Annotated in this window: 200 protein-coding genes, 2 tRNA genes and 1 pseudogene; 91 read left to right on the forward strand and 112 right to left on the reverse strand. The window is 62.1% G+C overall.

The window, feature by feature from the left end; genetic code table 11:
* Window positions 1–16: 16 nt before the first annotated feature.
* Window positions 17–1,192 (forward strand): porin, encoded by a 1,176-nt coding sequence (locus tag AC1D08_RS04760; protein WP_477226233.1) that lies wholly within the window; start codon window positions 17–19, stop codon window positions 1,190–1,192.
* A gap of 190 nt (window positions 1,193–1,382) precedes the next feature.
* Here AC1D08_RS04760 and AC1D08_RS04765 read toward each other — a convergent pair whose 3' ends face one another.
* Window positions 1,383–3,050 carry a tetratricopeptide repeat-containing sulfotransferase family protein gene (locus AC1D08_RS04765; protein WP_477416322.1) on the reverse strand — a complete coding sequence of 556 codons (1,668 nt, stop codon included), beginning with the start codon at window positions 3,048–3,050 and terminating at the stop codon, window positions 1,383–1,385.
* A gap of 120 nt (window positions 3,051–3,170) precedes the next feature.
* On the opposite strand from AC1D08_RS04765, the pseudogene AC1D08_RS04770 reads away from it, so the two are divergent.
* Window positions 3,171–4,284 (forward strand): annotated as a pseudogene (locus tag AC1D08_RS04770) (pyridoxal phosphate-dependent aminotransferase).
* 109 nt (window positions 4,285–4,393) lie between these two features.
* Here the strand turns inward: AC1D08_RS04770 and AC1D08_RS04775 are convergent.
* Entirely contained in the window at window positions 4,394–5,389 is a 996-nt protein-coding gene (locus AC1D08_RS04775; protein ID WP_457153683.1) for a bifunctional helix-turn-helix transcriptional regulator/GNAT family N-acetyltransferase, read from the reverse strand.
* Window positions 5,390–5,546: 157 nt separating this feature from the next.
* On the opposite strand from AC1D08_RS04775, the gene AC1D08_RS04780 reads away from it, so the two are divergent.
* The 8 genes from AC1D08_RS04780 to AC1D08_RS04815 all read left to right on the forward strand — a co-directional run bounded on the left by AC1D08_RS04780 (window position 5,547) and on the right by AC1D08_RS04815 (window position 13,534).
* Entirely contained in the window at window positions 5,547–5,831 is a 285-nt protein-coding gene (locus tag AC1D08_RS04780) for an acylphosphatase (protein ID WP_457153682.1), read from the forward strand.
* 74 nt (window positions 5,832–5,905) lie between these two features.
* Window positions 5,906–6,565: a TetR/AcrR family transcriptional regulator gene (locus AC1D08_RS04785; RefSeq protein ID WP_457153681.1), complete on the forward strand. Its 660-nt coding sequence runs from the start codon at window positions 5,906–5,908 to the stop codon at window positions 6,563–6,565.
* A gap of 63 nt (window positions 6,566–6,628) precedes the next feature.
* Entirely contained in the window at window positions 6,629–7,792 is a 1,164-nt protein-coding gene (locus AC1D08_RS04790; protein ID WP_477226228.1) for an isovaleryl-CoA dehydrogenase, read from the forward strand.
* 157 nt (window positions 7,793–7,949) lie between these two features.
* Complete coding sequence (locus AC1D08_RS04795; RefSeq protein ID WP_477422652.1) at window positions 7,950–8,777, forward strand: DUF1444 family protein; 828 nt, start codon at window positions 7,950–7,952, stop codon at window positions 8,775–8,777.
* Between the two features lie 9 nt (window positions 8,778–8,786).
* The gene (locus tag AC1D08_RS04800) at window positions 8,787–10,394 is read left to right on the forward strand and encodes a carboxyl transferase domain-containing protein (protein ID WP_477422653.1); all 1,608 of its coding nucleotides are present in this window, start codon (window positions 8,787–8,789) and stop codon (window positions 10,392–10,394) included.
* A gap of 1 nt (window position 10,395) precedes the next feature.
* The gene (locus AC1D08_RS04805; RefSeq protein ID WP_457153857.1) at window positions 10,396–10,923 is read left to right on the forward strand and encodes an O-acetyl-ADP-ribose deacetylase; all 528 of its coding nucleotides are present in this window, start codon (window positions 10,396–10,398) and stop codon (window positions 10,921–10,923) included.
* A 120-nt stretch (window positions 10,924–11,043) separates the two neighbouring features.
* Window positions 11,044–11,415: a hypothetical protein gene (locus AC1D08_RS04810; RefSeq protein ID WP_477397204.1), complete on the forward strand. Its 372-nt coding sequence runs from the start codon at window positions 11,044–11,046 to the stop codon at window positions 11,413–11,415.
* 136 nt (window positions 11,416–11,551) lie between these two features.
* A complete protein-coding gene (locus AC1D08_RS04815; RefSeq protein ID WP_477422655.1) occupies window positions 11,552–13,534 on the forward strand; it encodes an acetyl/propionyl/methylcrotonyl-CoA carboxylase subunit alpha in 1,983 nt (660 codons plus the stop codon).
* A gap of 86 nt (window positions 13,535–13,620) precedes the next feature.
* Here AC1D08_RS04815 and AC1D08_RS04820 read toward each other — a convergent pair whose 3' ends face one another.
* Together AC1D08_RS04820 and AC1D08_RS04825 are read right to left on the reverse strand one after the other, a co-directional pair.
* Window positions 13,621–14,742: an ABC transporter substrate-binding protein gene (locus AC1D08_RS04820; RefSeq protein WP_457153860.1), complete on the reverse strand. Its 1,122-nt coding sequence runs from the start codon at window positions 14,740–14,742 to the stop codon at window positions 13,621–13,623.
* A 422-nt stretch (window positions 14,743–15,164) separates the two neighbouring features.
* Window positions 15,165–15,431, reverse strand: a complete 267-nt coding sequence (locus tag AC1D08_RS04825; protein ID WP_010915070.1) for an SEL1-like repeat protein — start codon at window positions 15,429–15,431, stop codon at window positions 15,165–15,167.
* 448 nt (window positions 15,432–15,879) lie between these two features.
* On the opposite strand from AC1D08_RS04825, the gene AC1D08_RS04830 reads away from it, so the two are divergent.
* The 6 genes from AC1D08_RS04830 to AC1D08_RS04855 all read left to right on the forward strand — a co-directional run bounded on the left by AC1D08_RS04830 (window position 15,880) and on the right by AC1D08_RS04855 (window position 20,380).
* Window positions 15,880–16,221, forward strand: a complete 342-nt coding sequence (locus AC1D08_RS04830) for a DUF2147 domain-containing protein (RefSeq protein WP_095081730.1) — start codon at window positions 15,880–15,882, stop codon at window positions 16,219–16,221.
* Between the two features lie 227 nt (window positions 16,222–16,448).
* A complete protein-coding gene (locus AC1D08_RS04835; RefSeq protein WP_457154343.1) occupies window positions 16,449–16,607 on the forward strand; it encodes a hypothetical protein in 159 nt (52 codons plus the stop codon).
* 39 nt (window positions 16,608–16,646) lie between these two features.
* Window positions 16,647–16,841 (forward strand): hypothetical protein, encoded by a 195-nt coding sequence (locus AC1D08_RS04840; RefSeq protein WP_095081732.1) that lies wholly within the window; start codon window positions 16,647–16,649, stop codon window positions 16,839–16,841.
* Window positions 16,842–16,957: 116 nt separating this feature from the next.
* Window positions 16,958–18,421 (forward strand): AMP nucleosidase, encoded by a 1,464-nt coding sequence (locus AC1D08_RS04845; protein ID WP_477422900.1) that lies wholly within the window; start codon window positions 16,958–16,960, stop codon window positions 18,419–18,421.
* Between the two features lie 280 nt (window positions 18,422–18,701).
* Window positions 18,702–19,724, forward strand: coding sequence for an endonuclease/exonuclease/phosphatase family protein (locus AC1D08_RS04850; RefSeq protein ID WP_457154344.1), 1,023 nt, complete (start codon window positions 18,702–18,704; stop codon window positions 19,722–19,724).
* A gap of 149 nt (window positions 19,725–19,873) precedes the next feature.
* Window positions 19,874–20,380 carry a GNAT family N-acetyltransferase gene (locus tag AC1D08_RS04855; protein WP_457154345.1) on the forward strand — a complete coding sequence of 169 codons (507 nt, stop codon included), beginning with the start codon at window positions 19,874–19,876 and terminating at the stop codon, window positions 20,378–20,380.
* 66 nt (window positions 20,381–20,446) lie between these two features.
* Here the strand turns inward: AC1D08_RS04855 and AC1D08_RS04860 are convergent, their stop codons facing one another.
* Complete coding sequence (locus tag AC1D08_RS04860; protein ID WP_477422658.1) at window positions 20,447–21,046, reverse strand: DUF922 domain-containing protein; 600 nt, start codon at window positions 21,044–21,046, stop codon at window positions 20,447–20,449.
* A 63-nt stretch (window positions 21,047–21,109) separates the two neighbouring features.
* On the reverse strand, window positions 21,110–22,789 hold the full coding sequence (locus AC1D08_RS04865; RefSeq protein ID WP_457154691.1) for an electron transfer flavoprotein-ubiquinone oxidoreductase: 1,680 nt from the start codon (window positions 22,787–22,789) through the stop codon (window positions 21,110–21,112).
* A gap of 220 nt (window positions 22,790–23,009) precedes the next feature.
* On the opposite strand from AC1D08_RS04865, the gene AC1D08_RS04870 reads away from it, so the two are divergent.
* The 3 genes from AC1D08_RS04870 to AC1D08_RS04880 all read left to right on the forward strand — a co-directional run bounded on the left by AC1D08_RS04870 (window position 23,010) and on the right by AC1D08_RS04880 (window position 25,489).
* A complete protein-coding gene (locus AC1D08_RS04870) occupies window positions 23,010–23,654 on the forward strand; it encodes a hypothetical protein (RefSeq protein WP_095081741.1) in 645 nt (214 codons plus the stop codon).
* A 50-nt stretch (window positions 23,655–23,704) separates the two neighbouring features.
* Window positions 23,705–24,577, forward strand: a complete 873-nt coding sequence (locus tag AC1D08_RS04875; protein ID WP_477422660.1) for a uracil-DNA glycosylase — start codon at window positions 23,705–23,707, stop codon at window positions 24,575–24,577.
* A 99-nt stretch (window positions 24,578–24,676) separates the two neighbouring features.
* Window positions 24,677–25,489, forward strand: a complete 813-nt coding sequence (locus AC1D08_RS04880) for a helix-turn-helix domain-containing protein (protein ID WP_457151965.1) — start codon at window positions 24,677–24,679, stop codon at window positions 25,487–25,489.
* 97 nt (window positions 25,490–25,586) lie between these two features.
* On the opposite strand, the gene AC1D08_RS04885 is transcribed toward AC1D08_RS04880, so the two are convergent.
* Both AC1D08_RS04885 and AC1D08_RS04890 read right to left on the reverse strand, forming a co-directional pair.
* Entirely contained in the window at window positions 25,587–26,561 is a 975-nt protein-coding gene (locus AC1D08_RS04885; RefSeq protein ID WP_457151966.1) for a DMT family transporter, read from the reverse strand.
* Between the two features lie 91 nt (window positions 26,562–26,652).
* Window positions 26,653–28,959, reverse strand: a complete 2,307-nt coding sequence (locus AC1D08_RS04890; RefSeq protein WP_457151967.1) for a xanthine dehydrogenase family protein molybdopterin-binding subunit — start codon at window positions 28,957–28,959, stop codon at window positions 26,653–26,655.
* A gap of 157 nt (window positions 28,960–29,116) precedes the next feature.
* Here AC1D08_RS04890 and pepN point away from each other — a divergent pair, with 157 nt between their 5' ends.
* Together pepN and AC1D08_RS04900 are read left to right on the forward strand one after the other, a co-directional pair.
* The gene (gene pepN / locus AC1D08_RS04895) at window positions 29,117–31,762 is read left to right on the forward strand and encodes an aminopeptidase N (protein ID WP_457151968.1); all 2,646 of its coding nucleotides are present in this window, start codon (window positions 29,117–29,119) and stop codon (window positions 31,760–31,762) included.
* Between the two features lie 171 nt (window positions 31,763–31,933).
* The gene (locus AC1D08_RS04900; protein WP_477422663.1) at window positions 31,934–34,255 is read left to right on the forward strand and encodes a PAS domain-containing sensor histidine kinase; all 2,322 of its coding nucleotides are present in this window, start codon (window positions 31,934–31,936) and stop codon (window positions 34,253–34,255) included.
* 48 nt (window positions 34,256–34,303) lie between these two features.
* Here AC1D08_RS04900 and AC1D08_RS04905 read toward each other — a convergent pair whose 3' ends face one another.
* The 19 genes from AC1D08_RS04905 to AC1D08_RS04995 all read right to left on the reverse strand — a co-directional run bounded on the left by AC1D08_RS04905 (window position 34,304) and on the right by AC1D08_RS04995 (window position 54,990).
* Entirely contained in the window at window positions 34,304–34,783 is a 480-nt protein-coding gene (locus AC1D08_RS04905) for an EF-hand domain-containing protein (RefSeq protein ID WP_457151970.1), read from the reverse strand.
* A gap of 49 nt (window positions 34,784–34,832) precedes the next feature.
* Window positions 34,833–37,835, reverse strand: coding sequence for a bifunctional [glutamine synthetase] adenylyltransferase/[glutamine synthetase]-adenylyl-L-tyrosine phosphorylase (locus AC1D08_RS04910; RefSeq protein ID WP_477422665.1), 3,003 nt, complete (start codon window positions 37,833–37,835; stop codon window positions 34,833–34,835).
* Window positions 37,835–39,310 (reverse strand): sensor histidine kinase, encoded by a 1,476-nt coding sequence (locus tag AC1D08_RS04915; protein ID WP_477226209.1) that lies wholly within the window; start codon window positions 39,308–39,310, stop codon window positions 37,835–37,837. Before AC1D08_RS04915 ends, AC1D08_RS04910 begins: the two co-directional genes overlap by 1 nt.
* Window positions 39,311–39,317: 7 nt before the next feature.
* Entirely contained in the window at window positions 39,318–39,992 is a 675-nt protein-coding gene (locus tag AC1D08_RS04920; protein ID WP_167392270.1) for a response regulator transcription factor, read from the reverse strand.
* A gap of 360 nt (window positions 39,993–40,352) precedes the next feature.
* Window positions 40,353–41,906: a Do family serine endopeptidase gene (locus tag AC1D08_RS04925; RefSeq protein ID WP_457150981.1), complete on the reverse strand. Its 1,554-nt coding sequence runs from the start codon at window positions 41,904–41,906 to the stop codon at window positions 40,353–40,355.
* Between the two features lie 131 nt (window positions 41,907–42,037).
* On the reverse strand, window positions 42,038–42,505 hold the full coding sequence (locus AC1D08_RS04930; protein ID WP_457150982.1) for a cytochrome c-type biogenesis protein: 468 nt from the start codon (window positions 42,503–42,505) through the stop codon (window positions 42,038–42,040).
* Window positions 42,502–44,493 (reverse strand): heme lyase CcmF/NrfE family subunit, encoded by a 1,992-nt coding sequence (locus AC1D08_RS04935; RefSeq protein WP_477226208.1) that lies wholly within the window; start codon window positions 44,491–44,493, stop codon window positions 42,502–42,504. Before AC1D08_RS04935 ends, AC1D08_RS04930 begins: the two co-directional genes overlap by 4 nt.
* A 71-nt stretch (window positions 44,494–44,564) precedes the next feature.
* Window positions 44,565–45,008: a cytochrome c maturation protein CcmE gene (gene ccmE, locus AC1D08_RS04940; RefSeq protein ID WP_095089931.1), complete on the reverse strand. Its 444-nt coding sequence runs from the start codon at window positions 45,006–45,008 to the stop codon at window positions 44,565–44,567.
* Between the two features lie 7 nt (window positions 45,009–45,015).
* Window positions 45,016–46,155: a c-type cytochrome biogenesis protein CcmI gene (ccmI, locus tag AC1D08_RS04945; protein WP_457150985.1), complete on the reverse strand. Its 1,140-nt coding sequence runs from the start codon at window positions 46,153–46,155 to the stop codon at window positions 45,016–45,018.
* Between the two features lie 127 nt (window positions 46,156–46,282).
* Entirely contained in the window at window positions 46,283–46,720 is a 438-nt protein-coding gene (locus AC1D08_RS04950) for a hypothetical protein (protein WP_457150986.1), read from the reverse strand.
* A gap of 176 nt (window positions 46,721–46,896) precedes the next feature.
* A complete protein-coding gene (locus tag AC1D08_RS04955) occupies window positions 46,897–48,330 on the reverse strand; it encodes an ATP-binding protein (protein ID WP_457150987.1) in 1,434 nt (477 codons plus the stop codon).
* Window positions 48,314–48,979 (reverse strand): response regulator transcription factor, encoded by a 666-nt coding sequence (locus AC1D08_RS04960; RefSeq protein ID WP_023812809.1) that lies wholly within the window; start codon window positions 48,977–48,979, stop codon window positions 48,314–48,316. The genes AC1D08_RS04955 and AC1D08_RS04960 overlap by 17 nt, the downstream gene beginning before the upstream one ends.
* A 90-nt stretch (window positions 48,980–49,069) precedes the next feature.
* Entirely contained in the window at window positions 49,070–49,369 is a 300-nt protein-coding gene (locus AC1D08_RS04965; protein WP_457150988.1) for a hypothetical protein, read from the reverse strand.
* A 168-nt stretch (window positions 49,370–49,537) separates the two neighbouring features.
* Complete coding sequence (locus tag AC1D08_RS04970; protein ID WP_095089923.1) at window positions 49,538–49,945, reverse strand: DUF3168 domain-containing protein; 408 nt, start codon at window positions 49,943–49,945, stop codon at window positions 49,538–49,540.
* A gap of 81 nt (window positions 49,946–50,026) precedes the next feature.
* Window positions 50,027–50,833 carry an ABC transporter permease gene (locus tag AC1D08_RS04975; protein ID WP_477226205.1) on the reverse strand — a complete coding sequence of 269 codons (807 nt, stop codon included), beginning with the start codon at window positions 50,831–50,833 and terminating at the stop codon, window positions 50,027–50,029.
* Window positions 50,833–51,666, reverse strand: coding sequence for an ABC transporter permease (locus AC1D08_RS04980; protein WP_095089919.1), 834 nt, complete (start codon window positions 51,664–51,666; stop codon window positions 50,833–50,835). The genes AC1D08_RS04975 and AC1D08_RS04980 overlap by 1 nt, the downstream gene beginning before the upstream one ends.
* A gap of 25 nt (window positions 51,667–51,691) precedes the next feature.
* On the reverse strand, window positions 51,692–52,807 hold the full coding sequence (locus AC1D08_RS04985; protein WP_457150990.1) for an ABC transporter substrate-binding protein: 1,116 nt from the start codon (window positions 52,805–52,807) through the stop codon (window positions 51,692–51,694).
* A 69-nt stretch (window positions 52,808–52,876) separates the two neighbouring features.
* Window positions 52,877–53,971, reverse strand: coding sequence for an ABC transporter ATP-binding protein (locus AC1D08_RS04990; RefSeq protein WP_457150991.1), 1,095 nt, complete (start codon window positions 53,969–53,971; stop codon window positions 52,877–52,879).
* A gap of 92 nt (window positions 53,972–54,063) precedes the next feature.
* Window positions 54,064–54,990, reverse strand: coding sequence for a LysR substrate-binding domain-containing protein (locus AC1D08_RS04995; protein WP_095089913.1), 927 nt, complete (start codon window positions 54,988–54,990; stop codon window positions 54,064–54,066).
* Between the two features lie 84 nt (window positions 54,991–55,074).
* Between AC1D08_RS04995 and AC1D08_RS05000 the strand changes: the two genes are divergently transcribed.
* From AC1D08_RS05000 to AC1D08_RS05015, 4 genes are all read left to right on the forward strand, one after another.
* Entirely contained in the window at window positions 55,075–56,679 is a 1,605-nt protein-coding gene (locus AC1D08_RS05000) for a zinc-binding metallopeptidase family protein (protein WP_457150992.1), read from the forward strand.
* 20 nt (window positions 56,680–56,699) lie between these two features.
* The gene (locus AC1D08_RS05005; protein ID WP_457150993.1) at window positions 56,700–57,632 is read left to right on the forward strand and encodes a dimethylarginine dimethylaminohydrolase family protein; all 933 of its coding nucleotides are present in this window, start codon (window positions 56,700–56,702) and stop codon (window positions 57,630–57,632) included.
* A 275-nt stretch (window positions 57,633–57,907) separates the two neighbouring features.
* The gene (locus tag AC1D08_RS05010) at window positions 57,908–59,347 is read left to right on the forward strand and encodes an FAD-binding oxidoreductase (RefSeq protein WP_477422668.1); all 1,440 of its coding nucleotides are present in this window, start codon (window positions 57,908–57,910) and stop codon (window positions 59,345–59,347) included.
* A 21-nt stretch (window positions 59,348–59,368) separates the two neighbouring features.
* Entirely contained in the window at window positions 59,369–59,506 is a 138-nt protein-coding gene (locus AC1D08_RS05015) for a hypothetical protein (protein ID WP_245331241.1), read from the forward strand.
* A 62-nt stretch (window positions 59,507–59,568) separates the two neighbouring features.
* Here AC1D08_RS05015 and AC1D08_RS05020 read toward each other — a convergent pair whose 3' ends face one another.
* A complete protein-coding gene (locus AC1D08_RS05020; RefSeq protein ID WP_477422670.1) occupies window positions 59,569–60,024 on the reverse strand; it encodes a hypothetical protein in 456 nt (151 codons plus the stop codon).
* Between the two features lie 155 nt (window positions 60,025–60,179).
* Here AC1D08_RS05020 and AC1D08_RS05025 point away from each other — a divergent pair, with 155 nt between their 5' ends.
* The 3 genes from AC1D08_RS05025 to AC1D08_RS05035 all read left to right on the forward strand — a co-directional run bounded on the left by AC1D08_RS05025 (window position 60,180) and on the right by AC1D08_RS05035 (window position 63,601).
* Window positions 60,180–62,333: a transglycosylase domain-containing protein gene (locus tag AC1D08_RS05025; protein ID WP_095089906.1), complete on the forward strand. Its 2,154-nt coding sequence runs from the start codon at window positions 60,180–60,182 to the stop codon at window positions 62,331–62,333.
* Window positions 62,334–62,454: 121 nt separating this feature from the next.
* The gene (locus tag AC1D08_RS05030) at window positions 62,455–63,039 is read left to right on the forward strand and encodes a DUF1214 domain-containing protein (protein WP_095089905.1); all 585 of its coding nucleotides are present in this window, start codon (window positions 62,455–62,457) and stop codon (window positions 63,037–63,039) included.
* Entirely contained in the window at window positions 63,032–63,601 is a 570-nt protein-coding gene (locus AC1D08_RS05035) for a DUF1254 domain-containing protein (RefSeq protein ID WP_457152626.1), read from the forward strand. Before AC1D08_RS05030 ends, AC1D08_RS05035 begins: the two co-directional genes overlap by 8 nt.
* On the opposite strand, the gene AC1D08_RS05040 is transcribed toward AC1D08_RS05035, so the two are convergent.
* Window positions 63,598–63,786 (reverse strand): hypothetical protein, encoded by a 189-nt coding sequence (locus AC1D08_RS05040; RefSeq protein WP_246461176.1) that lies wholly within the window; start codon window positions 63,784–63,786, stop codon window positions 63,598–63,600. The two genes, AC1D08_RS05035 and AC1D08_RS05040, sit on opposite strands and share 4 nt — an antisense overlap.
* A gap of 210 nt (window positions 63,787–63,996) precedes the next feature.
* Here AC1D08_RS05040 and AC1D08_RS05045 point away from each other — a divergent pair, with 210 nt between their 5' ends.
* Window positions 63,997–65,058 carry a hypothetical protein gene (locus AC1D08_RS05045; RefSeq protein WP_457152627.1) on the forward strand — a complete coding sequence of 354 codons (1,062 nt, stop codon included), beginning with the start codon at window positions 63,997–63,999 and terminating at the stop codon, window positions 65,056–65,058.
* On the opposite strand, the gene AC1D08_RS05050 is transcribed toward AC1D08_RS05045, so the two are convergent.
* From AC1D08_RS05050 to AC1D08_RS05060, 3 genes are all read right to left on the reverse strand, one after another.
* A complete protein-coding gene (locus tag AC1D08_RS05050; RefSeq protein ID WP_457152628.1) occupies window positions 65,036–65,383 on the reverse strand; it encodes a DUF1491 family protein in 348 nt (115 codons plus the stop codon). The genes AC1D08_RS05045 and AC1D08_RS05050 overlap by 23 nt on opposite strands.
* Before the next feature lie 71 nt (window positions 65,384–65,454).
* A complete protein-coding gene (locus AC1D08_RS05055) occupies window positions 65,455–66,267 on the reverse strand; it encodes a peptidoglycan-binding domain-containing protein (RefSeq protein ID WP_477226199.1) in 813 nt (270 codons plus the stop codon).
* Complete coding sequence (locus AC1D08_RS05060; protein ID WP_457152630.1) at window positions 66,242–67,975, reverse strand: sensor histidine kinase; 1,734 nt, start codon at window positions 67,973–67,975, stop codon at window positions 66,242–66,244. Before AC1D08_RS05060 ends, AC1D08_RS05055 begins: the two co-directional genes overlap by 26 nt.
* 535 nt (window positions 67,976–68,510) lie before the next feature.
* Here AC1D08_RS05060 and AC1D08_RS05065 point away from each other — a divergent pair.
* Together AC1D08_RS05065 and AC1D08_RS05070 are read left to right on the forward strand one after the other, a co-directional pair.
* Window positions 68,511–68,876, forward strand: a complete 366-nt coding sequence (locus AC1D08_RS05065) for a DUF5330 domain-containing protein (protein ID WP_457152631.1) — start codon at window positions 68,511–68,513, stop codon at window positions 68,874–68,876.
* Window positions 68,877–68,976: 100 nt separating this feature from the next.
* Window positions 68,977–69,405, forward strand: coding sequence for a SufE family protein (locus AC1D08_RS05070; protein WP_457152632.1), 429 nt, complete (start codon window positions 68,977–68,979; stop codon window positions 69,403–69,405).
* A gap of 145 nt (window positions 69,406–69,550) precedes the next feature.
* Here AC1D08_RS05070 and AC1D08_RS05075 read toward each other — a convergent pair whose 3' ends face one another.
* Entirely contained in the window at window positions 69,551–69,976 is a 426-nt protein-coding gene (locus AC1D08_RS05075; RefSeq protein WP_095089970.1) for a Ros/MucR family transcriptional regulator, read from the reverse strand.
* Window positions 69,977–70,425: 449 nt separating this feature from the next.
* A complete protein-coding gene (locus tag AC1D08_RS05080) occupies window positions 70,426–70,794 on the reverse strand; it encodes an SH3 domain-containing protein (RefSeq protein ID WP_477422672.1) in 369 nt (122 codons plus the stop codon).
* 148 nt (window positions 70,795–70,942) lie between these two features.
* On the opposite strand from AC1D08_RS05080, the gene AC1D08_RS05085 reads away from it, so the two are divergent.
* The 3 genes from AC1D08_RS05085 to AC1D08_RS05095 all read left to right on the forward strand — a co-directional run bounded on the left by AC1D08_RS05085 (window position 70,943) and on the right by AC1D08_RS05095 (window position 74,242).
* On the forward strand, window positions 70,943–73,066 hold the full coding sequence (locus AC1D08_RS05085) for a S9 family peptidase (protein WP_457154055.1): 2,124 nt from the start codon (window positions 70,943–70,945) through the stop codon (window positions 73,064–73,066).
* Window positions 73,063–73,689: a LysE family translocator gene (locus AC1D08_RS05090; RefSeq protein ID WP_095089879.1), complete on the forward strand. Its 627-nt coding sequence runs from the start codon at window positions 73,063–73,065 to the stop codon at window positions 73,687–73,689. Before AC1D08_RS05085 ends, AC1D08_RS05090 begins: the two co-directional genes overlap by 4 nt.
* Window positions 73,690–73,840: 151 nt before the next feature.
* Complete coding sequence (locus tag AC1D08_RS05095; protein ID WP_457154057.1) at window positions 73,841–74,242, forward strand: SET domain-containing protein; 402 nt, start codon at window positions 73,841–73,843, stop codon at window positions 74,240–74,242.
* Window positions 74,243–74,330: 88 nt separating this feature from the next.
* On the opposite strand, the gene AC1D08_RS05100 is transcribed toward AC1D08_RS05095, so the two are convergent.
* The 4 genes from AC1D08_RS05100 to AC1D08_RS05115 form a co-directional block, all read right to left on the reverse strand.
* Window positions 74,331–75,281 (reverse strand): cytochrome c, encoded by a 951-nt coding sequence (locus AC1D08_RS05100; protein ID WP_457154058.1) that lies wholly within the window; start codon window positions 75,279–75,281, stop codon window positions 74,331–74,333.
* 9 nt (window positions 75,282–75,290) lie between these two features.
* Window positions 75,291–75,728, reverse strand: a complete 438-nt coding sequence (locus AC1D08_RS05105) for a c-type cytochrome (protein WP_457154059.1) — start codon at window positions 75,726–75,728, stop codon at window positions 75,291–75,293.
* 270 nt (window positions 75,729–75,998) lie between these two features.
* The gene (locus AC1D08_RS05110) at window positions 75,999–76,595 is read right to left on the reverse strand and encodes a superoxide dismutase (RefSeq protein ID WP_095089869.1); all 597 of its coding nucleotides are present in this window, start codon (window positions 76,593–76,595) and stop codon (window positions 75,999–76,001) included.
* Window positions 76,596–76,771: 176 nt separating this feature from the next.
* Window positions 76,772–77,650, reverse strand: coding sequence for a branched-chain amino acid aminotransferase (locus AC1D08_RS05115; RefSeq protein WP_457152417.1), 879 nt, complete (start codon window positions 77,648–77,650; stop codon window positions 76,772–76,774).
* Window positions 77,651–77,806: 156 nt separating this feature from the next.
* On the opposite strand from AC1D08_RS05115, the gene AC1D08_RS05120 reads away from it, so the two are divergent.
* Both AC1D08_RS05120 and AC1D08_RS05125 read left to right on the forward strand, forming a co-directional pair.
* A complete protein-coding gene (locus AC1D08_RS05120; protein WP_095089865.1) occupies window positions 77,807–78,469 on the forward strand; it encodes a haloacid dehalogenase type II in 663 nt (220 codons plus the stop codon).
* Window positions 78,470–78,642: 173 nt separating this feature from the next.
* Entirely contained in the window at window positions 78,643–79,470 is an 828-nt protein-coding gene (locus tag AC1D08_RS05125; RefSeq protein WP_457152418.1) for a L,D-transpeptidase, read from the forward strand.
* 75 nt (window positions 79,471–79,545) lie between these two features.
* On the opposite strand, the gene AC1D08_RS05130 is transcribed toward AC1D08_RS05125, so the two are convergent.
* Entirely contained in the window at window positions 79,546–80,088 is a 543-nt protein-coding gene (locus tag AC1D08_RS05130) for a class I SAM-dependent methyltransferase (RefSeq protein ID WP_457152419.1), read from the reverse strand.
* Window positions 80,089–80,190: 102 nt separating this feature from the next.
* A complete protein-coding gene (locus AC1D08_RS05135) occupies window positions 80,191–80,997 on the reverse strand; it encodes an alpha/beta fold hydrolase (protein WP_457152420.1) in 807 nt (268 codons plus the stop codon).
* Window positions 80,998–81,104: 107 nt separating this feature from the next.
* Between AC1D08_RS05135 and AC1D08_RS05140 the strand changes: the two genes are divergently transcribed.
* Window positions 81,105–82,649, forward strand: a complete 1,545-nt coding sequence (locus AC1D08_RS05140) for a bifunctional AfsR/SARP family transcriptional regulator/alpha/beta hydrolase (protein WP_477422675.1) — start codon at window positions 81,105–81,107, stop codon at window positions 82,647–82,649.
* Between the two features lie 105 nt (window positions 82,650–82,754).
* Here AC1D08_RS05140 and AC1D08_RS05145 read toward each other — a convergent pair whose 3' ends face one another.
* Window positions 82,755–85,610, reverse strand: coding sequence for an ATP-binding protein (locus AC1D08_RS05145; RefSeq protein ID WP_457152422.1), 2,856 nt, complete (start codon window positions 85,608–85,610; stop codon window positions 82,755–82,757).
* 224 nt (window positions 85,611–85,834) lie between these two features.
* Between AC1D08_RS05145 and AC1D08_RS05150 the strand changes: the two genes are divergently transcribed.
* From AC1D08_RS05150 to AC1D08_RS05180, 7 genes are all read left to right on the forward strand, one after another.
* Complete coding sequence (locus AC1D08_RS05150; RefSeq protein ID WP_457152423.1) at window positions 85,835–87,196, forward strand: epoxide hydrolase family protein; 1,362 nt, start codon at window positions 85,835–85,837, stop codon at window positions 87,194–87,196.
* Between the two features lie 88 nt (window positions 87,197–87,284).
* A complete protein-coding gene (locus AC1D08_RS05155; protein WP_477422677.1) occupies window positions 87,285–88,601 on the forward strand; it encodes an epoxide hydrolase family protein in 1,317 nt (438 codons plus the stop codon).
* Between the two features lie 54 nt (window positions 88,602–88,655).
* Window positions 88,656–89,303 (forward strand): VOC family protein, encoded by a 648-nt coding sequence (locus AC1D08_RS05160; protein WP_457155182.1) that lies wholly within the window; start codon window positions 88,656–88,658, stop codon window positions 89,301–89,303.
* Between the two features lie 121 nt (window positions 89,304–89,424).
* Complete coding sequence (locus tag AC1D08_RS05165; protein WP_477422679.1) at window positions 89,425–90,084, forward strand: VOC family protein; 660 nt, start codon at window positions 89,425–89,427, stop codon at window positions 90,082–90,084.
* 72 nt (window positions 90,085–90,156) lie between these two features.
* Window positions 90,157–91,275, forward strand: a complete 1,119-nt coding sequence (locus AC1D08_RS05170) for a redoxin domain-containing protein (protein WP_477422681.1) — start codon at window positions 90,157–90,159, stop codon at window positions 91,273–91,275.
* A gap of 28 nt (window positions 91,276–91,303) precedes the next feature.
* Window positions 91,304–92,341: an alpha/beta fold hydrolase gene (locus AC1D08_RS05175; RefSeq protein ID WP_457154302.1), complete on the forward strand. Its 1,038-nt coding sequence runs from the start codon at window positions 91,304–91,306 to the stop codon at window positions 92,339–92,341.
* Window positions 92,342–92,396: 55 nt separating this feature from the next.
* The gene (locus AC1D08_RS05180; protein WP_457154303.1) at window positions 92,397–92,816 is read left to right on the forward strand and encodes an Ohr family peroxiredoxin; all 420 of its coding nucleotides are present in this window, start codon (window positions 92,397–92,399) and stop codon (window positions 92,814–92,816) included.
* A gap of 299 nt (window positions 92,817–93,115) precedes the next feature.
* On the opposite strand, the gene AC1D08_RS05185 is transcribed toward AC1D08_RS05180, so the two are convergent.
* Window positions 93,116–94,366 (reverse strand): flavin-containing monooxygenase, encoded by a 1,251-nt coding sequence (locus AC1D08_RS05185; RefSeq protein ID WP_457154304.1) that lies wholly within the window; start codon window positions 94,364–94,366, stop codon window positions 93,116–93,118.
* A 179-nt stretch (window positions 94,367–94,545) separates the two neighbouring features.
* Between AC1D08_RS05185 and AC1D08_RS05190 the strand changes: the two genes are divergently transcribed.
* Window positions 94,546–96,111, forward strand: a complete 1,566-nt coding sequence (locus AC1D08_RS05190) for a winged helix-turn-helix domain-containing protein (RefSeq protein ID WP_477422902.1) — start codon at window positions 94,546–94,548, stop codon at window positions 96,109–96,111.
* A 229-nt stretch (window positions 96,112–96,340) separates the two neighbouring features.
* Here AC1D08_RS05190 and AC1D08_RS05195 read toward each other — a convergent pair whose 3' ends face one another.
* Window positions 96,341–97,888 carry a helicase HerA-like C-terminal domain-containing protein gene (locus AC1D08_RS05195; protein ID WP_457153383.1) on the reverse strand — a complete coding sequence of 516 codons (1,548 nt, stop codon included), beginning with the start codon at window positions 97,886–97,888 and terminating at the stop codon, window positions 96,341–96,343.
* 317 nt (window positions 97,889–98,205) lie between these two features.
* Between AC1D08_RS05195 and AC1D08_RS05200 the strand changes: the two genes are divergently transcribed.
* The 4 genes from AC1D08_RS05200 to AC1D08_RS05215 all read left to right on the forward strand — a co-directional run bounded on the left by AC1D08_RS05200 (window position 98,206) and on the right by AC1D08_RS05215 (window position 102,447).
* Window positions 98,206–99,648 (forward strand): methylmalonyl-CoA mutase subunit beta, encoded by a 1,443-nt coding sequence (locus AC1D08_RS05200; protein ID WP_457153382.1) that lies wholly within the window; start codon window positions 98,206–98,208, stop codon window positions 99,646–99,648.
* Window positions 99,645–101,765: a methylmalonyl-CoA mutase gene (gene scpA / locus AC1D08_RS05205; RefSeq protein WP_457153381.1), complete on the forward strand. Its 2,121-nt coding sequence runs from the start codon at window positions 99,645–99,647 to the stop codon at window positions 101,763–101,765. The genes AC1D08_RS05200 and scpA overlap by 4 nt, the downstream gene beginning before the upstream one ends.
* Before the next feature lie 74 nt (window positions 101,766–101,839).
* A complete protein-coding gene (locus AC1D08_RS05210; protein WP_457153380.1) occupies window positions 101,840–102,061 on the forward strand; it encodes an AbrB/MazE/SpoVT family DNA-binding domain-containing protein in 222 nt (73 codons plus the stop codon).
* Entirely contained in the window at window positions 102,058–102,447 is a 390-nt protein-coding gene (locus AC1D08_RS05215) for a type II toxin-antitoxin system death-on-curing family toxin (protein WP_477304695.1), read from the forward strand. The genes AC1D08_RS05210 and AC1D08_RS05215 overlap by 4 nt, the downstream gene beginning before the upstream one ends.
* Here AC1D08_RS05215 and greA read toward each other — a convergent pair.
* Window positions 102,444–102,917, reverse strand: coding sequence for a transcription elongation factor GreA (gene greA, locus AC1D08_RS05220; RefSeq protein WP_095089824.1), 474 nt, complete (start codon window positions 102,915–102,917; stop codon window positions 102,444–102,446). The two genes, AC1D08_RS05215 and greA, sit on opposite strands and share 4 nt — an antisense overlap.
* 121 nt (window positions 102,918–103,038) lie before the next feature.
* Between greA and AC1D08_RS05225 the strand changes: the two genes are divergently transcribed.
* Complete coding sequence (locus tag AC1D08_RS05225; RefSeq protein ID WP_457153104.1) at window positions 103,039–104,415, forward strand: TIGR03808 family TAT-translocated repetitive protein; 1,377 nt, start codon at window positions 103,039–103,041, stop codon at window positions 104,413–104,415.
* Between the two features lie 11 nt (window positions 104,416–104,426).
* On the opposite strand, the gene AC1D08_RS05230 is transcribed toward AC1D08_RS05225, so the two are convergent.
* Both AC1D08_RS05230 and AC1D08_RS05235 read right to left on the reverse strand, forming a co-directional pair.
* Window positions 104,427–105,431: an asparaginase gene (locus AC1D08_RS05230; protein ID WP_457153105.1), complete on the reverse strand. Its 1,005-nt coding sequence runs from the start codon at window positions 105,429–105,431 to the stop codon at window positions 104,427–104,429.
* Window positions 105,432–105,555: 124 nt separating this feature from the next.
* Window positions 105,556–106,722: an acetyl-CoA acetyltransferase gene (locus tag AC1D08_RS05235; RefSeq protein WP_457153106.1), complete on the reverse strand. Its 1,167-nt coding sequence runs from the start codon at window positions 106,720–106,722 to the stop codon at window positions 105,556–105,558.
* Between the two features lie 199 nt (window positions 106,723–106,921).
* Between AC1D08_RS05235 and betI the strand changes: the two genes are divergently transcribed.
* From betI to betB, 5 genes are read left to right on the forward strand one after another with little or no spacing between them, the layout of a single operon-like run.
* Entirely contained in the window at window positions 106,922–107,512 is a 591-nt protein-coding gene (gene betI / locus AC1D08_RS05240; RefSeq protein ID WP_457153107.1) for a choline-binding transcriptional repressor BetI, read from the forward strand.
* Window positions 107,509–109,038 (forward strand): choline-sulfatase, encoded by a 1,530-nt coding sequence (betC, locus tag AC1D08_RS05245; protein ID WP_457153108.1) that lies wholly within the window; start codon window positions 107,509–107,511, stop codon window positions 109,036–109,038. The genes betI and betC overlap by 4 nt, the downstream gene beginning before the upstream one ends.
* Window positions 109,035–110,045, forward strand: coding sequence for a threonine/serine dehydratase (locus tag AC1D08_RS05250; RefSeq protein WP_457153109.1), 1,011 nt, complete (start codon window positions 109,035–109,037; stop codon window positions 110,043–110,045). The genes betC and AC1D08_RS05250 overlap by 4 nt, the downstream gene beginning before the upstream one ends.
* Before the next feature lie 3 nt (window positions 110,046–110,048).
* Complete coding sequence (betA, locus tag AC1D08_RS05255; RefSeq protein WP_477422685.1) at window positions 110,049–111,701, forward strand: choline dehydrogenase; 1,653 nt, start codon at window positions 110,049–110,051, stop codon at window positions 111,699–111,701.
* A gap of 51 nt (window positions 111,702–111,752) precedes the next feature.
* A complete protein-coding gene (betB, locus tag AC1D08_RS05260) occupies window positions 111,753–113,216 on the forward strand; it encodes a betaine-aldehyde dehydrogenase (RefSeq protein WP_457152584.1) in 1,464 nt (487 codons plus the stop codon).
* Between the two features lie 7 nt (window positions 113,217–113,223).
* Here betB and AC1D08_RS05265 read toward each other — a convergent pair whose 3' ends face one another.
* On the reverse strand, window positions 113,224–115,464 hold the full coding sequence (locus tag AC1D08_RS05265) for a mannose-1-phosphate guanylyltransferase/mannose-6-phosphate isomerase (RefSeq protein WP_457152583.1): 2,241 nt from the start codon (window positions 115,462–115,464) through the stop codon (window positions 113,224–113,226).
* A gap of 50 nt (window positions 115,465–115,514) precedes the next feature.
* The gene (locus AC1D08_RS05270; RefSeq protein WP_457152586.1) at window positions 115,515–116,414 is read right to left on the reverse strand and encodes a LysR family transcriptional regulator; all 900 of its coding nucleotides are present in this window, start codon (window positions 116,412–116,414) and stop codon (window positions 115,515–115,517) included.
* A gap of 100 nt (window positions 116,415–116,514) precedes the next feature.
* Here AC1D08_RS05270 and AC1D08_RS05275 point away from each other — a divergent pair, with 100 nt between their 5' ends.
* On the forward strand, window positions 116,515–117,402 hold the full coding sequence (locus tag AC1D08_RS05275; RefSeq protein ID WP_457152582.1) for an NmrA/HSCARG family protein: 888 nt from the start codon (window positions 116,515–116,517) through the stop codon (window positions 117,400–117,402).
* Between the two features lie 43 nt (window positions 117,403–117,445).
* On the opposite strand, the gene AC1D08_RS05280 is transcribed toward AC1D08_RS05275, so the two are convergent.
* Window positions 117,446–118,966 carry a phosphomannomutase/phosphoglucomutase gene (locus AC1D08_RS05280; RefSeq protein WP_457152581.1) on the reverse strand — a complete coding sequence of 507 codons (1,521 nt, stop codon included), beginning with the start codon at window positions 118,964–118,966 and terminating at the stop codon, window positions 117,446–117,448.
* A gap of 199 nt (window positions 118,967–119,165) precedes the next feature.
* Between AC1D08_RS05280 and AC1D08_RS05285 the strand changes: the two genes are divergently transcribed.
* The 3 genes from AC1D08_RS05285 to AC1D08_RS05295 all read left to right on the forward strand — a co-directional run bounded on the left by AC1D08_RS05285 (window position 119,166) and on the right by AC1D08_RS05295 (window position 121,387).
* Window positions 119,166–119,242 (forward strand) — tRNA-Pro (locus AC1D08_RS05285).
* A gap of 319 nt (window positions 119,243–119,561) precedes the next feature.
* Window positions 119,562–120,119, forward strand: a complete 558-nt coding sequence (locus AC1D08_RS05290; RefSeq protein ID WP_095089778.1) for an OsmC family protein — start codon at window positions 119,562–119,564, stop codon at window positions 120,117–120,119.
* Window positions 120,120–120,172: 53 nt separating this feature from the next.
* Entirely contained in the window at window positions 120,173–121,387 is a 1,215-nt protein-coding gene (locus AC1D08_RS05295) for an NAD(P)-binding domain-containing protein (RefSeq protein ID WP_457152580.1), read from the forward strand.
* Between the two features lie 65 nt (window positions 121,388–121,452).
* Here the strand turns inward: AC1D08_RS05295 and AC1D08_RS05300 are convergent, their stop codons facing one another.
* From AC1D08_RS05300 to AC1D08_RS05310, 3 genes are read right to left on the reverse strand one after another with little or no spacing between them, the layout of a single operon-like run.
* Window positions 121,453–121,902: a CoA-binding protein gene (locus AC1D08_RS05300; RefSeq protein WP_206073782.1), complete on the reverse strand. Its 450-nt coding sequence runs from the start codon at window positions 121,900–121,902 to the stop codon at window positions 121,453–121,455.
* A 5-nt stretch (window positions 121,903–121,907) separates the two neighbouring features.
* Complete coding sequence (locus tag AC1D08_RS05305; RefSeq protein ID WP_095089772.1) at window positions 121,908–122,279, reverse strand: 2Fe-2S iron-sulfur cluster-binding protein; 372 nt, start codon at window positions 122,277–122,279, stop codon at window positions 121,908–121,910.
* Window positions 122,276–123,631 (reverse strand): selenium-binding family protein, encoded by a 1,356-nt coding sequence (locus tag AC1D08_RS05310; RefSeq protein WP_477422688.1) that lies wholly within the window; start codon window positions 123,629–123,631, stop codon window positions 122,276–122,278. The genes AC1D08_RS05305 and AC1D08_RS05310 overlap by 4 nt, the downstream gene beginning before the upstream one ends.
* A gap of 422 nt (window positions 123,632–124,053) precedes the next feature.
* Here AC1D08_RS05310 and AC1D08_RS05315 point away from each other — a divergent pair, with 422 nt between their 5' ends.
* Window positions 124,054–124,476, forward strand: coding sequence for a hypothetical protein (locus AC1D08_RS05315; RefSeq protein WP_457155117.1), 423 nt, complete (start codon window positions 124,054–124,056; stop codon window positions 124,474–124,476).
* Between the two features lie 104 nt (window positions 124,477–124,580).
* Here the strand turns inward: AC1D08_RS05315 and AC1D08_RS05320 are convergent, their stop codons facing one another.
* Window positions 124,581–124,784 (reverse strand): hypothetical protein, encoded by a 204-nt coding sequence (locus tag AC1D08_RS05320; protein ID WP_477422690.1) that lies wholly within the window; start codon window positions 124,782–124,784, stop codon window positions 124,581–124,583.
* A 429-nt stretch (window positions 124,785–125,213) separates the two neighbouring features.
* On the opposite strand from AC1D08_RS05320, the gene AC1D08_RS05325 reads away from it, so the two are divergent.
* On the forward strand, window positions 125,214–125,558 hold the full coding sequence (locus tag AC1D08_RS05325) for a hypothetical protein (RefSeq protein ID WP_457155000.1): 345 nt from the start codon (window positions 125,214–125,216) through the stop codon (window positions 125,556–125,558).
* Window positions 125,559–125,585: 27 nt separating this feature from the next.
* Here the strand turns inward: AC1D08_RS05325 and AC1D08_RS05330 are convergent, their stop codons facing one another.
* The 4 genes from AC1D08_RS05330 to AC1D08_RS05345 all read right to left on the reverse strand — a co-directional run bounded on the left by AC1D08_RS05330 (window position 125,586) and on the right by AC1D08_RS05345 (window position 131,001).
* Window positions 125,586–127,205 carry an ABC transporter ATP-binding protein gene (locus tag AC1D08_RS05330; RefSeq protein WP_477422692.1) on the reverse strand — a complete coding sequence of 540 codons (1,620 nt, stop codon included), beginning with the start codon at window positions 127,203–127,205 and terminating at the stop codon, window positions 125,586–125,588.
* 1 nt (window position 127,206) lies between these two features.
* Window positions 127,207–128,328 carry an ABC transporter permease gene (locus tag AC1D08_RS05335; protein WP_477226160.1) on the reverse strand — a complete coding sequence of 374 codons (1,122 nt, stop codon included), beginning with the start codon at window positions 128,326–128,328 and terminating at the stop codon, window positions 127,207–127,209.
* Complete coding sequence (locus tag AC1D08_RS05340; protein ID WP_477226159.1) at window positions 128,321–129,244, reverse strand: ABC transporter permease subunit; 924 nt, start codon at window positions 129,242–129,244, stop codon at window positions 128,321–128,323. The genes AC1D08_RS05335 and AC1D08_RS05340 overlap by 8 nt, the downstream gene beginning before the upstream one ends.
* Window positions 129,245–129,408: 164 nt before the next feature.
* Complete coding sequence (locus AC1D08_RS05345; RefSeq protein WP_477226158.1) at window positions 129,409–131,001, reverse strand: peptide ABC transporter substrate-binding protein; 1,593 nt, start codon at window positions 130,999–131,001, stop codon at window positions 129,409–129,411.
* Window positions 131,002–131,370: 369 nt separating this feature from the next.
* Between AC1D08_RS05345 and AC1D08_RS05350 the strand changes: the two genes are divergently transcribed.
* Window positions 131,371–131,826, forward strand: coding sequence for a TadE/TadG family type IV pilus assembly protein (locus AC1D08_RS05350; RefSeq protein ID WP_477226157.1), 456 nt, complete (start codon window positions 131,371–131,373; stop codon window positions 131,824–131,826).
* The gene (locus tag AC1D08_RS05355; protein WP_477422694.1) at window positions 131,827–133,593 is read left to right on the forward strand and encodes a hypothetical protein; all 1,767 of its coding nucleotides are present in this window, start codon (window positions 131,827–131,829) and stop codon (window positions 133,591–133,593) included.
* Window positions 133,594–133,650: 57 nt separating this feature from the next.
* Here AC1D08_RS05355 and bglA read toward each other — a convergent pair whose 3' ends face one another.
* The 10 genes from bglA to AC1D08_RS05405 form a co-directional block, all read right to left on the reverse strand.
* Window positions 133,651–135,276 carry a beta-galactosidase BglA gene (gene bglA, locus AC1D08_RS05360; RefSeq protein WP_477422696.1) on the reverse strand — a complete coding sequence of 542 codons (1,626 nt, stop codon included), beginning with the start codon at window positions 135,274–135,276 and terminating at the stop codon, window positions 133,651–133,653.
* Entirely contained in the window at window positions 135,263–137,299 is a 2,037-nt protein-coding gene (glgX, locus tag AC1D08_RS05365; RefSeq protein ID WP_477307657.1) for a glycogen debranching protein GlgX, read from the reverse strand. The genes bglA and glgX overlap by 14 nt, the downstream gene beginning before the upstream one ends.
* An 11-nt stretch (window positions 137,300–137,310) precedes the next feature.
* Complete coding sequence (locus AC1D08_RS05370; protein ID WP_457153597.1) at window positions 137,311–138,939, reverse strand: alpha-D-glucose phosphate-specific phosphoglucomutase; 1,629 nt, start codon at window positions 138,937–138,939, stop codon at window positions 137,311–137,313.
* A gap of 3 nt (window positions 138,940–138,942) precedes the next feature.
* Window positions 138,943–140,388, reverse strand: a complete 1,446-nt coding sequence (gene glgA, locus AC1D08_RS05375; RefSeq protein WP_457153596.1) for a glycogen synthase GlgA — start codon at window positions 140,386–140,388, stop codon at window positions 138,943–138,945.
* Window positions 140,389–140,479: 91 nt separating this feature from the next.
* Window positions 140,480–141,745: a glucose-1-phosphate adenylyltransferase gene (gene glgC / locus AC1D08_RS05380; RefSeq protein WP_477226152.1), complete on the reverse strand. Its 1,266-nt coding sequence runs from the start codon at window positions 141,743–141,745 to the stop codon at window positions 140,480–140,482.
* Window positions 141,746–141,795: 50 nt separating this feature from the next.
* Window positions 141,796–144,009: a 1,4-alpha-glucan branching protein GlgB gene (gene glgB, locus AC1D08_RS05385; protein WP_477226151.1), complete on the reverse strand. Its 2,214-nt coding sequence runs from the start codon at window positions 144,007–144,009 to the stop codon at window positions 141,796–141,798.
* 182 nt (window positions 144,010–144,191) lie between these two features.
* Complete coding sequence (locus AC1D08_RS05390) at window positions 144,192–146,660, reverse strand: glycogen/starch/alpha-glucan phosphorylase (protein WP_457151329.1); 2,469 nt, start codon at window positions 146,658–146,660, stop codon at window positions 144,192–144,194.
* Window positions 146,661–146,792: 132 nt separating this feature from the next.
* Window positions 146,793–147,596: an ATP-binding cassette domain-containing protein gene (locus AC1D08_RS05395; RefSeq protein WP_457151330.1), complete on the reverse strand. Its 804-nt coding sequence runs from the start codon at window positions 147,594–147,596 to the stop codon at window positions 146,793–146,795.
* Entirely contained in the window at window positions 147,572–148,690 is a 1,119-nt protein-coding gene (locus AC1D08_RS05400) for an ABC transporter permease (protein WP_457151331.1), read from the reverse strand. The genes AC1D08_RS05395 and AC1D08_RS05400 overlap by 25 nt, the downstream gene beginning before the upstream one ends.
* Before the next feature lie 97 nt (window positions 148,691–148,787).
* On the reverse strand, window positions 148,788–149,804 hold the full coding sequence (locus AC1D08_RS05405) for a substrate-binding domain-containing protein (protein WP_457151332.1): 1,017 nt from the start codon (window positions 149,802–149,804) through the stop codon (window positions 148,788–148,790).
* A 210-nt stretch (window positions 149,805–150,014) separates the two neighbouring features.
* Between AC1D08_RS05405 and AC1D08_RS05410 the strand changes: the two genes are divergently transcribed.
* From AC1D08_RS05410 to AC1D08_RS05425, 4 genes are all read left to right on the forward strand, one after another.
* The gene (locus AC1D08_RS05410) at window positions 150,015–151,241 is read left to right on the forward strand and encodes an ROK family transcriptional regulator (RefSeq protein WP_457151333.1); all 1,227 of its coding nucleotides are present in this window, start codon (window positions 150,015–150,017) and stop codon (window positions 151,239–151,241) included.
* Entirely contained in the window at window positions 151,241–151,687 is a 447-nt protein-coding gene (locus tag AC1D08_RS05415) for an RbsD/FucU family protein (protein WP_095089731.1), read from the forward strand. The genes AC1D08_RS05410 and AC1D08_RS05415 overlap by 1 nt, the downstream gene beginning before the upstream one ends.
* Window positions 151,684–152,607, forward strand: a complete 924-nt coding sequence (locus AC1D08_RS05420) for a carbohydrate kinase family protein (RefSeq protein ID WP_457151334.1) — start codon at window positions 151,684–151,686, stop codon at window positions 152,605–152,607. The genes AC1D08_RS05415 and AC1D08_RS05420 overlap by 4 nt, the downstream gene beginning before the upstream one ends.
* Before the next feature lie 257 nt (window positions 152,608–152,864).
* Entirely contained in the window at window positions 152,865–154,007 is a 1,143-nt protein-coding gene (locus tag AC1D08_RS05425; protein WP_457151335.1) for a DegT/DnrJ/EryC1/StrS family aminotransferase, read from the forward strand.
* A 14-nt stretch (window positions 154,008–154,021) separates the two neighbouring features.
* Here the strand turns inward: AC1D08_RS05425 and cysQ are convergent, their stop codons facing one another.
* From cysQ to cysD, 3 genes are read right to left on the reverse strand one after another with little or no spacing between them, the layout of a single operon-like run.
* Window positions 154,022–154,834: a 3'(2'),5'-bisphosphate nucleotidase CysQ gene (gene cysQ, locus AC1D08_RS05430; RefSeq protein ID WP_457151342.1), complete on the reverse strand. Its 813-nt coding sequence runs from the start codon at window positions 154,832–154,834 to the stop codon at window positions 154,022–154,024.
* A 10-nt stretch (window positions 154,835–154,844) separates the two neighbouring features.
* The gene (cysN, locus tag AC1D08_RS05435; RefSeq protein ID WP_457151336.1) at window positions 154,845–156,782 is read right to left on the reverse strand and encodes a sulfate adenylyltransferase subunit CysN; all 1,938 of its coding nucleotides are present in this window, start codon (window positions 156,780–156,782) and stop codon (window positions 154,845–154,847) included.
* A gap of 2 nt (window positions 156,783–156,784) precedes the next feature.
* Complete coding sequence (gene cysD, locus AC1D08_RS05440) at window positions 156,785–157,690, reverse strand: sulfate adenylyltransferase subunit CysD (RefSeq protein WP_095089719.1); 906 nt, start codon at window positions 157,688–157,690, stop codon at window positions 156,785–156,787.
* 138 nt (window positions 157,691–157,828) lie between these two features.
* On the opposite strand from cysD, the gene AC1D08_RS05445 reads away from it, so the two are divergent.
* The 3 genes from AC1D08_RS05445 to AC1D08_RS05455 all read left to right on the forward strand — a co-directional run bounded on the left by AC1D08_RS05445 (window position 157,829) and on the right by AC1D08_RS05455 (window position 160,441).
* Window positions 157,829–157,972: a hypothetical protein gene (locus AC1D08_RS05445; protein ID WP_457151337.1), complete on the forward strand. Its 144-nt coding sequence runs from the start codon at window positions 157,829–157,831 to the stop codon at window positions 157,970–157,972.
* Between the two features lie 199 nt (window positions 157,973–158,171).
* Window positions 158,172–159,497, forward strand: a complete 1,326-nt coding sequence (locus AC1D08_RS05450; protein WP_457151338.1) for an O-antigen ligase family protein — start codon at window positions 158,172–158,174, stop codon at window positions 159,495–159,497.
* Complete coding sequence (locus AC1D08_RS05455; RefSeq protein ID WP_457151339.1) at window positions 159,494–160,441, forward strand: NAD-dependent epimerase/dehydratase family protein; 948 nt, start codon at window positions 159,494–159,496, stop codon at window positions 160,439–160,441. The genes AC1D08_RS05450 and AC1D08_RS05455 overlap by 4 nt, the downstream gene beginning before the upstream one ends.
* Before the next feature lie 49 nt (window positions 160,442–160,490).
* Here AC1D08_RS05455 and AC1D08_RS05460 read toward each other — a convergent pair whose 3' ends face one another.
* The 3 genes from AC1D08_RS05460 to AC1D08_RS05470 all read right to left on the reverse strand — a co-directional run bounded on the left by AC1D08_RS05460 (window position 160,491) and on the right by AC1D08_RS05470 (window position 164,316).
* Complete coding sequence (locus AC1D08_RS05460) at window positions 160,491–161,030, reverse strand: sugar transferase (RefSeq protein WP_457151340.1); 540 nt, start codon at window positions 161,028–161,030, stop codon at window positions 160,491–160,493.
* A 121-nt stretch (window positions 161,031–161,151) separates the two neighbouring features.
* Window positions 161,152–162,084, reverse strand: a complete 933-nt coding sequence (locus AC1D08_RS05465) for a glycosyltransferase family 2 protein (protein WP_477422700.1) — start codon at window positions 162,082–162,084, stop codon at window positions 161,152–161,154.
* Between the two features lie 243 nt (window positions 162,085–162,327).
* Entirely contained in the window at window positions 162,328–164,316 is a 1,989-nt protein-coding gene (locus AC1D08_RS05470) for an SDR family NAD(P)-dependent oxidoreductase (protein WP_477422702.1), read from the reverse strand.
* Window positions 164,317–164,657: 341 nt separating this feature from the next.
* Here AC1D08_RS05470 and AC1D08_RS05475 point away from each other — a divergent pair, with 341 nt between their 5' ends.
* Both AC1D08_RS05475 and AC1D08_RS05480 read left to right on the forward strand, forming a co-directional pair.
* Window positions 164,658–165,449 carry an ABC transporter permease gene (locus tag AC1D08_RS05475; protein WP_477226140.1) on the forward strand — a complete coding sequence of 264 codons (792 nt, stop codon included), beginning with the start codon at window positions 164,658–164,660 and terminating at the stop codon, window positions 165,447–165,449.
* A gap of 5 nt (window positions 165,450–165,454) precedes the next feature.
* Entirely contained in the window at window positions 165,455–166,156 is a 702-nt protein-coding gene (locus tag AC1D08_RS05480) for an ABC transporter ATP-binding protein (RefSeq protein ID WP_095089705.1), read from the forward strand.
* 124 nt (window positions 166,157–166,280) lie between these two features.
* On the opposite strand, the gene AC1D08_RS05485 is transcribed toward AC1D08_RS05480, so the two are convergent.
* The 15 genes from AC1D08_RS05485 to AC1D08_RS05555 form a co-directional block, all read right to left on the reverse strand.
* Window positions 166,281–168,122, reverse strand: a complete 1,842-nt coding sequence (locus tag AC1D08_RS05485; protein ID WP_477226138.1) for a rhamnan synthesis F family protein — start codon at window positions 168,120–168,122, stop codon at window positions 166,281–166,283.
* 323 nt (window positions 168,123–168,445) lie between these two features.
* Complete coding sequence (locus AC1D08_RS05490) at window positions 168,446–169,543, reverse strand: acyltransferase family protein (RefSeq protein WP_477422704.1); 1,098 nt, start codon at window positions 169,541–169,543, stop codon at window positions 168,446–168,448.
* Between the two features lie 413 nt (window positions 169,544–169,956).
* A complete protein-coding gene (locus AC1D08_RS05495; RefSeq protein WP_477307686.1) occupies window positions 169,957–171,930 on the reverse strand; it encodes a rhamnan synthesis F family protein in 1,974 nt (657 codons plus the stop codon).
* 51 nt (window positions 171,931–171,981) lie between these two features.
* Window positions 171,982–173,040 (reverse strand): NAD-dependent epimerase/dehydratase family protein, encoded by a 1,059-nt coding sequence (locus AC1D08_RS05500; RefSeq protein ID WP_477422706.1) that lies wholly within the window; start codon window positions 173,038–173,040, stop codon window positions 171,982–171,984.
* Window positions 173,041–173,176: 136 nt separating this feature from the next.
* Window positions 173,177–174,091 carry a lysylphosphatidylglycerol synthase domain-containing protein gene (locus AC1D08_RS05505; RefSeq protein WP_477422708.1) on the reverse strand — a complete coding sequence of 305 codons (915 nt, stop codon included), beginning with the start codon at window positions 174,089–174,091 and terminating at the stop codon, window positions 173,177–173,179.
* On the reverse strand, window positions 174,078–175,058 hold the full coding sequence (locus tag AC1D08_RS05510; RefSeq protein ID WP_477422710.1) for a glycosyltransferase family 2 protein: 981 nt from the start codon (window positions 175,056–175,058) through the stop codon (window positions 174,078–174,080). Before AC1D08_RS05510 ends, AC1D08_RS05505 begins: the two co-directional genes overlap by 14 nt.
* 1 nt (window position 175,059) lies before the next feature.
* Window positions 175,060–175,758 (reverse strand): O-methyltransferase, encoded by a 699-nt coding sequence (locus AC1D08_RS05515; RefSeq protein ID WP_477422712.1) that lies wholly within the window; start codon window positions 175,756–175,758, stop codon window positions 175,060–175,062.
* On the reverse strand, window positions 175,755–177,488 hold the full coding sequence (locus AC1D08_RS05520) for a hypothetical protein (RefSeq protein WP_477422713.1): 1,734 nt from the start codon (window positions 177,486–177,488) through the stop codon (window positions 175,755–175,757). Before AC1D08_RS05520 ends, AC1D08_RS05515 begins: the two co-directional genes overlap by 4 nt.
* 279 nt (window positions 177,489–177,767) lie before the next feature.
* Window positions 177,768–179,087, reverse strand: coding sequence for a class I SAM-dependent methyltransferase (locus tag AC1D08_RS05525; protein WP_477422715.1), 1,320 nt, complete (start codon window positions 179,085–179,087; stop codon window positions 177,768–177,770).
* Window positions 179,088–179,108: 21 nt separating this feature from the next.
* Window positions 179,109–179,990 carry a dTDP-4-dehydrorhamnose reductase gene (gene rfbD / locus AC1D08_RS05530; protein WP_457154261.1) on the reverse strand — a complete coding sequence of 294 codons (882 nt, stop codon included), beginning with the start codon at window positions 179,988–179,990 and terminating at the stop codon, window positions 179,109–179,111.
* A complete protein-coding gene (rfbB, locus tag AC1D08_RS05535) occupies window positions 179,987–181,057 on the reverse strand; it encodes a dTDP-glucose 4,6-dehydratase (RefSeq protein WP_477226129.1) in 1,071 nt (356 codons plus the stop codon). The genes rfbD and rfbB overlap by 4 nt, the downstream gene beginning before the upstream one ends.
* Window positions 181,058–181,079: 22 nt before the next feature.
* On the reverse strand, window positions 181,080–181,634 hold the full coding sequence (gene rfbC, locus AC1D08_RS05540) for a dTDP-4-dehydrorhamnose 3,5-epimerase (protein WP_095091969.1): 555 nt from the start codon (window positions 181,632–181,634) through the stop codon (window positions 181,080–181,082).
* Entirely contained in the window at window positions 181,635–182,516 is an 882-nt protein-coding gene (rfbA, locus tag AC1D08_RS05545; RefSeq protein ID WP_457154263.1) for a glucose-1-phosphate thymidylyltransferase RfbA, read from the reverse strand.
* Window positions 182,517–182,649: 133 nt separating this feature from the next.
* A complete protein-coding gene (locus AC1D08_RS05550; RefSeq protein ID WP_477416531.1) occupies window positions 182,650–183,675 on the reverse strand; it encodes an NAD-dependent epimerase in 1,026 nt (341 codons plus the stop codon).
* Between the two features lie 37 nt (window positions 183,676–183,712).
* Window positions 183,713–184,303: a biotin transporter BioY gene (locus tag AC1D08_RS05555; protein WP_477422717.1), complete on the reverse strand. Its 591-nt coding sequence runs from the start codon at window positions 184,301–184,303 to the stop codon at window positions 183,713–183,715.
* Window positions 184,304–184,427: 124 nt separating this feature from the next.
* Between AC1D08_RS05555 and AC1D08_RS05560 the strand changes: the two genes are divergently transcribed.
* The gene (locus tag AC1D08_RS05560) at window positions 184,428–185,336 is read left to right on the forward strand and encodes an MBL fold metallo-hydrolase (protein ID WP_457154823.1); all 909 of its coding nucleotides are present in this window, start codon (window positions 184,428–184,430) and stop codon (window positions 185,334–185,336) included.
* Window positions 185,337–185,346: 10 nt separating this feature from the next.
* Here the strand turns inward: AC1D08_RS05560 and AC1D08_RS05565 are convergent, their stop codons facing one another.
* Together AC1D08_RS05565 and AC1D08_RS05570 are read right to left on the reverse strand one after the other, a co-directional pair.
* Window positions 185,347–186,132 (reverse strand): DUF1499 domain-containing protein, encoded by a 786-nt coding sequence (locus AC1D08_RS05565; protein ID WP_457154824.1) that lies wholly within the window; start codon window positions 186,130–186,132, stop codon window positions 185,347–185,349.
* A gap of 156 nt (window positions 186,133–186,288) precedes the next feature.
* Window positions 186,289–187,917, reverse strand: coding sequence for a fatty-acid--CoA ligase (locus AC1D08_RS05570; protein ID WP_477307708.1), 1,629 nt, complete (start codon window positions 187,915–187,917; stop codon window positions 186,289–186,291).
* 190 nt (window positions 187,918–188,107) lie between these two features.
* Here AC1D08_RS05570 and AC1D08_RS05575 point away from each other — a divergent pair, with 190 nt between their 5' ends.
* Window positions 188,108–188,464, forward strand: coding sequence for a hypothetical protein (locus tag AC1D08_RS05575; RefSeq protein ID WP_457154218.1), 357 nt, complete (start codon window positions 188,108–188,110; stop codon window positions 188,462–188,464).
* Between the two features lie 139 nt (window positions 188,465–188,603).
* Window positions 188,604–188,993 carry a DUF427 domain-containing protein gene (locus tag AC1D08_RS05580; RefSeq protein ID WP_457154219.1) on the forward strand — a complete coding sequence of 130 codons (390 nt, stop codon included), beginning with the start codon at window positions 188,604–188,606 and terminating at the stop codon, window positions 188,991–188,993.
* A 69-nt stretch (window positions 188,994–189,062) separates the two neighbouring features.
* Here AC1D08_RS05580 and AC1D08_RS05585 read toward each other — a convergent pair whose 3' ends face one another.
* The 3 genes from AC1D08_RS05585 to ppdK form a co-directional block, all read right to left on the reverse strand.
* Window positions 189,063–189,803, reverse strand: a complete 741-nt coding sequence (locus AC1D08_RS05585) for a polysaccharide deacetylase family protein (protein ID WP_457154220.1) — start codon at window positions 189,801–189,803, stop codon at window positions 189,063–189,065.
* A gap of 171 nt (window positions 189,804–189,974) precedes the next feature.
* Window positions 189,975–191,078, reverse strand: a complete 1,104-nt coding sequence (locus AC1D08_RS05590) for a glycosyltransferase family 9 protein (protein ID WP_477422720.1) — start codon at window positions 191,076–191,078, stop codon at window positions 189,975–189,977.
* 261 nt (window positions 191,079–191,339) lie between these two features.
* Window positions 191,340–194,024: a pyruvate, phosphate dikinase gene (gene ppdK / locus AC1D08_RS05595; RefSeq protein ID WP_477226122.1), complete on the reverse strand. Its 2,685-nt coding sequence runs from the start codon at window positions 194,022–194,024 to the stop codon at window positions 191,340–191,342.
* Between the two features lie 223 nt (window positions 194,025–194,247).
* On the opposite strand from ppdK, the gene AC1D08_RS05600 reads away from it, so the two are divergent.
* From AC1D08_RS05600 to AC1D08_RS05615, 4 genes are all read left to right on the forward strand, one after another.
* On the forward strand, window positions 194,248–194,592 hold the full coding sequence (locus AC1D08_RS05600) for a VOC family protein (protein ID WP_477226121.1): 345 nt from the start codon (window positions 194,248–194,250) through the stop codon (window positions 194,590–194,592).
* Between the two features lie 127 nt (window positions 194,593–194,719).
* A tRNA-Gln gene (locus tag AC1D08_RS05605) sits at window positions 194,720–194,794 on the forward strand.
* A 193-nt stretch (window positions 194,795–194,987) separates the two neighbouring features.
* A complete protein-coding gene (locus AC1D08_RS05610) occupies window positions 194,988–195,668 on the forward strand; it encodes a Crp/Fnr family transcriptional regulator (RefSeq protein ID WP_477422722.1) in 681 nt (226 codons plus the stop codon).
* A 581-nt stretch (window positions 195,669–196,249) separates the two neighbouring features.
* Entirely contained in the window at window positions 196,250–198,340 is a 2,091-nt protein-coding gene (locus AC1D08_RS05615; RefSeq protein ID WP_477422723.1) for an O-antigen ligase family protein, read from the forward strand.
* A 110-nt stretch (window positions 198,341–198,450) separates the two neighbouring features.
* On the opposite strand, the gene smc is transcribed toward AC1D08_RS05615, so the two are convergent.
* From smc to AC1D08_RS05630, 3 genes are all read right to left on the reverse strand, one after another.
* Window positions 198,451–201,909, reverse strand: a complete 3,459-nt coding sequence (smc, locus tag AC1D08_RS05620) for a chromosome segregation protein SMC (RefSeq protein WP_457154268.1) — start codon at window positions 201,907–201,909, stop codon at window positions 198,451–198,453.
* Between the two features lie 105 nt (window positions 201,910–202,014).
* Window positions 202,015–202,758, reverse strand: coding sequence for a DsbA family protein (locus tag AC1D08_RS05625; protein ID WP_095091955.1), 744 nt, complete (start codon window positions 202,756–202,758; stop codon window positions 202,015–202,017).
* 142 nt (window positions 202,759–202,900) lie between these two features.
* Entirely contained in the window at window positions 202,901–203,401 is a 501-nt protein-coding gene (locus AC1D08_RS05630) for a DUF721 domain-containing protein (RefSeq protein ID WP_477226037.1), read from the reverse strand.
* Window positions 203,402–203,449: 48 nt separating this feature from the next.
* Here AC1D08_RS05630 and mutY point away from each other — a divergent pair, with 48 nt between their 5' ends.
* Window positions 203,450–204,583, forward strand: coding sequence for an A/G-specific adenine glycosylase (mutY, locus tag AC1D08_RS05635; RefSeq protein ID WP_457154783.1), 1,134 nt, complete (start codon window positions 203,450–203,452; stop codon window positions 204,581–204,583).
* Window positions 204,576–205,187 carry an HAD family hydrolase gene (locus AC1D08_RS05640; protein ID WP_457154782.1) on the forward strand — a complete coding sequence of 204 codons (612 nt, stop codon included), beginning with the start codon at window positions 204,576–204,578 and terminating at the stop codon, window positions 205,185–205,187. Before mutY ends, AC1D08_RS05640 begins: the two co-directional genes overlap by 8 nt.
* A gap of 66 nt (window positions 205,188–205,253) precedes the next feature.
* Here AC1D08_RS05640 and AC1D08_RS05645 read toward each other — a convergent pair whose 3' ends face one another.
* Window positions 205,254–206,387 carry a DNA methyltransferase gene (locus AC1D08_RS05645; protein WP_477422725.1) on the reverse strand — a complete coding sequence of 378 codons (1,134 nt, stop codon included), beginning with the start codon at window positions 206,385–206,387 and terminating at the stop codon, window positions 205,254–205,256.
* 174 nt (window positions 206,388–206,561) lie between these two features.
* Here AC1D08_RS05645 and AC1D08_RS05650 point away from each other — a divergent pair, with 174 nt between their 5' ends.
* Window positions 206,562–207,251: an HAD family hydrolase gene (locus AC1D08_RS05650; protein ID WP_457154649.1), complete on the forward strand. Its 690-nt coding sequence runs from the start codon at window positions 206,562–206,564 to the stop codon at window positions 207,249–207,251.
* 23 nt (window positions 207,252–207,274) lie between these two features.
* Here the strand turns inward: AC1D08_RS05650 and AC1D08_RS05655 are convergent, their stop codons facing one another.
* The gene (locus AC1D08_RS05655; protein WP_477226035.1) at window positions 207,275–208,015 is read right to left on the reverse strand and encodes a hypothetical protein; all 741 of its coding nucleotides are present in this window, start codon (window positions 208,013–208,015) and stop codon (window positions 207,275–207,277) included.
* 127 nt (window positions 208,016–208,142) lie between these two features.
* On the opposite strand from AC1D08_RS05655, the gene thrC reads away from it, so the two are divergent.
* The 4 genes from thrC to AC1D08_RS05675 are packed head-to-tail and all read left to right on the forward strand — an operon-like array spanning window position 208,143 to window position 214,350.
* Window positions 208,143–209,540, forward strand: a complete 1,398-nt coding sequence (thrC, locus tag AC1D08_RS05660) for a threonine synthase (protein WP_477226034.1) — start codon at window positions 208,143–208,145, stop codon at window positions 209,538–209,540.
* Window positions 209,541–209,554: 14 nt separating this feature from the next.
* A complete protein-coding gene (locus AC1D08_RS05665) occupies window positions 209,555–210,847 on the forward strand; it encodes a M16 family metallopeptidase (protein WP_095091948.1) in 1,293 nt (430 codons plus the stop codon).
* Between the two features lie 15 nt (window positions 210,848–210,862).
* Window positions 210,863–211,459 carry a GNAT family N-acetyltransferase gene (locus AC1D08_RS05670; protein ID WP_457155230.1) on the forward strand — a complete coding sequence of 199 codons (597 nt, stop codon included), beginning with the start codon at window positions 210,863–210,865 and terminating at the stop codon, window positions 211,457–211,459.
* Between the two features lie 2 nt (window positions 211,460–211,461).
* A complete protein-coding gene (locus AC1D08_RS05675) occupies window positions 211,462–214,350 on the forward strand; it encodes an EAL domain-containing protein (RefSeq protein ID WP_095091946.1) in 2,889 nt (962 codons plus the stop codon).
* A 17-nt stretch (window positions 214,351–214,367) separates the two neighbouring features.
* Here the strand turns inward: AC1D08_RS05675 and AC1D08_RS05680 are convergent, their stop codons facing one another.
* Window positions 214,368–214,976, reverse strand: a complete 609-nt coding sequence (locus AC1D08_RS05680) for a YqgE/AlgH family protein (RefSeq protein WP_091576862.1) — start codon at window positions 214,974–214,976, stop codon at window positions 214,368–214,370.
* 169 nt (window positions 214,977–215,145) lie between these two features.
* On the opposite strand from AC1D08_RS05680, the gene AC1D08_RS05685 reads away from it, so the two are divergent.
* The 3 genes from AC1D08_RS05685 (at window position 215,146) to AC1D08_RS05695 (ending at window position 217,171) form a co-directional block, all read left to right on the forward strand.
* Window positions 215,146–215,952, forward strand: coding sequence for a protein-disulfide reductase DsbD domain-containing protein (locus AC1D08_RS05685; protein WP_457153622.1), 807 nt, complete (start codon window positions 215,146–215,148; stop codon window positions 215,950–215,952).
* Window positions 215,953–216,135: 183 nt separating this feature from the next.
* Window positions 216,136–216,618, forward strand: coding sequence for a peroxiredoxin (locus tag AC1D08_RS05690; RefSeq protein WP_457153621.1), 483 nt, complete (start codon window positions 216,136–216,138; stop codon window positions 216,616–216,618).
* Window positions 216,619–216,691: 73 nt separating this feature from the next.
* Window positions 216,692–217,171, forward strand: a complete 480-nt coding sequence (locus tag AC1D08_RS05695) for a DUF2938 domain-containing protein (RefSeq protein ID WP_457153620.1) — start codon at window positions 216,692–216,694, stop codon at window positions 217,169–217,171.
* A gap of 7 nt (window positions 217,172–217,178) precedes the next feature.
* Here AC1D08_RS05695 and AC1D08_RS05700 read toward each other — a convergent pair whose 3' ends face one another.
* The 13 genes from AC1D08_RS05700 to coxB form a co-directional block, all read right to left on the reverse strand.
* Window positions 217,179–217,772: a histidine phosphatase family protein gene (locus tag AC1D08_RS05700; protein WP_457153619.1), complete on the reverse strand. Its 594-nt coding sequence runs from the start codon at window positions 217,770–217,772 to the stop codon at window positions 217,179–217,181.
* 42 nt (window positions 217,773–217,814) lie between these two features.
* Window positions 217,815–218,345 (reverse strand): ribonuclease HI, encoded by a 531-nt coding sequence (gene rnhA / locus AC1D08_RS05705; protein ID WP_477226033.1) that lies wholly within the window; start codon window positions 218,343–218,345, stop codon window positions 217,815–217,817.
* An 11-nt stretch (window positions 218,346–218,356) separates the two neighbouring features.
* The gene (locus tag AC1D08_RS05710; RefSeq protein ID WP_457154416.1) at window positions 218,357–219,319 is read right to left on the reverse strand and encodes a homoserine kinase; all 963 of its coding nucleotides are present in this window, start codon (window positions 219,317–219,319) and stop codon (window positions 218,357–218,359) included.
* 5 nt (window positions 219,320–219,324) lie between these two features.
* Window positions 219,325–220,335 carry a 4-hydroxy-3-methylbut-2-enyl diphosphate reductase gene (gene ispH / locus AC1D08_RS05715; protein WP_457154415.1) on the reverse strand — a complete coding sequence of 337 codons (1,011 nt, stop codon included), beginning with the start codon at window positions 220,333–220,335 and terminating at the stop codon, window positions 219,325–219,327.
* Window positions 220,336–220,414: 79 nt separating this feature from the next.
* Complete coding sequence (locus tag AC1D08_RS05720) at window positions 220,415–221,170, reverse strand: SURF1 family protein (RefSeq protein WP_457154414.1); 756 nt, start codon at window positions 221,168–221,170, stop codon at window positions 220,415–220,417.
* On the reverse strand, window positions 221,167–221,553 hold the full coding sequence (locus AC1D08_RS05725) for a DUF983 domain-containing protein (RefSeq protein ID WP_095091936.1): 387 nt from the start codon (window positions 221,551–221,553) through the stop codon (window positions 221,167–221,169). Before AC1D08_RS05725 ends, AC1D08_RS05720 begins: the two co-directional genes overlap by 4 nt.
* 3 nt (window positions 221,554–221,556) lie before the next feature.
* On the reverse strand, window positions 221,557–222,048 hold the full coding sequence (locus AC1D08_RS05730; protein ID WP_457154413.1) for a L,D-transpeptidase family protein: 492 nt from the start codon (window positions 222,046–222,048) through the stop codon (window positions 221,557–221,559).
* A 134-nt stretch (window positions 222,049–222,182) separates the two neighbouring features.
* Complete coding sequence (locus AC1D08_RS05735) at window positions 222,183–223,064, reverse strand: cytochrome c oxidase subunit 3 (RefSeq protein WP_477422727.1); 882 nt, start codon at window positions 223,062–223,064, stop codon at window positions 222,183–222,185.
* Between the two features lies 1 nt (window position 223,065).
* Window positions 223,066–223,689: a cytochrome c oxidase assembly protein gene (locus AC1D08_RS05740; RefSeq protein ID WP_095091934.1), complete on the reverse strand. Its 624-nt coding sequence runs from the start codon at window positions 223,687–223,689 to the stop codon at window positions 223,066–223,068.
* Window positions 223,690–223,696: 7 nt separating this feature from the next.
* A complete protein-coding gene (locus AC1D08_RS05745; RefSeq protein WP_095091991.1) occupies window positions 223,697–223,855 on the reverse strand; it encodes a hypothetical protein in 159 nt (52 codons plus the stop codon).
* Window positions 223,856–223,857: 2 nt separating this feature from the next.
* On the reverse strand, window positions 223,858–224,802 hold the full coding sequence (locus AC1D08_RS05750; protein WP_457154103.1) for a heme o synthase: 945 nt from the start codon (window positions 224,800–224,802) through the stop codon (window positions 223,858–223,860).
* A 77-nt stretch (window positions 224,803–224,879) separates the two neighbouring features.
* Window positions 224,880–226,532 carry a cytochrome c oxidase subunit I gene (gene ctaD / locus AC1D08_RS05755; protein ID WP_095091932.1) on the reverse strand — a complete coding sequence of 551 codons (1,653 nt, stop codon included), beginning with the start codon at window positions 226,530–226,532 and terminating at the stop codon, window positions 224,880–224,882.
* Window positions 226,533–226,570: 38 nt separating this feature from the next.
* On the reverse strand, window positions 226,571–227,437 hold the full coding sequence (gene coxB, locus AC1D08_RS05760) for a cytochrome c oxidase subunit II (protein WP_477422729.1): 867 nt from the start codon (window positions 227,435–227,437) through the stop codon (window positions 226,571–226,573).
* A 375-nt stretch (window positions 227,438–227,812) separates the two neighbouring features.
* On the opposite strand from coxB, the gene AC1D08_RS05765 reads away from it, so the two are divergent.
* Window positions 227,813–228,400, forward strand: coding sequence for an invasion associated locus B family protein (locus AC1D08_RS05765; protein ID WP_457153670.1), 588 nt, complete (start codon window positions 227,813–227,815; stop codon window positions 228,398–228,400).
* Window positions 228,401–228,658: 258 nt separating this feature from the next.
* Entirely contained in the window at window positions 228,659–230,071 is a 1,413-nt protein-coding gene (gene tldD / locus AC1D08_RS05770) for a metalloprotease TldD (RefSeq protein WP_457153669.1), read from the forward strand.
* The last annotated feature ends 99 nt before the right edge of the window (window positions 230,072–230,170 follow it).

A 230,170-nucleotide genomic window follows, 5' to 3' on the forward strand; every position in this document is an offset into this window, starting at 1 on the left:
GACTGGAGGTCAGAAAATGAACATCAAGAGCCTTCTCCTCGGCTCCGCTGCGGCTCTGCTCGCAGTTTCCGGTGCGCGCGCCGCCGACGCCGTCGTCGTCGCCGAGCCGGAGCCCGCTGAATACGTCAAGATCTGCGACGTCTACGGCGCTGGCTACTTCTACATCCCCGGCACCGAAACCTGCCTGCGCATCGGCGGCTATGTCCGTTACGACATCGGCGGCGGCGACGTCGGCTCGTTCGATGGCGCGCGTGCCGAAAACCAGCTTGGCGATCCCAAGCTGCAGGACACGTGGGCAAAGAACACCCGCTTCACGCTGAAGACCTGGACCGGCCAGGAAACCGAGCTGGGCACGTTGAAGACCTACACCGAAACCCGCATCCAATTCGGCAACTCCAACGGCTATGGCGACGCATACGGCAATGATGCCCACAACAAGGGCATCACGCTGAACTTCGCCTGGATCCAGCTCGGTGGTCTCCGCGTCGGTAAGGACGAATCGGCCTTCAATACGTTCATCGGCTACGCCGGCGAAGTCATCCAGGATACGATCGTCCCCTATGGCGGCTTCGACACCAACGTCGTCCAGTACTATTTCGACGGGGGCAACGGCTTCTCGGCCGTCGTCTCACTCGAAGAAGGCTCCAGTGATGCTGGCGCTGCCACCTTCGACGGGGCCGGCAACTATCTCTTCAACGCGAATTCCGGCAACGACACCATCGACAGCTACGTTCCGGACGTCGTCGGCGGCGTGAAGTACACGCAGGGCTGGGGTGCCATCACCGGCGTGGCATCCTACGACAGCACCTGGGAAGAGTGGACCGGCAAGGTTCGCCTGGACGTGAAAGCGTCTGACGCTCTGACGCTGTGGATCATGGGCGGTTATGGTTCGGACGATCACATCGACCGCAACTTCTACAAGCAGTGGGGCGGCAACTGGGCAGTGTGGGGCGGTGGCACCTACAAGTTCAACGAGAAGACCTCGTTCAACGCTCAGGTGTCGGCTGATGACGACAAGAACGTCGGCGTCGCGGCCAACATTGCCTACGACATCGTCCCCGGCTTCACGGTCACCGGCGAAGTCGACTACAACCACGATGGCAAGTTTGGCGATGCCGACAATCGCAACTGGGTCAACGCCGACAAGAAGAACAGCGTCGGCGGTATCCTCCGCTTCCAGCGCTCGTTCTAACAAGGTTTCGGCTTGTCGAAATCGAAAACCCGGCGGGCAACCGCCGGGTTTTTTCAGGACTTTGCGCGACCATTGCATGCGGTGCTGCAGTTCGCGGTCTTAACTTTGGTTCGGCCTCGATAGCGCAGGTCTCAGCCGCATCGCGCGCTTCAGTACCCACAAAGCTCGTTCGCAAGTTTCGGAATTGGGACTATTTGTCCGCCAGGTCGCCCAATGCATCAATCAGCGGCTGAATTTCATTTTCATAATTCTTCCAGCGTTTGACGGACGACCTGTAAATCGGTTGACGGACCTGCCAGCGGCTTGGCGTGTTGACCGAACCATCCCTGTCGAAAAAGCGCAGGCAGGCGTCGTCCCAAGGCAACCCAAGATAATCTATAAGCCGACGTGACTGTGCTTCCTGATCCTCGACCAACGTTTCGTACTGATTCTCGAAGATCAGGCCCGGGAAAACCTCATTCCAATGCCGCATGAGGCGGTCATATTCGCGATAGTACAGGCCGAGTGCCTTCAGGTCGGCGTTGTAACTGTGCCCCTCGCCGAATCTCTGGACAAAACAAGAGACGCAATTGTCGATGGCGTCACGACGGCAATGAATGATGCGCGCGTTGGGAAAGAGAACGGCGATAAGACCGATCAGTTCGAAATTATGAGGCATCTTATCCACGATCCGAAGCGCGGAAGGTGCCCGCTCTCTCAGATAGGTCAGATGCTCTTCGGCCAACGTTCTGGATAGGTCTTTTGTGATCGACGCGATCACCTGGTCTAAACGTCCGGCCGATGACTTTTTGAGGTCGATCGCATTCGCGACTCTTCTGATTTTGCTCAGTTCCCCTGCGCCATGGACATCGGGATGACTGGCGCAAATCTGTTCCGTAAGCGTCGTTCCCGAGCGAGGCATGCCGACCACGAAAACAGGAACGTCCGAAGGACTCCCGTAACCGGACCTGGCAGCCAGCATCTCAGGCGTGAAGGTCTCGATCAGAGAGTCCGTCCAGCGACGGTATTGGTCGATGTCGAAGATGCGGCCTGAGGCCTGCTTGGCCTTCTTGAAATGGTCGAACGCATCCTTATAGCGCTTGAGGTCGTTCAGCACCTTGCCGGCCGCCAGGTGGAGCCTCTCTAAACCGTCCGGATCAAGCTTGGCATTGCCGAGTTCACGAATGATGGATTGGAGTTCCTTTGGCTCTTCGGTGAACTTTTGCGTCTGCACAAGATCGTTGTAGGCAGTCGGCACTGCGATGCCACGTTCGATTGTTTCCTTAAGATAGACGGCGGCCTCGTCCATGCGCCCCAGGCTGCTGAGCGCGCGAGCCAGTCCTGTCCGCACCTTGGGATGATCGCGGTTGGTCTTCAGCGCCTTTTCATAGAGCGGCAGAGCCATCTCGGGCTTATCAAACTGGATATAGGCATCCCCCAATGCGCAAAGTGCTTCGACGAGGTTCGGCTGCAACTCCAAGGCATACTGCATATGTTCGATTGCTGGTGAAAACTCACTGACCTTCACGTAGCCCGAGGCCAGGCCAAGGTGGTAGTAGGGGTTCTTTGGCTCCTCGTTGAGTGCGCGTGCGAAATACCGCAAGGCCGCCTCATCGTCGTAGCCTATGCACACGGTCCCCAAAATATACAGGGCGAGTGGATGGTTGGGCGTACGCGCCAGCACCCGAAGGCACAGGTCCTGAGCCTCGTTAAGCCGCTTGGCCTGTTGAAACTGGTACGCCTGCTCCAGCAGCGCGTCGTCTGCCTGTGTACGCGAAAGCGGATTTGCTTGCGGCAGATTTTGCTGCGGGAACTTGGGTTTCGGCCCGGTTTGGGCCTTCAGGTGCTTGGACCAGGCTGGCGGCAGACGGTTGTTCATTGTGTCTCGCTAGCAAAAAGAGACGAAGGAATCCAGCATTACGGTTGCAGGCCGCGGCAACTTGCACCGACCATGCGGGCAGGCTAGCAAGAAGGCCCTTTTTCCAAGCGAGCTTCCACCATGCGCCCACACCCTCCCCTAACGCCGCTCGTCGCAGCGCTTCCCTCGACGGTGCCTTTTGTTGGCCCCGAGGCGCAGGAGCGCGAGCGTGGCCGCGCTTTTCGCGCTCGCATCGGCGCCAATGAGAGCAGTTTTGGTCCTTCGCCGCGCGTCATAGAGCGCATGGCTGGAATTGCCCGCGACATGTGGATGTATTGCGATCCCGACAATCACGACCTGAAGGTGGCGGCTGCCGCGCATCACGGCGTCAAGGTCGAAAACGTCGTGGTCGGCGAAGGCATAGACGGGCTGCTCAGCCTGGTGGCACGCATGTACGTGGCGCCCGGCGATGCCGTGGTCACCTCGCTCGGCGCCTATCCGACCTTCAACTTCCATGTCGCCGGTGTCGGCGGGCGGCTGGTCACCGTCCCCTATGAGAACGACAGGGAAAGCCTGGACGGCCTGCTCGCGGCTGTTCGCAAGGACAAGGCGCCGCTGGTCTACCTGTCCAATCCGGACAATCCGATGGGCAGTTGGTGGGAGGCCGACGAGCTCATCCGCTTCATCGAGGCGCTGCCGGAAACCACCATGCTGGTGCTCGACGAGGCCTATGGCGAACTCGGACCAGCCTCGGCACTGCCGCCGATCGATATCTCGCGGCCGAACATCATCCGCATGCGCACCTTCTCGAAGGCCTATGGGCTCGCCGGAATACGCTGCGGCTATGCCGTGGCCGAGGCCAAGGTGATCCGCGATTTCGAGAAGATCCGCAACCATTACGGCGTCAGCCGCATGGCGCAGATCGCCGGCGTCGAGGCACTTGCCGATCAGGACTATCTGCGGAACGTGGTGGCGCGGGGTCGCGGCCGGCCGCCGACGCATCGCCGGCATAGCCGAACAGAACGGGCTGAAGTCGCTGGCCTCGGCAACCAATTTCGTCACCATCGACTGTGGTGGCGACGGCGTCTTCGCGCTGAAAGTGCTGCAGGGCCTGCTGTCACGCGACGTCTTCATCCGCAAGCCGATGGTACCAGTGCTCGACCGCTGCATCCGCGTCAGCGTAGGACTGGATCACGAACTGGACATTTTCGCCGAGGAACTGCCCGGCGCGCTGGCGGCGGCACGAGGGAATTAGAGCTGTTCCATCCCGATGGAATCGGGATGGGCGCCGTTTTTCTTTGAGCATGAGCTTTACCGAAAACCGGCACGCTCTTTTTCGGGATCATGCAAGGCCGGGTCGCGCTTTACAAATCCAGCTCCCAGGTCTGGCCGGTCAAGTCCTTGCCAAAGCTGTGGTGGCGCTCCTCCGAGACCAGCCTGAAACCGGCGCGCTCATAGATCGCGCGCGCCGCGACGAGGATGTCGTTGGTCCACAGCACCAATCGCTTGTAGCCGCACGCGCGGGCCTGGCTCACGCATTCCGCGACCAAGCGCTTGCCGATGCCCAGGCCGCGTGCCGCCGCCTCGACATGCAGCATCCTCAGCTTGGCCACCTCGTCGTCCAGATGAACCAGGAACACAGCGCCAACCGGCTCCCCGTTGCCACGTTCGGCAATCCAGCAGAAATCGCGGCCGGGCACGAAATTGCGAATGAAGTCGGCGCCGATTTCGGCAAGCATGGCTTCGAACTCGATGCTCCAGCCATATTCATCGGCGTAGAGCCGGGCCTGCCGCTGCACGACCCAGCCGACGTCGCCGACGCGGTGCGGCCGCAAGGTCGCCTCGCCGTTTTCGCTGGCGGGATCACCCAGCAACTCCCCGGCCTTGCGCAAGGCGCCGCCCAGTTCGTGCAGCCTGTCGTCGGGGATGCTTTCGATCAGCCGCGCCGTGTCCCGATCAGCCGCCGCCTGAAGCCTCGCAAGAGCGGCCTCGCCCCTGGAGGTCAGCGAGAGAACCCTTCGGCGCCGGTCGGCCGGATCCGTCCGGGCCTCGGTCAGCCCCTCACCGGCGAACTTGCGCAAGATTCGCGTCAGATAGGCGGGGTCGACACGCAATTGGCTGGCGATTTCGGAGGCCGCCGGGCCGTTCTCCAGCCGAAATGCTCCGGCCAGGAAACCGCGTTCGCCGGCGATCTCGGCCGAAGCCGGGCGGCTGTGGCGGCCGAGTTCGAACAGCACCCGCGCCTCGGTCAAGGTGAACGCGCTCTGGGTCAAGGTCTCGTCGAGAAGGCCGACGGTGCGGGTGTAGAACCGGTTGAAGTGGCGGATCTGCGCCACCAATGCGCTGCGTTCGTCCAACATCTGCGTCCAACCCCGATATGGCAGCTCCATTTTCCCAAATTAATGGACTGAGTCAACTAAATTTCAAAACCCGAAGAGCCCGACGTCGTGCGCGCAATTCAGGTTGCATTCCCTACGCCATGCGCCAGATTCCACGGAGACAGGCTAGGAGAGATTCATGGCTGGTCATCGCAGGGAAATACGGGCGCGCGTCTACGGCAATGTGCAAGGCGTCGGCTTCAGGATCTGGGTTCGGGGCGAGGCCACGAGCCTTGGCCTTGCGGGCTGGGTTCGCAATGAAGCGGACGGATCAGTAACGACCCAGATTGCAGGCCTCGATGAAGCAGTCTCGACAATGATCGGGCGACTGTGGAAAGGGCCGTCCGAGGCGTCGGTTTCCAGGGTCGACGTCGAGGAGTTGGCAGCCGGAAACGCTTCTGTTGGGTTCAGGATTGTCGTATGACGACGGATTTGGCTCGAGCACCCTTGAATTAATTGAACGTTCGTTTTATTATTGTCCCGCAAAAAGGGGCTGACATGGCGCGCACCACCGGATCCGACGGCGAAAAGACCGAAGCGACCATCCGCGAGGCGGCCGTCAATCTGATCGCGCGGTTTGGCTACGAGGCGATGTCGATGCGCCAGCTCGCCGCTGAAGTCGGCGTGCAGGCAGCGGCGCTCTACCGCTATTTTCCGACCAAGGAAGGGCTTCTGTTCACGCTGATGCGCGAGCATATGGAAGGCCTGACCGACGCATGGGAAGCAGCCCGCCCAACCAGCACGGATCCCGTGCAGCGGCTCGCCGCCTATGTCGAAAACCACATCGCTTTTCACATCGAACGTCGGCATGCCACGCATGTGTCGAACATGGAATTGCGCAGCTTGTCGCCCGAAAGGCTGACGCAGATCCTGCGCCTGCGCACGGCCTACGAAAAGGAGCTGCGCGCCATCCTGCGCGATGGCGCCGAGGCCGGCGTCTTCAACATCGATGACACCGGGCTGACGGCCATGGCGCTGATCCAGATGATGACCGGCGTCATCGTCTGGTTTCGGCCGGGCGAGCGGCTGTCGATCACTGAAGTGACGGCGACATATCTTTCAATGACAATGCGCCTGGTTGGAGCAGAAACCGCCGGCGAGACGACCCATGGCAGCGCGCGCGCCCTCGGACGCGCGAGAGACACCGCGGCACTTTGATTTCGCGTATGCTCCTTCGAAGATCGAGAGGGATCTTCGGGGTCATGCGGGCAGGAGGAAGGCATGTACACGAACACGCTCAGCTTCGGGCATGACGAGGATATCGAGGCGCTGCGCGATATGGTGCGGCGCTTCGCCCAGGACAGGATCGCGCCGGTCGCCGCCGATATCGACCGCTCGAACGAATTCCCGGCGCATCTGTGGGGCGAACTTGGCGCGCTCGGGCTGCTCGGCATCACCGCCGACCCCGATTTCGGCGGCAGCGGCATGGGCTATCTTGCGCATGTTATCGCTGTCGAGGAGATCTCCCGCGCGTCGGCTTCCGTCGGCCTTTCCTACGGCGCCCATTCCAATCTCTGCGTCAACCAGATCAATCGCTGGGCGACGCCGGCGCAGAAGGAGAAATTTCTCCCTGCCCTGTGTTCCGGCGAGCGCGTCGGTGCGCTGGCGATGTCGGAATCCGGTGCCGGCTCGGACGTCGTCTCGCTCAAGCTGCACGCCGAAAAGCGCAATGACCGCTATGTGCTCAACGGGACGAAGATGTGGATCACCAACGGGCCGGATGCCGGGACGCTGGTCGTCTATGCCAAGACCGATCCGGATCGGAAATCGCGTGGCATCACCGCCTTCATCGTCGAGAAAGCGATGGCCGGGTTCTCCGTGGCGCAGAAACTCGACAAGCTCGGCATGCGTGGCTCCAACACCGGCGAGTTGGTGTTCGAGAACGTCGAAGTGCCGTTCGATAATGTGCTGCATGAGGAAGGCCGCGGCGTCGAGGTGCTGATGTCGGGCCTCGACTACGAGCGCACCGTGCTCGCCGGCGGGCCGATCGGCCTGATGGCGGCGTGCCTGGACGTGGCGATCCCCTATGTGCATGAGCGCAAGCAGTTCGGCCAGGCGATCGGCGAATTCCAGCTGGTTCAGGGCAAGCTCGCCGATATGTACACGACGATGAACGCCGCGCGCGCCTACGTCTATGCCGTCGCCGCCGCTTGCGATCGCGGCCAGACGACGCGCAAGGACGCCGCCGGCTGCGTGCTGTTTGCCGCGGAAAAGGCAACGCAGATGGCGCTCGATGCTCTCCAGCTGCTGGGCGGCAATGGCTACACCAACGACTATCCCACCGGCCGGTTGTTGCGCGACGCCAAGCTCTACGAAATCGGCGCCGGCACCAGCGAGATCCGCCGCTGGCTGATCGGGCGGGAAATCATGGCGGAGGGGGTGTGATGTCGCCGCGCAAAGACTTGAACCGCGTCCGTGACAATGTGGATTGCTCGCCACGGCAAATAGCTGTCTCTTCAACCACTGCGGCATACGGAGATAGGCGAGGCGCAAGATGGTTCCGCGACCAGTGCATCCCGTGAACAGGCGCAGGCTATTGTCGATGATTCTTTCCACGCTCTTTGCCAGCCTGCCGCGGCGAGCCAAGGCACAGAAGCAGCGCTTTCCCGACATAGCGGAATTCAGAGGCCTTGTGATTGCCGCCATCAGGCGGCAACCGGGTGTAGACAGTGTGGCTGCGGATCCATCTGATCCGGCGAGGATCAATTCGAAGATCGACGATGTCGAGTTAGGGTCGGATGTCACGAACCTGTTTGGCTACTTGAATTCGTACCCCGATGAAGACGCCGACGCCGCCATAGAGCGGTTTGCCCGAGCTTTGGCGGAAGCTCAACTCTCCAAGATCGGAGAGAACAATCTCGTCGCCGTGATCCGAACCCAACAGTATATCGATCAACTCAAAACGATGGGTATGGATCTGCTGTATGAGCCGTTGGTTGGCGAACTTGCGGTCGTATACATGGCCGACCTTCCCGACTCGCTATCACCCGTTGCGCCAAAGGATTTCCCCGCACGGGCGCTGTCTGATTTGCGCGTTATAGCGCTGAACAACGTCAAAAAATGGCTGCCCAAAATCGTCTCCGACGGCGGGTCCGATATCCTTCATCTGTACTACGTCGACGGCAATACGATGCTTTCAACGAGCCTCGTTCTGCTCGATGAATTCTGGCTTTCGATCAGTGCGAAATTCCCCGGCGACGTCTTGTTCGCGGTGCCGCGTCGTGACCAATTGTTCGTCTTTGACGCAAGCAATCCGAAGGCGCAAAACGCGGCCAGGCAGACAATAGACGTTACATTCAAGGATGGCTTCAATCTGCTGTCCGACAAGATTTTCGAGCGCCGTAACGGCAAGCTCCTGGCTCAAGCGTAGAGTTTGGCAATGGCGGTATTGCAAACCCAGATCTCCCCGTCCTCCGACACCTTTCGCGCCAATGCCGAGCGCATGCAGGCGCTGGTCGCCGACATTGCGGACAAGGCTGCAAGCGTCGAGCGCGGTGGCTCGGAGGAGGCACGTGAGCGCCACGTCTCGCGTGGCAAGCTGTTGCCGCGCGAGCGCCTTGCGCAGTTGCTGGACATCGGCTCGCCCTTCCTCGAGATTGGCCAGTTCGCCGCATGGTCGATGTATGGCGAGGAGATTTCCGCGGCCGGCATGATCGCCGGCATCGGTCGCGTCGAAGGCACCGAGGTCATGGTCGTCGTCAACGACGCGACGGTGAAGGGCGGCACCTATTATCCGCTGACGGTGAAAAAGCATCTGCGGGCGCAGGAGATCGCGCTGCAGAACAATTTGCCTTGCATCTATCTGGTCGACAGCGGCGGCGCCAATCTGCCCAACCAGGACGAGGTGTTTCCCGATCGCGAGCATTTCGGCCGCATCTTCTACAACCAGGCCAACATGTCGGCGGCCGGAATCCCGCAGATCGCCTGCGTCATGGGTTCCTGCACGGCGGGCGGCGCCTATGTGCCGGCGATGTCCGACGAGACGATCATGGTGCGCAACCAGGCGACCATCTTCCTCGGCGGCCCGCCGCTGGTGAAAGCGGCCACTGGTGAAGACGTCAGCGCGGAAGACCTCGGTGGCGCGGACGTGCACACGCGGCTTTCCGGCGTTGCCGACCACTATGCGCTGGATGACGACCATGCGCTTGCCATCTGCCGCCGTATCGTCAAAAACCTGAATCGGAACAAGACTGTACAGCTGCACTTACAGAAATCGATTCCGCCGCTTCACGCAGCCGATGAGCTCTACGGCATCGTGCCGACGGACCTGCGCCAGCCCTATGACGTGCGCGAAGTGATCGCGCGGATCGTCGATGGCTCCGAATTCGACGAGTTCAAGCAGAACTACGGCACTACGCTGATCACCGGCTTTGCCCATCTCCATGGCATGCCGGTCGGCATCATCGCCAACAATGGCGTGCTGTTCTCCGAGAGCGCGCTGAAGGGCGCGCACTTCATCGAATTGTGCTGCCAGCGCAAGATCCCGCTGGTCTTCCTGCAGAACATCACCGGCTTCATGGTCGGTCGGAAATACGAAGCGGGCGGCATCGCCAAGGACGGCGCCAAGCTGGTGATGGCGGTGGCCACCGCCAGGGTGCCGAAGGTGACTGTCATCATCGGCGGTTCGTTCGGCGCCGGCAATTACGGCATGTGCGGCCGCGCCTATTCACCGCGCTTCCTGTGGATGTGGCCGAACGCCCGCATCTCGGTGATGGGCGGCGAGCAGGCAGCGACGGTGCTCGCCATGGTCAAGCGCGAAGGCATCGAGCGCAAGGGCGGCGAATGGGGCGCCGAGGAGGAGGCAAAATTCAAGAAGCCGATCCTGATGAAATACGAGCATGAGGGCCATCCGCTCTACTCGTCCGCCCGCCTTTGGGACGACGGCATCATCGACCCGGCGAAGACGCGCGACGTGCTGGCGCTCAGCCTGTCCGCCGCGCTCAACGCCGAGATCGAAGAGACGCGCTTCGGCGTGTTCAGGATGTGACATGAACGACCATCTGCGGATCCAGGTTCATGCCGGCGACATCACCAAACTGGTAGTCGACGCCATCGTCAACGCCGCCAACACCTCGCTTCTCGGTGGTGGCGGGGTCGATGGCGCTATTCATCGCGCGGCCGGCCGTGAGCTCGAGTTCGAATGCCGCATGCTGAACGGATGCAAGGTCGGCGAAGCCAAGATCACCAAGGGCTACAAACTTCCGGCGCGGCACATCATCCACACGGTCGGGCCGGTCTGGCAAGGCGGCGGCAAGGGCGAAGCCGAACTGCTGGCCTCCTGCTATTTCAGCTCGCTCGAACTCGCCACGGCCAATGATTGCCGCACGGTGGCGTTTCCGGCGATCTCGACGGGTGTCTATCGCTACCCGAAAGATGAGGCGACGCAGATCGCCGTCGACACGGTCAGCACGTTCATCGAGAAACGAACAATGCCGGAAACCGTCACTTTTTGCTGCTTCGACGACCAAACGGCTGAACTATACCGGCAGGCCGTTGCTGCCCTGCGAAAGAGCTGAACTGCATGGACCAACCGATTCACCAGCATAGGCAAACTCGAATCTCCGCTGGCGAGCTGGCGGGGCGGCAAAATATTCGCTATCGCTCATCCTGCACAGTGCAATGGGGACAGGGCGGAAATGAAACTGAAATATTGCCAGAGGATGGCGACTTCGATACTTGCAGGCTTTCTTATATTCGAGATGACGGGCGCCGGAATGGCCGGCTCGCTGGCAGGAAGCAAGGGCGATACCCGCTATCCTGTTTACTTCCCCGTCGGCACAATGGGCGGCTGTGGGAAGGGTTACAATGCCTATGTCGCGGCCAGCGGTCATTCAGCTTATGCTTTGACCCCGATCGCCCGGATGACAGAGTTCTTCATCTGCGGCGTCCACCTGAATGCCAAGACCCAGAAGGCAGCGGAAGACCTGGCGCTGAGATCATGCCAGGGAGGTCTCAAGAAATACAAATTCCAGACCAGCGGCGCCTGCAGTATCGCGGCGTCCAAGTAGACAGAACTGGGCACTGCGGAGAGCACCTCGCTGGCAAGGGAGTGCTCTCCAGTGTTGAGCAAATGCTTGCCCGAACAGACGGGGGCGCAAAGGAACGCCTGCTTCGCGTGAAGCAAACTCTGGCTACGGAGGCGCCATGTTCGCCAAGATCCTGATCGCCAATCGCGGCGAGATCGCTTGTCGTGTGATCCGCACGGCGCGCAAGCTGGGCGTGCACACCGTTGCCGTCTATTCGGATGCCGATGCGAAATCCCTGCATGTCGAGTTGGCCGATGAAGCCGTGCGCATCGGCCCCTCGCCCATCGGCGAAAGCTATCTGCGTGGCGACAGGATTGTCGCCGCAGCCCTGGCGACGGGCGCGCAAGCCATCCATCCCGGCTACGGCTTTCTGTCGGAAAACCCCGATTTCGTCGACCAGGTGGTGGCGGCGGGGTTGGTTTTCATCGGTCCGTCGGCGGCCTCGATTCGGGCCATGGGGCTGAAGGATGCCGCCAAGCGGCTGATGGAAAAGGCCGGCGTGCCGGTGGTGCCGGGCTACCATGGCGAGGCGCAGGAGATCGTGCTGCTGGCCTCCAAGGCGCGCGAGATCGGCTATCCCGTGCTGATCAAGGCGCGTGCCGGCGGCGGCGGCAAGGGCATGCGCCGGGTCGAGCATCCCGATGAGTTTTCCGAGGCGCTGTCCAGTGCGCGCCGCGAGGCAAAGGCCGCTTTCGGTGATGACCGCGTGCTGGTCGAGAAATATGTCGACAAGCCGCGCCATATCGAGGTGCAGGTGTTCGGCGACAACTTCGGCAATGCCGTACATCTCTATGAGCGCGACTGCTCGGCGCAGCGCCGCCACCAGAAGGTGATCGAGGAAGCCCCCGCACCCGGCATGACCCCGGCGCTGCGCAAGGCGATGACGGATGCGGCGGTTAAAGCCGCCAAGGCGATCAATTATTCCGGCGCCGGCACCATCGAGTTCATCGTCGATGCCTCGCAAGGCCTGAAGGCCGACCGCTTCTGGTTCATGGAAATGAACACCCGCCTGCAGGTCGAACACCCGGTCACCGAAATGGTCACCGGCACCGACCTGGTCGAGTGGCAATTGCGGGTCGCCAGCGGCGAAAAGCTGCCGAAGATGCAGAACGAGATCGCGCTTACCGGCCATGCCTTCGAGGCGCGCATCTATGCCGAGGATGCGACAAAGGGGTTCCTGCCGGCGACCGGCACCTTGCATCATCTGAAGTATCCGGACGCGGCCCCTGAAGGCGCCACGATGCGCATCGAGACCGGCGTGCGGGCCGGTGATGCCATCTCGCCCTATTACGACCCGATGATCGCCAAGCTGGTCGTCCACGCAAAGGACAGGCAGGCGGCCCTGGAAGCGCTCGGCGCGGCGCTGTCGCAAACCGAGATCGCCGGCTCGACCGTCAACACCGCCTTTCTTGTCGCTCTGGCCGCCGATCCGGACTTTGCCGCTGGCGATGTCGACACCAGCTTGATCGCCCGGCATCAACCGGCACTGACCGAGGTCGCGCCGCCGAGCGATGAAACCGTTGCGGCAGCCGCGCTTGCGGCTTCGGGTGCCGGCGCATTGCCGGCGTCGAGCGACCCCTGGTCGTCGCTTGCCGGCTACGCGCATTTCCACAGCGTGGCCCGCCGCACACGGCTGAAGTTCGGCGAAATCGATATCGCGGCAAGGGTTTCGATGCGACCGGACGGGCGGTTCCGGGTGGCGCTGGACGAGCCCTACGACAACGCCAACGCGCATGATTTTCGCGCCACGCCACGCCTCGCCCGCTGGCCCGGCCATATCACGGTGTTCGAAGGCGCCGTTGGCTATACCTTCACTGTGCCGGACCCGCTGGCGCGGGCGGATGAGGCGGCGGCAGGCGCCGGCAGCCTGCGCGCGCCGATGCCGGGGCTGGTCAAGCTGGTGCGCGCGGCCAAAGGCGATGCGGTGATCAAGGGCCAGCCGCTGCTGATCCTTGAAGCGATGAAGATGGAGCACACCATCGCCGCGCCGCATGACGGGGTGATCGCCGAGATTGCCACCGAAGGCGCGCAGGTCACCGATGGGACGGTGCTAGTGCGGTTCGTCGAGGACCAGAGCGCCTCGACCGCAGCCGCAAGCTGACAGTCGAAAGCGGACGACTAATTACAAAGAAAAATGGCCGGGACGAACCGGCCATTTCCTTATGCTATGTGGTCGCCAGGCGACGACTACTGCGCAATCGGCGCGTACTTGCCGTCATGCCACTGGTTGATGTCATAGCTGGCGTTCTTGAGGTCGCCCTTCTCGTCGAAGGTGACGTTGCCGACAACGGTGCTGATCGGCGTGCCGTTCTTCAACGCTTCGGCAACCTTGCCCGGATCGTCGCTGCCGGCGCGCTTGACGCCTTCGGCGAAAGCCTGGACCACCGCGTAGGAGAACAGCGTGAAGCCTTCCGGCACGAAGCCGCCGGCCTTAATCTTCTCGACGGCTGCCTTGGCTTCAGGCTTTGCCTGTGGATCCGACGGGAAGACGAACATGGTGCCCTCGCCGGCCGGGCCGGCAACCTGCCAGAATTCCGGCGAAGCGATGGAGTCCGGCATGATCAGCTGGAACTTCAGGTTCTGTTCCGCCGACTGGCGCAGGATCAGACCGGCTTCAGGATGATAACCGCCGAAATAGACGACGTCCGCCTTCAGATCCTTGAGCTTGGTGACGAGAGCCGAATAGTCCTTCTCGCCGGCATTGATGCCGTCATAATACACCTCTTTGAGGCCACCGGCATTCATGGTTGCCCTGACGGCGTCAGCCACGCCCTGTCCGTAGGCGCTCTTGTCGTGCAGGACGACGACGTTCTTGCCGGCAAACTTCTTGGCGATCCATGGACCTATGAAGGCACCCTGCGCATCGTCACGCGTATAAAGGCGCATGATCGTCGGCCAGCCGGCCTTGGCCGCCGCGTCGGTCAGCACCGGGTTTGACGAGGCCGGGCTCATCATCAGGGCGCCGGCTTCGGCATAGACGGCAGAGGCCGGGATGCTCGAACCCGAACAGGCATGGCCATCGACGAACTTGACGCCATCGGCGACGATGCGGTTGGCGACCGACACGGCCTGCTTGGGATCGCACTGGTCGTCCTGGATACTCAGCTTGATCTGGCGACCGTCGACACCACCCGCCGCATTGATCGCGTCAGCAGCGGCCTGTGCGCCCTGCTTGAACTGATCGCCGATGGTGGCGAGTTGTCCGGTCATCGGACCGACCACCGCAAAGGTGAGGTCGTCGGCGAATGCGACCGGCGCACTCATCATCAGGCCAAAAACGGCCGCGCTCAAAATACTCATTTTTTTCATGGTGATAGAACTCCTCCACTCACGCGCGGCCGCCCGGCCGCGCTTCTTCCAGAGAGGCGGGACAATTTCATCCTTCACCGGGCCTGTCTAGGCGCATCGGCAGCACTCGATTGGGCCTGCAAGACGTCATCCACGCAAAAAAGCCACGCCAGCCTTGTTTCGGCCGGTCGTGGCTTTTTGCTCGTCAAGCGGCCCCAAGCGCCCCCGCGCCCCGAAATCCCGCTCGCCTTCCCCGCATCGCGCGACTGAGCCTCGCCGGCCTGCCGCGTTCTTCTTATCTCTTGTTTGAGCCTGGTTCCGAAACCATGCTCCAGGTCGTCGACCGTCTTGCGCGGCCTTCCATTCCGCCGGGTCTGGCCGTCTGTGCGGTCTTGATCCCGGGCTTCCCTGTCTTGGATAGGTCTATCCGCGGTCGGCGGATATCAGTGCATGGTCATCCATTCGCGGGCTTCGCGAAGCGCCTTGGCGATCTCGACCTTCGACATCGCCGCCGACAGTTCGGAGCGCAGTTCCGCAGCGCGGGCCGAACCCTTGATCGCGGCGATGTTGAACCATTTGTGGGCGGCAACGACATCGGTCTCGCAATCGCGGCCGGTCGCATACATCATGCCCAGTTCGAAAAGAATGTCGGCCTGGGCAGTTGCCCCCATGGCGCCGAAGCCTGCTTCAAGCATTTCAAAACGTGCCATTTCAATCCCCTGTTCTTGGCCCTGTCTGGCTCCCGAGAGCTGCCTTCGTTTGTCCTTGCGGGCTGCTCTTCCGATGCTTTCGAGAATGCCGTGGAGGCTTGAATCCGTCGTTAAATGGCGTGCTTAATTTGAGGAAAACAAAGCTAAAACAAGAGGTAAACGCGGAAATTCATTAAGGATACAAAGCCAGCAATCGGGCCGGTTTTCTTCAAATTCGACGAAAATTTTTGTGGCCGGGATCAACACTCCGCTAACCACGGGAAACAAACACGATCCGCGGATGCTTTCCTTTCTTGCCCGTGCGGCCCGCGTGGCCGCCTTCAGAATCCCGGAATCTTACGCGGCGGCACCACTTTTGTTTTGCCGGGAGCTGGATTAGCTTACGTTTGCGTAAGCGGCAGACCGGCGAGGGCGGAGCGTCGGCCGGATATCCAAAGGGAGGAAGACCATGTTTCGAAAAGTGAGCCTGGCCCTGGCGGCCACATTGATCATGGCGGGTGCGGCGTGCGCCGATCCTATCGAAGGCAATTGGAAGACACAGGCGGGAGATACCGCAGCCATCGCGGGCAGCGACACGTTTTCCATCACGCTCAAGTCCGGCAAATTTGCCGGCAAGACCATCGGCTCGCTCAAGGCCGCCGGCGACAACAAATATGCCGGCAACATCACCGATCCGGCAAACGACAAGACCTATTCAGGCAAGGCGACATTGTCGGGCACCTCGCTCAAGATGAGCGGCTGCGTGCTTGGCGGACTGATCTGCAAGAGCCAGACCTGGCACAAGCTCTGATCGACCGCATCCTCACGACATGAAAACGGGGCCTCGATAGGCCCCGTTTTTATTTGTCCAGGCGCGAGGTGCCCATGCCTGGTTCGCCTCGCACCGCACCCGCCGGAACTAACGCCGGCACCGTCAGAAACCCCATCAACCAATTTGAACCGCAGATGAACGCCGGCATCAGAGCCGGTTCAGTCGCGCTCGGGCATTCTCCTGCGTGTTGAAGGAGACACGACCCAATGCTTGCTCGCCGCTTCACCATCGTCTGCCTGCTGATGAGCCTGTTTGGAATGTTCTTCGCCATCCTCGTCGCCGAAACGGGCCGTCCCGCCCGCGCCTGGGACGAAGCCAGTTCCAGGACCTGCCACCTCGCCTGCCCCACCCATCTTCGCAACTGAACAAAGAAACCAAGACCTCGAAAAGAAAAGCAGAACACCATGAACCGCATCGCCGCCAACACTCTCAAGACCCTTCGGCTTCTGCCGCGGGCGGCGCTTATCCTGATGGTTCTGGCTGCTCCGGTTCTAGCCGTGCCGATGATGCGCGCCGATACCGGTTCGACGATCGAAGCGCCCGCTTTGAGGAAGTCCGGTGTCGGCTTCGTGCTCCTGGTCAGCCTGCAGCGCGGTTGAAGAAAAAGGACGCTTTGGCCGCCTTCGGTCGCGACACCCCTCCCAAGAGCCGATCCAAGTCTCTATATTGAGCCATGGAAAAGCGAATCTACCCACAAGCCATCGAATCGGTCGTCATGCCGGAGCCTTTTGGCCGGCAAAGCTTTGATAGCCCCAAAAAGGCCGTCGCCGCACTGCAGGCGTTGTACGACCGCAACACCAAGTTCCTGCGCGATTCCTTCGCGGCACTGGCGACAGCGGGCGGCGACAACAGCAAGCGCTACCGCGCCTTCTACCCCGAGATCGGTGTCACCACCAATTCGTTCACCCAGATCGACTCGCGCCAGGCCTACGGCCATATGCCGACGCCGGGACATTTTTCGACCACCGTCACCCAGCCGGGCCTGTTCGAGAGCTACCTGGTCGAGCAGTTGCGCCTGATCATGCGCAATCATGGTGTCGCGGTCACCGTGTCGGAATCGACCACCCCCATCCCGCTGCACTTCGCCTTTCTCGAAGGCACCCACGTCGACGGCTCGGCCGCCGAGCGCATCAGGCGGCCGATCCGCGACCTGTTCGACGTGCCGGACCTCGACGGCACCGACGACCAGATCGCCAACGGCACTTTCGAAGTGGCCTTCGGCGACACACGGCCATTGGCGCCCTTCACGGCGCAGCGCATCGACTATTCGCTGCACCGCCTGTCGCACTATACGGCGACCACGCCGCAGCATTTCCAGAACTTCGTGCTGTTCACCAATTACCAGTTCTACATCGACGAGTTCGTCGCCCGGGCGCGCGACCTGATGGCCGGCGGCGGCGGCGGATATAGCGAATTCGTCGAGCCGGGCAATGTCATCACCAAGGGCGGGCAAAGCGCGCCCAGCGAAGGGGTTGCGCCGCCACGCCTGCCACAGATGCCTGCCTATCATCTGAAGAAGCCGAACCATGGCGGCATCACCATGGTCAATATCGGCGTCGGGCCTTCCAACGCCAAGACCATCACCGACCATATCGCGGTACTGAGGCCGCATGCCTGGGTGATGCTTGGCCACTGCGCCGGGCTGCGCAACACCCAGGCGCTCGGCGACTATGTGCTGGCGCATGCCTACGTGCGCGAGGATCACGTGCTTGACGACGATCTTCCGGTCTGGGTGCCGATCCCGCCGCTGGCCGAGATCCAGGTGGCGCTGCAGGAGGCGGTTGCCGAGGTCACCGGCCTATCCGGCTATGACCTCAAGCGCATCATGCGCACCGGCACCGTCGCCACCATTGACAACCGCAACTGGGAGCTGCGCGACCAGCGCGGACCGGTGCAGCGTCTGTCACAGTCGCGCGCCATTGCGCTCGATATGGAATCGGCGACCATCGCGGCCAACGGCTTCCGCTTCCGCGTGCCCTACGGCACGCTGCTGTGCGTTTCGGACAAACCCCTGCATGGCGAACTGAAGCTGCCCGGCATGGCGACCGAGTTCTACAAGCGGCAGGTGGCGCAGCACCTGACCATCGGCATCCGGGCGATGGAGAAACTCGCGGAAATGCCTATGGAGCGGCTGCATTCGCGCAAGCTGAGAAGTTTTTCGGAGACGGCGTTCCAATAGGCCGATCGCGCATCGCCTAGAGCGTGTCTCGTTGAAACCGCTGCGCACTTTTGGGCGACATGCATTTGTTTTATGCATGTCGCTGCCCCAAAACCGCTGGGCACTTTTGGGCGACATGCATTTGTTTTATGCATGTCGCTGCCCCAAAACCGCTGGGCACTTTTGGGTGACATGCATTGGGCATCCAGTCATCTTGATTGGGCCGCATTTTTGCCGATAACCGTGCAGCACCACAGTTGGCAACCCGTGCAGACCTGAGCCGATGAGACGCAGTCGAGACATGGCAGCTTCACTGGCATTCATCGCGATGATGATGTTCTCGGTTGCTCTGGTCGCCGGGTTCTTCGGCGCCTTGCACCCGGCCTTCGATTCCTTCTCGCATTTCCGCGTTCACCTTGCCGTGCTGATGGCGCTTTGCGCGCTGCCGCTGCTGGCCACGACATTTCGCCTGCAAGCCGCCGCTGCGTTGCTCTTTGCCGTGGCAGCCTTTGCCACGACAATCAGCGCGCTGCCGCAGCTGTGGCCGGTGGAAGCGGTCGCCAAGCCGGCTGGCCAGATGGTCTACAAGCTGCTGCAGATGAACCTGCGATACGACAATCCAACGCCGAAGAAGGTGCTGTCGCTGATCGGCCGGACCAATCCCGACGTGATCACCCTCGACGAGGTGTCGGCGATGTGGACGACCGAGCTTGGCTATATCAGCAGCGCCTATCCATACCGGATCCTCTGCCCCTACCCCAACGGCATATTCGGCGTGGCGTTGCTCTCGCGGCGGCCCTTTGCCGCCGGCACCGAACCGCATTGCGAACGGCGCGGCGCCATGGCGACAGCGACCGTCGACTTCGGCGGCATTGGCGTCGATGTCGCGGCGATCCATCTCAGCTGGCCTTGGCCACGCGAGCAGCACTGGCAGATCGGTGAGCTTACCGAATCGCTCTCATCGCTCGGCGAGACAGCCATCATGGCGGGCGACTGCAACGCCGTGCCATGGAGCGCCGCAGTGCGCCGCGTCGCCGCGCTCGGCGGGCTGACCGTCATGCCATCAGCCGGACCGACCTGGACATACATCAAGTTGCCGGACTTCCTGCGGCGTTTCGCCGGCCTGCCGATCGACCAGGTTTTCAGCAAGGGCGGGGTGACCATTCATTCTGCGACACGTTTGGAAGAAACCGGCTCGGACCATCTGCCGGTGCTGGTCGAGTTCACGCTCAGGCTGAACGAGCAAAAGCCGACCGACGAACACGAGACCGCGACTGTGTCGCTGATATCGGCCGGAAATTCGCGAAACGGATATCGGGGTTAGAGGCCGTTTGAAGATGGTCCTTCCGACAACCGGATTCCACTTTTTGGGATCATGCCCTACGGTCAGAGTTTGGACCCTTGGCGTGTTCGATTTGACATGGCTCGCTGGTCCGCCGAAGGTCGGCCAGCTCAACATACGGGGTGCTGTACATGTCCCCCAGCTTTATCGTCAGACCCGCCACGCCAGAGGACGAGCCTGGGGTAAGCGAGTTGCTTCTCGCTTCCTATCCCGGCCTGATGCGCACGGCATACGATCAGACCACTCTTGAAGCTGCGCTGCCTTTGATCACTCGCGCAAACCCTGCGTTGCTTTCGGCTGGCACCTACTATCTCGCGGTCAATGAAGATGGCTTTGCCGCCGGCTGCGGCGGTTGGTCCCGGGAACGTCCGGGAAGCTCCGAGGTGAAGCCCGAACTCGCGCACATCCGACATTTCGCCACTCGTCCCGAATGGCTGGGCCGCGGGATCGGGCGCCAGCTTTACCAGCGTTGCGAAGAAGATGCACGCTCGTCCGGTGTGCGCCGCTTCGAATGCCAGGCAAGTCTCAACGCAGAAGGGTTCTATGCAGCCTTGGGCTTCATCTCGGTAGGGCGGATCGAAGTGCGCATTGGCCCTGGGCCGATGTTGCAGTCCGTCCTGATGGAACGGACCATTTGACTGTCAAGCCTGGCGCTCTGTGCTCGTTCCCGTCGACCGGGCAGCCAATTTGAGTGAGTTTTGCCCCTAAGGCCGCTCCAGGGCCTCGACCAGATATTCCACGTGACCGCCTTCCCGGTGTTCGCGCGCGTCGAAGGCATTCTGCCTGGCTTCATAGTCGACAAAAACCGCGTCGATCCGCCGCCGCGCCTCACGCCGTGCCTTGGAACACTGGGAGTCATTGGGGACTGTCAGGCCCCTGAGCGACTTCTCGGTCGCACGCATCATCTGCCTGGCAATGTCGCCATGGGTCTCCTCATGCGTGCGAACGCCGGCGAAGAAACGCGCCCAGCGCTTGTTGAGGGCCGGCGGGAGGGCGGACGCGACACGGGGATAGGTAAAATTCAGGTTGAGCGTTCCGTTGACTTGCCCGATGCTGCAGGTGCCCTTGACCTCAACAAGATCGAACTCCCAAGCCTTTGTATAGCTGGTCTGTGCGATGGCGCGAGCCATGAAGCCATGCCTTGGCCCGTTGCTGTCCATGGACTCGATCAGAGCCTCTCCGGTCTTGCCGGAGATGTCGTATGTCTGCGTCTTGACCAGGATTTTCACGCCTGCCGATGCAGCCGTCGCGGAACCGCACAAGGCGCCAACGATCGCCAGACCTGAAAGAATGAGCAAGCGCATATCCGGCTCCTTTCCAACGACGATGGGTGGACTGGCGGCACAGTACCGCCAGCGCGGTCCACTTTACATGCCTTGGTAGACCGGTCCCTCGCCGCCCTGCGGTGGGACCCAGTTGATGTTCTGGTTCGGATCCTTGATGTCGCAGGTCTTGCAGTGGACGCAGTTCTGCGCGTTGATAACGAAGCGCACATCCTTCGCCGCCGGATCGGCGGCGGCGTTGCCATCCTTGTCTACCCACTCATAAACGCCGGCCGGACAATAGCGCGTCGAGGGTCCGGCAAAGACATCGTGTTCGGAACGCTGCTGCAGGGCCATGTCGCCGACCAGCAGATGCACCGGCTCGTTTTCCTCGTGATTGGTGTTCGACAGGAACACCGAGGACAAGCGGTCGAAGGTCAGCACGCCGTCGGGCTTCGGATAGGCGATCTTCTGGTGCTGGGCGGCAGGCTCAAGCGTCGCATAGTCGGCCTTGCCATGCTTCAGCGTGCCGAAGGGCGAGACGCCGAACAGCGTGTTCAGCCACATATCGAGGCCGCCGAGACCGACGCCGACGATGGTGCCAAAGCGCGACCATAGCGGTTTGACATTGCGCACCTTCTTCAGGTCCTTGCCGATGTCGGTCGCCCGCCAGGCCGCTTCGTAGGAGGAGAGCTCGTCATTGGCGCGACCGGCTCCGATCGCCTCGGCGACATGTTCGGCCGCCAGCATGCCGGACAGCACCGCATTGTGTGAGCCCTTGATGCGCGGCACGTTGACGAAACCGGCCGCGCAGCCCATCAGCGCGCCACCGGGGAACGACAGTTTCGGCACCGACTGCCAGCCGCCTTCGGTGATGGCGCGCGCACCATAGCCCAGGCGCTTGGCACCCTCGAAGGTGCCTCTGATCGCCGGATGCGTCTTGAAACGCTGGAACTCCTCGAACGGCGACAGCCAGGGGTTCTTGTAATTGAGGTGGAGCACGAAGCCCACCGCCACCTGGTTGTCCTCGAGATGGTAAAGGAACGAGCCTCCGCCGGTCTTCATGTCGAGCGGCCAGCCGAAGGAATGCTGGACCAGCCCCGGCCGGTGGTTTTCCGGCTTGACCTGCCAGAGTTCCTTGAGGCCGATGCCGTATTTGCCGGGCTCGCGGCCATCGGACAGCTTGTATTTGGCGATCAACTGCTTGGCGAGCGAACCGCGCGCCCCCTCGCCGATCAGCACATATTTGCCCATCAGCGCCATGCCAGGCGCAAAGCCCGGGCCGTGCGTACCGTCCTTCTCGACGCCCATGTCGCCGGTGACGACGCCGGTGACGGCGCCTTCCTCATTGTAGAGCAAGTCGGCCGCGGCAAAGCCCGGATAGATCTCGACGCCAAGCGCCTCGGCCTTGGTCGCCAGCCAGCGGCAGACATTGCCCAGCGAAACGATGTAGTTGCCGTGATTGTTCATAAGCGGCGGCATCAGGATATTGGGCAGACGGAACGAGCCGGCCGGACCAAGCACCAGGAAATGATCGTCGGTCACCGGCGTCTTGAAAGGATGGCCTTCCTCGTCGCGCCAGCCCGGCAGCAGCCGGTCGATGCCGATCGGATCGACGACGGCGCCGGAGAGGATATGGGCGCCGACTTCACCGCCCTTTTCCAGGACGACGACCGAGAGTTCGGGATTGACCTGCTTGAGGCGGATGGCGGCGGCGAGGCCGGCCGGGCCGGCGCCGACAATGACCACGTCGAATTCCATGCTTTCGCGTTCGATGTCGCTCATCAACCCCTCCGCACTGGCTTATCCCATTCGGGTATCTTGCTGGCTCCTGCGCTGCATAGCGCATCAATTGGCGACAGGAAACCGGCGCATACGTGACAATGCCGTTTTGGCCAAAAAGTCGCGCATCGCGTGGGCTTAGTGGCTGATTTCGTCTTGCAGGGCCGTCTGCGCCTACGTTTTTAATTGTTCGACGGCTCGCTTATCGGCCATACTTCATACCATGCGCATTCCTGGGCCAGGCGGCTTTTCATCGACGCGCTTTCCATCGACGCCCGGCCGGGCCTGCCGGGCGCTTCTTTTGGCCCTTCCGATGCTGGCACCGGGTCACGTTGCCGCGGACGAGGTGAAAGTCTGGGCCACGGGCGCCTACTCCTTCTCCGACGAGCTCGGCGGCTTCCACATCACCGGCGCTTCGGGCATCGGCACCAAGGACGATCCGCTGGTCATCACCGAAGAGCTGAATTCGTCAACGCCGGTGACGCTGACCATCCGCACGACAAAGCCGATCCAGGCCTTCGGCAAGGCCGGCGAATTCGCCAATGGCGTCATGTATATGCGCATCGACGTGCTCAACAACAGCGGCCAGGCCTGGGTCGAATTCCAGTTCGAGCTGCAAGAAATCCTGAACCAGCCAAGCGTGTTCGGCGACGGACTTTCGTTCGACCAGCGCAACAAGACACCCGACAATATCTGGTCGAGCTCTTTCGCCGATTTCGATCGCGATTTCGAACCCTATGACCGCCTGCTGTTCAAGAACGGCAAAGTCGACCCTCTGAAAACCGCCAGGTTCGAATTCCTGATGACCGACTATACGCCGCGCTGGACGTTCTATCTGGTGCAGGACCCACGCATACCGACGGGCTAGAGCAAGCGGCCAGCCTTGCAAATTCCCGTCATGCGGACGAATGTGCCGCCATGACTGCCGCTTCCCCAAACAACAGACAGGACCTTGCCGACCTGCTGGCCTTTTATGCCAGCGCCGGTGTCGACGAGGCGCTTGAAGACCAGCCGGTGAACCGGTTCGCAGAGGCGCCCAAACCGGCGGAGCGGCCGGTGGCGCCGTCCACCGACGCCGTTGCGCCACCTGGTTCGACGAACGCGTCGCGCCCCGAGCCGGCCGACAGGGCAAATCTTCCGCCCGTGGCGCGTGCACCGTCGATAACCGCTGCGGTTCCGGACGAGGCGCAGGCGGCGCTGGCGCGCCACCTGGCAACGACGGCAACGACCCTGGACGAGCTTCGCCAGCACATGGCGGCCTTCGACGGCTGCAATCTGAAGGCCACCGCCAAGAACCTGGTGTTCGCCGACGGCAACCCGGCGGCCGCCGTCATGCTGGTGGGCGAAGCCCCCGGCCGCGACGAGGACATCGAGGGCCTTCCCTTCGTCGGCCGCTCGGGCCGGCTGCTCGACCAAATGCTGGCGGCGATCGGCCTCGACCGCACTTCGGTCTATATCGCCAACGTCATTCCGTGGCGGCCGCCGGGCAATCGCACGCCGACGCCGCACGAGACCGAGATCTGCCGGCCGTTCATCGAGCGGCAGATCGAGCTGGTCAATCCGAAGGTGCTGATCAACCTCGGCGGCCCTTCGGCCAAGACCTTGCTCAACACTTCGGAAGGTATCTTGCGGCTGCGCGGCAACTGGCGCGTCCACACGACAGCTTCCGGCATCGCCATCCCGGCCATGCCAACGCTGCATCCGGCCTATCTCCTGCGGACCCCATCGCATAAGAAGCTGGCATGGCGGGATTTCCTCGAAGTGAAGGCGAAGCTGCGGGCACTTGGTTGAAGCGCGGCAGCTCTTCCCTTCTCTCCTTGTGGAGGAGGGACAGGGCCATAACCTCCCAGGTAATTGAAATGCATCCACTGCCAGCCTAACCATGCCCCCATGACAACAGCCCAAAATTCCGCCGGCAGCCTCATTCGGGAATGGCGCACCCGCCGTCGCATGAGCCAGCTCGACCTCGCCATGGAAGCCGAAATCTCGCAGCGCCATCTGAGCTTCGTCGAGAGCGGGCGTGCCGCGCCCTCGCGCGACATGGTGCTGCATCTGGCCGAGCAATTGTCGATCCCGCTCCGGCAGCGCAACCAGTTGTTGCTTGCCGCAGGCTTTGCGCCGAGCTTCGGCGAGCGGTCGCTCAGCGACACGACGCTGGCGCCGGCAATGGCGGCCGTTGAGATCGTGCTCAAGGGACACGAGCCCTTCCCAGCGCTCGCCGTCGACCGGCACTGGAACCTGGTTTCGGCGAATGCCGCCATCGCTCCCTTCCTTGCCGATGTCAGCGAGGCTTCGCTGCTGACACCGCCGGTCAACGTGCTTCGGCTCAGCCTGCATCCGGGCGGTATCGCTCCACGCATCGTCAATCTTCAGGAATGGCGCACGCACTTGCTCGAGCGTCTCAAGCACCAGAACGACGCCAGCGGCGATCCGGTGCTGATCGACCTGGAGCGCGAACTGCGGACTTATCCGTCCGGCTTGAACGGCAGCCGGCCGGCGCCGGTCGAGCCGAATGCCATCGTGCACCCGCTAAGGCTGGCGCATGGCGATCAGGTGCTGTCGTTCATCAGCACCATCACGGTGTTCGGGACGCCGCTCGACGTGACGCTGTCGGAACTGGCGATCGAATCGTTTTTCCCGGCCGACGAACAGACGAGGACGGTGCTGGTGCGGCTGGCGAAGGAGCGGGCCGAACGATCGTAACAGGGAAGCCTGACCCGGCCCTTCGCTTTCGCTCTGGGCGTTTCGTCGTTCCGGAAAGCCAAGCAATTGGCTTTCCGTCCGCTATGCGGACCTCTCCTCACCCCTGAGGCAGAGTCGCCCGTCGCGTGCGGGTGCGCTGCAGACCAAGCTGGCGCTCGCGCCAGATGATGAAGATCCCGGCGGCAACGACGATCAGGCCACCGACCAGCATGTTGAGCGTGGCAACGTCGCCAAAGACGATATAACCGACGACGACGCCAAGGATCATCGAGGTGTATTCGAAGGGCGCCACGACCGAGGCTTCGGCATGGCGATAGGCCGAAGTCATCAGGATCTGGCCGAGGCCGCCGCAGAAGCCGGCAGCGACAAGAAGAGCCGCCTGGAGCGGCGTCAGCGCCTGCCAGCCGAACGGCAACGAGAGCAGCGCCATGACGCTCGCCGTCACCGAAAACCACAGCACGATGGTCGCGGTGCGCTCGCTTTGCACGAGATTGCGCACCAGCAGCATGGCGACGGCCGAGATCGCCGCCGCGACAAGAGCGGCAATGACGCCGAGCACTTCCTGGTCGTCGAGCGCCTCGTCGGAACTCAGCAGCGTCAGTTCCGGCCAGGAGATGATCAGCACACCGATCAGGCCGACAGCGACCGCGCTCCAGCGATAGACGCGGATGGCTTCGCCGAGGAAGATCGAACTGAACACCACCACCAGAAGCGGCTGCGCGTAGTTCAGCGTGATCGCCTCCGGCAGCGGCAGCCGCGTCAGCGCGAAAAAGCCAAGTCCCATGGCGCAGACGCCAACGACACCGCGCGCAATGTGATTGAGCGGGCGCTTGGTCGAAAACGCAGTGCCGAGTTTTCCCTTGAAGGCGAGAAAGGCAATGATCGGAAAGATGGCGAAGAAGGAGCGGAAGAAGACGATCTGGCCCGCCGGCACGGTGCCCGCCGCCTTGATGCAGGTCGACATGCCGACGAAGACCGCCACCGAAACGATCTTGAGCGTGATGCCGGTGAGCGTGCTGTGCCCGACGGGATGGTCGCTGGCTGCTGCGGCCTGACCTGCTTTTGCTGTCACGAGTCTGATCCATCCCGATATGATCGGAATGGAACTCTGTTTTCTTGCCTGACCATAATCTTTTCCGAAAACCGGTTCCCACTTTTCGGGATCATGATCTAGCCGCTTCCCGGATCGTTGCCCAGATGCGCGCCGGCGTCGCCGGCATGTCGATGTGCTTGACACCGTAGGCGCGCCAGAGCGCGTCCGTCACCGCATTGAGTGCCGCCGGCGTCGAGCCGATGGTGCCGGCTTCGCCTGCCCCCTTGATGCCCAGCGCATTGGTCGTCGAAGGCACGTTGCGGGTCTCGAAATGGAAGAATGGGAAATTGTCGGCGCGCGGCATGGCGTAGTCCATGAAGCTCGCCGTCAAGAGCTGTCCATCCTCGCCGTAGATGGTGTCCTCGGTCAGCGCCTGGCCAATGCCTTGCACGACGCCGCCATGCACCTGACCGGCGAGCAGGATCGGATTCACGGTGACGCCGAAATCGTCGACTATGGTGTAGCGGACGATGTCGGTGGTGCCGGTGTCGGGGTCGATCTCGACCTCGCAGATATGGGTACCGTTGGGATAGGTGCACTCGTCCTGCACGAACTCGCCGAACCCCTTGAGATCATCCGGCGTCTTGGCGGCCTTGGCGATGGCGGAAAAATCTATCGTGCGGTCGGTGCCGACGATGCGGGCGACGCCGTCCGACAATTCGATGTCGCCAGCCGAGGCCTCCAGCTCGTCGGCGGCGATGCGCTTGATCTTGTTGGCCAGATCTTCACCGGCGCGCGACGCCGAAACGCCGCCGAGCGGAATCGAGCGCGAGCCGCCGGTGCCGCCGCCGGCCTTCAGCTCGTCGGTATCGCCCTGGCGGACATGGATCTTGTCGATGTCGAGATTGAGCTTTTCCGACAGGAACTGCGCGTAGGCGGTGGCATGCCCCTGGCCGTTGGTCTGGGTGCCGATCTTCAGCGTCACCGTTCCGTCGCCGTTGAGTTCGACAAAGGCCGGTTCCGAACCCGGAAAGGCGCAGGCCTCGATATAGGTCGCCATGCCGAGGCCGCGGATCTTTCCGCCTGCTTTCGACTGTTCGAGCCGCGCCGGAAACGCCTTCCATTCCGCCTGTTCAATGGCGCGCGTCATATGGCCTTCGAATTCGCCGGTGTCGTAGAGACGGCCGGTCTGCGTGCGGTAGGGAAACTGCTCGGGCCGGATGAAATTGCGGCGCCGGATTTCTTCGACGGGCAGACCCAGATCGTGGGCGCAGGCGTCGACGAGCTTTTCCAGGAGGAACGCCGCTTCCGGGCGACCGGCGCCGCGATAGGCATCGACCGGGCAGGTGTTGGTGTAGAGGCCGGTGACCGACACGTCGAGCGCCTGGATGTCGTAGACGCCGGTCGACATGGTGACGCCGATATAGGGAATGTAGGGACCGTATTGCGAGACATAGGCGCCCATATTGGCGAGCAGGTCCACCTTCATGCCAAGGAAGCGGCCATCCTTGTCCAGCGCCATCTCGGCTTTCACGACATTGTCGCGGCCTTGCGCGTCGGTCAGGAAGTGTTCGGTGCGGTCGCCGGCCCATTTCACCGGACGGCCAAGCCGCTTCGCCGCCTCGAGCACCAGCGGGTATTCGCGGTAGACGAAGCTCTTCGGCCCGAAACCGCCGCCGACATCCGGCGTGATGACACGCAGCTGGTCCTTCTTGATCTTGAACAGGCTGGCCAGGATGTACTGCATGGAATGCACGCCCTGTGACCCCGTGGTCAGCACGAAGCGGTTCTCCTGAACGTTCCACTCGCCGATCGCCGAGCGCGGCTCCATGTAGTTGCAGACCAGCCGGTTGTTGACGAATTCGATGCGGGTGACATGGGCGGCCTTGGCGAAAGCCGCGTCCGTCTTTTTCTTGTCGCCCGTATGGTAGCTGAAGGCCCGATTCGAGCCGAGTTCCGGCCAGACCAGCGGCGTGCCTTCGGCGAGCGCCGTCGCCGTTCCGGACGCCGCATCTTCGCTGTCATAGTCGACGTCGATCAGTTCGGCGGCATCCTGCGCCAAAGCGCGGCTGTCGGCGACGACGAAGGCAACGGCGTCGCCGACATAGTTGACGCGGTCACGGCACAGGACCGGAATGTCGCGGGTCGGCGCCTTGGTGCCGTCCGGCTGTTGCTGCATGACGCCGGACTTGAGATCGCCGAGATGGGCAAGGTCCTTGCCGATCAGCACCAGATGCACGCCGGGCGCTGCCTTCGCCGCCTCGGTCGAACCGATGGTGAAGCTGGCCTTGGCGACCGGCGAGCGCAGGACATAGCCATGCAGGACGCCGGCCGGCTGGATGTCATCCGTGTAGCGGCCCTGGCCCTGGATGAAGGCGGCATCCTCGCGCCGCAGCACGGATGCGCCCATCCCGAATTTCGGCGTGACGACGGTCATGGAGGCCTCGTGATGATGAATGGGAGGAGGAACGCCTGAAATAGGCGCCGTCTCAGTTTTGTCGAGGGGCTGTTTCGTGTAAAGAGCGCGGACTTCAAATTTCTTGGACCAGCGGAAACAATCCGCCGCCAAGGCAATCGACAGGAAAACCCACGGAATGCGCACGGACACCGGCCAGGTCTTCAAGCTCGAAGACTACCGCCCCAATGATTACCTCATTCCGCAAACCAACCTCACCTTCCGCCTTTCGCCAGACGCAACGCGCGTCACCGCCGTGCTCACGGTCGAGCGCCGTGACGGTGTATCCGCGTCGGCTCCGTTGGTGCTCGACGGCGACGGGCTGACGCTCAAGCGCGTCGAGATCGGCGGCAAGAAAGCGAAACCGGCCGATTTTCTGGTGACGCCAGACCAGCTGACCATCCTCGAGCCGCCGGCCGCGCGGCGCTTCCAGCTGCTCATCGAGACCGAATTGGCGCCGGTGGGCAACGAAGCGCTCATGGGCCTTTACCGCTCGAGCAATGTCTACTGTACGCAATGCGAGGCAGAGGGCTTTCGCCGCATCACCTATTTCCTCGATCGCCCCGACATCCTGTCTGTCTACACAGTGCGCATCGAAGCCCTGCGCGACGAGGCGCCGCTGCTTTTGTCCAACGGCAACCTGGTCGACAAGGGTGACATCGGCGATGGCTGGCACTTTGCTAGATGGCACGACCCCTTCCCCAAGCCGTCCTATCTGTTCGCGCTGGTGGCGGGCAATCTCGGCAAAGTCGCCGACAGTTTCGTCACCCTGTCCGGCCGCATGGTCGAGCTCGGCATCTATGTCGAGCCCGGCAAGGAAAAGCTGGCCGGCTACGCGATGGACGCCCTGAAGCGGTCGATGAAATGGGATGAAGAGGCGTTCGGCCGCGAATACGACCTCGACGTCTTCAACATCGTCGCCGTGTCCGACTTCAACATGGGCGCGATGGAGAACAAGGGCCTCAACATCTTCAACGACAAATATGTGCTGGCCGATCAGGAGACAGCGACGGATGCCGATTTCGCCAATATCGAGGCGATCATCGCGCATGAGTATTTTCACAATTGGACAGGCAACAGAATCACTTGCCGCGACTGGTTCCAGCTCTGCCTGAAGGAAGGGCTGACGGTTTTCCGCGACCACGAATTCTCCGCCGACCAGCGCTCGCGCGCGGTCAAGCGGATCGCCGAAGTGCGCACGCTGCGCTCCCACCAGTTTCCCGAGGACCAGGGCCCGCTGGCGCATCCGGTGCGGCCACGTCGCTACCGCGAGATCAACAATTTCTACACGGCGACGGTCTACGAGAAAGGCTCCGAAGTGGTGCGCATGATCCGCACCATTCTCGGGCCCGATGCCTTTCGTGCCGGCATGGACCTCTATTTCGAGCGTCACGACGGCGACGCGGCGACGATCGAGGATTTCATCAAGGTGTTCGAGGACGCATCCGGCCGCGACCTGTCGCAGTTCGCGCTCTGGTACCACCAGGCGGGCACGCCCAATTTGACCATCAGTTCGACGCACAATCCGGCGTCGCAGGAGTTCATGCTCGAAATCGAGCAGTCGGTGCCGCCGACACCCTCCGAGAGCCGCAAGCGGCTGATGCACATCCCGCTCGCCTTCGGCCTGATCGGCGCCGGTGGCCAGCCGGTCGACTACAGCGGCGTCGAGGGCGCCAGCGTCGAGGACGGCGTCATCCATGTCCGCAAGCGCCGCCACATGGTGCGGTTCTCAGGTGTTGCCGAGCGACCGGCGGTGTCGCTCAACCGCGGTTTTTCGGCACCGGTGACGCTGTCCGTCGAGCAGAAGGCCGACGACCAGTTCTTCCTCGCCCGCCATGACAGCGACGCCTTCTCGCGCTGGCAGGCCTTCAACACGCTGTTGACCGACGCGCTGATTGCCGCCTTCCGCGAGATCCTCGGCGGCAGGCAGCCGGTTTTCGCGTCGCGGCTGACCGAACTCGCCGGCGGCATCGCCGCCGACGAGACGCTGGAGCCGGCCTACCGGGCGCTGGCGCTGGCGCTGCCTGGCGAAGCCGACATTGCCCGCGATATCGGCAGCAACATTGACCCCGACGCCATCTACGCTGCCCGCGAGGCGCTTGCACTGGCAATAGGCACGGCCAACTCTGACAATTTTGCCGGCCTCTACGACAGGCTTGCCGACAAAGCGGCATTCAGCCCGGATGCGGCGAGCGCCGGACGACGGGCCTTGCGCAACACCCTGCTGGACTATCTCTCGATGCAGCCGGGGGGAGCAGCACTTGCCGCCGGACATTTCCAATCGGCGACCAACATGACAGACCGCGCCGCGGCCCTTGCCATGCTTGCGCATCGCCACCACGGTTCGCCCCAGGCGATCCAGGCGCTGGTTGCATTCGAGACGACTTATGGCTCCGACCCGCTAATCATGGACAAATGGTTCCAGATCCAGGCCAGCGTGCCCGGTCCGCAGGCCGTCGACACGGTGCGCGCGCTGACCGCTCATCCCGCTTTCTCGATGCACAATCCGAACCGGGTGCGCTCGTTGATCGGCACCTTTTCCAGCGCCAACCAGACCGGCTTCCACCGTGCGGACGGCGAGGGCTACCGGTTCTTCTCGCAGACCGTGCTCGAGGTCGAAAAGCGCAATCCGCAATTGGCGGCGAGGCTGGCGACGGCACTCCGCTCATGGCGTTCGCTCGAACCTGGCCGACAGGCCAAGGCCAGGGAAGCGCTGCTTTCGATCGCGAAAGCCGGAGACCTGTCGGCGGATCTGAGCGATATTGTCGATCGCACGCTGGCGTAGACGTGCGCTCTTGTCCGGAAAGGGCCGTTTCGGCACTATTTTAGTCAATTTTTAATCTTTTTTCGCCGGACCACTGGACAAGGCGAATCACCTTTGATTCTTTACTGACGATTCGGATGTGCGGCGTTTGCCGGATCAAAGCAGCATAGGCAACTTCGGGGAGTGCCATTTATGGCGAAGGCGGACGCGTGGGGCGCGCCCGGGGGGAAGGTTTTTGCGCATCGCGAGACGCGAAGCGACGGCCTTGCCGGGAACACGCGGCTCATCGCCGAACCGGCCTACCGGCGGCTTCTGGCCGCCGAGCCGCTGCTGCGCCGATCGATACCTGCCCTCATCATCACCTTCCTGATCGTCATCGCGGCGCTGCGGGTCCTGTCGCTGATGAACGAGCGCGACGATATCGAACGCAGCGCCAAGGCGATCCTCACGCTGGCGGCGGGTCAACTGGCGAGTTCGCTCGCCATCACTTCGGACACGGTGCCGGGCGCCATCCAGGACCTGTTGGAAACCACCAGCCGCCAGGGCGCGATGGGCCGCAGCCATGTGCTCGTCATCACAGACAGCGCTTTCAAGATCATCGCGGTGACACCGCGCTCGGTGCCATGGCAGAGCCATTCGCTCGACGGCCTCGTCGAGGGCGGCCAGCCATTGTTCATGTTTGGCGACCGCGCAGGCGTCATGGAGGTCAACATCGGCGGACGGGACTGGTATGCGGCGGTCAGCCTGGCGAATGGGCGAAAGGGTGCCGCGGCGGCACTGGTACCGCAGGACGCGGTTTTCGACGCCTGGCGCAAGACTGTCTCGCTGAACGTCACCCTGTTCGTGCTGACGGCCGGCGTGCTGATCATCATCCTCTACGCCTATTTCGGCCAGGCGGCACGCGCGCAGGCGGCCGATCGCATCTATCTCGAAGCGCATCAGCGCATCGACATGGCGCTGGTTCGCGGCCGCTGTGGCCTGTGGGACTGGGACATGGTGCGCGGCAAGATGTACTGGTCGCGCTCGATGTACGACATGCTCGGCTACAAGCCCTGCGACACGATGCTGTCCTTCGGCGAGGTCGACGAGATCATCCATCCCGAGGACGGCGACCTGTTCGAGCTCGCCAACAGAATTGTCGCCCGTGAGATCGACTATATCGACCAGGTGTTCCGCATGCGCCACGCCGACGGCCAATGGGTGTGGATGCGCGCCCGGGCACAGGTCATCGATCCCGAAGCGCCGGAGATCCAGCTGATCGGCATCGCCGTCGACGTCACCGAACAGCGCCATCTGGCGCTGCGTTCCGAGGCGGCCGACCTTCGCCTCAGAACGGCGATCGAAAACATCAACGAATCCTTTGTGTTGTGGGATTCGGCCCAGCGCCTGATCATGTGCAATTCCAAATACCAACAAGACAATGGACTTTCGGACCGCGACGTCATGCCCGGCACCGCGCGCGCGGTGCTGGAAGACCGGATGCTGGCCTTTGCTTCCGAACGGCGGCTTGCCAACACCAGCGGACTGCAGGGCGGCGCGACCTTCGAGCGGCAGCTGGCCGACGGCCGCTGGCTGCAGGTCAACGAACTGAAGACCCGGGACGGCGGCATCGTCTCCGTCGGCTCCGACATCACCCAGATCAAGCTGCACCAGGAGAAGCTGGTCGACAGCGAGCGCCGGCTGATGGCGACGATCCATGATCTGAGCCTCGCCCGCCGGGCCGAAGAGGAGCGATCGCGCGAACTGGTCGACCTCAACCGCAAATACATGAAGGAAACCGAACGCGCCGAGGCGGCGAACCGGGCGAAGTCCGAATTCCTCGCCAATATGTCACACGAACTGCGCACGCCGCTGAACGCCATCATCGGCTTCTCCGAACTGATGGAACAGGGCCTGTTCGGTCCGCTGGGGTCGGAGCGCTACGAGGAATATGCCACCGACATCAACAGCAGCGGCAAATATCTGCTGGGCGTCATCAACGACATTCTCGACATGTCCAAGATCGAGGCTGGCCAATTCTCGCTGGACCAGGAACAGATCGACCTCGGTCCGCTGATCAGCGAGACGGTTCGCGTCGTCTCGCTGCAGGCGGCGCAAAAGGCGATCACCGTGGAAACACGTATCGCCGACGCGCTGACGCTGTTCGCAGATCGCCGTGCGATCAAGCAGATCGTCATCAACCTCTTGTCCAACGCGGTGAAATTCACCGGCCAGGGCGGCCACATATCGGTCAGGGCCCGCAACACTTCCGGCGCGCTTGTATTGACCATCGAGGATAATGGCTGCGGCATCCCTAAAGACGCGCTCGGCAAGCTCGGCCGACCCTTCGAGCAGGTGCAGAACCAGTTTTCCAAGAGCCACGCCGGATCCGGCCTGGGCCTCGCCATCTCACGCTCGCTGGCCGAGCTCCAGGGCGGTGCGCTGAAAATCCGTTCGACCGAAGGTGTCGGCACAATCGTGTCGGTGCGCATTCCGGTGAAGAAGGCCGCGCCGGCGATCAAGGTCGCGGCCTGAGCAACCACAGGCTCCGACTGACGTCGCCGGAGCCTGGATCGGACAGCCTCACTGCATGCCGCCTTCGTTGTCGTCGCCATCCCATTCACGATGACGGCCAAAGCGGCCGCCTTTCGGCAGTTCGCTCTTCTCGATCTTGCCGTCATTGTTCCTGTCGAGCATGGCAAAGACCTTCTTCTGGCGACTGGTGATGTCGTCTGATGTCAGCGTGCCATCGCCCCTGGTGTCGTAGCGGGCGATGATGCGTTTGGCCATCTGCTCAAAACGCGCCTTCTCCAGCGCATCGGCGAGTTGGGCGACGGTCAGTTTGCCGCCATTGTCGGCGACGAGTTTCTTCAGCCGCGCGTTCATGGCGTCGGAAAACTGGTCGAAGCTGATGGTGCCGTTGGAATCGCTCATCGCCTTGCTGAGGCGCATCATCGTGCCCTCGCGCAGCTTTTCGCTGGCATTGTTTTCGGCATAGGCCGTGGTGCCGACGGCGCCGGCCAGGGCGACGAAGGCAAGGGCAAGTTTGGTTGTCGTTCTCATGGTCTTCTCCTGTTACATCGTCACCCCCGATGCGGCCTGACGAACGGCTTCACAGTCGTCCGGCACGAAGCAAAAGGTCAAAGTCCTTCCTGACCTTTTGCGACGTCTCCTTGAGGTGCGCTTCCAGCACACCGAAATCCGGCAGGTCAGTCACCGCCAGAAGCAGATCCGAAAGCCCCGGCGGAACATCGTCGCGCTCGAAGGCTCCGGTGAGGCACAGCCGCGTCATCTGGGTCAGCGCCAGATAGAGCGCGTAGGCTTCGCCAAGTTCCTGCCTGACCCCGGCATCGGCGAAGCCCGGCGCCAGGCGGGACAGGATTTCGGCCGTGCCGGTGGCACGTCCAACGGCCGGGGCACGTGCAATTGGCACGGCCGGGGCACTCGGGCCGGCTTCGACCTGCCCGGTGAGCACGGCCACCTGGGCGATGAATTCGAGATCGATCAGGCCGCCGGGGATCAGCTTGATGTCCCATAGGTCGCGCGGCGGCTTTTCCTTTTCGATCATGGCGCGCATATCCGAGGCCCCGGCCATCACTTTTGCCGCGTCGCGCGGCTGGCCAAGCACTGCCGCCACTTCCGCCTCAACCTCGCTGCACAGGTCGGCATCGCCGGCAATGGTACGCGCCCGCGACAGCGCCATGTGCTCCCACGTCCAGGCCTCCTGGCGCTGGTACTTCTTGAAGGCATCGACATGGGTGGCCACAGGCCCCTTGTTGCCGGATGGCCGCAGGCGCAGGTCGAGTTCGTAGAGCACGCCTTCCGCGGTTGGCGCGGACACGGCCGCGATCAGCCGCTGCGTCATGCGGGTGTAGTAATGCGAAGGCGCCAGCCGCTTGTCGCCATCGGATTCTTCGGCATCCGGCGCGTGGTCGTAGAGCAGGATGAGGTCGACGTCCGATCCGGCGGTCAGCTCGCGGCTGCCGAGCTTACCCATGCCGAGCAGCGAAACCACGCCGCCGGCAATCGTGCCGTGGCGTGCCGCGAATTCGGCGGTCACCGCCTGTAACGCCGCCTCGATGGTGAGATCCGCAAGATCGGAAAAGGCGCGGCCGGCCCGAGCCGGATCGATCGAGCCGGCCAGCAAGCGGACACCGATCAGGAACTTTTGCTCGGAGGCAAAAATGCGCAGCCGGTCGAGCACGTCCTCATAAAGCCGGTCGCCCTCGACAAAGGCGGAAAGCCGCGCCGACAGGTAGGCACGGTCCGGCAATTCGGTCAGCAAGGCCGGGTCGAGCAAGCCATCGAAGACATGCGGTCGGCGCGTGATGATCGCCGCCAGCCGGGGTGCGGCACCCATGATCGTCGCCATGAGCTTCAACAGCGCCGAATTGGATTGCAGCAAGGAGAACAGCTGGATACCGGCAGGCAGGCCGGCGAGAAACTCGTCGAAGCGTATCAAGGCTTCGTCGGCCCGGCGCGTCTGGCCGAAGGACCGCAGCAGCGCCGGCGTCAGTTCCGTCAGCCGCTCGCGGGCTTCCGCCGACCGGGTGACGCGATAGCGGCCGAAATGCCAGCCGCGGATGACGCGGCAGATGTCGCTCGGCCGCTGAAAGCCGAGGCCGTGCAAGGTCCGCAGCGTGTCGGGATCGTCGACATCGCCGGTGAAGACCAGATTGCCGATGCCCGTCGAAAGCTCGGGCGCGGTTTCGAACAGGGCTGCGTAGTGGCGTTCGACCTGTTGCAGCGAGGCGCGGAAGGCCTGGGAAAAGGCGGCGGCGTCGGCAAAGCCGAGCATGCGGGCGATGCGCTCCAGCCCTTCATCGTCTTCCGGCAGCGTGTGCGTCTGCTCGTCGGCAACCATCTGCACGGCATGTTCGACACGGCGCAGGAACCAGTACTGTCGGGCCAGCGCATCGCGGGCGTCTGAAGTGATCCAGCTGCGCGCCGCAAGCTGGCCGAGCATCGGCACGGTCTCTCGCCCGCGCAGTTCCGGGAAACGTCCGCCGGCGATGAGCTGCTGGGTCTGGACGAAGAACTCGATCTCGCGGATGCCGCCGCGCCCGAGCTTGACGTTGTGGCCCTTCACGGCGATCTCGCCATGGCCCTTGTGGGCGTGGATCTGGCGCTTGATCGAATGGACATCGGCAATCGCCGCGTAGTCCATGTATTTGCGCCAGATGTAGGGCTGCAACTCCTTGAGGAAGGCAGCGCCGGCGGCGAGGTCGCCGGCGACTGGACGCGCCTTGATCATCGCGGCGCGCTCCCAGTTCTGGCCGCGCGCCTCATAATAGCGCAGCGCTGCCTCGACCGGGATCGCCAGCGGTGTCGAACCGGGATCGGGGCGCAACCTGAGATCAGTGCGGAAGACATAACCGTGCTCGGTGCGGTCCTGCAGGATGCGCACCAGGCGACGCGTCAGGCGCGAAAACAGCTCGGTGGCATCAAGTGGATCAACGACGGCGGGCGCTTCCGGATCGAAGAAGACGACGAGATCGATGTCGGAGGAAAAATTCAGCTCGTGCGCGCCAAGCTTGCCCATGCCGAGCAGGATCCAGCCCGATTGCCTCGACGGATCGTCGAGATCCGGCAGCTTGAGCTTGCCCTGGCCATGCGCGTCGCGCAGCAGGAAGTCGACGGCAGCGCGGGTGCAAGCGTCGGCCAGATCGCTTAGCCGCCGCACCGTCAGCGCCGTTTCGGCTTCGCCGGCAAGATCGGCCAAAGCGATCAGGAAATGCGCCTCGGCCTTCCACAGGCGCAGTTCCATCATCAGGCCGGATTCCGAGACCGCCTCGGCCAAATGCGCCTGGCCGATGGCGGCGCCGATCGCTTTCAGCCGCGCCTCGACCGTCTGTTCGAACAGGCCGTCCAAAATCTGCGGCCGGCGACGCGCCGTATCGCGCAGGAACGGCGACAGATCGAAGACAGCTTTCAGGAAATCCTGGCCTGTCCCCGTGCCGGACAGGAATTTGGCCAACCGCGCCAGCCCTTCTTCCCGCGCCGCGGAAGTGATCTCGGCGAGCTCTTGCCGAGCCCGACTTTCATCGAGCGGAGCAAGCCTGGCGACCGGCTTCAGCAGCCAATCCGTCTCCACCTGCTTCGCAGCCGCACTCATCAGTGATCCTCCCGCGAGGGGAAACTCATGACCACGGATAATCCGGGATTGCCAGGCAAGAGATCAAGCCGGCCATTGTGGAAGGTCATGACCGCCTTGGCGAGGCTCAGGCCAAGACCAGAACCCGGCTGCGAACGGCTTTTCTCCAGCCGCACGAAACGCTCGGTCGCGCGGGCACGGTCGCCATCGTCGGGAATGCCCTGGCCATTGTCGGCAACCGACAGTCGAACTTCGGTACCGATCCGCTCAACAGCCACGCGCACGGCCGGTTGGGCGTTGGAGTCGGTCGAATATTTGATGGCGTTGTCGACGATGTTCGACAGTGCCTGGCCGATCAATTCGCGGTTGCCGTTGACGAAGACCGTTTCCCGCACGTCTGTCTCCAGCGAGACGCCTGCCTCCTCCGCCACCGGTTCGTAGAGCTCGACGACATCGCGCACGGCTTCCGCAAGATCGACGCGGTTGGTGTTCTCTGAGGAGTAGCCAGCCTCCAGCCGGGAGATCATCAGGATGGCGTTGAAGGTTTTTATCAGCTGGTCGGATTCGGCAATCGTGCCTTCCAGCGCCTGACGGTAATCGGTGGTCTTGTGCTTGCCCGCAAGCGTCGCCTCGGCCCGGTTGCGCAGCCGGGTCAGCGGCGTCTTCAAATCATGCGCGATGTTGTCGGAAACCTGTTTCAGGCCTTCGTTGAGCGTGGCGATCCTGGCCAGCATGGAATTGAGGTTTTCGGATAGCCGGTCGAACTCGTCGCCGGCGCCGGTCACCGGCAACCGGCCGGAAAGATCGCCGCCCATGATGCGGCGGCTGGCTTCCGACACGCTGTCGATGCGCTTCAGCGCGGCGCGGCCGACAAAGAACCAGATCAGCAGTCCGCCCAGCCCCATCATGCCAAGCGCCAGCATCAGGGCGCGGCGGATGACGGCGCGGAACCGCTCCGGCTCGCCGAGATCGCGGCCGACCAGCATGATCATCTGGTTGGGCAGCCGAAGCACCAGCGCGATGGCGTTGTGGCCCTTCTCGCCCTGCGCCTGCGGTTCGTTCGGATCGGATTGAGTGGTGCTCTGGTCCGCCGGCAGATTGCGCTGCCGCTCGAGCTCTCCCTCACCAAAGCGCTGATAGGAGAACGGGCTGTTGGTCCAGCCTTCGGTTTCGAGCACGCCCGGCTCCAGGCTCTGCACGTTGCCGGTCAGGATCTGGCCGTTGGCGTCGGCGATCAGATAGAGGTTGGCGCCGGGCTGGCGCGAGCGCTGCTCGACGACGCGCACCAGGATCGGCAGACCGCCACGCTGATAGGCGCGAGCGAGGCCGAGCACTTCGTCGTTGATGGTCTCCTGCGTCTGCGCGGTCAGCATGCGCGCCGACAGCGAGGTCATGTAGAAGACGAGCAGCACGGCGCAGAGCGCGAAGAGCAGGAGGTAGAGCGCCGAAAGCCGCGCTGCCGTCGTCTTCATGATGGCTGGCACGGATAGGGCCATGCTGCTGCTAGCCGCTCTTCAGCATGTAACCGGCGCCGCGAACGGTATGCAGTATGGACTTGTCGAAGCCCTTCTCGATCTTGCCGCGCAGCCGCGAAACATGGACGTCGATGACGTTGGTCTGCGGATCGAAATGATAGTCCCAGACATTTTCGAGCAGCATGGTGCGCGTCACCACCTGGCCGGCATGGCGCATCAGATACTCCAGCAGGCGGAATTCGCGCGGCTGCAGCGTAATCTCGCGCGCCGCGCGGCGGACCGAATGCGACAGCCTGTCGAGTTCCAGATCGCCGACGCGGTAGACGGTTTCCGCTTCCTTGGCGCTGGCGCGGCGGTTCAGCACCTCGACACGGGCCAGAAGCTCCGAGAAGGCATAGGGCTTGGTCAGATAGTCGTCGCCGCCGGCGCGCAGGCCGGTGACCCGGTCGTCGACCTCGCCGAGCGCCGACAGGATCAGCACCGGCGTCGTGTTGCCCCTGGACCTCAGGCCGGCAATGACCGACAGGCCGTCGCGGCGCGGCATCATCCGGTCGATGACCATCACGTCGTAGTCGCCAGCGTCGGCGAGCGCAAAGCCGGTTTCGCCGTCTCCGGCAACATGGGCAGTGTGACCGGCCTCGGCGAAGGCTTTCTGCAAGTAATCCGCAGCCTCGCGATCGTCTTCTATGACGAGAATCTTCATAGGACTGTTATACGCGATTTCGCTGGAAGGTTGAGTGGCAGACATCTGCATTGTGGCCTTTGCCAAAGCGCATCGCGATCAAGATCATCCGAAGCCGCGCGCGAAAAAAATCCTTGTCCCGACCTCGTTGCGCCAAGACCGCTGAAACGCTTTTTGACGACATGCCTTGAGGGTGCGGCAGCGGGCGATGGGAAGCCCGCTGCCGCCGGGGAGAGCGCGATGACTGACTAACGCGCGCTCCACCATGCTTTCCCGTACGGCGGCTCGGGGGTGTTGAAACCGCCGCACTGGAAAAGTCGAACCTGCCGCCGGAGCGCCCTCATCCGCAGGGAGAAGACAAGGACGCTCCGGCGACGTGCCTCAGCCCTTGGCGACGGGCAGCGCGACGAAACGATTGTTGTCGTCGCGGGTGATCTGCATCAGCACAGCCTTGCGGCCGGACTTGACCGCCTCGGTCATCGCCTTGGTGACGTCGTCGGTGGCATTCACTTCGGTCGAATTGACCGATGTGATGATGTCGCCCGGCTGGATGCCGCGGTCGGCGGCATCGCTGTCGGGATCGACATCGGTCACCACCAGTCCCTTGCCGTTTTCGGACTTGGTGACGGTCAGGCCGAGATCGGCCAGCGAGTCGGGCTTGGCCGGAGCGGCGGGCTGCTGCTGGTCGGCCGATGCCTGCTTGTCGCTCGAAGGCAGTTTGCCGAGGTCGACCTTGACCGTCTGGCTCTTGCCATCACGCCATACGGTGACGTCGACCGACTTGCCAGGCGAGTAGGCGCCGATCAGCCGGGCCAGTTCCTTCGGCGAAGCGACGTCCTTGCCGTCGACCTGGGTGATCACGTCACCAGCAATGATGCCGGCCTTCTTGCCGGGACCCTCATCCTGGGCGCTGGAAACCAAGGCCCCATTCTGCGACTTCAGGCCCAGCGATTCGGCGATGTCTGAGGTGACCGGCTGAATTTCGACACCGAGCCAACCACGCTGCACGGAACCGCTCTTCATCAGGTCCTGAACGACCTGCTTGGCGGTCGAAGCCGGAATGTCGAAGGCGATGCCGACGCTGCCACCTGACGGCGAGAAGATTGCGGTGTTGATGCCGACGACCTGACCGTTGAGGTTGAAGGTCGGGCCGCCCGAATTGCCGCGATTGACCGAAGCATCGATCTGGATGAAGTCGTCATAGGGGCCAGCGCCGATGTCGCGGCCACGAGCCGAGACGATGCCGGCGGTAACCGTGCCGCCGAGGCCGAACGGGTTGCCGACGGCCACCACCCAGTCACCGACGCGAACCTTGGAGTCGTCCGCGAAGTCGACATAGGTGAACTTGCCGACGCCGTCGACCTTGAGCACGGCGAGATCGGTGCGTGGGTCGGTGCCGATCAGCTTGGCGTCGAGTTCCTTGCCGTCATTCATCACCACGGTGAAGGCCGAGCCTTCCTCGACGACGTGGTTGTTGGTGACCAGATAGCCATCATCGGAGATGAAGAAGCCGGAACCCTGCGCAACCGGTCGCGGCTGGTCGTTGTTGTGGTCGCGGTGGCTGAAGCGGCGATTACCGCCACCCTCGCCGTTCTGATCGCCAAAACCACGGAATTCCTTGAAGAAGCGGCGCAACTGCGGATTGTTGGGCAGGTTGTTCATGCCGTCCGGATCGTCGGACTGATCGGAGCCGTCATCGGCCACCGGGCTGATCTTGGCCTTGACCTTGACGCTGACCACAGCCGGAGAAACGCGCTCGACGACGTCGGCGAAGCCCGGCACCTGCGGCGCCTCGACACGCACGGCATCGGCCAGAACGGGCCCTGTTCCAGTCGTCAGCGCACCGATGCCGATCGCGCCGGCAACGGCGATGGATGCGACGGCGGCCATCAGACGCTTGCGGGTGACGGAATATGAATTGGGGGCAATACTCATGGGGTCTCGTATCCTCTTTCAAATGGACGCCCTTGATCGGCATCCTCGGGAAAGAGAATTAGAGAGGCGAACATTACAGCGCTATTTCCGACGCATGAAATTTTGGTAATGTTTGGTGACGTTCGTGACCGTCAGTCGCGGCGCAAAATGGCGTCCAACGATGCCTGCTCTTCGGCGGACAGGGATTTTGTTGCCAGCGTGCGACGCGACCGCGCGGTCATCACAATGAAAATGCCGCCAACGAGCAGCAGGATGACCGGCGTACCCCACAGCAAGGCATTGCGCAGCTCGAAGCGCGGCTTCAGCAGGACGAACTCGCCGTAGCGCGACACGACATAGTCCATCACCTGCTGATCGGTATCGCCGGCAACGAGGCGCTGGCGCACAAGGATGCGCAGGTCGCGGGCCAGATCGGCGTCAGATTCGTCGATCGACTGGTTCTGGCAGACCATGCAGCGTAGGCCTTCGGATAGCGCCCGCGCCCTCGCCTCGAGCGCCGGATCGGCCAGCATCTCGTCTGGCTTCACCGCCTGTGCCGCGCCGGCGAAAAGCAGCGCCAGCAGCAGCACGATCGAGATCAGCGAAAGCCGTGCGCTCATGGCCGGCCCGCGGACGGCACGGCACTGGCCTGCTTGCGCCGGCGCGACGGTGCGCCGACACGCAGGCGCCTGTCCATCAGCGACATGGCCGCGCCTGCCATCATCACCAGGCCGCCGCCCCAGATCAGCGTCACCAGCGGCTTCCACCACAGGCGCACCACGACGGAGCCGTCTTTGCCCTCGTCGCCGAGCGAGATGTAGAGCTGGGAGAGGCCCATCGTCCTGATGCCCGACTCCGTCGTCGTCATCTGGCGCACCGGATAGAAACGCTTGGCGGAACTGATTTCGCCAATCGCGCTGCCGCTGACACCGATCAGTTCGAAGCGGCCGCGATCCTCGCTGTAGTTCGGACCCTGGGCAGGGTAAAGCCCGACGAAACGCAGCGCGTGGCCGGACAGTTCGACGGTTTCGCCGGCATGCATCGACAGGATTTTTTCCGTGCCAAAGCAAAGCGTGCCGACGATGCCGAGCGTGGTAAGGCCAAGGCCAAGATGCGCAAAGGCAGTGCCGAAGACCGAGCGCGGCAAGCCGAGCAGGCGCCTGACCACGTTCCCGGCAGCAACGTTGCCGAAGCCTGACTTGACCGCGAGATCGGTGAGCGCGCCAAGGATCAGCCAGACGGCGAGGCCGACGCCAAGTGCGGCGAACACAGAGGCGCCGTCGATGAACAGAGCAGTGACCAGCGTCGCCAGAAGGGCGGCGGCAAAGGCCACCATCAGGCGTTGGGCGACGGCGAAGACATCGCCGCGCTTCCAGGCCAGCAGCGGCCCGAACGGAACCATCACCAGCAGCGGCACCATCAGCGGGCCGAAGGTCAGGTTGAAGAACGGCGCGCCGACCGAGATCTTGTCGGCCGAGAAAGCCTCGACGGCGAGCGGATAGAGCGTGCCGACGAGCACGGTCGCGGTCGCCGTGGTCAGGAACAGATTGTTGAGGACGAGCGCACCTTCGCGCGAAATCGGGTGAAACAGGCCGCCGGCCGTCAACCGGGAGGCACGCAGCGCGAACAGCGCCAGCGAACCGCCGATGAACAGCGTCAGGATGCACAGGATGAAGACGCCGCGTGTCGGATCGGTGGCGAAGGCGTGGACGGAGGTCAGCACGCCCGAGCGGACCAGGAAGGTGCCGAGCAGCGACAGCGAAAAAGTCAGGATGGCGAGCAGCAGCGTCCAGATCTTAAGTGCCGAGCGCTTTTCCATGACGATGGCCGAATGCAGCAGCGCGGTGCCGGCCAACCACGGCATGAAGGAGGCGTTCTCGACCGGGTCCCAGAACCAGAAACCACCCCAGCCGAGCTCGTAGTAGGCCCAGTACGATCCCATGGCGATGCCGCCGGTCAGGAACATCCAGGCGACCAGCGTCCACGGCCGCACCCAGCGCGCCCAGGACGCGTCGATGCGCCCTTCGATGAGGGCGGCGACCGAGAAGGAAAAGCAGATCGAGAAGCCGACATAGCCGAGATAGAGAAACGGCGGGTGAATGGCGAGGCCGAGGTCCTGCAGGATCGGGTTGAGATCGCGGCCTTCGATCGGCGCCGGATTGAGCCGGATGAACGGGTTGGACGTCGCCAGGATGAACAGGAAGAAGGCGGCGCCGATGGCGCCTTGCACGGCAAGCACATTGGCGCGCAGCGTCGCCGGCAGGTTTGATCCGAAGGCGGCGACAAGCGCGCCGAAGAAGGTCAGGATCAGCACCCAGAGCAGCATCGAGCCTTCGTGATTGCCCCAGGTTCCGGTGATCTTGTAGATCAGCGGCTGCAGCGAATGCGAGTTTTCCCACACGCTCGCCACCGAGAAGTCGGAACTCGCATAGGCGCTCGCGAGCGCTACGAAGGACAGCGCCGTCAAGGCAAAGCCTGTCACCGCGACCGGACCGCCGACAGCCATCAGGCGCTGGTTGTTCAGGCGTGCGCCAAACAACGGCACGATGGTCTGCACCAGCGAAAGCGCAAACGCCAGGACCAGCGCGAAATGTCCGGTTTCAACCATGGTTGCGCCCAGACTTTTGTTTTGCCGCAGGTTCTTGCCGCAAAACCGTGGGATCCCTTTGCGGAACCTGCTTACTCACTCTTGCTCTCCTGCCAGACGCCCTTGGCCTTCAGGCCGTCGGCCACCTCCTTGGGCATGTAGCGCTCATCATGCTTGGCCAGCACGCTGTCGGCAACGAAGGTGCCGTCAGGGCCGAAACTGCCCTCGGTGATGACGCCCTGCTCTTCGCGGAAAAGGTCGGGCAGGATGCCGGTGTAGGTGACTTTGACCGATTTGTGCGTGTCGGTGACCGAAAAGGCGACCGTCGCCCCCTGCCCGCGCTGGATCGTGCCTTTTTCGACCAGTCCGCCCAGCCTGATGCGCTGGCCGGGCTGGACACTGGCGGTGGTGAGGTCGGCCGGCATGTAGAAATAGGACGCCTTCTGGCCAAGCGCATAGAAGGTCAGCCCGGTGGCGGCGCCCAGGAAGGCCAGCCCGCCCGCGATCACCGACAATCGTTTCTGCTTGCGCGTCATGTCAGTCCTACTCCGTCGCCGTCAGGCCAAGCGAGGCGGCAAAGGCGGTGAATTTCTTGGCTTCGTCACTGTCGGCTCCGAAGACGGCAATAGCGCGACCCAGCGCGTCACGCGCCTGGTCGGCCTTGCCGAGCACGACATACGAACGAACGAGCCGCATCCATCCTTCCGGGTCACGCGGATTCTGCCGCAGTTTGTCGTCGAGACCGGCGACCATGGTGTTGATCATGGCTTCCCTGTCGGCGGGAGACATGGAGGAAGCGGCGTCGACATCGCCGGCATTGGGGCCGTTGGTGGCGCCGCCGGAGGCGACTTCGGGGCTGCCGGATTTGGCCAGCGCCTGCTCAACCGCGCCGCGCCATGGCGAATCCGGCGGCAGCCTGCCCAGCATCGCCTGCCAGGACGCGACCGCCTCCTTGGCGCGGCCCTCCTGCGCCAGCGCCATGGCCAGGTAGAAGCTGGCTTTCGCATTGGCCGGATCGAGCTTCAGTGCGGCCTCAAAGGCATCCTGGGCATCGGCCGAGACAATGCCGCCTGCCGCATTGGCGATCGCCTCGCCAAGACCGGCCCGGCGGACCGCGCTGTCGCCGTCGAGGCGAATGGCGTTGCGATAGGCCGCCGCAGCATCGGAAAAGCGCTGCATGCGCAGATAGACGGGGGCGAGCACATCCCACCCCCTGCCATCGGATGGATTGGCGGCAAGATGGGCCTCGGCCCGCGCCACCAACTCGTCCACCGAACTGTCGGCCGGATTCTTGGCCAATCGTTCACTGAGCGGTTGCGACGGCAGGTCGGGAGACCCGAGCTGGCTGTAGAGCCCCCAGCTGACCAGCGGGACCGCCAGAACGGCCGCGGTCGCCACCAGCCTCGCCGCGACCGAGGCCTGCCTGACGGATGCCTTGCCGGCCGCTGCCGCATTGTCGAGGCGGAGGATGCGGCGCGCGATCTCGGCGCGCGCTTCAGTCGCTTCGGCCGGCTGGATCAAGCCACGCGCGGCGTCGCGGTCGAGTTCGGACAACTGATCGCGATAGACTTCCAGATCGTGATCGCCGGTCGACGACGCGCCGTTCGAGCTGGCGGCCAGCGGCAGCAGCACCGCCAGGCTCGCACCCAGCGTGAGAATTGCGGCTATGACCCAGAACAGCATGGTTCTTCCAATAAAGGCAGAGCCATGCCCTGCCAACAGATGCATCCTGCGACGCTTTGACGGCAGGCGCGCCGCATGTCCTTGATCGACATCAACCGGCCGGACATCAGCCGGATCCGGTTGATCGTCAGGTCAGCGGCGTCCAGCTACCGTCGGCGTTGCGGCAAGCGGTACCGCGCGCCGTGACGCCGGCTCCGCCGGCAAACACCGTCTGCGTGTACTGGCGGCAGTCCTGCGAACCGACGCGGTAGGGCTGGCCCGGAACCACCTCGCCATAGTGCGAAGCCTGGTCGCCCTTCCACGCCACCTTCTGGCCACTGGTCGTATATTCGAGCGCCTTGTATTCCGCCTCGAGCGCGCTGCGCTTCTCGGTCTCGCTCAGGCCGTTGCCGATCGAGCCGCCGACCAGGCCGCCGTCCATTGCCGAAATGATCGTCGTGGTGACCTTGCCGCTGGACGGAGGTGTCGAGGCCGGCGTCGGCGCAACCGAGGGGCCCTTGCCGCTCAGGGTGGTGCAGCCGGAAACGGCCAGCAATGCGGAAACAAGCGCGACGCGAATCTTCATGCCAACAACCGGTTTTCTTGAGTTGGAGCCTGTCATGGATGAGCCGGGGGCCGCGTCATCGAAGAAGTCGGCATGGCCATAGTATTGATATTTGTCGGAAATTTGGCCGCTGGGATCAATAGACATGCCGCCATAGTAAATACTGTTCGTCGATCTCGGATTGATTCGGAAAGGCATCATTGAAGGCTCCGCAATCGCACCACCGCCTTCAATCCCCCCATGCCGGACCGTTCGAGAGCCAGAACGCCTCCATACTCGTTGACGAGGTCGGCGACAATGGCCAGCCCCAGACCTGTTCCGGGCTTTGTCTCATCCAGGCGCCGTCCACGCTTCATCGCCTCGCGCGCCTTGTCCTCGGGAATGCCCGGGCCGTCATCCTCGATGCTGATCTCAAACAGGCTGGCCGCCTCGTCCTTGCCGGTCAAAGGCACGACCGATACCAACACCGCGCTCTTAGCCCATTTCATCGCGTTTTCGAGCAGATTGCCCAGCAATTCCTCAAGGTCTTCGCGCTCGCCGGCGAAGACGATGTCGGTCGCCGGCAGCGCCAGCGACAGGTTGGTCTGCGGGTTGAGTTTCTGCAAAACCCGCACCATGCGCTGCACCAATGGCGCCACCGGCGTGCGGTAGACGACGCTGTCGCGCTGCGCCGCGACACGGGCGCGCTGCAGATAGTGATCGACCTGCTTCTGCATGGAAGCGGCCTGTTCGGCAATCAACTGCCCCTTGGCGCCGCCAAGCGCCCGGCCCTCGTTGAGCAGCACCGCCAGCGGCGTCTTCAGCGAGTGGGCGAGATTGCCGACCTGGGTTCGCGACCGCTCGACGATACGCCTGTTGTTTTCGATCAACGCATTGGTTTCGTTGGCAAGCGGTTCGATCTCGGCCGGAAACTGGCCGTCGAGCCTGTGCGCCGTGCCCTCGCGCACCATGGCAAGTGCATTCCTGACCCGGCGCAGCGGCTGCAGGCCGAGCAGGATGGCGATCGCGTTGATCGCGATCATGCCGACACCGAACAGGCTGAGATAAGTTAGCAGGCGGCGCTGGAAGGTTGAGATTTCCTGTTCGAGTTCGCTCTGGTTGCCCATGACGCGGAAGCGCGCGGCGCGGTTCTTGGAGTCGAGAACGAATTCGCTCTCGAACACTTCGAGTTGCTCCCCGTTGATGCCTTCGGTCGCATAGCTGCGCTGGAAACTGGAATTGAAGGGCACATCGGCGACATCGGGCGATGGGATCGTCTTGGTCATCGACGACGAGTGAAGATCTCCGTGCACGCCTTCCGAAGCAGGCTCCACCGACCAGTACCAGCCCGAATTCGGCTCCGAGAACCGCAGGTCACCGAGATCGGGAGCACCGGTGAGCGCACCGTTATCGGAAATGCCGATGGAGCCGATCAGGTTGAACAGATGCGCCGAAAGCAGGCTGTCGAAGCCGCGCTCGCTGGCCTGGCGATAGAGCGTGGTGATCAGGGTGAAGATGATGACAAGGGTCACGATCGCCCACACCGTGGAAAAGGCGATCACACGGAAGGTCAGCGAACGCGGCCACAAACGCAGCGAAAGCGGCGTCCTTGCGGTTTGTTTGAGCGGTTCCGAGTTACGCCTCCGGCTCACGCATGCGGTAGCCCATGCCGCGCACGGTTTCGATCATGTCGATGCCCATCTTCTTGCGCAGTCGCCCGACAAAGACCTCGATGGTGTTGGAATCGCGGTCGAAATCCTGGTCGTAGAGATGTTCGACCAGTTCGGTCCGCGAGACCACCTCGCCCATATGATGCATCAGATAGGCAAGCAGGCGAAACTCGTGCGAGGTCAGTTTCAGCGGCACGCCGTCGACATCGGCCTTCGACGCCTTGGTGTCGAGGCGTAGCGGCCCGCAGGTCAGTTCGGACGAGGCATGGCCGGCGGCGCGCCGGATCAGGGCCCTGAGCCTCGCCAGCACCTCCTCGATGTGGAACGGCTTGGTGACATAGTCGTCGGCGCCGGCGTCGATGCCGGAGACCTTGTCGCTCCAGCGATCGCGCGCCGTCAGGATCAGCACCGGCATCTTGCGGCCGCCGCGACGCCACCGCTCGACCACGCTGATGCCATCCATCTGCGGCAGGCCGATGTCGAGCACGACGGCATCGTAGGGCTCGGTGTCGCCGAGGAAATGCCCCTCCTCGCCATCGAAGGCGCGGTCGACGACATAGCCGGCATCGACCAGCGCGTCCGATATCTGCCGGTTGAGATCCTTGTCATCCTCGACGACGAGTACGCGCATGCGAAAATCGATACCTGTTGATGAGCTGGGGGCAGATATAGGCCGATTCCGGCGGCCTGGGAAACGAAGGCCTGTAAGATGAAAGATTGGTCAGTTCTGCGGCACGACGATTTCGGAGCGGCGCGGACGCTGCCCGTCCTTGCCCGGGACGAGCACGACGATGACGCAGACCGGCTGGCCGCCGCGGGTCGATTGCGAGGCCTTGGCCAGCGTTCCGCCATTCTGCGCGGCCACCTGCTGGCCGATGGCGTAGCAATCGGAAGCCGCCAAAACGATCGGGCCGCCCTGGTCAGGCGTGATGACCGGTGTCGCCATCGCCTGCGACGCAAACAGCCCGGCAGCACAGAGCGCCAGTGTCGCGGTTCGGAAGTGGGAGCGAAGCGTTTTCATGGCTGGCGTTGTAACGCATCGGTGCTGAACGTGAAATGAACAGTGAACGCCACCAAGACCATGCCCGCTACCCCTGAAACGCGAGTCGACCGATCGAATTTCGCCGCCCACCCGACGAAATCCCGGAAGTGTCAGTCTAGACCCCGTTTGGACCATATTGAAAGCGCATCAGTCACTATCCTGCGTTATGGCGCGAAAACGCAGCAAACCATGATGCACGAGCAGGTCCTCGTCATAGCGGGCCTCGGCGAATTCCAGCACGAGGCGTGTCTGTCCACGCGGGCCGATGATCAGCACCGCGTCGGCGAGGCGCGCCTTGATGCTGTCCATGATGGCACGCGTTTCGGCCTCGCCATGGGTTTTCGACCAGACGTGCAGCGTGACCAACTGGTCGGCATCGTTCTGGACCCCGGTATCCCAGTCGAAGGCGCTGGTCTGGCCGCAGGTTACGTGGGGAAAGGCGGCGTTGTCGGCCGCGTGTTCGAGCAGCCCGGCGCCGCCCAGCAGCGCCGACAGCGATGCATCGCTCCTCAATCTCTGGAACAAGGCCTGCTGCAAGTCGCCGGACGCGGTCATCGTTTTCCTTCATCGTAGCGGCTTGCCGATCATGTGCCGGGATCGCCTCCAAGGGTATCCGGATTCTGCCCGGCTTGCCAATCACCGGACGCCGCGCAACCTAACCACGAAACTGCGCAGCGCAAGCACCAGCACCGTGATGATGATCAGAATCACGGAAAGCGCGGCGATCGCCGGATCGATGTTGTCGCGCAGCCCCATCCACATCAGCCTGGGCAGCGTGATGGCGTTGACCGAGGTGATGAACAGCGTGACGCCGATCTCTTCCCAGGACAGCACGAAGGACAAAAGTGCCGCGGTGATGATGCCGAACTTGATGTTGGGCATGATGATGCGGGTGGCTCGCTCCCATACCGACGCGCCAAGGCCGCGCGCGGCGAGGTCGATGCGCCGGTCGAGCTGGCTGAGCGAGACCAGCATCAGCACGGTGGCGAAGGGCACCGTCATCACCGAATGGGCCATGGCAACGCCAAGCCACGTGTCGTAGCCGAAGAGCGAGCTGAAGCCGGAGATCGAGGTGAGCAGGAAGTAGAGCGTGATGGCCGAGACCACCGGCGGCACGACCATGGGCAGCAGCACGAAGCCGACGAGCGCCGCGGTGAAACGCGGCTGGAACATCCACACGCCGAGGCTGAAGCACAGCGCCAGCACGGTGGAAAAGGCGCTGCTGACGATGCCGATGCGGATGCTGAGCAGGATCGAATCGATCCAGCGCGGATCCTCGATCAGCGCCCTGTAGTGGCGCAGCGACAGTTCGCCTGATGGCATGGCCAGCATGCGGCTCGGCGTCAGCGACACCGGGATGACGGCGAGCAAGGGCATCAGCAGGAACAGCGCCACGAAGGCCGCGATGATCAGGGAGACGGGACCGGGGCGATAAGTCGGCATCAGATCAATTGCTTCGGTCTGACATAACGGAACAAGAGCGCCATCAGCGCGCCGACGAACAGCACCAGCACGACGCTGATCGCCGCGCCCAGCCCCCAGTCCGGGCTCTGGAATATCCTCAGATAGATCAGCTCGGCGACCATGACGCTGCGACCGCCGCCGAGGATCGCCGGCGTCACGAAGAAGCCCAGCGAAAACACGAAGACGATGAGGGCCGCGCCGATGATGCCGGAGCGGGTCATGGGCACGAAGACCGACCAGAAGGTGCGCATGCGGCTGGAGCCGAGCCCGCGCGCTGCCAACAGCACGCGGTCGTCGAGGCTGCGCATGGCAGACGCCAGCGGAAAGACGGCGAAAGGAATGAGAAAATGCGTCATGCCAACGATGACGCCGAATTCGTTGCGCACCAGCGCCAGCGGTTCGGAAATGAAGCCGATCGCCTGCAGCCAGGTGTTGATCAGGCCGCGATTGGACAGTAGCGCCACCCAGCCGAAGGCGCGGGTCAGCACCGAGATCCAGAACGGAACGAGAATGCAGAACTCGGCAACCAGGCGCTGAGCCGGGGTTCCGCGCACCCAGACGACGGTGATGGCATAGGCAGCGGCCACCGAGACCACGGTGACGACCGCCGCGATGCGCAGCGTGCGGATGAACACCGACTGCACCAGATCGTCGGTGAGCAGCGCCTCATACTGGCCGAGCCCCGGCGTCGGCAGCGTAAAGCTCCATTTGACGACGCCGAGGAACGGCCAGGCATAGGCCAGGACAAGAAACAGGAGCAGCGGCGCCATCAACAGCGCCGCGCCCATCCTGTCGGAGAGATATGCTCTCATGTCGACCCGATAATCCCTGCCTCGGTCAGGCGGAGATGATCTTGGTGTATTCGTCGAGCGCTGGCCCGTAGTTCTTGGCGTACCAGTCCATATCGAGCGCGATCTGCTTCTTCATGTTCTCGGGGTCGACCGGGTTGATCCGCTTCTTGTCGGCAGGGATCAGCGCGTCGGCGGCCGGGTTTGCTGGGCCCTGGCCGAGCTTGTCGAACATGACCAGCTGCTTTTGCGGGTCCTGGGCGCTGGCGATGAACTTCATGGCCGCTTCCTTGCCGCCGGGATTGCCCTTGAGCACGGCGAGCGCGCCGGGCGAGATCAGCCCCTGGTCCCAGATGAACTTGATCTTGCCGCCGGAATCCTGCTCGATCAGGGAAGCGCGGGTCGACCAGACGATCGCCATCGAGGCCTCGCCATTGAGCAGCACGCTCTGGCTCTCGGCACCGCCGCCCCAATAGGCAACGACGTTCTCCTTGAAGGCGGCGATCTTGTCGTGCGCGCGCTTCAGGTCGAGCGGGTAGAGCGAGGCGGGCGCGATGCCGTCGGCCAGAAGGGCTGCCTCCCAGCTCGACACGCCCCATTTGTAGAGCGAGCGCTTGCCGGGGAATTTTTTCACGTCGAAGAAATCGGCCATGCCGGTCGGGGCGTCCTTGCCGTATTTCTCGGAATCATAGGCGATGACATAGGAGAAGAAATAGGTCGAAGCGGCAAAGTCCCAGCCGAATCCGGGCCGCATCTTCTTCTTGTCGACGATGTTGTAGTCGATCGGCTCGAGCATGCCTTGCGCGCCGAGCGTGATGGCCGAGAACGGGTCGACGTCGACGAGGTCCCAGGTCGGCGCGCCGCTCTTGAACTGCGCGGCGATCGCGCCTTCGGTCGGGCCGGAGCCGTCCATCTTGACGGTTATGCCGGTGTCCTTGGTGAAGGCCTGGCCATAGGCGGCATCATAGGCGGTGATGGCGTCGCCGCCCCAGTTGACCAGCACCAGTTCCTTCGCAGCGGCGAAGGCTCCGGTCGAGCGCAACAGCATCGGCGTGCCGGCCAGCACGATTGCCGCCAGCTGTGCGAATTGCCGGCGCGAAATCTCGCCGCGCCCTGCCCTTGCGGACAGGCTCTCGATGGCTTGTTTCTTGGTGTCATTTGTCATGTCAGTTCCCCTTTTTTGTCGTTGATAGTACCGGAAAGCGGTGGCGCCGATATCTCGCCACACCGTTCGTCATTGTCCTCCATGCGGAAGGAGGAAACCCTTTTCCGCAGGCCAGGTGAGCCAGACGGAGTTGCCCTTGCTCAAGGCGGCGGCAGCTATCTCGTTGGGCACCGAGACCGTGACCTTCGCGCCTTGCCGCGTCGTCAGGTCAAGCCGCGTTGCCGCGCCAAGATAGGTGGAGTTGGTCGCGGTCGCGGCGATGCCGTTCTCGCCCGCCGCCGCCTCGCCTGATATCGACATGTATTCGGGCCGGATCGCCAGGATTGCATCGCCGCGCACCGTCTCAGCCTTGCAGCGCATGGAGACCGCGCGGTCTTCGCAGAGGCCGGTCGAGCCATTGTCGGCCGGGCGCACCCCCTTCAGCGGCAGCATGTTGATCTCGCCGAGGAACTCGGCGACGAAGCGGTTGTCCGGCCTGTCGTAGACGTCGTCGGGTGCTCCGACCTGCAGCAGTTTGCCATGATTGAAGATGGCGACGCGCGACGACAGCGCCAGCGCCTCGCTCTGGTCGTGGGTGACGAAGACGAAGGTGGTGCCGGTCTCCTGGTGCAGCCGCTTCATCTCGGCCTGCATCTGGCCGCGCAGGCCCTTGTCGAGCGCGGAAAACGGCTCGTCGAGCAACAGCACGCCCGGCTCGAACACCAGCGCGCGGGCGAGCGCGACGCGCTGCTGCTGACCGCCTGAAAGTTGCGCCGGTAGCTTCTTCTCGTGGCCCTTGAGGCCCACGCGCTCGATCATCTCGCCGACTCGGCGCTTGATGTCGGCCGCCGATTTCTTGCGCACCTTGAGTGGGAAGGCGATGTTGGCTTCCACGCTCATATGCGGGAACAGCGCATAGCCCTGGAACACCATGCCGGCCGCGCGCTGTTCGGCCGGTCGGTCGGTGATGTCGACGCCGTCGCTGAACAGCCGGCCCTCGGTCGGTTGCACGAAGCCGGCCAGGATCATCAGGAAGGTGGTCTTGCCCGAACCAGACGGCCCGAGCAGGGTAAGGAACTCGCCACGGCCAATATCGAGCGTCAGATTGTCCAGCGCACGGAACGAGCCAAAGCTCTTGCCGATTCCGATTGCCTTGATCTCTGCGGCCCGGCCGGGTTGCTGCATCCTGCCTGTTTCCTCAATTCCAAAAAGAAATCGTAGGGCAGCGTGCGGCCTCACCGCAACCAAATAGTTTTCGCCGGATCGGCAAATTCCATTCATCTGTCCAATCGGTGGCGCCCGTGGTCGGCCATGACCTTGGCAATGCTCTCCGCGAGTTTCGATCGCAGCCATCCGGCAAACGCGTCAAGCACCGGATGCGTCGCCTTGGCGTGTTCTGAGACGAGGAAGTAGGAGCGCGGCGATTTGATCGCGATGTCGAAGGGACGCACGAGCCTGCCTTCGGCCAGGGCCTTGCCGCTGGTCAGTTCGTCGCCCATGGCCATTCCCTGGCCGGCGATCGCGGCCGAGAAGACGAGATTCATGTCGGAAAAGAAGATACCGCCTTCCGGGTCGGGGTTCTCGACCTTGGATAGAGCCAGCCAGCGCGCCCAATCCTCGGTGTCGCCGAGATGCAGGAGCGTGGCGCGCAGCACATCGGCGGGCTTGGAGAATCCGCCGACCTTGTTGAGGAGCATCGGACTGCAGAGCGGCGTAAAGGAAATCTCGCACAACAGTTCGGCGGCCCGGTTCGGCCAATTGCCAACGCCAAAGGCGATGAAGGCGTCCGCGTCGGCATTGCTGACGTCATCCAGCCGACGCGGCGTCAGGATGCGCAGCGCGACATCGGGGTACATCTGCCTGAACTCGCCGATATGGGTGCACAGGAACAGCGAGGCGAAGCCCGGCGTGCAGCTGATGCTGAACGAGCCGCCGACGCCTGTGCCGGCATGGCGCGTCACCGCATCGCCCAGCACGGTCAACGCTTTGCGCACGTCGCTGGCATAGCGCTGGCCACGCGGCGTCAGCGCCACGCCCTTGCCGATGCGTTCGAGCAGATCGAAGCCAAGGTCGCGTTCAAGCAGGCGAAGCTGATGGCTGACCGCGCTGCGGGTCAGATGCAACTCGTCGGCGGCGCGCCAGACGCTGCCATGACGAGCGAAGCTGTCGAGCGCACGCAGCGCCTGGGTGGATGGTATGCGCAAGAGGCCTCAGGTGAACCGAATTTGCATGAGCCGGGAAAACATATCACTTTCTAGCGAACCGCTTCACTGCTTTCTTCTCGTCTCATGGAGGAACCCGTGGCCACCTCGGCGCAAACAACCGCCCTTGCCTGTCTCGACGACATCCAGCCGTTGCTGTCGGCGTGGACGCGGACCATTTTCGACTTCGGCGAGACCGCATGGCGCGAGTATCAATCTGCCGCCTGGTACGTGGAGCGGCTGAGGCGCGAAGGCTTTTCCGTCGAAGAAGGTTCCGGCGGCATGCCCACCGCCTTCTGTGCCCATTGGACCAACGGTCCCGGCCCGACCATCGGCATGTACGCCGAATACGACGCGGTGCCGGGCAATTGCCAGGATGCCGCCACCGTCAAGCGTCCGCGCCCAGGCCTCTCCGAACATGCCGGGGGTCATACCGACCCGCATTCCGGGCTGGGCATTTCGGGCCTTGGCGGGCTGCTGGCGACCAAGGCGGCGATGCAGCGCCACGGCATTCCAGGCACGCTGCGCTTCACCGGCGAGCCGGCGGAAAAGGTGCGCGGGTCAAAGCCGATCCATGCCGCCAAGGGCTATTATGACGGCCTTGCCGGCATGATCTCCTTCCATCCGTTCTACATGCTGCCGCTCTGCAACACGGCGCGCTGGGACACGCATTGCGGCGCAGCTTACGCGATGATCTATCGCTTCATCTGCGACCAACCGGAGCGCTGGGCGCGGGCGGCGGGCGACGCGGCACCCATTCCGCAGGCGCATTCGGCGGTGCGCGCGCCCGGCGCCAACGACGCGCTCATGATGATGTACATGGCGTCCAAGGCGCTGCGCGATTCCATGCTGCCGCACCAGGGCGGCTGGTCGATCAGCGAGGCGATCCTCACCGCCGGCCAGGCGACCGCCGACAACCTGCCGGCCGAGCTGGCCGAAATCCAGTACATGATCCGCGTGCCGACGCTGGCGATGGCCGAACAGGTCACCGCCGTGCTCGACCGGAATGCCGAGGCCGCTGCCGCCGTGAGCGGCTGCCGCCACGAGCGGCATTGGGTGTCGAAGTCGCGGCCCGGGCTGGCCAATCACGCCATGGCCGAAATCGCCTATGAATCGCTGTCGACCGTCGGGCCGCCGCGCTGGGACGAGGACGCCAAGGCAATCGCGCGCGACATGCAGGTCAATGCCGGGCGCATGGCGAGCGACGAGCCGTTCATCGAAGAACTTGAGCGCCTGATCGAGCCGCAGGCGGCGGAAGCGATCCTGCGCCGCGATCTACCGCCCTCGCAGGTGAATTCGACCTCCGACGATTACACCGACATGAGCTGGCATGCGCCGACGGCGCGCTTCTATGTCGCCCGCCCGGCGCTGCGCTCGGAAACCGGCTACCCCTATCCGTCATGGGTGATGAACGCTCTGGGCGGCATTCCCGCCACCATCGACCCGATGGTCACCTGCGCATCGAAGACCATCGCGCTCGCCGCCCTTCGGCTGCTGGAAGACCAGGCCGCCCGCGATTCGGCGATGAATGAATTCGTCGCCCGCACCGGCGGAGGAATCGGAGGCTCGAACTGGATCGCGCCGCTCTGCGACTACGAACCGCCGATTGGATTTCGGTGGCCGGAGTATGTCACCACCCCGCGCGGACGAGACTGGTGGATACCGGGCAACCAGCCCAAGTCAAACGCATGATCAAGCACGAGGAGAACCCCATGACCGTTCATGACCGCATCGTCGCCGAGCCGTTTTCGCTGCAGCGCCGCAACCCGGCCGGCGGCACCAAGCCTCTGACCGCCTGGGGCTTTGCCAACGAGACCGATGTCTTGACCGACGTGCTGCTTGGTTCGCCCAATTTCCTGCGCCACCTGTCGACCAGCTCGCTGTCGCGCAAGCATCTGCGCGAGGCGCCTTGCAACGTCCAGATCGCGCAGGCGCAGCACAAGGACCTCGTCGCCGCCTATGAGCATTTCGGCGTCAACATCCACTGGCACGAGCCGACGCCGGAACTGCCGATGCAGGTCTATTCCCGCGATTCCAGTGTTATGACGCCTTACGGCGCCTTCATCACCGCAATGGCCAACTGGTGGCGGCGCGGCGAGAACTACGCGGCGATCCGCACCTACGAAAAACTCGGCATCCCAATCTACGACATGGTCACGGCGGGCACGTTCGAGGGTGGCGACTTCAACGTCATCGAAGAGGGCGTCGTATTGATCGGCTGCGGCGGCGCCCGCACGCAGGAAGAAGGCGCGCGGCAGGTGCAGGCCTGGTTCGACAAGGAAGGCTGGGAAACCCGCATCGCTTTCATCGACGAGTACTATGTCCATATCGACCTGATGGTGGTGCCAATCGCCGAGAAACTGACGGCCGTCTGCCTCGCCTGCACCGAACCCGGCATCGTCGACTGGCTGAAGGGCAAGGGCCACGAGATTATCGACGTGCCGTTCCAGGATACGATGGCGCTCGGCTGCAACTTCATGTCGCTGGGCAAGGACCGGGTGATCGCGCCGACCTCCAGCCAGTCGCTGATCGGCCAGCTCAAGGCACGCGGTTTCGAGGTCGCGGCGGTCGACATGAGCGAGATCTCGAAGACCGGCGGCGGCATCCACTGCATGGCGCAAGCGCTGAAGCGCGAACCGTCCTGAGGAGTGGAATAGCGCTGCGCTGCTTCGTTCACATTCGCTCAGCACGATCGGCATCCAGCCGGCCGAGGGTGCAAGGTTGGGCGTGAAAACCGGCTGAGATTGCCGGCTGGCAGAAGCATGTGCCCAAGCCAATGCGATCACTACATCGGCTGCGGACGCCCACTTGGGCGCCGCAACGCTGGCCAATGCGAAACTTGCACGATATCTAATATAAGCGCACAGTTAAGATGTTTTTTGGGGAGGGGGACGGCTCATCTGCAAATCGGGAGGAAACCATGAACACCATGAGCCTCACCACGCTTGAACGCGGCAAAACGACAATCGACGCCGCTGCCTTGGAAGCATTTTCAGCACTCTTGCGCGGCACAGTGCTGAGCGAAGGCGATGCCGCTTACGACGAAGCACGGACTGTCTGGAATGCCACGGTCGACCGACGGCCTGGGCTGATCGTGTGCTGCGTGGGCGCTTCCGACGTCATCAGTGCCGTGAATTTCGCCAGGGAGAACAGACTTCTCGTCTCCGTGCGCGGCGGCGGCCACAACATTGCCGGAAGTGCGGTCTGCGATGGTGGCCTGGTGATTGATCTGTCGTTGATGAAGTCGGTGCGGGTCGATGTCGCTGCGCGGCGGGCATGGGTCGGGCCGGGCGCGACGCTTGCCGATGTCGACAAGGAAACGCAGGCCTTCGGCCTGGTGGTGCCGACCGGCATCAACTCGACCACCGGCATATCCGGCCTGACACTGGGCGGCGGCTTCGGCTGGATAACCCGCAAATTCGGCCTGACCATCGACAATCTTGCCTCTGCCGATGTGGTCACCGCCGACGGCAAACTGCTCCGGGCCAGCCAGACCGAAAATCCGGACTTGTTCTGGGCGCTGCGAGGCGGCGGCGGCAATTTCGGCGTCGTCACGGCATTCGAGTTCCAGCTCCATGAGCTTGGACCGCAGGTGCTGGCGGGGCTTGTCGTCCATCCCTTCGCCGATGCCGAAAAGGTACTGCAGGAGTATCGCAAGGCGCTCGAAACCGCTCCTGACGAGTTGACCTGCTGGGTGGTCATGCGGCAGGCGCCGCCGCTGCCCTTCCTGCCGGCCGAATGGCATGGCAAGGAGGTGCTGGTTCTGGCCATGTGCTATTGCGGCGACATCGCCGCAGGCGAAAAGGCGACGCATAAGCTTCGAGCCATCGGCACGCCGATTGCCGATGTCGTCGGCCCCAGCCCGTTCACCGGCTGGCAGCAAGCATTCGACCCGCTACTTGCGCCCGGCGCCCGCAACTACTGGAAGAGCCATGACTTCACCGAGTTTTCCGAGGAGGCGGCTGCGGTCGTCACGGGGGCAATAGCCAAGCTGCCGGGACCCGAATGCGAGATATTTGTCGGCCATGTCGGCGGCGCGGCAGGTCGCGTCAAGGCGGATGCTACGGCGTTTCCACAGCGCAGTTCGCATTTCGTCATGAACGTTCACGCCCGCTGGCGCGAACCGGCGATGGACAAGGCCTGCACCGACTGGGCTCGTGCGATCTACGAGGCGGCCAAGCCTTATGCGGCCGGCACCGTCTATGTGAACTTCATGCCGGAGGACGAGGTTGACCGGGTCGAAGCGGCCTATGGTGGCAACCATCGGCGGCTTCTGGAAATCAAGCAGCGCTACGACCCACTGAACCTGTTCCGCATGAACCAGAATTTGCGCCCGAAAGAGAACCTGCGGGCCGCTTGAAGCGTTCTATCGCTGATCGCTTTGACGTCGAGCCAGACGCTGACCTGCCAGTTCGAGGCACACCGTTTCGAACTGGCGATTGTCGACGTGAGCGAGATCTCAAAGACCGGCGGCGGCATCCACTGCATGGCGCAGGCGCTGAAGCACGAGCCGGCCTGAGGCGGCAGCGGTTGGCTGGGCGCCAACTATCCCGCGTTGACTGACAAAATCGGCGCGCGGCTTTACGCTGCGCCCGTCATCTCAGCGTATCGTCTGAGCCCCATCCCGGCAAAAAAGATGACCATCAGGATGGTGAAGGCGATGAGCAGGCCGACGCGGAAGAACTTCGCTAGCGGCGAGATCTTGACGTTTGCAAGCTGCTTGAACGGAACGCCCCTCGGTTTCGTCGCCGCCAGGCCAAGCCAGAAAATGCAGGTGATGACAAAGAGCACACCAATATAAGAATCCATCCAGTCCGGCACTCTCATAAACCCGAAATTGAACGCGAATGCTCGGCTCACGGACAGGAACAGCAAGGAGGATATGGAGCAGATAAAAAACAGGCGTTTCATGCTACTTTCTTTCGTTGCAATTTTTAGCTCACCAAACATATAATTTGCCCTGATTGAAGGAACGTTATGTCTGCTTGCCTGCAACAATTTACCTTTTTCTGGGCGCGCGACAGAGTTGCCTTTCACGCTGCCCCCTGCCCTTGCGCCAACAAACCTTGCAGCTGTGTCCTCGCCGCTCTTGTGAGCGTCCACAAAATGGATGAATAGTCGGGACAGGGCGCCGCCCTGAAATTGCCGGTTTGCGGTTTTCAGGTCGCGCCATCGCCGAGCCGGATTTCCGAATGGCCAGTCCTGAACCGCACAAGAGAAGAGGTCCGATCGCAGCCCGGCTGCTGGCGCTCGATGCTTGGCTCGATTCCTCGCTCTACGAGATCGGTTTCAAGGCGCGCCAGTTCTGGGAAGCGGCGACGATCTTCTCGCGGCGCTTCCGCGTCAACGGCTGGCGCCGCGGCATCATCGAACTGTTGAGCGAAGGTTTTACTCTGGGTGCCGGTGGCATTGTGGTGATGCTGGCGCTGGCCGTTCCGGCTTTCCAGGATACGGCTGGCGACTGGCGCGCCCAGGGCGACTTCGCCGTCACCTTCCTCGACCGCTACGGCAACGAGATCGGGCAGCGCGGCATCATCCAGCGCGATTCGGTGCCGGTCGACGAGATGCCCGATCACGTCATCAAGGCGGTGCTCGCCACCGAGGATCGCCGCTTCTTCGATCATTACGGCATCGACGTGCTTGGCCTTTCACGCGCTATCTTCGAGAATGTGCGGGCGAACTCCGTCGTCCAGGGCGGTTCCAGCATCACCCAGCAGCTGGCCAAGAACCTGTTCCTCACCAACGAGCGCACCCTGGAGCGCAAGATCAAGGAAGCCTTCCTGTCGCTGTGGCTCGAGGCCAATCTGTCGAAGAAGGAAATCCTGCAGCTCTATCTCGACCGCGCCTATATGGGCGGCGGCACGTTCGGCATCGAGGCGGCCGCCGACTTCTATTTCGGCAAGAGCGTCAAGGACCTGAACCTCGCCGAGGCGGCGATGCTGGCCGGCCTGTTCAAGGCGCCGACCAAATATGCACCGCACATCAATCTGCCGGCGGCGCGCGCGCGCGCCAATGTGGTGCTGTCCAACCTTGTCGATTCCGGTTTCATGACCGAGGGTCAGGTGCTGCAGGCAAGGCTGCACCCTGCCGATGTCGTCGATCGCGGCGAACAGAAAAGCCCGGATTATTACCTCGACTGGGCATTCGACGAGGTCAAGAAGATCGCCAAGCCAGGCCAGCACTCGCTTGTGGCCCACACCACCTTCGACGCCAACATCCAGAAGGCGGCGGAAGAATCGGTGGAGTTCCACCTGCGCCAGTTCGGCAAGGAGTATAACGTCACCGAGGGCGCTGTCGTCGTCATCGAGACCAACGGCGCCGTCAGAGCCATCGTCGGTGGCCGCGACTATGGCGCCAGCCAGTTCAACCGTGCCACCAAGGCGCTGCGCCAGACCGGTTCATCGTTCAAGCCCTATGTCTATGCAACGGCGATGGAGCACGGCTTCACGCCCGACTCCATCATTTCCGGCGGCCCGATCAGCTGGGGCACCTGGTCACCGCACAATTACAGCGGCGAATCGGCCGGCCGGATCACACTGATCATGGCGATGGCCAAGTCGATCAACACCGTGCCGGTGCGACTGGCCAAGGACTATCTCGGCATCCCGCCGATCAAGGCAATGGCCGAGGCGATGGGGGTGGAATCGCCGCTCGAATCGCACAAGACGATGGTGCTCGGCACCTCGGGCATGACGGTGATGGATCAGGCGACGGGCTACAGCGTGTTCGCCCAGAACGGCTTCGTCGGCTCCCGGCACGGCATCACGCAGCTCGTCACCCGCACCGGCGAGGTGGTCTACGACTTCGCCAAGGATGCGCCGCCGCCGCACCGGGTGTTGTCCGAGCAGGCGCTCAAATCCATGAACACCATGCTGGCGGCGGTGCCGGTGATGGGCACGGCGCGCCGCGCGCAAATTCCCAACATCGTCGTCGCCGGCAAGACCGGGACTACGCAATCCTACCGTGACGCCTGGTTTGTCGGCTTCACCGGCAACTACACGGCGGCCGTGTGGCTGGGTAACGACGATTTCACGCCGACCAAGAACATGACTGGCGGCTCGCTGCCGGCAATGGTTTGGCAGCGTCTCATGGTCTATGCCCATCAAAACATCGACCTCAAGCCGATCCCCGGCATCGACAAGCCTTTTGTCGATGAAGAGATCGCAGCCAAGGCCGGGGAAGCGCAGAAGAAGAGCGACGATCAAGCGGCAGCCGATGCGGCGGCCGAACGGCCGCCGGTGTTGTCCAGCCGGACCACGCAGACGTTGAGGGACATGACCAAGCAGTTCCAGTCAGCGCCGGCCCTCGCAGCGCCTCAACCGCCGGAAAAGCTGTCGGCACTGTGATTCTTTCCGACTGAGTGGATCTTTGCGACTGGCTTGGGCGGGCAAATCCATCGGCCCGCTTGCCACGGGACCCCGCGCCGCGATATCCCCGAGCGGCAACTCTTCGTGTCCCCGGCCCTTCATGCTCAAGAATGCACTCCTGACGCTGCTTTCGCTTGTCATAGCCATCGGCGGCGGTGGCGGCAGCGTCTGGTATGCGCTGAAAGCCCAGGATGGTGTCGGCGCCATCCGGATCGGCCAATGGACGGCCTTTCCCGATATCGGCACGCCAGCCGCCGACCCCTATTCGAAGGCCCGCGTGGCGCGTGAGGGCGTGCTTGCGCTCGGCCGTGCCGAAGGGCTGTCCTTCGTCGCCGAGCGTGACGCTGGCGGCGGCGAACTCAAGCGCGAATGCACCTACACGATCGAGGGTGGATTTCCGACGGCACGGTTCTGGACGCTCTATGCCGCCGATCAGTCGCTCGGCGTGGTCGAAACCGGAAAATCACGCCTTGCGGCGCTGCAATCCTATGGGGTGGTACGACAACCCGACAATTCGGTCATCATTTCCGCCAGCGATCACCCGATGCCGGGCAACTGGCTGCTGACCGGCGGCTTCGGCAGAATGTATTTCGTGCTGACATTCTACGACACGCCGATCGCCAGCAGCACCGGCCTGTCGGACGTTTCGCTGCCGCGGATCCTGAAGGTCGGCTGCAATGCGTAGCTCTTATGCGGCGATGCGCAAGCTTCTGCATGCTGTCCTGCTCGGCCTGGTCGGCGCCGGCATCGTGCACATCGTCGTGCTGCTCCTGGTGCCTGAATTTTCCGAACGAGACGCCTGGTCGCGGCTGTCCATGACCTCGGACCTTTACAGGATGACGCGTCTCGATGCGGAGGCCGGTGGCGCGCCGGTGGTGAAGTCCGTCGACCCGTTGTTCTACGCGACAGCGTGCCGGTTCGATCTGGGCGAAGGAGTGGTTCGCATCAAGGCGCCGGGACATGTGCCGTTCTGGTCGGTGTCGGTCTATGACCGCAGCGGCCACAACATCTATTCCTTCAACGACCACACCGCCAACGACGGCGTGCTGGATGCCGTCGTGCTGACGCCGGCGCAGATGATCGACGTGCGCAAGGACCTTCCCGAGGACCTTCAGGGAGCAATCTTCGTCGAGGCGCCGATCGAGGAAGGCATCTTCGTCATCCGCACCTTCGTGCCCGATGACAGCTGGAAGCCGATCGTATCAAGCTTCCTCGAAAAGAGTTCCTGCGAGCTGCAAGACTTCTAGTGGTGAGGAACCGGCTTCGTCCCTGGCGATCCCGGCTTGTCGGGATCGACCGGCCGCACTTCGCCGGCATGCGACCGCTCGTAGCGGATGCCGGGGAAGATGATCACCGCCGCCGGAATTTCGGCGGGTTGCTTTGTCCGATTGCTTGGTGCCGTACGCGGCACGAAAGACAGTACCATGCCCATGATTCGCGCATTCCTCTCGGTTTCCCCGGAGCACAACGCAACGCCTCCAAATATCATTAAGGACGGCAGAGGGTTAACGGAGCGCTAACGGATCGTCGCTAACTTGATCTTTGTCTCGAGGTCAGGGCGTTCCGACCCGCGGCAAACGCGAAACCGACACAGTCCCGGTCGAGCGTGGTCGAGTTTGTGTCGAGTGCGGGCGTATCCTTCGTGTCATCTTCGGACTTCAGGCAAATCGCGATACGGACGGACTCGGGCAAAGCTGAAAGGCTGTTCCGCGCCGCGGTGTCGGCGTTCTGCTCGCTCACCCGCCCGTCACGCCGAGAGATCGGCCAACTCGAAGACCTGACGCTGCCGCTGTTCGACAATGTGTCCGTCGAATCACGCCGCTACGTGGCGGCCGCCCTGTCCGAATGCGAATATGCCCCCGCCGCATTGGTGCGCCGTCTTTGCGAGGAGCCGGTCGACATTGCCGCGCCGCTGCTCATTCGCTCCCGCGCGGTCAGTGACATCGACCTCATCGCGCTGATCGGGCGGCACGGCCTTCCGCATGCACGCGCCATTGCGCGGCGCAAGGACTTGAACCCGACCATCGCCGACCTGATCAGGGCGCTTGAAAGACCAACCCTGGTACGCGTGCGGGAGCCGGACGCGAACGGCATCGCCGCGGACAGGGCCGTGACGGCCACGGCGGACAAGATTGCACCGATGAGCACGGATGCCGTCTCGGAAGAGCCCGCCAGAGAACGGGCGGCCGGCATTGCCGCTGAAAACGCACGGCGCAGGCTGCGCACCATGATGCGCACCGGCGACGAAGCCGGGGCGACGACCGCCGATCCGTTCACGGGCGCGGATGCCTATCTCAAACTGCGCGAGACGGCGCTGACGGGAAACGCGGCGTTCTTCCAGACCGCGCTCGCCGACGCACTGGATATCGATTTCTCGATCGCGCGATCGCTCACCGGCAACCAGAATTATGCCTCGCTGCTTGCAGCACTGCGCTCTCTTGACCTCAGCGAGGACCGGGCATTCCTGATCACGGTTGCGGTCTATCCCAGCCAATTCCCGCATCCGCAGGCTATCCGCGCCTTCCTCGACCGCTACCGCCTGCTGCATCGCGATGCGGCTCAGGACAAGGTGCGGCTCTGGAAGGCGGAGACCCTTTCAAGAGCGGTTCGCGATGCGGCACCGGCAAACAGCGATAACCGGACGGGATCGAACAGCGACGATGCGGCGGCTTCGTCCGGCCTCAGGGCGACTTCACGGAAATAAGCTCCTCGACGGAGACGGCACCGGCCTCGATCTCGACCACCCAGATGTCGGGATCGAATTTCTTTTCCCGTTCCAGCCGTGCTTCGAGCACGGCGGCATCATCGCCGGCGCCGAGAAGGCTGAAGAAGCGATCGTCGGGCTTCGCCGAATCGTAGCTTGTCTGCGGTGCCGGCCCGAACAGGGCAATGTCTCCAGACCTGCCACGCGCCAGCACGAACACAGCGCCGGCTTCGGTTGCGCCGCGCTTGACCACGGTGGCAAATCCGCCGGCGCCGAAAACCCGGCGCAACAGGGCCGAGACCCACAGATCCGATGTGACGCGCATGAGAAGCTCCAGAAAGCGTACGGGCTATCTATCGATATTTCCGCCGCTCTGCGAGCCGTCGTTTCAGCCCCTTAGTTGGTCAGGCCGATCTCGCGCATCTTGACGTACACGAGTTCATCGGGCTCGCCGGTCTGGGGCAGCCCGAACAGCGACTGGAATTCCTTGATCGCCGCCTTGGTGCGCGTGCCGACGACGCCGTCGAGCTGCATGTCGTCATTGCCGAATGCCTTGAGCCCGGCCTGGATCTTGACGATGCGGGCATCGGGTGCCTGCGTCGGCGCATTCGCCTGGTCGGCATTCGCCTGCCCGGAATTGGTCTGCCCAGAGTTTGTCTGCAAGGACACCGGAACGGCGGCCGGCATATCCGGGCGCGGCTGCGGTCTCGGTATGACGGCCGCTGTTTTCGGCGTCGCGCCCAATTGGTCCAGCAGAAGCGCGTCGATCTCGCCGGACGCATTGAGCCCGACCTTCTGCTGATAGGCCTGGATGGCCTTGCGCGTGTTGGGCCCGGAAATGCCATCGACCGTTCCGGAATAGAAATCGAGATCCTTCAGTATGCCCTGCACCTGCTCGACCACCGGATCGCCCTTGATCGGTGCCGGCGTGCCGGATGGCCGCACGATGTTGAACGTCGTCTCCGGTTCGTCGGACGCTGTATGCCGAAAGCCCTCCATGCTGCGGGTCGCGAAGAACGCGCCGGCATGCGGGAAAGGCTGGTACCACAAGGCATTGGCGGAAACGTAGAACAGCGTCACCAGGAATGCCGTCGACCCGCCGACCAGGACGGGATTGCGCGAGATCGCGCCGCCGACGGCGACGGCGCCGTCCTGAAAGGCGTTGCTGCGGCGCTTGACCGCCTTAGGCCGTTTTGCGGAGCGAGCCATTTCTGTCCCCTTTCGCCATGGCCACCGGCATCGTCAGCACTCCGGCCTTCTCCGCCTGGTGTCCCTTCGGTCCGTTCACCGGCAGGCTGATGGTCACCGTGGTGCCCTCGCCCGGCATGCTTTCGATGGACATCGTGCCTTCGTGCAGGGCCACCAGGCCCTTGACCAGCGAAAGGCCGAGGCCAGTCCCCTCGAACCGGCGGGTATAGTCGTTCTGGATCTGCATGAAGGGCTTGCCGAGATTGGCAAAATCCTCCTCGGCGATGCCGATGCCAGTGTCCCTGACCCAGAAATGCAGGCGCGAACCGATCCGCTTGGCGCCGACGACCACATCGCCACCATCGGGGGTGAACTTGATCGCATTGGAAACAAGGTTGATGAGCATCTGCTGCACGGCACGCCGGTCGGCATTGATATCGCCGGCGTCCGGCGCGATCTGCGTCTGCAGATCGATGTTCTTCGCCTGCGCCTGCAGCCGCAGCATGGACTGACACATGTCGACCGCTTCCGCGAACCGGAACGGCTCCGGCTCGGTCGCATAGACGCCGGACTCGATCCTGGACACGTCGAGTATCGAGGTCACGACGGCCAGCAGATGCTGGCCCGAATCCCTCACCAGGCCGACATACTCCTTCTGGCGCGGATCCTTGAAGGCGCCGAACATCTCGTGCAGCAGCATGTCGGAGAAACCGATGATGGCATTCAACGGCGTGCGCAGTTCGTGGCTGACCACCGCCAGGAAGCGTCCCTTGGCGACTTCGGCCGAGGCCGCCGCCTCATTGGCCGCAGCGAGATTTTCGCGCAGCCGGGCAATGTCGTCGTTCTCGCGCAGGACAAGCGTGAAGACGTCGCCCTGTTCTTCACCTCGCACCAGATCGAGTGAGAACGGCCGGTAATTGTCGGCCGCCTGTCCATTGCCGTTCTGAGGCAGCCTGATGCGCAATTCGAGCCGGCGCGACAACGCGCCGTCGCGCATGTCGGCCAAGGCGCTGAGATAGCAGACGCGATCCGACAGATGGACGCGATCGAAGAAGCCGTTTCCGGACAGCAGCTCGGGCGGCAGCTTCAAAAGCGTGCGCGCCTTTGCCGAAGCGTCCAGAACCTCGCCATGGCGGGCGACGCGCAAGACCACCGCATCGATGATGTCTTCAAGACGGTCTGCCGCGTCGGTGACGTCGGCCGCACCGGTCGTGTTTTGAAACGCCGACGCGCGCGGGATCAATGTGAGGGCCCAGGCCAACGGCACCAGCCAGTGCCACGCGGCAATCTGTGCTCCGGCGAACGGCAACAGAATTCCTGCCAGAGGCTGCGCCAGGATGGCCACAGCGGCCGACACGGCTCCCCACAATGCCGCACGCCGCGAGGCGCCGATCCACCAGGCTTCGAACGGCAGCGCCACAACGAGCATGGCGACGGGAGAGCTCAGCCCACCGGCGGCGGCGATGAGACCGCCTAGCGCAATGCCGGCCATCGCCAGGGCGACCTGAGCAGCGATGGCCATCTTGCCGGTCGCCGCCACCAGCAGGGCGACGAACCAGCACAGACCAAAGGCCGCGAAGATGGCGGCCACGGTGACGGCGGCGCCCATGCCCGACGTGACCAGCGTGACCGCGGCGCCGGCGGCAAAGAAAGGAGCCGCCAGCATGACGCCGATGAAGCGGCGCTGGCGCTCGCGGTCGTTCTGCCCAAGGATGGACGGGTGCACCATACGTTCGCAACCAGCCGCCATCGCGCCAGGCAATTCAACGTATCTGGCCTTGATCGAACTCAACTCAACGCACCCGTACTCGTCGTGGACAGCTCTGCTTTTGCAGATTGTTTTGGTTGACTCAGAAACTGGCATCCAGCGTTTAAGGAATGGATAAGGCAGCGCCGACCAAGGCCCGGCCTGCGGCAAATATCGGGATGCCGGCAGCCGAAAGCCCGGGCAAATGCAGCCATAGTAAACGGAGGGTTATCCGGCGCCCACGCCCAAGGGGTGTATCCACGCGACGCCTGGACTCCCGGGTTTCACGAAAAACGCATTCAAGACAGATAGATAGATGGTTATCCGGCGTTAAGAAAAATCGTTCGGATTTGAAACAAACTGTTTGCACAACGGTTCGTTTCGGATTTGCCTAAAATTTGCGGAAAATTCTCGGCGAACCTGCAAGCCGTCCTTTGCGCCTGTGTGCCACCATCCTGCCTACAAAAGAGGTCATGCCATATGGATGCATGATCCGGTCACGACGAGAGGCAAGGGAATGGTCTTCCTGATAAGAATGGCTTTCTGGTTCTCCTTGGTGCTGCTGGCGCTGCCACTGGCTGTCGGTCCCGACGAATCGGGCCGCGGGAGCGTCGGGCCGATCCAGGCCCTGTTTGCGGCGCGTGAAGCGGTTGGCGACATCGCCGGCATTTGCGAACGCAAACCCGACGTCTGCGAAACCGGCAAGTCGGCCATGCACACCATCACCGCCCGCGCCAAGGAGACCGCCAAGATCGCGGCCGCGATGCTGGACGACAAGTCCACCGCGGGCCCTGACACGTCGACGATGACCGGCAGCGTGCCGGAGGAAATCGTCTTGCCCCAAACGGTCAATTTGCCAGTCAACCTGCCGGTCCAGAATTAAGCCGTCCCGACGGCGCACCGCGGGCTGTCTGCCCTCTCGACGCCCGCGGTGTCCTTGTTTTTTCCGTGACGTGGCGCCGCCGCGTGACTATATCCGAACTATGACGACGACGATCCAGACGATCCGCGACGACTTCTCGTTCCTCGAGGAATGGGAAGACCGCTATCGTTACGTCATCGACCTCGGCGAGGCGCTGCCGCCATTTCCGGACGATGAGCGCAACGCTGCCAACAAGGTGCCGGGCTGCGTCAGTCAGGTCTGGCTGACCACCGAACGCGGACCGGGGGCCGATCCGGTCATCACCTTCACCGGCGATTCGGACGCCCATATCGTGCGCGGGCTGGTCGCGATCATGCTGGCGCTGTTTTCCGGCAGGACCGCCAGCGAGATCCAGAAGACCGACGCGGAAGGAACGTTGAAAGAGCTCGGCCTCGACGAACATCTGTCGCCCCAGCGCGCCAACGGCCTTCGCTCCATGGTCAAGCGCATCAAGCGCGACGCCGAGGCGGCGCTGAAGCAGACCGCCTGACAGCCGGAGCGGTTCATCGTTCCACGGAGCGTAGAAGCGCTCTACTTCGTCATCTTGACGCAATTCCGGATGGAAAACCCTTTCACACAAAATCAAACGGCGCCCGAAGGCGCCGTTGATGTCGATCCGATGTGGCGTGCAGCGATTACCGCGCCTTGCGCTTGCGGCCGAGACCCATCTTCTTGGCAAGCTGGGACCGCGCAGCCGCATAGTTGGGTGCAACCATCGGATAGCTCGGGTCGAGGTTCCACTTTTCGCGGTACTGATCCGGCGTCAGGTCGTAGTGGGTCATCAGATGACGCTTCAGCGACTTGAACTTCTTACCGTCTTCAAGGCAAACGATGTAGTCGTCATGAACCGAGCGCTTCGGGTTGACTGCCGGCTTTTGCTTGTCGGCAGGCGGCTGTTCGGCAGTTCCACCCACGCGCCCGAGCGCGGCATGGACATCGGATATCAGGTTCGGCAGTTCGCCGACCGGCACGGGATTGTTGCTGACATAGGCGGCCACCACATCGGCGGTCAATTCGATCAGCGCATCGCTGTTTCTGGAAGGTGTTTCGACAATATCCATGGTCATCAGGCCCCAACAAGAGTTACGTCAGTGTGCGCCCTTTTTTTCAGGCAGGGCATCGCGCGAATTTTTATGCAGGTAGAGCTTCTGCGATTCGTGTCGCGTGCACATCAATGACCCTGCTGACCAAGTAAGTCAATTCGGTCTTTGCGCTATATTGAACAATGTTGATCAATTGTTCCCGGATTAGCTTCAACCTTTCGTGCATTTTGTAATTTTTCGATATTTCGCCCGCCAACCAGCAACCGCTGACGCCACGTCAGTTCGTCGTTACATTCGCGATAACTCACAAAGCAGGTTTCAATGCTTGATTTTGCTTGGCAATCGCACGGGCAAGCTTGGTTGCCCATACCTGTCCACAAAACCACAGGTTGCCGCATGTCCTGCGCAAGCAACCAGGCGACATGCCGGTCATGCGAACTGCCTCGGATCAGTTGCCGCAAGGTCAGTCAATGCGGCGTGATGTATTTGCCATAGGCCCAACCTGTGACGAAGTTGCCGTTCTGGGCCGGGTCATGCCAGACTTCGCACCAGCGATAGCGAACCGTCCGTTCCTGCTTCCACGCCGGCTGATTGGCGATGTCGAGCAGGTTTATCCCGCCGGTGCATCGTCCGGTCATCTGCAGAACGGTTCCGTTCGGATACGCCGCCTGTTTCTGGGATGTGCCCGAAGGGTATTTGCGCACATTGAGCATGTCACCGAACGGCACATTGGCCACTTGCCAAGCCGCGAATACGGTCGCATGAGACTGGCCGGCAAAAGCCAGAGTTAGCGAAGCAACGGCGAAAGCTGCCGCAATCCGACGATATATATTCATCATCTCTCCTCCCGGCACCATCTGGAGCCGACACGACCCTTAAGCTGCGGCTCTTGAACCCGACCTGATGGGCGTGTTCATTCGCTATTCAAGATAGTTCCCCATTCAAGATGCTTCCCCATTCAAGATATCGGCAAAGCGAGACGCAATGACCAGCACTTCCGCATTTCCGCACGCCAGCCCGCCAGCGCCCGAGAAACGGCCGGTTTCCGACACGCATCACGGCATCACGCGAACCGACGACTATGCCTGGCTGCGGGCCGACAACTGGCAGGAGATGTTCCGGGATCCGTCATTGCTCGATGCGGGGATCCGCGCCGAGCTCGAGGCCGAGAACGCCTATCAGTCGAAACTGATGGCCGACACGGCCGAGTTGCAGAAGCAGCTTTTCAAGGAAATGAAGGGCCGCATCAAGGAAGACGATTCCTCCGTACCGATGAAGGACGGACCCTATGCCTATGGCTCATCCTTTAAGCTTGGCGGCGAGCAGCCGCGTTATTTCCGCATGCCGCGCGACGGCGGCTCCGAGCAGATCCTGCTTGATGGCGATGCGGAGGCGGCGAGCAAGGCCTATTTCCGTCTTGGCGGCGTCGATCATTCGGCCGACCACCGCAAGCTCTTGTGGGCATTCGACGACAAGGGCTCCGAATTCTACACGCTTCGCGTGCGCGACCTTGACGATGGCAGGGATCTCGCCGATCGGATTCCCGACACGGGCGGTTCAGGCGTCTGGAACGCCGGCGATGACGGCTTCTTCTACACGCGTCTCGATCCCAACCACCGCCCGTCCAAGGTGCTGTTCCATGCGCTGGGGCAAAGCCCCGAAAGCGACCGGCTGATCTATGAGGAAAGCGATCCCGGCTTCTTCATGAATGTCGACGGCACGCGCAACAACGAATGGATCATGATCGGCATCAACGATCACGAGACCTCGGAATACCGCCTGATGCCCGCCAGCGACCCGTTTGCGGAACCGAAGCTGGTTTCACCACGCGAGACCGGCCTTCAATATGATCTGGAAGAAGGCGGCGACATCTTCTTCATCCTGACCAATGCCGATGGCGCCAAGGATTTCAAGATCATGACCGCGCCCGTGAGCGATCCGGTGCGCGCCAACTGGCAGGAACTGGTGCCGCATGAACCTGGCCGGCTGATCCTGTCGGTGATCGGCTTCAAGGACCACATGGTCCGGCTCGAACGCAAGGAAGGCCTGCCGCGCATCGTCGTGCGCGACCGCAGCAGCGGCGAGGAGCATCTTTTGTCCCTCGACGAGGAGGCCTTCTCGCTCGGCCTGTCGGGCTCCTATGAGTACGATACCGAGATCATGCGCTTTTCCTATTCGTCGATGACGACGCCGGCCCAGGTGTTCGATTACAATATGCGCACGCGCGAGCGGGTCCTGCTCAAGACCCAGGAAGTGCCCTCCGGCCATGACCAGGATCACTACGTCACCAGGCGGCTGATGGCGCCAGCCGCCGATGGCGAACTGGTGCCGATCTCGCTTCTCCACCACCGCGACACGCCGCTGGATGGATCCGCACCTTGCCTGCTTTACGGCTACGGCTCCTATGGCATCACGGTGCCGGCCGCATTCAACACCAACTGGTTCTCATTGGTCGACCGCGGCTTTGTCTTTGCCATCGCTCATGTCCGCGGCGGCAAGGACAAGGGCTATGGCTGGTACGATGACGGCAAGCGGGCGCACAAGATGAATACGTTCACGGATTTCATCGCCTGTGCGCGCCACCTCGTTGCCGAGCGCTATACGACGCATGACCGCATCGTCGCGCAAGGAGGCTCGGCCGGCGGCATGCTGATGGGCGCCATCGCCAACATGGCGCCGGAGTGTTTTGGCGGCATCGTCGCCGAGGTGCCCTTCGTCGACGTGCTCACCACGATGCTCGACGCCAGCCTGCCGCTGACGCCGCCGGAATGGCCGGAATGGGGCAACCCGATCGCGTCCGCCGACGACTACCGAACCATCGCCGCCTACTCGCCCTATGACAATGTCGCCGCGCTCGACTATCCGCCGATCCTGGCGCTGGCCGGTCTCACCGATCCGCGCGTCACCTATTGGGAACCGGCCAAATGGGTGGCACGGCTGCGCGAACGCAAGACCGGCGACAATCCCGTGCTGTTCAAGATCAACATGGATTCAGGCCACGCCGGCGCTTCCGGCCGGTTTTCGCGACTGGAGGAGATCGCCTATACTTATTCCTTCGCACTGAAGGTGATGGGCAAGGCGCAGCTTACAGGAGAGAACCGCCAATGATCGATCTGTCAACATTGACAACCTACATCGCGGTTGTGCTCGGCTTTGTCTTCATTCCAGGCCCAGCCACCCTCCTTACCGTCGCGCGGGCAACGAGCTCTGGAACGAAGGTGGGCATAGCGACCGGTGCCGGGATCGCGGCCGGCGACGTGTTTCACACGGTCATGGCCATGGTCGGCATATCGGCGATCATCGCCACTTCGGCGGCGCTGTTCAGCATCGTAAAGTACATTGGCGCCGCCTATCTCGTTTATCTCGGCATTCGGGCGATCATCGAGAAAATGCCGGCCAACCCGGCTGCCGGCGCACTTGCCATCTCCGCCGGCAAGGCGTTTCGACAGGCTATCCTGACCGAAGTGCTCAACCCCAAGACCGCGCTTTTCTTCCTTGCGTTCCTGCCCCAGTTCGTGCGGCCTGAAAACGGGTCGGTGATGCTTCAGTTGACCACACTAGGGGTCATCTTCGTCATGCTGGGTCTTCTCAGCACGGTCGTCTTTGCAGTGAGCGCCGGTCGGCTTGGCACTTTCCTGCGCCGAAATCCGAGGGTGCTCAAGTGGCAAGGCAAGATTGTCGGCGGCATCTACTGTGCTTTGGGCGTCCGTCTGGCCTTGCAGCAACGCTGAGGCTGCGGACACGACGTTCACTTTTGGGTTCAGCGATCATGACTTTTTGAATTCCGCATCGCTCATTTCCCCTCGCAATTGCGATGGTCGCGCGCTACCCAAGGCACGACTTTCCCGGGCGACGAAGCCCGCACTCGCACAAGGGTCCATTATGCTGCTCGTCGACGTCTATCTCGACAAATCGCCGATCCAGGGCATCGGCGTTTTTGCCAAGCACCACATCCCCAAGGGCACGCTGATCTGGAAGCTCGACCCCCGCTTCGACCGGATCATCGACGTCGAGACCTATGAGGGCGAGACCGGGCCGGTGAAGAACTATCTCGATCGCTATTCCTACCCGGACCGGCGTGATCCGTCCTACATCGTCTTCGAAGCCGACGACGCCCGATACATGAACCATGACGACGAGCCGAATTGCGATGTCTCGTCGCCTGAGGAGACCTACGCCTTGCGCGACATCGCGTCTGGCGAGGAACTGACCTGCAACTACAACCATTTCTTCGAGACGGGCTTCGACTTTCTGGGCGACCGCCACCCGGCGTCCGACAACTGACCACATAGCACCTGACGAGAGTCGCGCGCTGCGCTTCAGCTGTTGTCTTAATGCAAGCCAAACCGCTGAGCAGTTTGGGCGGCGTGTGTCAGTTCGCCGTCTTCTTGCGCGCTGGATAACCGTTGGGATGCGGCGGCACCGCCTTGAGGTAGGCGGCGATCGCCGCACGATCCCCTGCGGTCAGTTCGGCCATGTTCTTCTGCACGTCGACCATCGCGCCGCCGACCGCATCGAAATCGGGCGTGAACCCGGTCTCGAGGTAGTTGGCGATGTCGGCTTCGGACCAGTTGCCGATGCCGCCCTCGCCCGATGTGATGTTCGGCACGATGCCGGTGCCTTCGGCGGCCACGGCGCCCGCCAGCCACTCGTTCTTCTTCGTCCCGCCCGCAAAGTCGCGCGGCGTGTGGCATTCGCCGCAGTGACCCGGCCCTTCGACCAGGTAGCGACCAGCCATCACCGGATCAGGCGTGCCTTCGGGAAGCGAAACGACCGGCTGATCGCCGAGATAAAGCAGTTTCCAAAGGCCGATGCCGCGGCGGATGTTGAACGGGAACGTCAGCGAATTGGCTGGCGCCTTGCCGGCGACGGCCGGCAGCGTTTTCAGGAAGGCATAGAGGTCGGCAATGTCGCCCGGTTTCATGCGTGCGTAGGACGCGTAGGGGAACGCCGGATATAAATGCTCACCCGACGGCGACACCCCCTTCAGCATGGCATTGGCGAGGTCCTCGACCGACCATGCGCCGATGCCGTCCTTGGGGTCCTGCGAAATGTTGGGCGGCACGAAGGTGCCGAATGGCGTCTTGAGCGCAAGACCACCCACCAACTGTAGGCGGGCATCGCCCTTCGACCCCGGCTTTGCATGGCACGAGGTGCAACCGCCGGCATAGAAAATGCGCTTGCCCCTGGCCACGTCGCCAGGGCCGAGCTTGGCCAGGGTCTCGCTGTCGAGCCTCACCGGCGCCGACAGGACCCACCCGGCAACCGCGCCGACGCCGCCCAGAACGACGAGGGCGCCGACGAGCTTTTTCAGCCAGGGCATGGCCCGCTATCAGCCCTTTTTCACTCGATAGGTCTGGTGGCAGGTGCCGCAGTTGGACGCGATGGTGTCAAATTGCGCCTTCAACGTATCGACGTCTGCGGGAGCGGCAGCGGTCGCTGCCTTGACGTCGGCGATGAATTTGTCGTTGGCCGCCTTGAAGCCGGCCATGTCTTCCCAGATCTTCGGCGCAGCCGTGGTGTCGCCCGTGTCGCTGCCGGCAGGGAACAGCGCGTCGACATCGACCTTCTCGGCATTCGCCTGCAGTGCCTGCAGGGCCGTCAGCACAGCCGCGGCATCAAAAGGCTCCTCGCCCTTTACCACCTTGGAAATGCCGCCGACGATCTTTCCACGCTCCTTCATCAGAGCCTGCCGATCGAGGATCGGGTCGGCAAAGGCCGCCGACGCCGCGAGGGCGAGCATTGAGATGGCGATGACAAGCTTTCTCATTCAATTGGCTCCATGATGAAGGTATTTTGGGGATGAGGGCATTTCGGGACAGGACGTTAACGGATGCCACGAAGGGAATATTCCCTTCGCCTCGGATGAATTTGCTGCGCCACAGCAAAAGAAAAGCCCCGGGAGTGCCGGGGCTTTGCTGGAGATCGATCAGGTCATCAAACGCGTTGCGTCCAAAGGGACGCAAACGACGCGGGTTGAGTCCTTGCTCTCGTACACGTCGAGGTCCCAAAACCGCTGCGCACGTTTGGGCGACATGCATCAGGCCTTTTCGTAGAGCTCAAGCACGTGATCCCAATTGATCAGGCTGTCGACGAACGCCTCGAGATATTTCGGCCGGGCGTTGCGATAGTCGATGTAATAGGAATGCTCCCAGACATCGACGCCGAGGATCGGCGACGCGCCATGGACGAGCGGGTTTTCGCCGTTCGGCGTCTTGGAGATCGCCAGCTTGCCGTCCTTGACCGAAACCCAGGCCCAGCCGGAACCGAACTGCGTCGTGCCGGCGGCGATGAAATCGGCCTTGAACTTGTCGTAGCCGCCGAGATCGCTGTCGACTGCCTTCTGCAGGGCGCCGGGCAATTTGTTGCCGCCGCCGCCTTTCTTCATCCATTTCCAGAAATGGATGTGGTTGTAATGCTGGGCGGCATTGTTGAAGAGGCCGGCATTCTTGCCGAACGACTGCTTGACCACCTCTTCCACCGACAGATCGCCCATTCCGGCTTCCGCGGCCAGCTTGTTGCCGTTGTCGACATAGGCCTTGTGGTGCTTGTCGTGGTGATATTCCAGCGTCTCTTTCGACATGTAAGGCTGCAAGGCCTCATAGTCGTAAGGCAGAGCGGGCAATTCAAAAGCCATGGGTAGTACTCCCTCGTGGAAAAATCCGGTGTCGATACCGGACTAAGATAGGTCTGGATTGAGATCGGACAACTCCGGAATGAAGCGCCGGTTCCCTTTCTAGGCGGGTAGCGGAAAACTGTCACACGGTTTTCCGACGACGAACCGCGCAGCGACAAAAGGCCGGGCCGGACGCGTCAGCCAGCCGACGTCGAATGCGCCCAATCCCAATAAAGCTCGCGCGCCTTCTTGGCCACCGGCCCGGGTTGCAGGTTGCGATCCTCGATGCGCGTGATCGGCACCACCTTGGAATGGTTTCCGGTCGAAAAGATTTCGTCCGCTTCCAGGAAATCCCGTATCGACAGCGTCTTTTCGGTAGTCTTGAAGCCATACTCGCCAAGCAGCGTCATGGTGCGGGAGCGGGTGATGCCGGACAGGAAGGTGCCGTTCGGCGCCGGCGTCAGGACATGGCCATCCTTGACCAGGAAGATGTTCGAGGTTCCGGTCTCGGCGACGTTGCCCAGCATGTCGAGCACCAGCGCGTTGTCGAACCCGCGCATCTTGGCTTCGAGAATGGCACGGCCGTTGTTGGGATAAAGGCACCCGGCCTTGGCATTGGTCGGCATGGTTTCGATGGTCGGGCGCCGGAATGGCGATACGGTCACCGAAAAGCCCGTCGGCGGGATCATCGGCGACTCATAAAGGCAAAGGCAAAAACGGGTCGAGGCGGGATCGGCCGGAACGCCCATATAGCCGCCATGCTCGGCCCAATACATCGGCCTGATGTAGACGGCTGTCTTGCCATCGAACTTCTTCAACCCGTCCCAGGTAAGCCCGACGATCTTGTCGGCGGTCATCGACGGCTTGAGGCCGAGCGCAATCGCCGAGGAATTCACCCTGGCGGCATGGCGGTCGAGGTCGGGGGCAACGCCTTCGAACCAGCGGCCGCCGTCGAACACGCTGGTGCCAAGCCACATGGCGTGGCTGCGCGGCCCGAGAATGGCGACATTGCCCTCGTGCCAATCACCATCGACGAAAGTCCATGTCGCAGATAGTGCCTCAGCCGCCAGTGTCATCGCGTTGTCCCGTCCCGATCGATCTCGTGTGACAGCCATTGGAAGATGCTTTGGCGGGCGCCGTCAACCGGCATCGCGGAGTTTTGTTGAGGCCAGCGGCGAGTGCGATGCAATCAAAGCTTGCACCTTCTCGCGCCTCGCCTCAAAACTGTTGCCATGCAATACGCCGCCTATGTTTTCGACGCCTACGGCACGCTGTTCGACGTGCATGCCGCCGTGCGCCGTCATGCCGACCAGATTGGGCCGGACGGCCAATTGTTGTCCGAAATCTGGCGCGCCAAGCAGCTCGAATATTCCTGGGTGCGCACGCTGATGGGCGCCTATGCCGATTTCTGGCAACTGACGGAACAGGCGCTCGATTTCGCCTTGCGCAAGGTTCCCTCGGCCGACCCTGGCCTCAAGGCCAAACTGCTGGACGCCTACTGGCGGCTGGATTGCTATCCCGAAGTGCCGGCCGTGCTCAAGGCGCTCAAGGCTTCGGGAGCGAAGCTGGCGATCCTGTCCAACGGCTCGCCCGAAATGCTGCAGGCAGCGGTCAAGTCCGCCGCGCTCGATCAGGTTCTGGACGACATCTATTCGGTCGATACGGTGCGGCGCTTCAAGACCGATCCGGCGGTCTACGACATGGTCACTACCGGCTGGCGCCTCTACCCCAACGCGGTTTCCTTCCAGTCCTCCAATCGCTGGGACATCGCCGGTGCGACCAAATTCGGCTTTCGCACGGTCTGGATCAACCGTTCCAACCAGCCAGAAGAGTACCGGGACTTTCCACCGGCCCTGATCCTGCCATCGCTCGAAGCATTGGTGCCCGGCAGCTAGGTTGCAAAGCTGTGTCTCTGACGCCACAGTGGCAGCGCAGTCACAGCTTCGCCTTTGTTTGTCCACGTTCGGGCCAGAATCGGAACCGCCTATCGCGCCGGGTGTTGTCAGACACCCACGCAGCAATCGGCGTTTCAACCTTTGTTGCGATTTGACACCTAAAGAAGGCAACCATGTCCATAGCCGAAATCGAATCCTTTCGCCTGAGCCGTCGCGGCTTTCTCAACGCCGCTGCATTGGGCGCCGCTTCGATCGCGGTTTCCGCATGCGCCACCACCGGGCCGGAACCGGTCGAACCGCCACCGCCACCAACCTATGTCGAGCCGCCGCTGCCCGACTATGCGACCATGTACGCGGCCGTCAGCGATGGCGGCTTCGACCTTCCGCCAATACCGTTCGAGAGAATCGATCCGCAGTTCCTGCGCCAGATCGTCCCCGACCCTACGGGACAGAAGCCCGGCACCATCATCGTCGACACAACCGGGCACCATCTCTATCTCGTGCGCCAGGGCGGCCAGGCGATCCGCTACGGCGTTGGCCTTGGCCGCGCCGGCTTCGAATGGTCCGGCGACGCCGTCGTCCAGTGGAAGCAGAAATGGCCGAAATGGACGCCGCCGGATGAAATGGTCGCCCGGCAGCCGGAACTGAAGCCATACAGCGCCGAAAATGGCGGCATGCCGGGCGGGCTGAAGAATCCGCTCGGGGCGCGCGCCCTCTACCTCTTCCAGGGCGACGTCGACACGCTCTACCGCCTGCACGGCTCGCCCGAATGGAAGTCAATCGGCAAGTCGGTCTCGTCAGGCTGCGTGCGCCTGATGAACCAGGACATCATCGATCTCTACGACCGGGTGCCTTCGAAGACACCGGTGATCGTGACCAGCGATGTCAGCCAGCCAATGGTGGCAACGGCCAATCGCCGGGCTATTCCGATCGACGCCGGCGTGCCGGACGGATCGGTCCTGCTCGGGCCGGTGAAGGCCATCACGGATTCGATTTTCTGAGCCGCGGGGTGCGTGGCGGAAGGGCCATGCGAGCACCGTGCGCATTTTCAGACGTGCAGGTTTTGACGAAGGCCGTCAACCTGTCGGGGGTGCCGCGACGCCGGCGTAGTGGCTTCCCAATTGCCAGAAGGGCAGCGAGAACCGCCCGCGCTCCTCTTCAACGAGACTGAAGCCCGCCCTGCGGATCAAGAGCAACGGATCGCGATTGAGGTGGCAGCCGCCGGCGATCCGCCCCCACAGCCTGTTCAGGCGCTCCTGCCATCTGCGGCAACGCGGCTCCTCGGCCTGGCCGTGCTCTATGAAGATCAGCCGGCCCGTCGGCTTCAGGATGCGTCGGATTTCGGTCAGCGCCATCTCAGGGTCCGGAATGGTACAGAAGGCATAGGTGACGACAACCGTGTCGGCGAAGGCATCGGCGAGCGGCAGGCTTTCGCCGCTGGCCCGGAGGCATTCGACATCGAACGGCAAGGAACGGCTCTTCGGTCCGGCCAGGCCGAGCATCGTGCCGTCGGGATCGACGCCGATCAGCCGCGCGACCCTGGCAGCGTCGTAATAGGGAAGGTTCAGGCCGGACCCGAAGCCGACTTCGACGACAATGCCCTCTGCCCGCGGGATCATTCGCCTTCGCATGTGTGCGAATGTGTTGGCCGAACAGCCGGCGTGGACGACGTAGGGAGCAATGCAGCGTGCATACCAGGAGAGACAGGTTTGGCACATGACTTAGCCTCCTTGCCTTGTGCTCTGAGCACCGACACGGTCCAGAAAAGCGTCGACCACCGGCGCCACGGTGTCGACATCGAGGAAGGCGGTGACATGGTTCTTGCCCGCGAGCGGCAGAAACTCGCCGCCCGCCAGTTCCGCGAAATTCCGGACGAGCTCGCAACGGGGATCAAGCGTACCGCTGATTGCCAACACCGGTATCCCCAGCCCCGCGAAGGCCGCCGAGAAATCCAGCCTGTCCTTGGCAAGGCTTGCTCGAACCGCGGTGAGATCGTTGGCCCGGATCCGCCGGCTTGCGGCCTGCGAAAGGTCGGGGGCCAGTTGCGTCAAGAAGGCGAGCCAGGTCTCGAAGTCATTCTTGAGCGCCGCCCGGAGCGAGGTGAGATCCTCCGCGTACGGATGCGCGCCATTGACGACCAACGCGCTGACGCGGTCCGGGTGGTAGAGAGCCACGGCCAGCGCGACCACGCCGCCCATTGAATGTCCCATCAGTGCAGCATGCTGGACGCCGGCACTGTCGAGCACGGCAACGACATCTGCTGCCCGCCTGAGTCCGGAATAGGCAATCGGGTTGTGAGGCTTTCCGCTCCGGCCATGGCCGCGGCAATCGATGAGGATCAGCCGGCGCCCGCGCCGCAGCAGCTGGTCGACGTAACCCGCCTCGTGCCAGGACTCGCTGTTTTCGGTCACGCCATGCAGCAGTACGAGCGGCTCGCCGCGACCGAGGTCCTGGTAGGCGATAGAGATGCCGTCCCTGGCAACAGCCTCGGACGTGCGATGATGGGTGAGAGTATTGACCGGTGACATTTCTCGCTCCAAGGGAGTCTCCTGATTGGGCCCAATCGGCCCGACCTCCTGGGGTGGATAGAAGGCCGGCGTCCCCTCAACGTCCCCGCGCGGCCGCATACGGATCGATGGAGCGATTGGAGTTCCGACTTCTGGGTTTTCCTGAGTTCCGTCTGAACGGGCGGCGGGTGGAACTTGCCTTGCGCAAGGCGGCAGCGCTTCTCGTCTACCTCGCCGAGGCCGCCGGGCCTGTGGCGCGTGAGGTCGCAGCCACGCTTCTGTGGCCCGAAACCGACGAGGAAGCCGCACGGGCACGCCTTCGGCGCACGCTGTATAAAATCCGCACCGCGTTCGGCAGCGAGGTTATCGCTGCCAGCGGGACATCCCTGGGCCTGCACCCGGCGCTGTCCGTTGACGTCGACTCCAAGGTCTTCGAGCATGCCTGCAATGTCGGTCCTCTCGACGAGGCAGCCGAGATGCTTAAGGGCGACTATCTCGCCGGCTTCTCCGTCCCTGATTGTCCGGAATTCGAGGAATGGGTCTTCTTCAGGCGCGAGGCCCTGCGCAGCCGGCTCGTGCAGGCGCTGGAGCGGCTCATCGAAGCGAAGATCGCCGCCGGTGAGCCTCGCAGCGCGGTCGTGCATGCGACGCGGCTGACGGGACTGGACCCTTTGAGCGAAAGTGCGCACCGTCACCTGATCCGTGCCCACCTGGCGGCCGGGGACAGGGCAGCAGCCGAGCGCCAAAGGGACACCTGTGTTCGGTTGCTGCGGGAAGAACTCGGCATTGCGCCGGACCCAGCCACGCTTGCCCTGCTGCGTGAGCCATCTCACGATGCCGCCCCGGACGTGCCCAGAACGCGCTATGTCGAGGTGGACGGCATCCATATCGCCTACCAGATCGTTGGCAGCGGTCCGATGGATATCGTGCTTGTTCCGGGCTTCATTTCGCATGTCGAGCGGATCTGGGAAGACAGAAGCTGCCGCGCCTGGATCACCGCGGTTTCGCATCTCGGCCGCCTGATCCTTTTCGACCGGCGAGGCATGGGACTTTCCGACCGCGTCGGTGCCCGCCCGACCGTCGAAGCGACGGCGCAGGACATTCTGGCGGTCATGAACGCGGCCAGTAGCCGTAGGGCCTTGCTCATCGGCGCGTCAGAAGGTGGGCCGGGTTGTGTCCGTTTTGCCGTAAACCACCCCGATCGCCTGATCGGTCTTGTTCTGTGGGGTTCCCTTGCGAAAGGCAGCCGCGCACCCGACTATCATTTTGCCCTGACCGTCGCGCAATACGATCTGTGGAAGCAACGACTGCTCGCCAGTTGGGGTGGCCCGGCGGAAATCGAAACTTTCGCCCCGAGCTTGGCCGCAGACCGCCAGGCGCAGACCTGGTGGGCTGGGTTGCTCAGGGCAGCCTCCAGTCCCGGCGCGGTCGCGGGCCTCCTGGAAGCGCTGCGTGATACCGATGTCCGTCATCTCCTTGCAAAGGTTTCGGCAAGGACGATGGTTCTGCACCGCTCCGGCGACCGCGCCGTTCGCATCGAAGCCGGGCGCTTCCTCGCGGCCAACATCCCAGGCGCGAAGTTCATTGAGGTTGCCGGCAACGATCACTGGTTCTGGGTCGGCGACCAACAGCCGCTGCTTAACAGCATTGGCGCGTTTGCACGACGTAGCTGATTGCTCAGGCGGGCCGGTGAAGGCCATCACGAATTCGATTTTCTGAGCCACCGTCGAAATGCGCCGACAGCGGACGACACCAATGGGGCGGTGGCATCGAAGGTTCTACCTGAGCGTCGCCAGCAGGTGTTCGGCGGCCTTGACATCCGCCGTATTCAGACCCTCCACAAAATGCGCCGCAACCGGTTGCAAGAGCTCGCGAGCGCTATTGATCTCCCCTCGCCCGGCCATCAGCGTCGTCATGTCGATTGCGGTTCGCAACTCCCATGCCCGCGCGCGCTGACTGCGGCTCAACTCCAGTGCCTGCATGAGGTAGGCGGCAGCTTCGTCGCGGTTGCGTTGCGACTGGAGAAGGAGGCTTCCCTTCATCCGCAGCAACTCCGGGAGGTACAATTGGTCGCCGTTCTTCTCGACGAGGCCAAGCGACTCGTCGATCAGCGCAGTTGCTTCATCGACCTGACCTATTGCGGACAATCCCCTGACCAGCGAGAGGTTGAGCGGAGTCGTGAGCAATTCGTAAGGTGCCGCGTGCAGCTTCTGAAGAGACGTCTGCAGGCCCTCGACACCGCCTTCTGCATCGCCTTGACGGATCGCTACTTCGCTTTTGAATCCCCGACCGACCAGCAGGTAAGGAGTCATGGAATGGGATTCCGCGCGGGCGATGAGCATGTCGATGTACGCCTCGGCGCTCTTCAGGTCGCCCGTCCACAGGAAGACCGATATCGCCCAGATCAACGCGATCGCCAGCGTTAGAGAATGATCCATGGCGGCAGCCTCTTCGACGGCCTGCCGAGCATGCGCCATGGCTTGATCCGGATGGCCTTGCAGCCAAAGGTTCCTCGCCAGAATTGCCCTGGCCAGGATTTTGCCTTCGAAGCCCAGATAGATCGTCGTGGTCCGCTGAGAGCGCGGCCCACGGTCGAGCGCCGCCTCCAGCTCTGCGCGCGCCGCCGCGAGGTCGCCTCGCAAGTGAAGCGAGATACCCAGGATCGAGTGTGCAAGCGCAATCGCGACCGAATCCTCCAGACCGGCGGCTGTGGCTGAACAACGTCTTGCAATTTCGAGGGCGGTTACGAAATTGCCCGTCCGCAGATGGAACATGTTGAGCGGACCCAACAGACGCACCTGGTCCAGTGGATCGCCGCGCTCCTCGGCGATCGCCAGGCTTCTCTGCAGGGCTACGCGCGCCCTGTCGCGTCCTCCCCGCATAAACATGAAGGATACGCCGAGAGCGGCCTGAAGATGCATCTCGTCAAGTCCGCCAAGGGCGGCACCGTCGGAAGCCAATATTGCCCTTTCAGACCAGCGATGACACTCCGGCAACAAGGACATCGCCAGGAAAACCGGCGCGGCAGCGATGGCGAGTCCCGTGCCGATGTCGGCGTTTCCGTGTTTGCCGAAGCACCATTCCAGGGCAGCTCGGACATTGTTGATGGCGGCGAAGTGAGGAGCCCGTTCCTCACCGGTCCCCAGTTTTGGCCATCCGATCCCTGTCTGCTCCAGCCATCTCCGATAGTAGGCGGCGTGGCGCACTGCCAGATCGGCAGCCTCGGCATCATCGATCCGGATATCGAGAACGTAGGCGCGCGTGGTATCGAGGAGCCGGTAGCGCATCATCGCTCCGGCCGGACGCGTCGCCACAATCGATTTGGCGACGAGACTGTCCATGGCGCCCAGGACGGTCGATCGATCGAGGGTCGCGCTCGTCACCACCTCCAGTGCGGCATCGAGCGTGAAATGACCGACGAACACGGCGAGCCTACGCAACACCACGCGCTCAAGGTCGGTCAGGAGCCCAAAGCTCCAGTCCAGCGTCGCCTGCAGGGTTTGCTGACGCGGCGGCGCGGTCCGCGAACCGAGCCACAGCAGTGTCAGGCGTTGATCAAGAAGTGCGGCGGTCTGTTGCAGCCCATAGGATTCGACGCGCCTGGCCGCCAGTTCGATGGAGAGCGCCACTCCGTCGAGCTTTCGACAGATGCTTGCGATGAGCAGGGCCTCCGCATCGTTGATGTCCAAACGAGCGCCGCCTGCCACCGCTCGTTCGACGAACAGTTGGGTGGCCGGGAAGGTCTGGACAATGGCCGCCGTCAGGCCAGGTTCGTCGGGCGGATAGGCAAGCGCATCCAACCGATAGATATGCTCGCCTTCGACCCGAAGCACCTCGCGGCTCGTCGCCAGGATGTGGACCTGTGACGCCGCATCGACAATGCTTGCTGCCAAAGGCGCCACCGCATCCAAGAGATGCTCACAGGTATCGAGGATCAAGAGAATCCGCTTGTTGCGCAAGTAGGCGATCAGGTTGGGCGTGGCATCTTCTGTTTGAACGGATAGCCCAAGCATCGAGGCGACGGCTGTCGTCACCAGACCGGAATCACCGATCATTCCCAGATCGACGAACAGAACTGCCCCATAAAATGCGTCGATCAGATGATGTCCGACTGCGATCGCGACGGTGGTTTTGCCGACACCGCCGGCGCCAACGATGGTGACGAACCGCGAAGCATTCAGCTGCGCCGACAGCTTGAGAACGTCCTGATCCCGCCCGACCATTCTGCTCAAGCGGTTTGGAAGATTCGCATGCGGAAACCCGGCGGCGACAAACGGGGCTTCATCGTGTGGGCTGCTTAATCGCGAGACCGGTGCAACGAAGCAATAGCCGCGCCCCGGAAGCGTCGCGATGTAACGCGCGCCATCCTTTCCATCGCCCAGCGCCTTGCGCAGTCCGGTCATGTGGAACCGCAGGCTGCCTTCCTCGACAACCACATCGGGCCAAACGCGCGCCATCAGATCCTTCTTGCTGACGACTTCATTCGGCGCGGAAGTCAGCACGATGAGAATTTCAAGGGCGCGCGAGCCCAACTCTACGGGAGCGCCTTCTCTTGTCAGGAGCCTTTCACCCGCAGCCAAATAGAAAGGGCCAAACGACAATCTGTCTTTGGCCTGACTTGGCGTTATCGTCATGGCGTCTCTTCTTTTGGGAGCCGCCTGCACCCGGCACCTTACTTTAGGTCAAGGAGCGCTCCCGCACCATAGGGAGTCTCCAGTGTCTGGCGCCTCCTATCTGCTCAAAAAAGCGGCAGGCGGGCAGCGACTAACAAGAGCTCACGACGCATAACGGGCTAATCCCATCTCCTGGGGGTACGTCAAGCAGCGCAAATCGCATCCATCAACCCCAGGAGAGTCACATGGACACGACCAGAACCTCCGAAACAATCGACCAGGATCGCCGGCGACTTTTGGGCACTGCCGCGGTCGGCATCGCCGCCGCAGGCGCCGCGAGCCTGCTCCCGTCACAAAAGGCCTCCGCATCAACCGGCGATGGCATCCGCCCCTTCACCGTTAGCTTCCCGCAGGAAGAGCTCACCGAGCTTCGCCGGCGCATCGTCGCTACGCGCTGGCCCGAGCGCGAGCTCGTATCCGACGAGGCCTCCCGGCGGATCTGGTCGACCCCGGCGACGGTAGGGCCAACGCAGGGCGTGCAACTCGCCACCATGCAGAAGCTCATGAAGTACTGGGGAACGGAATATGATTGGAGTAAATGCGAGGCGCGGTTGAAGGCGCTGCCGAATTTCGTCACCGAGATCGACGGCCTCGACATCCACTTTATCCACGTGAAATCAAAGCATCAGGGCGCCCTGCCTGTCATCATCACGCATGGCTGGCCCGGTTCGGTCATCGAACTCCTGAAGATCATCGATCCGTTCACCAATCCCACCGCGCACGGCGGTGCCGAGGCCGACGCGTTCGACGTGGTGATCCCGTCGATGCCTGGCTACGGCTTTTCCGGCAAGCCCAGCGAAACCGGTTGGGATCCAGGGCGCATCGCCCGGGCGTGGATCGTGCTGATGAAGCGCCTCGGCTACGACCGGTACGTCGCGCAGGGTGGCGATTGGGGAGCACTTATCACCGAACAGATGGCACTGATCGCACCTCCCGAACTGGCCGCCATCCACACGAACATGCCGGGGACCATTCCGCCCGAGATCGTGAAGGCGCTTGCCTCTGGCAGCCCGCCCCCTGCCGATCTCGGCCCCGACGAGAAGCGCGCCTACGAGCAGGTCGCGTTTTTCTACAAGAACGGCCTGGGCTACGCCAACGAAATGGCGCTTCGTCCGCAAACGCTCTACGGGATCGTCGATTCACCGGCCGGCCTGGCGGCGTGGATCCTCGATCACGATGCGGATAGCTGTGCGCTGATCGCCCGCTCCTTCGACGGAGAGCCGGAGGGCCTTACCCGCGACGACATCCTCGACAACATCACGTTCTACTGGCTGACCAACACGGCGATCTCCTCGGCACGTCTCTATTGGGAACACTCGCAAACGGCGAAGGCCGGTTTCTTCGACGCCAAGGGCATCACAATTCCTGTCGGCGCCACTGCAAACCCCAGCGAAATCTACACGGCGCCGAAGAGCTGGACTGAACGCGCGTTCCCGAAGCTTCTGCATTATGGCCGCACAGACAAGGGCTGCCATTTCGCGGCCTGGGAACAGCCGAAGATCTTCACCGATGAGGTGCGCGCAACATTCAAGACGTTGCAGACCTGACGTGTTGGCGGGGGGATGGCGCACCGGATGTGTGTCATCTTCCGCCCTGCGGTAGCTGCGTAGCGAACTTCCTAAGGGAGCGACTGCAATGAACCCCCACATCAAGACGCTTGCCGCCGCTGTGGCTTGCACCGTGCTCGCTACCGCTGCGCTGGTGTTCGGGCTTTGCACCCTCTCCGCGTCCGCCTTCGCAAACCCGGTCGAGGATCGCTCGATCCGGCCCTTCAAAATCCAGGTGCCGCAAGCGGCGCTCGACGATCTTCGCAGGCGTATTGCAGAAACACGGTGGCCCGACCGGGAGACCGTAGATGACCAGTCGCAGGGCATTCAGATCGCGAAGATCAGGCCGCTCGTCGAGTATTGGGGCACGGCCTACGACTGGCGGACAGCGGAAGCGAAACTGAATTCCCTGCCTCAGTTCATGACCACGATCGACGGCGTGGACATTTACTTTGTCCACGTTCGCTCGAAACATCCCCATGCCCTGCCGCTGATCATGACGCATGGCTGGCCTGGCTCGGTCCTGGAACTGTTGAAAACCATCGGCCCGCTCACCGATCCCACCGCGCATGGCGGCAGTCCTGAGGACGCGTTCGACCTCGTACTGCCGTCGTTGCCGGGTTTCGGCTTCTCCGGCAAGCCGACCGAGACCGGCTGGGGTACAGACCGCATCGCGCGAGCCTGGGCAGAGCTGATGAAGCGCTTAGGCTATACGGAATACGTCGCCCAAGGCGGCGACTGGGGCTCCCCCGTTTCGAATGCAATGGGCCGCCTGGCCCCTGCAGGACTTCTTGGCATCCATGTCAACCTGCCGGCTGTCGTACCACCTGAGATAGCTGCTGTGCTCGCCAGCGGCGGACCAGTGCCGGCAGGCCTGACGGGTAAGGAGCGCACGGCATTCGACGCGCTCAGCATGGCCGCCAAGATGGGGAATAGATCCTACGCCACGATGATGGGCACCCGACCGCAGACGATAGGCTACGCCATCAATAACTCCCCTGCGGGGCTCGCAGCGTGGATGCTCGGGCATCCGGGCTTTTCAGGCTGGACCTACGACGACAGCGACCCTGAAAAGTCGCCGGACGAGGTGCTGGACGACATAACTCTGTACTGGTTGACGAACACCGCCACCTCGTCCGGGCGAATTTACTGGGAGTACGGCGGCGGCCGCAGTCCCGTTTTTGCCGACCCTGAAAAGACCAACGAAGTTTCGCTGCCGGTCGCCATCACGGTCTTTCCGGGAGAAGGCTATCAGGCCCCCGAGACGTGGGCCCGGCGCGCCTACCCCAACCTGATCTACTTCCATGAGGTCGACAAGGGCGGCCACTTCGCCGCGTGGGAACAGCCGGAGCTCTTCTCCGCCGAGTTGCGCGCTGCCTTCAGGTCGCTGCGGCAAAGAAACTGAACTGACCGGAGGCACAAAGAAGCATTCCCATCAAACTCAACCGAGGAGGCAGACATGACGATTGCCACTACCCGCAGCAACACCGCAGTCGATATCAAGCTCGAGGTCGTAGTCATTCCAGTTTCCGATGTCGACCGCGCTAAGCTGTTCTATGCAGGCTTGGGTTGGCGGCTGGACGCCGACCTCATCGGCGACGAATTTCATGTCATCCAGTTTACGCCTCCTGGGTCCCAGTGTTCGGTTGTCTTCGGCTCAGGCGTTGCACCAGGCCCTTATGCTCGTATCGAGCTCGACATCCTCGAAACCGCTGGTGAACTCGTCGTGTCGGACATCGAGGCAGCACGCGCCGAACTCGCCGATCGCGGGGTCGACGTAAGCGAAGTGTATCACTATGCCGGTGACAAAGGGCGCGTCAGCGGGCCCGATCCGGAAAGACGCAGCTACGCCTCGTGGGCTTCCTTCAGCGACCCGGCCGGAAACAACTGGCTCTTGCAGGAGGTCACTGCGCGAGCACCAGGCCGCGTCGACGCTGGAGGCGCCACATTTGTCTCGTCGGCCGAACTCGCAGCCGCGCTTCGGCGTGCATCTGTGGCTCATGGCGAGCACGAGCAGCGGACAGGCGGCCAGCGTGATGAGAACTGGCCGGACTGGTACGCCGAGTACTTGGTGGCGGAGCACGCCGGCCAACCGCTTCCGCCATGAGCACTTCGATTGAACGGACGGCATCGCCGGCGCCTACCTGGCTAGAACTCGCGGCATTCGGGTTCTGTCCCGAGCCGCACGCGAGACGAGCTTCTCACGCAACTTAACGCAGGAGGTAAATATGGACATCACTAGCACTGTCAGCAGTATCGCAGTTGAGACACAACGGCCGCGCTCCCTCGACATGAAGCTCGAAGTTGTTGTCATTCCCGTCTCGAATGTAGAGCGCGCTAAGCAATTCTACGAACGGCTGGGGTGGAGACTCGACGCTGACTTTGTCGTTGGAGACACGTTCCGCGGGATACAGTTCACACCTCCCGGCTCGCCGGCCTCGATACACTTCGGCACTGGGATCACGACGGTCGCGCCCGGCTCTGCAAGCGGACTTTATCTTATCGTTTCGGACATTGAATCGGCTCGCGCCGAGCTTATCGGCCGCGGCGTCGAGGTCAGCGAGGCGTTTCATCGCGAAGGCCCCGGCAAGCCAACGGTGAAAGGCCGCGATCCCCAGCGACGCAGCTACTCCTCGTTCGCTACTTTCAAAGATCCGGACGGCAACGAATGGTTGCTTCAGGAGATCACCACGCGGTTTCCCGGTCGCATCGACTCCAGCACCACGACCTACGCTTCCGAGGCGGATCGTGCTTCCGCGCTGCGACGCACGTCGGAGGCCCACGGCGAGCACGAGAAGCGCAACGGCGGTCGGCGCGATGAGAACTGGCCGGACTGGTACGCGAAATACATGGTGGCCGAGCAGGCTGGCAACACGCTTCCGCTGTGAAGGGTTGGGCGCGCGGTGCGCATTCGAACCGTTCGCGCGACGACATCGATATCGAACCAAAAGGCGTCGTTGATGAAAGCAACCAAGCTGCTGCTCGCCGCGGCGCTCGCAACGGCAATCGGGGCTCCGATTGCCGGTTTTCTAGGAGGCACGAACGTGGCGCAGTCCATAATCTCCACACCAATGCGGGTTCCGTTTCTTCACGAACTCTCTACCTACCGGCTTGAGGAAAAATCGGAGCTTGCTTCGCTTGAAGCGGCGCACGAGTGGATAAATTCACCGCCGCTGACGGCGTCGGCCTTGCATGGCAAGGTCGTCCTCATCGATTTCTGGACCTACACCTGCATCAACTGGCTGCGCACGCTTCCCTACGTGCAGGCCTGGGACGAGAAATACCGGAAGCATGGTTTGGTGGTGATCGGAATCCACGCGCCGGAGTTCGCATTCGAAAAAGACCTGAACAACGTGCACCAGGCGGCGAAAGACCTGCGGATCGATTATCCGATCGCCGTCGACAACGAGCATCTCATATGGCGGGCCTTCAGGAACCAGTATTGGCCGGCACTCTATTTCATCGATTCGCAGGGACGTGTCCGGTATCGTCATTTTGGCGAGGGGTCATACCAACAATCGGAAATGGTCATCCAGGAATTGCTGGCCGAGGCTGGCGCTGGTGGTTTCGATCGTGAGCCTGTGTCGGTGGATGGCCGCGGCATCGAAGCGGCGGCCGATTGGGAAAGCCTCAAGTCTCCGGAGAACTATTCCGGATATGAACGCACCCAGAATTTTGCGCCCAGCGGCGAGCTGGTCTTGGACGAGCCGCATGCCTACGAATTGCCGGCGCGGTTACGCCTGAATGAGTGGGGGCTGTCGGGCGATTGGACGGTAAGGAAAGAAAACGCCGTACTGAACAAGCCCGACGGCCGCATCGTCTACCGTTTCCACGCACGCGACCTTCATCTGGTCATGGGTCCGGCATCGCCGGGAACGTCCGTGAGATTTCGCGTGCTGATCGACGGACAGCCACCAGGCACGGCTTACGGCGTCGACGTCAATGAAAAGGGCGAAGGTGCAGTGACAGAGCAGCGCCTGTACCAGCTGATTCGACAATCGAAACCCATCGTCGATCGCCAGTTCGAGATCGAGTTTCTCGACCCGGGCGTGGAGGTCTTTGCCTTCACGTTTGGCTGATCGTCCGGACAACAACAGAGGTTCTCAAATGCATTCGTTCAATATCCCGGATGAGATCGACCAAGAACGCCGACGGTTCTTTGGCGCGACCGCGATGGTTCTCGCCGCCACTCAGTTCGGCCTGATGGGCCCGGCACAAGCGCAAGAGGCAACGGGAGAGCCGGTGGCGGCGTCTTTCGGGCCCTTGAAGCAGATCGATGCCGGCCTGCTGAGCGTCGGCTATGCCGAGCTCGGACCCGCCGACGGCCCACCCGTCATCCTGCTGCATGGCTGGCCGTATGACATCCACACCTATGCCAATGTCGCGCCTCGGCTGGCGGCGAAAGGCCACCGCGTGATCGTGCCGTACCTGCGCGGATACGGGCCGACTCGTTTCCTGTCGCACGATACGATTCGCAACGGCCAGCAGTCGGCGATCGCCGCCGACATTGTCGCCCTGATGGACGCACTGGGGATCGAAAAGGCGACGATCGGCGGCTGCGACTGGGGCGCCCGCACCGCGAACATCATTGCCGCGCTATGGCCTCAACGCTGCAAGGCTTTGGTCTCGGTAAGCGGCTACCTCATCGGCAACCAGCAAGCCGGCAAGCTGCCGCTGCCACCCAAGGTCGAGTTGCAATGGTGGTATCAATATTACCTCGCCACCGATCGCGGCCGCGCTGGCTACGAGAAATACACGCGAGATTTCGCCAAGCTGATCTGGCAACTCGCGTCCCCCCAGTGGAACTTCGACGATGCCACATTCGAGCGCAGCGCCGCGGCCTTGGACAATCCCGATCATGTGGCCATTGTGGTCCACAACTATCGCTGGCGGCTCGGACTGGCCGCCGGCGAGCAGCAATATGACGCGTTTGAGGAGCAACTCGCGCAGGCACCGGTCATCGGCGTGCCGACGGTCACGCTCGAGGGCGACGCCAATGGGGCGCCGCATCCGGACGCGAGCGCGTACGCCAAGATGTTCTCAGGGAGATACGCGCATCGGGTTGTCACCGGAGGCATCGGGCACAACCTGCCCCAGGAAGCGCCGCAGGCCTTCGCTGATGCCGTTGTCGAGGTCGACGCCTGATCGAGTTCGCGGTAACCGCCCCCGGCGGTTACCGCTGCCAGCAAAAAGAATGCCCATGAGCCGCATCGCAAGGGTTGTCTACACGGCCAGGACCGCAACTACGGGCGGCCGCGAAAATGGCGCCTCGCGCAGCTCCGACGGCCTTCTGGACATCTGGCTTTCGGCGCCCGGATCTGCGCGCATAGGCACCAATCCGGAGCAGTTGCTCGCGGCCGGCTGGTCGGCCAGCTTCGCAAGCGCAGTCGCATCTGCGGCCCACGAACGAAAAATCGCGCTGCCTGCAGGGGTGAGCATCAAGGCCGAGGTGAATCTGAACTACGGAGAAAACGGCCACTTTCTCAGCGTCCAACTGGACATTGCCGTGCCGGATCTGGAGCGCGATGTCGTACAAATTCTGGTGGATGAAGCGCACGAGATTTGTCCTTACTCCAAAGCGACACGGGGCAACGTCGATGTCATAACGAGGATCGTCTGATCTGATCGGGCCACTCGGGGTCGTAGATGGTCGCCAACATCAGCAGCTAATACGCGCCCCTTGTAGGCATCGTGCGCTTCGGGCCGCTTGCGGAACGAGGAAACGGCTGCCGCACCAGACGGCATCAGCGCCGGCTTCGAATGGTCCGGCGACGCCGTCGTCCAGTGGAAACAGAAATGGCCGAATTGGACGCCGCCGTCCTTAGCATCCTGAAAGCTGTTCATTGCCTTTCGTTAGGACTAGTCCGCCCTGCGGAGGACTTGAGGCGAAGTCATCGATCCGTTTCGCGCAGTGTCAGCCTATCGTTCCAGCCCGGCATCCAATCTATCAATGTGATCGGCGAGATAAGCAGCGTCTTGACCTACAAAAGCGAGAATGGCGGATCGCCATGTGTGCATCCAATGCAACCCTAGGAAATAGACGCCGGGACAGGCCGTCACACCGCGCTGCTGGATTGGCGAGCCGTCGGCATGGATGACCGGCAGCTTTATCCAATCGAAGCCATAGCCGTATCCGCTCGCCCAGATGATGGTGCCAACATTTTCCACGCGCAGATTCAGCGTTCGGATTGTTTCAACGTCGATAATCGGTGGCGCTGACGCAGGCTCCTTTTCGTCAAGCTCGAAACACGCGGGCCGCATGTTGGCCAAAGCGTCGGCCGCGTCGACGAAACCGGCATAGCTTTTGTCGGCTGCCGCCAGCACGTCCATGGCATCATCGGCGATCGCAAGCTCGCCATCGGCAATGCCAAGCACGCGCCCGAGGAGAGTAGCGCCCGCGCTGCCCAAGTGACGCGGATCGAGATCATAGCCCCCACCTACGCCGGTCAGAATAATCGGCGGCGGATACCTCCTACCTGGAAACGAGTCGATGGTGATATCGAAGCGGCCCAGTTCTTCGTACCACCAGATGATATCCCGGCCGCGATAGCGACGGGGTACGCGGCTGTGGCGGCTGATCGCCAGAAATACACGCCGGCCGCTACGCAAAAGTTCGTCCGCGATCTGGCAGCCAGAGTTGGCGCTGCCCACGACAAGCACCGCGCCGGGCGGCAGTCGCTCAGGGTTCCGATAGCAGGCGGCATCGATCTGACAGACCGAGGCTGGAACGGCGCGGCTAAAATCCGGAATCATCGAGTGCTGAAACGGACCGGTGGCGATAATGACATGCCGCGCTTTGATCTGGCCGTCGGTAGTTGCGAGCGAATAGCATCCGCTATCTTCGTCGCGGTCGAGGTTGGTGACTTCAAGGCCGGTGCGAACTGGGGCTGCGATCTCTGTGGAGTAGTCGACGATGAAGCGCACAATCTCGGAGTGATGCGCAAAAGCGCCAGGGTCCATTCCCGTATATGGTTTCCCCGGCAGCGCCAGCCAGCGGTTTGGCAACTGGAACCGCAAGGAATCCCAACGCTCGCTTCGCCAGCGCTCGGCCACTCTTCGCCGTTCGAGGATGACATGTTCTCTGCCGCGTTGACGCAAATGATAGCTCATGGCCAATCCGGCCTGGCCGCCGCCAACAATGACCGTGTCGATGTGATTGGCTTGGCGCATGCCTATTCCTGGGTCTCCATATAGGGCCTCAGGCAGCCCAATCAGACCCCTGCTCCGCCCAGTTCAGAGGGTCTTGTCGGTTTACCGCGGCGCAAAGTACTATGGTGGAGCATGAGGCGAACGTCTTGAAGCCGCTCCAAAAAGTTTCCGAAGTATTTCCGAAGCGGACGATAACGACAATGCGTGGGCGGCAGTTCGCATTCGGCCCGTTTCTCCTTGATCCCGAACGGCGCGTGCTGCTTCGCGGCGGTGAACCGGTTGCTGTCGGGCACCGCGGCGTCTTAATCCTCGTTGCGCTGCTCCGAAAGCCTGGCGATGTGCTCACCAAGGCTGAGCTGATAGACGCAGGCTGGCCGGACACGACGGTCGAAGAGAGCAACCTCTCGGTTCAAATCGCCACGTTGCGCAAGGCTCTTGGGCAATCACCGGACGGCGGCGAGTGGATCGCCACCCTTCCGCGCATCGGCTATCGCTTTGCCGGCCGTCTCGATCCTGTCGGCCGCACAGACCAAGGGCATTGGAACATCGATGACGCTCTGCCGTCACCCGGCTTTCGCAAGCCGTCGATCGCCGTGCTCCCCTTCGCAAACATGTCTGCCGACCCCGAGCAGGAGTACTTCGTCGACGGCATCGTCGAGGACATCACAACAGCGCTGTCGCACTTTCGGTGGCTGTTCGTGATGGCGCGAAGCTCGACCTTCACGTTCAAGGGACGCAGCGCCGATGTCAAGGAAATCGGGCGCGAATTGGGGGTGCGCTACGTGCTCGAAGGCAGCGTGCGCCGGGCGCCCAGGCGCATACGCATCACGGCGAAACTCATCGACGCATCAACTGGTGCACATCTCTGGGCCGACCGCTTCGACGGCGCATCCGAAGACATTTTTGATCTGCAGGATCAAATCAGCACAAGAGTGATTGGCGCGATCGGGCCAAAGCTAGAGCAAGCCGAGATTGAACGCGCAAAGCGCAAGCCAACGGAAAATCTCAATGCCTACGATGTCTACTTGCGCGGCGTCGCCAAAACAATGGCCTATACGCAGAACGGTCAAGCGGAAGGACTGCGCCTATTCCGGCGCGCGATAGAGCTCGACCCAGAGTTTGCGGCGGCGTACGGAATGGCCGCGTGGTGCCGCGTCATCCAAAGGGTGAATGGCTGGATGATCGACCGCGCGGCGGAGATTGCCGATGGAGCCGAAATGGCTCGCGAAGCTGTGCGACTGGCGAATGAGGATGCACTTGCATATTGCTGGGGAGGTTTCTCGCTCGGATTTCTTGCCTATGAGCTGGACGATGCGATCGGATATGTCGATCACGCGCTGGCTCTCAATCCAAACCTTGCCGCCGCATGGTACCTTCTCGGGCATCTGCGAATTTATGCCGGAGATCCTGAAGCCGGTATCGAGCCTCTGACCCGGGCAATCGAGCTCAATCCACTTGATCCGCTCATTTTCCGCGTGCATGCGGGATTGGCTTACGCGCATTTCTTTGCCGGCCGGAACGACCACGCTTCGGCATGGGCAGAAAAGGCGTTGCGCCGAGCCGATTGGCTCACCGCCCTCCGGATCGGCGCCGCATGTCATGCCGTTGCCGGCCGGCTCGATCAAGCGAGAAAGCTCGTTGCGCGCATGCTTGAACTCGATCCAAGGCTGCGGATTTCCGATCTCCAAGGGCTGCCTCCGTTACGCCGAGCAGAGGATTTCGAGCGATGGTCAGAGGCACTGCGAAAAGCGGGGCTCCCGGAATGATTGCACGTCCGCTTGTGGCTTTCCTGCGACGCGGTCAGTCACAGAAAGGAGCGGCTATGGCGCCCGACGGCGAGCCATCGATCGCGTCTGGTTGGCCAGGCGCACGCTCGCGCACCAGCAGTGTGAAGGTCCATTTGCGTGCGCCGCGACTTCCTTGAGCTCGTCAAGCTTTCCCGGTTTTGAGCCATCCAATCACGGTGAGCATTGTCTTCCGCATAACTGCCGCTCCTTACCGCCCTCGCGACAAACTTCCCAATATGCCGCGCACGATCGCGCGGCCGACCGACGAACCCACCGAACGCACCACCGACTTGATCGCGGCTTCCGCCACCGTCTGGCGATTGGACGGGCGCGGCGCCGGTGCGCGCCTGCCACCCGATTGCGGTGCCGGGTCGTCATTGCCGAAGCCGGGGATGGTCCAGCGCGAGCCGCCGCTTCCAGCCTGCTGCGCCTGCTCTTCGGCGTCCTGCGCCTCCCTGGCTTTTTTCTGCAGCATCTCGAAAGCCGATTCGCGATCGATGACCTGATCGTACTGGCCGGCAACTGGGCTTTCCTGGATCAGCTTTTGCCTCTCGGCGGGCGTGATCGGGCCGAGGCGCGACGCCGGCGGGCGGATCAGCGTTCGCTGCACCATGGACGGAACACCCTTGGTTTCGAGCGTCGAGACCAGCGCCTCGCCGGTGCCGAGCTGGGTGATCGCGGTGGCGCAATCGAAGTCGGGATTCGGCCTGAAGGTCTCGGCTGCGGTCTTCACCGCCTTCTGCTCGCGCGGCGTATAGGCGCGCAGCGCGTGCTGCACCCGGTTGCCAAGCTGGGCGAGAACGGTTTCTGGAACATCGAGCGGGTTTTGCGTGACGAAATAGACGCCAACGCCCTTCGAGCGGATCAGGCGAACCACCTGCTCGACGCGGTCGATCAGCACTTTCGGCGCGTCCTCGAAAAGCAGATGCGCTTCGTCGAAGAAGAAGACCAGCTTCGGCCTGTCGGGATCGCCGACTTCGGGCAGCACCTCGAACAGCTCCGACATCAGCCACAACAGGAAGGTCGCATAGAGCCGCGGATTCATCATCAGCTTGTCGGCGGCAAGCACGCTGATGGCGCCGCGCCCGTCACGGGTGGTGCGCATGATGTCGGCGATGCGCAAAGCCGGCTCGCCGAAGAAATGCGCCGCACCTTGCTGCTCCAGAACCAGCAGCGTGCGCTGAATGGCTCCCACGGAAGGCTTGGTCACATTGCCGTAACGCGAGCCCAGCTCGTCGGCGCGCTCGGCGATGTTGGCCAGCAGCGCCTGCAGGTCCTTCATGTCGAGCAGCAGCAGGCCTTCCTCGTCCGCCAGGCGGAAGGCGATGTTCATGATGCCTTCCTGTGCCTCGGTCAGGTTCATCAGGCGCGACAGAAGCAACGGCCCCATTTCGGAAACGGTGGCGCGGATCGGATGGCCCTGCTCGCCGAACAGATCCCAGAAAATGACCGGAAACTCCTGGAAGTCATAGGGGTCTAGCTTGATCTGCTCGGCCCGCTTGACCAGAAAATCCTGTGCCGTGCCCATCATGGCGATGCCGGACAGGTCGCCCTTGATGTCGGCGCAGAACACCGGCACGCCGGCGTTGGAAAAGCCTTCGGCCAGGATCTGCAAGCTGACGGTCTTGCCCGTGCCGGTTGCGCCGGTCACCAGGCCGTGACGATTTCCATATTGCAGCAGCAGGTGCTCGGCACGCTGATAGCTGTCGTCCGGCTTGCGGCTGGCGCCGATGAAAATGCTGGTGTCGTCAGCCATATGTCCGGTCTCCGCAAACTGATGTGTTTAAAGCCAGTGGCCTTGCCGCAGGTATAGTCAGGCCCTTGCACAGCGACAATGCCAATCGTTCAAGTGGGGCCAATCGTCCAAATCCGGCCCAATCGTCCAAATCGGTTTTTTGGAACTTGCGGATTTTGCCGGTGTTTGGCAATCGTTCATGGTTCGTCCATGCAGGCTACCTATATCTGGTGGATTGAATTCCGACCCTGAAAGCGCATTGCATTGCGATATCGGACCGTGGACCTTAGACTGAACTGCTCCAGGCTGGTGCGGCCGCATGAAAACGAGGAAGACGGATGGGCGCCGGAGCCTTGATCCAGGACGTTGAACCAGAGAATGCCGAGCGCCAGCGATGGCTGGCCCTGGCGGAAAAGGCGTTGGCCGGTGCATCCTTCGAGGAAAAGCTGGTCTCGCATACCGATGACAACATCCGCATCGAACCGCTGTACGACCGCAGCATCGCAGCGGAACCGATCGTGCGCGCAAACCCGAAATCGCCCTGGATCGTCAGCCAGCGCATCGATGATCCGGATATCGAGCGCGCCAGAGCCCAGGCTCTGGAAGATGTGGCGCAAGGCGCGACGGGATTGTCGCTTGTCTTCGAAGGCGCGCCGAACGCATTCGGCTACGGCCTGCCAAGAACGGCGCAGGCGCTGGAGACGGTGCTGGACGGCGTACCGCTCAACCGCATCCAGGTCCGTATCGACGCCCATCCCTGGAGCCGCGCCGTGGCTGACTGGCTGGTGGCGTTCCTGAGCAAGCGCCGTTCGGATCCGGCAAAGCTCAACCTCTCCTTCGGCATCGATCCGGCGGCGATCTTCGCCGGAACCGGCCGGCTGCGCATGTCGATCGAGGCGCTGCAGGCCTCGATGCCGCAGTCGCTGGCGCATTTCTTCTCGATGGGCGTTCCGGGCGTGCTCTTGGAGGCGGACGGGCGCGTGTTCCACAATGCCGGCGCCACAGAGGCGCAAGAGCTTGGCATCATGCTGGCTTCGGCGGTCTCCTATCTCAGAATGTTCGAGACGGCGCGGCAGCCGCTTGTCTATGCCGCACCCCATATCGGCTTTACGCTCAGCGTCGACCAGGACCAGTTCCTGTCGGTGGCCAAGGTCCGAGCGCTGCGCAGGCTCTGGGCACGGCTGCAGGAGGCCTGCTCGATCCCCAATTCCACCGCCAATATCCATGCCGAGACGTCGTTTCGCATGATGACGGCCATGGATCCGGAGACCAACATCCTGCGCACCACAATTGCCTGCTTTGCCGCGGCATCCGGCGGCGCCGATTCGATCTCCATCCTGCCGCACACGATCGCGCATGGCTTGCCGGCGGCCTTTGCCCGCCGCGTTGCCCGCAACGCGCAGCTGATCATGGCCAATGAAAGCCATATCGATCATGTCGCCGATCCTGCCTATGGCTCCGGCGGGGTCGAAGCGCTGACCGCGGAACTTTGCGAGATGGCGTGGGCGGAACTGCAGACAATTGAGGCCGAGGGCGGCGTCCTGTCCAGCCTTCAGGACGGACATATCCAGAAGCGCGTTCACGCCGCGGCGGCGCGACGCAACGCAGCCTACCAGGCCGGCGAGCGGGTCATCATCGGCACCACGCTCTACCCGTCCAAAAGCGAACGTCCCGTCGAGACGCTGGCAGCGGAACGGCGTCCCGCCTTCACCGAAGGTGTTGCCGTCTGCGAACCCCTGTTTCCAGTCCGCATCGACCAATCGATCGGAGCGGGCTCTTGATCCCTGATTTCAGCCAGATCGGTTGGGCGCCGCCACGCCGCGCACCCGTCGAGGTCAAAGGCCAGCGGACGACGCCGGAAGGCCTCATCGCCAAGCAACTGTACAATCAAAGCGACCTCAAGGGGTTGCCGCATCTCGACACCTATCCCGGCCTGCCGCCCTTCGTGCGCGGCCCCTACCCGACCATGTATGTCCAGCAGCCCTGGACGATCCGGCAATATGCCGGCTTCTCGACGGCGGAGGAGTCGAACGCTTTCTACCGGCGCAATCTTGCCGCCGGCCAGAAAGGACTGTCGGTCGCCTTCGATCTCGCCACGCATCGCGGCTATGATAGCGACCATCCGCGTGTCGCCGGCGATGTCGGCATGGCGGGTGTCGCCATCGATTCCATCCTCGACATGCGGCAGCTCTTCGACGGCATTCCGCTCGGCGACATGACGGTGTCGATGACCATGAACGGTGCGGTGCTGCCGATCATGGCGCTTTACATCGTGGCGGCGGAAGAACAGGGCGTTGCGCAGAAGGATCTCGCCGGAACCATTCAGAACGACATTCTGAAGGAGTTCATGGTCCGCAACACCTACATCTATCCGCCGAAGCCCTCGATGCGGATCGTTTCGGACATCTTCTCGTATACGTCGAAGAACATGCCGAAGTTCAATTCGATCTCGATCTCCGGCTATCACATGCAGGAGGCCGGAGCGACGGCCGACCTGGAGCTCGCCTATACCATCGCCGACGGCATCGAATATGCCCGCGCTGGCGTTGCGGCGGGCCTGGATATCGACCGCTTCGCACCGCGCCTGTCCTTTTTCTGGGCGATCGGCATGAACTTCTTCATGGAAGTAGCCAAGCTGAGGGCCGCGCGCCTGCTGTGGGCGACCTTGATGGCGAAGAATTTTTCGCCCAAGGACGAGCGATCGCTGTCGCTGCGCACCCATTGCCAGACCTCGGGCTGGTCGCTGACGGCGCAGGACCCCTACAACAACATCATCCGCACCATGATCGAGGCGATGGCGGCAACGCAGGGCCACACGCAGTCGCTGCACACCAATTCCTTCGACGAGGCGATGGCGTTGCCGACCGACCATTCGGCGCGGATCGCCCGCAACACCCAGCTGATCCTGCAGAAGGAATCCGGCACCACGCGCATAATCGACCCGTGGGGCGGTTCGGCCTATCTCGAACGGCTGACACATGATCTGGCGGCGCGCGCGCTTGTCCATATCGAGGAAGTCGAGGCGCTCGGCGGCATGGCCGCGGCGACCGAACAAGGCATTCCCAAGCTGCGAATCGAGGAAGCGGCGGCCCGCACGCAGGCACGCATCGATTCCGGCGAGCAGATGTTGGTCGGCGTCAATGCGCATCGCCCTGAGACCGACATCAAGGTCGACGTGCTGAAGATCGACAATGCCGAAGTCAGGGCGCGGCAATTGTCGAAGCTGCAGCGGCTGAAAGGCACACGCGATGTCGGCGCGGTCGAGAGCGCGCTCGATGCGCTGACCCGTGCCGCGGAAGGCAATGAAAACCTGCTGGAGTTCGCCGTCCGCGCCGCGCGCGCCAATGCCACGGTCGGCGAAATCTCGTTCGCCCTGGAAAGAACCTTCGGCCGCCATGTCGCTACGGTGCAGACGATCTCCGGTGTCTATCGAAAGGCGCTCGGCGACAATTCCGTGGTCGAAGGGCTGCATGACAAGCTTGAAGCCTTTGAGAAGAAATCTGGCGGCAAGCCGCGCATCCTCGTTGCCAAGATGGGACAGGACGGCCACGACCGTGGACAGAAAGTCATCGCCACCGCCTTCGCCGATCTCGGCTTCGACGTCACCGTCGGTGCGATGTTCCAGACACCGGATGAAATCGCCAGGCTTGCGATTGCGCATGACGTTCATATCATCGGCGCCTCGTCGCTGGCGGCGGGACATCTGACGCTGATCCCGGAATTACGCGATGCGCTGAAGAAGCTCGGCCGCGGCGATATGCTGATCGTCGCCGGCGGCGTCATCCCGCCACAAGACTATGACGCGGTGCTGCAAGCCGGTGCGGCAGAAATCTTCCCGCCGGGCACGGTCATTCCGGAAGCGGCGGATCGCCTGCTGGACCGTCTGCTGAAGGCCTGATTGCGCCTGTTATAATATCTGTTGCAACACGCGCTGATTGCGTGATAATCGGCGTTGCAACAGGATGATCCATCATGAACACGACCATTCGCAAGATCGGCAATTCCGAAGGTGTGATCCTGCCCAAGGAGCTGCTTGAACGTCTGAACCTCAAAGCCGGCGACCAGCTTCAGATTCTCGAAAGGGATAAGGACATCGTCCTCAAGGCGGTGGACGACAGTTTCGAGCGGCAGATGGAAGCAGCTCGCAAGGTCATGGACAAGTACAAGGTCGCACTACAGAAACTCGCCGAATGAGCTGGGAGTTTCTGTCACGTCGCGCAGTTGAAGCGATGCATGCCGAGCAATTGCGCAGGCACGGCGGAGCGCAAGGCTTGAGAGATGAAAATGCTCTCGAATCGGCGCTCGCCCGCGCTGAAAACAAGGCGAACTGTGGGGACCCGTCGGTCGAGGATCTCGCCGCTGCCTATGTCTTTGGCATTGCCAGGAATCATGCCTTTGTCGACGGTAACAAGCGTACTGCCATCGTGGCCGCCGGCGCATTTTTGATTGTGAACGGCCATGTTCTGACAGCTGACAACGGCACGCTTTACGAATTCGTCATGGCCGTCGCTGCTGGCGAAATCGATGAAGCCGGAGCCGCGGCTTTCTTCCGCGACCACGTCGTCAAGCTCGAAGACTAGCTGTCGGAGAGCTTGACGATTTCCCATTCCTTGCCGTTGACCACAGCCACGTCGCCGACCTTCTTGCCGAACAGGGCGACGGCCATCGGCGACACATGGGAAATGGTGCCCTTGGCCGGGTCGGCCTCGTCCTCGCCGACGATTTTCCAGTGCACCTTCCTGTCGTCATCGCCCTCGAGCGTGACGCCCATGCCGAAGCGCACCAGATCGCTGCCCGGCTCCGGCACGGACAGTTCGGCGTTTTCGCGCCGGGCGGTCCAATAGCGCAGGTCGCGCGACACCACCGCAATGCGCTCGCGATCCGCCTTCCTTTCGGCTTTCGCCAATATGTCGCGCAGATCGGCCAGATTCTCCTCGATCATCGCCAGGCCGGTCTCCGTCACAAGGTTGCGGTGCTGGCTGATCGGCCGCTCGCCGATGCCGGCGATGGCGTTCTCGCTGTCTTCCTCGCGGGTAAAAGCTCTGCTCATCCGCTGAGCTTAGGCGCGGAGAGGCTGCTCGACAAGCCATTGTCGCTGCACTGGCAAGCAGCGACAGACCGTCTGGCACGAATCCTGCGGTGTCTGGGTGGAACGCCAGGACCCTGTGCCGATGTTGAACAGACGAACGTTTTTAACCGGAACCGCCGGCTTTGCCGTCTTGGGCCTCTCGCTTGGCAGAGCGGCGGCCGCCAGCCTGACCGGCATCGAGAAAGCCTCGATGCGCGGTTCGATCAACGCGACCGAACTTGGCGTCTCACCTGGCACCTTCGACGATCAGAGCAAGGCCTTCGCCAAGCTGCTGCGTGATGCCAACGACCGCGACATGCCGGTGTTCCTGCCGCCCGGCACCTATGTGGTGTCCAACCTCTCGCTGCCCAGCCGTGTGCGTCTTTCCGGCGTGCCGGGCGCAACGCGGATCGTCTATGGCGGCGATGGCCACCTGTTCATGGCCGAACAGGCCGACCATATCGAACTCAGCGGGCTGGTCTTCGATGGCAGCAACCGCTCGATGGGCGACTACGCGCAAGGATTGCTCGATCTGCGCCGGGTCGCGCACCTCATTGTCGACAATTGCCAGATAACCGGCAGCGGCAAGAACGGATTGGCGCTGGAACAGGCGGCGGGCCGGGTCGAGCGCTCGGACATCTCAGGGGCTGCCGATGCCGGCATCTATTCGGTCGAGGCTGATGGGCTGGCAATTGCGGGCAACACCGTCTCCGACTGCGCCAATGGCGGCATCCTGGTGCACCGCTGGCAGGCGGCGGAAGACGGCACCATGGTCACCGGCAACCGCGTCGAGCGCATCCAGGCGCGCAGTGGCGGCACAGGGCAGAACGGCAATGGCATCAACGCCTTCCGGGCCGGCAATGTCGTCATTTCGGGCAACATCGTCTCGGACTGCGCCTTCTCGGCGATCCGCGCCAACAGCGCCAGCAATCTGCAGATCTCAGGCAACACCTGCTCGCGCTCGGGCGAGACCGCGGTCTATTCCGAATTCTCGTTCGAAGGCGCCATCATCAGCAACAACATCGTCGACGGCGCCGCCAACGGCATCTCGATCGTCAACTTCAACGAAGGTGGTCGCATAGGTGTCTGCTCGGGCAACATCGTGCGCAATCTGTCGACCAGCGGTCCCTACCCCGCTGACCCGCCCGGCTTTGGCGTCGGCATTGGCGTCGAGGCCGACACCACCGTTTCCAACAATGTCATCGAGAACGCGCCGCTCTATGGCATGCAGATCGGCTGGGGGCCGTACCTGCGCAATATCGTGGCCACCGGCAACATCATCCGCAAGGCTGGAACGGGCATCGTCGTCAGCGTGGTCGAGGGCGCCGGCACGGCCGTCATCTCGGACAATGTCATCGATGGCGCGCTGAACGGCGCCGTTGTCGGCCAGCGCTGGGCCGAGCCGGCGACAGGCGACCTGACATCATTGGACAAGAGCGGTTACGCGCACCTGACCGTCGAGCGCAATCACGTCAGCTGAATGCTGGACTTTTAGTCCAAGGCCACTGTGGGCCTGAGCGCCCCGACCTTGGCGCCAATCCGGCTTTCAATCGGAGCGTTGGCCAGTTCGAGCAGCTTCGCCGCCAAAGCCTCGTCCGCGCGCAGCAATTTGGCGAGGACGGCGGCAACCATGGCTTCGCCGGCGCGGCCGGCACCGTCATCGCATTTGAGCGCGATGCCAAGGCCAATTTCCGGAATTGCGGCACAGTGAACACCTTCCGCGCCACCTTTCGCAAAAATCCGCCCGGGCGCGGCCTCCATCAGAGCGACATCGGCACGACCGGCGCCAGCGACGAAGAACGGTTCTGCCATGCAGGCGCTCATCAGACGCTTTGCGGCTTTGGCTCGCTCGGGACCAAAACCATTTGTCGTGGCCATACGGGCAAAGCCGAGGGCGAAGCTCCTGAGCGGCACCGCGTAGGTCGGGATCGAGCAGCCGTCGGTCGCTCGTTCATCGGCGCCATGGACAGCGCCCGTCACTGCCTGCATGACGTCGCGGACCATCTCCTGCAAGGCGTGCTCCGGCTTGACATAGCCGCGATGCGCAATGCCGGTGTGGACGCAGGTGCAGAGGAAGCCGGAATGCTTGCCGGAGCAATTGTTGTGCAGCGCGTTCGGCGAACCGCCGGCGCGCGCCAGCGCAATCTCCGCGTCATGACTGGAGGGCCAATGCGCGCCGCATTCCAGCGCTGACCCGTCCAGCCCGGCTCTGGCCAGCATGGAACGCGCCAACTCTACATGCGCCGGCTCGCCCGAATGGGAGGCACAAGCAAGCGCCAGTTCTCGGTTGCCGAAGCCGTACGCGTCCGCCGTGCCGCTTTCGACCAGCGGCAATGCCTGGATCGCCTTGACCGCGGAGCGCGGAAACACCGGCCTCGAGGTGTCGCCGATCTCCAGGACCGGCTTGCCGTCGGCATCGAAGACCGCGACGGCACCGCGATGCGCGCTCTCGACGATCGCGCCGCGCAAGACTTCGATCAGAACCGGATTTGTCATGAACCCTCCCGCTTGCGCATGACCTCGAAGATCGGAACCGATCTTCGAGGTCATGCGCAGAATCAAAGTGTTACAGCGTCCTTTGCGCGCCTCAAAAGGCGCGCGGCGCTGTAATGCGGGCGGTTTATCTGATCCGGTCGAGAATGGAAACGTAGTTGGCGACCGCCGCGCCACCCATGTTGAAGATGCCGCCGAGTTTTGCGCCCGGCACCTGGATGCCGCCGGCTTCGCCGACAAGCTGCATGGCGGTCAGAACATGCATGGAAACACCGGTGGCACCGATCGGGTGGCCCTTGGCCTTCAGCCCGCCTGACGGATTGACGGGCAGACGCCCATCCCTGGCGGTCTCGCCGCTCATGGCGAGCTTTGCCCCCTCGCCCGGCTTGGCCAGGCCCATCGCCTCATACTCGATCAGTTCGGCGATGGTGAAGCAGTCATGCGTCTCGACGAAGGACAGATCGTCGAGCGTCACGCCGGCATTCTTCAGCGCACGGGTCCAGGCCTGTTCACAGCCTTCGAAGGTCAGGATGTCGCGCTTCGACATCGGCAGGAAGTCCTGCACATGCTCGTTGGCGCGGAAGGCAACGGCGCGGCGCATCTTCAGTGCCGTCGCGGTGTCGGCAAGGACAAGGGCCGCGGCGCCATCTGAGACCAGCGAGCAGTCGGTGCGCTTCAACGGACCGGCAACGAAGGGGTTCTTTTCGCTTTCCTGGCGGCAGAACTCATAGCCGAAATCCTTGCGCATCTGCGCGTAGGGATTGTCGACGCCGTTCTTGTGGTTCTTGGCGGCAATCATTGCCAGCGCGTCCGACTGGTCGCCATAGCGCTGGAAATAGGCCTGCGCGATCTTGCCGAAGACGCCGGCAAAACCCGCCGGCGTATCGCCATCCTCAGGCAGATAGGAAGCCTTGAGCAGGTTCTTGCCGATCTCGGGGCCGGGCGTCGTCGTCATCTGCTCGGCGCCGACCACCAGCACGATGCGGGCAGCGTTGGCATCGATGGCACGGATGCCTTGCCTGACTGCCGCCGAACCGGTGGCACATGCGTTCTCGACGCGCGTCGCCGGCTTGAAGCGCAGCCGGTCGTCGGCCTGAAGCACCAGGCTGGCGGTGAAATCCTGCGCCGAAAAGCCTGCGTTGAAGTGGCCGAGCACGATCTCGTCGACCTCGTCGGGGCCGATGCCGGCATGGTCGAGCGCGTCGGTCGCCACCTTGACGATCAGGTTTTCGAGCGTCTCGCCCTCAAGCTTGCCGAAGCGCGAATGCGCCCAGCCAACGATGCATGCGGTCATGGCGGTCTCCATCCTTGGCGCCAGCCTAGCATGAGGGCTCATGGCGCACTTCGCCTTTATTGTTCAAATATAAACAATCGTGCCCGCGCCGGGAAGGGCCGGAACAGGACAATCGCTTGGTGCAGATTAGCGAGCGCCGATTTTTTTGTTGATTGACCCGTCAATAAAAAATAATCCTGCTTCAAAGGACCCTAGCGAGATGCCGAAAGTCGGAATGGAACCCCTGCGCCGCAAGGCGCTCATCGACGCGACGATCTCGGCGATCGGCGAACGCGGCTCGCTCGACGTGACCATGTCCGAGATCGCCGGCCGCGCCGGCGTGTCCTCTGCCCTTGCCCATCATTATTTCGGCGCCAAGGATGAGCTGCTGCTGGCGACGATGCGCCACATCCTGGCGGAACTGACCATCGACATGCGGCGCGCCCTTGGCGCCGCCAGCAGCCCGCGCGCGCGCGTTTCGGCGGTCGTGGCCGTCAACTTCTCCGAGCTCCAGTTCCAGCCGGAAACCATCGCCGCCTGGCTCGCCTTCTATGTCGAGGCGCAGAAATCGGCGGCGCTGCGCCGGCTGCTCAGGGTCTATGCGCGGCGCCTGCACTCCAACCTGTTGAGCGGGCTGACCGGCATCCTGCCAAGAGCCGAGGCCGATCGCGTCGCCGAAGCGACGGCGGCGCTGATCGACGGGCTCTACATCAGGCGGGCGCTGAAGGACGGCGTGCCCGACGCCGCGACCGCGATCGCGCTGGTCGAGGACTATCTCGAAACCAAACTCGGTGGACGGCAGACACAGTGACAGCCAAGCGACCCAATTTCCTGATCGTCATGGTCGATCAGCTCAACGGTACGCTGTTCCCGGATGGGCCGGCGGACTTCCTGCATGTGCCGCATCTCAAGGCACTGGCCGCCCGCTCGGCGCGCTTTGCCAACAACTACACCGCATCGCCGCTTTGCGCGCCAGGGCGGGCCTCGTTCATGAGCGGGCAGCTGCCGTCTCGCACCGGGGTCTATGACAATGCCGCTGAATTCGTCTCGTCGATCCCGACCTTTGCCCATCATCTGCGCGCCGCCGGCTACTATACCTGCCTGTCGGGCAAGATGCATTTCGTCGGACCGGACCAATTGCATGGTTTCGAGGAGCGGCTGACCACCGACATCTATCCGGCCGATTTCGGCTGGACGCCGGATTACCGCAACCCCGGCGAGCGCATCGAATGGTGGTATCACAATCTGGGCTCGGTGACCGGCGCCGGCGTCGCCGAGACCACCAACCAGATGGAATATGACGACGAGGTCGTGTTCCTGGCCACGCAGAAACTCTATCAGCTTTCGCGCGAACAGGACGATGCGGACCATCGGCCCTGGTGCCTCACCGTTTCGCTGTCGCACCCGCACGATCCCTATGTCGCGCGCAAGCAGTATTGGGATCTCTACGAACACTGCCAGGCTCTGGACCCGGAAACCGGGTTCATCGCGCATGACGAGCAGGACACGCATTCGCAGCGGCTGTACCACGCCAGCGATTATCGGTCTTTCGAGATCACCCCTGAACAAGTGCGTCGTTCCCGGCGTGGCTATTTCGCCAACATCTCCTATGTCGATGACAAGCTCGGCGAGCTTCTGGAAGTCCTGCAGCGAACGCGCATGCTCGACGACACCGTCGTCCTGTTCTGCTCGGACCACGGCGACATGCTCGGCGAGCGCGGCCTGTGGTTCAAGATGAGCTTCTTCGAAGGCTCGGCGCGGGTGCCGCTGATGATTGCCGGCAAGGGCGTTCGCGCCGGACTGATCAAAGCGCCGGTCTCCAATGTCGATGTGGCGCCGACGCTTTGCGACCTCGCCGGCATCGACATCGGGGCGATCGCACCGTGGACCGACGGCCAGTCGCTGCTGCCGCTTGCCAATGGCGGGCAGCGCGCCGCGCCTGTGTTGATGGAATATGCGGCGGAGGGCTCCTGCGCACCACTCGTTGCAATCCGCGACGGCAGACACAAATTCGTCCATTGCGAGCTCGACCCGCCGCAACTGTTCGATCTCGAGACCGATCCGCTCGAGCGAGACAATTTGGCCGGCGACCCGGCCAATGCGGACTTGGTGGCGGCATTCATGAGCAAAGTCCGCGCGCGCTGGGACATGGCCGGCTTCGACGCCGCCGTGCGCGAAAGCCAGGCGCGCCGCTGGGTCGTCTATCCGGCGCTGCGCAACGGCGCCTATTACCCCTGGGATTTCCAGCCGCTGCAAAAGGCGTCGGAACGCTACATGCGCAATCACATGAACCTCGACAATCTCGAGGAGAGCAAACGGTATCCACGAGGCGAATGATGGCAGACCTTCTCGTCCCCTCTCTCGACCATCTCAAGCAGGCCTATGCCGTCACCTCGCGGGCGACACAGATCACGCCGCTGCTGGAATCGGCGGCACTCGCGCGCGAGACGGGCGCGGCCCGCGTGTTCATCAAGCCGGAATCGCTGCAGTGGGCAGGATCGTTCAAGATACGCGGCGCCTATTGGCGGCTGAAGCAGCTTTCGGCCGAAGAGGCGAATAAAGGCGTCGTCGCCTATTCCTCCGGCAATTTCGCGCAAGGGCTTGCGGCGGCCGGCCAGGCGCTCGGCATTCCGGTGACCATCGTCATGCCGATCGATGCACCCGCCGCCAAACGTGATGCCACCGCAGGCTATGGCGCCCGCGTCGTGCTGACCGACCATGGCGAGCGCGCGCGTGAGGAAGTCGCCGCCGCCAAGGCGCGCGAGATCGCCGAGACCGAAGGGCTGGCCCTGCTGCATCCGTTCGACGATCCGGAGATCGTCGCCGGTCAGGCGGGCGCCGGCCTCGAAGCGCTCGACCAGCTTGCCGCCAAGGACGCCAGCGCCGACCTTTTGTTTTGCTCGGTCGGCGGCGGCGGACTGATCGGCGGCGTTTCGCTTGCCTTCCACTATCTGTCGCCGGCCACCGAGATCATCGGCGTCGAGCCGGAAGGGTTCAACGGCATGGGCTCGTCGCTGGCGCATGGCAGCATCGAGACGATGCCGATCGGCCCGAAGTCGATCTGCGACGGGTTGATGTCGCGACGGCCCGGCGACGCTCCGTTCGCGGCGGTCAAGACCGCCGGCGTTCGCGGCATCACCGTCGACGATCAATCGGTACGGCGCGCCATGCGCATCGCCTTCGAGCGCATGAAGCTGGTGCTCGAACCGTCGGGGGCTGCCTCGCTGGCGGCGCTGCTCGGCGGCAAGGTGGATGTAAAGGGCAAGACCGTGCTTGTGATGGCAACTGGCGGCAACGTTTCGCTCGCCGATTTCATCACGCATATGAACGATGGGCTGAAATGAACCATGCTTGAAGCGGATTTCGTCATCATCGGCTCCGGCTCGGCCGGCTCGGCCATGGCCTATCGGTTGTCCGAGGACGGCAAGCATTCGGTGATCGTGATCGAATTCGGCGGCACCGATATCGGACCGCTGATCCAGATGCCGTCGGCACTCTCGATCCCGCTCAACATGAGCCTCTACGACTGGGGCTTTGCCAGCGAACCGGAGCCGCATCTCGGCGGCCGCGTGCTGGCGACGCCCCGCGGCAAGGTGATCGGCGGTTCGTCCTCGATCAACGGCATGGTCTATGTGCGCGGCCACGCCCGCGACTTCGACCATTGGGCCGAAGAGGGTGCCACCGGCTGGGGCTTTGCCGACGTGCTCCCCTACTTCAAGCGCATGGAGGACAATGACGGCGGCGAGGATGGCTGGCGCGGCCATGCCGGGCCATTGCATGTACAGCGCGGCTCGCGACGCAATCCGCTTTACGGCGCCTTCGTCGAGGCGGGGCGCCAGGCCGGGTTCGAACTGACCGACGACTACAATGGTTCCAAGCAGGAAGGCTTTGGGGCGATGGAGCAGACCATTCGCGGCGGCCGCCGCTGGTCGGCTGCAAGCGCCTATCTGAAGCCGGCGTTGAACCGCAAGAATGTTAGCCTGCTCAAGGGTTTCGCCCGCCGGGTGATCATCGAGAATCAACGCGCCATCGGCGTCGAGATCGAAGCTCACAAACAGATTCAGGTCGTTAAGGCGCGACGTGAGGTGATCGTCGCCGCATCGTCGATCAATTCGCCCAAGATCCTGATGCTGTCGGGCATCGGTCCGGCCGAGCATCTGAGGGAGAACGGCATTGCCGTGGTGGCCGACAGGCCCGGCGTCGGCCGCAACCTGCAGGACCATATGGAGCTCTATATCCAGCAGGAATCGACACAGCCGATCACGCTCAATTCGGTGCTCAACCCGTTCTCGAAAGCGCTGATCGGGGCGCAGTGGCTGTTCTTCAAGACCGGGCTAGGCGCCACCAACCATTTCGAGGCAGCCGCCTTCGTGCGCTCGCGCGCCGGTGTCGACTATCCCGATATCCAGTACCACTTCATCCCGGCGGCGGTCCGCTATGATGGCAAGGCGGCAGCGAAGTCGCACGGCTTCCAGGCGCATGTCGGGCCGATGCGGTCGAAGTCGCGCGGCTCGGTGACGCTGCGCTCGCCGGACCCGAAATCGAAGCCTGTGATCCGCTTCAACTACATGTCGCATCCTGACGACTGGACGGAGTTCCGCCACTGCATCCGGCTGACCCGCGAGATCTTCGGCCAGAAGGCGTTCGATGGCTACCGCGGCAAGGAAATCTCGCCGGGCAGCCACGTGCAGTCGGATGACGATCTCGATGTCTTCATCAGGGATCACGCCGAGAGCGCCTACCATCCTTGCGGCACCTGCAAGATGGGCCGCGCCGACGACATGATGAGCGTCGTCGATCCGGAATGCCGGGTCATCGGCGTTGAAGGATTGCGCGTCGCCGATTCCTCGATCTTCCCTCGCGTCACCAACGGCAACCTCAATGCGCCGTCGATCATGACCGGCGAGAAGGCTTCCGACCACATTCTCGGCCGCACACCGCTGGCGCCGTCCAACCAGGAACCCTGGATCAATCCGCGCTGGCAGGCATCCGACAGATAGAGCATGATCCGGCGAACATTCCGCCCAAGCGAAGACGATTTGGAGACCTCCATGCGCGCCCAGCCCACGGCATCGCACTATGTCAACGGACGCTATATCGACGATGAGCAGGGCGCGCCGCTGCCGGTCATCTATCCGGCAACCGGCGAGACGATCGCCATGCTGCGTTCGGCGACGCCGAACGTGCTGGAACTCGCCGTCGAGGCCGCGCGTGCCGCGCAGCCTGCCTGGGCGCGGTTGAAGCCGGTCGAACGCGGACGCATCCTGCGCCGCGCCGCCGACATCTTGCGCGCCCGCAACGCCGACCTCGCTCGCATAGAGACGCTCGACACAGGCAAAGCGATCCAGGAGACACTGGTGGCAGATGCGCCGTCGGCCGCGGACTGCCTGGAATATTTCGGTGGCGCGGTTGCCGCCTACAATGGCGAGGCGATAGATCTCGGCGGGCCCTTCGCCTATACGCGGCGCGAGGCGCTTGGCGTCTGTGTCGGCATCGGCGCCTGGAACTACCCGATCCAGATCGCCGGCTGGAAATCAGCGCCGGCGCTGGCCATGGGCAACGCCATGGTGTTCAAGCCGTCGGAAAACACGCCGCTGTCAGCGCTCGCGCTGGCTGAAATCTACAGCGAGGCCGGCCTGCCGGATGGGCTGTTCAACGTCGTGCAGGGCTATGGCGATGTCGGCGCCGGGCTTGTCGGTCATGATGTCGTCGCCAAGGTCTCGGTGACAGGCTCGGTGCCGACCGGTCGCAAGGTGCTGTCGCTGGCCGGTTCGAAGATGAAGCACGCGACGATGGAGCTTGGCGGCAAGTCGCCGCTGATCGTCTTCGATGATGCCGACATCGAGAATGCCATTGGTGGCGCCATGCTCGGCAATTTCTATTCGACCGGCCAGATCTGCTCCAACGGCACGCGGGTCTTCGTGCAGAGCGGCATCCACGACCGCTTCGTCGAACGGCTTGTCGAGCGGACGAAAAAAATCCGCATCGGCGATCCGCTCGACCCCGAAACCCAGATGGGACCGCTGGTCTCCAGAGCGCAGCATGAGAAGGTGGTCGGCTATATCGCGGTCGGCAAGCAGGATGGCGCAGTTCTGGCCTGCGGTGGCAACGTGCCTTCGCTGCAGGGGTTCGACGGTGGCTTCTTCGTCGAACCTACCGTCTTCACCGGCGTCACCGACACGATGCGCATCGCCCGCGAGGAGATTTTCGGGCCTGTGATGAGCGTGCTGAAGTTCGACGGCGAGGACGAGGTGATCGACCGCGCCAACGACACCGAGTTTGGCCTTGCCGCGGGCGTCTTCACGCGCGACCTGCCGCGCGCCCATCGCGTCATCGCCGAGCTGCAGGCCGGCACCTGCTGGATCAATGCCTACAATCTGACGCCGGTAGAGATCCCCTTCGGCGGCTTCAAGCAGTCCGGCATCGGCCGCGAGAATTCGCTGGCGGCACTGGCGCTCTATTCGCAGCTGAAGTCGATCTATGTCGAGACCGGCGACGTGGCGAGCCCGTACTGAACCCAGCCTATGTCGGCTTCTGCGCCGTGCTGTCCAGATACTGGGTCAGCGCACAAACCAGGTGATAGAAGATGCTGGCCGGCACGTCGGTCGCCAGCGAGCGGCCGCGTTCGTCGATGCGGTCGATCCACAGGCCTAGCGGCGCCGGGTCGATGTGCCAACGGAACAGGCGGCCAACGCGTTCCTCGATTTCGGGCTTGAGGTCGGGCCCGCCCGAGCCGTCCAGCGCAATCGCCGCCTTGACCGCTTCGGCCTGCGGCCAACTGCGGGAGACGCGGTCGAGCGGCAGGCCTTGCCTGGAGACGGCGCCATAAGCGAGACCGGTAGCGCGGTTGAGGCCGTTGGCGATGGCCGAGGCATAGAGTTTTCGGGCGAAGCCGCTCAGTTCGGACTGGCCGCTACGCCCGGCGAAATCGACCAGCAGGGACGCCCATTCAAAGTGATGACCGGGCTCGGTCCAGGCCCCCTTCTCGCCGGCGGACGGTTTCCATTCGGCATCGAAATATTCGCCCAGGGTCCAACTTTCGGCGTCGAAGAAATGGCTGCGGAACAGGTCGATGATGCGCGCCGCACGACGCAGATGGGTGCGCTCGCCGGTCGCCTGGTACCAGGCGAGAAACGCCTCGAGCAGATGCATGTGCGGGTTGGAGCGCCGCTCGCCCTCCCCGTCAGATGTTTCGAGGAAGCCGGTCAGGCGGCTGTCCTCGAGATATGTGTCGAGAAAGGCTAAGGTTTCCTGACCAAGCCGCAAGGCGTCGGGATTGCCCGACATGTGCGCATGCGCCAGTGCCAGCAGCACGCAGGAATGATCGTAGGCATCCTCGGTGGCGTCGGCGACGGAGCCGTCGACGTTCAGCGTGCGCACCCAACCGCCTTTGTCGGTGCGGCCATTCTTGGCCACGAAGTCGATGCCGTGGCTGATCAGCCGGTCGGCCGGACCGTCCCAGCCGCGCGCTTTGGCGACGGCGAAGGCATAGACCTGCCTTGCCATGGTGCGCATGCGCTTGGGCTTCATCAGCGGTGAGGCATCAAGGCCGAGCGCTTCGTAAAAACCGCCATGACGCTCGTCGACGCCCGATGTCGACCATAGCGGCAAGGTCTCCTGAAACAGCCAGTGATGCACGCGCCGTCGCCAGGCGCCGCTTTCGATGACGCGGTCATGCGCCGGCGTGAACCGGGTTTCCAGCCGCCCCGATTTCTCGAGCTGTTCGACGATCTTCTTGACGTGCTGGCTGTGGCTGACCGGGGCGACGAAGGTGGCGTCAGTGGTCGAGACGATGGCGACGTCCTTCATGCCGATCGCCGATAGCAGGCGCCCGTCGCTGCGGATGTAGGAGTTCTCGCAGTCAATGGCGACGACATCGCCGATGACGACATTGCCCTGGTCGTCGGCAGGGCCGACATCGAGCAGCGACTGCCAGGAGCCGAGATCGTTCCAACGGAAGCCGGCTGGCACCATGGCGATGTCTTTTGCCCGCTCCATGATGGCATAGTCGATCGAGTTCGACGGGATGGCCCCATAGAGTTCCAGCGGCATGTAGAGACCGGACAGATCCGATGTCGCCGCTCTGTAGGCCGCTTCGGTGGCCTGCCAGATGTCAGGTTGGAACGCCGCGAAGGCGTCGCGCATGGCGCCGGCGCGAAACAGGAAGATGCCGGTGTTCCAATAGAAACTTCCGGCCTGGAGATAGTTTTGCGCCGTCGCAAGGTCCGGCTTTTCGACAAAGCGCGACACGTCGAAGGTGCCGCCGCTTTCGGCCGCGACTTCGATATAGCCGTAGCCGGTCTCGGGCTGCGTCGGCTTGACGCCAAACACCACCAGCCGGCCGGCGCGCGCTGCCTCGGTACCGGCTTCGACACTCTGCCAGAATTGGCGCGGGGTGTTGATCTCGTGATCCGACGGCACCACCAGAACCAGGCTGTCGCCGAACTCGGACAGTGTGCGCAGCGTCGCCAGCGCGACGGCGGCGGCGGTGTTGCGACCGGTCGGCTCGAACAACGGCCCGCCGCCGGCGAGATCGAGGCCGGCAAGGTCGGCGCGGACGCGGTCGGCATGACGCTCCGAGGCGATCAGGAAGATGGGCGTTTCGCCTTCCGGTCTCGCCGTCAGTCGACGCAAGGTCTTGGCCAGCATCGAGCCATCGCCGGACAGATCGTGGAACTGCTTGGGGTTGTCCTCGCGAGACAGTGGCCAGAGCCGCGAGCCGATGCCGCCGCTCATGACAAAACTAACGATCCGCTCGGTCATTCAGGTCTCGCGCTCAGAGGCAATTGGTGGCCGGTGCTACTACACAAGCCTTAAGCGGTGTTTATGCCCTTGGAAATGCGTTTGGATGCAAGCTCGATAAATGCCTTGACCAGGGGCGATAGGTGGCGGCCGCTCGGATAGAGGGCATGCAGGCCGCCGGCCGGTGTCGTGTAATCCGCGAGAACGTGCCGCAGTCGCCCCTCCTTGATCAGCCCTTCGGCGATCGCCTGGGGCAATTGGGCGATGCCGAAGCCGGCGAGCGCGGCCGCAACGACCGCCTGCATTTCATTGGCGGCAAAGCGCCCTGCCACCATGACCGTTTCCTGGCCGTGTGGCCCTTCCAGCACCCAATGGGCGCCTGAGGCCGAAGCGCCTGCGATGACGCATTGATGGTGCGTGAGGTCCGCCGGGCTTTGCGGCGTGCCGTGCCGGGCGAGATAGTCCGGGCTGGCGCCGAGCAGCCGGTGCGTGGAGCCGAGCTTGCGGGCGATCAGCGTCGAATCCTGAAGCATCCCTGTGCGGAAAGCGAGGTCTATGCCGTCCTCGACCAGATTGAGCCTGTCGTCTGTGAGGCGGAGTTCGACATTGGTCTTCGGATACATTGCGAGAAAGTCGACCACGGCGCGGATCAGGAAATGGCCGCCAAAGCCGACCGGGGCCGAAATGCGAATCGTGCCCGACGGCTCCGCCCTCGCCTCCGCCAGGCGCAGATTTGCCTCCTCGATGGTGCGCAGGCCCTGGCTGCTCTGCTCATAGTAGAGACGCCCGGCATCCGTCAGGTTGAGGCTACGTGTCGTGCGCTGCAGCAGGCGGACGCCGACTTCGCGCTCGAGCGCGGCAATGCGGCGGCTGACCGTCGTCTTGGGCATGGCGAGCAGCCGCGCGGCAGCGGTGAAGCTGCCGGCTTCGACGACGCGAGCGAACACGACGATATCGTTGAGGTCGATCATTGTATTCAAAATTGGGACGACGTTTCCCAATTATAGTCAATTATGCATCAATGCGAAAGATCCTAACTTTGCTGCAGCCAAACAAGAAGGAGCAGACACCATGGCCAGCAAACGAAACATTCTGGTGACCGGCGCTACCGGCCAGCAAGGCGGCGCGGTTGCGCGCGCATTGTTGTCCAGGGGACATCGCGTCAAGGCCCTGACGCGCAAGCCGGACAGTGAGGCCGCACGCCAACTGGCGTTGTCGGGCGCCGAGATCGTGGCCGGCGATCTCGCTGACGCAGCCTCCGTCGTCAGGGCCGCAAAAGACGTCGAGACCATGTTCCTGATGGGCAACAGCTATGAGGCTGGCATGCAGGAGGAAACCCGCCAGGGGATCATCGCCGCAGATGCCGCCAAGGCTGCCGGCGTCGGACACCTGATCTATTCTTCCGTTGCCGACGCCGACAAGAAGACCGGCATCCCGCATTTCGAAAGCAAGTATCTGGTCGAGAAGCATGTCGTCGGGCTTGGTATCCCCTACACGATCAGCGCGCCGGTCGCCTTCATGGAGAATGTTGTGGCGCCATGGTCGATCGGCGCGCTCAGCCAGGGCACTTATGCCTTCGCGATGCCTCCCGAACGCGTCCTCCAACTGGTCGCCCTGGCGGACATTGGCGGCTTCGTCGCCGCCTTGGCCGAACGGCGAGAACAGGTGTTCGGCAAGCGGTTCGATTTCGCCGGGGACGAATTGTCGGGTGAAAAGCAAGCGAGAATCCTGTCCGAGGCCATCGGTCGCCCGATCCGCTATCAGGAAATCCCGCTCGCCGTGGCGCGCCAGCAAAGCGAGGATGCGGCCCTGATGTTCGAATGGTTCGACCGCGTCGGCTACGACGTCGATATCACCGCCTTGCGCAAGGATTTCCCCGAGGTCCGCTGGCACAGTTTTGCCGACTGGGCGCGAGCGTTCGACTGGAGCGCCCTGGAGCAGACCGCTTCCGCCGGCTAGTACCCGTCGCTGACGTTTGCGCTGCTGCGACCAGGTCCCGAAGCTAGAAAGTCTGGTTGTAGGCGCCGACTTCGGGGCTGCGGCGCAGCACGGCGTCGACGGCGTCGAACATCTGCCGGCGACGCTGCGACGACACCGGGCTTTCGACGACGACGACAAGCTCCGGCTTGTTCGACGATGCCCGCACCAGGCCCCAGGTGCCGTCCTCGGCGACGACGCGCACGCCGTTGACGGTGATCAGATCGATGATCTTCTGGCCGGCGAAGCTGGCGCCATCGCGCTGCATCGCCTGAAAATCGGCAACCACCCGCTCGACCACGCCATACTTCACATCGTCGGCACAGTGCGGCGACATGGTTGGGGTGCCGAAGGTCAGCGGCAGCGCCCGATAGAGGTCGGCCATCGAACTGCCGGGGCTGCGATCCAGCATCTGACAGATGGCGATCGCGGTGACCAGCCCGTCGTCGTAGCCGCGCCCGATCGGCGGATTGAAGAAGAAATGGCCTGACTTTTCGAAGCCGGCGACGGCGCCGAGCTCGGCGACGCGGCGCTTGATGTAGGAGTGGCCGGTCTTCCAGTAGTCGGTGACGGCGCCGTTGGCGCGCAGCACCGCGTCGGTGTTGAACAGGCCGGTCGACTTGACGTCGACGACGAAGGTCGAGCCGGGGTGGAGCAGCGAAATATCACGCGCGAGCATGACGCCGACCTTGTCAGCAAAAATCTCGTTGCCTTCATTGTCGACGACACCGCAACGGTCGCCATCGCCGTCGAAGCCGAGCCCGACATCGGCGCCGGTCTCCAGCACCTTGTCCCTGATGGCATGCAGCATCTTCATGTCCTCGGGATTGGGATTGTAGCGCGGGAAGGTGTGGTCGAGTTCGACATCGAGCGGGATGACCTCGCAGCCGATGCGTTGAAGCGCTTCCGGGGCAAAGGCGCCGGCGGTACCATTGCCGCAAGCGGCGACCACTTTCAGCTTTCGCGTGATGCGCTTGTCACGGACCAGATCATCGAGATAGGTCGCGCGGAAATCGCGGACGAAGTCATAGGAACCGCCGCCGGTGAGGTCGAAGTCGCCAGCCAGCACGATCGCCTTCAGGGCGCTCATCTCCTCCGGGCCGAAGGTCAGCGGCCGCGCCGCGCCCATCTTGACGCCGGTCCAGCCATTCTCGTTGTGCGAGGCGGTGACCATGGCGACGGACGGTGTGTCCAGCGCGAACTGGGCGAAATAGGCCATCGGCGACAGCGCCAGGCCGATATCCCTCACCTTTGCACCGGCGGCCATCAGGCCGGTGACCAGCGCCAGTTTGATCGACAGCGAGTAGGAACGGAAATCGTGCCCGGTGACGATATCGGGGCCAGCACCGAGACGGCGGATCAGCGTGCCAAGCCCCATGCCGAGCGCCTGGACTCCGATCAGATTAAGCTCCGGCGGTTGCGCGGAGCCGGGATGACCGAACCACCAGCGCGCATCGTATTCGCGAAAACCCGACGCCTTGATCAGCGCCTCGGTTTCGAATTCGAAGCTGTTGGGGCGGGCTTCGCCAACGATTTTTGGGGGCAAGACAGCAAAGCTCCAGGCGGCAGAAATACGATCCATCGACGCGGCGGTCTAGCACACAAGACTTTATGCCCGGTTTATCCCGGGTGGAAATCCGGGCTTTCCGGGAATGCCCGACGAAAGACGACGAAATGCGACAGAACCACTGCCATTGCCGCTTGCAGGAACGAAGTGCGGCGGCTATAAGCCCGCGGTCTGGTCACGGAGTGTAGCGCAGCCTGGTAGCGCACCTCGTTCGGGACGAGGGGGTCGCAGGTTCAAATCCTGCCACTCCGACCAGAAAAAACAGATACTTAGGTATTTGTTTCTCCCGATACCCCACAGATTGCTTCGCCTAATTATCCACCGCGCCCACAGTGGTCAGGCGCGTGAACGCGCGGCATGCCCTTGGCAGTCCCACGGTCGCCGTCGACCGACATGCAGGGCACTCCTTCGCCTGCAAGCGCAACTCGGTGCGCGAGGGACGACTGTATCCCTGCGGAAACAACTTGATGAAAAACTTCGCTACCCATACCATGCCACACCTTGGTGAAATCTGATCAGGAGGTCAGTGGAATCGGTCGGGTTTTTGAGCCAGTGCAAGTTAGGGAGGATAATCATGGCTTCCGAAGTACAGGCCAACAATGGCGTTAACGTAGAGGCGCTTCTCGCCGCAAAGGAAGCGCTTTCCAACGCCCCGGAGGCCGCGCAATTCAAGTGGCGCGCGGCTTGCGAATGGAAGGACGGCACCCACAGCCACTCGACAGTCGAGAGCTTCTACGGTCTCGGCCAGGACCAGCATCGCAAGACCACGTTCGCATTCGACGCCGACCATCCGGAGGTCTTCGCTTCCTTGGACAAAGGCGCCACGCCTGTCGAATACGTGCTGGTCGGGCTGGCGAGTTGCCTGACCGCCGGCATCGCCGCGGTTGCCCAGAACCGCAACATCCAGTTGAAGTCGGTGAAGGCTACAATCGAAGGTGACATGGATCTCGCCGGCATACTCGGCATCGACAGCGACGTTCGCAACGGCTTCAGCGGCATCACGGTGAAGTACAACATCGACGCCGACGCCAAGCCCGAGGATATCGAGGCACTCGTCGCTCAGTCGCAGAAGCGATCTGCGGTCTATGACATTGTCACCAATCCGACGAACGTCACGGTCGTGGTGAATTGAAAGGCACTTCGAGCGGTAGACTCTGAGAGGGCGCGATTAGTTCCGTCACCACCGTGATCGTCGGTGCAGGGCACGCGGGGCTCGCGATGAGCCGCTGCCTCGCGGAGCGTTCGATCGACCATGTACTGCTGGAGCGCGGCGAGATTGCCCATACCTGGCGCACCGAGCGGTGGGATTCGCTGCGGTTGCTCACCCCGAACTGGCAGAGTCGGCTACCGGGCTTCCGCTATGACGGCGACGACCCCGATGGCTACCGGACGATGCCAGAGGTGATCGATTTCCTCGGGAACTATGCCAAGGCGATCTCGGCTCCGGTCAGAACCCACACGACCGTCAGCTCGGTTCGCAGCGACGGGGCGGGATATCTTGTGCGCACGGATCGCGGCGAGTGGCGGTGCCGGACCGTGGTGCTGGCGTCGGGCGCGTGCAACATCGCGCGCCTGCCCGATTTCGCCGTCCGCGTGCCGCCGTCGGTCACCATCCTGACGGCGCAGTCCTACCGCAATCCGGGTCAGGTCGCCGACGGTGGCGTGCTGGTGGTGGGCGCGTCGGCCAGCGGCACCCAGATCGCTCAGGAACTGCAGCGTTCGGGGCGCCAAGTGACCCTGTCGGTGGGCGAGCACATCCGGGCGCCCCGCGTCTATCGCGGCAAGGACCTGGAGTGGTGGATGGACGCCGCCGGCGTGCTCGACGAGCGCTACGACGAGGTAGACGACATCAGGCGGGCACGACGGGTTCCTTCGCTGCAGCTTGCAGGCACGCCCGACCGCACCACCCTCGACCTCAATGCGCTGGTCGACCTCGGCGTCCGGCTCGTCGGCCGCCTCGCCGGCATCACCGAAGACGGCAAAGCCCAGTTTGCGGGGTCGTTGCGCAACATGTGCGCGCTTTCCGATCTGAAGATGGCCCGGCTGCTCGACCTCATCGACGAATGGGCGCGCGACAACGGCCTGGACGCGACGGTCGGGCCGCCGGATCGCCCGCCGCCGACCCATGTCGAGGACAACCCGCCGCTCGGCCTCGACCTCGCCAGCGGCGCGATCAGGACGATCATTTGGGCCACCGGCTACCGTCCGGACTACTCGTGGCTGGAACTGCCGGTCATCGACCGCAAGGGCTACGTCCGTCACGATGGCGGGGTTGCTGAACATCCGGGCCTGTACCTGATGGGGATGCAGTTTCTGCGCCGCCGCAAATCTGCGCTGATCGACGGCGCTGGCGACGACGCGCGTGATCTCAGCGCCCATCTGGCATCGTACCTCGGGTAGAATCCAATCCAAGACCAGGGGAACAGGTCGGTTGCCGCGACACCTCCGAATTCGGTGACCCGCAATCATATTCCCAAGTGCAACTTCGGCTTCCAGAAGGGGCGGAACAACTCAATCTTTGGACAGCGGTTCATCACCACTTTCAAGCCTGCTTCCTCCGCCAACTGGGCGGCAGCGTCATCGCGCACGCCAATCTGACCCCACAGAACCTTGGCATTGATGGCGATCGCTTCCTCAGCAACGTCCAACAGATCTTCGGAACGGCGAAAAACCTCGACCATATCGACAGGCCGGTCGATGGCCGCCAGCGACGGGTACACCTTGAGCCCTCGGATTTCATCCAGACCGGGACTGGGGTTGACGGGGATCATATCGTAGCCGATCTCGTGCAGCACCCGCAGTACACCATAGGAGAACTTGGTCTTGTCGGGGCTGGCCCCCACCATCGCGATGGTTTTCACCGATTTCAGAATTCCTTGCAGATAAGCCTCCGGATAGGGCTCATCATGGTTCATATGGGTCATTTCTGTTCGTCCAACGGGGTCGCAATATCGGCTTTCAATTCATGAGCGGCCAGGGGGTCAAGGAAGGGGTTGCGGTAGAGTTTGTCGTGACTTTCAACGCCGACCTCCAGCGTGCAGTCGCTCAAAGGGCGGGCGACGCAGAGGATTATATAGCCATTGTTGATCTGGCGGTTGTTCAACGCCCGCTGCGCTTGCTGATTGACTTTGCCGCTGATTATTTTGGCCGCACAGCTTATGCAGCCGCCATACTGGCACCCGTAGGGCAAATCCACGCCCTGCTCGCGCAAGCTTTGCAAGAGGGGCTTGCGGTGATCGACATCGAAGGCCGCACCGCCTTGATTGGCGAGAGTGATGGTGAAGCTGGTCATACCCAGATGTCACTCGTGCAATCACCGCCGGGATAACGGGTTTCGTGGCAGCGGCTTGGTCCATTTGGTTCCTTGCCAAAATCGACAACAAATCGCGGATCGATTTCCATGCCGCCGTTTTCCGTATCGCAATTGACCATCAGCATGCATCCGCCGTTGGTGCGAATTTCCGGATAGAACTGATTGTCCCAGGTGGAGAAAAGTGAGGTCGTCACATACAGGCGCTTGCCGTCGAGGCTGAGCTGTATCATCTGAGGCCCGCCAGTCACTTTCACGCCATTGACCTCAGGCGCACGGCCGAGAAGTCCGCCCATCCACACTTGTCCAGTAAGCTTGGCATTGTGAGGGTCCGAGATGTCGTACTGACGGATGTCGCCGTGCAACCAGTTACAAAAATAGAGGTATCTATCGTCCATGCTGAGCAGGATGACCGAGATCACGCCCGGAATCGGGATCGGCCATTCGGGATGTGGCTCATTGTCGACATCGATAATTTTTTCCCATTGCCAATCACCCGCCGCATCCTTCCACCAATGGATGATATTTGCTGAAAGGGCCGCGCCAACAAAGCCGTGACTGCTGTCGGGATTGTGGTGGAACCGCACTTCCAGTGGGATCAGGCCATCTTCACCGAGATAGAATGTTTGCTTCGGCTCCTTCTTTTCAAAATCCCAGAAATGGATCTCCCGGCCATATTTCAGATGGCCAACCTCTTCCAGGTCAAAACCGGGCATGAAGGTGTTGGGCGCGGCCCACTCCGAACTGACCATTACATTGTGTCGCGGCTGGTACCAGAAATCATAACCAAACTTGATACCGCCCATGGAGTTTTCCCAACGGCCGACAATCTCGAACTCCTTGCTGAGCTGCAAATAGCCGCCGGGGGCATTGCCCTGAGCGTCGCCAAGCATGGAAACGATGATGTCCGAGCCGAGGCAATGCACCGTGTGCGGTGCCGACAAGTTGGCCCTGGCTTTGATGTCAGCGCCGCTTATGACTTTGAACAGTGTCGGATTGCGAGGATCGGTGCCGCAATCGACAATGTGCAGATTGGACGAGCGCACACCCGGCACAATCAGATATTTCCGCTCCATGCTCGCATCGCCATGGCACGACGAACAGGCATTCCAGCCCGAGTGATGAAGCTCATCGCCAATACCCGGCATTTGCAAACGTGAAATCACTTGGCTGTAGGTCGAACTCTCCGGGTCGACATCAATGGTGCACAAATAGTCCGGCTTCTGAATGCCCGTGCCGGTGTAGATGGCAATCGTATAGAGCAGCTTTTCGCGAGGTGCGGTCATCGCCTCGGCTGGGGAAGCATAGCCCGGTCCACAGCAATGATTGGTCATGGGTAGGTCCCCAATTTGAACAGATCACTGGGCAGCCCCTACGGGGTCAGGCTGGAATGTTAGTGCATGCTTGGCATCGGCGCTACGGCCGGGTTGGCCGCCGGGGGGACGGAATGCGAACACCCCCGCTCCTCCCCACGGAAGCGTCAGAGGAACAGGAAAGTCGACGAAAGGCCGACTGGCCGATCAACGGGCAACCGGCCAGAACCCGCGTCGCACCTATCGGAGGCCGAAGAAGCTCAATATCGCAATTACGATGACCACCGCGCCAACGAGCCAAATGATGTTGTTCATAATCGTTCTCCTGTTGCCTGGGGAAGCCCGCGCCTCTGGCGGAGAACGCTGGCCGACCAGCCTTTGCCGGCTGATCTTCAGCAGACACGGATGTCGGCTGTGAGGAGTAGAACAATTAGGCGCGCCTAATGTTCCGCCATTGGCAAATCGAGAGATGGCCTGGTGAATTTGCCTTTGTATTAGCTGCGCTTCATATTTGTTGTTACGGCGGCGACAGAATGCCGGTCAGGTCCGGAGCCATCATGCGCAAATTGGTTGTCACAGCAGCAATCGCACTTGCCTGCGGTTGCGCGCCCTCGCAAGCAAACGACGAGCGGTCATGCAAGATAGTAGCGGCGGCAGCGCAGCTCTCCCGAAAGACCAACTGTAGCGAAGGTGATATCGCTGCGATCTCTGGCATGAGCGGCAAGGAGCTGCCGGAGGCAGTAGCCAGATATTGCGATTTTTGGGGGCAGATCGTTGTGCTGCCCGACGTGAGCGAGACCGACGCGTCGAGACGCATCGTTCTTTGCAAATACCATCAGCGAGAGGCAGCCCCTTCTCAGCCCTAGGCGATGCGGTCGCCCCTCTTTCGACATGCCGCAAGCGTTTCGGGCTGGCCCAAGCAGGCCGGAACCAAAGTGATCGCGGGCAGTTATCCAAACGAAGGGCCAATTCAGGAAATGGAGAAACTGCAATGAAAACAATGATCATGTGCGCGTTGGCGCTTTCCGTCGGCTTGCCGGCCATAGCTTCGGCAGCCGAAGCCGATGTGGTTATCAGAACCCACCATCGACACCACAACAGCGTCAGGATCATCAACGAGGACGGTCAGCGCTTGCATCACCGCCGCCATGGCGAAGTTGCGTTCTACGATCATGGACGCCGGCATCATCGCGGAGACATGGTCGTCGTGAGACGGCATCATCGCCCAGACACCGTCGTCGTGACAGGCTCCGTTTCCACTCACCGTCACTATCACCACCACCCCGTGGTCATCGAAAACGACGGCTACTGATCGCCCACTGCCTGCCCAAGCGAACACGAAAAGAAAGCCCGCCCCAGCGTCAGCCGGGACGGGCTTCCCCGTTTACCAGTCATTGTTTTAGTGCACTCGACGGACACCAACTTCGAGTGACCGAGAACGTTCCTGAAATTTTGCGCCCCCCCCCCGTGTGTTCATGTGGCGATGGGTTCGGCTCTGCGATGGGTTCCGTAGCGATCGGAAACTTTGACGAAGATCGCCGTCGGCTCTAGTAGTTCGATGCATGTGATAGAGCCAGTGAAGCGGCTGTGCCGGGGTGCGGACATGAATCTGATTTCAACGACAGCCTCACCACCGGCTCTTGTGATTGCACTGTTTCTTCTCGCCGGCTGTTCGTCGATCGGCCGAACCGTCGATCCGGCGAAATACGACAGCATGAGCTGCGCCGAGCTCAACAGCGCGATGGGTGACGTCGCGCGCGACATCTCGCAAACCGCAATCACCCGCGGCAAGGTCGCCAACACCAGCGTTCCACGCTGGCTGCTTGGCGGCGCACGCGTGAAGGGCGCGGTCGCGGAGCGCGAAACGGCCAGGATCGACCGCCTGAAACAGCAACAAGCGGCTCTTGCCAGCGCCAGGGCACGCCGATGCACCTCGCCTTCGCAATGAGCTTGAGCTCACCCGGGCGGACGCGCTTCAGGCGCTCAGCCTGAAGCGTGTGACGTCGATCGCGGCGGCCATCAGCGTCTGTGTGTAGGCGTGCTGCGGGTTGCTGAAGATCGCCTCGGTCGGCCCCTCCTCGACGATCTTGCCTTGCTTCATGACGATGATGTAGTCGGCCATGGCGCGCACGACCGAGAGATCGTGGCTGATGAAGAGGTAGGACAGTTCGTGGTCTGCCTGCAGCTTGCGCAGCAGTTCGACGATCTGCTTCTGCACCGAGCGGTCGAGGGCCGAGGTCGGCTCGTCCAGCACCACCAGTTTGGGCTTCAGGATCATGGCCCGCGCGATGGCGATGCGCTGCCGTTGCCCGCCGGAGAATTCGTGCGGGTAGCGGTTGCGTGCATTGGGATCGAGGCCGACTTCGTTCAAGGCCTCGACCGCGCGTTGATCGCGTTGCTTGCCCGACAGGTTCGGCTCATGCACCAGCAGCCCTTCGGTGATAACCTGGCCGACGGTCATGCGCGGCGACAGCGAACCGAACGGGTCCTGGAAGACCAGTTGCATCTCGCGCCGCAGCGGCCGCATCGCCTGTCGGTCGGCGGTGGAAATGTCGCGGTCGCCGAAACGGATGAGGCCATCGCTCGGCAACAGCCTCAGCAAGGCGCGGCCGAGCGTCGATTTGCCCGAGCCGGATTCACCGACAATGCCGATGGTCTGGTTGCGCTGCAGCCGGATCGAGATGTGGTCGACGGCGCGCAGCATCAGCGGCTCGCCAGCAAGAAACCCGCCGCCGATCCTGAATGTCACTTCGACATTCCTGCCTTCGAGCACCACCGGGGCATTGGCAGGCGGCGGCGCCTTGCTGCCCGTCGGCTCGGCCGCCAGCAGCATTTTCGTATAGGCATGCTGCGGATTGACGAAGATGGCCTCCGCCTCCCCCTCCTCGACGACCTCGCCCTGGCGCATGACATAGACGCGGTCGGCGAAGCGCCGGACGATGCCGAGATCGTGGGTGATGAAGACGATCGCCATGCCGAGCTTGCGTTGCAGCTCGGCCAGAAGCATCAGGATCTGCGCCTGGATGGTCACGTCGAGCGCCGTCGTCGGCTCGTCGGCGATCAGGATGTCCGGGTCGTTGGCAAGCGCCATGGCGATCATGACGCGCTGGCGCTGGCCACCCGACATTTCATGCGGGTAGGATTTCATCCGCCGCTCGGGATCGGGGATATGCACGAGGCGCAGCAGCTTGAGCGCCTCTTCGTGCGCCTCGGCGGCATTCAAGCCCCGATGCCGGCGGATCGGTTCGATCAGCTGGTTGCCGATCGAATAGAGCGGATCGAGCGAGGTCATCGGCTCCTGGAAGATCATGCTGATCTTGGCGCCGCGGACCTTGTTCAGTTCGGATTTGCTCAATGTCAGAAGGTTGCGGCCGCGATAGTCGACACTGCCGGTGGCTTCGCCATTCGAGGCCAGCAGGCTCATCGCCGCCATCATCGTCTGGCTCTTGCCGGATCCGGATTCGCCAACCACGGCAACGGTTTCGCCTGCATTGACGTGGATGCTGATGCCCTTCACCGCCTCGACCGCGCCATCGAGCGTGCGGAAGCGGACGCGCAGGTCCTTGACGCTGAGGATCGTTTCGGAATCAGCCATCTCAGCGGTCCTTGGGGTCGAGCGCGTCGCGCAGGCCGTCGCCGACGAAATTCAGGGCGAACAGCGTCGAGACGAGGAAGAAGGCGGGAAACAGGAGCAGCCAGTTGGCGGTGCCGATGTTCTTGGCGCCGACCGAGATCAGCACGCCCCAGCTGGTCATCGGCTCCTGCACGCCGAGCCCGAGGAACGACAGGAAACTCTCCAGGATGATGACTTGGGGCACCAGCAGCGTCATGTAGATCACCACGGGACCGAGCAGGTTGGGTATGACGTGGCGCAGCAGGATGCCGCGCTGGCCGACGCCCATGGCTTCCGCCGCCTGGACATATTCCTGGCGGCGGATCGACAGCGCCTGGCCGCGCACGATGCGGGCCATGTCGAGCCACAGCACGGCGCCCACGGCCAGGAACATCAACACGAAGTTGCGGCCGAAGAACACCACCAGCATGATGACGAAGAAGATGAAGGGTAAGGAATAGAGCACATCGACGATGCGCATCATCACCTCGTCGACCTTGCCCCCGGCAAAGCCGGCCGCCGCGCCATAGACGACGCCGATGACCACCGCCACGACGCCGGCGAGCAGACCGATGGCCAATGAGATGCGCCCGGCCATCAGCGTGCGCGACAGGAGATCGCGGCCGGTGTTGTCGGTGCCGAACAGGAAATACTGCTGCTTGACCGAGGCGCTCATCGTCACTTCGAGGCCGTCGGGCGACTTGCTTTCGATCTTGGTGTCGTCAAAGGCGTCGGAACGGTCGAGATAGCGGATGTTGCGGTCGTCGATCGGCTTGGTCGACTTGACGGTGACGAAGACCTGGTTGCCTTCCTGCCGCCATTCCTTGATGTCGACACGCATGCGCTTGATCGCTTCGGTGAGCGCCGTCTCGATCATCTCGGCCTTCGGATAGGCCGACAGGCTGGGCGGCATGCGCACATAGTCGGCATAGATGGTGGTGTATTGATGCGGCACGAACCAGGGTCCGAACACGCTGACGACACCGATCAGGGCAAGGTAATACAGACTGAACATGGCGGCGCGATTGGCCTTGAGGCGCGCCCAGGCGTCCGCCCAGAGCGAGCGGCCGATGACGGCGGGAGCCGTGGCTGCAATGTCAGTCATAGCGCACCCTCGGGTCGACGACCGCGTACATGACGTCGACGATCAGGTTGAAGACGATGGTGAAGATCGCGATCACCACCACGGTTCCCATCACCAGCGTGTAGTCGCGGTTAAGCGCGGCATCGACAAAATAGCGGCCGACGCCCGGAATGGAGAAAATTGTCTCGACGATGACCGAGCCGGTCAGCAGCGCCGCGGCTGCCGGGCCGGTGAAGGAGACGATCGGCAGGATGGCGCCGCGCAGCGCGTGCTTGACCACCACCGACCAGTCGGAGAGGCCGAGCGCGCGGGCTGTGCGGATATGATGGGACCGTAAGGATTCGATCATCGAGCCACGCATCAGCCGGGCGACGATGGCGATCTGCGGCAGAGCGAGCGTCAGCACCGGGCCAACCTTGTTGATGAAGGCGCCATCGCCCCATCCGCCGATCGGCAGGAGCTTCCAGGTCAGCCCGAACAGGAGCTGGATCACCGGCGCGATGACGAAGGTGGGGATTGTGCTGCCGGCGGTTGCCAGCGCAATCACAGTATAGTCGCCAAGCTTGTTCTGGTTGAGCGCGGCAATGGTGCCGAGCACCGAACCGAGCAGAAGTGCAAGGACAAGCGCCGAGGTGCCGAGCTGGATCGAAATCGGCAGCCCCTTGGCGAACAGTTCGGTGACGGTGAAATCCGGCATGTTGTAGCTCGGTCCGAAATTGCCGCGCAGCAGATTGCCGAGATAGTGGACATATTGCAGCCAGAGCGGATCGCCTAGGCCGAATTGCGCTTCCAGATTGGCCCTGATCTCGGGGCTCAGCCCTCGCTCCTGGTTGAACGGGCCTCCCGGCGCGACGCGTATCAGGAAGAACGCCATGGTCACGATGACGAACAGCGTCGGAATGGCGGTCAAAAGCCGCCTTAGTACATATCGCAGCATCGGTGCCCCGCTTGATCCAGAGCAGCGCGCGTCCAGTTGGACGATTGCACTCTAGCCTTCAAATCTTCGCACCGACATTGCCGAAAAGCGATTCCGGTTCCCGGGCCGATGCGATGGCAAACCAGCGCCGCCGCGCATTCAATGCGCGGCGGCTTGGCCAGGGATCAGTCCTTGCTGATGAAGCGCGACGGATGCACATCCATCACATTGTCGTCGAAGCCATGCAGCTTCGAGGAAACGATATCGTGGAAGCTGTAGTAGAGAAGCGGAATGTTACCGACGTCGTCGACAAGGATGCGCTCGGCCTCAGTAAGGTCCTTCATGCGCTCTTCTGGCTTGCCACCGGCAGCCGCCGCCTTGTCCATTGCCGCTTCATATGCCGGGCTGACATAGCTCGAATAGTTGTTGCCGCTGGCCTTGCGTGTGATGCCGAGGAAGGTCTCGGGATCCTTGTAGTCGGCGATCCAGGCGGCACGCGCCACGTCGTAATTGCCCTTCTGCTCGAGGAAGGAATAGTGGGTCTTGGTGTCAGTGTTGAGCAGCGTGACCTCGACGCCAAGCGGCTTCAGCTGTTCCTGGATGGCGACCGCGGTGTTCTTGTGGTTTTCCGAGGTGTTGTAGCGGATCTCCATCTTCAGCGGATGCTCGGGCGTATAGCCGAGTTTCTCGAGGATTTTCTTTGCGGCGTCCTCGCGGTCGATCTGCGGCATGTCGGCGTATTTGGCCATTGCCGGCGTGTAGCCGGCTATGCCCGGAGGCACCATCGAATAGCCAGGCAGCATCGAGTTCTGCCAGACCTTTTCGGCGATGAAATCGCGGTCGATCGCCATCGAGATGGCGTTGCGCAGCTCGACATTGTCCCAAGGCGCCTTGTCGGTCTTGATCGCATAGTAGTAGGTGCCGAGATACGGTCCGACGCGGACCTGAGCGCCGAACTTGGCCTTGAGGTCAGCGAGCTGTTCGGTCGGCAGGTCGCCGTAACTGTCGAGTTCGCCGGCCTCGAAGCGCTTCATCGCCGATGAACGGTCTTCGGTCGGGATATAGTTGACGACGTCCATCTTGACGGTGGCGGCGTCCCAGAATTTCGGATTCTTGACCAGCTTCATGTGGTCGTTGGGAATCCACTCGGCCAGCGTATAGGCGCCGTTCGAAACGAGATTGCCCGCCTTGATCCAGTCGGCGCCGAGCTTTTCGATTGAGGCCTTGTTGACCGGATAGGTGGCCTGGTGGGTCAGCATCTCCAGGAAGTAGGGCGTCGGCGCCTTCAGAGTCACTTCAAGGGTGTTGGTGTCGATCGCCTTGACGCCCAAATCCTCGGGCTTGCCTTTCTTGGTGTTGACTTCCTCGGCGTTCTTCACGGGATAGAGCATGGAAGCGTATTCGGCGGCGGTGGCCGGATCCTCCAGCCTACGGAAGGAGTAGACGAAGTCGTCCGCCGTCACCGGGCTGCCATCCGACCACAAGCCGTCCTTGCGCAGCTTGAAGGTGTAGACGGTGCCGTCATCCGATACGGTCCAGCTTTCGGCGGCGCCCGGTATGAGGTTCGTCTTCTGATCGTGCATGACCAGTCCCTGGAACAGGTCGCGAATGATATCGGCTTCGTAGACGGTCGAGGTCTTGTGCGGGTCGACCGTCTCCGCCTCGGCGGCGGCGCCTCTGTTGTAGACGGTCTCGGCGAAAGCCGGCGTGTAGAATGTGCCGGCTGCCAATGCCATCGTCGTGGCGAACACCGTCGCCTTCAGCATGTTTCTCAGCATGAAGTTCTCCCTGTCGGCGCTGCCGTCGGCGCGCCTTTGAGTGTTGACGCCCCGGAGCCGATGTCTGACCCCTTTGAGCGCGCCGCCGGTTCCCTTCCTGCGGCTGGTGCCCAGACACTAACGCGGAGAATTTTTATTTCAACAGACTCTCTGGGTCACCCAAAGTAAGGCGGCACGAAAGTTGTGCCGTGACGGCCGAAACACCAGCCGAAACCAGAAGCTTGACTTGGTTTCCTCATCTCGACGCCATTCTTCACCCGGAATCTGTGGCCGCGCCAGTTTGCCGGAATGTGTTAATGCGTTCTTAAGCAACCAGAAGTTACATTATGGGTGCCTTTTATACGATTCCATCTCAGACGCGTGGCAGTCATGAGTACCTGGACAAGTAAATCAATAGAAATCCGTCAGTTAATGCGGAAATTTCAAGAAGAATCCGGTACTTCTGCGGTTGAGTTCGCACTGCTCTCGCCCATCTTCATCCTCCTTCTACTCGGAATGGTTGCATACGGCATATATTTTGGCGCCGCAAACTCGATCCAGCAGATCGCGGCGGATGCGGCCCGCACAGCAATTGCCGGACTGAACCAGACCGAGCGCCAGACGCTCGTCGCCAGCTTCGTCACCAACAATGCCGGCGGGTATCCCTTCGTGGATGCCAGCAAGTTGACCTACCAGGCCAACGACAGCACGGCCGACGGAAGCCAGTTCGTGGTGTCCATCCAGTACGATGCCCGCAACCTGCCGATCTGGAATCTCTTCCCGGGCATCGCCATGCCGGGAAGTACGATCAAGCGCCAGTCAACGATAAGGGTCGGGGGCATCTGAATGCTGCTGCGGGCTTGCGATGCGATCGGCCGGCTCGCCCGATTGATGCTGGCCGACAGACAGGCGAACATCGCCGTCATGACCGCGTTGAGCGCGCCGGTCGCGCTGGCGCTGGCTGCGGTGGCAATCGACGAAGCCTCGATCTATACCGAGCGCCGCGAAGCCCAGGCAATGGTGGACCTTGCTGCGATCACCGCTGCCTCGAACATCACCAAAGTCGACACCGCTGTCGTGACCACGCTGACCGACAACGGCATGCCGGGCGTGGTCGTTCAAGGCTCGGGACAGACGATCGCGCCGGCCGTCGGCAAAACCGTCGTGTCGGTCACGCCCGGCCGCTACGCGGCATCAACCGCCAATGTCAGCCAACGCTTCCAGTCCGGCGTAACGCCCTACAATGCCGTCCGTGTCACCCTGAAGAAGATCCCTGCCCGCTATTTCGCGAGTTCGCTGCTCCCCACTCCCGTCATCGGCACCGAGGCCACCGCCAGCATGACGCCGCAGGCGACGTTCTCGGTCGGGTCGAGGTTGCTCAGCGTCGATGGCGGCATTCTCAACGCGCTGCTCAGTGGACTTCTCGGCGGCAACATCTCGCTCAGCGTCATGGACTACAACGGGTTGATCTCGGCCGATGTCAGCGTGCTCTCGTTCATAGACGGTCTTGCCACACAATTGAGCCTGACCGGCGTCACCTATTCGGACGTGCTGGCATCGAATGCGACTGTCGGCCAGATCGCCACCGCCATGGCCAACGTGCCCGGGCTTGGCAACACGGCCAAGCTGGCGCTGCAGACCATCGCCTCGAAATCGACCAGCACGGGCAAGATCCCGCTCAACAAGCTTGTCGATCTCGGTTCAGTCGGCAGCTTGGCTCTCGGGCAAAGACCAACCGGCCTTGGGCTAGACACCAACGCCATGGGCATGCTGACCGCTGCCGCCGTACTGGCCAACGGCACCAACCAGGCCCAGGTCAATCTTGGCGCCACCGTACCCGGGCTTCTGTCCACGGCGCTTACCATTGCCATTGGCGAGCCGATGCAATCTTCGCCATGGCTGGCGGTCGATGGCATCGGAACCGTGGTGCGCACCGCCCAGACGCGCATCAAACTGGTTGCCAGCGTCGGTGTCGGCACGCCCGGTCTCGGCGGCGGTATCAGCCTGCTGGCCGTCAATCTGCCGCTCAATGTGGAAGTCGCCTATGCCGAAGCCAAACTGACCGACATCACCTGTCCGACCGGGCCTTCCAGCATCAATGTTTCCATCGCCGCGCACCCGGGTATCGCCTCGCTGCATCTGGCCAACAGCAACAGTTCAGGCTTCGGCGATTTCAGTCAGCCGCAGACGTTCACCGACGCGGAGATCGCGGATGTGAGCCTCCATATGCTGCTGATCAACATTCCGCTGATACAGGTGATGGGTTCCGCCGCCACCGCGATCACCAACAATAGCCCGACGACGTTGAACTTCAATGCGACCGACATCGCCAACAAGACGGTCAAGACCGTTTCGACGCGCAACATATCGCAGTCGCTGACCACATCGCTGGTCGGCAACCTGTCGCTTTCGGTCAATGCGCTTGGTCTCGGAATCGATCTGACCGCACTGCTCGCAACGGTGAAGCCGGCAGTCATGGCCGTGCTGAACGGCGTAACGGCGCCGGTCGACGACCTGCTCTACAACGTGCTTTCGGCGCTCGGTATCGGCGTCGGCCAGGCCGATGTGCGTGTCACCGGTGCGACCTGCGGGCGCGCGGTTCTCGTTCAATAAGGCATCAGCAGCCCAAGCGGGATCACCTTCCTCGCAAGCGGCGGCCGAAGCACTGAATCAGTCGAGCTGACCAAGGAAACAGCCAAGCGCCGGCAGCGAGATCTGGCTCTCTTCAACAACCCCGCGGCCACCATCAATAGCCACGACAGCTCCTGTATCCGGCGGCAACGGCCAATTCGCCGGCTCCTCGGCGAAGTTGAAGACACAGAGAAGTTTCTCACCGCCGTCTTCGCGGATGAAGGCGAGAATTTCGCCGTCCGCATCGAAAAACTGGATCGAACCGCCGACCAGCGCCGGATGCCCCCTGCGCAAGGCGAGCATGGTCCGATAGAAGGCGAGCACCGAGGCGGTGTCGGCGTTCTGGACGTCGACCGCGCGGTCGCGATGGCTGGCCGGTATCGGCAGCCACGGTTTACCGGTGGAGAAGCCCGCATTGTCGGCACCGGCCTCCCAGACCATCGGCGTGCGACAGCCGTCCCTGCCCTTGACGCCCGGCCAGAAGCGGATGCCAACGGGATCGCGCAGATCCTCGAAGGCGAGTTCCGCCTCCTCCAGGCCGAGTTCCTCGCCCTCGTAGAGACAGATCGATCCGCGCAGGCAGGAGAGCAGCATGATCGAGAACCTTGCGACCGTATCGGGATCGCTGTCGGGCCTCGTCCAGCGGGTGACGTGGCGCACCACGTCATGGTTGGAAAACGCCCAGCAGACCCAGCCGTCGGACACCGCCGCCTCGAAGGCTTCGACACAGCCCCGCACATGCGCCGCCGAGAATTGTGGGCCAAGCAGGTCAAAGGTGTAACACATATGGAGCTTGTCGCCGCCGGTGGTGTAGGCGGCGAGCGTCTGCAAAGAGCGGCCTTCATCGCCGATCTCGCCGACGGCGGCGCGGTCGTCATACTCGTCGAGCAGCGCCCTGAAGCGCTTGAGGAACGCCAGGTTTTCCGGCTGCGTCTTGTCGAACAGATGTTCCTGGTAGAGGTAGGTGTTGGTCTCGCTGTTGGTGCCGGCGACGCTTGACGCCAAGGGTGGATTGCTGCGCAGCCAGCGGTCGTGGACATAGTAGTTGACCGTGTCGAGCCGAAAGCCGTCGACGCCACGCTCCAGCCAGAACCGTACCGTTTCCAGAAGCGCGTCGTGGACCTCCGGATTGTGGAAATTCAAATCCGGCTGAGAAGCGAGAAAATTGTGCATGTAGTACTGCCGGCGGGTCGAATCCCACTCCCAGGCCGGGCCACCGAAGACGGAGAGCCAGTTGTTGGGCGCGCCGCCATCGGGCATGGTATCGGCCCAGACATACCAGTCGGCCTTGGGGTTGTCGCGGCTGGAGCGGCTTTCGACGAACCATTCGTGCTTGTCGGATGAGTGCGACAATACCTGGTCGATGATGACTTTCAGGCCGAGCCGATGCGCCTCGGCGACCAGCGCATCGAAATCCTCCATGCCACCGAACATCGGATCGACGGCGCAATAGTCCGACACGTCGTAGCCCATGTCAGCCATCGGTGACTTGAAGAAGGGCGACAGCCAGATGGCGTCGACACCAAGGGAGGCGACATGCTCCAGGCGGTTGGCGATGCCGCGCAGATCGCCGCTGCCGTCGCCGGTCGTATCCTGGAAGGAGCGCGGATAGATCTGATAGATGACGCAGCCACGCCACCATCCGATCCGGTCACCTGCCGCCATTGCGCTTCTCCCCTGTGCCGGCCTGTGCAGCTGCGCGTTCGATCATGAAGATCACCGACCGCCCCGATACCGGCCGCTCGATGTCGGCCGCCTCAGCCGTTTCAATGGCCGGCTCCCAGAAAAATCCCTCGCGAGGCGGCAGGGTGAAAATGCAGGCCCGGCGGTCGCCGTTGATCAGCACCGCAAGACGGCGTTCGTCATCGCTGTCGCCGCCCAGAATCATGACCAGGCGGTGCCGCTGCGGGTCCTGCCAGCTTTGTTGGTCGAGCGGCGCGCCTGTTTCGGTCAGCCATGCGACGTCCGCTATGTCGGAATTTCCTGGTGGCCGGCCCGTGAGAAAGCGCGTGTCGGAGAGTGCCGGCACCGCTCGGCGCAGCGTCGAAAGCAGGACCGTGTAATGCTCCAGCGCCTGGTCGCGCCCGGCCCAGTCGAGCCAGGTGATCGCGTTGTCCTGCGCATAGGCATTGTTGTTGCCCTGCTGGCTGCGGCCGAATTCGTCGCCGGCCGTCAGCATGATGGTGCCGCGCGAGGCAAACAAGGTGGCGAGCAGCGCGTGCTGATCGTTGAGGCGCGCCGTAGCTACGGCCGGCTTGTCCGCATCGCCTTCCACGCCGTTGTTCCAGGACAGGTTTTCATTGTGGCCGTCGCGGTTCTGCTCGCCATTGGCCTGGTTGTGCTTGCGCTCGTAGCGCACGATGTCGGTCAGGGTCATGCCGTCATGGGCGGCGATGAAATTGACCGTGCGGCTGGCGCTTTGTTCGTTTGCCGCAAACACATCGGACGAACCGGAAAGCCGGGTCGCCAGTGCGCCGACCATGCCGGCGTCACCGCGCCAGAAGCGCCTGATATCATCGCGATACTTGTCATTCCATTCGAGGAAAGGCGGCGGAAAATTCCCGAGCTGATAGCCATCCGGACCGATGTCCCAAGGTTCGGCGATCAGCACGCGATCGGCCAGCAGCACGTCCTCGCCCATCGCCTTCAGCAACGGCGCCTCGTCGTCGAATGTCCCTTCGACCCGTCCCAGAATGGGCGCCAGGTCGAAGCGGAAACCATCGACGCCGGCATAGCGGACAAAATGGCGAAGCGTGTCGAGGACCATCTCCCCAGCGATCGGGTGGTCGCATGCCACCGTGTTACCCGTCCCGGTGTCGTTGGCCAGCCTGCCGTCCGGCGTGTGCCGGTAATAGGCCTGGTTGTCGAAACCGCGCAGCGACAGTGTTGGCCCGAGCCGGTCGCTCTCGCCGGTGTGGTTGAAGACAAGGTCCAGAATGACGCCGATGCCGGCCTGCCGTAGCGCGGCGACCGCGTTCCGCAATTCCATGATGCCGCCAGGCGCAAGGCGTGGATCAAGCGCCATGAAGGTGACGGGATTGTAGCCCCAGGCGTTGCGCAGCCCGAGCGGCGGCAGGTGCCGTTCATCGATCGACGCCGTCACCGGCATCAATTCGACAGCACTGACGCCGAGCTTTTTCAGGTGCTCGATAACCACAGGATGGGCGAGAGCAGCGACCGTGCCGCGCAGGTTCTCGGGAATGTCCGGATGCAGCATGGTGAAGGCGCGCACCGGCACTTCGTAGATCAGGCCGCCGGGCTGGAACAGCGGCGGCGCTGCCGGCACTGGTTTCGGCAAGGCAGCGGCAATGGCCTTTGGCATCAGCGGCGCGGTATCGAGGCCCTCGCCCCGGCGCCGGGTCAGCTGCCAGTCATAGGCGTAAGGCCTGTCGATCCCGAGGGCGTAGGGATCGATCAACATTTTTTCGGGGTCGAACCATAGGCCGCGATCCGGCGCATAGTCGCCATCGGCGCGAAACCCGTAGCGGGTGCCTGGGCCAAGACCGGCGACGAAGAGCGCATGCACGCCCTCGCCTTCCAGCTGCAGCTCAAGCCGTTCGATTTCCTGGTTGCCCTGCTCGTCAAAAATCGAGACCCAGAGCCGACGGGCGGCCTGCGACCATGCGGCAAAGCGAATGCCGCCCTCCGAAACAAGCCCGCCAAATCGCGGCCGCTGATCGGCCGGCATCGCAGATTTCATTAAGTGATGACACTCGGCTTGGCGCGGCCGGTATGGCTGCGAATCCCTGCAATATCATCGGCCGCCGATATCAGATCGGCAAGGGCGGCCTGGGTATCGAGATCGTGCCGCGACGTGTCCGGCTCGTAGCGCTCGATATAGACGCGCAAAGTCGCGCCCGACGTGCCCGTGCCCGAAAGCCTGAAGACGACACGCGAACCGCCTTCGAACAGCACCCTGATGCCCTGGTGTTCGCTGGTCGAACCGTCGACCGGATCGTGATAGGCGAAGTCGTCGGCGCTGGCGATCGTCATGCCGCGCACCTTGGTCCCCGGCAATGAACCGAGCTTGGCGCGGAGTTCGTCGACCAGCGCGTTGGCGCGGTCACTTTCGACCTCCTCATAGTCGTGGCGCGAATAGTAATTGCGGCCATAGGTCGCCCAATGCTCGGTGACGATCTGCTTGCAGCTCTCACCGCGCGCGGCGAGGATGTTGAGCCACAGCAGCACCGCCCACAGGCCGTCCTTTTCGCGGACATGGTTTGAGCCGGTTCCGGCACTTTCCTCGCCGCAGATCGTCGCCATGTCGGCGTCGAGCAGGTTGCCGAAGAACTTCCAGCCGGTCGGAGTTTCATAGATGCCGATGCCGAGTTTTTCGGCGACGCGATCGGCCGCGCCACTGGTCGGCATCGAGCGGGCGATGCCCTTCAGGCCTTCGCTGTAGCCGGGAGCCAGGCGGGCGTTGGCGGCAAGCATGGCGACCGAATCCGACGGCGTGACGAATATGCCCTTGCCGATGATCAGGTTGCGGTCGCCGTCGCCATCGGAGGCGGCGCCGAAATCCGGAGCGTCCGGCCCCATCATCTCGTCATAGAGATGTTTGGCATGGACGAGGTTGGGGTCCGGATGGTGACCACCGAAATCGGGTAGCGGCTTGAAGTTGCGGCAGGTGCCGTTGGGCGCGCCAAGCCGGTTTTCCAGGATCTCCTTGGCGTAGGGGCCCGTCACCGCGTGCATGGCGTCGAAGCGCATGCGGAAGCCGTATTTGAAATTGGCGCGGATGGCGTCGAAATCGAACAGGCTTTCCATCAGCTCGGCATAGTCGGCGACCGGATCGATGATCTCGACCGTCATGCCGCCGGCCTTGACCGTGCCGATCTTGTCGATGTCGATCGCCTCGATATCGGTGGTCTTGAAGCTCGCAATCGTCTTGGTCTTTTCGAAGATCGCGTCGGTCAGCTTTTCCGGCGCCGGACCGCCATTGCCGGCATTGTACTTGATGCCGAAATCCTCGTGCGGACCGCCCGGATTGTGGCTGGCCGACAGGATGATGCCGCCGAAGGTCTTGTATTTGCGGATGATATGCGAGGCGGCCGGCGTCGACAGGATGCCGCCCTGCCCGACCATCACCTTGCCGAAGCCGTTGGCGGCGGCCATGGCGATCGCCTTCTGGATGACCTCGCGGTTGTAGAAGCGGCCATCGCCGCCGATCACCAGGGTCTTGCCCTTGAACCCGTCGAGCGCGTCGAAGATCGACTGGATGAAGTTCTCGGCATAGTGCTCCTGCTGGAACACCGGCACCTTCTTGCGCAGGCCCGACGTGCCGGGTTTCTGGTCGGGATAGGGCTTGGTGGGGACGGTCCGTATCATGCTTCAGGCAACCCTTTTCGAAAGCAGCAAGCGATAGAGTTCGACATATTTTTCGGCGCTCTTGTCCCACGACACATCGGCTTTCATGCCCTGGCGCTGCAGCGATTCCCAGACCGCCGGACTGGCATGTGCGTCGACGAGGCGGCGCACGGCGTGCAGCAGGGCGCCGCCATTGTTGGGCGCGAACTGGAAGCCGGTCGCGACGCCGGCCGAGACGGCGGCCTCGTTGGCATCGATGACCGTATCGGCCAGGCCGCCGGTGCGGGCAACCAGCGGCACGCAGCCATAGCGCAGGCCGTAAAGCTGCGTCAGCCCGCAGGGTTCGAAGCGCGAGGGAATGACAATGGCGTCGCAGCCGCCTTGCATGATGTGCGACAGCCCCTCGTCATAGCCGATGACGACGCCGATGCGGCCACGATGTCGAGCTGCGGCTGCGAGCAGCGCGCCTTCGAGGCCGGCATCGCCCGAACCCAGGATGGCCAGCCGGGCGCCCCTGGCAACGATGCCGTCGACGACCATCGCCAGTATGTCCATACCCTTTTGCCAGGTCAGGCGGCTGATGACGCAGACGATCGGGCTGTCGTCGCGCTCGAGGCCGAAGCGGTCCTCCACGGCAGCCCTGTTGGGCGCGCGCGCCTTCAGCGTCGCGGCCGTATAGTCGGAGACCAGATGCTTGTCGGTTTCCGGGTCCCAGATGCCGGTGTCGATGCCGTTGACGATGCCATAGAGATCGCTGGAGCGCATGTTGATAAGGCCGTCGAGGCCCATGCCGAATTCGGCCGAGCGGATCTCCTGCGCGTAGGTCGGGCTGACGGTGGTGATTGCCCAGGCCGCTTGCAGGCCGGCCTTGAGGAAGCCGACGCCGCCATAATATTCGACGCCGTCGAGCGCCATCGCCACCGCCGGCAAGCCAAGCTCGCCGAAGATGCCGGCGCCGAACTGGCCCTGGAAGGCAAGGTTGTGGACGGTCATCATCGAGGGGACACCAACCGCCTTGCCGTAGCGCATGTATGCAAGCGTCATCGCCGACTGCCAGTCATGGGCATGGACGATGTCGGGCTGGTAGCCGGAGATGGCCCCGCCGGCGATGTCGCCGCCGACCTGGCTCAGCGCCGCGAAACGCCGCCAATTGTCAGGCCAATCGACGCCGGTCGCATTGCCATAGGGGCCGCCGGGGCGGTCGAACAGATGCGGCGCGTCGAGCACGAACAGTTCGAGCCCGGCGAGCTGGACGGAATGGACGGAGGCCTTGGCGCCCTGCAGCAAGGGATATTGCAGAACGGCCTTCTTTTTCTTGAAGGCCGCCATCACGGTCGGAAAGCCGGGAATAAGCGTGCGCATGGTCACGCCCTTGGCCGCCAGTGCGATGGGCAGCGCACCGGTCACGTCGGCAAGCCCGCCGGTCTTGATCAGCGGAAAAATCTCGGGCGTGACCGACAGAACCTGCATGCGCCTACAATCCGATCCTGTCTGTCCTAGAGCCCTTTGTCTTGACCCAATTCCGGACGGAAAACCGTTTCACACTTTTCCTGGAATTGCTCTAAAGCGCCAGCTTGTCGATCATGTCCTGGGTGACCAGGCAGATGCCCTTTTCAGAAACACGGAAGCGCTTGGCGTCGAGGACGGGGTCTTCGCCAACCACCAGCCCTTCCGGTATCCTAACACCATGGTCGATGACGACGCGCTTCAACTTTGCGTTCCGGCCGACATGAACGTCGGGCAGCATGACCACTTCTTCGAGCGTCGAATAGGAATTGATGCGCGCACCGGTGAAGATCAGGCTTCTCTTCAGCGAGGCACCCGAGACGATGCAATCGCCCGAGACCAGCGAGGAAACGGCGGAGCCGCGGCGGCCATCCTCGTCATGCACGAACTTTGCCGGCGGCTTCAATTCGGCATAGGTCCAGATCGGCCAGTCGCGATCGTAGAGGTCGAGTTCCGGCGTGACGTCGGTCAAATCGATGTTGGCTTCCCAATAGGCGTCGACCGTTCCGACATCGCGCCAGTAGGCCTCGTTCTCGGCGGTCGAACGGACGCAGGACTTGGCGAAGCGGTGGGCGATCGCCTTACCGTGCTGGACGATATAGGGAATGATGTCCTTGCCGAAGTCGCGGCTCGAGCCCGGCTCGGCCGCATCACGGCGCAGTTGCTCCATCAGGAACTTGGTCTTGAAGACGTAGATGCCCATCGAGGCCAGCGCGAACTCCGGCCTGTCGGGAATGCCGGGCGGATCGGCGGGCTTTTCGACGAAGGCAATGATGTTGTCCTTGGCGTCGACATGCATGACGCCGAAGCCGACGGCTTCCATGCGCGGCACTTCGAGGCAGCCAACGGTGACGTCGGCATTGGCGTCGACGTGCTGGCGAAGCATCATCTCGTAGTCCATCTTGTAGATGTGGTCGCCGGCGAGGATGACCATGTATTCGGGCCCGTAAGCCTCGATGATGTCGATGTTCTGGTAAACCGCGTCGGCCGTGCCCTCATACCACTGCGTTTCCGAAACACGCTGGCTGGCCGGCAGGATGTCGAAACTCTCGTTTCGCTCGGGTCGCAGGAAGTTCCAGCCGCGCTGCAGATGACGGATCAGCGAATGCGCCTTGTACTGGGTGGCGACGCCCAGGCGGCGAATGCCGGAATTGAGCGCGTTGGAGAGCGCGAAGTCGATGATGCGCGTCTTGCCGCCGAAATAGACGGCCGGCTTGGCGCGTCGGTCGGTCAGTTCCTTGAGGCGGCTGCCGCGGCCGCCGGCCAGTACATAGGCCATGGCATCGCGCGCCAGCGGCTGGGTCCGTTTCAAGTCTGCCATTTCTAGCCTCCCAAGTTACTCAGTCTCGACATGTTACCCGGTTTCGGGGGTCAGTCCGCAACGAGTTCGAGCATGATCGTCGACAGCGGCGGCAGAAGCATCGTTGCCGAGATGCCGCCTCCCTCCGCCAGCGCCTCGACCATGCCGCCATTGCCCTTGCCGGAACCGCCATATTCCGCGGCGTCGGTGTTGATGATTTCGCGCCAGTTTCCGGCCGTCGGCAACGGCACGCGATAATTGTCGCGCGGCACCGGCGTGAAATTGGAGATGACCGCCACCGGGCTGCCGCCCGGTGCACTGCGCAGCCAGGCAAAAACCGAATTCTGGCTGTCGTCGACGATCAGCCAGGAAAACCCTTCCGGTTCGCAATCGCGGCCATGCAGCGCCGGGCGCGAACGGTAGAGATAGTTGAGATCGCGCACCGTTTGCCAGACGCCGCGATGCGGGCGGAACTCAAGCAGGTTCCAGTCGAGCGCGCGTGCCTCGCTCCATTCGCGGCGCTGCGCGAACTCCTGCCCCATGAACAGCAGCTTCTTGCCGGGATACCCCCACATGAAGGCGTAGTAGGCGCGCAGCGTCGCGAATTTCTGCCAGTCGTCGCCGGCCATCTTGCCAAGCAGCGTACCTTTGCCGTGCACGACCTCGTCATGCGAGAGCGGCAGCACGAAATTCTCCGAGAAGGCGTAGGTCAGGCCGAAGGTGAGATCGTTGTGGTGGTGCTTGCGGAATATCGGCTCCTTGGAGAAATACTCCAGCGTGTCGTGCATGAAGCCCATGTTCCACTTGAAGCCGAAGCCCAGCCCGCCTTCATGCACCGGTGCCGAGACCTTCGGCCACGAGGTCGACTCCTCGGCGATGGTGATCACGCCCGGATGGTGGCCGTAGACCTCCTTGTTCATCTTCTGCAGGAAGCTGACCGCCTCGAGGTTCTCGCGGCCGCCCTTCTCGTTGGGGATCCATTCGCCCTGCTTGCGCGAATAGTCGAGGTAGAGCATCGAGGCGACCGCATCGACGCGAAGCCCGTCGACATGATATTTCTCGGCCCAGAACAACGCGTTGTTGACCAGGAACGACACCACCTCGCGGCGGCCGAAATTGTAGATCGCGGTGTTCCAGTCGGGATGAAAGCCCTTGCGCGGATCGGCGTGCTCATAGAGCGCGGTGCCGTCGAAATGAACGAGGCCGTGCTCGTCGACCGGAAAATGCGCCGGCACCCAGTCGAGGATGACGCCGACGCCGGCGCGGTGAGCGCCATCGACGAAGCGGGCAAAGCCGTCGGGATCGCCGAAGCGGGCCGACGGCGCATAAAGTCCGGTTGTCTGATAACCCCACGACGGATCATAGGGGTGTTCGGAGATCGGCATGAACTCGATGTGGGTGAAGCCGGTCTCGACTGCATAGGGGATCAGCCGGTCGGCCAGTTCGTCCCATGACAGGAACGTGCCGTCGTCGCGAAGTTGCCAGGAACCGGCATGGACCTCGTAGATCGAGATGGCTTCGCGCCGATGATCGGCATTGCGCCAGAAACTGCGATGGGCCTCGTCGCCCCACGGATGGGCCGGCGGCACCGCGGTCACCGAGGCGGTCGCCGGCCGCAATTCGGACTTGAAGGCGAACGGGTCGGCCTTCAGCGGCAGCCTGACGCCATCGGGCCCGATGATCTCGTATTTGTAGGGCCGGCCGGCGCCGATATCGGGAATGAACACTTCCCAGATGCCGGTGTCGCGTCGGTCGCGCATCGAATGCCGGCGGCCGTCCCATTCGTTGAAATCGCCGACCACCGAGACGCGCCGCGCGTTGGGAGCCCAGACGGCGAAATGCACGCCCGTGGCACCCTCATGCTCGATGACATGCGCGCCGATTTTGTCGAACAGCCTCAGATGCGAGCCCTCGGCGATGTAGTAATCGTCCATCGGCCCGAGCACCGGACCGAACGAATAGGGATCCGTCAGCCACCAGTCGCCGCCGGCGTTCCTGGCATGATAGCGCAGCGGCTGACGCTTGCGGATCAACAGCTTGCCTTCGAAAAACCCACCGTCGTCGCGCCTCGACAGTTCACCGGCGATGTTGCCGGTCAGCGTATAGGCGGTGACGAACTCCGCGTGCGGGACAAAGCAGCGGGCAAACAGGCTCTTGCCGACCTCATGAACGCCAAGGATAGCGAAGGGATCGCCATGCGTGCCGGCAACAATCGCCGCGACATCGCTGGCTGCCGCCAGTCCGTCCGGCCCGCTTGTCGCAGCGGTCGCGCGCGGCTTCTTCATCAGGCAGTGTCCCTCCCCGGGCACGACTCTTTGTTCTTGTGCATGTCATTACCCCAAAACCGCTAGGCACTTTTGGGCGACATGCACCAATGTTTGTTTCGTGCCTGTCATTGTCCCAAAACGGCTATGCACTTTGGGCGACATGCAACGAGACCGATTGTTCGCGGCCTCATGCAATCACATCAGACAGGCACGTTCCAGATTTCTTTCGCATATTGGCGGATCGTGCGATCGGAGGAGAACCAGCCGACACGCGCAACGTTGCGGATTGCCTTGGCGTACCAGTCGGGACTGTTGCGCCAGACGGCATCGACTTCGCGCTGCATCGCGGTGTAGGCGTCGAAATCGGCGGCGACCATGAACCAATCGCTCTGATAGAGACCGTTGATCAAGTCGCGGTAACGCTCCGGATCGTCCGGCGAGAAGACGCCCGACGATACGGCGGCGACTGCCTGTGCCAGTTCGGGCGATGCTTCGATCACAGCGCGTGGGTTGTAGCCATTGTTGCGCCGCTCGGCGACCTCGGCAGTGGTCAGGCCGAAGATGAAGATGTTGTCGTCGCCGACGCACTCCTTGATCTCGACATTGGCGCCGTCGAGCGTGCCGATGGTCAGCGCGCCGTTCAGCGCGAACTTCATGTTGCCGGTGCCCGACGCTTCCATGCCGGCGGTCGATATCTGCTCGGATAGGTCGGCAGCCGGCATCATGATCTCGGCCAGGCTGACATTGTAGTTCGGCACGAACACCACCTTCAGCAAACCGCGCACGGCCGGGTCGCGGTTGATGACCTTGGCGACGTCGTTGGCGAGTTTGATGATCAGCTTGGCGTTGTGATAGCTGGGCGCCGCCTTGCCGCCGAAGAACTTTACGCGCGGCATCCAGTCACGCTCGGGGTGCGAGCGGATCTGGTCGTAGAGCGCGATCGCTTCGAGGATGTTCAGGAGCTGGCGCTTGTATTCATGGATGCGCTTGACCTGGATATCGAACAGCGCCGAGGGATCGACCTTGATGCCGAGCCGGTCGGCCACGAGATTGCCCAGCCGCACTTTGTTGGCGCGCTTGACGGCGGCGAACTTGTCGCGAAAGGCGGGATCGTCGGCGAAGGCATCGAGATCCTTGATGGCGTCGATGTCATCGAGAAAACGGTCGCCGATCGCCTCGCGGGAAAGCGACGTCAGCCCGGGATTGCACTGAATCAACCAGCGCCGCGGCGTGATGCCGTTGGTCTTGTTGTTGATGCGATCGGGATAGAGCTTGTGCAGGTCGGCGAACACTGTCTCCTTCATCAGGTCGGTGTGGAGAGCCGAAACGCCGTTGATCGAATGCGAGCCGACAAAGGCCAGGTTGCCCATGCGCACCCGGCGGTCGCCATTTTCCTGGATCAGCGAGATGCGGCTGATCTGCTCGTCCGAGAACTGGTCGGAGGCACGCGCCTCCAGAAGCACTTCGGCATTGATCGCATAGACGATCTGCATGTGGCGCGGCAAAAGCCGCTCGAACAGCGGCACCGGCCAGCTTTCCAGCGCTTCGGGAAGCAGCGTGTGGTTGGTGTAGCCGAAGGTGCGCTTGGTGATGCTCCAGGCCTGGTCGAAGTCCATACCGTGGACGTCCATCAGCAGACGCATCAGCTCCGGCACCGCGATGGCCGGATGGGTGTCATTGAGATGGATCGCCGCCTTGTCGGGCAGCGACTTCAGATCACCATACTGGCTGAGATGGCGCTGGACGATGTCCTGCAGCGAGGCGGTGGAGAAGAAGTACTCTTGCCTGAGCCGCAGCTCCTGCCCGGCCTTGTGCGAATCCGCGGGATAGAGCACGCGTGACAGGGCATCAGCCTTGTTGCTTTCGGCAAGCGCGCCGATGTGGTCGCCGGCATTGAACTTGTCGAGCAGGATCGGATCGACCGGCATGCCCGACCACAGCCGCAGCGTGTTGACGCGGTTGGCCCGCCAGCCGACGACGGGCGTGTCATAGGCGACAGCCAGGACATGCTCGGTCGGCTTCCAGACATGGCGCTCGAGCCGGCCGTCCTTCGAAGTGATCGATTCCACTGAACCGCCGAACCCGACCTCGAAGGAGCGTTCGCGCCGTTCGAACTCCCAGGGGTTGCCGTGATCGAGCCAGGTCTCGGGCAGTTCGACCTGCCAGCCGTCGTGAATCTCCTGGCGGAACATGCCATTGGCGTAGCGGATACCGTAGCCATGCGCGGGAATATCGACGGTCGCCATGCTTTCCATGAAGCAGGCCGCGAGCCGGCCGAGGCCGCCATTGCCAAGTGCCGCATCCGGCTCGAGTGCGGCGATGAGGTCGAGATCGACGCCAAGCGAGGACAAGGCTTCGCGCATATTGTCCATCAGGCCGAGATTGGAGAAGGAGTCGCGCATCAGACGGCCAATGAGGAACTCCAGCGACAGATAGTAGACGCGCTTTTCCTTCTGGTCGTACGCCTCTTTCGTCGCCTGCATCCAGTGATCGACAACACGGTCGCGCACGACCTTGATCGAGGCGGTGAGCCAGTCGTACTGGGTCGCGACGGTGGTATCCTTGCCGACCCTGTATTTGAGGGCCATCAAGACTTCCCTTGCGAGCGTCTGGGGGTCAGGATTTTTGAGCAGTGGCGGGAGGGGTTCGGATGTCATCGCGCTCGTCATGCTGCCTCTCGTGCGGTTGCCATGATCATACCGGCTTTCATAGTTCCTCCCAGCCTATGCTAGCCGATACCGCCGCATATTCAATCGATTTAGGTAAGCTTGCTCCAGCTTACCCTGCGGCAATTTGACAATTCAGGCCGCCAGCGCCGCCTCCGGTGGGGCCTTGGCGCCCGTCATGAAGGCGACGGCATCGGACATGGTATATTGCTTGGGATCGATGACGGCGAGGCGACGGCCGAGGCGATGTATGTGGATGCGGTCGGCCACTTCGAAGACATGCGGCATGTTGTGCGAGATCAGCACGATCGGCAGCCCGCGCCTCTTGACGTCAAGCATCAACTCAAGCACACGGCGGCTTTCCTTGACGCCGAGGGCGGCGGTCGGCTCGTCCATGATGACGACGCGGCTGCCAAAAGCGGCGGCGCGCGCCACCGCTACGCCCTGGCGCTGACCGCCGGAGAGCGTTTCGACGGGCTGGTTGATGTTCTGGATGGTCATCAGCCCCAGTTCGGAGAGCTTTTCACGGGCGATCCTCTGCATCGCCGAGCGGTCGAGCCTTCGCAGCCACTGTCCGACAAAGCCCGGTTTGCGGATCTCGCGGCCGAGGAACATATTGTCGGCGATCGATAACGCTGGGGACAGCGCAAGGTTCTGGTAGACGGTCTCGATGCCGGCCACACGCGCCTCGATCGGTGAGCGGAAATGCACCGGCTGGCCATTGAGTTCGATCGTGCCTGAGTCCGGAATGACCGCCCCACATAGCGCCTTGACCAGCGTCGACTTGCCGGCGCCGTTGTCGCCGATGACAGCGAGGATTTCGCCTGGCAACAGGTCGAAATCGGCATTGTCGAGGGCGACAACCCTGCCGTAGCGCTTATTGAGGCCTCTAGCTTGGAGAACCGGAGTAACGTTCATGCCGAAATTCTCCTGATCCATTGGTCGATGGTGACAGCAACGATGATCAGCACGCCCACGGCGAAGTCCTGCCACAGCAACTCAAGCCCCGAAAGCGCAAGGCCGTTGCGGAAGACGCCGACGATCAAGGCGCCGATCAGCGTTCCGACGATCGAGCCGCGGCCGCCAAACAGGGAGGTGCCGCCGATCACGACAGCGGTGATGGAGTCGAGGTTTGCGGTCTGGCCAGCCTGCGGGCTTACGCCACCGATGCGCCCGATCAGCACCCAGGCGGCGATCGCGCAGATGAAACCGGCGAGCCCGTACACGGCGATCAGGGTCCGTTTGGTGTTGATACCGGCCAGTCTGGCTGCATCCGGATCATCACCAGTGGCGTAGATGTGTCGACCCAACGCCGTTCTGTTCAGCACGTACCAAATAACGAACGCCAGGATCAACATGACCAGCGAACCATAGGTCAGCACCCAGCCTTTCAAAAAGGTCCAGTCGAGCCCGAGCGTTTTTGAGAAGAAATCATAAGGTTTGAAGATCGTACCCGTCCACTGCAGGAATGGCGCCGCCGCCTCCATGTCCTGCTGGCGAATGGTTTCGCTCTGGGAATACCAAACGTTCAGCGCGCCAAAAATGCTCCAGGTGCCAAGCGTGACAATAAAGGGCGGCAAGCGCAGCATCGTCACGATCAGGCCGTTGACGACGCCGCATGCCAGACCGCAGAGCAACCCGAGCGGAAATGCGATCAATACCGGAACGCCGTAGACGACCGCGGTCCGCCCCATCACCACCGAGCACAGGATCATGATAGCGCCGACGGACAGGTCGATTCCGGCCGTAAGGATTATCAGCGTCTGCGCCACACCGAGCACAGCGATGATCGTCACCTGCTGCAGCACCAACGAAAAGTTGAACGGAGCAAAAAACTTGTCCGGCGCTGCAATCGAAAAGATGACCACACCCAACAGCAGAACGAAAAAGGGAATGGACGTGGGAAATTGATGAAGGAAGGCCTGGAGGCGGCGGATCGCGCCGGCATCCGACTCATCAAAACTGGCCAGGGCTTCGGTGGCACCCCTCAGCCCGCGTTCGGCGGTGACCGAACCCGCGGTATCGTCGCTCATCAGGCAATCCTCCCCAACGCCTCGCTGTCAGGGGGCGCCACGTGCGCCCCCTTTGAGTTCTGGACAATAGTCTTCATGGAACGATGTTGAAAGGCGCTCAGCCCCAGCAGAGCTTCAGGCCTTCCTCGACCGAGATCGACGTCACGCCCTCAACCGGCTTGGCTGTAATGAGTTGCGCACCGGTGTCGAGGAAGCCCATCTTCGGGTCGATATCCGGAATCTTGCCCGAGACGATCGCCTCTAGAGCCATCGCCGCCATCTTCAGCGGATACTGCTGGCTGGTCGCGCCGATTACGCCTGCCTGAACGTTCTTCACGCCAGGGCAACCACCGTCGATCGAAACGATCATCACGCTGCCGTCATCCTTGCCTACTGCCTTGAGCGCTTCCCACGCACCGGCCGCGGCGGGCTCGTTGATTGTGTAGACCACGTTTACATCCGGGCACTTCTGCAGCGCGTTCTCCATCGCCGTGCGGCCCTTCTCCTGGTCGCCTTGGCTGATTTCGTGATCGCAGATACGCTTGTCGTCTTCGTCGCCGTATTTGTTGGGATCCTTCACGTCGATCCCGAAGCCCTGCATGAAGCCCTGATCGCGCAGAAAATCGACGGTCGGCTGGTTGGTCGCGAGATCGAGAAATACGATCTTGGCGTCCGCTGCCTTGTCGCCCAGGGTCTTGGCAGCCCACTGACCGATCAGCATGCCGGCCTTGCGGTTATCGGTCGCAAAGGTCGCGTCCGCAGCGTCCATCGGATCGAGCGGCGTATCGAGCACAATCACCTTGAGGCCTGCGTCGCGCGCCTTCTTGATGGTCGGCACAATCGCCTTCGAGTCGCTCGGCACGATGGCAAAACCCTTGGCGCCGGCCGAGATCAGGTTCTCGATCGCCGCCACCTGGCCGTCATTGTCGCCGTCGAACTTGCCGGCGGCGGCGATCAGGGTAACGCCAAGTTCCTTAGCCTTGGCCTGAGCGCCCTCACGCATTTTCACAAAGAACGGATTGGTTTCGGTCTTGGTAATCAGGCCGACGGTATCGGCCGCATACGAGGCGCCTGCCATAGCGCCGTAAAAGGCAAGGCCGGCAACAGCCGCCTTCATGATATTCCATTTACCCATGACTTCCTCCCAGTGATGCATTTTCGGGTGCCGGCCAACCGGCCTCCATGGCATCCACGACATTCTCCCAGCATGGACGCCTTATCGCAACAGACACCAGTCGACGATTGCTGTCAATAATTAAATCACTCTTATTTATTATTGACAGCCTTGCGCCATTCACCCATTCTGACCCAAAAGCAGTGAGGGGAAACGACGGGAGGAACAAAGGTGGAGACCGGCATTGCGAGGCACGGTTCGCCTGAGGTAGCCGAGAGCCGTCTGCACCGTGGCACCAACCAGAGCGGCATGCGGGACCACAACGAGCGGTTGGTGCTCTCGCTGGTGCGCCAGCACGGCAGCCTGGCTAAGTCCGACATCGCCCGCATGACCGGGCTTTCGGCGCAGACGGTTTCGGTCATCATGCGCGAACTGGAGGAAGAAGGCCTTCTGCTGCGGCAGGCGCCGTTGCGCGGCAAGATCGGTCAACCCTCGATCCCGATGGCGCTCAATCCCGACGGCGCCTATTTCATTGGCCTGAAGATCGGCCGCCGCAGCGCCGAACTCGTGCTGATCGACTTCCTTGGCCATGTCCGTTCGATGCTGCAGCATTCCTACCGCTACCCTGCCCCGCATGAGACAGTGGACTTCGTCAGCAACGGCATGCGGCAGATGCGCGGCGAGCTGACGCCCGCGCAGGACAAACGCATCGCCGGGCTGGGCATCGCCATGCCGTTCGAATTGTGGAACTGGGCCGATACTGCCGGCGCCCCGCGCGACGTCATGGACGAATGGCGTCACCGCGACATCAGGGCGGACATCCAAGCGCAGTGCGATTTTCCGGTTTACCTGCAGAACGATGCGACTTCGGCTTGCGGCGCTGAACTCGTCTTCGGCCAGACCGGTGCTGCTCGCGACTTCGTTTATTTTTACATCGGCGCCTTTGCCGGTGGCGGCATCGTGCTGAATGGCCGGCTTTTCGGCGGGCCAACCGGCAATGCCGGAGCACTCGGCTCGATGCCCGTGCCGGGGCCGGATGGCAAGCCGACCCAGCTGATCGATGTGGCGTCCATCGCCATGCTCGAAAAGGCTCTCAATGCGCGCGGCGTCGAGGCTTCGCATCTGTGGACATCGCCGGAAGACTGGGGCGAGATCGGCCCCGAACTCGATGACTGGATTGCCAGCGCCTCGCGGGCGCTCGCCTATGCCATCGTTGCAGCATCCTCGGTCATCGATTTCGAGGCAGCGGTGATCGACGGATGGATGCCGACGGCAGTGCGCCGCCGGCTGGTCGACGCCATCATCGCGGCCATCGCCACGATCGACGGAGAAGGCCTGAAGCTTCCTGCCGTCCGCGAGGGAACCGTCGGCATCCACGCCCGGGCGCTCGGCGGCGCCAGCCTGCCGCTCTCCGAACGCTTCCTGATCGGTTCGACGACGATTTCCAGGAGTGCCTGATGCTGATCGGAATCCCGGCGCTGCTTGGTCCGGAGCTTCTGGCGACATTGCGCGCCATGGGCCATGGCGACGAGATCGCGATTGTCGACGGAAACTATCCGGCAGAAGAGCAGGCCAACCGGCTCATCCGAGCCGACGGTCATCATCTCCTGCCGGTGCTCGACGCGATCTTGAGCGTGCTGCCGGTCGACGATGCCGTGCCAGAGGCGCTGTTCCGCGCCTCGGTCAAGGGAGATCCCTCGCTTGCCGATCCCGTGCATCACGAGATCGAGGCGCTGTGCGCAAAACGCGCGCCCGGTCGCAAGGTGGTTGCGCTGGCCGGCGCCGACTTCTATGCACGGGTCAAATCGGCGCATGCCATCGTCGCGACAAGCGAGCCTCGGCTCTACGCCAACATCATCATCCGCAAGGGCGTGATCTATCCGCCGGAGACCAGGAAGCCATGATCCTCTGCTGCGGCGAAGCCCTCATCGATATGCTGCCGCGCACGACGACCAACGGCGAGCCGGCCTTTGCCCCCTATGTCGGCGGCGCCGTGTTCAACACGGCCATCGCGCTCGGGCGGCTGGGCGCGCCGGCCGGGTTCTTTTCCGGCCTGTCGTCGGATCTGTTCGGCGGTCAGTTCAGGGATGCGCTTGGGGCGAGCAAGGTCAGTTCCACCTATGCGCACACGTCACCACGGCCAACGACACTTGCTTTCGTCAAGCTGGACAACGGCCAGGCGACCTACACATTCTATGATGAAAACACCGCCGGCCGCATGCTGACCGTCGACGACCTGCCGCAGCTTGGCAACGAGATCGAGGCCATGCTGTTTGGCGCCATCAGCCTGATCTCCGAGCCAGCCGGCACTGCCTATGAGGAGTTCATGAAGCGCGAGCATGACAGCCGCGTCATGATGCTCGACCCCAACATCAGGCCGAACTTCATCCCTGACAAGGCCAAGCACCTCAGGCGCATCCGCGCCATGATGGCGATGGCCGATATCGTGAAACTGTCGGATGAAGACCTGAACTGGTTCGGCGAAGCTGGCTCGCACGAGGATGTCATCCGCAACTGGCTCGACCGCGGCCCGAAGCTGATCGTCGTCACGCATGGCAGCGAAGGCGCAATCGGGTACACCAAGGAACACGCCGTCACGGTGATGACGGAGAAGGTCAAGGTGGTCGACACGGTCGGCGCCGGCGACACGTTCAATGCCGGCATCCTCGCTTCGCTGCAGGAACAAGGCCTGCTGACAAAGACGGCAATCGCCGGCCTTTCGCAGGACGCCATCGGCAAGGCACTGGCGCTTGGCAACAAGGCGGCGGCAGTGACCGTCTCGCGGGCCGGCGCCAATCCGCCCTGGCGGCATGAGATCGCCTGACCAGGTCTCGAAGGGCTCAAGAGAGATCGGGCTTCCCGATCACTTTATGTTTCGCAGGGCCGATCTCAGGGATTATCAAGGTAGGATCGGGCCCGACGAAGGCCGGATTTCCGGCATCTCGCGAAGGACACGCCGGAAAATACAGGTAACAGACTGCGACACTTGCGCAATTCGCGGTTTTGCTGCTGCGGCTTTCTCGCCCGGCACAACTCTGATACCAGCGGCCGGTTATCTGGCTAACCCGTTTTGAGGCCGACATGCAGTTCATCGATCTTGGCGCGCAGCGCGAACGAATCCGCGACCGGCTGAAGGCCGCGATCGACCGTGTCGTCGAAGAAGGCCGCTATATACTCGGCCCGCAAGTCACCGAATTCGAGAACAAGCTCGCCGCCTATGTCGGCACCAAGCATGTCGTGGCCTGCGCCAACGGCACCGATGCGCTGCTGTTGCCGCTGTTTGCGGCCGGCGTCGGCCCGGGTGACGCGGTGTTCGTGCCAAGCTTCACTTTCGCCGCCACCGCAGAGGTGGTGGCGTTGGCCAAGGCGGAGCCGGTGTTCGTCGATGTCGACCCGCATAGCTACAACATCGACATTGCCAGCCTCGAGGCCGCCATCGCCATGATCAAGAAGGAAGGCCGGCTGAAGCCGAAGGCGATCATTCCCGTCGATCTGTTCGGCCTTGCCGCTGATTACGATGCCATCATGGCGATCGCCAACCGCGAAGGGCTGATGGTCATCGAGGATGCCGCACAGTCGATGGGCGGCTCAAGCGACGGCAAGATGTGCGGCTCGTTCGGCGCGGTCGGCTCGACCAGCTTCTACCCGGCAAAGCCGCTCGGCTGCTATGGCGACGGCGGCGCGATGTTCACCAATGACGATGCGCTGGCCGAGCAGCTCAGGTCGTTCGCCTTCCACGGCAAGGGCGAGACGCAGTACGACAATGTCCGCGTCGGCATCAATTCGCGGCTCGACACCCTACAGGCGGCGATCCTGATCGAGAAGCTGGCCATCCTCGAAGACGAGATGGTGGCCCGCCAGGTGGTGGCCAACCGCTACGCCGAAGGGCTTGGCGATATCGTCACCGCGGCCCGCAATCTGAACGGCAGCCGGTCGGCCTGGGCACAGTATGCGATCGAGACGCCCAAGCGCGACGGGCTGAAGGCGCATCTCGGCGAAAAGGGCATTCCGTCGGTCATCTATTATGTGAAGCCGCTGCATACCCAAGTCGCTTATCGCGACTACCCGCGCACGCCGACCGGCCTTGCCGTGTCGGAGGACCTGCCGAAGCGGATCCTGTGCCTGCCGATGCACCCCTATCTCAGCCAAGCCGACCAGGACCGGATCATCGAGACGATCCGCAACTATATCGGCTCGAATTCGGCGCAGGCCGCAGCCGAGTAAGCTGCCGGCCCGCCTCAGCTGCGGCTGGCCTCGCCTGCCCTGCCGCCGGCGCCAACCTTGCCACTGGCAATGAAATGCGGATTGGCGAAATCCTCGTCATCTCTCTGCTTGCGCTTGCCGTAGACCAGGGGCTGGCCGTCAAGCGTGCGCGTCATGCCGCCGGCCGCGCGCAGCACGGCATCGCCCGCCGCCGTGTCCCATTCCATGGTGCGGCCGAAGCGCGGATAGACATCCGCTTCGGCGCTGGCAAGAAGGCAGAATTTCAAGGACGAGCCGACCGAGACGATCTCGGCAGCACCGAGGTCGCGAATATAGGCCTCGGTTTCCGGTGTGTTGTGGGAGCGGCTGGCGACGACGGCCAATGGTTCCACGGCCGTCCGCACCGAGATCGGCCGGCGGCCTGTGATCCGGTAGTCGTTGTCGACCTCGATGGCTTCCGCCCTGCCGGGCCGGCCCGAAAAAAAACGGCCGCTGCATGGAGCGAAGACGACACCGACTTCCGGTACGCCATGGCGGACCAGCGCGATATTGACGGTGAAATCGGTACGGCGGTTGACGAATTCCTTAGTGCCGTCGAGCGGATCGATGAGAAAGAAAGCGCCATGCAGGTCCGGCGGCACGATGCCGGCGGATGCTTCCTCCTCGGCTACGCAGGGGATGTCGGGAAACGCGGCGCGCAGCCCGGCGAGAATGATCTTCTCGCTCTCACGGTCCGCCTCGGTCACCGGCGAGGCGTCGGACTTGCGGTCGACCGCGCAGCCGGCATGGAAGACACGCATGACCTCGCGGCCGGCGGCCAGGGCCAGCCGCTCGAAGATTTCGAGCATCAGCATGTCGTCAGATGCCGCCGCCGTTGTCGTATTGGTCTTCGGCAATGTCGCGCTCGTTCAGCCAGTGTTCCAGGGCGTCTACCATCTGTTCGGCCGATTTGCCGAGCGTCTGCAGATGGATTTCCGGTTTTTCCGGCGCTTCGTAGGGTGAATCCACGCCAGTGAAGTTCTTGATCTCGCCATTCAGCGCGCGGGCATAGAGGCCCTTCGGGTCGCGCCTGGCGCATTCCTCGAAGGGCGTGTCAACAAACACCTCGATGAATTCGCCGTCGGCCATCAATTCGCGCGCCATGCGCCGCTCGGCGCTGAACGGCGAAATGAACGAGACAATGACAATCAATCCGGCATCGGCCATCAAACGCGCCACTTCGGCGACGCGGCGGATGTTCTCGACGCGATCGGCGTCGGTGAAACCAAGATCGCGGTTGAGGCCATGACGGACGTTGTCGCCGTCCAGGATATAGGTATGGCGGCCGGTGGCGAACAGCTTCTTCTCGAACAGGTTGGCGATGGTCGACTTGCCGGAGCCCGACAGTCCGGTGAACCAGAACACGGCGGGCCGCTGGTTCTTCATGTCGGCGCGGACGCGCTTGCCGACATCGAGCGATTGCCAATGGATGTTCTCGGCCCGGCGCAGCGAATGCAGGATCATGCCGGCGCCGACCGTGGCGTTGCTGATGCGGTCGATCAGGATGAAGGCGCCGGTGGTGCGGTTCTCGGCGAAGGTATCGAAGGCGATCGGCGTCCGCGTCGAGATGTTGCAAATGCCGACCTCGTTCATGTCAAGCGACTTGGCCGCCTCATGGGCGAAGTCGTTGACGTTGATCCGGTACTTCAGGTCGGTGACGGTGGCGCTGGTCTGATCGGTCTCGGTGCGCAGGATGTAGGAACGGCCGGGCAGCAACGCATGCTCGTCGAACCAGACGATGTTGGCGGCGAACTGGTCGGCGACCTGCGGCCGTGCGGCCGGCGAAACCAGCATGTTGCCGCGCGAGATCTCGACCTCGTCGTCAAGGACGAGCGTTATGGCCTGGCCGGCGGCCGCCTGGGCCAGGTCGCCGCCATAGGAGACGATCCGCTTGACGCGCGAGGATTTGCCGGACTTGGCGACGACGACCTCGTCACCGGGTGCAACCGAACCGGACGCGATCGTGCCGGCAAAGCCGCGAAAGTCGAGATTGGGGCGGTTGACATACTGGACCGGGAAACGGAACGGCAGTTCGACCACTGCTTCCTCGACCGAGACGGTTTCGAGATGCTCGATCAGCGTCGGACCGGAATACCATGCCATGCTGTCCGAGCGGCTGGTGACGTTGTCGCCGTAGCGGGCTGACATCGGGATCGGCACGATGGTCTGGAACCCGAGATCGCGCGAGAATTGCCCGTAGGCCTCGGTGATGCGTTCGAAGACCGCCTGGTCGAACCCGACGAGATCGATCTTGTTGACGGCCAGCACGATGTGCCGGATGCCGAGCAGCGAGGCGATGATCGAGTGACGTCTCGTCTGCGGCAATACCCCTTGCCGGGCATCGATCAGCACGATCGCCAGGTCGGCGGTCGAGGCGCCGGTCGCCATGTTGCGCGTGTATTGTTCGTGGCCGGGCGTGTCGGCAACGATGAACTTGCGCTTCGGCGTGGCGAAGAAGCGGTAGGCGACGTCGATGGTAATGCCTTGCTCGCGCTCGGCTTCGAGACCATCGACCAGGAGCGCGAAATCGATGTCGTCGCCGGTCGTGCCGTGTTTGCGCGAATCGCGTTCGAGCGCGGCGAGCTGGTCCTCGAAAATCTGCTTGGTGTCCGAAAGCAGGCGCCCGATCAGCGTCGACTTGCCGTCATCGACCGAACCGCAGGTCAGGAAACGCAGCAGCGACTTCTTCTCCTGCGCCGCCAGGTAGTCGCGGACGCCGTCGGTGGGTGCGAGGCTCTTTGCCATGATGTGGCGCATGGTCAGAAATACCCCTCGCGCTTCTTCTTTTCCATAGAGCCAGCTTCATCGCGGTCTATCAGGCGACCCTGCCGTTCGGAGGTGCGCGCGGTCAGCATTTCGCCGACGATAGCTTCCAGCGTGTCGGCATCCGATTCGATGGCGCCGGTCAGCGGATAGCAGCCGAGCGTGCGGAACCGCACAAGCCGGTTCTCCACCGTCTCGCCGGGACGCAGTTTCATGCGCTCGTCGTCCCGCAGGATCAGCATGCCGTCGCGCTCGACCACCGGCCGCTGCTTGGCGAAATAGAGCGGCACGATCGGGATGTTTTCCTGCAGAATATACTGCCAGATGTCGAGCTCGGTCCAATTCGACAGCGGGAAGACGCGGATCGATTCGCCCGATGCGATGCGGGTGTTGAATATCTTCCACATCTCGGGCCGCTGGTTCTTCGGGTCCCACACGTGCTGCGCGTTGCGGAAGGAGAATATGCGCTCCTTGGCGCGCGATTTCTCCTCGTCGCGACGGGCGCCGCCAAAGGCCGCGTCGAAACCGTATTTGTCGAGCGCCTGTCGCAACGCCACGGTCTTCATCACATGGGTGTGGGTGTTCGAACCGTGATCGAACGGATTGATGTTATCGCGCACGCCGTCTTCATTGACATGAACCAGCAGATCGAAACCGAGTTTCTGCGCCATCTGATCGCGAAAAGCGATCATCTCGCGGAACTTCCATGTCGTGTCGACGTGGAGGAAAGGGAATGGCGGCTTGGCGGGATAAAACGCCTTCATCGCCAGATGCATCAGCACCGAAGAGTCCTTGCCAACGGAATAGAGCATGACCGGCTTGGCGAAGGCAGCCGCAACCTCGCGGAAGATATGGATGGACTCGGCTTCAAGCCGTTGAAGATGCGTAAGCGCAATGGTCATGGACTGTAAGCGTTCTTTCGTGCCTTCCGACAGAAGACCTTGCCTCAAATCATCGGGCTTTTTGCGCCCGGTTCAAGCCTTGCTTCTGGACAATCTCTCTCGTGCCGGCGTTCTAGCAGATCGCCGTTGGAGAGAACAATGCTGGACTGGCCCCGCGGCGTACGGTTCGGGAATGAATTTTCCATGGGCGCGGCAAAACCCGGAAATTTCTGCTCACAGGGCAAGCCGCTAGGAAAAGCGGGGGAAAATATTGCCTGGCTGAACATGCAAATTGCAACGTGAATGCCTCAGCCAGGCCACCGTCGGTGGCCATCGATTTCTGGCGGCAATCCCACCTTGCCGCACTATCGAAAAAAGGGCCAAGCCGCTATACCGGCTGCTGAAGACGAGCACGACGCATGATGGAACACGTGCTATTTCGAGGCGATATCCGTTGCCGCCGACGACACCTATCGCTCCCAGAGAATTGTGACCTAGAGCATTGAACCGGTTTTCATCGATAAGACAGCAATTCACTGCCTCGCGGGTGAATGTCTACTTCTCCATCCTTTGCTTCTTTTTTCCACCGGTTCTGGGATCGTTGGTCAGTTTTGTGTTCAATGGCGGAGCCCTCGCCTCCCTCGCGCTGATTGCCGCCGGGAAAAGGCGCTTCAACATCGACCGGCCCGTGATCTGGCTGACGGTCGCGATCTATGCCTATTGCGCGGCAAATCTCATGGCTTCCATCGTCAACAACGCGTTGGTCAGAGATGCGCCACACCTGATCCCGCTCGTTACCTTCCTGTTTTTCCCAATCTCCTATTCGACCTGGAGCATCACGCAGAAAGCCACGCTTGCCCGTACCATCGTGCTCAGCAGCATGGCCGCCTGTTTTGTCGCGCTGCTGATGGCCGTCATCCAGCAATATTGGATTGGGGTCAGGGCCGAGGGCGGGGCCGGCAATCCGATCGTCTTCGCAACCGTCGTCTGCCTTGCCGTGGTGGTCTGCGTGGCCGGTGCCTTGTCAGGCATAGAGCGAGCCCGGAACCCCCTCTTCTACGCCGCACTGGCCGGGACGATCGCCATCATCTATTCCGGTTCGCGTATTGTCTGGCTGGCGCTGCTGATTGCCGGCATCGCTGTTCTTTTGATCAACCATCAGAGGCTCAGAGGCAGGAATGCCGTTCGCGTGCTGCTGCTGCTGACGGCAGTCGGTGTCGTCATCGCGGCTTTCGGCTCCCAGGCGATATCCGGGCGCGTCGACTTTCTGCGCTCGGATTTGGATGCGCTTGGGACCCACGACAACTACGACACCTCGTTGGGGATACGTGTTGCCCTTTGGGACATCGGCCTCAAGGCATTCCATGACATGCCGGTGTTCGGACATGGTGTGGGCGCGAGCCAGCTTTTGATCAAGCAGGGCTTTCATGACCAGTTCGCAATGGACACAGGCTTCAACCATTTCCACAACGGCTTCCTGACCGCCCTGGTGCAAGCAGGAATTCTGGGCGCCGTGACACTGGCGGCGATCTTTGTCATTGCTGCTGGAAATGCCGTCCGGGTCTTGCGAAACAGCGGCGATCCGGTCGAGCGGTTCGGCGCGACCATGATTGTCATCGTCGTGATCACCTATCTCACAGCCGGGATGACGGGGATCCTGATCGGCCATGACATTTTGGACTCGGTGCTGATGGTCTTCCTGGTGTGCGGGACATATCTTGCCTCTGGACGTCAGGCTCCATTGGCGGAAGGACAGGCACTTCCAACAGTGACGGAAGAGCAGGCGCTTCCAGCCGCCACCCAAGAGCTGTCACGAGCAGGGCAATGAGAGTCTTGGTGACAGGTGCAACGGGTTTCATCGGACGTCTTGTCGTGCACCACCTTCGCGACGCCGGTGGCGAGCTTCGCCTCGCCTCCCGTCACCCGGAGAGGCTGGGTTCTGGAAGCGAAGCTGTGGCTATGCCCGGTTTCGATGCGCCTGCCGCGGCCTTCCTGGCGCTGACCAGGGATGTGACCCATGTCGTCCATTGCGCCGGCCTCAACAATGATCAGGGCGACGCCACCGAAGCCGATTATCGGGCGGCCAATGTGGAATTGAGCGCGCGGCTGGCGCAGGCAGCGGCCGCGCAGGCCAGCGGACGTTTCATCCACCTCTCCTCGATCCGGGCCGTGATCGGCGCACGCGTCAGCGCGACGATCGACGAGAACACGCTTCCTGCCCCGCAATGCGACTATGGGCGCTCGAAGCGCGAAGCCGAAATCAAGGTTCTCAACGCCTATGCGTCGCACGGCCGTTCCGATGCCGCCGTTTTGCGCCTGCCTCCGGTCTATGGAAGCGGCATGAAGGGAAACCTGTCGACGCTGATGCGAATGGCTGACACGGCGCTGCCGCTGCCGACAGGCGCCTTGACGGGAATCCGCTCGCTGATGTCCTCCGAAGCCGCGGCGCGAGCGGTGTCACACCTGCTGAGCCATTCGGAACCGCTTCACCCGATCTATGTCGGCGCCGATGTGCCACCGGTCACACTCGCTGCCATCATTGCCGCCTTTCGCAGGGGTTTCGGACGGCCGACGCGCCTGATCACGGTGCCGGCCGGCATGATGCAGCCGGCCGCATCCGTGCTAGGCAAGCGGGCGTTTTGGGACAGCATGACCGCGACGCAGATATGCGATCCTTCGCTGCTGATATCGCAGGGCTGGGCACCGGAAACCGGTACGCTGGAGCGGCTGGCCGACCTGGCGCGGCTCCGTGAACGTCGACCTCTCGCTTGACCATGACCTCTTCCCAAAACCGGCTTCGGTTTTTGGGATCATGGCCTGCTCAGCTTCGATAGAGCGTCCCAAACAGGATCCGAAGGTCGAGCCAGAACGATGCCGTGCTGAGATAGGCGGCATCGGTTTTGGCCAAAAGCTCGGGGTTCGACATGTCGATGCCCCTGATCTGGGCCAGACCCGTTATGCCCGGAAGTGCCACCAAGACCCCTAGTCGCCTTCGACACTCGATCAATTCCGTTTGCGTCGGCAGACAGGGACGCGGCCCAACCAGGCTCATCTCGCCCTTCAGAACGTTCCAGAACTGGGGTAGTTCGTCGAGTTTGAACTTCCGCAAGACCTTGCCAACCGAGGTGACGGAGTTCGTAGGCGCCTCGTGCGTGGGCAATGACGGCGTTCCAACATACATCGTGCGCAATTTGTGACAGCGAAAAAGCAGGCCGTCGCGACCGACCCGCGTCTGCGAAAAAATGGCCGGACCGGGTGATGATGCGCGAACAGCAAGGAAGGCGAGCACCAGAACAGGCGATGTGACCACCAGCAGCAGAGCCGCGCCGGCAAGATCGAAGATTTGCTTGGTTGCCTTCATGAACGGCCGATAGCGCTCCCTGCCAAAGCCCCGAGACAACGCCGCAGACGAAGCCCGTCAATACGGTCGACGTAGCATGAGGTCATCTCCTGGCCAAGCACACCATGCAACCGTTCGATGCTCAGATGCGTCCGAGGATAAATGCGAGATAGAGCCCCAGGGTGCCGGCAAGTGTCTGCCGATAGACACCGCTTTTGCGCAAGCCGCCCAAACGCTGGAAAAGATTGCCCTGCCGCCCTTTTGTGAACAGATCGACGCACGCCGCTGCATCCTCGGTCAGCAGGTCGCGGTTGACGGCAAGTCCGTCAAGATTGCGATCCGTCCAGCCGGCAAAGTCGCCCTTGAACAGACGGCCAAGCCGGGAAATCCTCGCCCTCCACGACACGTTGGCGCCAACCAGGTTTGCCGCATGCTGGCGGTAGCGCACCAGCGGCCGTGGATCGTAGCGGACGATGCCGCCGGCGGCGGTCATGATGAGATAGGCCCACCAGTCGTGGCTGACGAACTCGGTTTGCGCTGAGGCCCTGGCCAGCAGGTCGCGGGCCGCGGCGTTGAGCAGGATGGTGTTGCCGCCGGCGATGCTTTGCACAAGCGCGTTGCGAAAGGATGGCGACCGGCGAAACAGCGGCGAATGGCCGACGAGGCTTCCGGATTCGGTCATGGTCGCGGTTCGCGAGCAAAACATCAGCGGGATTTTTGCGTCATAAGCCTGCATCCAGCGGACAGCGCTCTCCAGCCGGTCGGGCTCCCAGATATCGTCCTGGTCACAGAAGGCATAGCAGTCCGCATCGATACGCCGATCAAGGATCATCGACCGGAAATTGGGGGCGAACCCTTGCCGCGGCCCCTCCACCAGGGTCACTCGACCCTTGGGCCAGCGGGATTTCCACGTCTCGATGATGGCAATCGTGTCATCGACGGAGCCATCGTCGGAGATCCACAGGTCGATCAGAGGGTGCGACTGCGCGAGCACGGATTGCAGTTGCTCATCGATGAAGGCGGCGCCGTCTTTCGTGCCCATCAGGACTGCGATGCGCGGATCTTCTTTGCTCACGAGCTTCAAACACCCTGCAAATGCCTGGGAATGGCTAGAGCGGCTCATCGTTTCACGCAAACGCAGAACCGCTCAATTTCCTTGTTTCGACGCAATCCGGACGGAAAGCCGTTTTCACACTTTTCCTGGAATTGCTCTATCTCTTTGTTTTGACGCAATTCCGGACGGAAAACCGTTTTCACACTTTTCCTGGAATTGCTCTAGGTTTGTCCAATCCACGATCAAGATCGCTTCTGGATCGGGTTAGGTCGCTTGGCGGGCCGTTTTCGGGATCACGGCCTGATGGATGCTCTCCCTGGCCTTCTTGGCCTGGTCAAGGCCTGCCAGCACGGCCAGCGCAGCATCCTTGTCCTGGTTCTTGACCGACTGCTGCAGCGCCGTGAGCGCGGCCTGGACATCCGACCATTCCACGACATCCGTGCTCAGGCCAAATATCTTCGAAATGCCGAGTTCGACGAGTTCCTCATCCTCGCCATGCAGCATTTCGTGGAGTTTCTCGCCCGGCCTTATGCCGGTGAACCGGATCGGGATGTCCGTGTAGGGGCTCTTTCCGGACAGGCGGATCATTGTTTCGGCCACTTCAAGGATCGGCACCGGCTTGCCCATGTCGAGCATATAGACGGCATAATCGTCCCCGCTCTGCCGCGATGCGGCATCGGCGGCCGACATGATGACGAGATCGACGGCTTCGGCCACTGTCATGAAATAGCGTGTCATGCGCCGGTCCGTGATGGTGACCGGCCCTCCGGCCTCGATCTGCGCCTGGAATATGGTCGCCACCGAACCGTTGCTGCCAAAGACATTGCCGAAGCGAACGGCCACGAACTTGGTGACCGAACGACGCGCGCCCGGCTCGCTGGCTGGGGGCCCATGCAAGGCGCTGATGATCTGTTCGGCAGCCCGCTTTGTCACGCCAAGCACCGATGAGGGATCCACCGCCTTGTCGCTCGATATCAGGACAAACTGGGCAACCCCGCATTCGGCGGCGACTTCGGCACAGACAAGCGTGCCGAAGACATTGGTCTGGATGGCCGAATCCCAGTTTTCCTCGAGCAGCGGAACATGCTTGAGCGCCGCGGCGTGAAAGACGATGTCCGGTCTGAATTCCGTGACGACACGCGTTATCTGGCGCCGATCCGCGACATCGACGATGCGGACCTTGAGGCGGTCATGGTCCTTCTCGTCAATGTACTGGCTCAACTGGAAGATGCCGAACTCGGAGTTGTCGGCGACGAGCACCGCCTCCGCCCCCAGTTCCAACGACCGTTTGACCAACGTTCGGCCGATCGACCCGGCACCGCCCGTCACCAGAACGCGCTTGCCGCCAATAAAGGTCCCGATACGCTCGACATCGGAAGGCACTGTCGGGCGGCGTAGGATCGTTTCCATCTCGACCGCGTCGAGAACCAGTTTTCCCTGCTGTTCCAGTTCCGAAAGACCGGAGAACTGCACCACACTTATGTCGCCATGCCGGGCGACGCGGACGAGTTCCGAATACTCCTCGATCTCGTGCTCGGCGCCACTGCCGAAAATCAGCAAGTCCAGGCTTTCGGTGCCTGTCGCATAGTCTTCCAGGACGTCGATCAGCCGCGGCCGGGTCGCGACCACGGGAACGCCTTGAATCCGCGTGCCCAATTGTACGCCGCGCTCGGTCGCCATGATCCCGGCGATGGAATAGTCCGCCGGCTCCGCCGTGCGCGTGAACCGAATGATCAGGTCGGCTTCGCCGAGCCGGCCAACGAACAACGCCTGCTTGGCCTGCGTCTTGCCGGTCTTGGTGCTCAGAATGCCCCAGCTCGCGCCGTCACGCAGGAAGCGGTAGAACAGCCGGGGCGCCGATATGATCGTGAAAGAGACGAGGAAGAAGACGATGAACTGACGCTCGTTGAGCCCCTGCACAGGCTGGAAAGAACGAGCCAGCATGGACGTGGCGTACAGAGCCAACGTCAAAATCGCGCAGCTCTTCAGGATATTGAAAAAGTCGGGCGTCGAAGCGAAGCGCCAGACGGTCTTGTAGAGACCACAATATCTAAACAGGAGATGGCTGATGACGACAATGCCCCCCCAGGTTCCCAAACCCTGGTTGGAGAGCGGATCGAACGAAAGATTCGACCGCGAAAGCACAAGGCTGAGCGCCACGGCGACCAGGACCATAACGACGTCCTGGACCATGATGAAGGCGCGCCGCATTTCCGGCCTGAGTCCGAATACAGCTTCGAGGTAAGAATTCATTGGACTGCACTAGACTCCAGGCTCACGGACATCAACATCACCAAGGTGCGAGCACGAATATGCTTCGTGGCCGATCGCTCTTTCAAAGTGCTATCCCTGGCCCCTGCCCTGTTGTATCGCATACTGCGGGCTCGAAGTCATAGCTAGATGTTTTTTCAAGAGAGCGCGAGGGCAAGCGATCGGACCCGACGCCCAACTCGCGACATTAAAACGCAGTGCGTTGCCATAAGCACGTCGCAATGGCTATTAAGAGCTCCGTGGTGGTTCGTCACGGGCCTTGAAGCGATGAAGCGCCGGAAAAACCAAGCGCTGGAAAAAAGCAGATTGCGATACTCCCAACGATGATTGCGGCACTAAACGGCGCTTTTGACGACATCTCCAAGGCCGTGCGGTTGCACCGGGTCTGGGTCGCGCTCGCCCATGAGGACATCGGCGACCAGCACAGGCGCACGACCCTGGGTCCGCTTTGGATGCTGGTCAATTATTTTGCTTTCGTCGGCACATTTGTCTTCGTTTTCGTGACCAAGGACGCCAGCGACCCAAGCTACATAGCCTATGTCGCCATCGGTATGCTGGTGTGGTTCTACCTCACCGAAACCATCACCATGAGCGTGTCACTCTTCCAGCGCGAAGCGAGCTTCATTCAAGGCACGACGCTGCCGTTGTTCGTGTATGTGATGCGATTGACGATGCAATGCATCATCCGGGCTGGTTATTCGTTGGCGGGTTGCGTTCTTATTTTGCTGCTGGCCGGTTACGGGATCAACACAAACTGGCTGCTGTCGTTGCTGGGCCTGTTGCTCATCGTCGTGGCAACTCCTGCGCTTGTCACGGTCTTTGCGTTCTTGGGCGCCTTCTTTCCGGATAGTGAGTTCATCGTCGGGAACCTGATGCGGGTGGGCATGTTCCTGACGCCTGTCTTCTGGGTCTACAGCGGGCAAGAGGGCGTTCAAAAATATGCCTATCATTGGAACCCGTTCACCTACTTCCTGGAGGGCGTGCGTGAGCCGATCACGGCGGGCATCTTTCCGACGCATGCGTTGACGGTGACAGGCTACGTTTGTCTCGGCGTCTGGGCCCTTGCGTTGCTGCTGCTGGGCCTTTATCGCAAGCGCATCGTTTTCCTGATCTGAGTTCCATGACCTCCATCAAACTGAACAATGTCAGCCTCGTTTATCGCCTGTTCGAAAAGTTGACGCTTTCGGCGCCTGGCCGGCGTCGGAGCGCTCTCGGCGGCAACATATCGAAGTCGGGCACCAAGCAGGTCGTGCAGGCGCTCGACGATGTCAGTTTCGAACTCAAGGCGGGCGACCGGTTGGGGCTCGTCGGCCCGAATGGCGCCGGCAAGACCACGCTGCTCAAGGTTCTCTACGGAATCTACCAGCCATCGGGCGGCACGATATCGATCGCGGGCAAGGTCGATGCCTTGTTCAACATCAGCATAGGGTTTCGTCCAGAGGCCACCGGGCGCAGAAACATCGTGCTGAGGGGGCTGATCAGCGGTTGGACGCTGGCCGAGATCGAAGAGAAGATGGAAGAAATAATCGATTTCAGCGAGCTGGGCGATTTCATCGACCTGCCATTCAAGGCTTACAGCCAGGGCATGGCGGCACGGCTGGCGTTTGCAGCGGCGACCGCGCTCGAACCTGAAATTCTGCTGATGGATGAATGGATTGGCGCCGGCGACGCGTCATTCCAGGAAAAAGCCAAGCGACGCATGGACGAATTGGCGGAAAAAGCCGGCATCATCGTGCTGGCCAGCCACGACGAGTCGCTCATCCAGCGCGTTTGCACGAAGAAGATGACGCTTCGAGCTGGCCGGGTAGAGTCGCTGACTTAACAGCGCCTCGCGATTGATTGGCCTCCTATCCTCGGGTGCCGAAACCTCAAATGGGATATCGCCTGAGCGAAATTCACCTAGGTCGCCTGGAGCCTTTCCCGAGTGAATTGGCCATGGGGTGAGCTTAGTTTGTCGCGCCGCGACCAAGCGTGATCATCCTTCGCAGACCGCGGTAGATCGGCCTGAGGATCCTGAACGCAGTTGGCGATGTGGTCACGATCGATCTCTTGATCGAGAAGAGAAGGCCACGAAAGGACCTTGCCACTCCCAAGTTTCCGAATTCCGCTGGCGCTCCGTCCGCTAACAATGCCTGCAATTTGGCTTCCAACATGACGTAGTTGTGGGCCGCATTCCTCGCGGTCACCACATGCCGGAAGGTGTATCCGGCGTCGATCGCGACATAGGCAATGATCCGCTCTATGGCGTGGACCAAACTCCCATCCCGATAATCCATGTTGGCGAAGTCGTCCCAGGTCCACTTATGTTCGAAAAGCTTGCTGAGAGCGGCAGGACGAAACCAGTACATTCCACCGTAAGGCGCCACGGGCGAATTGGCATCCAGATGCACGATCAGATCCAGCTGTTTGGCTATCTTTTGGACGTTGTCCTTGTTGCCAAACCATGAGTTTCCAATGGTCGGGTAGCCGATATGAATCATTGGCGGCATGACAAGACCAAGCGCCGGATTTCTGGCAAAAAGCTCAAGCAAATTCGAGACATATCCAGGCGTGTGAAGAAGGTTTTCAAGGGTGTGAAGCTTGAACAGTTCCCCCTTGGCGCCGTCTTGGGAAGATTGCTTGGAATGTATCCGGCAGATCAGGTCGTAACGGTCTTCGAGCACGTAATCGCGGCACCCGATGAGGAGAGCGGAGGTATCCCTGCCGTCGTTCTCGACAACCAGAACGACGGCATTTCCGACGTTCTGCGCCTTTGCGATTGCTTGCTGGATCAACGCCTGCTTGTTTGCATTGTCGGTCGTGATGATCAGGTCGTAGCCCTTCGGCACGTTTTCGGTGTAGCCTAGAATCTCGTCAATCATGTCGACGTGATATACGTGCGCGAGAACCGCTATCCGATAATCGTCCCAGTTCCTTTGCGGACCGACCTGTACATCCGGCAGGACGGAGAGCAACGCAGCGTTGCCATTTAGCGTACGAGGCGGGCCCAGGCGGCCAACGCTCTTCCATATCAGCGACAGATCATAATCGGATTGGTTCTCTATGATCTCCAGCGCGCGCGGCAGATTGATGGCCTCGCGCTCGAGGAACAGCGTGTCATGAAAAAACAGCCGCTTCTTCAGGATCGGGCTGCGATCCTCCAGCGTTTTGTCCGGCTCCATCAGCACTGGATATGACGTCTTGTATCGTGCGGGATCGAGCAAAACCGAACAGGCATAGCCCAGGGCCTGGAAATGCCCTGTGAACACCGTCTCATGCTTCGCGATTGAGTCCATGTAGGAGTTGATGGGCCCCATCTTGGTCCAATAATCCCGAAACGCCTTTGACTGATGCAGGGACCGCCGCACCGCGATGAAATGGGAGTTGAGATGGAAGGGCAGCTCCGCCTTTCTGACGTCGATCGGATTGGGCCTCATCGCCCCGTGAGCGGAGATCCCCCAGAAATCACACTGACGCTGGTCCATCTCCGAGAACATTTCCGAGAAAGGGAAAATCGGCCCGTAGAAGGTGTGGTTGAAGAGCAAGATCTCGTCGAAGTTCGAAAGTTCGTCCCACCCGATATGTTCGAGCGCAGTCCGATAGGCCCACACATCGAACCCTTTGTTTTCCCTGATCAGGAAGCTGTCGGCGGCCTCGGAAAGGCGAGATTCGGCCTCTTTGTCCACCGGACCGTTGCAAACCACCAAAACCTTCTCAACAAAAGGTTTGATCGATGCAATCAGGTGAAAATAATACTCATCTATCTTGCCGTGCTGGTCGTAGTAAAATGCGATAGCCAGACGCCTCATCGACGTATCTCTCTTTGGTGCATATAGCACTTGAAATTGGAGCGCCCCGATACCGGACCGAAAGAGGCGTTGGCCGCATCCTGCCACCCAGGCGTCATCGAGGGATGATGTCTCCGGGTCGTCTCGTCGAAGTCCGTGATATGGGCGCTATCCTGCAGAGGACATCAGGTGCACGCATTAGACCATTCGATGCCGATAAAAAAGGCCGGAGGGACGCGATCCTGTCCGGCGCAGACATGCGGCGTGCCAAATGACCCACACATAAGCCATGCAGAAGGTAACCGGAGTTACCTCCAAAGAAGCCTTGGGAATGGACAAGCGGCCTACCCCCTTGAAGACTCAGCGAGAACCGGCTCCCCCGTTGCAAGCGCGCCGACGTTTTTGCGGCCGGCGACCCGAGACGAAAAGCGCTTGCCCCATTTGTTGACTGGATCTTCAACGAAATAATTGAGCAGGAAGGCAGACGGGATCACCAAGGCTAAAGTCATCGTCAGACTGAGTATGAAAGCAATCGTTGGACTCTCGACCATCCCCTGGATCGACCTCATGGTCGGAATGAGCACGACGATAAAAATGCTGTGAAGCAGATAGACCGAGTAACTGATTCTCCCCAGCCATGCCGAAACAGGATTGACGATGACAGCAACGGGGAGAAGGCCGAGCCCGACCACCAACGCACCAAACATCACCCCTTCCCAATAATACTTGTCGAATATCGCAACCTTATTTGCGGTGATTGCAAAAAACATCACAGGCACAAACGTCAGTAGGGCCAACCCTATCTGCTTCCTTTCCGGACGCTTTTCCAATATCGGCAGCAAATAGAAAGCGATAAGGCCGAATGTAAAAATCGGAGCTCGATAAAGAATTGAATACAGATAGTAATTGAATGGATCAGCAACAAATAAATTTATATTCATAAATAAAAGGGTGGCTATGCATATAGAAACAAAAAATACCGAAACCGATAGAATTACACCTTTAGAAAACCGATACAACAAGGGGAATATCATGTAAAATACCATTTCCACGCCAACCGTCCAACCCGCCGGAACAATGGACGTCTGGTAGCCTGGAACCAGATTAAACAGAAATGTCATATTCAATAGGATCGATTTGCCGTCGATCTTTACGCCGCTGAAATTGTGAATGCACATGACCAGGATCATCAAGTAAAATAGGGGAGCAATCCTAAAAAAACGGCGAAGCGCGAACCCCAGAATCGGTCGAACTTCCCGATCATGAACCGGCATACTGAGGCAGAGTGAAAACGCACTCACCACGAAAAACAGTTCCACTCCCATGGTGCCGTTTACGACAAACAGATCGAGAAACGGTGCAACTTGAAGACGCGGAGATGGAAGCATCGCTACGTGCACAACGACGACCCAAATGGCTGCCAGCCCACGCAAGGCGTCCAAGAAGGGCACCCGATTTGGAGCTGCGTTGTACCTGCCTGCCAATTTAGGACCTCACGGAGATTTTAGCAGCACCCCTACTTGGAACAAGGCGGCTACGCAACCTGTCGGCTTTGCGAGGGGCATCGGCAAAGGCGCTACGTCAAGGCCGGCGCCACCCGTCGACACCGGGAGAACTATCGGCGGCGGACAGCATACCATTGGCTGCGGTCAAATCTGTCCCGGCGCCTTCGGCCCCAGCCGTCGCTCTAAGATTGCGCGAAATTCAAAAGGTGCGGCGTGGCATTGACTTGCTCCATATCCAGCCCAATGAGGCCGAGATTGGCAAGTGCCTATTCCAGATCGGAACATCGGGGGGGTGAATTGCCAAGCGTGCGCATCAATGTAGGCTGCAGGAAAAGCGGTACTCTTTTTCGCTACAGAAGTACGCCGAGAATTGGCTTCAGGACCGCCCTTATGCCGCGATAGAACGGTCTGAGTATTCTGAACAAGATAGGCGATCTGAACTTCAGAGAGCTCTTGATGGCGAAATTGAGTCTGGCCAGAGCGTGTTTCACCGACGTCTGCGGCCCTGACATCAGCGCCGTCTGCGTCGCTGGCGTCATTGGAATCTGCATCGTTGACGCCCCCAAGGGATAACCGGCGTTCTTCCACTCAGACAACAGATGGGCATGCCACGGGAAGTCGTGGAGTGGCAACATGCCGACAAGCCTTTGCATCTTGAACTCCAGCATGCTGTAGTTGTGCGCTACCTGATGCGCGCACATAATGTGCTGGGTGGTAAATCCGGCATCCTGAGCAGAGTAGGTGATCAGCCGCTCCAGCACGTGAGCCAAGCCTCCGTCAATATGATCGGGCTCGGCATTGAACTCTTCCCATTTCCATTTGTGTTCGAACATTTTGCGCAGCGCGCGCGGCCGGAACCAGAACATGGTGCCATAGGCTGCCACCGGAGTGGTGTCATCGAACTTGACGTCGATGTTCAACAGGCGCGCCGTTTCCTCGGCCCTTGGCTTGTTGACAAACCATGAGTGGCCCATGGTCGGGTAAGAGATATGAAAGATCGGCGGAATGGCGACGCCGACTGAAGGATTGTCGTGAAACATGTCCAAAACATTCTGCACGTAACCGCGGGTATTCAGCAGATTGTCGAGCATGTGCCGCTTGAACAGATTGCCTCTCGACGACTGAACTTGAGGCGATTTTTTTGTATGCAAACGACAGACAAGGTCGTAGCGATCGTCGATGAACAGATCTCGGAACGAGATGAAAAGCGACGACATGTCACGACCGCGGTTCTGTTCAACAACGCGGACGATGGCCTTTTTCACGCCAGGGCGCTTTGCCAAGGCGGCTTCGATCTCGGCCTTCTTTTCCGGCGTATTCGTGGTTGCAATGAAGTCATAGGGAACCGGAATGTTCTCGGTCAGCGCCAGCAACTCGTCAAGCAACTCGGTGTAGTAAATATGCGCGCAGACGGCCACCTTGCCGTAGTCGGCAGCAGCGTCGTCATCCTTGATCCGCTTGTCCGGCAGGACGCTCATCAGCGCCGCGTTGCTGTTGAGATTCCTCAATTCCGAAACGCGTAGAACATTGCGCCAAATCAAATTAACGTCGTAGTCGGACGTTTCTTTAAGTATCCGCAAAGCGCGCGGCAGATCGACCGCATTGTGCTCCAGAAAAGTCGGATCGTGAAAAAACGTTCGCCGCTTTAGCAGGGGGAAGCGGTTGATGATTGTTTCGTCGACGTTGATGAACGCCGGATAGTGCGAGCCATACTGATCTGGATCAACATATGCTTCTGCGGAATAGCCAAGGTCTGTAAAATGCTTGGTAAACTGCGACTCATGAAGCAGAACAGCATCGGTGTAGGTTTTTATCTCCGGCAGGTTCTCCCAATATCTCTTGAAGGCGCGCGACTTCAGCATCTCGTTGCGAATTGCAATGAAGTTTGCCGTGAGATGACGGGGCAGATGGCCTGTCCCGGTAAATGGGTTTGGCGTCATTTCCCGATGGGCAGAAGCGCCCCAGAAATCAGTGTTCCGCCCTTCCATTTCCGAAAACATTTCTGAAAAGGGGAAAAGAGGTCCGTAGCAAGTATCGTTCAGCAGGATAAGTTCGTCATACTTGGAAAGCTCATCAAAGCCGATGGCTTCGATTCCGGCCTTGTATCCACCGACATCAAATCCCTCGTTCTTACGAATCAGGAGCTGATCACACACTTTTGCAACCGCGACTTCAGAATGTTTTGAAAGATTGCCGTTGGAGACAACGACAATTCTTTCAACCAGTTCTCTCAGTTTGGTCAGTAAAAATATGACATACTCGTCCGCGATGCCGCGTTCGTTATACAGAGAAAACACCGCAACACGACGCAATACAGAGCTCATTCGTCGTCCCCTCAAGAAATCCAGATTTTCCAAACCAGCAGGGCCCAAATTTTAGCCGAGCTGTGCATCTATCCATTCGGAAAGCTGGTCGATCCCCTCGCCCACACTTTTCAAAGGTCGCCATTCCAGTTCGCGGACCGTCCTGTCGATGTTGGCGACAGCGCACCGCACGTCGCCGTTGCGGAACATGCCGTTGACGTGCGGCTCCGGCGCCCCATACCGCTTTGCGATGATCCTCGCCAGATCGAGAACCGTGGTCTTGTAGCCAGTGCCGACATCATAGGCGAACGATTGCGACAGATTTGTTCTTGTGGCCTTGTCAATCGCCGAGGCGACGTCGTCGATGAAGACAAAATCCCTTCCGATATCTCCGTCTTCGTAGATCGGGATGCTCTTGCCTTCCTTGGCCATCCTCATGAACAACGACACAATTCCTGTGTAGCTGTTCGTCAAGGACTGGCCAGGACCGTATACGTTCTGGAGGCGGAGCACGTTGACGGTTGTCCCGAACGAAAGAGCCCAAGCTCGCAATATCTGTTCCTGGGTTAGTTTGGTGGCTCCGTAGATGCTGGTTGGGTTCGGTATCGTTTTTTCCGCGTCCATCGGCAGAGGCTCGAGCCCAGGGAAATCCCACTCCGCGCGTTCAAGCTGCTGCTTCGATCGCTGACCCGGATAGGTTACCTCTCCTGGCCTTCTGGACCGCCATGCCCCTTCTCCGTAGACGGCGCGGCTCGAAGCCAGGACAAAGCGCTCGGGAACATGCGATACCGTGGCGAAGGCATCCAACATGCGGGTTGTGCCGAGGACATTTGCTATCGCGTGGCGAGAAGCCTCTGTGAGCGACTGTCCCGTGCCCGTTTCAGCCGCCAGATGCACGACAACTTCAGGTCGGGTGGTTTCCAATGCCTGCGCCCAGGTGGAAGCCTCCGTCACATCCGCAACCATGAGCTCAACGCGAGGATCAAGTTCGGCAGGGCGCTTTCGCTCAGCGTGAATCTGCGGATGCAAACTGTCGATGACAACTACGCGATCGAAGCGATCTGCCAATTTGGTGGACAACGCGCATCCAATGAATCCGGCTCCACCGGTAACCATACATGTCTTGGACATTCAAGCAGCATTCCGTGTTCCATTAACCAGGCTGTTCGTTATCAGCGTCAACCTCATTTGAACAGGTATAGAGCACCTCTGCGGTGGAATTGGATTTGAGGTGTCGCATTCGGGCAGCCACGCGCAATGCCATGCGCTAATCTGGTTCTGCGGTCCATTTTCGATAGCCAAACTCGCCAGCCGACAACAGAACATCGCCCAGAAGGGTGATAATTCGATGCGTAACCGCAACGGCGGTGGCCGCGGCCGCGGGTATGCCAATCGAGGAAAGGCCCGCGATGAAAACCGCTTCCCTCACACCCAAACCGCCGGGAGCCCCAGGCACAACAAAACCAAGCAACCAGCCGGCGGCTGAGACCCCGATCACCATCTGCCACTCGATCGTGGGTCCGTACAGCACATGGACAAGGAGGACGACGATCAAGCCATTGGCAAGGAAAAACAGGCCGTAGCAGGCGACGCTGATCGCAGCCATCGAAAATGCGAGGTGTTTTCGGCTCTGCTTGAAATATCGGCCCGCAACGAGGGGGGCCAGCATAAGGGCCGCCAGGCCGGCGCAGATATAGACTGCTGATGCCAGATAGCGGCTTATTCCGTAGTCCTCGCCGATCTTGAGCAGGAAGGAGAAGGAGAAGAGCAGTGCCACGCTGCCGGAGGCGAGGACCATCAAAACGATCTCCATCACCTGCGCGTAAGAAAGCGCATCCTTTGCAGCACCATATCGGGCCGCCAGGACAAAGCGTCCGACGAGATGGATGACGTTGGTCGGCAGATATTTGTAGACTTGGGTCCGCGCGAAAACGCGCATTGCACGGACCGCGGAGATTGCCCTTTCTCCGACCGAAACCAACAGGGTGAACCAGGCGAACCCCACAAGCTGCAGCGCGAGCGCATAGAGAAGCGCACAGGACACGACCACGAAAACGAACCGAGGACGCTGCAGCATCTCGGCGAGTTGATCGGCGTATCCGTAGACGGAGCGTATGACAAAATACATTGCCGCAATGGCAATGACGGCACCGCCGGCACGAATGATCCTAGAGTTCGGCACGAGCGCCGATCGGCTTCACAGGCAGCCTGCCGTCGGAACTTGCAATTTCGGCGACAATGCCCGGGTCGCGATTGCCACGGGTCGCAACAATCAACTCGGCGACCATGCCAAACAGCGTGAACTGCACCCCGACGATCATCAGGAGCGTCGAGACAAGCAGCAACGGACGGCCGCCAATGGCTTCACCGCCAAACCACCGCGCACAGAGAAACAGGAAAATCAGGAAGCCGATCGAGAAGACGGCCACACCCAGGCCACCGAAAAGATGGCCGGGGCGCGAATTGAACTTCGTGATGGTCACGACTGTGAGCAAGTCCAGGAAGCCCTTGAGCAGGCGACCAACGCCATATTTGGATTTTCCAAATCGGCGCGGGTGGTGCTGGACGACGATCTCACTGACCTTGAAACCAGTCGCATAGGCCAGGGCAGGAACGAAGCGATGAAGCTCGCCATAGAGGCGAATGTTGTCAAAGACCTCGGAGCGATAGGCTTTGAAGCCGCAGTTGAAATCGTGCAGGCTGACGCCGGTGACCTTGGCCGTCACTCGATTGAACAGCTTTGAAGGCAGCGTCTTGCCGAGCGGATCGTGGCGCACCTGCTTCCATCCGGAAACGACATCGGAGCCCTCTCGGATTTCGTCCAGAAAACGTGAAATTTCCTTCGGATCGTCCTGCAGGTCTCCATCCATCGTGACGATGATATTGCCCGACGCGTTGGAGATTCCTGCCTGCAGCGCGGCTGCCTTGCCGAAATTCCTCCGAAGCCGAACGCCCTTTACATGGGGGTAAGCCTTGGTGGCGGCCAGAATCTCCTTCCAGGTATTGTCCCGGCTCCCGTCGTCAACAAAGATGACCTCCTCGAGCGAGGCGGTATCGATCTGCTCGAAGGCGGCCTCGATCTGGGCAATCAAAGCCTGAACAGTGTCTTGCTCGTCCTTTACAGGCACCAGTATCGAGACTGTCTGCACGTCAGGCCCTCTGCGTCAAAATGGAGGTCTGGCTGGGGAATGGCAATGCCGGCGCCAGCCCCCTTGTCACGCGCTCCTGCAGGCCGCAAGAATTGATGGCCTGGCGATATTCCGGCCTGTTGCTGTTGTCGAACAGAATCATACCGCCTGGAGACAGGCGATGAACCGATTTCGCCAAGCAGGAAACCCTGGCCCGGCCGTCGATCACAATGAGGTCGAAGGTGCCGTCGACCCGGTCAATCGATGACACGTATTGATCGAAAGAGCATTGCGTATATCCCTTTCGATTGGACCTGGCCTTGCTGGAAGCAGAGGCGGCGACCGGCTCCACAACGCGCACTGCGATGTTGGGATAGGCGCCAAAAATGCCGCCCATGGTTTGCGCGAACGGAGCGTCATGCTCGACGGAATCGACAGAGCCGCTTCGTTTTGCCAACCAAACTGTGCTGGCGCCGGCACCAAATTCATAAACGCGAGCCTTGTGATTGCGCGAAGCCAGAAAACTGTTCACGGTATCAATCGCGGAGAATGTCCACCACGGCATGTCAAGCCGAACCAGGTCAGCGCTGTCGTATATGCCGAACAGACTTCTGATCCAGAGGGCAGAGCGGTTGTTCGACCGCTCCAACGCCGCAAGCAATCCGCAGCCCTCAGCTGCTTTCCGGGCGAATCTGACGACGCTTACATAGGTATTTTTCAAAATTGAAATCCAACCCCAGGTGCCTGCAATCTCGTCCACCCGGACGGCGTAAGCAAAACTGCATATATCGATCGAGAAGCAGGGCTAGCCGGCACACGTCGAAGATCGACGTAGCCACTCCAGCCATAGTCGTCACGCCCTCGCCCGAGGAACTTCGCCACGTCCGGCCGATGCGCTCCTCCCAATCCCAACCCGACGACCGTTCCCGTGCCGTCAACGAAGGCAATGCAGCGGTAGGTGGTAAGAATATCGCTGCCCAGCAGTGGGGGCCACTTGTTCGAGGTGTCCGCGACCCAACCGGAGACGCGTCCCCACTGCGGATCCTCTATTTTGGACACGGCATCAATGTAGCCGGTCAAGCTGTTCGGCTGGGTGGGGATTGCCAGCCCGGTGCCGAGCGAGGGGCAGCCAAAATCTCTCCCGTTGAACGGGACGTGATTGAATTTCTTCAGATTGTCTTCGACATTATAGTAGTCGACCCCAGCCAATGTAACGTATCGCATCAAGTCGGGGTCTTTGACGCCGAGCGACAATGCCAATGTTGCGAGATCTTTTCCTTCAGCCCTGACAAGAGCGTCATTCAGCCTTGGCATGCCGTTGACGACGATCAGTGCGGCCACCGCCGCGAATATGGCGATCGACAGACGACGCTTGAAATCAACTTGCCACACCAGACACGAAACAGCTCCAAACAGTCCGACCCAAAAAAGCGCCGGAAGGGTTGCATATCTGCTGGCTAAGGCCGCCGCGTCTCCTCCCATGTTCGATCGACCAATAGCGGCCAGCACGCCCGACATGACGGCATAGGCCATGATCGCAATCCAGAAGGCTGATCGGTACCTGCTTTCGCCAGGCCGCAAAAGGCAAAACCCAACGATCAAAGCGGCCGCTGCGATTCCGATTGCGCCCAGCGGAATTGCGGCTGCTTCTGTTGTTACGATGCCGCCACCAATGAATGTCAGGCAAAACAGCGAAATCCCAATTGGATCGAAACTGCGTGCGGCGTGATAATCGGGGACTTTCTGATTCATCGCGACAAAAATCACGAGGGCCAAGCCCGCCGCGAAAATCAGGATGCCGAGCCGCCGTGTTTTGGCAGTGCAAAATCCTTGGATGCCGATCACACACAATGCGGTCAGGCCCGTGCTGTAAAATTGCGTGGCAAAAACGGCCAACGCGATCGCAGCCACATATCCTATCGGCATCTCTTTTTCGGTCGACTGCCAAAAAGCCAATACAGCCAGCACGGTGAAGAGATTTGCGCCGATCCAGGCTACTCCACTCATGCCAACAAAGAAATTGTGTGCGGCAAGCGGACTGAATACGAACACCGACACGGCTATCCCGACGACAAATGCTTCAAACCAGGATCGCGCAAAGAGCGACAATGCGCCCGAAAAAACCAACGCTATGAGAAGCGAGAACGCGACAACAGTGACCGACAGCCCGATATTGTCCCCTTGGGTAAGGTGAAAATTCAGCAGATAAAACAGTTTTGCGCCGGCAATAATATGCTCGTTTGCCGTTACATACAGATCCCTCAGCGTCGGTACCCCGTCCAGCGATCCGACCATTGAAGGGAGAATGCCCCAATAGTCGTTATCCGGAACACCTCTCGCCTGCACCGTGAGCAGGAGCGCAACCACGAACACCGCGACCGGACCAACAAACGCAATCGCGAAAGCGGGGGTTGAACGGCTGACAGAGAGGGTGCGAACGGTGGCCGACATTAGTCCTGCGTTTGCTGCGTATTGCCTTGCGTTGGCGTAGGTGGCACCTCGCACACACCGCCAGACTGCGCAACAAAAATTCGACGACTTGGCAAGCGGACCGCCGGATAGGTCCGGTGTGCGTCTCAAACGCCACAAGTTGGCGCGACTGGAACGATCAGCCGTCGCATGAATGAGAAAGCATATCCGGTGGCTTGATGTTGCCCCTGTTCTGAAGAAACGGATTACCGATGGAGAGGCCAAGAGCAGAGCCCGCCTCTCTCCAATTGAATTTCGCTTTCAACGAAAGACTGCGGCGATCCTTTTCAGCAACCGCGTGACAATCGCAGACAGCGCTCGCAGGGGGCTGGTTATTCGCCAACTCGTTGAGTCCTTGAACTCTTGAACGACCCGTTCACTTTGCTCCATTCTTTCCTGGAGCACTAGCGCACGTGCGATCTCGTTGTCGCGCTCGGTCTGCAGCGCACTAACAGTCGCGTGCGCGGCTGAAATCTCTTCAGCCCTCTCGACGAGATCCGACTCCATCCGTGCGATCTGGGCGTGACCGCTGTGGAGCTGTTCGCGTATCTCGGCCACCTCGCGGGCGAGTTCCTCTATCCGCGCCCCGCGGCTTGTCACCAACGCCCTGTTGGTCTCGATTTCCTCTTCCATGGTCGTCGACACTAGAGACCATGGATTTCCGGCTTGATCGAACGCTTTGCTTGTCGTGCCGGCAAGAGAAATCATTTCCCTCTCGGCGAGCGCGATCCGGCCTTGCACATTGCGAGTCCCAAGAACATTTTCCGGACTTGGACGCTTGGTCACAATGCAGAGCGAGTTCAAAAACTCGACGGAATGAATGGAGGCCAGCGAAGCTTCCCCGAATACGGTCTTATACCTGTCGGAGAACGTGGCCAAGGCATCCGCCCGAAAGCGGGGCAGTCCCCAATGCTCATGGTTGACCACATCGAGCAGGCGCTTGAAGAACGATATCGACGAAAGCGGATCATAGAGACCGCCTTCGAATTCCCGCCAGTAGCTGCAATGCAAATCTTCGGCTATGAAAACCCCGCCATCAGAAAGATGAGGGAAATAACGGGCAAAAGAGCGCACTATGTCTGATGATGTATGGGATCCGTCATCAATTATGATGTCGAATGTCGCGGATTTCGCAACAATTTTTCTTTCTATCTCATCAGTATTGGCATCACCGATAACCAAAGCAATCTTCTGATCGTCGAAAACCAGACCGCTGCAGGCCGTGTCGATATCGCAGCCAAGAATGAGTTCCGAATTCGGGAAATATCGCGGCCAGATTTCGAGCGAACCACCGTTTTGGACGCCAATTTCCAGGAGTCGAACCGGCTTCTTCCGATAGTCCTGAAAAACGCGGTCATATGCATCCAGATAGCTTGACCATTTGTCCGACACTTTGCCGCTATGGGCATTGTACAGGTCGTGAAGTGAAGGGGCGTGCGCCWTAACCGCCGCGGCATGGCCCTCGGGCTGTACGCCCTGCGGCACGTCTCCGACCGCCTCCGGGCCGACCGCGTCCGGGTCGACCGCCTGTGAGGCGGCCTCTGCATCGCGCATGTCTTTCGGCGATAGGTCCTTCTTCATGCCTCAAGCCCATCCCGTCTTTCAGACCAGGACACGACGCGCCACCGCTTCAGTCGATTGCCGCCAGTCAGGCGCATTCCATCCGAAGACGGAGGCGAATTTCGCGCTTGATAGCCGGGAATTGGCGGGGCGTCGCGCCTTGGTCGGGTAGTCCTTCGTAGCAATGTCCCGTACTCGCGCCCAAGGGCCACCAGACACTCGGCTTGTGTCCAGGATATGGCGGGCAAAGCCGCTCCAGTTGGCCTCGCCCGTGCCGGCCAGATGATAGACACCGAACGCAGCGAAGCTCTTGTTGCCATGCAGCGTCGCCGCCGCATGCAGGACTGCGTCGGCGATATCGAGCGCGGAGGTGGGATTTCCCCACTGATCGGCGACCACCGAGATCTCATCCCGGTCGGCGGCAAGCCGCAGCATGGTCTTGACGAAATTCTTGCCGAACGGGCTGTAGACCCAAGCCGTGCGCAGGATCAGATGGCGCGGATTGGCGGCTGCCACCGCCTGTTCGCCGGCGAGCTTGGAGGCACCATAGACGCTGCGTGGTGCGGTCGCGTCGGTTTCGACATAGGCACCGGAAGCGCTGCCATCGAAGACATAGTCGGTCGAAAGATGAATGACGGGAATGCCAAGCTGCGCTGCGGCTTCGGCCACCTTGCCGGCGCCGACAGCGTTGACCGCAAATGCCAGATCGGGCTCATCCTCGGCCTGATCCACGGCGGTGTATGCGGCAGCCGACACGATGATATCCGGCTTCGCGGCCGCAATGGTGTCGATGACGGCGTCGGGCTTTGCCAGGTCGAGCTCCGGACGGCCAATTGCGATGACTTCCACGCCGGCGTGCCTCTGGCCGGCCTCCAGAAGGCTTAACGCGACCTGGCCTTCGCGCCCGGTGACAACGAGCCTCACGCGGCCCCCTTGCGCGCTTCGCCCAATCGCTCACCGGCATAGCGCTCTTCGCGGATCGGCCCCCACCACCATTTGTTTTCGAGAAACCAGTCCACGGTTCTCGCCAGGCCACTGTCGAAATTCTCCTTCGGCGCCCAGCCAAGCTCGCGACCGATCTTGGAGGCGTCGATGGCATAGCGGCGGTCATGGCCCGGACGATCGGTGACGAAAGAGATCAGATCGCGATAGCTCTTGCCGCCGGCCCGAGGACGCCTGATGTCGAGCAGATCGCAGATCGTCTCGACGACGCCCAGGTTGGTGCGCTCCGAATTGCCGCCGACATTGTAGCTCTCGCCTGGCGTGCCCTTGGTGGCCACCAACTCCAGCGCGCGCGCATGGTCCTCGACGAACAGCCAGTCGCGCACATTGGCGCCGGCGCCATAGACCGGCAACGTTTTTTCGTCGAGCGCATTGAGGATGACCAGCGGGATCAGCTTCTCGGGAAAGTGATAGGGCCCGTAATTGTTCGAACAATTGGAAAGCACGACCGGCAGGCCATAGGTTTCGTGCCAGGCCCGCACCAGATGGTCCGACGCCGCCTTCGAAGCGGAATAGGGCGAAGACGGCGCATAGGGCGTTTCCTCGACGAACAGACCGCCGTCAAAGGGAAGATCGCCGAACACTTCGTCGGTCGAGACATGATGGAAACGGAAGCGGCTTTTCCTGTCGTCAGGAAGGCCGCGCCAATATTCCAGCGTGGCATTCAGCACCTTGTAGGTGCCGACGATGTTGGTCTCGATGAAGGCGCCGGGTCCGTCGATCGATCGGTCGACATGGCTTTCGGCAGCAAGGTTCATGACGATGTCGATTTCGTCCCGATGCAGAATGTCCAGCACCGCCCTCTCGTCACAGATATCGGCATGAGCGAAGCGGTAATTGTGGGCATTCTCGATCGGCCGCAGCGAGGCAAGATTGCCGGCGTAGGTAAGCTTGTCGAGATTGGTCACGCGATAGGCCGGGTTGGCGCACAGATGCCGGCACACCGCCGAACCGATGAAGCCGGCACCGCCTGTCACTAGAAAATTCATGCAGCTGTCCTCATGCAACCCATCAGGCGAACACTTCGGCGGCGGCCAACACTGGCGCCTTGAGGTCCTTGTCCGAAAGCTGGAATCCGCCAGCCAATGACGGCCATTCGATGCCGATGGCAGGATCGTCGAAACGGATCGAGCGGTCGTGCTCGGGCGAATAGGTATCGGTCACCTTGTACAAGACTTCGGTGTCCGGCACGAGCGTCACGAAGCCATGCGCAAAGCCCTTCGGCACCAGAATCTGGTTGCCCTTTTCGGCGGTAATTTCGAGCGCAACCCATTTTCCGAACGTTGGCGAGCTGCGACGAATGTCGACCGCCACGTCCAGCAGCGCACCCCGGACGACACGCAGCAGCTTGTCCTGGGCTCGCGGCGCAAGCTGGTAGTGCAGCCCGCGCAGAACGCCCGCCGCGGCGGAATAGGACTGATTGTCCTGGACGAAACTCAAGCCTATGCCGGCCTGTGAAAAGCGCTCGGCATGATAGGTTTCGACGAAGAAACCACGCGCATCGCCATGTCGTTTCGGAATGATTTCCAGAACGCCTTCGATGCCAAGGGACCTGACCTCCAGCATTTACTCCTCCAACCGCTCGACAACGCGCCGGCGCAGATAGACGGCATACTCGTTTTTTCCCAGGCGGGTGGCGCGCTGGAGGACATCGTCCGCCGTCAGCCAGCCCTGTTCGAAGGCGATTTCCTCCGGGCAGGCAACCTTTATGCCCTGGCGATGTTCGATCGTGCGCACGAACGAAGATGCTTCGTGCAAGCTGTCGTGGGTGCCGGTGTCGAGCCAGGCATAACCACGCCCCAATCGATGCACATGCAACTGACCACGCTCGAGATAGACATTGTTGACCGCCGTGATCTCAAGTTCGCCACGTGCCGAAGGCCGGATCGCCGGGGCAATGTCAACGACATCGTTGTCATAGAAATAGAGGCCGGTGACGGCCCAGTTGGATTTCGGATTGTCTGGCTTTTCCTCGATCGTCAGGGCGGTTCCGGTGACCTTGTCGAAGGAAACGACACCGTAACGCTGGGGATCTTCGACATGATAGGCGAATACGGAAGCCCCCGTCTCGCGCGATGCCGCTGCACGGCAGAGCTGCGACAGGCCTTCGCCGAAATAGATGTTGTCGCCGAGGATCATCGACACGCTGTCCTTGCCGATGAAATTCCGGCCGATGATGAAGGCTTCCGCAAGTCCGTTGGGTTGCGGTTGCTCGGCGTAGGACAAATCAAGCCCAAACTCCGATCCGTCGCCAAGCAACTCGCGGAAAACCGGCAGATCACGCGGCGTTGAAATGATCAGAATCTCGCGGATACCCGCGAGCATCAAAACGCTCAGCGGATAATAGATCATCGGCTTGTCGTATATCGGGAGGATTTGCTTGGAGACTGCCAACGTTAGCGGATAGAGCCGCGTTCCGCTGCCTCCAGCAAGGATAATTCCTTTCAAGAAGTTCTCCTTGACATGCCTAAACCCCCAGCCCTGACATAAACCGCGCTCGTGCTTAGGTTCCATGCAATGGCTTGTCAATCGCGGCGATCGACAAACAGCCGGACTATTGGCGCGCCAGGCGCGCCCTCCGCTAGGTCAGTCCAAAATACGCCCGGTACCAGTCCACAAACCGCCCTACCCCATCGGCAACCGTCGTCACCGGTCGGTAGCCGACCGCCTGCTCCAACGCCGATGTGTCGGCAAAGGTATCGGGCACGTCGCCGGCCTGCAGCGGCAGCATTTCGATGATGGCTTTCCTGCCAAGCGCGCTTTCCAGTGCCTCGACATAGGCGGTCAGCTTCACCGGTTTGCTGTTGCCGATGTTGAAGATGCGCCAGGGGGCGCTGCTGGTGGCCGGATCCGGACGGCCGGAGTCCCAGGCGGCATTGCCGACAGCCGGGCTATCGCTGGCCCGGACGACGCCTTCGGCGATGTCATCGACATAGGTGAAGTCGCGCGTGTGGTTGCCGTTGTTGAACAGCTTGATCGGCTCGCCGGCAAGAATGCTTCTGGTGAACAGGAAAAGCGCCATGTCCGGACGCCCCCACGGACCATACACCGTAAAGAAGCGAAGCCCGGTGGTCGGCAACCCGAACAAATGGCTGTAGCTATGCGCCATCAGCTCGTTGGCGCGCTTGGTCGCGGCGTAGAACTGCAGCGGATGATCGGCCGGCCGATGCTCGGAAAACGGCATGTCGGTGTTGGCGCCGTAGACACTCGATGTGCTGGCATAGGTCAAATGCGCAACGGCGCTGCTGCGGCAGGCCTCGAGCATGTTGGTGTAGGCGATGATGTTGCTTTCGACATAGGCATGCGGGTTTTCCAGGCTGTAGCGAACCCCTGGCTGGGCAGCGAGATGGATCACCCGGTCAAACGTGTGGTTGGCAAAGCAACCATCGACCACGCCTTTGTCGGCGAGATTGCCGCGGATGAAATGATAGCTCGCATTGGTCTTGCGGCTGGCTTCCTCCAGCAGCCGCAGCCTCGCCTCCTTGATCTGCGGATCATAGTAGCTGTTGACGCTATCGATGCCGACAACCTCGTCGCCGCGCTCCAGCAGGCGCTTCGATACGTGACAGCCGATAAAGCCGGCGGCGCCGGTGACCAGGACCTTCATCAGAAGCGCCCGTCCAGTCCTCGATCTCTCCCGGGATTCAGGAGCGCTTCAGCAGCGACCACACGGCCGGCACCAGGCTTGCCGCCAGGGCAACCTTGATCAGATCGCCGACGATGAATGGCACGACGCCGAACTGCCACGACTTTTCGGGACCGATCAGCAGCGCCAGCCAGGCAAAGCCCATCGCCATCATGACGACTTCGGCAACCAGCATCGCGCTGAAAAGCTTGACCGGATGACGGTCCCAGCCCCGATCGGCGGCCCAGCCGACAATCGCCGCCATGGCCACGAAACCCAAGAGATAGCCGCCGGTCGAGCCGAGCATGTAAGCAATGCCGATACCCTTTTCCGGGGTGCTCTGGAAGACCGGAAAGCCCATTGCGCCCTCTGCCATGTAGAGCAGCAAGGTGGCGACGCCCAGACGCATCCCGAAGGCAGCGGCGATCAGCAACACGGCCAGCGTCTGCATCGAAATGTCGACCGGCCCGAGCATCACCTTGGCCTTGGCCGACAGGGTCAGCAGCAGCGTTCCGGCGATCGCCAGGAAAAGCTGCGTGGCCAGCCGCGCCGCGCCCTCTTGCGGCAAAGCCAGAGACACAAGCGGACGCATCGTTGTTGCAATTGCCATCGTATTTCCCCAATCCGATTGCCGCTATCTCATGTTCGCGGCCTCGCGTTCTCCTATATTGGCTTGTGTGTTATGCGGCAATCGGTTTTGCCGTCTCCTCGAACAAGGCACCGATGCACCTGCCATGGCTCTCAAATTCGAAACCGGCTTCGATCCCGCCTATGGCAAGGCGGTGAGCGTCGCGCCTGATATCCAACGCATCACGGCCCGCAATCCAAGCCCCTTCACCTTTCACGGCACCAACAGCTACATCGTTGGCCGCGATACGCTGGCGGTGATCGATCCTGGGCCGGACGACGAGGCGCATCTGCAAACCCTGCTCGAGGTGATCGCAGGCCGGCCGGTCAGCCATATCTTCGTCAGCCACACGCACCGCGACCATTCCCCGCTGGCGGCCCGGCTGAAAAAGCGCACCGGCGCCGCCGTGTTGGCGGAAGGACCGCATCGCCCTGCAAGACCCCTGCATATCGGCGAGACCAACGCACTCGACGCCAGTGCCGACACTGCTTTCGTTCCCGATATCGCATTGCCCGACGACAGGGTGGTCGACGGCGACGGCTGGTCGATCAGGACGATTTTGACCCCGGGCCACACCGCCAATCACGCGACATTCGCGCTGGAAGGAACCGGGATCCTGTTTTCGGCCGATCATGTCATGGCATGGGCGACGTCGATCGTCGCGCCGCCAGATGGGGCGATGGCCGACTATATGACCTCGCTGGACCGGCTGATCGAACGCGGGGATCGCCTGCTGCTGCCGGGACATGGCGGGCCGGTGACCGCACCGCGCCGTTTCATGCGCGGGTTGAAGACGCATCGCAAGATGCGCGAGCGCGCCATCCTGGAGCGGGTCAGAGCCGGCGATCGGACGATCGTGGACATGGTCAAGGCGATCTATCGCGATACCGACCCGCGGCTGCATGGCGCTGCCGGATTGTCGGTGCTTGCCCATCTCGAGGACCTGGTGCAACGTGGCCTGGTCGTGACAGACGCCGCACCAGCCATTGACGGCAATTTCACGCCGGCCAGATAGGCCGCCAAGCTCATTCGGCCGGAGCCGCGCCAACCTGACCGGCGACTTCCTGGTCGAGTTCAGCGAGGAAATCGACGATATGCGCGGCATTGTCGCCGAGATCGTAGCGGCCGTAGCGAGAGGCCGACCGCATGTCGACGATGATCGAGTCGCCGTCGTCGGCCACGCGGATCGCGACGTCGGCGGGAAGACCAAGGACAAAGCCCTTGGCCACCGCGGTAATCGTCACCTCGGTCTGCCCCCTGAGGTCTGGATAGGGCTCGGAAAGGTCCCAATCGCGCCGGTCGAGCACGGTCTCGACGGCATCCACGACGGTGTCGAACGGCAGGTCGTAGCTGCGTGCGCTGACCAGCGGATAGCTCTCCGTCTGAAGCCGCTGTTCGCCAGGCGTGGATGGGGAGAGTACATTCATGTCTTTGGTCCGGTCGCTCACGTCGAGCGCGGGTGGATTGTCGAAATCCGTCGAGATATCCCTGAGCGGCGGATAGATCGTCGCCCAGTAGGCGGCAACGCCATAGGGTGCGAGCACCAGCAGCGCGAGCAAGGCGCCGACTGTCAGGTCACGACCGCCAAGGTCGCCGAAGTTCCACAGCCGCGAAAAGGCAAACCCGGCAAACAACAGCGCCAGGGCCGCTAGCAGCGCCACAATACCCATCACCCACAGGAAGACAGGCGTTTCGACGAGGTCGAAGCGATGGCCGACGAAAGCGGTCAGCAGCAGCACCGCCGAAAAGGCGGCCGTGCGTCGCGACCATCCGGCCGCCTTCGAGGTCTGCCGTTCAGGAATACTTGCCATCGATTGCCGCACCACCCCAACCCGAACGGAGACTTAGAGCGGTTCGCCGTTTCACGGAAACGACAAATCGCCTTATCTCTTTGTTTTGACGCAATTCCCGGAATTGCTCTAGAACCTTTTGCTGGCGGCTTGAAGCCGAAAGACGCAACATTCCCGTCAATCCGTCGGCAAGCGATAGTCCCGGAATTGCTGACGCAAGGTGATCTTCTGGATCTTGCCGGTGGCGGTGTGCGGTATTTCGCCGACGAAGGCGACATCGTCCGGCATCCACCATTTGGCGACCTTACCATCCATGAAGTCGAGAATGTCAGCCTTGGTCGGTTCCTTGCCCGGCTTGCGAACAACGACCAGCAACGGCCGCTCGCCCCACTTCGAATGATGGACTCCGATGGCTGCTGCCTCGGCGACATCGGGATGACCCACAGCCAGGTTCTCGAGATCGATGGTCGAAATCCATTCACCGCCGGACTTGATGACGTCCTTGGCGCGATCGGTAATCTGCATATAGCCGCCGGCGTCGATGTGAGCGACGTCGCCGGTGTCGAACCAGCCGTCCTCGTCGAACTGCTCCGAGCCAACACCGCCATAGTAGGCGCGGGCAACGGCCGGTCCACGCACCTTCAAGCGGCCAAATGTCTTGCCATCCCAAGGCTGAGCATTGTCGTCGTCGTCGGTCACCTTCATTTCGACGCCGAAGGGCGGGTAGCCCTGTTTCTGCTGGACGTCGAGCCGGGCTTCACCCTGGAGACCGGCATAGTCCGGCTTCAAGGTGCACAGCGTGCCGAGCGGCGACATTTCGGTCATGCCCCAAGCGTGGATGACCTGGACATCGTAGTTCTGCTGAAACTTGGTCATGATCGCGCGCGGGCAGGACGAGCCGCCGATGACGACCTTGTTCAGATAGGGAAGCTTCTTGCCGGTCTCCTCCAGATACTGCAGCAGCATCATCCAGACGGTCGGCACAGCAGCGCTGAAGGTCACCTTCTCGGTGTCGAGCAATTCATAGATCGAGGCGCCGTCCATCTTGCAGCCGGGCATGACCAGCTTGGCGCCGATCATCGGCCCGCTCTGGCCAAGGCCCCAGGCATTGGCGTGGAACATCGGCACGACCGGCAAGATCGTATCGCGTGCCGACAGCCCCATGGCGTCAGGCATGGCGGCGATCATGGCGTGCAGCACGTTCGAGCGGTGGCTGTAGACGACGCCCTTCGGATCGCCCGTGGTCCCCGACGTGTAGCACATGCCGGCAGCCGTGCCTTCGTCGAAGGTCTTCCAGGCGAAGTCGCCATCCGCCTCATCAAGCCATTCTTCATAGGCAACCACATTCGGCAGTGTCGTCTGCGGCATGTGCGCCTTGTCGGTCAGCACGATCACCTGTTTCAACGACTTGACGGCGCCGGCGATCTTCTCGAGCAACGGCACGAAGGTCAGGTCGACGAAGACAGCCTTGTCCTCAGCATTGTTCATGATCCAGACGATCTGCTCGGGAAACAGGCGTGGATTGAGCGTATGGTAGATGGCGCCGATGCCCATGATGCCGTACCAGGCCTCGATGTGGCGCGCCGTGTTCCACGCGAGTGTGGCGATGCGGTCGCCCAGGCGATAGCCGTCGCGTTCCAGCCGCTGGGCGACCTTCAGGGCGCGGCGATGGATGTCCGCATAGCTGGTGCGCACGATCGGCCCCTCGATCGAGCGCGACACGATCTCGCGCACGCCATGCTGCCGCTCGGCATTGTCGATGAGCTTATGGCAAAGCAGCGGCCATTCCTGCATCAGTCCCAGCATTCGTTCCTCCCCTGCGCTTTGCGTCGTGCTTTTCGTGCCATTGTGGAGCGAACCGGCGGATTGTCCAGCCACCAGCACCGGCAAGCCCAGCATTGATAGGCATGACGGACAAGACCGCCACAATCCGGCCATCGTCGGCGTTAAGGTTCGTTAACGGGCAAGGGGCGATTGGCGACTGAAAGAGGTTCGCATGGACGCGCAGCTCGACGACAAGTCCCTTGAGAATACGCTTGCCGAAAGTCTGGCCGATCTGGGCCCTGATACAAAGACTGTTTCCGAAGATGAATTTGTTGAAGTTGTCGGCGGCGCGCTGGAAGCGGTCGGCGGCACACTGCTGTTCAAGATGTGCGTCCAGAACGAAGGCGAAGGCCAGCACGTCGCGGCCGCGTCGATCGGCGACGGTGGCAACCGCCAGTTCCTGCTGCTCACCTTGCCAACCGGTGGCGGCCCCCTGAAGGTCGAGACCACATCGAGAAGCAGCAACCCGGTGGCTGGTATCGCAGCCGCCTACGCCGGGCTTATGGATGCGTTCAAGACCGCCGCCTGACTATCGACAGGCAATCTTCGAAACCGTGATCGGGCCTGCACCCGGCCTGGGCTAATGGTTTGCGTGTTGCGTGACGACAGCAGGCCTTGCGTAAGGCGTTTGCGCGACACACCTTAAAGCCGAGGCAAGGAGAACCCGCATGGATCAGATCGTCAACCCGGCACCCGGGTTCCAACGCAATCCCGACAAGGTCATCACCATCGAGCCTTATGTCGGGACCGTTACGGTGCGTGTCGGAGACACGGTCATAGCGTCATCGACGAAGGCCAAGGTGCTGACCGAGCCCCCCTATCCCGCGGCCTTCTACATTCCGTTCGCCGACATCGATTTCGGCAAGCTCAGCAGCACGGAACATTCGACCCACTGTCCCTACAAGGGCGATGCCAGCTATTGGAGCGTGCTGCCTGCGGGCGAGACCGGCCAGAACGCGATGTGGGCTTACGAGCAGCCTTTCGACGAAATGGCTGAAATCCGCGACCACGGCGCATTCTACGCCAGCAAGGTCAGCATCGAAGCGAAAGCGGGCTGAGCACTTCGACTTGCCTCTCAGGTGCATCGGGAGTCAGGTCGGGCCGACATCACCCGAATATCAACGCACCTAGTCCGTGGTGCCGTGATTGCCGAAGCCGTCGGCATCGTCGAGCCGCACGAAGGTCAGGCCCTTGGCCTTGAGCGCCAGAAGCCCCTGCACCACGCCTTCGCCGGCCGCATGGGTCGGCTGGTTGATGTGCGAGATAATGACGTCACCGTCCTTGGCAGCCGCGATGCGCCGCGCGGTTTCCCTGGCGCCGAGCAATGAGCCGCCGTCGCCGTTTATCGAGAATCCCGCGATCTTGAAGCCAAGCTTGCGGATCATGGCGATTGCCGACGGGCTGTATTCGGCGGTCGCGCCACGAAACCATTTCGGCGCCGGCTCGCCTGTCTTGGCAAGGGCGGCGGCACCCGACTGGACCTCGGCCAGCACGGCGTCGGGGCTGCCGGCGCTGCGGATGCCGTAGATCTTCTGCGGCGTGTCGACAGCCGGGATATGATGGCCGCCGTGGTTTTCCAGTTCGAACAGGTCGGGATGCGCCCGCATGATTTCTACCGCGGCGGCGTTTCGCTTCAGCCAGATGCCGGTCACGAAAATGATGGCGGGTATCTTGTTTTCGACCAGCGCCGAAAGGATCCGGGTGTCGGTCTGTCCACCGCAGGCATCGAGCGTGAGCGCAACGCGGCCGGCTCCGCTTGCCTCCGGCCTGATGTGCAATGTCGGCTCGACAAGCGGCGCGGCATGGCCGCTGGACACCACGGCCAACGACATGGCGATCACGCAGAGACTTCTTTGCAGCAGGCGCATCAAACCGACTTCCCGACCGGTGCTTTCAGGCAGGTATCCCAAGACCCACATGAAGGCGAAAATCGGGATGGTGCATAGCAGAAAAGCGCCCGGCGCGACAATTTGACTGTCCGTGGTGCGAGCGGCTTGTTCCGCGGCCCGCGACGGCCGTTGTCCGCGCGACGCATGAACTCAGATGGCGCGTTCGAGCTTCACGTCGGTGCGCGAAAGGAGTTCGCGCACCGCATCGACGACTGGTTTGACCTCCAGTCGCCAGACGCAGTAGGCCCTGCCGAAATCCGGCCGGCCGCAACGGTCGTTGGCCACGCAGTCGCAAGGCATCGGCGGTTGAAGCGCGATATTGGGCACGCCAACGGGACCCCACTGCGACGGCGGCGTCAAGCCGAACAGCCCGACAACCGGGATTCCGGCTGCAGCCGCCATGTGCATCGGCCCGCTCTCATTGCCGAGAAACAGCCGGGCCTGTTTCAGCACCGCCAGCAACGTCTCAAGCGACAGCGCTCCAACGAGATTGACGACGGGCGACGCTGTCCTGGCGACGATGCGTTCGGCAATCTCGCGCTCGTCCGGGCCGCCGACCAGAACGACGTCCAAACCGGTTTCGCCGGCAATCTCTCCAATCGCCTCGGCAAACCGCTCCGGCTGCCAACGTCGCCCTTCGAAGCTTGCGCCGGCGTGCACGGCGATGAAAGCGTTTGGATGAACATGATGCTTGCCCAGCAGCGCCAACGCATTTGACGTCTCGGGCGGCAGCGGTTGGAGGTTTGGAACCGTCACATGGAGACCGATGCCAAGCGCCTGGAGCGGCGAAAGATAGCGGTAGACGAAATGTTCCTCACCAAAGCCAAATGGCTTGGCAAACACGTTGGCGGGCTGCCGCTCCAGCAGACGCAATGGCCTCTCGGTGGGATTGTAGCCGACACGGGTCTTTGCATTGACCAGCCCGGTGAGCATGCGCGACGTCTTTGAATCGGTCAGGTCGATCGTCAGGTCGAAATGGGAACGGCGCAGCGCCCGCACGACGGCGTAAAGCTCTTTGCCGCGCTGCAGGGGGGTGCCGCGCAGGTGGGCACGCTTGAACGTGACCACCTCGGAGGCAATGTCATGGGCGACTACGAAGCTCGCGAAGCGAGCGTCGCACAGAAACACCAGCCTGGCATCGGGGAATTCGAGCCGCAGGTTTTCTGAGAGCACCGAGGCGAGAACGAGATCTCCAATGTACTTCGTTTGAATGACCAGTATCGAGCGAATCGGCGCGGGTGCAGTCTGCAACATCTGTTTCCCAGGACAATTGGCGGGATGTCGAAATTACGCAATGATTACGCAATGCCGTCAGCACGTTCGTGTGAATTGCTTTACAAAACGGTAAGCTCGACCGGATGGATCCTATCCGCGGCCGGCCTTAGAGCAATTCACCGTTCACGGAAACGGCGAATCTCCTTTGCTTTGACGCAATTCCCGAAGCAAAACCGTATCACACTTTTCCTGGAATTGCTCAAGCTCTTTGCTTTGACGCAATTCGGGACGGAAACTGCTTCACACTTTTCCGGGAATTGCTTTCGCAACCAGCACCGCCGCCTGCGCGGCCGCTAACCTCGCAATCGGCACGCGATAGGGCGAGCAGGACACGTAGTCGAGGCCGACCTCTTCGCAAAACCGAATCGAGGCCGGATCGCCGCCATGTTCGCCACAGATGCCGAGCTTGATGTCGGGCCGTGTCGCCCTGCCCTTTTCGGCAGCCATGCGCACCAGTTCGCCAACCCCGTCGATGTCGAGGGAGACGAACGGATCCTGATCGATGATGCCCTTCTGGCGGTAGGTCTCCAGGAACGAGGCCGCATCGTCGCGCGAGATGCCGAATGTGGTCTGGGTCAGGTCATTGGTGCCGAAGGAGAAGAATTCGGCCGTAGCGGCGATGACATGGGCGCGGATCGCCGCGCGGGGGAGTTCAATCATGGTTCCAGTCAGATAGTCGATCTTGACGCCGGTTTCCTGCATGACGCTTTTGGCGACGGCATCGATGCGCGCCTTGACGTAGTCGAGTTCTTTCACCAGGCCGACCAGCGGCACCATGATTTCGGGAACGACAAGTGCGCCGGCCTTCTTGCCCGCCTCGACTGCGGCCTCGAAAATGGCGCGCGCCTGCATCTCGGCGATCTCGGGGTACGAAACCGCAAGCCGGCAGCCGCGATGGCCGAGCATCGGGTTGAATTCATGCAGCGCGTCGGTGCGCTGGCGGAGCTTGTCGGGCGACACCTTCATGGCGGCGGCAACCTCGGCCACCTCCTCCTCGGTCTTCGGCAGGAATTCGTGCAGCGGCGGATCGAGCAGGCGGATCGTCACCGGCAGGCCGGCCATGATCTCGAACAGTTCGAGGAAATCCGAGCGCTGCATCGGCAGCAGCTTGCCGAGTGCCGTGCGCCGGTCCTTCTCGGTGTCGGCCAGGATCATCTCGCGCATGGCAACGATGCGATCGCCATCGAAGAACATGTGCTCGGTACGGCAAAGCCCGATGCCTTCGGCGCCGAAGGAGCGCGCCATGCGCGCATCGAGCGGCGTTTCGGCATTGGTGCGCACCTTCATGCGGCGAACGGCGTCCGCCCACTCCATGATGGCGGCGAAATCGCCGGACAGTTCCGGCTGTAGCATCGGCACGGCACCCTTCAGCACCTGGCCATTGCCGCCGTCGATGGTGACGATGTCGCCCTTGCGGAAGGTCGCCCCCATCGCCATCAGCGTGCCGGCCTTGTAGTCGACGCGCAGTGAGCCTGCGCCAGACACACAGGGTTTGCCCATGCCGCGGGCGACGACCGCGGCATGGCTGGTCATGCCGCCGCGCGTGGTCAGGATGCCCTCGGCCGCATGCATGCCGTGAATGTCTTCAGGACTGGTTTCGATGCGCACCAGGATCGCCTTGCGGCCTTGCGTCTTCAGCTCCTCGGCGTCAGCAGAGGAGAAGACGATCTCGCCGGTGGCGGCACCGGGAGAGGCAGGCAGCCCGACGCCGATGACGTCGCGCGCTGCCTTGGGATCGATGGTCGGGTGCAGCAGCTGGTCTAGCGAGGCCGGATCGATGCGGGCGACCGCCTCTTCCTTGGTAATCAGCTTGTCCCTTGCCATTTCGACGGCGATCTTCAACGCCGCCTTGGCAGTGCGCTTGCCGGAACGGGTCTGCAGCATCCACAATTTGCCGCGCTCGATGGTGAATTCGAGGTCCTGCATGTCGCGGTAGTGCTTCTCCAGACTATCGGAGATGGTGACGAAGGACTGAAACGCGTCCGGCATCAGCTTCTGCAAGGACGGCTTGTCCGATCCGGCGGCAATGCGCGCCGCCTCGGTGATGTTCTGGGGCGTGCGGATGCCGGCAACGACGTCCTCGCCCTGCGCGTTGACCAGGAACTCGCCATAGAGCATCTTTTCGCCGGTCGAGGGATTGCGGGTGAAGGCAACGCCGGTGGCCGAGGTTTCGCCCATATTGCCGAACACCATGGCCTGGACGTTGACCGCCGTGCCCCAGCTTTCGGGGATGTCGTGCAGGCGCCGGTAAGTGATGGCGCGGTTGTTCATCCAGCTCGAAAACACCGCGCCGATGGCGCCCCAGAGCTGCTCATGCGGAACCTGCGGAAACGGCTTGCCGAGTTCTTCCTCGACCTTGGCCTTATAGAGCGCGATGACGCCTTGCCATTCGAGAGCCGTCAGTTCGGTGTCGAGCTCATAGCCGAGTCCGCCCTTCTGGTCTTCGAGGATTTCCTCGAACACCTCATGGTCGAGACCCATCACGACATCGGAATACATCTGGATGAAGCGACGGTAGCTGTCATAGGCAAAGCGCGCGTCGCCCGAATCGGCGGCCAGCGCCTCGACCGTCTCGTCGTTCAGCCCGAGATTGAGCACGGTATCCATCATGCCGGGCATCGAGGCGCGGGCACCGGAACGCACCGAGACCAGCAGCAGTTTCGACGGATCGCCGAACCGGCGGCCAGTCAGCCGTCCGATGTGATCGAGCGCGACCGCGACATCCGTTTCCAACCCTGCCGGATAGGTGCGGCCATTGGCGTAGTAAGCGTTGCAGACCTCGGTGGTGATGGTGAACCCGGGCGGCACCGGCAGGCCCAGGCTGCACATCTCGGCCAGATTGGCGCCCTTGCCACCCAGCAGATTCCTGTCGCCGGCACGGCCTTCCGCCGCACCATCGCCAAAGGTGAAAACCCATTTGGTCATGCTTTGCTCTCCGGTTGCAGGAGATTGGAAAGATTGGCGAAACGGAAAGTTCCGCCGTGTCCGACTGTGGAGCGATATGATGCTGCAGTGCGAAACGCAAGGCGTCGGCAAAGTTGTGCGGCCGCTACAATCGATTAAGCAAAAGCTCTGTCCAAGGATGCGGCAAAAAGACTTGCCATTCCGGAGCTTTTGGAATAGAACATAACAGGAACAAAGGTGCGCCATGAAACTACACGGAAAACTCGATTACCTGGAAATGCCGGCGACCGGCGGAACGCTGGACCGGCTCAAGGCTTTCTACAGCGCTGCCTTTGCCTGGTCGTTCACCGACTATGGACCGACCTACTCAGCCTTTGCCGAGGGGTTGGACGGAGGCTTCCAGGCCGACGCGGCGGAAGCCCCCGCCAAGCCGCTGCCCGTGCTCTACAGTAGGGATCTGGAAGCGACACTCGACGCCGTCGAAAGTGCCGGCGGCATGATCGTCAAGCCGATCTTCTCGTTCCCCGGCGGCCGGCGCTTTCACTTTGTCGATCCGGCCGGAAACGAGATGGCGGTGTGGGCCGAATAGCCATCGCATGTCATCTGGCAGCGCTGCGTTGCTTGCCCATTTTGGGCGTTCCCATCGTCGCTCATAAGGATTGTGCTTTTCGGCTGCTCTGCTAAGAACGCGCCGCACAAGCGACTCTGACGGCAATTGGGGCGTCGCCAAGTGGTAAGGCATCGGTTTTTGGTACCGACATTCCCAGGTTCGAATCCTGGCGCCCCAGCCATACTTTTCCGGGTCCATCCTGGAACATCACCCATCTCGAATAGGCAGCAGCGATTGGCCAATGGCAAAGATGCGTGGTCCAGTTCACACTTGTGACATGACAGCCGCCGGACCGGCTGCCGTCATCAATCTAGGTGATTTTCCTAACGCGCGACCTGCGCTAAAATATCCCCTTACCTAAGTTGAGACCCGTCGTGGCCAGGACCGACAAGCGCCCATTCAACGTCAACGTCTTCCTCAATACGGTCGACGGCGGGAGGACTGTGGCGACGTATCGCAAGAATGAGACTGTCTATTCGCAGGGCGACCCGGCGGATTCCGTCTTCTACATCCAGAAGGGCAAGGTCAAAGTCTGCATCGTATCGGAGCAGGGCAAGGAAGCGATCGTCGCTCTCCATGAGAGCGGGGATTTCTTCGGCGAAGGCTGCTTGTCCGGCCAGCCGCTGCGGTTGGCTACAGTTTCCGCGATGATGGACAGCGTCATTATGCGGCTTGATAAAGCATCAATCACGCGGGTGCTGCGGGAAGAGCCGAAGTTCTCAGAGATGTTCATGTCCTATTTGCTGGCGAGGAACGCCCGCGTCGAAGAGGACCTGGTAGACCAGCTTTTCAATTCGAGCGAGAAGCGTCTGGCGAGGCTGCTCCTTCTGATGGCAAACTTTGGCAGGGAGGGGAGCCCTCAGCCTGTCATACCGAAGATAAGCCAGGAGACGCTCGCGGAGATGGTTGGCACCACCAGGTCGCGCGTCAGCACGTTCATGAACAAGTTCCGCAAGCTCGGGTTCATCCACTACAATGGAGATTTGGAGGTTCACAACTCCCTCCTGAACGTCGTCCTGCACGACAATCCTCACCTCAGGGACAGGGGCCGTTGAGGACTGTTCAGTGTGGAACAGTCAAATCACTCGCGCCCATGTTACATTTTCACAGCGGTCCCACCCTCCGGACCGGACCTACAACCTAAGACCATCTCGGCGAGGCAACGGCATGACTGCCGGCGTACCGACCGCGGTCGTACGAGTCAGAAAGATGGCTCGGCGTTGTTGGTGACGTCGGCGCGTCCGTCCCGCACCCCCCGCAAGCGGACGCGCCGGCCTTGTTGCGCTAGGGTCAATCGTTGCGGACAAGCCAACCGCAGGAAACGCCCAGCGCCGAGAGATTCCGATTTGGCGTCCGATCGTGTTCTTCGGCTTTTTGATCGTACGTTGGCCGCAATCACCTGTTTCATGGTCATGCACAGAGGGCTTGTGCATTGTCCGCCACTCGGCACTGCCTTTCAGCGACCATGGTGCGTGGCGGCCATGTGATGGCTCACGCGAACTCGGACGATCTCTTCAAGCTGGCCGTCCGAAGCATGCACATAGCCTCAACAGTATAGCCTTGAACATCTCTCTCTTTTCCATACAAGGTCATCGAAGATTCCACCAAGACGGGTGGCGGTCAAAATGGAACTTCAATGAACCTTCCCATCTTCGCCATCAACCTCGATCGCGAGACCGGTCGCTGGAGCGAATTGCTCGCCAGCGCCGAAGCGTCCGGCCTGACCTTGCAGCGCATTGCGGCTATCGACGGCCGCGCGCTTGCCAAGGCGGACTGGACGGAGATCGATCTTCCAACCGCGCGCAAGTTGAGCGGGCGCGACATTCTGCCCGGCGAATATGCCTGTTACCGCAGCCACATCCAGGCGCTGGAAACGTTCCTGGCCGGTGGCAGCGCCTATGGCCTGATTGTCGAGGACGACGTCCTCTTCAGCGAAAACACCATGCGGCGCATCCAGGCCATCATCGCCGCGGTGCCGGATTTCGACGTCATCAAGCTAAACAACCATCGCATGAGCTTCTTCATGCGCGCCGTCGAGACGACGGAAGGCGACGAGATCGGTCGCGCGCTGCATGGCCCGCAGGGCTCGGCCGCGGCCTATCTGGTGACGCGGGAGGGCGCGCAAGGGCTGTTGTCGGCGCTCGCGGTGATGAAAATGCCGTGGGACGTCGCACTCGAACGATTTTGGGATACCGGCCTGAAAGTCTATTCGGTCCGCAAAAACGTGCTCGGCTTCGCCGCCAGCAGCAAGATTTCCGGCATAGCCGGCCCCTCGGGCAGCTACAAATTCGCGCGGCTTGCCTGGCCGAGCCGGCTGGACGCCGGGGCGTTCCGGGCCAAGGACGAGTTGAGCCGCCTGCATCACGTCCTGCTGCGGCCGCCCTTGCCGCGCGAAATTCCGGATTATGCCAGGGCCGACTCGCCGCGCTACACAGTGCTTCTAGTCCTTGCGGCATTCGCCATTCTCGCCATGGCCTCCGCGGTCTGGCGCGAGGCTGACACTTACCGCTTCGCGGGGATAGCGCTCGCCGCGGTCGCAGCCATCCGCTGGTTCAGGCAGGACCTATGGACCTACAGCAAGCCACTGATCGGATGGGTCGGCGGTCTCTGCCTGGGTTGGTCGCTCTATGTCTTCATCCGACTGGCGATCGTCTATTTCGGCACCCACCAGCTGGGTGCCGCCGAAGGCATCTACCTGTTTCCGCTGTTTTATGCGACGACCGGCTTCGCCCTCTTGCTGTTTGTCAGGCGGCCTGGGCAGCTCGTCCTCTGGTTCATGGTCCTCAGTCTTGTCTTCCTGGCGGCGGACACCGGCTATTCGGACATCCTTCACGGAACCAGACCGGAGCCTTGGCTCTTCAACAATCCCATTCACGCGTCGGTGGCGGCTGGTTTCATCTTCCTTTGCACGCTGCAATTCATGGCATACACGGCCCAAAGAACGGACCTGAACAAGGTATCCAGGATCCTGCACTGGGCGCTGTCGACCGCCGTTCTGCTGTTTGCCTTCGCCAACATCGTTGCGCTGCGGTCGAAGGGCGTCTGGCTTGCGCTCGCGCTCGTCCTGCTCCTGCTGGCGATCATGACGCTGGCGAGAGGTCATCGCCGCGAGCTGATGATCGGAGGCGGCGTGCTGGCAATCGTTGCAGCCAGCGTTGTCGCCATGCACAACATCTTCTGGTCCACCGCCGGCGACACCATGATCTTCGTCAAGAACCTGGTTTCGGATGCTTTGAGCCATGGCGTCCTCCCGGCCTTCGACCGCGCCATCGCCAGCAATACGGTTCCCTTAGCGGCCAGGGAACGGCTGATGCTGTGGGCCGATGCGATCGAGGTCTGGAAACGCCACCCGATCTTCGGAGCCAGTTCCAGCTGGCTCACCGAATGGCAGAACAGAACCTACCACCCCATGATCTTCAACGTCTTCCACAACGGCTATCTGGAGATAGCCGTGCGCTACGGCGTGGTCGGGCTGGCGTTCTTCGGCTTTCTCTACGCCTGGTCGTCCAGGCAGGTCGTGCTGGCCGTGCGGGCCAAGCTTGTCGCTCCGGCCGTATGGTCCTGCTACATCTCAACGTTGGTCTTCTTCGCCCTCACCGTCCTCAGCAATTCGAACAATCGGCTGGCGATCGGCGAGGCCTTCATGTGGCTCGCTGCTGCATTCGGCTTCTATTGTTTCTACCTTCGCCAGCAGAAGAACCTTGTCGAGCCGAGAACCTATTTTTAATGCATGTCGCCCAAAAACGACCCCGGCTTGGGGCAACGACATGCATAAAAACAAAGACTTAAAGCGCGGCGCCTGAATCCGTTTCAACGCGACGCGCGTCGCGCGGCGGCTCAGCTTGCTTCGCGCATCGCTTCGGCGGCCTGCAGGTCGACCGACACGAGCTGGCTGACGCCCTGCTCGGCCATCGTGACGCCGAACAGCCGGTTCATGCGCGCCATGGTGATCGGGTTGTGGGTGATGATGACGAACCGCGTCTCGGTAGTGGCGGCCATCTCGTCCATCAGATTGCAGAAACGCTCGACATTGTGATCGTCGAGCGGTGCGTCGACTTCGTCGAGCACGCAGATCGGCGCCGGATTGGTCAGGAACACGGCAAAGATCAGCGACATCGCCGTCAACGCCTGCTCGCCACCGGACAGCAGCGTCATGGTCTGCGGCTTTTTGCCGGGCGGGCGGGCCAGGATTTCAAGCCCGGCCTCGAGCGGATCGTCGGATTCGATCAGCTGCAATTCCGCCGTGCCGCCGCCGAACAGATGCGAGAACAGCCGCTGGAAATGGCTGTTGACCACGTCGAAGGCGGCAAGCAACCGCTCGCGGCCTTCGCGGTTCAGGCTCTGGATCGCTTGCCGGAGCTTGCGGATCGCCTCGATGATGTCTTCGCGCTCCGACACGATCGTCTCCAGCCGGTCGGAAAGCTCCTTCTGCTCTTCCTCGGCACGAAGATTGACGGCGCCGAGCCGTTCGCGCTCGATCTTCAGCCGGTCGAGCTGGCGCTCGATCTCGGCCATTTCGGGCATCGGGCTGTCGGCCTCCAGACCGGTGTGGCGGATGACCAGATGCGGCGGCGTGTTCAGCGTTTCCTGGATGCGCACCTCGACCTCCAGCCGGCGTTCGTCGGCCGCGGTCAACCGCTCTTCGGCGCGGACGCGGGTCTCGCGCGCCTCGGCCAGCGACTGGATGGCGCCGGTGGCCGCCTTGTCCATTTCGGATTGCCGGTTTTCCGCTTCCTGCAGACGGTCGGCGGCGGCCTTGCGCAAGGTCTCGGCCTCCGTCAGCTGTGACAGCAAGGCGCGCCGCTTGGCGTCGATTTCATCGGGCGCATCGGCCAGCCGCTCGCGTTCGGCCTCGGCCTCGGCCTTGCGTTCGCCAAGCGATGCGATCTGCGTCGAGGCGTTTTCGGCCCGCTCCAGCCAGTTGCTACGCTCGGCGCCAATGGCATCGAGCCGGCGCGTGCGCGCCTCGGCTTCGCGGCGCAGCCCCTCATGCACGGCACGCGCATCGGCAAGCGTGGCGCGATCGCGGGCGACATTGGCTGCGGACTGTTCGAGCTGCAATTGCAAATCGCCGAGATCGGGCGCGTCCTGCAGCAGCATTTCGGCCTCGGCGAAGGCCGCCGAAGTCTCTTCATGGCTATCGACGATGCGGGCGCGCGCCTCATCCAGTGCCGCGCGCCGGCTCGCCAATTCGCCGCCGGCCTTTTCGGCCTCGGCCAGCGCGTTGCGGGCGGCGTCCAGCCGATGCTGGGCGTCACGCCCAGCCTGGCGCGCGTTGCGCTCGGTCTCGCTCGCCAGGCGAAGCGCCTGTTCGGCCTGGGCCAGTGCCTCCTCGGCCTGGCGCAGGACGAGCGTCGCCTGCACCGCTTCGGCATCAAGTTCAGCCAGCCGGTTCTTCTGCGCCAGCCTTTGCGCGGCCGCGGTGGGCGCATCGGCACTGGCGGTAAAGCCGTCCCAGCGCCAGAGCGCGCCCTCGCGGCTGACCAGCCGCTGGCCGGGAGCAAGAAGCGCCTGCAGCCGGCGGCCATCGCCTGATACAACGATACCGATCTGCGCCAGGCGGCGGGCAAGCTGTGCCGGCGCGTGAACGACGCTGGCAAGGCTCCTGACGCCTTCAGGCAGAGCCGCGTCGCCGGGCTGGATCTCGCTTTCGCCCCAATGCACCGGTGCGCTGCGGTCGAGCGGCACGTCGAGATCTTCGCCAAGGGCCGCACCCAGCGCCGTCTCGAAGCCACGCTCGACGCTGATCTGCTCCAGCACGGCTGGGAAGAGATCGCCGCTGGCGGCATTCAGGATCTTGGCCAGCGTGCGCGCTTCGGTCTCGATGCGTGCCAGCTCGGCCCTGGCATCCTGCAGCGGCGGCCGGGCCGCGCTTTCGCTGGCGCGGGCATCGATGACCGATTGCTCGGCCTGCGCCACGGCAGCCTCGGCCTCATCCAGCAGCGCCATCGCCTGTTCGACCAGCATGCGCTTCTCGGCCGGATCCGGCAGGCCGGCGACCTTGGAGAGGATATCAGACAGTTCCCGGTCGACATCGGCAAGCTGACGGCCGAAACGGTCGCGGCGCTCGGCGGTGTCGCGCAGCGTCCGTTCGATCTGGTTGCGCGAGGCGGCAGCCTCGGCCCGCTCGGCGGTCAGCGCGGCGAGTTTGGCTTCGCTTGCCGCAAGCATCGATGCCGCCTGTTCGAAAGCCGCGCGGGTGCTGGCTTCGCGCTCGGCAGCACCGGCATTTTCGGAATTGAGCGCGGCTTCTTCGGTGCGAAGGCGCTCAAGAATATCCGCATTGTCGCGGACCATGCGTTCCTCGCGCGCAATGTCGCCGTCGAGTTGTTGCAGCCGGCGCTCGAGTTCGCCCTGACGGGCGCGGATGCGGCCGGCTTCCTCCTCGATCTGCGACTTGGCGATCGACAGGCGCTGGAAGGCGGCGGCAGCGGCGGCTTCCGCGTCGCGCAGCTCCGGCAGCCGGTGGGCGCCGATGCCTTGCTCCCTTGCGGCGGCCATCTGGGCTGCGGCGCGGTCACCGACCAGCGCGGTGGCAACCGACAGCGCCGAGCGCGCCTCGCCTTCCTGTGTCTTGGCCAGTGTCCAGCGCAGATGCAGCAGCGTCGCTTCCGCCTTGCGGATATCGGCCGACAGGTTCTTGAAGCGTGACGCCTGGCGCGCCTGGCGCTTCAGGCTTTCGATCTGGCTTTCCAGTTCGCCGACGACGTCGTCCAGGCGCTCCAGGTTCTGCTCGGCCGCCTTCAGCCGCAACTCGGCCTCGTGGCGACGGGTGTGCAGGCCGGAAATGCCGGCAGCCTCTTCGAGCAAGGCGCGGCGCGCCTGCGGCTTGGCCTGGATCAGTTCGCCGATGCGGCCTTGCCCGACCATCGATGGCGAGCGCGCGCCGGTCGACTGATCGGCGAACAGGAGCTGGACATCCTTGGCGCGCGCCTCCTTGCCGTTGATGCGATAGAGCGAGCCCGCCTCGCGTTCGATCCGGCGCGACACCTGCAACTCGTCAGCATCGTTGAAGGCAGCGGGCGCCGAGCGGTCGCTGTTGTCGAGGAAAAGCGTGACTTCAGCGGTGTTGCGTGCCGGGCGTGTGCCCGAGCCGGAAAAGATGACGTCGTCCATCCCGGACGCGCGCATGTTCTTGTAGGAGCTTTCGCCCATTACCCAGCGCAGCGCCTCGACCAGGTTCGACTTGCCGCAGCCATTCGGCCCGACAATGCCCGTCAGGCCGCGTTCGATGACGAACTCGCCGGGCTCGACGAAGGACTTGAAACCAAGGAGGCGAAGGCGCGAAAACTTCATTCGCGCCGCCCGCTAAGCGGATTCAGCAAAAGTGTGCCGCGGTTTCCACGGCAAGGCAAATGGGCGACCGGCGTCGGGCGCGGCCGTTTCGATGCTGCCTGAGCGTCAGAGCAGAGGGTCGATGATGGCCGACATTTCCGCAATCGACATCGCCCCCTTGTAGGTCTTACCGTTGATGAAGAAGGTCGGTGTCGAGTCGACCTTGAATTCATTGGCGCCGCGCTTCTGGACCGATCTCACATCGTCCAGAAGTTTCTGGTCCGTCAAGCAGGCCTCGAAGGACTCCTGTGTAAAACCGGCCAGCTTGGAGATCTGCAGCAGCGCATCCTTGGTATTGGGTACTCCAACCCAGTTCGCCTGCTGCCTGAACAGCACGTCCACCATCGGGAAATAGTTATCCTTGGCGCAGCGCGCCAGCATGAATCCGGCTTCGGCGCTCGGATCGAACGGAAATTCGCGCAGGATGTAGCGGGCCTTGCCGGTGTCGATGTACTTGGTCTTCAGGTCCGGAAAAGTGGTCTCGGCGAAATGCGCGCAATGCGGGCAGGTCATCGAGGCGTATTCGACGATGGTCACCTTGGCGTCGTCCTTGCCAAGCTGCTTGTCGGGCAGCGCACCCGGCTTCAGCAGTTCCGCCATATCCACGGTGCCCTGGGCTTCCGGTGCAGTCGCGGCGGCCGGCGTGGCCGGCTTCGCAGGCGCGGCCGGGTCCGCGGGCTTTACATCCGCCGCCTTGGCTTGCTCGTCAGAGTCGCTGCAGGCGGCGAGCAGGGCGACCGCCGGAATGGCGGCCAGCGAAGTCAGGACGTTTCTGCGAGACAAGCTTTGGCCAAACGGGGGACGGTTCATACGAATCACCTGACAAGAGTTGGATTTTGCAATGCAAAGGCACGAAAAAGCGAGAGTTGGCGCGAATTAAGGCATCTCCATCCCCAATCCAATCGCCAAACCTGACAGGGGCGATCACGAATGCGAGATATTGACGACAAATCTATGACTTCCTTTCGCCCAGAATGGTGGCGCCGAGCCTTTCCAGCGAGGCGCGCAGCCCATCATCGTCGACCAGGCCGACGGTCGAGGACAGTTTCGTTTTCTCGGCCGCGGTCAGCGGCCTGAAGGTCGGTTTGCGCTTTCCTTGGTCCGCTGTCATCGGCTTCTGCAGGATCCTGATCCGGCTGATGGCGGTGAAACCGAGGAAAGCGTTGACCCGGTTGATGATCTCGCCGGTCTCGTGCTGCAGGTGCAGCGCCGCCATGCCTTCGCAGGCGATGACCAGCACCGCCGGCTCGAACGGATCGTCTTCATGCATGCGGCGCGGCCACTGGATTTTTTCGGGACGCGAGCGGCTGGCAAGGCGTGGCCCGGCAATCTCTTCCCACGACTGGACGAGGCCGATCGAAATGCCGGCCCGCTTGCGCAGCACCGGGTCGAGGATTTTGGTCGCAAGATCGCTGACCGGGACGGGATTGCCGTAGGGCGTTCTCCCTGCCATGTACGTTCTCCAGCCTCACCAGCATCGGCCAAGGCCAATTCCCGATCAATGGCACCAGCAGACCAGACCCGCAAGACCACACCCCCATTCGGTGCCGACATCGCGTCCCGCCTGCTCGGCTGGTACGATGTGCATCATCGCGAGTTGCCGTGGCGCATCACGCCGCGTGAGCACGCGCGCGGCGTGATGCCCGATCCCTACCGCATCTGGCTGTCCGAAGTCATGCTGCAGCAAACCACTGTCGAAGCGGTGAAGGCCTATTTTCGCGTCTTCGTCGAGAAATGGCCTGATGTCGGGGCGCTTGCTGCGGCACCGACCGAGGATGTGATGAAGGCCTGGGCCGGGCTCGGCTACTATTCCCGCGCGCGCAATCTCAAGGCCTGCGCCGACCTAGTGGCCCAGCGCGGCGGCCGGTTTCCCGACACGGAAGCCGGCCTCAGGGAACTGCCCGGCATCGGCGCCTATACATCGGCGGCGATCACCGCGATCGCCTTCGACCGCCCAGCCGCCGTCGTCGACGGCAATGTCGAACGCGTCATCTCCCGGCTGTTTTCGATCACAACACCGCTGAGCGAAGCCAAGGCCGAGATACGCGCCCATGTCGAGCGTATGGTGCCAGGGACAAGGCCGGGCGATTTCGCCCAGGCGATGATGGATCTCGGCGCCACCATCTGCACGCCACGCCGGCCGCGCTGCATGCTGTGCCCGCTGCGCGAAGATTGCAGCGCGGTCGTTTCAGGTGACCCCGAACATTTCCCGGTGCGGCTGCCCAAGGCCGACAAGCCGCTGCGGCGCGGTGCGGCCTTCATCGCCGTGCGGGGCGACGGCGCCGTTCTCCTGCGCAAACGGGCGGAGAAAGGCCTGCTTGGCGGCATGACCGAAGTGCCGACGACCGCCTGGACAGCGCGGATCGATGGCGCCACCACGCAAGCGGCGGCACCCTTTCCCGGCAACTGGAAGCCCACGGGGCGGATCGCCCATGTCTTCACCCACTTCGCGCTCGAGCTCGACGTGTTCCTCGCCCACACGAACGGCGAGACGCCGGCCGGCCATTTCTGGTCGCTGCCTTCGGACATTTCAGGCGAAGCACTGCCCACTGTCATGAAAAAGGCAATCGAGGCTGCGATACCCGGCGCGACGAAAAAACCGTCGCCACACAGTGCAAAGAGGCCCCATGACTGAAATCCGCCACATCGTTTTCGACATCGGCAGGGTGCTGATCCACTACGATCCGAATATTCCGTTCAGCCTCCTCATTCCGGATGCCGAAGAGAGAAAGTGGTTCTTCGACAATGTCTGCACGCATGACTGGAACATCGAGCAGGATCGCGGCCGGACATGGCAAGAGGCCGAGGCGCTGCTGATTGCGGAGCATCCCGATCACGCGGAAAACATCCGCAATTTCCGCCGCTACTGGCACGACATGGTGCCGCACGCCTATGACGACAGTGTCGCCATCATGGTCGGCCTGATCGAAAGCGGCCACGACGTGACCATGCTGACCAATTTCGCCAGCGACACGCTCTCCGAGGCGCGCAAACGCTTCGATTTTCTCGAACGGCCGCGCGGCGTCACCATCTCCGGCGAAGTCGGGATGATCAAGCCGGACCGCGGCATCTACGACCATCACGTCGCCGCGTTCGGGCTCGAGCCGTCGGCCACGCTGTTCATCGACGACAGCCAGAAGAACGTCGACGGCGCCAAGGCGGCCGGCTGGCAAGCGGTGCTGTTCACCGATGCCAAGACGCTTCAGGCAGACCTTGAACGCCTCGGAATCATGGCGTGATTTGAATCGCTTCCGGCGTTCCGTTGATACCTTGAGTCAGCGAGAATGGTGGCAATTGGCAGGGGTTCAGGCCCCTGCCCGCTCCATGCCGAGCCGGGCAATGCGGCGAAGCTCGTCGATCGGGGTCAGGCCGCCGCTGCGCTCATAGTGCCAGAAGGTCCAGCCGTTGCAGGCATCCAGGCCCTGCACTTCGGCGCCGATCTTGTGGATCGAGCCGGCGCTGTCGCCGATCGCCACGGTGCCGTCGGCGCGCACCTTGGCCGCCCAGCGCTTCTTGGCGTCGTAGAGCGTGGCGCCCGGAACCATCAGCCCGGTATCGATGAGACTGACGAAGGCGACGCGCGGCTCGGCGCGCTTGCCGGTGAGCACGGTCAGGTCGGCGCCGTCCAGCGGCCGCACCGCGTCGATGCGCTCGTTGGCGGCATCGATATAGGCCTGCTCCCGCTCGATGCCGACGAAATGGCGGCCAAGCCTTTTGGCCACCGCGCCGGTGGTGCCTGAGCCAAAGAAGGGGTCGAGTACGATGTCGCCGGGTTTGGTCGAGGCCATCATGATGCGCGCGAGCAGCGCTTCCGGCTTCTGCGTCGGATGCAGCTTGTCGCCATTGTCGTTCTTCAGCCGCTCGCCGCCGGTGCAGATCGGAAACAGCCAGTCAGAGCGCATCTGGATGTCGTCGTTCGAGGCCTTCATGGCTTCGTAATTGAAGGTGTAGCCCTTGCCCTTCTGGTCGCGCGACGCCCAGATCATCGTCTCATGCGCATTTTGGAAACGGCGGCCACGGAAATTCGGCATCGGATTGGTCTTGCGCCAGACGACGTCGTTGAGGATCCAGAAGCCCAGATCCTGCATCTTGGCGCCGACCCGGAAGATGTTGTGATAAGAGCCGATGACCCAGATAGTGCCATTGGGCTTCAGCACCCGCCGCGCCGCCAGCAGCCAGGCGCGGGTGAAGGCGTCGTAGGCCTCGAAGCTCTCGAACTGGTCCCAATCGTCGTCGACGGCATCGACCTTCGACTGGTCGGGCCGGTGCAGGTCACCATCGAGCTGAAGATTGTAGGGCGGATCGGCGAAAATGACGTCGATCGACTTTTCCGGCAGCCGATCGAGCGCGGCAACGCAGTCACCCTTGAGGATCGTGTCCAGCCATTCGGATTGCTGGGGGGCGTGGGATAGCTCGTCGAGAAGACGCACGGCAGACATTCTGACACCCGAGGCACGCGTTACAGTTTTACTCTCTGTTATGGTTACCGATCAGCGTAAATATTCGGTGAAGGCCACCGCGGATCTCCAAATTTGCGAAGGCGGCCCTGTTGGTGTATGCCGCGCCGCCTGAGCCTTCCCTGGCCCTTCCTTCTCCCAACCGTCCGGATCACCATGCCCCAGCCAGACCTTGTCATCTTCGATTGCGACGGCGTGCTCGTCGATTCCGAAATCGTCGCCGCGCGGGTCGAGGCGGAACTGCTGACCTTGGCCGGCTACGAAATATCGGCTGAGGAACTCGCCGAGACCTACGCCGGACTGACCTTCAAGGACATCATGATGCGGGTCGAGGAGAAGTCCAGCATCCCGTTCCAGGCCTCGCTGATCGACCGCGCCGAAGACCTCGTCGATCGCAAATTGCGCAGCGACGTCCGCGCCATCGACGGCGTGCGCGAGGCGGTCGCCGCGGTCACCGCTCCGCACTGCGTCTGCTCGAATTCGCGCTCCGAGCGGATCGAATTCATGCTGGAGAAGGTGCACCTGCTGCCGTTTTTCACCGGCCGGATCTTCTCGGCCCTGGAGATACCAAGCAAGAAGACCAAGCCGGCGCCCGACGTGTTCCTGTTCGCTGCGGAGAAACTCAACGCCAAGCCGGCGAACACATTCGTCATCGAGGATTCCGTGCACGGCGTCCACGGCGCCAGGACGGCCGGCATGCGCGTGATCGGCTTCACCGGCGCCGGCCACAGCTATCCCGGTCATGCCGACGCCTTGACGGAAGCCGGCGCCGAGACGGTCATTCGGCGCTGGGCGGAGCTGAAAAGCGTGATCGCCGCGCTGTCGGAGTGGTCGGCTGACGCCTGAGAGACGTGCGTCTCGACGCGAGACTAGTTCGTCGCGACAGCCTTCTTCTTGTGATTCTTCTTCGGCTTGTCCGTCGTCCCCTTCGGCGCGTTTTCATCATATCCGGCAAAGGCCTGATAGTCCTGCGCCGACGGTTCGGGCACGACGACATTGGAATCTGTGAAGACAAACTGCGTCGCGACCGACGGGTCGGTGACCTGGATCTGATACGGATGGATCTGCGAGTAGAGAACATCCGTGCCATGCATCACCGCGATACGGATCGGCATGGTGATGGTGCCGGGGGAAAATTTCGGTCCGGGCACAACCTTGCCGGCGACCGCGATCTTCATCGTCAACTGCCCGTTGGCGCGCAGACAATCACGGGTCACGTCGCTGATCGACGCCTGGTAGATGATGTTCGCAGACTCGTCGGGCGCGGTCGCGGCCGCGTCGGCCGCGGCCTGTGCCTCCTGCGCCTGCTGCTCGGCCTCGGCCTGGTTCCTCGGCTTGCGCATGGGCTTCGACTTGGGCTTCTGCACGCCCTTGGCATAGGTGTTGAAGAAGGCCGTGCCGTCGCGCACCGTCACTCTGGGGCAATAGGCCTGCAACTGGCTAGACAGGACCTTGGGATCCTGTGGCGGCGGCGGCGCTGTCGGATCCTTCTTGCCGAAGCCGAGGTCCAGGATGCCATTGTCGCTCGATTGGCAGCCGGCGGCGGCGAGCATAAAGCCGGTAAGCGCAAGACCCGCCAAAAAGCGGCCACTGAATGTACGAAACGCCATGAAACTGCACTTCCCTCTCGCAAAGCTGGTGACGTATATCAACCGCGCGGCAAAAATGCGACTGAGCCAGCGCAGAAATTAACCACCTTGTGGTGAACGGAAAACCCAGCGGTAACGGATTTGTGACATGCACTATGTGAGTACCCGCGGCGAAGCGCCCGTGCTTGGATTTTCCGACGCTGTGCTGGCTGGACTGGCGCGTGACGGCGGGCTTTACGTGCCGCGCGAGTGGCCGCAGTTTTCCGCTGCCGAGATCCGCGCCATGCGCGGCCTTGCCTATCCTGATCTCGCAATCCGCGTGCTGTCGCCCTTCCTTGGCGACGAAATCCCGGCGCCCGTCTTCGAGCGCCTGGTCCGCGAAGCCTATGCCACCTTCCGCCACGAGGCCGTCTGCCCGCTGGTGCAGACCGGCCCCAACACCTTCATCCTGGAACTCTTCCACGGGCCGACTCTCGCCTTCAAGGACGTGGCGATGCAGCTTCTGGCCCGGCTGATGGACCATGTGCTTGCCGAACGCGACCAGCACGCCACCATCGTCGGCGCCACCTCGGGCGATACCGGCGGCGCCGCCATCGATGCCTTTGCCGGGCGCAGCCGCACCGACATCTTCATCCTTTTCCCGCATGGCCGCGTCTCGCCGGTGCAGCAGCGGCAGATGACGACGTCGACCGCGCAAAATGTTCATGCGCTGGCGATCGAAGGCAATTTCGACGATTGCCAGGGCCTGCTCAAGGACATGTTCAACGATCACGGCTTTCGCGACCGGGTTGCGCTGTCGGGCGTCAATTCGATCAACTGGGCCCGCATCATGGCCCAGATCGTCTATTATTTCTCCTCGGCGCTGTCGCTGGGCGCGCCGGACAGGCCGGTCTCCTTCACGGTGCCGACAGGTAATTTCGGCGATATCTTCGCCGGCTATGCCGCCAAGAAGATGGGCCTGCCGATCGAGCGGCTGATCATCGCCACCAACGACAACGACATCCTGGCGCGCACTTTCGCAACCGGCGAATACCGCACCAAGGGCGTCTTTGCGACCACTTCGCCGTCGATGGACATCCAGGTGTCGTCCAATTTCGAACGCCTGCTGTTCGAGGCTTCCAACCGTGACGCCGCGACCGTGCGGGGCTACATGGACGGTCTCAAGCAGTCTGGCGCTTTCACCATCGAAACGCAGCAAATCGCTGGGATGCGGTCTGAATTCGACGCCGGCCGCGCAACCATGGACGAAGTCGCCGCCACCATCCGTTCGACGCTCGCCGGCAGCAACTACCTGCTCGATCCGCACACCGCGGCAGCCGTGCATGTGGCGGCGGGCAAGGCTTCAGGCGCGGTGCCGATGGTGGTGCTTGGCACCGCCCATCCAGCAAAATTCCCCGCCGCCGTCGAAGCCGCCAGCGGCGTCTCGCCCGCACTGCCCGCATGGCTAGGTGGGTTGATGACATCGGAGGAAAAATACACGGTACTTCCATCCGACCTGAAAATGGTGGAAGATTACGTCGGCCGCCGCGCGCGGGCGGCGCGTTAGGGAGTAGTAGCCATATGGGTGTTGAGGTAAGCCGTCTGTCGAACGGCCTGACAGTCGCCACCGAAACCCTTCAAAGCATCGAATCGGTTGCCCTTGGTGCCTGGGTCAAGTCAGGTGCCCGCAACGAACGCGACGAAGAGCATGGCATGGCCCATCTGCTCGAGCACATGGCGTTCAAGGGCACGAAAAGGCGAAGCGCCTTCGAAATCGCCTCGGAGATCGAGGACGTCGGCGGCGAGATCAACGCCGCCACCAGCGTCGAGACCACCTCCTACTATGCCAGGGTGCTCTCCGACGACGTTCCGCTGGCCGTCGACATTCTTGCCGACATCCTGCAGGAGTCCGAGTTCGACCCGCAGGAGCTCGAACGCGAGCAGCATGTGATCCTGCAGGAGATCGGCGCCGCACACGACACGCCCGACGACATCGTCTTCGACCGTTTCACCGAGACAGCCTTCCGCCACCAGACGATCGGCCGCTCGATCCTGGGCACGCCGGAAACCGTCAAATCCTTCACCTCGAAGCAGTTGCACGATTTCATCGAGCGGCAATACGGCGCCGAGCGCATGGTGATCGTCGCTGCCGGCGACATCAAGCACGACAATTTCGTGCGCGAGGTTGAAAAGCAACTCGGCGGCTTCCGCAGCAAGGCCGACAGCACCATCCCGCAATATGCGCAATATGTCGGCGGCGACTTCCGCGAGGACCGCGACCTGATGGACGCGCAGATTGTGCTGGGCTTCGAGGGCCGCGCCTATCATGTGCGCGACTTCTATGCCTCGCAGGTGCTGTCGATGATCCTCGGCGGCGGCATGTCGTCGCGTCTTTTCCAGGAAGTCCGCGAAAAGCGCGGCCTGTGCTATTCGGTCTATGCCTTCCACTGGGGCTTTTCCGACACCGGCGTCTTCGGTGTCCATGCCGCGACTGGCCAGAGCGATATCGCCGAACTGGTGCCGGTCATCATCGACGAACTGCAGAAGGCCGGCGAGAAGATCCTGCAGGAAGAGCTCGACCGGGCGCGCGCCCAATATCGCGCCGGGCTGATCATGTCCGCCGAAAGCCCGGCCAGCCGCGCCTCGCAGATCGCGCGGCAGCTGCTTCTGTTCGGCCGGCCGATCGCCAAGGAAGAACTGATGGAACGGCTGTCGGCGCTCACGATCGAGCGACTGACCGACCTGTCGTCGCGGCTGTTCTCGACCAAGCCGACGCTTACAGCTGTCGGGCCTGTGGGTACGCTGGCGCCATACGAGGCGATCCTCGATTCGCTTGCGGGCACGCAGACCGCGACCCGCAAGCTCGCCGTCTAAGCCCCTCAAAGCGTCGTGTTCGCGCTCCCTTTCTTTCGCCGTGACCTGCCGGCGCTGAAGGGTGACTACGTCATGCTGCGCGTGCCCTTCACGAATGACTATCGCGAATGGGCGGCGGTGCGTGGCGAAAGCCGTGCCTTTCTCGAGCCATGGGAGCCACGCTGGACTCCCGACGAACTCGACCGCACTGCCTGGCGGCTGCGCATCAGCCGCTACCGCGAAGACTATGCGCAGGGAACCGCGATCGCCTTCTTCATCTTCGAAAAGAGCAGCGGCAAGCTGGCGGGCGGCATCACGCTCGGCAACATACGCCATGGCGTCTCGCAAAGCGGCCATGTCGGCTATTGGATCGGCGAGCGCTTTGGCGGTCGTGGCCTGATGACCGACGCGGTCAAGGTGGTGACGCGCTTCGCCTTCGATACGCTGAGGTTGCACCGGATCGAAGCGGCCTGTATTCCCGACAACGCCCGGTCGATCCGCGTGCTTGAAAAAGCCGGATTCCGGCGCGAAGGACTTCTGCGATCCTATCTCAGGATCAACGGCATCTGGCAGGACCACTACCTCTACGCCCGGATCTCGGACGATCCGCCGGGCGCTGGAACGAAGGACTGATCTTGACGAATTTCCTGCGAAACGGGCCGCTGTTCGCCTTTGTCCTCGCGACAATCCTGACGCTGTGCGCGGCATCGTCGGCCTTCGCCGTCGAACCGATCAAGATTGCCCGCGACGACGTCGCGCTCGACCTTTCGGGCGCCGTCGAGATCTACCGGAACCAGGGCGAGAATTTCCAGGTGTCGACCGCTCCCGGACCGGACGGCATCGTGCGGCGCATCGAGGTCGAGGCTAATGATGCGCGTTCGACCGGCGACTGGGCGGTGTTCGCGCTGGCCAACACCACCGACCAGCAGCTCGACCGGCTGATCGTCGCGCCGCATTTCCGACTGGTGAATTCCGGCATCTTCTGGCCCGATCTCGGCTCGACCCGTATCGCCGCCATCACGCCCAGCGAAGGCTTCGCGCTCGACCGCCAGACCAGCCCCGACGCCGACGTGTTCCGGGTGACGCTGAACCCGGGCACGGTGATCACCTTCATCGCCGAACTGGCTTCGCCGAAACTGCCGCAAGTCTATTTGTGGGATCCGGAATCCTACAAGGACTCGGTCAATTCCTACACGCTGTTTCGCGGCATCGTCATCGGCATCGCCGGCTTGCTGGCGCTGTTCCTGACCATCCTTTTCGTGGTCAAGGGAACCTCGATGTTCCCGGCGACCGCGGCGCTCGCCTGGGCGGTGCTGGCCTATATTTGCGTCGATTTCGGCTTCCTCAACAAGATCATCGAGATCTCGCCCGGCAACGAGCAGATGTGGCGAGCGGGAACGGAGGTGGCGCTGGCGGGAACCTTCGTGGTGTTCCTGTTCGCCTATCTCAACCTCAACCGATGGCACGGCCATTTCAGCTATGGCGCGCTGGTCTGGATCCTTGGACTGCTGCTGATCGCCGGCGTCGCCATCGTCGATCCGGCCGTCGCCGCCGGCATCGCCAGGCTGTCCTTCGCCGCCACCGCGCTGACCGGGCTCGGCCTGATCATCTTCCTCGGCATACGCGGCTACGACCGCGCCATCATGCTGGTGCCCAGTTGGGTCATGGTGCTGTTGTGGCTGTGCGGGTCATGGATGGCGATCACCGGCATGCTCGACAACGACATCGCCCAGCCGGCATTGGGCGGCGGACTGATCCTGATCATCCTTCTGATCGGCTTCACCGTCATGCAGCACGCCTTTGCCGGCGGCGCGCTGCACCAGGGCCTGTTCTCCGACCTCGAGCGGCAGGCGCTGGCAGTGGCCGGATCTGGCGATACGGTGTGGGACTGGGACGTGCTGCGCGACCGCGTCGTCACCAAGCCCGATGTCAGCATCCAGCTCGGTCTGGCGCCAAACAGCCTTGGCGGTGCCGCGCGCAACTGGCTGCCGGTGCTGCATGCCGACGATCGCGACACCTTCCGCACGACGCTTGACGTGGTGCTGGAACACCGGCGCGGCCGGGTGTCGCAGAACTTCCGCCTGCGCGGCGCCGACGGCCACTATCACTGGTTCTCGCTGCGCGCGCGGCCGGTGATCGGGTCGGACGGCGAAGTCATTCGCTGCGTCGGCACCATGGTCGACGTCACCGAACAGAAGAAATCCGAGGAGCGTCTGCTGCACGACGCCGTGCACGACAATTTGACCGGGCTGCCGAACCGCGAACTGTTGATGAACCGGCTGGAAGCGGTCATCTCGATCGCCCGCACCGAAGAAAAAGTGCGCCCGACCGTCTTCGTCATCGACATCGACCGTTTCAAGCAGGTCAATGACGGGCTCGGCATCTCGGCCGGCGACACCATCCTTTTGACCATTGCGCGCCGGCTGCACCGGTTGCTCAAGCCGAAGGATTCGCTGTCGCGTTTTGCCGGCGATCAGTTCGCACTAATGCTGTTGTCCGAGCAGGATCCGTCCCGCATCGCCGCCGTCGCTGACGCCATCAAGCATGCCATCAACAACCCGATCACCTTTGCCAAGCGCGAGATCGTGCTGACCGCATCGATCGGACTGATCACCTGGAACTCGACGCAGATGTCGGCCGAGGACATGGTCAAGGACGCCGAGCTTGCCATGCATCAGGCCAAGCGCTTCGGCGGCGACAGGATCGAGCCGTTCCGCCCGGCCTTCCGCACCGTCGGCACCGACAGGTTGCAGTTCGAATCCGACCTGCGCCGCGCCATCGAACGGCGCGAATTCACGCTCGCCTATCAGCCGATCGTGCGGCTGGAGGATGGCAGCGTCGCCGGCTTCGAGGCCTTGCTGCGCTGGGACCATCCGCGTCGCGGCATGATCCCGCCGGCAGATTTCATCCCGGTCGCCGAAAGCTGCGGGCTGATCGTGCAGCTCGGCCTCTTCGCCATGCAGCAGGCGGCCGAGGACCTTGCCGGATGGCAAAAGCAGATCGGCGACGCGCCGCTGTCGGTCTCGGTCAACCTGTCCAGCCGCCAGCTCATCCGCCGCGACCTGGTCAGCGACGTCCGCTCGGTCATCGCACGCGCCAATCTGAAGCCGCGCTGCTTCCGGCTCGAGCTCACTGAATCGCTGGTGATGGATAATCCCGAGCAGACGGCCCATGTGCTGACCAAGCTGAAACAGCTCGGCATCGGCCTGTCGCTGGACGATTTCGGCACCGGCTATTCCTCACTGGCTTATCTGACGCGTTTTCCCTTCGACACGATCAAGATCGACAAGAGCTTTGTCGACGACAACACCCCCAAACGCGCGGTGCTGCTCAAATCCATGGTCAACATGGCGCATGAACTCGGACTGTCCGTGGTCGCCGAGGGCATTTCGGACGAACGCGACGCGCTGGAGCTGCGCCAGATGGGCTGCGAATATGTGCAAAGCTTCATGTTCGGCGCGCCGATGCCGGGCGACCAGGTGCTGAAGACGCTGAAGGAACAGTATCCGCTGACGCAAGCCTGAGACCTCTGTGATGAGGCTCAGGCGTGTCCGGCGGCGAGGCTGAGATGGGCGAGGTCGATGCCGATCGAGGCGAGGATGCGGTCGTACTTGCGCTCAATGTCGGTGTCGAACAGAAGCTCGGCGTTGGCCGGGCAAGTCAGCCAGCCATTCTCGGCGATCTCGGTCTCCAACTGGCCGGCGCCCCAACCCGAATAGCCGAGCGCCATCAGCGCGTGACGGGGTCCACGGCCAGACGAAATGGCGCGCAATATGTCGACGGTCGCGGTCAGGCAGATGTCGTCCGACACGGTCAGCGACGATTCCACCCTGTAGTCACCCGAATGCAGGACGAAACCCCGGCTGCGATCGACGGGCCCGCCATTGCGCACGACGAAATCGCGAGCCTGCGCCGGCAAGCGGATCGCTTCCTGTTCGTTCATGATGCCCAGTTGCACGAGCAGATCCGGAAAAAGCATCTGCTGTGTCTGGTTGATGATCAGGCCCATCGCGCCTTCATCGCTGTGCGCGCAGACGTAGATGACCGAGCGCGTGAAACGGTCGTCCTTCATGCCGGGCATGGCAATCAGGAACTGATCGTCGAGAAAACCGCGGCTGGCGGCTGTCTTCTTGTGGCGCAACAAGTCCATGACAGCAAAGGTAACGCGTTTCCAAAGCGCCGAAAAGATGCACCGTGCGGGATTCGACCAAAGCCTATGTGACCAGGCAGAGCATTCTTCCCTCGAGGTCACGCAAATATGATACCGGCAAGGTCATGAAAACATTGCGCGGCCACGAACGGACGATCAAATCACCGCCATGCAAAGCTTGAAAATCCTGCTGCTCGGCGCCGCCATCGGATCGGCAACCGTTCTTCCCGCCGCCGCTTCATCATCGTCGTGGTACAACAGCGAAGGCGGCAAGGTCCGGCTGGTGACCAGCGGCAAGGCCGATGCCGCCGGCCGCATCCAGGGCGTTCTCGACATAGCGCTCAAGCCCGGCTGGAAGACCTACTGGCGTGACCCGGGCGACGCGGGCGTGCCGCCGCAGCTCGACATTTCAGCCAGCACGAACATCGCCGACGCCCAGCTTTCCTTCCCGGCGCCGCAGCGTCATGACGAAGGCTATGGCAAATGGGCAGGCTACGACTATCCGGTTTCGCTGCCGGTCGTGTTCACCCTGTCGGCGGCGAAAGATCCAGCCGTTATCGACGCCGACATCTTTCTCGGCATTTGTGAAACGATCTGCATTCCGGTGCAGACGCGGCTGACCGTCGACCCCGGCTCCGATCCGGACAATGCCGAAGACACGGCGCTGGTGAAGGCGAGCTTCGCGGCGTTGCCTACACCCGCAAGGTCCGATTTCGGCATCAACGTGCTGCCGGGTGACCACGAGACGCTGATTGTCGAAGCGAGCTTTCCTGGCGATCCGGAGGCGGCGGATTTCTTTGTCGCCGGCGAGCGGGATTATATGTTCGGCACCCCTGCCCGCAGCGAAAAGGACGGCAAGCTGATCTTCACCGTGCCGATCCTCGACCGCCCGTCGACAACGCCGACGGATGGCGGGCTTCATTATACACTGACAAGTTCGGCCGGCGCCGTCGAAGGGCTGTTGCCGTTTCCTTAAAGCGCGTCGCATTGAACGGATTCATACGACGCACTTGGTCCTCTCTTTGTCCATGTCGTAGTGCCAAAACAGCTGCTCACTTTTGGGCGACATGGACTGAGGCCGCTCCTTGACAGTTGCAGAGGGCCGTCGAGTTCGCTACGCAATCACACGACCTCCCCCATTTTCCCAGACGAGGAACTCATGACCATTTCCGTTGGCGACAAGCTGCCTGATGTGACCTTCAAGACGATGACCGCCGACGGCGCGAAGCCGATCACGTCGGCCGAGATTTTCACAGGCAAGAAGGTTGTGCTTTTCGGTGTTCCGGGCGCTTTCACGCCGACCTGCAGCAACAACCATTTGCCCGGCTATCTCGAGAACCATGACGCCATCCTGGCACGCGGCGTCGATACCATCGCCGTCGTTTCGGTCAACGACGTCCACGTCATGGGCGCCTGGGCGCGCTTCACCGGCGGCGAAGGCAAGATCCTTTTCATCGCCGATGGCAGCGGTGACTTCGCCAAGGCGGTCGGCCTCGACAACGACCTTTCCGCAGCCGGCATGGGACTGCGCTCGAAGCGGTTTTCGATGATCGTCGATGACGGCAAGGTCACGGCGCTCAATGTCGAGACCAAGCCCGGCGTCGACGAGTCCGGCGCGGCTCATATTCTGGGACAGCTCTAACAATATTGGCGACAGCGTTAGGCCAGGGACCGCAAAGTCCCCTCGCCCGACAGCTTTGGGGGGGACCGCGACGATGTCTGACATCTTCTGGCGCAGTATCGCGATCGGCATCGGCGCCACGGCGCTGATGGACATCTGGGCGATTTTCCTGAACACGGTGTTTGCCCAGCCACGACCGAACTGGGGCCTGGTCGGCCGCTGGGTGTGGCATCTCAGGGAAGGCAAGGTCTTCCACGACGATATCGGCGATGCAAAGCCGTACGCGCAGGAAGTGGCGCTGGGCTGGGCCTTTCATTATTTTGTCGGCATCGTCTACGGCATCATCCTGGTCGCGCTGGCGGGAACGGCATGGCTGGCGGCGCCGACCTTCCTGCCGGCCTTCATCCTCGGCATCGTCACCGTCGGTGCCGGCTGGTTCCTGTTGGCGCCTGGCATGGGTGCCGGCTGGGCCGCCTCGAAACGGCCCAAACCGATGCAGATCCGCGCCCTCAACCTGGTATCGCACACGGTGTTCGCGCTCGGGCTTTACGGCACGGCGCTGCTGATCCGCTGAAGCGAAGTTAATCGTCGCGACGCTGCGCCGGTGCGTCGATCGGCTGCCATCCGTGGACAAGGCGGCGTGCGCCGAGATCGTAGGCGAAGTGGTTGCCGCCGCCCGCCGGTTGATCCGCTTCGCGGCTGATCTGCCGACCGCTGAGGGCGAGCAGCAGCAGCGTTCCGACGCCGCCATGGCCGACGAAGGCAATGTCGCCCGCGTCGGCGGCGCCAAGCACGGCGTCGACCTCGCTCACGATGCGATGCTGGGCATCGATGGCCCGCTCCCATCCGCGAATGCTGTCATGAGGGTTGGCGAAGAACTGGTCCGCGACCGCTTCGAACTCCGGCGGCGGTAAAAACCCCGTCGCCGATCGGTCGTTCTCATGCATCCTTTCCCTCACCTCGATGGCAAGGCCGAGATGTGTTGCGAGGATTTCGGCGGTTTCCAGCGCCTTGCGTTCAGCCGACGACACGATGCGCCGGATCGAGCCGATCCAGGGCTGGTCGAGCATTGCAACCGCTCTCGCTCGTCCGATGTCGGACAACCCCCATTCCGGCACGGGAATGTTGGCATCGACCTGAACCTGGGGATGGGTGACATAATACAGGATCGGCATGATCGAAGATCCCTGCCTGAGAGTGCTGACCTGCTCCTGAGTTCAATAACTCTGGGTCGAGCGCCGCGCCTTCGCTGCTACCGGCTGTTTTGCCTGCGCAACTGGCTTCGGCGCAGCAGCGGGCTTGACCGGGCCTTTCTTGAACGGCGCCATGCCCTCGCGCGCGAGTTCGTCGGCGCGCTCGTTCTCGGCATGGCCGGCGTGGCCCTTGACCCAGTTCCAGGTCACCTTGTGACGCCTGTTGGCCTCATCCAGCGCCTGCCAGAGCTCACCGTTCTTGACCGGCTTCTTGTCGGCCGTCTTCCAGCCGTTCTTCTTCCAGCCGTGGATCCACTTGGAAATGCCGTCCATGACATATTTGCTGTCGGTGTGAAGGTCGACCGTGCAGGGTTCCTTCAACGCATTCAGCGCCGAGATGGCGGCGAGAAGCTCCATGCGGTTGTTGGTGGTCTCCGCCTCGCCGCCGGAAAGCTCCCTGGTGGTGCCGTTGAAGCGCAGGATCGCGCCCCAGCCGCCAGGGCCGGGATTGCCCGAACAGGCGCCGTCGGTGAAGATCTCAACGTGTTTGCTCATGATACCCCATATCAGGCCAATCCATATTCCGAAGGAGACCTGATCGCCCGATGGAATCGCATCCTGCGGATATATTCGGTCGGATCGCGTTTCATCACCAGCCCGCCATTGGGAACGGTCAACCAGTCGTAGAGCCGGGTCAGCATGAAGCGTAGCGCCGAGCCGCGCGCCAGCATCGGCAGCGCCGCCTTTTCCTGGTCGCTCAGGGGACGCACGCTCTGATAGCCGGCCAGCAATGCCTTGCCCTTGGTCAGGTTGAAGGAAAAATCCTTCTCGAAGCACCAGGCGTTGAGGCAGGTGGCGACATCGTAGGCGTAGAGGTCGTCGCAGGCGAAATAGAAGTCGATCAGGCCGGAAAGCTTCTCGCCGAGAAAGAAGACATTGTCCGGGAAAAGATCGGCATGGATGATGCCTTGGGGAAGGTCCGTCGGCCAGTTCCGCTCGAAGTCGGCGAAGTCGGCATCGACCTCGGCAGCCAGACCCGGCTCAACCTCGTCGGCGCGGTCACGGGCGGCATTCCAAAGCTTGCGCCAGCCGTCGATGGCGAGCGCGTTCTGACGCGTCATCGAAAAGTCGGCTCCGGCCAGATGCAAGGCGGCCAGGGCCTTGCCGACCTCGCCGCAGTGCGTCGATGTCGGCCGCCGCAGCGAAAGCCCTTCGAGGAACGTGATGATGACCGCCGGCCGGCCGGCGAGCGTGCCGATGACGCTGCCGTCATGCGCGGTCACCGGCAGCGGGCAGGAAACGCCTTTTTTGGCGAGATGGCCCATCAACCCGAGGAAAAACGGCAGATCCGCCTTCTCGACGCGCTTTTCATAGAGCGTCAGGATGTACGAGCCGCTGGAGGTGTGCAGCAGGAAGTTCGAGTTCTCGGTGCCTTCGGCGATGCCCTTGTAAGACAGGAGATCGCCGACCGGATATTGCTTCAGGAATGCGCCGAGTTCGCCTTCGGCAACGTCGGTATAGACCGCCATGTGCCTTACGCGGCTCCATTGACGAAAGCCATGTCGGCTCGCGTCAGTTCGACATCGCGCAGTACCCGCATGACCGGAAAATCCTCCGTTTCCGTGGCCGTGACGGCCAGGTCGATCGTGACGTCGAAGCGCTGGCGGAACGCGTCGATGATCTCGTCGACGATGATCTCCGGCGCCGACGCTCCAGCCGACAGGCCAAGCGTCGAGATGCCGGCGATGTCATTCCACGGAATCTCGGCGGCGCGCTGCACGAGAAGCGACATCGAGGCGCCGGCACGCTCCGCCACTTCGACTAGGCGTCGCGAATTGGAGGAATTGGGTGCGCCGACGATCAGGTAAAGATCAGCGCCGGCCGCGGTCTCCTTGACCGCCTCCTGGCGGTTGGTGGTGGCATAGCAGATCGATTCCGCCGCCGGGGCATGCAATTGCGGAAAACGATCCTGCAAGGCGCGGATGATGCCGGCGGTGTCTTCGACCGACAGCGTGGTCTGGGTAACGAAGCCAAGCGCCTGCGGATCGGCAGGCGAAAGCTTCGCGGCATCGGCCTCGGTCTCGATCAGCGTCACCGCGCCGTCCGGCAGCTGGCCCATGGTGCCGATCACCTCCGGGTGTCCGGCATGACCGATCAGCAGCACATGGCGGCCAAGCCGCTGGTGGCGCATCGCCTGCTTGTGGACCTTCGAGACCAGCGGGCACGTGGCGTCGAGATAGAAGAGGTTGCGGGCCTGCGCGTCAGCCGGCACCGATTTCGGCACGCCGTGGGCCGAGAACACGACCGGCGACTGCCGATGTTCGGCGGGAATCTCGGAGAGTTCTTCGATGAAGACAGCGCCAAGGCTTTGCAGTCCCTCGACGACGTAACGATTGTGCACAATCTCATGACGGACATAGACCGGCGCGCCATATTTCTTCAGCGCCAGGACGACGATCTGGATGGCGCGGTCGACGCCGGCGCAAAAGCCGCGCGGCTGGCAGAGCCGGATCGTCAGGGGGGGCTTGGTGGTTGTCTGAAGCATTAAATCCTGGCCGGTTGATCAAAGCCGAAATGAGGTGCCTACCCCTGCCCTGTCAAGTGCAAGGGGGCGGCGGTCGCCTTCATTCCTCTTTCAAGGGGCGGCGAAGCCGCAGGATGAGCACGGCGGCGAGTGCGGCGGCGAGGCCATACCAGGTCATCGCATATTGCAGATGGCTGTTCGGCAGGTCGATGATGGTGACGCCGCCGACCGGCAAGCCGCCCGGATTCGGCGTCTTGTCGGCGTCGATGAAGATCGGCACCAGCGTGGCGCCCGCCGGCAGCCCGGCGCTCGCCGCCATCGCGTCGCGGTCCTTCCAGTAGAAGATGTTCTTCGCCACGTCGTTGTCGGGAAGCATCATCGACGGCTTTGCCGGCAGCGGATTGCGGGCGAGGCCGGTGACCGTCACCTTGCCCGTCACCTGCCCCTTGGCGCGCTTGCCGGCATCCTTGAGATCGTAGGGTACAAAGCCGCGATTGATCAGCACGAAGCGGCCATCGTCGAGGGCCAGCGGCGTGTAGACATTGAAGCCGGCGTCGCCTTCCCAGGTGGCATAGAAATGCCGTTCGCCGGAATGCAGGAAGGTGCCGCTGACGGTCACCGGCGTATAGTCGACGTCCCCGGTCGAGGCGAATTCCCTTTCGACCTCGGCGAGCGGCTGCGGCGCCGAGTGCGTACGCTGATCGATGGTCTGCAGCAGACCTTCCTTCCAGTGCAGACGCTGGACCTGCCAGGTGCCGAGCGCCAGCAGGATCAAAAACAGCACCAGGCCAAGGCCAAGCAGCAACGCCGTCCTTGGCCGCGAGCGGCCGCCAACTCTAACGGATGCCTCGCTCATTCGCCGCGATCCAGCCGGCCCTCGGCCGCCTTGTTGCGGTATTGCAGTGTGAGCAGCACGCCCTTGATCAGCCGAAGCGCCGTCAGGCACAGCGCAACAGCCAGCGGAATCCAGAGCAGCAGATGCAGCCAGAGCGGCGGGCTGAGCGTCACTTCGACCCAGAGCGCCAGGCCGACGATGATGAAACCGATGATCAGGATGACGAAGACCGCCGGTCCGTCGCCGGCATCGGCGTAGGAATAGTCGAGGCCGCAATTGGTGCAGCGCTTGCCAACGGTGAGGAAGCCGGAAAACAGCTGCCCCTCGCCGCAGCGGGGGCAGCGGCCGTGCAAGCCGGCCGAGATTGGATCGATGGGCGGCCAGATCGCCTTGTCGTCGCTCATTGCTTACCGCTCGATCTCGATCGGCGTCCCATCGGCCACCATTGCCCAGATTTCGTCCATGTCGGAGTCCGTAACCGCAATGCAGCCGTCGGTCCAGTCGACCAATTGAAGCAGCCAGCCCCACCAGCCGAAACCGTTTGGCTGGCCGTGGATCATGATCATGCCTCCCGCATCGACATGGCGTACCTTCGCGGCGGCCAGATCGTCGGCATTGGGATAGGAGATATGGATCGACTTGTGGGCGATGCTGTTCGGGTTGCGCCAGTCGAGGACATAGCGCCCTTCCGGTGTGCGTTGATCGCCCTCCTGGTGCTTGTGCCCAAGCGGATCGCCGCCGAGCGCGATGCTGTAGCTTCGCAGGACCTTGCCGCCGCCAATCAACTCCAATCGCCGGTCCGACTTGTCGACACGCACCAGATCGACTTTCTCGCCAGCAAGGGCCGGCGCTGTGGCAATCATGCACGCGTAAATGGCACAGAGACGAGTTAGCCGCATCGGCCATCGATCGGCGATCTTTGCGCCGAAATGAAGAAGGCGGCCACGTCGCCGCGACCGCCTTCTCTAAATCCCTGGAGCCTGTTCCATCCCGATGAATCGGGATGGGGGCCTCTGTTTTGCTCAGGTCGAAATCAGTGGGCTTCGATCACCGCGCCGGCCGATCCCCAGACATAGATCGCTGAGAACAGGAACAGCCAGACAACGTCGACGAAGTGCCAATACCAGGCGGCCGCCTCGAAGCCGAAATGCTGCTTGGGGGTGAAATCACCCTTCATCGCCCTGAGCAGGCAGACCAAGAGGAAGACGGTGCCGATGATGACGTGGAAGCCATGGAAGCCGGTCGCCATGAAGAAGGTTGCGCCGTAGATGGAATCCTTGAAGGCGAACGGAGCATGAATGTACTCGTAGGCCTGCACCATGGTGAACAGCATGCCGAGGCCGACGGTTAGCACCAGGCCGTTGATCAGCCCCTTGCGATCGCCATGGATGAGCGAATGGTGCGCCCAGGTGACCGTGGTGCCCGACAGCAGCAGGATGATGGTGTTGTAGAGCGGCAGGTGGAAGGGATCGAGAACCTCCATGCCCTTCGGCGGCCAGACACCGCCGGTAAACGCGGTGCGGGCGTATTGCTGCACCTCGCCCGGAAACAGGCTGGCATCGAAGTAGGCCCAGAACCAGGCGACGAAGAACATCACCTCGGAGGCGATGAACATGATCATGCCGTATCGCAGGTGCAGCGACACGACACGCGTATGATGGCCCTCATGCGCTTCCTTGATCGTGTCCGACCACCAGGCGAACATGGTGTAAAGGACGATCGCCAGGCCGATGAAGAACAGCCACGGATTGGCGATGTTGAAGCCGAAGATCGGGAAGTCGCCGGCCTTGAGATACTGCATCAGGCAGACACCGCCGATTGCGGTCACCAGCGCGCCGATGGACCCCAGGAACGGCCATGGGCTCGGGTCGACGAGATGGTAGTCATGGTGTGGTTTTGCGTGCGCGTCTGCCATATCAACCCCCGAGATTTGCTTCGGTATTCGAAATTGTCTTGCTGCTGCCTTGGACCGGCACTGATGACGCGACCGGCTTGCTCTTCTCGACCGGGAACATCGTATAGGACAGGGTGATTGTCTTCACGTCCTTCAGTTCCGGTACATTCACGATATCGGGATCCACATAGAACACGACCGGCATGTCCAGCGTCTCGCCGGGCTTCAAAGTCGTATCGGTGAAGCAGAAACACTCGACCTTGTTGAAGTAGGGCCCCGCCAGTTCCGGCTGCACATTGAAGGTGGCGCGGCCGGTAACGGGGCGATCGAACTTGTTGGTGGCCTGATAGTGCGCCTGCACGGTCTCGCCGATCTTCATCGTCATCGAACGATCGACCGGCTGAAAATCCCAGGGCACGCCGGCGATGTTGGCGTCGAAACGGACAACGATGTCGCGGTCGAGCACCCGGTTCGCGTATTGCTGCGTGGCGCGCCGCGTGGTGCCGCCATAGCCCGTCGCCTGGCAGAACATCTTGTAGAGCGGCACTGCGGCATAGGCCATGCCGATCATGCCGCCGAAGAAGGCAAGGCAGACAAACGCGACGACGCGGTTGGTGTTCTTCCTGCTGGCGGTCACCTGGCTCATCGTGTTCTCACATCGAGCCGGGGTGATGACCGAATTTCACGATCGTCGCGATGTAGAAAATGATCACCAGCACCGCCAGCGCCAAGCCTATGGCGACAGAACGATTGCGTCTGGCTTTCCTCTGCCGCTCGGTCAGCGTGACCAGCTCGAGTTTTTCTTCGATCATGGTCATGCTCCACCCATGGCAAGCGCGCGCTCGACGACGCTGTCGGCGAGATAGGCAGCGAAGATGGCGAAGAGATAGAGCAACGAATAGGCAAACAAGGCCTTGGCCGGCTTCATCACGCGGTCATCGTCGGTCATGCCAAGCACTTTCCACGCGTACCAGACAAAACCCAACCCAAGCAGCACGGCGGCCACGCCATAGACCGGCGTGGTGTAGCCCAGGATCCATGGCAGCACGCCGACCGGCGCCAGCAGCAGCGCATAGGCGAAGATCTGGCGGCGGGTCGAAGCCTGGCCGGCGACGTTCGGCATCATCGGAATGCCGGCGCGGGCATAGTCTTCGGACTTGAACAGCGCCAGCGCCCAGAAATGCGGCGGCGTCCACAGGAAGATGATCAGGAACAGGACAAAGCTTTCCAGGCTGACGCTTCCGGTCACCGCGGCCCAGCCGATAACAGGCGGAATGGCACCGGCGGCGCCGCCGATGACGATGTTCTGCGGCGTCCAGCGCTTGAGCCACATCGTATAGACGACGGCATAGAAGAAGATGGTGAAGGCCAAAAGCGTCGCCGACAGCCAGTTGACCAGCACGCCCAGCGTCATCACCGACAGAACCGACAGAACCAGCCCGAAACTCAGCGCTTCGCCCGGCCGGATGCGGCCGGCCGGCACCGGACGAGATGCGGTGCGCGTCATCACCGCGTCGATGTCGGCATCGTACCACATGTTGAGCGCGCCGGAGGCCCCGGCGCCGATGGCGATCGACAGGATGGCGATCACCGCCAGCAACGGATTGATGGTCACAGGAGCCGCGACCAATCCGACGAAGGCGGTGAACACCACCAGCGACATGACGCGCGGCTTCAGCAGGGCGAAGAAATCGCCCGCCGTCGCTTCCGACATGCGGAAGCCCGCTTCGTCAATGCTGGTTTCGTCGACTAGGGCCATGCGTACTCAAATCCATCGTTCCGTTTGGCCAAAACCGCCGGCAGGCCGGCGGTTTTGATTCCATGGAGGCTGCCGACTTACTTGATCTTCGGCAGCTGCTCCCACTGGTGGAAGGGCGGCGGCGAAGGCAGCTGCCATTCCAGTGTCGTGGCGCCTTCGCCCCACGGATTGGCACCGGCGACCCGCTTCTTCTGGAAAGCCTCGAACACGCCGTAGAGGAAGATCGCCACGCCAACGGCCGAGATATACGAGCCGTAGGACGACACCATGTTCCAGCCGGCAAACGCGTCGGGATAGTCGATTGTGCGGCGCGGCATGCCGGCAAGACCGAGGAAATGCTGCGGGAAGAAGATCAGGTTGACGCCGACGAAGGTGACCCAGAAATGGGTGTTGGCGATGGCGAAGGAATACATGTAGCCGGTCATCTTCGGGAACCAGTAGTACCAGCCGGCGAAGATGGCGAAGACCGCGCCCAGCGAGAGCACGTAGTGGAAGTGCGCGATCACGAAATAGGTGTCGTGCAGCGAGCGGTCGAGACCCGCATTGGCCAGCTGGACGCCGGTGACGCCGCCGATCGTGAACAGGAAGATGAAGCCCAGAGCCCACAGCATCGGCGGCTTCAGCGAAATCGATCCGCCCCACATCGTGGCGATCCAGGAGAAGATCTTCACGCCGGTCGGCACCGCGATGACCATCGTGGCGAAGACGAAATAGCGCTGCGTGTCGAGCGACAGGCCGGTCGTGTACATGTGGTGGGCCCAGACGATGAAGCCGACCGCGCCGATGGCGACCATCGCGTAAGCCATGCCGAGGTAACCGAACACCGGCTTCTTCGAGAAGGTCGACACGATGTGGCTGATGATACCGAAGCCCGGCAGGATCAGGATGTAGACCTCAGGGTGACCGAAGAACCAGAACAGGTGCTGGAACAGGATCGGATCGCCGCCGCCGTCGGGCGCGAAGAAGGTCGTGCCGAAGTTGCGGTCGGTCAGGAGCATAGTGATGCCGCCGGCAAGCACCGGGAGTGACAACAGCAGCAGGAAAGCGGTGACCAGCACCGACCAGGCGAACAGCGGCATCTTGTGCATCGTCATGCCGGGCGCACGCATGTTGAAGATGGTGGTGATGAAGTTGATGGCGCCAAGGATCGACGAGGCACCGGCAATGTGGATCGACAGGATCGCCAGATCCATCGCCGGCCCGGGCTGGCCCGAAGTCGACAGCGGCGGATAAAGCGTCCAGCCGCCACCGACGCCAAAGGCGCCAGGCGCGCTCGGCATGAAGGCCGAGGCGATCAGAAGCAGGAAGGCCGGCGGCAGCAGCCAGAACGAGATGTTGTTCATGCGCGGGAAGGCCATGTCAGGTGCACCGATCATGATCGGCACCATCCAGTTGGCAAAACCGCCGATCAGGGCCGGCATGACCATGAAGAAGATCATGATCAGCGCGTGCGCGGTGGCGAAGGCGTTGTACATGCTCTTGCCGCCGTCGATCGCGGCGTCACCGTTCATGCCGTAGACCATTTGCGCGAGGCCGCTGAAAATCTGGATCCCCGGCTCCTGCAGCTCCATGCGGATGGCGACCGACAAGGCACCGCCGACGATGCCGGCGAAGATCGCGAAGATCAGATAGAGTGTGCCGATGTCCTTGTGGTTGGTGGAATACACCCACCGGACCCAGCCGTGATACGGCTTGTGGTCGTGGTCGTCGTGAGCTGCAGCGTCTGCCATGTTCCGCTCCGTTCCCTGATCTTTTATTGGCCGCGGCATCAGTTGCCGGCGGCCGCTACCTTGTTCTGGCCGTCGACCTCAGCCATCAGCGCCTTGTTGGCCCCGGGCAGGTTGGTCTTGGCTTCCGCCAGCCAGCTTTTGAATTGCGCATCGGAGACGACGCGGATGGCGATCGGCATGAAAGCATGATCCTTGCCGCAGAGCTGCGAGCACTGGCCGTAGTAGAGGCCTTCTTTGTTGGCCTTGAACCAGGTCTCGTTGGTGCGGCCGGGAACCGCGTCCATCTTGATGCCGAACGACGGCATGGCGAAGGAGTGGATCACGTCCGTTGCGGTCACCAGGACGCGGGTCATGGTGTTGACCGGCACAACCATCTCGTTGTCGACGGCGAGCAGGCGCGGATAGATCTTGCGATCTTCCTTGCCAGCAGCTGCCCGGTCGGCTTCCTGCAGGATCGCGGAGTTGAAGGAAATCGTGTTCTCGGTCTGGTATTCGTAGTCCCAGTTCCACTGGTTGCCGGTCGCCTTGACGGTCAGCTTTGCGTCTTCCGGCGGCGTGTATTGCGCGGTCAGCAGCTGGAACGAAGGAATGGCGATGCAGAGCAGGATGACGACCGGGCCGACGGTCCAGATCACCTCGATCAGCGTGTTGTGGCTGGTCTTGGATGGAACCGGGTTCACGCTCGCGCGGAATTTGAAGATGCAATACGCAAGCAGGCACAGCACCAATATGGTGATCGGGACGATGAACCACATCGTGTAGTTCCCGAACCACTCGATCTGCCGCATCATATCGGTCGCCGGCGCCTGGAAGCCGGTCTCCCAGTCCCTGGGCTGATCGGCATGGGCGGATGCGCCGGCGAAAAACGTGGCAGCGGCACTTGCGCCTGCTAGGAATTTTCTCATCGCCCTCATCGTCTCCCAGTTCCTCGAGGCTGTGCCCACGAGAATATCGAACAATGCCGGGACGGGAATCCCGACAGTCTCAAGGTGGTTCAAACCATACTCTTTTTCCCTCCGCAAGAAAGGAGCGGGCGAAACCGTGCGGCATTTTTGCGCGCAAGCCCGGATGTGCCTTTCAAGGCAACGGCAACGGTCCCGAATCGCATATGATCGACCATGGCCACATTCCTGCGGGCCGGGCGTGCCGACCGTCGCAATTCGGGCGAAATTGGCTAGGAAAAGCGCCGTATTGGCTGTTTCGGGGCAGACCGGTTGCGGTCTCGTCCTTTACTTGGCTTTGGCGCGGCTTAAAGTGCCGTGATTCGCAATGGAGCCGTCATGAACTCTTGGCTTTCGAGACTTGCGCTTTCGAGAATCTTGGCGCTTTCGAGAATCTTGGCGAAGGTCATCTTTCTCGCCGCGTTGTCCGCAATCGGCCCGTCCGTTATCGGCCAGCCCGTTGTCGGCTTGTCCAGCCAGGCCAATGCCGCGCAGCCGAGCGGCACCGTCCGCTCGACGCATGGCGCGTGGTCGATCATCTGCGACACGCCGGCCGGCGCCACCTCCGAGCAATGCGTGATGATGCAGAACGTCGTCGCCGAGGACCGTCCAGAGATGGGGCTGTCGGTGGTCGTGCTGCGTACAGCCGACAACAAGGCGGAGATCCTGCGCGTGCTGGCGCCGCTCGGCGTGCTTTTGCCCAACGGGCTCGGCCTCAACGTCGACGGCAAGGATATCGGCCGCGCCTATTTCGTGCGCTGCTTCCAGGATGGCTGCTATGCGGAAGTCATTCTCGAAAAGCCGCTGCTCGATACGCTGAAGACCGGCACGTCGGCCACCTTCATCGTCTTCCAGACCCCGGAAGAGGGCATCGGCATCCCCGTCGACCTCAAGGGTTTCGCGGACGGTTTCGCCGCCCTGCCCTGAGACCTCGGCGTTTGCGAAGAATCCAACTTCAAGATGGATGTCAGCTTTCTTCGCGGCGTCACCAAGTCCAACCTTGAGGAACAGTTCTCGAACTGGGATTCAATGACCGGCGACATCAAGGACTTCGTCAACCAAAAGTGACGTCGACGATTTGTCGGCGATCGCATTTGTCTTCACAATGCAGCGGGGCGATTGTCTCCGGGCGCCTTCGCGCCTACATCGTGGCAAAGAAGCATTCCTCCTGTGAACGGACGCGCCATGAACAGCCTGATCGGCCAATTCGACATTTCAGACGATCGCATCAAGCAGATCGTCGCTGAGACCATCAATGGCGCCGACGACGGCGAACTGTTTCTCGAATACAGCGAGAGCGAAGCGCTGATGTTTGACAACGGCCGGCTGAAGACAGCCAACTTCAACACCGACCAGGGGTTTGGCCTGCGCGCCGTCGCCGGCGAAGCCAGCGGCTATGCCCATTCCAGCGACCTTTCCGAGGCCTCGCTGCTGCGCGCCGCCGACGCTGTTTCAACCGTCAAGGGCGGCTATTCTGGCACGCTGGCCGCGGCGCCGGCCCGCACCAACCGCCATCTCTATGGTGAAGAGAATCCGATCCCCTCCCCCTCTTTCGAGGTCAAGGCAAAGCTGCTGCGGGAAATCGACGCCTGGCTGCGCGCCGAGGATCCTCGCGTGCGCCAGGTTTCAGCCTCGCTGTCCTCATCCTGGCAACATGTCGAGATCGTGCGCGCCGATGGCCAGGTTGTGCGCGACATCCGCCCGCAGGTCCGAGTCCACGTTTCTGTCGTCGTCGGCGATGGCGACCGCCAGGAGAGCGGCTCCTACGGCATGGGCGGACGCAAGGCCTTCGGCGACTTCCTTGTCGAGGACAGCTGGAAGCACGCCGCCAAGGAGGCGCTGAGGCAAGCGCTGGTCAATCTCGAGGCCATACCGGCGCCGGCTGGCACCTTCGACATCGTGCTGTCCAGCGGCTGGCCGGGCGTCATGCTGCACGAGGCCGTCGGCCATGGGCTCGAAGGTGACTTCAACCGCAAGAAGACCTCAGCCTTCGCCGGCCTGATGGGCCAGCAGGTCGCCGCCAAGGGGGTGACCGTCGTCGACGACGGCACCATGCCGGAGCGGCGCGGGTCGCTCACCGTCGACGATGAAGGAACCCCGACGGCCCGCAACGTGCTGATCGAGGACGGCAGACTGGTTGGCTACATGCAGGATCGCCAGAACGCACGGCTGATGGGCATGACTGCGACAGGCAACGGCCGGCGCGAAGGCTACGCCCACCAGCCGATGCCGCGCATGACCAACACCTTCATGACGGCGGGCGACATGGAGCCGGACGAAATCATCGCCTCGGTCAAGAACGGTATCTATGCCGTCTCCTTCGGCGGCGGTCAGGTCGACATCACCTCGGGCAAGTTCGTGTTCGGCTGCACCGAGGCCTACATGATCGAGAACGGCAAGGTGACGCAGCCGATCAAGGGCGCGATGCTGATCGGCAATGGGCCGGACGCCATGCACCGTGTTTCCATGATCGGCAACGACATGCAGCTCGATACCGGCATCGGCATGTGCGGCAAGGGCGGACAGGGCGTCCCGGTCGGCGTCGGCCAACCGCATCTCCGAATGAACCAGATGACGGTGGGCGGCACGCGGGTTTGAATGATCGGCATATCCCAGAAACATCGCCATCCAAGCGGTGTTTTCCGGGGTGCAGCCGACCATGCCCCAGAGCCAAGATCTTCATCCTGACAGGCGCCG

Source organism: Mesorhizobium sp. P2_E6, from assembly GCF_056403835.1.

What these genes read in the sequence shown, in the direction of transcription:
- AC1D08_RS05690 (WP_457153621.1), top strand. Translation starts at nt 216,136, where the DNA reads ATGACCATTTCCGTTGGCGACAAGCTGCCTGATGTGACCTTCAAGACG.
- AC1D08_RS05100 (WP_457154058.1), bottom strand. Translation starts at nt 75,281, where the DNA reads ATGCCCTGGCTGAAAAAGCTCGTCGGCGCCCTCGTCGTTCTGGGCGGC.
- bglA (WP_477422696.1), bottom strand. Translation starts at nt 135,276, where the DNA reads ATGGCGGCAGGTGACCGGATCGGATGGTGGCGTGGCTGCGTCATCTAT.
- AC1D08_RS05155 (WP_477422677.1), top strand. Translation starts at nt 87,285, where the DNA reads ATGAACCCCCACATCAAGACGCTTGCCGCCGCTGTGGCTTGCACCGTG.
- AC1D08_RS05455 (WP_457151339.1), top strand. Translation starts at nt 159,494, where the DNA reads ATGAGAGTCTTGGTGACAGGTGCAACGGGTTTCATCGGACGTCTTGTC.
- AC1D08_RS05215 (WP_477304695.1), top strand. Translation starts at nt 102,058, where the DNA reads ATGAGCTGGGAGTTTCTGTCACGTCGCGCAGTTGAAGCGATGCATGCC.
- AC1D08_RS05040 (WP_246461176.1), bottom strand. Translation starts at nt 63,786, where the DNA reads ATGGGCATGGTACTGTCTTTCGTGCCGCGTACGGCACCAAGCAATCGG.
- AC1D08_RS04850 (WP_457154344.1), top strand. Translation starts at nt 18,702, where the DNA reads ATGGCAGCTTCACTGGCATTCATCGCGATGATGATGTTCTCGGTTGCT.
- AC1D08_RS05500 (WP_477422706.1), bottom strand. Translation starts at nt 173,040, where the DNA reads ATGTCCAAGACATGTATGGTTACCGGTGGAGCCGGATTCATTGGATGC.
- AC1D08_RS05265 (WP_457152583.1), bottom strand. Translation starts at nt 115,464, where the DNA reads ATGACCGAGCGGATCGTTAGTTTTGTCATGAGCGGCGGCATCGGCTCG.
- AC1D08_RS05170 (WP_477422681.1), top strand. Translation starts at nt 90,157, where the DNA reads ATGAAAGCAACCAAGCTGCTGCTCGCCGCGGCGCTCGCAACGGCAATC.
- AC1D08_RS05140 (WP_477422675.1), top strand. Translation starts at nt 81,105, where the DNA reads ATGGAGCGATTGGAGTTCCGACTTCTGGGTTTTCCTGAGTTCCGTCTG.
- AC1D08_RS05355 (WP_477422694.1), top strand. Translation starts at nt 131,827, where the DNA reads ATGCTGCTGCGGGCTTGCGATGCGATCGGCCGGCTCGCCCGATTGATG.
- glgX (WP_477307657.1), bottom strand. Translation starts at nt 137,299, where the DNA reads ATGCCGGCCGATCAGCGGCCGCGATTTGGCGGGCTTGTTTCGGAGGGC.
- AC1D08_RS05300 (WP_206073782.1), bottom strand. Translation starts at nt 121,902, where the DNA reads ATGAACCATGATGAGCCCTATCCGGAGGCTTATCTGCAAGGAATTCTG.
- AC1D08_RS04930 (WP_457150982.1), bottom strand. Translation starts at nt 42,505, where the DNA reads ATGAGCGCACGGCTTTCGCTGATCTCGATCGTGCTGCTGCTGGCGCTG.
- AC1D08_RS04870 (WP_095081741.1), top strand. Translation starts at nt 23,010, where the DNA reads ATGCGCATTCCTGGGCCAGGCGGCTTTTCATCGACGCGCTTTCCATCG.
- AC1D08_RS05075 (WP_095089970.1), bottom strand. Translation starts at nt 69,976, where the DNA reads ATGGATATTGTCGAAACACCTTCCAGAAACAGCGATGCGCTGATCGAA.
- AC1D08_RS05175 (WP_457154302.1), top strand. Translation starts at nt 91,304, where the DNA reads ATGCATTCGTTCAATATCCCGGATGAGATCGACCAAGAACGCCGACGG.
- greA (WP_095089824.1), bottom strand. Translation starts at nt 102,917, where the DNA reads ATGAGCAGAGCTTTTACCCGCGAGGAAGACAGCGAGAACGCCATCGCC.
- betB (WP_457152584.1), top strand. Translation starts at nt 111,753, where the DNA reads ATGCGCGCCCAGCCCACGGCATCGCACTATGTCAACGGACGCTATATC.
- AC1D08_RS05150 (WP_457152423.1), top strand. Translation starts at nt 85,835, where the DNA reads ATGGACACGACCAGAACCTCCGAAACAATCGACCAGGATCGCCGGCGA.
- AC1D08_RS05565 (WP_457154824.1), bottom strand. Translation starts at nt 186,132, where the DNA reads ATGGCAAGTATTCCTGAACGGCAGACCTCGAAGGCGGCCGGATGGTCG.
- AC1D08_RS04810 (WP_477397204.1), top strand. Translation starts at nt 11,044, where the DNA reads ATGAAACTGAAATATTGCCAGAGGATGGCGACTTCGATACTTGCAGGC.
- ccmI (WP_457150985.1), bottom strand. Translation starts at nt 46,155, where the DNA reads ATGCTGTTCTGGGTCATAGCCGCAATTCTCACGCTGGGTGCGAGCCTG.
- AC1D08_RS05470 (WP_477422702.1), bottom strand. Translation starts at nt 164,316, where the DNA reads ATGAATTCTTACCTCGAAGCTGTATTCGGACTCAGGCCGGAAATGCGG.
- AC1D08_RS05630 (WP_477226037.1), bottom strand. Translation starts at nt 203,401, where the DNA reads ATGGCAGGGAGAACGCCCTACGGCAATCCCGTCCCGGTCAGCGATCTT.
- AC1D08_RS05160 (WP_457155182.1), top strand. Translation starts at nt 88,656, where the DNA reads ATGACGATTGCCACTACCCGCAGCAACACCGCAGTCGATATCAAGCTC.
- AC1D08_RS05145 (WP_457152422.1), bottom strand. Translation starts at nt 85,610, where the DNA reads ATGACGATAACGCCAAGTCAGGCCAAAGACAGATTGTCGTTTGGCCCT.
- cysN (WP_457151336.1), bottom strand. Translation starts at nt 156,782, where the DNA reads ATGCGCCACATCATGGCAAAGAGCCTCGCACCCACCGACGGCGTCCGC.
- mutY (WP_457154783.1), top strand. Translation starts at nt 203,450, where the DNA reads ATGGCACCAGCAGACCAGACCCGCAAGACCACACCCCCATTCGGTGCC.
- AC1D08_RS05395 (WP_457151330.1), bottom strand. Translation starts at nt 147,596, where the DNA reads ATGGATCAGGAGAATTTCGGCATGAACGTTACTCCGGTTCTCCAAGCT.
- AC1D08_RS05065 (WP_457152631.1), top strand. Translation starts at nt 68,511, where the DNA reads ATGGTCTTCCTGATAAGAATGGCTTTCTGGTTCTCCTTGGTGCTGCTG.
- AC1D08_RS05425 (WP_457151335.1), top strand. Translation starts at nt 152,865, where the DNA reads ATGCAGTTCATCGATCTTGGCGCGCAGCGCGAACGAATCCGCGACCGG.
- AC1D08_RS05570 (WP_477307708.1), bottom strand. Translation starts at nt 187,917, where the DNA reads ATGCTGGGACTGATGCAGGAATGGCCGCTGCTTTGCCATAAGCTCATC.
- pepN (WP_457151968.1), top strand. Translation starts at nt 29,117, where the DNA reads ATGCGCACGGACACCGGCCAGGTCTTCAAGCTCGAAGACTACCGCCCC.
- AC1D08_RS05725 (WP_095091936.1), bottom strand. Translation starts at nt 221,553, where the DNA reads ATGAGCGACGACAAGGCGATCTGGCCGCCCATCGATCCAATCTCGGCC.
- AC1D08_RS04790 (WP_477226228.1), top strand. Translation starts at nt 6,629, where the DNA reads ATGTACACGAACACGCTCAGCTTCGGGCATGACGAGGATATCGAGGCG.
- AC1D08_RS05105 (WP_457154059.1), bottom strand. Translation starts at nt 75,728, where the DNA reads ATGAGAAAGCTTGTCATCGCCATCTCAATGCTCGCCCTCGCGGCGTCG.
- AC1D08_RS05305 (WP_095089772.1), bottom strand. Translation starts at nt 122,279, where the DNA reads ATGACCAGCTTCACCATCACTCTCGCCAATCAAGGCGGTGCGGCCTTC.
- AC1D08_RS04950 (WP_457150986.1), bottom strand. Translation starts at nt 46,720, where the DNA reads ATGAAGATTCGCGTCGCGCTTGTTTCCGCATTGCTGGCCGTTTCCGGC.
- AC1D08_RS04890 (WP_457151967.1), bottom strand. Translation starts at nt 28,959, where the DNA reads ATGACCGTCGTCACGCCGAAATTCGGGATGGGCGCATCCGTGCTGCGG.
- glgC (WP_477226152.1), bottom strand. Translation starts at nt 141,745, where the DNA reads ATGGCAGACTTGAAACGGACCCAGCCGCTGGCGCGCGATGCCATGGCC.
- AC1D08_RS04875 (WP_477422660.1), top strand. Translation starts at nt 23,705, where the DNA reads ATGACTGCCGCTTCCCCAAACAACAGACAGGACCTTGCCGACCTGCTG.
- thrC (WP_477226034.1), top strand. Translation starts at nt 208,143, where the DNA reads ATGCACTATGTGAGTACCCGCGGCGAAGCGCCCGTGCTTGGATTTTCC.
- AC1D08_RS04920 (WP_167392270.1), bottom strand. Translation starts at nt 39,992, where the DNA reads ATGAAGATTCTCGTCATAGAAGACGATCGCGAGGCTGCGGATTACTTG.
- AC1D08_RS05345 (WP_477226158.1), bottom strand. Translation starts at nt 131,001, where the DNA reads ATGCTGAGAAACATGCTGAAGGCGACGGTGTTCGCCACGACGATGGCA.
- AC1D08_RS05270 (WP_457152586.1), bottom strand. Translation starts at nt 116,414, where the DNA reads ATGATCGACCTCAACGATATCGTCGTGTTCGCTCGCGTCGTCGAAGCC.
- AC1D08_RS05290 (WP_095089778.1), top strand. Translation starts at nt 119,562, where the DNA reads ATGGCTTCCGAAGTACAGGCCAACAATGGCGTTAACGTAGAGGCGCTT.
- AC1D08_RS05235 (WP_457153106.1), bottom strand. Translation starts at nt 106,722, where the DNA reads ATGACCGCATGCATCGTTGGCTGGGCGCATTCGCGCTTCGGCAAGCTT.
- coxB (WP_477422729.1), bottom strand. Translation starts at nt 227,437, where the DNA reads ATGAGAAAATTCCTAGCAGGCGCAAGTGCCGCTGCCACGTTTTTCGCC.
- AC1D08_RS05400 (WP_457151331.1), bottom strand. Translation starts at nt 148,690, where the DNA reads ATGAGCGACGATACCGCGGGTTCGGTCACCGCCGAACGCGGGCTGAGG.
- AC1D08_RS05315 (WP_457155117.1), top strand. Translation starts at nt 124,054, where the DNA reads ATGTTCCGCCATTGGCAAATCGAGAGATGGCCTGGTGAATTTGCCTTT.
- AC1D08_RS05085 (WP_457154055.1), top strand. Translation starts at nt 70,943, where the DNA reads ATGACCAGCACTTCCGCATTTCCGCACGCCAGCCCGCCAGCGCCCGAG.
- AC1D08_RS04905 (WP_457151970.1), bottom strand. Translation starts at nt 34,783, where the DNA reads ATGAGAACGACAACCAAACTTGCCCTTGCCTTCGTCGCCCTGGCCGGC.
- AC1D08_RS04815 (WP_477422655.1), top strand. Translation starts at nt 11,552, where the DNA reads ATGTTCGCCAAGATCCTGATCGCCAATCGCGGCGAGATCGCTTGTCGT.
- AC1D08_RS05030 (WP_095089905.1), top strand. Translation starts at nt 62,455, where the DNA reads ATGCTCAAGAATGCACTCCTGACGCTGCTTTCGCTTGTCATAGCCATC.
- AC1D08_RS05655 (WP_477226035.1), bottom strand. Translation starts at nt 208,015, where the DNA reads ATGGCGTTTCGTACATTCAGTGGCCGCTTTTTGGCGGGTCTTGCGCTT.
- AC1D08_RS04915 (WP_477226209.1), bottom strand. Translation starts at nt 39,310, where the DNA reads ATGGCCCTATCCGTGCCAGCCATCATGAAGACGACGGCAGCGCGGCTT.
- AC1D08_RS05210 (WP_457153380.1), top strand. Translation starts at nt 101,840, where the DNA reads ATGAACACGACCATTCGCAAGATCGGCAATTCCGAAGGTGTGATCCTG.
- AC1D08_RS04865 (WP_457154691.1), bottom strand. Translation starts at nt 22,789, where the DNA reads ATGAGCGACATCGAACGCGAAAGCATGGAATTCGACGTGGTCATTGTC.
- AC1D08_RS05730 (WP_457154413.1), bottom strand. Translation starts at nt 222,048, where the DNA reads ATGCGGCTAACTCGTCTCTGTGCCATTTACGCGTGCATGATTGCCACA.
- glgA (WP_457153596.1), bottom strand. Translation starts at nt 140,388, where the DNA reads ATGCAGGTTCTGTCGGTCACGCCCGAGATTTTTCCGCTGATCAAGACC.
- rfbC (WP_095091969.1), bottom strand. Translation starts at nt 181,634, where the DNA reads ATGCTGGAGGTCAGGTCCCTTGGCATCGAAGGCGTTCTGGAAATCATT.
- AC1D08_RS04780 (WP_457153682.1), top strand. Translation starts at nt 5,547, where the DNA reads ATGGCTGGTCATCGCAGGGAAATACGGGCGCGCGTCTACGGCAATGTG.
- AC1D08_RS05520 (WP_477422713.1), bottom strand. Translation starts at nt 177,488, where the DNA reads ATGTCGGCCACCGTTCGCACCCTCTCTGTCAGCCGTTCAACCCCCGCT.
- betI (WP_457153107.1), top strand. Translation starts at nt 106,922, where the DNA reads ATGCCGAAAGTCGGAATGGAACCCCTGCGCCGCAAGGCGCTCATCGAC.
- AC1D08_RS05070 (WP_457152632.1), top strand. Translation starts at nt 68,977, where the DNA reads ATGACGACGACGATCCAGACGATCCGCGACGACTTCTCGTTCCTCGAG.
- AC1D08_RS05335 (WP_477226160.1), bottom strand. Translation starts at nt 128,328, where the DNA reads ATGACTGACATTGCAGCCACGGCTCCCGCCGTCATCGGCCGCTCGCTC.
- AC1D08_RS04990 (WP_457150991.1), bottom strand. Translation starts at nt 53,971, where the DNA reads ATGCAGCAACCCGGCCGGGCCGCAGAGATCAAGGCAATCGGAATCGGC.
- AC1D08_RS05695 (WP_457153620.1), top strand. Translation starts at nt 216,692, where the DNA reads ATGTCTGACATCTTCTGGCGCAGTATCGCGATCGGCATCGGCGCCACG.
- AC1D08_RS05645 (WP_477422725.1), bottom strand. Translation starts at nt 206,387, where the DNA reads ATGTCTGCCGTGCGTCTTCTCGACGAGCTATCCCACGCCCCCCAGCAA.
- AC1D08_RS05625 (WP_095091955.1), bottom strand. Translation starts at nt 202,758, where the DNA reads ATGAACCGTCCCCCGTTTGGCCAAAGCTTGTCTCGCAGAAACGTCCTG.
- AC1D08_RS05590 (WP_477422720.1), bottom strand. Translation starts at nt 191,078, where the DNA reads ATGTTGCAGACTGCACCCGCGCCGATTCGCTCGATACTGGTCATTCAA.
- AC1D08_RS05740 (WP_095091934.1), bottom strand. Translation starts at nt 223,689, where the DNA reads ATGAGCCAGGTGACCGCCAGCAGGAAGAACACCAACCGCGTCGTCGCG.
- AC1D08_RS05330 (WP_477422692.1), bottom strand. Translation starts at nt 127,205, where the DNA reads ATGGCTGATTCCGAAACGATCCTCAGCGTCAAGGACCTGCGCGTCCGC.
- AC1D08_RS04910 (WP_477422665.1), bottom strand. Translation starts at nt 37,835, where the DNA reads ATGAGTGCGGCTGCGAAGCAGGTGGAGACGGATTGGCTGCTGAAGCCG.
- AC1D08_RS05060 (WP_457152630.1), bottom strand. Translation starts at nt 67,975, where the DNA reads ATGGTGCACCCGTCCATCCTTGGGCAGAACGACCGCGAGCGCCAGCGC.
- AC1D08_RS04855 (WP_457154345.1), top strand. Translation starts at nt 19,874, where the DNA reads ATGTCCCCCAGCTTTATCGTCAGACCCGCCACGCCAGAGGACGAGCCT.
- cysD (WP_095089719.1), bottom strand. Translation starts at nt 157,690, where the DNA reads ATGACCATTGCGCTTACGCATCTTCAACGGCTTGAAGCCGAGTCCATC.
- AC1D08_RS05135 (WP_457152420.1), bottom strand. Translation starts at nt 80,997, where the DNA reads ATGTCACCGGTCAATACTCTCACCCATCATCGCACGTCCGAGGCTGTT.
- AC1D08_RS05650 (WP_457154649.1), top strand. Translation starts at nt 206,562, where the DNA reads ATGCCCCAGCCAGACCTTGTCATCTTCGATTGCGACGGCGTGCTCGTC.
- AC1D08_RS04925 (WP_457150981.1), bottom strand. Translation starts at nt 41,906, where the DNA reads ATGAGTATTGCCCCCAATTCATATTCCGTCACCCGCAAGCGTCTGATG.
- AC1D08_RS05580 (WP_457154219.1), top strand. Translation starts at nt 188,604, where the DNA reads ATGGATCAGATCGTCAACCCGGCACCCGGGTTCCAACGCAATCCCGAC.
- AC1D08_RS05460 (WP_457151340.1), bottom strand. Translation starts at nt 161,030, where the DNA reads ATGAAGGCAACCAAGCAAATCTTCGATCTTGCCGGCGCGGCTCTGCTG.
- glgB (WP_477226151.1), bottom strand. Translation starts at nt 144,009, where the DNA reads ATGAAGAAGCCGCGCGCGACCGCTGCGACAAGCGGGCCGGACGGACTG.
- AC1D08_RS05035 (WP_457152626.1), top strand. Translation starts at nt 63,032, where the DNA reads ATGCGTAGCTCTTATGCGGCGATGCGCAAGCTTCTGCATGCTGTCCTG.
- AC1D08_RS05560 (WP_457154823.1), top strand. Translation starts at nt 184,428, where the DNA reads ATGGCTCTCAAATTCGAAACCGGCTTCGATCCCGCCTATGGCAAGGCG.
- rnhA (WP_477226033.1), bottom strand. Translation starts at nt 218,345, where the DNA reads ATGAGCAAACACGTTGAGATCTTCACCGACGGCGCCTGTTCGGGCAAT.
- ccmE (WP_095089931.1), bottom strand. Translation starts at nt 45,008, where the DNA reads ATGACGCGCAAGCAGAAACGATTGTCGGTGATCGCGGGCGGGCTGGCC.
- AC1D08_RS04835 (WP_457154343.1), top strand. Translation starts at nt 16,449, where the DNA reads ATGCTTGCTCGCCGCTTCACCATCGTCTGCCTGCTGATGAGCCTGTTT.
- AC1D08_RS05445 (WP_457151337.1), top strand. Translation starts at nt 157,829, where the DNA reads ATGCTGGACTGGCCCCGCGGCGTACGGTTCGGGAATGAATTTTCCATG.
- AC1D08_RS04975 (WP_477226205.1), bottom strand. Translation starts at nt 50,833, where the DNA reads ATGCCGACTTATCGCCCCGGTCCCGTCTCCCTGATCATCGCGGCCTTC.
- AC1D08_RS05485 (WP_477226138.1), bottom strand. Translation starts at nt 168,122, where the DNA reads ATGAGGCGTCTGGCTATCGCATTTTACTACGACCAGCACGGCAAGATA.
- AC1D08_RS05110 (WP_095089869.1), bottom strand. Translation starts at nt 76,595, where the DNA reads ATGGCTTTTGAATTGCCCGCTCTGCCTTACGACTATGAGGCCTTGCAG.
- AC1D08_RS05275 (WP_457152582.1), top strand. Translation starts at nt 116,515, where the DNA reads ATGGCCAGCAAACGAAACATTCTGGTGACCGGCGCTACCGGCCAGCAA.
- AC1D08_RS05320 (WP_477422690.1), bottom strand. Translation starts at nt 124,784, where the DNA reads ATGATCGTAGAACGCAACTTCGCCATGGCGGCGGTGATGCAAGCGCTG.
- AC1D08_RS04820 (WP_457153860.1), bottom strand. Translation starts at nt 14,742, where the DNA reads ATGAAAAAAATGAGTATTTTGAGCGCGGCCGTTTTTGGCCTGATGATG.
- AC1D08_RS04825 (WP_010915070.1), bottom strand. Translation starts at nt 15,431, where the DNA reads ATGGCACGTTTTGAAATGCTTGAAGCAGGCTTCGGCGCCATGGGGGCA.
- AC1D08_RS05680 (WP_091576862.1), bottom strand. Translation starts at nt 214,976, where the DNA reads ATGGACTTGTTGCGCCACAAGAAGACAGCCGCCAGCCGCGGTTTTCTC.
- AC1D08_RS04785 (WP_457153681.1), top strand. Translation starts at nt 5,906, where the DNA reads ATGGCGCGCACCACCGGATCCGACGGCGAAAAGACCGAAGCGACCATC.
- AC1D08_RS05745 (WP_095091991.1), bottom strand. Translation starts at nt 223,855, where the DNA reads ATGATCGAAGAAAAACTCGAGCTGGTCACGCTGACCGAGCGGCAGAGG.
- AC1D08_RS05195 (WP_457153383.1), bottom strand. Translation starts at nt 97,888, where the DNA reads ATGGCTGACGACACCAGCATTTTCATCGGCGCCAGCCGCAAGCCGGAC.
- AC1D08_RS05735 (WP_477422727.1), bottom strand. Translation starts at nt 223,064, where the DNA reads ATGGCAGACGCGCACGCAAAACCACACCATGACTACCATCTCGTCGAC.
- AC1D08_RS05000 (WP_457150992.1), top strand. Translation starts at nt 55,075, where the DNA reads ATGGAGGAACCCGTGGCCACCTCGGCGCAAACAACCGCCCTTGCCTGT.
- AC1D08_RS05130 (WP_457152419.1), bottom strand. Translation starts at nt 80,088, where the DNA reads ATGATCCCGCGGGCAGAGGGCATTGTCGTCGAAGTCGGCTTCGGGTCC.
- AC1D08_RS04840 (WP_095081732.1), top strand. Translation starts at nt 16,647, where the DNA reads ATGAACCGCATCGCCGCCAACACTCTCAAGACCCTTCGGCTTCTGCCG.
- AC1D08_RS05615 (WP_477422723.1), top strand. Translation starts at nt 196,250, where the DNA reads ATGAACCTTCCCATCTTCGCCATCAACCTCGATCGCGAGACCGGTCGC.
- AC1D08_RS04960 (WP_023812809.1), bottom strand. Translation starts at nt 48,979, where the DNA reads ATGCGCGTACTCGTCGTCGAGGATGACAAGGATCTCAACCGGCAGATA.
- AC1D08_RS04800 (WP_477422653.1), top strand. Translation starts at nt 8,787, where the DNA reads ATGGCGGTATTGCAAACCCAGATCTCCCCGTCCTCCGACACCTTTCGC.
- AC1D08_RS05095 (WP_457154057.1), top strand. Translation starts at nt 73,841, where the DNA reads ATGCTGCTCGTCGACGTCTATCTCGACAAATCGCCGATCCAGGGCATC.
- AC1D08_RS05125 (WP_457152418.1), top strand. Translation starts at nt 78,643, where the DNA reads ATGTCCATAGCCGAAATCGAATCCTTTCGCCTGAGCCGTCGCGGCTTT.
- AC1D08_RS04775 (WP_457153683.1), bottom strand. Translation starts at nt 5,389, where the DNA reads ATGTTGGACGAACGCAGCGCATTGGTGGCGCAGATCCGCCACTTCAAC.
- tldD (WP_457153669.1), top strand. Translation starts at nt 228,659, where the DNA reads ATGAACAGCCTGATCGGCCAATTCGACATTTCAGACGATCGCATCAAG.
- AC1D08_RS04795 (WP_477422652.1), top strand. Translation starts at nt 7,950, where the DNA reads ATGATTCTTTCCACGCTCTTTGCCAGCCTGCCGCGGCGAGCCAAGGCA.
- ppdK (WP_477226122.1), bottom strand. Translation starts at nt 194,024, where the DNA reads ATGACCAAATGGGTTTTCACCTTTGGCGATGGTGCGGCGGAAGGCCGT.
- AC1D08_RS05080 (WP_477422672.1), bottom strand. Translation starts at nt 70,794, where the DNA reads ATGAATATATATCGTCGGATTGCGGCAGCTTTCGCCGTTGCTTCGCTA.
- AC1D08_RS05585 (WP_457154220.1), bottom strand. Translation starts at nt 189,803, where the DNA reads ATGCGCCTGCTGCAAAGAAGTCTCTGCGTGATCGCCATGTCGTTGGCC.
- AC1D08_RS05665 (WP_095091948.1), top strand. Translation starts at nt 209,555, where the DNA reads ATGGGTGTTGAGGTAAGCCGTCTGTCGAACGGCCTGACAGTCGCCACC.
- AC1D08_RS04985 (WP_457150990.1), bottom strand. Translation starts at nt 52,807, where the DNA reads ATGACAAATGACACCAAGAAACAAGCCATCGAGAGCCTGTCCGCAAGG.
- AC1D08_RS05090 (WP_095089879.1), top strand. Translation starts at nt 73,063, where the DNA reads ATGATCGATCTGTCAACATTGACAACCTACATCGCGGTTGTGCTCGGC.
- AC1D08_RS05050 (WP_457152628.1), bottom strand. Translation starts at nt 65,383, where the DNA reads ATGCGCGTCACATCGGATCTGTGGGTCTCGGCCCTGTTGCGCCGGGTT.
- AC1D08_RS04880 (WP_457151965.1), top strand. Translation starts at nt 24,677, where the DNA reads ATGACAACAGCCCAAAATTCCGCCGGCAGCCTCATTCGGGAATGGCGC.
- AC1D08_RS05415 (WP_095089731.1), top strand. Translation starts at nt 151,241, where the DNA reads ATGCTGATCGGAATCCCGGCGCTGCTTGGTCCGGAGCTTCTGGCGACA.
- AC1D08_RS05420 (WP_457151334.1), top strand. Translation starts at nt 151,684, where the DNA reads ATGATCCTCTGCTGCGGCGAAGCCCTCATCGATATGCTGCCGCGCACG.
- AC1D08_RS04760 (WP_477226233.1), top strand. Translation starts at nt 17, where the DNA reads ATGAACATCAAGAGCCTTCTCCTCGGCTCCGCTGCGGCTCTGCTCGCA.
- AC1D08_RS04970 (WP_095089923.1), bottom strand. Translation starts at nt 49,945, where the DNA reads ATGACCGCGTCCGGCGACTTGCAGCAGGCCTTGTTCCAGAGATTGAGG.
- AC1D08_RS05405 (WP_457151332.1), bottom strand. Translation starts at nt 149,804, where the DNA reads ATGGGTAAATGGAATATCATGAAGGCGGCTGTTGCCGGCCTTGCCTTT.
- AC1D08_RS05575 (WP_457154218.1), top strand. Translation starts at nt 188,108, where the DNA reads ATGGACGCGCAGCTCGACGACAAGTCCCTTGAGAATACGCTTGCCGAA.
- AC1D08_RS05555 (WP_477422717.1), bottom strand. Translation starts at nt 184,303, where the DNA reads ATGGCAATTGCAACAACGATGCGTCCGCTTGTGTCTCTGGCTTTGCCG.
- AC1D08_RS05600 (WP_477226121.1), top strand. Translation starts at nt 194,248, where the DNA reads ATGAAACTACACGGAAAACTCGATTACCTGGAAATGCCGGCGACCGGC.
- AC1D08_RS05225 (WP_457153104.1), top strand. Translation starts at nt 103,039, where the DNA reads ATGTTGAACAGACGAACGTTTTTAACCGGAACCGCCGGCTTTGCCGTC.
- AC1D08_RS04805 (WP_457153857.1), top strand. Translation starts at nt 10,396, where the DNA reads ATGAACGACCATCTGCGGATCCAGGTTCATGCCGGCGACATCACCAAA.
- AC1D08_RS05055 (WP_477226199.1), bottom strand. Translation starts at nt 66,267, where the DNA reads ATGGCTCGCTCCGCAAAACGGCCTAAGGCGGTCAAGCGCCGCAGCAAC.
- AC1D08_RS05350 (WP_477226157.1), top strand. Translation starts at nt 131,371, where the DNA reads ATGAGTACCTGGACAAGTAAATCAATAGAAATCCGTCAGTTAATGCGG.
- AC1D08_RS05200 (WP_457153382.1), top strand. Translation starts at nt 98,206, where the DNA reads ATGGGCGCCGGAGCCTTGATCCAGGACGTTGAACCAGAGAATGCCGAG.
- AC1D08_RS05750 (WP_457154103.1), bottom strand. Translation starts at nt 224,802, where the DNA reads ATGGCCCTAGTCGACGAAACCAGCATTGACGAAGCGGGCTTCCGCATG.
- AC1D08_RS05180 (WP_457154303.1), top strand. Translation starts at nt 92,397, where the DNA reads ATGAGCCGCATCGCAAGGGTTGTCTACACGGCCAGGACCGCAACTACG.
- AC1D08_RS04845 (WP_477422900.1), top strand. Translation starts at nt 16,958, where the DNA reads ATGCCGGAGCCTTTTGGCCGGCAAAGCTTTGATAGCCCCAAAAAGGCC.
- AC1D08_RS05120 (WP_095089865.1), top strand. Translation starts at nt 77,807, where the DNA reads ATGCAATACGCCGCCTATGTTTTCGACGCCTACGGCACGCTGTTCGAC.
- AC1D08_RS04860 (WP_477422658.1), bottom strand. Translation starts at nt 21,046, where the DNA reads ATGCGCTTGCTCATTCTTTCAGGTCTGGCGATCGTTGGCGCCTTGTGC.
- AC1D08_RS05495 (WP_477307686.1), bottom strand. Translation starts at nt 171,930, where the DNA reads ATGAGCTCTGTATTGCGTCGTGTTGCGGTGTTTTCTCTGTATAACGAA.
- AC1D08_RS05550 (WP_477416531.1), bottom strand. Translation starts at nt 183,675, where the DNA reads ATGAAGGTCCTGGTCACCGGCGCCGCCGGCTTTATCGGCTGTCACGTA.
- AC1D08_RS05765 (WP_457153670.1), top strand. Translation starts at nt 227,813, where the DNA reads ATGAACTCTTGGCTTTCGAGACTTGCGCTTTCGAGAATCTTGGCGCTT.
- AC1D08_RS05115 (WP_457152417.1), bottom strand. Translation starts at nt 77,650, where the DNA reads ATGACACTGGCGGCTGAGGCACTATCTGCGACATGGACTTTCGTCGAT.
- AC1D08_RS05640 (WP_457154782.1), top strand. Translation starts at nt 204,576, where the DNA reads ATGACTGAAATCCGCCACATCGTTTTCGACATCGGCAGGGTGCTGATC.
- ctaD (WP_095091932.1), bottom strand. Translation starts at nt 226,532, where the DNA reads ATGGCAGACGCTGCAGCTCACGACGACCACGACCACAAGCCGTATCAC.
- AC1D08_RS04935 (WP_477226208.1), bottom strand. Translation starts at nt 44,493, where the DNA reads ATGGTTGAAACCGGACATTTCGCGCTGGTCCTGGCGTTTGCGCTTTCG.
- AC1D08_RS05190 (WP_477422902.1), top strand. Translation starts at nt 94,546, where the DNA reads ATGCGTGGGCGGCAGTTCGCATTCGGCCCGTTTCTCCTTGATCCCGAA.
- cysQ (WP_457151342.1), bottom strand. Translation starts at nt 154,834, where the DNA reads ATGCTCGAAATCTTCGAGCGGCTGGCCCTGGCCGCCGGCCGCGAGGTC.
- smc (WP_457154268.1), bottom strand. Translation starts at nt 201,909, where the DNA reads ATGAAGTTTTCGCGCCTTCGCCTCCTTGGTTTCAAGTCCTTCGTCGAG.
- AC1D08_RS04965 (WP_457150988.1), bottom strand. Translation starts at nt 49,369, where the DNA reads ATGAAAACGCTTCGCTCCCACTTCCGAACCGCGACACTGGCGCTCTGT.
- AC1D08_RS05370 (WP_457153597.1), bottom strand. Translation starts at nt 138,939, where the DNA reads ATGATACGGACCGTCCCCACCAAGCCCTATCCCGACCAGAAACCCGGC.
- AC1D08_RS05165 (WP_477422679.1), top strand. Translation starts at nt 89,425, where the DNA reads ATGGACATCACTAGCACTGTCAGCAGTATCGCAGTTGAGACACAACGG.
- AC1D08_RS05185 (WP_457154304.1), bottom strand. Translation starts at nt 94,366, where the DNA reads ATGCGCCAAGCCAATCACATCGACACGGTCATTGTTGGCGGCGGCCAG.
- AC1D08_RS04765 (WP_477416322.1), bottom strand. Translation starts at nt 3,050, where the DNA reads ATGAACAACCGTCTGCCGCCAGCCTGGTCCAAGCACCTGAAGGCCCAA.
- AC1D08_RS04830 (WP_095081730.1), top strand. Translation starts at nt 15,880, where the DNA reads ATGTTTCGAAAAGTGAGCCTGGCCCTGGCGGCCACATTGATCATGGCG.
- rfbB (WP_477226129.1), bottom strand. Translation starts at nt 181,057, where the DNA reads ATGAATTTTCTAGTGACAGGCGGTGCCGGCTTCATCGGTTCGGCGGTG.
- AC1D08_RS05310 (WP_477422688.1), bottom strand. Translation starts at nt 123,631, where the DNA reads ATGACCAATCATTGCTGTGGACCGGGCTATGCTTCCCCAGCCGAGGCG.
- AC1D08_RS05325 (WP_457155000.1), top strand. Translation starts at nt 125,214, where the DNA reads ATGAATCTGATTTCAACGACAGCCTCACCACCGGCTCTTGTGATTGCA.
- AC1D08_RS05010 (WP_477422668.1), top strand. Translation starts at nt 57,908, where the DNA reads ATGAACACCATGAGCCTCACCACGCTTGAACGCGGCAAAACGACAATC.
- AC1D08_RS05710 (WP_457154416.1), bottom strand. Translation starts at nt 219,319, where the DNA reads ATGGCGGTCTATACCGACGTTGCCGAAGGCGAACTCGGCGCATTCCTG.
- AC1D08_RS05480 (WP_095089705.1), top strand. Translation starts at nt 165,455, where the DNA reads ATGACCTCCATCAAACTGAACAATGTCAGCCTCGTTTATCGCCTGTTC.
- AC1D08_RS05340 (WP_477226159.1), bottom strand. Translation starts at nt 129,244, where the DNA reads ATGCTGCGATATGTACTAAGGCGGCTTTTGACCGCCATTCCGACGCTG.
- AC1D08_RS05685 (WP_457153622.1), top strand. Translation starts at nt 215,146, where the DNA reads ATGCAAAGCTTGAAAATCCTGCTGCTCGGCGCCGCCATCGGATCGGCA.
- AC1D08_RS05025 (WP_095089906.1), top strand. Translation starts at nt 60,180, where the DNA reads ATGGCCAGTCCTGAACCGCACAAGAGAAGAGGTCCGATCGCAGCCCGG.
- AC1D08_RS05250 (WP_457153109.1), top strand. Translation starts at nt 109,035, where the DNA reads ATGATGGCAGACCTTCTCGTCCCCTCTCTCGACCATCTCAAGCAGGCC.
- AC1D08_RS05700 (WP_457153619.1), bottom strand. Translation starts at nt 217,772, where the DNA reads ATGCCGATCCTGTATTATGTCACCCATCCCCAGGTTCAGGTCGATGCC.
- AC1D08_RS04980 (WP_095089919.1), bottom strand. Translation starts at nt 51,666, where the DNA reads ATGAGAGCATATCTCTCCGACAGGATGGGCGCGGCGCTGTTGATGGCG.
- ispH (WP_457154415.1), bottom strand. Translation starts at nt 220,335, where the DNA reads ATGCTTCAGACAACCACCAAGCCCCCCCTGACGATCCGGCTCTGCCAG.
- AC1D08_RS05390 (WP_457151329.1), bottom strand. Translation starts at nt 146,660, where the DNA reads ATGACGAGCGCGATGACATCCGAACCCCTCCCGCCACTGCTCAAAAAT.
- AC1D08_RS04900 (WP_477422663.1), top strand. Translation starts at nt 31,934, where the DNA reads ATGGCGAAGGCGGACGCGTGGGGCGCGCCCGGGGGGAAGGTTTTTGCG.
- AC1D08_RS05005 (WP_457150993.1), top strand. Translation starts at nt 56,700, where the DNA reads ATGACCGTTCATGACCGCATCGTCGCCGAGCCGTTTTCGCTGCAGCGC.
- AC1D08_RS05475 (WP_477226140.1), top strand. Translation starts at nt 164,658, where the DNA reads ATGATTGCGGCACTAAACGGCGCTTTTGACGACATCTCCAAGGCCGTG.
- AC1D08_RS05720 (WP_457154414.1), bottom strand. Translation starts at nt 221,170, where the DNA reads ATGAGCGAGGCATCCGTTAGAGTTGGCGGCCGCTCGCGGCCAAGGACG.
- AC1D08_RS05230 (WP_457153105.1), bottom strand. Translation starts at nt 105,431, where the DNA reads ATGACAAATCCGGTTCTGATCGAAGTCTTGCGCGGCGCGATCGTCGAG.
- betA (WP_477422685.1), top strand. Translation starts at nt 110,049, where the DNA reads ATGCTTGAAGCGGATTTCGTCATCATCGGCTCCGGCTCGGCCGGCTCG.